At 41.8% G+C, this 230,686-nt stretch carries 230 protein-coding genes, 1 tRNA gene and 1 other RNA gene (1 of these 232 only partly in view); 152 read left to right on the top strand and 80 right to left on the bottom strand.

Features of this window, described 5'->3' with window-relative positions; genetic code table 11:
* The 21 genes from flhF to ACXJY6_RS05420 form a co-directional block, all read left to right on the top strand.
* A protein-coding gene (gene flhF, locus ACXJY6_RS05520) for a flagellar biosynthesis GTPase FlhF (RefSeq protein ID WP_458767705.1) crosses the window boundary here: on the top strand, nt 1-378 show its 3' portion. It extends 1,056 nt beyond the left edge of the window; only the last 378 of its 1,434 coding nucleotides appear in the window; its start codon lies off the left edge, out of view; it ends in the stop codon at nt 376-378.
* Nucleotides 379-391: 13 nt separating this feature from the next.
* Complete coding sequence (locus ACXJY6_RS05515) at nt 392-1,267, top strand: MinD/ParA family protein (protein ID WP_456050890.1); 876 nt, start codon at nt 392-394, stop codon at nt 1,265-1,267.
* Nucleotides 1,268-1,271: 4 nt separating this feature from the next.
* On the top strand, nt 1,272-2,006 hold the full coding sequence (locus ACXJY6_RS05510; protein ID WP_456050891.1) for an RNA polymerase sigma factor FliA: 735 nt from the start codon (nt 1,272-1,274) through the stop codon (nt 2,004-2,006).
* Nucleotides 2,007-2,054: 48 nt separating this feature from the next.
* Nucleotides 2,055-2,423: a chemotaxis response regulator CheY gene (cheY, locus tag ACXJY6_RS05505; protein ID WP_456051063.1), complete on the top strand. Its 369-nt coding sequence runs from the start codon at nt 2,055-2,057 to the stop codon at nt 2,421-2,423.
* A gap of 82 nt (nt 2,424-2,505) precedes the next feature.
* Nucleotides 2,506-3,225 carry a protein phosphatase CheZ gene (locus tag ACXJY6_RS05500; RefSeq protein ID WP_456050892.1) on the top strand — a complete coding sequence of 240 codons (720 nt, stop codon included), beginning with the start codon at nt 2,506-2,508 and terminating at the stop codon, nt 3,223-3,225.
* A gap of 9 nt (nt 3,226-3,234) precedes the next feature.
* The gene (locus ACXJY6_RS05495) at nt 3,235-5,412 is read left to right on the top strand and encodes a chemotaxis protein CheA (RefSeq protein ID WP_456050893.1); all 2,178 of its coding nucleotides are present in this window, start codon (nt 3,235-3,237) and stop codon (nt 5,410-5,412) included.
* A 24-nt stretch (nt 5,413-5,436) separates the two neighbouring features.
* A complete protein-coding gene (locus ACXJY6_RS05490; protein ID WP_456050894.1) occupies nt 5,437-6,606 on the top strand; it encodes a protein-glutamate methylesterase/protein-glutamine glutaminase in 1,170 nt (389 codons plus the stop codon).
* 8 nt (nt 6,607-6,614) lie between these two features.
* Nucleotides 6,615-7,394 carry a ParA family protein gene (locus tag ACXJY6_RS05485; protein ID WP_456050895.1) on the top strand — a complete coding sequence of 260 codons (780 nt, stop codon included), beginning with the start codon at nt 6,615-6,617 and terminating at the stop codon, nt 7,392-7,394.
* Complete coding sequence (locus tag ACXJY6_RS05480; protein ID WP_456050896.1) at nt 7,384-8,367, top strand: chemotaxis protein CheW; 984 nt, start codon at nt 7,384-7,386, stop codon at nt 8,365-8,367. The genes ACXJY6_RS05485 and ACXJY6_RS05480 overlap by 11 nt, the downstream gene beginning before the upstream one ends.
* Nucleotides 8,368-8,405: 38 nt before the next feature.
* Nucleotides 8,406-8,903: a chemotaxis protein CheW gene (locus ACXJY6_RS05475; protein WP_456050897.1), complete on the top strand. Its 498-nt coding sequence runs from the start codon at nt 8,406-8,408 to the stop codon at nt 8,901-8,903.
* A complete protein-coding gene (locus ACXJY6_RS05470; protein ID WP_456050898.1) occupies nt 8,903-9,415 on the top strand; it encodes a DUF2802 domain-containing protein in 513 nt (170 codons plus the stop codon). The genes ACXJY6_RS05475 and ACXJY6_RS05470 overlap by 1 nt, the downstream gene beginning before the upstream one ends.
* A gap of 163 nt (nt 9,416-9,578) precedes the next feature.
* A complete protein-coding gene (gene ccmA / locus ACXJY6_RS05465; protein WP_458767653.1) occupies nt 9,579-10,208 on the top strand; it encodes a cytochrome c biogenesis heme-transporting ATPase CcmA in 630 nt (209 codons plus the stop codon).
* Complete coding sequence (ccmB, locus tag ACXJY6_RS05460; protein ID WP_456050900.1) at nt 10,202-10,870, top strand: heme exporter protein CcmB; 669 nt, start codon at nt 10,202-10,204, stop codon at nt 10,868-10,870. The genes ccmA and ccmB overlap by 7 nt, the downstream gene beginning before the upstream one ends.
* Nucleotides 10,871-10,884: 14 nt before the next feature.
* Nucleotides 10,885-11,634, top strand: coding sequence for a heme ABC transporter permease (locus tag ACXJY6_RS05455; RefSeq protein WP_458767652.1), 750 nt, complete (start codon nt 10,885-10,887; stop codon nt 11,632-11,634).
* Nucleotides 11,635-11,844: a heme exporter protein CcmD gene (gene ccmD, locus ACXJY6_RS05450; protein WP_456050902.1), complete on the top strand. Its 210-nt coding sequence runs from the start codon at nt 11,635-11,637 to the stop codon at nt 11,842-11,844.
* Entirely contained in the window at nt 11,841-12,296 is a 456-nt protein-coding gene (gene ccmE / locus ACXJY6_RS05445; protein ID WP_456050903.1) for a cytochrome c maturation protein CcmE, read from the top strand. The genes ccmD and ccmE overlap by 4 nt, the downstream gene beginning before the upstream one ends.
* A 32-nt stretch (nt 12,297-12,328) precedes the next feature.
* Complete coding sequence (locus ACXJY6_RS05440) at nt 12,329-14,293, top strand: heme lyase CcmF/NrfE family subunit (RefSeq protein ID WP_458767651.1); 1,965 nt, start codon at nt 12,329-12,331, stop codon at nt 14,291-14,293.
* On the top strand, nt 14,286-14,834 hold the full coding sequence (locus ACXJY6_RS05435) for a DsbE family thiol:disulfide interchange protein (RefSeq protein WP_456050905.1): 549 nt from the start codon (nt 14,286-14,288) through the stop codon (nt 14,832-14,834). Before ACXJY6_RS05440 ends, ACXJY6_RS05435 begins: the two co-directional genes overlap by 8 nt.
* Nucleotides 14,831-15,328, top strand: coding sequence for a cytochrome c-type biogenesis protein (locus ACXJY6_RS05430; RefSeq protein WP_456050906.1), 498 nt, complete (start codon nt 14,831-14,833; stop codon nt 15,326-15,328). The genes ACXJY6_RS05435 and ACXJY6_RS05430 overlap by 4 nt, the downstream gene beginning before the upstream one ends.
* Nucleotides 15,325-16,560, top strand: coding sequence for a c-type cytochrome biogenesis protein CcmI (ccmI, locus tag ACXJY6_RS05425; RefSeq protein ID WP_458767650.1), 1,236 nt, complete (start codon nt 15,325-15,327; stop codon nt 16,558-16,560). The genes ACXJY6_RS05430 and ccmI overlap by 4 nt, the downstream gene beginning before the upstream one ends.
* Before the next feature lie 45 nt (nt 16,561-16,605).
* Entirely contained in the window at nt 16,606-17,358 is a 753-nt protein-coding gene (locus tag ACXJY6_RS05420; protein WP_458767649.1) for an MlaA family lipoprotein, read from the top strand.
* An 11-nt stretch (nt 17,359-17,369) separates the two neighbouring features.
* Here the strand turns inward: ACXJY6_RS05420 and ACXJY6_RS05415 are convergent, their stop codons facing one another.
* The 3 genes from ACXJY6_RS05415 to sodB all read right to left on the bottom strand — a co-directional run bounded on the left by ACXJY6_RS05415 (nt 17,370) and on the right by sodB (nt 19,424).
* Nucleotides 17,370-18,032, bottom strand: a complete 663-nt coding sequence (locus ACXJY6_RS05415) for an SDR family oxidoreductase (RefSeq protein ID WP_456050909.1) — start codon at nt 18,030-18,032, stop codon at nt 17,370-17,372.
* A 189-nt stretch (nt 18,033-18,221) separates the two neighbouring features.
* Nucleotides 18,222-18,722 carry a VC2046/SO_2500 family protein gene (locus ACXJY6_RS05410; protein WP_456050910.1) on the bottom strand — a complete coding sequence of 167 codons (501 nt, stop codon included), beginning with the start codon at nt 18,720-18,722 and terminating at the stop codon, nt 18,222-18,224.
* 120 nt (nt 18,723-18,842) lie between these two features.
* Nucleotides 18,843-19,424 carry a superoxide dismutase [Fe] gene (gene sodB / locus ACXJY6_RS05405; protein WP_456050911.1) on the bottom strand — a complete coding sequence of 194 codons (582 nt, stop codon included), beginning with the start codon at nt 19,422-19,424 and terminating at the stop codon, nt 18,843-18,845.
* Between the two features lie 332 nt (nt 19,425-19,756).
* Here sodB and ACXJY6_RS05400 point away from each other — a divergent pair, with 332 nt between their 5' ends.
* The 7 genes from ACXJY6_RS05400 to ACXJY6_RS05370 all read left to right on the top strand — a co-directional run bounded on the left by ACXJY6_RS05400 (nt 19,757) and on the right by ACXJY6_RS05370 (nt 25,522).
* Nucleotides 19,757-20,089 carry a Grx4 family monothiol glutaredoxin gene (locus ACXJY6_RS05400; RefSeq protein WP_456050912.1) on the top strand — a complete coding sequence of 111 codons (333 nt, stop codon included), beginning with the start codon at nt 19,757-19,759 and terminating at the stop codon, nt 20,087-20,089.
* Nucleotides 20,090-20,157: 68 nt separating this feature from the next.
* Complete coding sequence (locus ACXJY6_RS05395; protein ID WP_458767704.1) at nt 20,158-22,107, top strand: DNA topoisomerase III; 1,950 nt, start codon at nt 20,158-20,160, stop codon at nt 22,105-22,107.
* Nucleotides 22,108-22,408: 301 nt separating this feature from the next.
* Complete coding sequence (locus ACXJY6_RS05390) at nt 22,409-23,578, top strand: tyrosine-type recombinase/integrase (RefSeq protein WP_458767648.1); 1,170 nt, start codon at nt 22,409-22,411, stop codon at nt 23,576-23,578.
* A gap of 4 nt (nt 23,579-23,582) precedes the next feature.
* Nucleotides 23,583-24,077 carry a hypothetical protein gene (locus ACXJY6_RS05385; protein WP_458767647.1) on the top strand — a complete coding sequence of 165 codons (495 nt, stop codon included), beginning with the start codon at nt 23,583-23,585 and terminating at the stop codon, nt 24,075-24,077.
* An 80-nt stretch (nt 24,078-24,157) separates the two neighbouring features.
* Nucleotides 24,158-24,370 carry a helix-turn-helix transcriptional regulator gene (locus tag ACXJY6_RS05380; RefSeq protein ID WP_458767646.1) on the top strand — a complete coding sequence of 71 codons (213 nt, stop codon included), beginning with the start codon at nt 24,158-24,160 and terminating at the stop codon, nt 24,368-24,370.
* A gap of 2 nt (nt 24,371-24,372) precedes the next feature.
* The gene (locus tag ACXJY6_RS05375) at nt 24,373-24,846 is read left to right on the top strand and encodes a hypothetical protein (RefSeq protein ID WP_458767645.1); all 474 of its coding nucleotides are present in this window, start codon (nt 24,373-24,375) and stop codon (nt 24,844-24,846) included.
* A 142-nt stretch (nt 24,847-24,988) separates the two neighbouring features.
* Nucleotides 24,989-25,522, top strand: a complete 534-nt coding sequence (locus ACXJY6_RS05370; RefSeq protein ID WP_458767644.1) for a hypothetical protein — start codon at nt 24,989-24,991, stop codon at nt 25,520-25,522.
* Between the two features lie 882 nt (nt 25,523-26,404).
* Here ACXJY6_RS05370 and ACXJY6_RS05365 read toward each other — a convergent pair.
* The 3 genes from ACXJY6_RS05365 to ACXJY6_RS05355 form a co-directional block, all read right to left on the bottom strand.
* Nucleotides 26,405-26,481: transfer RNA gene (locus tag ACXJY6_RS05365), tRNA-Pro, on the bottom strand.
* Between the two features lie 53 nt (nt 26,482-26,534).
* Nucleotides 26,535-28,328, bottom strand: coding sequence for a DUF3413 domain-containing protein (locus tag ACXJY6_RS05360; protein ID WP_458767643.1), 1,794 nt, complete (start codon nt 28,326-28,328; stop codon nt 26,535-26,537).
* A 22-nt stretch (nt 28,329-28,350) separates the two neighbouring features.
* The gene (locus ACXJY6_RS05355; protein ID WP_456050914.1) at nt 28,351-28,575 is read right to left on the bottom strand and encodes a DUF1414 domain-containing protein; all 225 of its coding nucleotides are present in this window, start codon (nt 28,573-28,575) and stop codon (nt 28,351-28,353) included.
* An 84-nt stretch (nt 28,576-28,659) separates the two neighbouring features.
* Between ACXJY6_RS05355 and yejK the strand changes: the two genes are divergently transcribed.
* The 4 genes from yejK (at nt 28,660) to ypfJ (ending at nt 33,137) form a co-directional block, all read left to right on the top strand.
* On the top strand, nt 28,660-29,661 hold the full coding sequence (gene yejK / locus ACXJY6_RS05350) for a nucleoid-associated protein YejK (RefSeq protein ID WP_456050915.1): 1,002 nt from the start codon (nt 28,660-28,662) through the stop codon (nt 29,659-29,661).
* Nucleotides 29,662-29,707: 46 nt separating this feature from the next.
* On the top strand, nt 29,708-30,877 hold the full coding sequence (locus tag ACXJY6_RS05345) for an Hpt domain-containing protein (protein ID WP_458767642.1): 1,170 nt from the start codon (nt 29,708-29,710) through the stop codon (nt 30,875-30,877).
* 162 nt (nt 30,878-31,039) lie between these two features.
* On the top strand, nt 31,040-32,152 hold the full coding sequence (gene asd, locus ACXJY6_RS05340; protein ID WP_456051065.1) for an aspartate-semialdehyde dehydrogenase: 1,113 nt from the start codon (nt 31,040-31,042) through the stop codon (nt 32,150-32,152).
* 100 nt (nt 32,153-32,252) lie between these two features.
* Nucleotides 32,253-33,137 carry a KPN_02809 family neutral zinc metallopeptidase gene (gene ypfJ, locus ACXJY6_RS05335; protein ID WP_458767641.1) on the top strand — a complete coding sequence of 295 codons (885 nt, stop codon included), beginning with the start codon at nt 32,253-32,255 and terminating at the stop codon, nt 33,135-33,137.
* Between the two features lie 42 nt (nt 33,138-33,179).
* Here ypfJ and ACXJY6_RS05330 read toward each other — a convergent pair whose 3' ends face one another.
* Nucleotides 33,180-34,040: an ion transporter gene (locus tag ACXJY6_RS05330; RefSeq protein WP_456050918.1), complete on the bottom strand. Its 861-nt coding sequence runs from the start codon at nt 34,038-34,040 to the stop codon at nt 33,180-33,182.
* Between the two features lie 667 nt (nt 34,041-34,707).
* On the opposite strand from ACXJY6_RS05330, the gene adhE reads away from it, so the two are divergent.
* Nucleotides 34,708-37,401 carry a bifunctional acetaldehyde-CoA/alcohol dehydrogenase gene (gene adhE / locus ACXJY6_RS05325; protein WP_456050919.1) on the top strand — a complete coding sequence of 898 codons (2,694 nt, stop codon included), beginning with the start codon at nt 34,708-34,710 and terminating at the stop codon, nt 37,399-37,401.
* A gap of 346 nt (nt 37,402-37,747) precedes the next feature.
* On the opposite strand, the gene ACXJY6_RS05320 is transcribed toward adhE, so the two are convergent.
* Together ACXJY6_RS05320 and rne are read right to left on the bottom strand one after the other, a co-directional pair.
* The gene (locus ACXJY6_RS05320; RefSeq protein ID WP_456050920.1) at nt 37,748-39,307 is read right to left on the bottom strand and encodes a SulP family inorganic anion transporter; all 1,560 of its coding nucleotides are present in this window, start codon (nt 39,305-39,307) and stop codon (nt 37,748-37,750) included.
* A gap of 229 nt (nt 39,308-39,536) precedes the next feature.
* Complete coding sequence (gene rne / locus ACXJY6_RS05315) at nt 39,537-42,482, bottom strand: ribonuclease E (RefSeq protein WP_458767640.1); 2,946 nt, start codon at nt 42,480-42,482, stop codon at nt 39,537-39,539.
* 574 nt (nt 42,483-43,056) lie between these two features.
* On the opposite strand from rne, the gene rluC reads away from it, so the two are divergent.
* Entirely contained in the window at nt 43,057-44,010 is a 954-nt protein-coding gene (rluC, locus tag ACXJY6_RS05310; RefSeq protein ID WP_458767639.1) for a 23S rRNA pseudouridine(955/2504/2580) synthase RluC, read from the top strand.
* A 48-nt stretch (nt 44,011-44,058) separates the two neighbouring features.
* Here the strand turns inward: rluC and ACXJY6_RS05305 are convergent, their stop codons facing one another.
* Entirely contained in the window at nt 44,059-44,640 is a 582-nt protein-coding gene (locus ACXJY6_RS05305) for a Maf family protein (RefSeq protein ID WP_458767638.1), read from the bottom strand.
* 144 nt (nt 44,641-44,784) lie between these two features.
* On the opposite strand from ACXJY6_RS05305, the gene yceD reads away from it, so the two are divergent.
* The 13 genes from yceD to ACXJY6_RS05240 all read left to right on the top strand — a co-directional run bounded on the left by yceD (nt 44,785) and on the right by ACXJY6_RS05240 (nt 55,372).
* Nucleotides 44,785-45,306, top strand: a complete 522-nt coding sequence (gene yceD / locus ACXJY6_RS05300; RefSeq protein WP_456050924.1) for a 23S rRNA accumulation protein YceD — start codon at nt 44,785-44,787, stop codon at nt 45,304-45,306.
* 39 nt (nt 45,307-45,345) lie between these two features.
* The gene (rpmF, locus tag ACXJY6_RS05295; RefSeq protein ID WP_456050925.1) at nt 45,346-45,516 is read left to right on the top strand and encodes a 50S ribosomal protein L32; all 171 of its coding nucleotides are present in this window, start codon (nt 45,346-45,348) and stop codon (nt 45,514-45,516) included.
* A gap of 9 nt (nt 45,517-45,525) precedes the next feature.
* Nucleotides 45,526-46,575, top strand: coding sequence for a phosphate acyltransferase PlsX (plsX, locus tag ACXJY6_RS05290; protein ID WP_458767637.1), 1,050 nt, complete (start codon nt 45,526-45,528; stop codon nt 46,573-46,575).
* 5 nt (nt 46,576-46,580) lie between these two features.
* Nucleotides 46,581-47,534: a beta-ketoacyl-ACP synthase III gene (locus tag ACXJY6_RS05285; RefSeq protein ID WP_456050927.1), complete on the top strand. Its 954-nt coding sequence runs from the start codon at nt 46,581-46,583 to the stop codon at nt 47,532-47,534.
* Nucleotides 47,535-47,608: 74 nt separating this feature from the next.
* Entirely contained in the window at nt 47,609-48,535 is a 927-nt protein-coding gene (fabD, locus tag ACXJY6_RS05280; RefSeq protein WP_458767636.1) for an ACP S-malonyltransferase, read from the top strand.
* A gap of 40 nt (nt 48,536-48,575) precedes the next feature.
* On the top strand, nt 48,576-49,310 hold the full coding sequence (fabG, locus tag ACXJY6_RS05275) for a 3-oxoacyl-ACP reductase FabG (RefSeq protein ID WP_456051066.1): 735 nt from the start codon (nt 48,576-48,578) through the stop codon (nt 49,308-49,310).
* Between the two features lie 228 nt (nt 49,311-49,538).
* Nucleotides 49,539-49,772: an acyl carrier protein gene (gene acpP / locus ACXJY6_RS05270; RefSeq protein WP_456050929.1), complete on the top strand. Its 234-nt coding sequence runs from the start codon at nt 49,539-49,541 to the stop codon at nt 49,770-49,772.
* 93 nt (nt 49,773-49,865) lie between these two features.
* On the top strand, nt 49,866-51,110 hold the full coding sequence (gene fabF / locus ACXJY6_RS05265) for a beta-ketoacyl-ACP synthase II (RefSeq protein WP_456050930.1): 1,245 nt from the start codon (nt 49,866-49,868) through the stop codon (nt 51,108-51,110).
* Between the two features lie 79 nt (nt 51,111-51,189).
* Complete coding sequence (pabC, locus tag ACXJY6_RS05260) at nt 51,190-52,002, top strand: aminodeoxychorismate lyase (RefSeq protein WP_458767635.1); 813 nt, start codon at nt 51,190-51,192, stop codon at nt 52,000-52,002.
* Nucleotides 51,995-53,011: an endolytic transglycosylase MltG gene (mltG, locus tag ACXJY6_RS05255; RefSeq protein ID WP_458767634.1), complete on the top strand. Its 1,017-nt coding sequence runs from the start codon at nt 51,995-51,997 to the stop codon at nt 53,009-53,011. Before pabC ends, mltG begins: the two co-directional genes overlap by 8 nt.
* Nucleotides 53,008-53,637: a dTMP kinase gene (tmk, locus tag ACXJY6_RS05250; protein ID WP_458767633.1), complete on the top strand. Its 630-nt coding sequence runs from the start codon at nt 53,008-53,010 to the stop codon at nt 53,635-53,637. Before mltG ends, tmk begins: the two co-directional genes overlap by 4 nt.
* Before the next feature lie 8 nt (nt 53,638-53,645).
* Nucleotides 53,646-54,593: a DNA polymerase III subunit delta' gene (holB, locus tag ACXJY6_RS05245; protein WP_458767632.1), complete on the top strand. Its 948-nt coding sequence runs from the start codon at nt 53,646-53,648 to the stop codon at nt 54,591-54,593.
* Between the two features lie 2 nt (nt 54,594-54,595).
* Entirely contained in the window at nt 54,596-55,372 is a 777-nt protein-coding gene (locus ACXJY6_RS05240; protein WP_458767631.1) for a TatD family hydrolase, read from the top strand.
* A gap of 50 nt (nt 55,373-55,422) precedes the next feature.
* Here ACXJY6_RS05240 and ACXJY6_RS05235 read toward each other — a convergent pair whose 3' ends face one another.
* From ACXJY6_RS05235 to ACXJY6_RS05225, 3 genes are read right to left on the bottom strand one after another with little or no spacing between them, the layout of a single operon-like run.
* Nucleotides 55,423-56,667, bottom strand: a complete 1,245-nt coding sequence (locus tag ACXJY6_RS05235) for an ABC transporter substrate-binding protein (protein ID WP_456050936.1) — start codon at nt 56,665-56,667, stop codon at nt 55,423-55,425.
* Nucleotides 56,668-56,698: 31 nt separating this feature from the next.
* Nucleotides 56,699-58,180, bottom strand: a complete 1,482-nt coding sequence (locus tag ACXJY6_RS05230; protein ID WP_458767630.1) for an ATP-binding protein — start codon at nt 58,178-58,180, stop codon at nt 56,699-56,701.
* A complete protein-coding gene (locus ACXJY6_RS05225) occupies nt 58,170-58,892 on the bottom strand; it encodes a response regulator (protein ID WP_456050938.1) in 723 nt (240 codons plus the stop codon). Before ACXJY6_RS05225 ends, ACXJY6_RS05230 begins: the two co-directional genes overlap by 11 nt.
* A 355-nt stretch (nt 58,893-59,247) precedes the next feature.
* Here ACXJY6_RS05225 and ptsG point away from each other — a divergent pair, with 355 nt between their 5' ends.
* The 6 genes from ptsG (at nt 59,248) to ACXJY6_RS05195 (ending at nt 63,628) form a co-directional block, all read left to right on the top strand.
* The gene (gene ptsG, locus ACXJY6_RS05220) at nt 59,248-60,642 is read left to right on the top strand and encodes a PTS glucose transporter subunit IIBC (RefSeq protein WP_458767703.1); all 1,395 of its coding nucleotides are present in this window, start codon (nt 59,248-59,250) and stop codon (nt 60,640-60,642) included.
* Between the two features lie 212 nt (nt 60,643-60,854).
* Nucleotides 60,855-61,316: an RHS repeat-associated core domain-containing protein gene (locus ACXJY6_RS05215; RefSeq protein WP_458767629.1), complete on the top strand. Its 462-nt coding sequence runs from the start codon at nt 60,855-60,857 to the stop codon at nt 61,314-61,316.
* A 381-nt stretch (nt 61,317-61,697) separates the two neighbouring features.
* On the top strand, nt 61,698-62,087 hold the full coding sequence (locus tag ACXJY6_RS05210) for a hypothetical protein (RefSeq protein ID WP_458767628.1): 390 nt from the start codon (nt 61,698-61,700) through the stop codon (nt 62,085-62,087).
* A 304-nt stretch (nt 62,088-62,391) separates the two neighbouring features.
* A complete protein-coding gene (locus ACXJY6_RS05205) occupies nt 62,392-62,859 on the top strand; it encodes a hypothetical protein (protein ID WP_458767627.1) in 468 nt (155 codons plus the stop codon).
* Nucleotides 62,860-63,090: 231 nt separating this feature from the next.
* Nucleotides 63,091-63,495 carry a DUF4279 domain-containing protein gene (locus tag ACXJY6_RS05200; protein ID WP_458767626.1) on the top strand — a complete coding sequence of 135 codons (405 nt, stop codon included), beginning with the start codon at nt 63,091-63,093 and terminating at the stop codon, nt 63,493-63,495.
* Nucleotides 63,479-63,628: a PIN domain-containing protein gene (locus ACXJY6_RS05195; RefSeq protein WP_456050944.1), complete on the top strand. Its 150-nt coding sequence runs from the start codon at nt 63,479-63,481 to the stop codon at nt 63,626-63,628. Before ACXJY6_RS05200 ends, ACXJY6_RS05195 begins: the two co-directional genes overlap by 17 nt.
* Before the next feature lie 750 nt (nt 63,629-64,378).
* Here the strand turns inward: ACXJY6_RS05195 and ACXJY6_RS05190 are convergent.
* Together ACXJY6_RS05190 and ACXJY6_RS05185 are read right to left on the bottom strand one after the other, a co-directional pair.
* Entirely contained in the window at nt 64,379-64,474 is a 96-nt protein-coding gene (locus ACXJY6_RS05190; protein ID WP_456050945.1) for a MetS family NSS transporter small subunit, read from the bottom strand.
* A gap of 2 nt (nt 64,475-64,476) precedes the next feature.
* Nucleotides 64,477-65,934 carry a sodium-dependent transporter gene (locus ACXJY6_RS05185; RefSeq protein WP_456050946.1) on the bottom strand — a complete coding sequence of 486 codons (1,458 nt, stop codon included), beginning with the start codon at nt 65,932-65,934 and terminating at the stop codon, nt 64,477-64,479.
* A gap of 688 nt (nt 65,935-66,622) precedes the next feature.
* On the opposite strand from ACXJY6_RS05185, the gene ACXJY6_RS05180 reads away from it, so the two are divergent.
* Nucleotides 66,623-67,825 carry a MalY/PatB family protein gene (locus ACXJY6_RS05180; RefSeq protein WP_458767625.1) on the top strand — a complete coding sequence of 401 codons (1,203 nt, stop codon included), beginning with the start codon at nt 66,623-66,625 and terminating at the stop codon, nt 67,823-67,825.
* Between the two features lie 93 nt (nt 67,826-67,918).
* Here ACXJY6_RS05180 and pyk read toward each other — a convergent pair whose 3' ends face one another.
* Entirely contained in the window at nt 67,919-69,364 is a 1,446-nt protein-coding gene (gene pyk / locus ACXJY6_RS05175; protein ID WP_456050948.1) for a pyruvate kinase, read from the bottom strand.
* A 263-nt stretch (nt 69,365-69,627) separates the two neighbouring features.
* On the opposite strand from pyk, the gene mlc reads away from it, so the two are divergent.
* Both mlc and ACXJY6_RS05165 read left to right on the top strand, forming a co-directional pair.
* Nucleotides 69,628-70,845, top strand: a complete 1,218-nt coding sequence (mlc, locus tag ACXJY6_RS05170; protein WP_458767624.1) for a sugar metabolism global transcriptional regulator Mlc — start codon at nt 69,628-69,630, stop codon at nt 70,843-70,845.
* A 123-nt stretch (nt 70,846-70,968) separates the two neighbouring features.
* On the top strand, nt 70,969-71,928 hold the full coding sequence (locus ACXJY6_RS05165; RefSeq protein WP_456050950.1) for a chemotaxis protein CheV: 960 nt from the start codon (nt 70,969-70,971) through the stop codon (nt 71,926-71,928).
* Between the two features lie 91 nt (nt 71,929-72,019).
* Here the strand turns inward: ACXJY6_RS05165 and ACXJY6_RS05160 are convergent, their stop codons facing one another.
* The 3 genes from ACXJY6_RS05160 to imuA are packed head-to-tail and all read right to left on the bottom strand — an operon-like array spanning nt 72,020 to nt 77,289.
* Nucleotides 72,020-75,136 (bottom strand): error-prone DNA polymerase, encoded by a 3,117-nt coding sequence (locus ACXJY6_RS05160; protein WP_458767623.1) that lies wholly within the window; start codon nt 75,134-75,136, stop codon nt 72,020-72,022.
* Between the two features lie 12 nt (nt 75,137-75,148).
* Entirely contained in the window at nt 75,149-76,585 is a 1,437-nt protein-coding gene (locus ACXJY6_RS05155; RefSeq protein WP_458767622.1) for a Y-family DNA polymerase, read from the bottom strand.
* Nucleotides 76,586-76,587: 2 nt separating this feature from the next.
* Complete coding sequence (gene imuA, locus ACXJY6_RS05150) at nt 76,588-77,289, bottom strand: translesion DNA synthesis-associated protein ImuA (protein WP_458767702.1); 702 nt, start codon at nt 77,287-77,289, stop codon at nt 76,588-76,590.
* 296 nt (nt 77,290-77,585) lie between these two features.
* On the opposite strand from imuA, the gene ACXJY6_RS05145 reads away from it, so the two are divergent.
* Nucleotides 77,586-78,023: a hypothetical protein gene (locus tag ACXJY6_RS05145; protein ID WP_456050953.1), complete on the top strand. Its 438-nt coding sequence runs from the start codon at nt 77,586-77,588 to the stop codon at nt 78,021-78,023.
* 508 nt (nt 78,024-78,531) lie between these two features.
* On the top strand, nt 78,532-79,482 hold the full coding sequence (locus ACXJY6_RS05140) for an acyltransferase family protein (protein ID WP_458767621.1): 951 nt from the start codon (nt 78,532-78,534) through the stop codon (nt 79,480-79,482).
* A 93-nt stretch (nt 79,483-79,575) separates the two neighbouring features.
* Here ACXJY6_RS05140 and ACXJY6_RS05135 read toward each other — a convergent pair whose 3' ends face one another.
* On the bottom strand, nt 79,576-80,094 hold the full coding sequence (locus tag ACXJY6_RS05135; protein ID WP_456050954.1) for a TetR/AcrR family transcriptional regulator: 519 nt from the start codon (nt 80,092-80,094) through the stop codon (nt 79,576-79,578).
* 183 nt (nt 80,095-80,277) lie between these two features.
* Nucleotides 80,278-81,102, bottom strand: coding sequence for a CmcJ/NvfI family oxidoreductase (locus ACXJY6_RS05130; RefSeq protein ID WP_458767620.1), 825 nt, complete (start codon nt 81,100-81,102; stop codon nt 80,278-80,280).
* 319 nt (nt 81,103-81,421) lie between these two features.
* Between ACXJY6_RS05130 and ACXJY6_RS05125 the strand changes: the two genes are divergently transcribed.
* The 3 genes from ACXJY6_RS05125 (at nt 81,422) to ACXJY6_RS05115 (ending at nt 83,108) form a co-directional block, all read left to right on the top strand.
* Nucleotides 81,422-81,790, top strand: coding sequence for a VOC family protein (locus tag ACXJY6_RS05125; protein WP_456050956.1), 369 nt, complete (start codon nt 81,422-81,424; stop codon nt 81,788-81,790).
* A 130-nt stretch (nt 81,791-81,920) separates the two neighbouring features.
* Complete coding sequence (locus ACXJY6_RS05120) at nt 81,921-82,613, top strand: cupin domain-containing protein (RefSeq protein WP_456050957.1); 693 nt, start codon at nt 81,921-81,923, stop codon at nt 82,611-82,613.
* A 75-nt stretch (nt 82,614-82,688) separates the two neighbouring features.
* Nucleotides 82,689-83,108: a GNAT family acetyltransferase gene (locus tag ACXJY6_RS05115; protein ID WP_456050958.1), complete on the top strand. Its 420-nt coding sequence runs from the start codon at nt 82,689-82,691 to the stop codon at nt 83,106-83,108.
* A 43-nt stretch (nt 83,109-83,151) separates the two neighbouring features.
* Here ACXJY6_RS05115 and queE read toward each other — a convergent pair whose 3' ends face one another.
* Genes queE through queC form a run of 3 tightly spaced genes read right to left on the bottom strand, consistent with a single transcriptional unit; the run spans nt 83,152 to nt 84,913 of the window.
* Nucleotides 83,152-83,850, bottom strand: a complete 699-nt coding sequence (queE, locus tag ACXJY6_RS05110; protein ID WP_458767619.1) for a 7-carboxy-7-deazaguanine synthase QueE — start codon at nt 83,848-83,850, stop codon at nt 83,152-83,154.
* Entirely contained in the window at nt 83,847-84,203 is a 357-nt protein-coding gene (gene queD / locus ACXJY6_RS05105; protein WP_458767618.1) for a 6-carboxytetrahydropterin synthase QueD, read from the bottom strand. Before queD ends, queE begins: the two co-directional genes overlap by 4 nt.
* Before the next feature lie 2 nt (nt 84,204-84,205).
* Nucleotides 84,206-84,913, bottom strand: a complete 708-nt coding sequence (queC, locus tag ACXJY6_RS05100) for a 7-cyano-7-deazaguanine synthase QueC (RefSeq protein ID WP_458767617.1) — start codon at nt 84,911-84,913, stop codon at nt 84,206-84,208.
* Between the two features lie 342 nt (nt 84,914-85,255).
* Here queC and ACXJY6_RS05095 point away from each other — a divergent pair, with 342 nt between their 5' ends.
* Together ACXJY6_RS05095 and ACXJY6_RS05090 are read left to right on the top strand one after the other, a co-directional pair.
* Nucleotides 85,256-86,212 carry an acyltransferase family protein gene (locus ACXJY6_RS05095; protein ID WP_458767616.1) on the top strand — a complete coding sequence of 319 codons (957 nt, stop codon included), beginning with the start codon at nt 85,256-85,258 and terminating at the stop codon, nt 86,210-86,212.
* Nucleotides 86,213-86,291: 79 nt separating this feature from the next.
* Complete coding sequence (locus tag ACXJY6_RS05090; protein ID WP_458767615.1) at nt 86,292-86,660, top strand: VanZ family protein; 369 nt, start codon at nt 86,292-86,294, stop codon at nt 86,658-86,660.
* Nucleotides 86,661-86,774: 114 nt separating this feature from the next.
* On the opposite strand, the gene ykgO is transcribed toward ACXJY6_RS05090, so the two are convergent.
* Nucleotides 86,775-86,915: a type B 50S ribosomal protein L36 gene (ykgO, locus tag ACXJY6_RS05085; RefSeq protein ID WP_458767614.1), complete on the bottom strand. Its 141-nt coding sequence runs from the start codon at nt 86,913-86,915 to the stop codon at nt 86,775-86,777.
* Nucleotides 86,912-87,166, bottom strand: coding sequence for a type B 50S ribosomal protein L31 (locus tag ACXJY6_RS05080; RefSeq protein WP_458767613.1), 255 nt, complete (start codon nt 87,164-87,166; stop codon nt 86,912-86,914). The genes ykgO and ACXJY6_RS05080 overlap by 4 nt, the downstream gene beginning before the upstream one ends.
* A gap of 330 nt (nt 87,167-87,496) precedes the next feature.
* Here ACXJY6_RS05080 and ACXJY6_RS05075 point away from each other — a divergent pair, with 330 nt between their 5' ends.
* The gene (locus tag ACXJY6_RS05075; RefSeq protein ID WP_458767612.1) at nt 87,497-88,645 is read left to right on the top strand and encodes an alpha-hydroxy acid oxidase; all 1,149 of its coding nucleotides are present in this window, start codon (nt 87,497-87,499) and stop codon (nt 88,643-88,645) included.
* Nucleotides 88,646-88,737: 92 nt separating this feature from the next.
* Here the strand turns inward: ACXJY6_RS05075 and ACXJY6_RS05070 are convergent, their stop codons facing one another.
* Nucleotides 88,738-89,325 (bottom strand): FMN-dependent NADH-azoreductase, encoded by a 588-nt coding sequence (locus tag ACXJY6_RS05070; protein WP_458767611.1) that lies wholly within the window; start codon nt 89,323-89,325, stop codon nt 88,738-88,740.
* Between the two features lie 50 nt (nt 89,326-89,375).
* Nucleotides 89,376-90,320 carry a glutathione S-transferase family protein gene (locus ACXJY6_RS05065; protein WP_458767610.1) on the bottom strand — a complete coding sequence of 315 codons (945 nt, stop codon included), beginning with the start codon at nt 90,318-90,320 and terminating at the stop codon, nt 89,376-89,378.
* 133 nt (nt 90,321-90,453) lie between these two features.
* On the opposite strand from ACXJY6_RS05065, the gene ACXJY6_RS05060 reads away from it, so the two are divergent.
* The 3 genes from ACXJY6_RS05060 (at nt 90,454) to ACXJY6_RS05050 (ending at nt 92,896) form a co-directional block, all read left to right on the top strand.
* A complete protein-coding gene (locus ACXJY6_RS05060) occupies nt 90,454-91,320 on the top strand; it encodes a LysR family transcriptional regulator (RefSeq protein ID WP_456050970.1) in 867 nt (288 codons plus the stop codon).
* A 122-nt stretch (nt 91,321-91,442) separates the two neighbouring features.
* Nucleotides 91,443-92,210 (top strand): DUF1499 domain-containing protein, encoded by a 768-nt coding sequence (locus ACXJY6_RS05055; RefSeq protein WP_458767609.1) that lies wholly within the window; start codon nt 91,443-91,445, stop codon nt 92,208-92,210.
* A gap of 146 nt (nt 92,211-92,356) precedes the next feature.
* Nucleotides 92,357-92,896: a DUF924 family protein gene (locus ACXJY6_RS05050; protein ID WP_458767608.1), complete on the top strand. Its 540-nt coding sequence runs from the start codon at nt 92,357-92,359 to the stop codon at nt 92,894-92,896.
* 54 nt (nt 92,897-92,950) lie between these two features.
* Here the strand turns inward: ACXJY6_RS05050 and ACXJY6_RS05045 are convergent, their stop codons facing one another.
* The 3 genes from ACXJY6_RS05045 to ACXJY6_RS05035 all read right to left on the bottom strand — a co-directional run bounded on the left by ACXJY6_RS05045 (nt 92,951) and on the right by ACXJY6_RS05035 (nt 94,416).
* On the bottom strand, nt 92,951-93,244 hold the full coding sequence (locus ACXJY6_RS05045; RefSeq protein WP_456050978.1) for a S24/S26 family peptidase: 294 nt from the start codon (nt 93,242-93,244) through the stop codon (nt 92,951-92,953).
* Between the two features lie 6 nt (nt 93,245-93,250).
* The gene (gene sodN / locus ACXJY6_RS05040) at nt 93,251-93,760 is read right to left on the bottom strand and encodes a superoxide dismutase, Ni (protein WP_456050979.1); all 510 of its coding nucleotides are present in this window, start codon (nt 93,758-93,760) and stop codon (nt 93,251-93,253) included.
* Nucleotides 93,761-93,981: 221 nt separating this feature from the next.
* The gene (locus tag ACXJY6_RS05035) at nt 93,982-94,416 is read right to left on the bottom strand and encodes a DUF2753 family protein (protein ID WP_456050980.1); all 435 of its coding nucleotides are present in this window, start codon (nt 94,414-94,416) and stop codon (nt 93,982-93,984) included.
* Nucleotides 94,417-94,713: 297 nt separating this feature from the next.
* Here ACXJY6_RS05035 and ACXJY6_RS05030 point away from each other — a divergent pair, with 297 nt between their 5' ends.
* Nucleotides 94,714-95,424: an SDR family NAD(P)-dependent oxidoreductase gene (locus ACXJY6_RS05030; protein WP_456050981.1), complete on the top strand. Its 711-nt coding sequence runs from the start codon at nt 94,714-94,716 to the stop codon at nt 95,422-95,424.
* A 74-nt stretch (nt 95,425-95,498) separates the two neighbouring features.
* Nucleotides 95,499-95,867 (top strand): VOC family protein, encoded by a 369-nt coding sequence (locus ACXJY6_RS05025; protein WP_458767607.1) that lies wholly within the window; start codon nt 95,499-95,501, stop codon nt 95,865-95,867.
* An 8-nt stretch (nt 95,868-95,875) separates the two neighbouring features.
* Here ACXJY6_RS05025 and ACXJY6_RS05020 read toward each other — a convergent pair whose 3' ends face one another.
* Complete coding sequence (locus ACXJY6_RS05020; protein ID WP_458767606.1) at nt 95,876-96,058, bottom strand: hypothetical protein; 183 nt, start codon at nt 96,056-96,058, stop codon at nt 95,876-95,878.
* A gap of 345 nt (nt 96,059-96,403) precedes the next feature.
* On the opposite strand from ACXJY6_RS05020, the gene ACXJY6_RS05015 reads away from it, so the two are divergent.
* The gene (locus ACXJY6_RS05015; RefSeq protein WP_456050984.1) at nt 96,404-97,591 is read left to right on the top strand and encodes an amino acid aminotransferase; all 1,188 of its coding nucleotides are present in this window, start codon (nt 96,404-96,406) and stop codon (nt 97,589-97,591) included.
* A 107-nt stretch (nt 97,592-97,698) separates the two neighbouring features.
* On the opposite strand, the gene ACXJY6_RS05010 is transcribed toward ACXJY6_RS05015, so the two are convergent.
* Complete coding sequence (locus tag ACXJY6_RS05010; RefSeq protein WP_458767605.1) at nt 97,699-98,178, bottom strand: RraA family protein; 480 nt, start codon at nt 98,176-98,178, stop codon at nt 97,699-97,701.
* 152 nt (nt 98,179-98,330) lie between these two features.
* Between ACXJY6_RS05010 and glmS the strand changes: the two genes are divergently transcribed.
* The 8 genes from glmS (at nt 98,331) to ACXJY6_RS04970 (ending at nt 105,704) form a co-directional block, all read left to right on the top strand.
* Nucleotides 98,331-98,741 carry a methylaspartate mutase subunit S gene (glmS, locus tag ACXJY6_RS05005; RefSeq protein ID WP_456050986.1) on the top strand — a complete coding sequence of 137 codons (411 nt, stop codon included), beginning with the start codon at nt 98,331-98,333 and terminating at the stop codon, nt 98,739-98,741.
* Nucleotides 98,741-100,111, top strand: coding sequence for a hypothetical protein (locus tag ACXJY6_RS05000; RefSeq protein ID WP_458767604.1), 1,371 nt, complete (start codon nt 98,741-98,743; stop codon nt 100,109-100,111). The genes glmS and ACXJY6_RS05000 overlap by 1 nt, the downstream gene beginning before the upstream one ends.
* A complete protein-coding gene (locus ACXJY6_RS04995) occupies nt 100,108-101,319 on the top strand; it encodes a glutamate mutase L (RefSeq protein ID WP_458767603.1) in 1,212 nt (403 codons plus the stop codon). Before ACXJY6_RS05000 ends, ACXJY6_RS04995 begins: the two co-directional genes overlap by 4 nt.
* Nucleotides 101,310-102,881: an AMP-binding protein gene (locus ACXJY6_RS04990; RefSeq protein WP_456050989.1), complete on the top strand. Its 1,572-nt coding sequence runs from the start codon at nt 101,310-101,312 to the stop codon at nt 102,879-102,881. The genes ACXJY6_RS04995 and ACXJY6_RS04990 overlap by 10 nt, the downstream gene beginning before the upstream one ends.
* A gap of 123 nt (nt 102,882-103,004) precedes the next feature.
* The gene (locus ACXJY6_RS04985) at nt 103,005-103,514 is read left to right on the top strand and encodes a DUF2301 domain-containing membrane protein (protein WP_458767602.1); all 510 of its coding nucleotides are present in this window, start codon (nt 103,005-103,007) and stop codon (nt 103,512-103,514) included.
* Between the two features lie 31 nt (nt 103,515-103,545).
* Nucleotides 103,546-103,941, top strand: coding sequence for an ACT domain-containing protein (locus tag ACXJY6_RS04980; RefSeq protein WP_458767601.1), 396 nt, complete (start codon nt 103,546-103,548; stop codon nt 103,939-103,941).
* 50 nt (nt 103,942-103,991) lie between these two features.
* Nucleotides 103,992-104,306, top strand: a complete 315-nt coding sequence (locus ACXJY6_RS04975; protein ID WP_456050992.1) for a DUF6693 family protein — start codon at nt 103,992-103,994, stop codon at nt 104,304-104,306.
* Nucleotides 104,307-104,360: 54 nt separating this feature from the next.
* Nucleotides 104,361-105,704 carry an MATE family efflux transporter gene (locus tag ACXJY6_RS04970; RefSeq protein ID WP_456050993.1) on the top strand — a complete coding sequence of 448 codons (1,344 nt, stop codon included), beginning with the start codon at nt 104,361-104,363 and terminating at the stop codon, nt 105,702-105,704.
* A 66-nt stretch (nt 105,705-105,770) separates the two neighbouring features.
* Here ACXJY6_RS04970 and ACXJY6_RS04965 read toward each other — a convergent pair whose 3' ends face one another.
* Nucleotides 105,771-106,247, bottom strand: coding sequence for an LEA/WHy family protein (locus tag ACXJY6_RS04965; RefSeq protein ID WP_458767600.1), 477 nt, complete (start codon nt 106,245-106,247; stop codon nt 105,771-105,773).
* Between the two features lie 157 nt (nt 106,248-106,404).
* On the opposite strand from ACXJY6_RS04965, the gene ACXJY6_RS04960 reads away from it, so the two are divergent.
* The 4 genes from ACXJY6_RS04960 (at nt 106,405) to ACXJY6_RS04945 (ending at nt 109,595) form a co-directional block, all read left to right on the top strand.
* Nucleotides 106,405-107,019, top strand: a complete 615-nt coding sequence (locus ACXJY6_RS04960) for a DsbA family protein (RefSeq protein ID WP_458767599.1) — start codon at nt 106,405-106,407, stop codon at nt 107,017-107,019.
* 197 nt (nt 107,020-107,216) lie between these two features.
* Nucleotides 107,217-107,705, top strand: coding sequence for a P-loop nucleotide/nucleoside kinase family protein (locus ACXJY6_RS04955; RefSeq protein WP_456050996.1), 489 nt, complete (start codon nt 107,217-107,219; stop codon nt 107,703-107,705).
* A gap of 50 nt (nt 107,706-107,755) precedes the next feature.
* On the top strand, nt 107,756-108,985 hold the full coding sequence (locus ACXJY6_RS04950) for a DUF711 family protein (RefSeq protein WP_458767598.1): 1,230 nt from the start codon (nt 107,756-107,758) through the stop codon (nt 108,983-108,985).
* A gap of 52 nt (nt 108,986-109,037) precedes the next feature.
* A complete protein-coding gene (locus ACXJY6_RS04945) occupies nt 109,038-109,595 on the top strand; it encodes a GNAT family N-acetyltransferase (protein WP_458767597.1) in 558 nt (185 codons plus the stop codon).
* An 82-nt stretch (nt 109,596-109,677) separates the two neighbouring features.
* Here the strand turns inward: ACXJY6_RS04945 and ppk2 are convergent, their stop codons facing one another.
* Complete coding sequence (gene ppk2, locus ACXJY6_RS04940; RefSeq protein WP_458767596.1) at nt 109,678-110,490, bottom strand: polyphosphate kinase 2; 813 nt, start codon at nt 110,488-110,490, stop codon at nt 109,678-109,680.
* Between the two features lie 403 nt (nt 110,491-110,893).
* Here ppk2 and ACXJY6_RS04935 point away from each other — a divergent pair, with 403 nt between their 5' ends.
* From ACXJY6_RS04935 to ACXJY6_RS04925, 3 genes are all read left to right on the top strand, one after another.
* The gene (locus ACXJY6_RS04935; protein ID WP_458767701.1) at nt 110,894-111,241 is read left to right on the top strand and encodes a DUF3465 domain-containing protein; all 348 of its coding nucleotides are present in this window, start codon (nt 110,894-110,896) and stop codon (nt 111,239-111,241) included.
* Between the two features lie 121 nt (nt 111,242-111,362).
* On the top strand, nt 111,363-111,950 hold the full coding sequence (locus ACXJY6_RS04930) for an LURP-one-related family protein (RefSeq protein WP_458767595.1): 588 nt from the start codon (nt 111,363-111,365) through the stop codon (nt 111,948-111,950).
* A gap of 237 nt (nt 111,951-112,187) precedes the next feature.
* On the top strand, nt 112,188-112,643 hold the full coding sequence (locus ACXJY6_RS04925) for a DUF302 domain-containing protein (RefSeq protein WP_458767594.1): 456 nt from the start codon (nt 112,188-112,190) through the stop codon (nt 112,641-112,643).
* A gap of 103 nt (nt 112,644-112,746) precedes the next feature.
* Here ACXJY6_RS04925 and ACXJY6_RS04920 read toward each other — a convergent pair whose 3' ends face one another.
* The 7 genes from ACXJY6_RS04920 to ACXJY6_RS04890 all read right to left on the bottom strand — a co-directional run bounded on the left by ACXJY6_RS04920 (nt 112,747) and on the right by ACXJY6_RS04890 (nt 121,782).
* Nucleotides 112,747-113,511, bottom strand: a complete 765-nt coding sequence (locus ACXJY6_RS04920) for a hydratase (protein WP_458767593.1) — start codon at nt 113,509-113,511, stop codon at nt 112,747-112,749.
* 106 nt (nt 113,512-113,617) lie between these two features.
* Nucleotides 113,618-116,038, bottom strand: a complete 2,421-nt coding sequence (locus tag ACXJY6_RS04915; protein ID WP_458767592.1) for an EAL domain-containing protein — start codon at nt 116,036-116,038, stop codon at nt 113,618-113,620.
* A gap of 172 nt (nt 116,039-116,210) precedes the next feature.
* Nucleotides 116,211-117,296, bottom strand: coding sequence for a class I mannose-6-phosphate isomerase (locus ACXJY6_RS04910; protein WP_458767591.1), 1,086 nt, complete (start codon nt 117,294-117,296; stop codon nt 116,211-116,213).
* 8 nt (nt 117,297-117,304) lie between these two features.
* The gene (locus tag ACXJY6_RS04905) at nt 117,305-118,786 is read right to left on the bottom strand and encodes a mannitol dehydrogenase family protein (protein ID WP_458767590.1); all 1,482 of its coding nucleotides are present in this window, start codon (nt 118,784-118,786) and stop codon (nt 117,305-117,307) included.
* An 85-nt stretch (nt 118,787-118,871) separates the two neighbouring features.
* A complete protein-coding gene (locus tag ACXJY6_RS04900; RefSeq protein ID WP_456051006.1) occupies nt 118,872-120,185 on the bottom strand; it encodes a TRAP transporter large permease in 1,314 nt (437 codons plus the stop codon).
* Nucleotides 120,182-120,676 carry a TRAP transporter small permease gene (locus tag ACXJY6_RS04895; RefSeq protein WP_456051007.1) on the bottom strand — a complete coding sequence of 165 codons (495 nt, stop codon included), beginning with the start codon at nt 120,674-120,676 and terminating at the stop codon, nt 120,182-120,184. Before ACXJY6_RS04895 ends, ACXJY6_RS04900 begins: the two co-directional genes overlap by 4 nt.
* Nucleotides 120,677-120,777: 101 nt before the next feature.
* The gene (locus ACXJY6_RS04890) at nt 120,778-121,782 is read right to left on the bottom strand and encodes a TRAP transporter substrate-binding protein (RefSeq protein ID WP_456051008.1); all 1,005 of its coding nucleotides are present in this window, start codon (nt 121,780-121,782) and stop codon (nt 120,778-120,780) included.
* 393 nt (nt 121,783-122,175) lie between these two features.
* Here ACXJY6_RS04890 and ACXJY6_RS04885 point away from each other — a divergent pair, with 393 nt between their 5' ends.
* Nucleotides 122,176-122,952, top strand: a complete 777-nt coding sequence (locus tag ACXJY6_RS04885) for an FCD domain-containing protein (RefSeq protein WP_456051009.1) — start codon at nt 122,176-122,178, stop codon at nt 122,950-122,952.
* 84 nt (nt 122,953-123,036) lie between these two features.
* Nucleotides 123,037-124,218, top strand: a complete 1,182-nt coding sequence (gene uxuA / locus ACXJY6_RS04880) for a mannonate dehydratase (RefSeq protein ID WP_458767589.1) — start codon at nt 123,037-123,039, stop codon at nt 124,216-124,218.
* A gap of 69 nt (nt 124,219-124,287) precedes the next feature.
* Here uxuA and ACXJY6_RS04875 read toward each other — a convergent pair whose 3' ends face one another.
* The 8 genes from ACXJY6_RS04875 to ACXJY6_RS04840 form a co-directional block, all read right to left on the bottom strand.
* Complete coding sequence (locus ACXJY6_RS04875) at nt 124,288-125,265, bottom strand: 2-hydroxyacid dehydrogenase (RefSeq protein WP_458767588.1); 978 nt, start codon at nt 125,263-125,265, stop codon at nt 124,288-124,290.
* A gap of 66 nt (nt 125,266-125,331) precedes the next feature.
* Complete coding sequence (locus ACXJY6_RS04870) at nt 125,332-125,739, bottom strand: GFA family protein (RefSeq protein ID WP_458767587.1); 408 nt, start codon at nt 125,737-125,739, stop codon at nt 125,332-125,334.
* Between the two features lie 28 nt (nt 125,740-125,767).
* Nucleotides 125,768-126,193: a hypothetical protein gene (locus tag ACXJY6_RS04865; RefSeq protein ID WP_458767586.1), complete on the bottom strand. Its 426-nt coding sequence runs from the start codon at nt 126,191-126,193 to the stop codon at nt 125,768-125,770.
* A gap of 122 nt (nt 126,194-126,315) precedes the next feature.
* Nucleotides 126,316-126,954, bottom strand: coding sequence for a LysE family translocator (locus tag ACXJY6_RS04860; RefSeq protein ID WP_458767585.1), 639 nt, complete (start codon nt 126,952-126,954; stop codon nt 126,316-126,318).
* Nucleotides 126,955-127,009: 55 nt separating this feature from the next.
* Complete coding sequence (locus tag ACXJY6_RS04855; RefSeq protein WP_458767584.1) at nt 127,010-127,837, bottom strand: helix-turn-helix domain-containing protein; 828 nt, start codon at nt 127,835-127,837, stop codon at nt 127,010-127,012.
* Between the two features lie 129 nt (nt 127,838-127,966).
* Entirely contained in the window at nt 127,967-129,106 is a 1,140-nt protein-coding gene (locus tag ACXJY6_RS04850; protein WP_458767583.1) for an anaerobic sulfatase maturase, read from the bottom strand.
* A gap of 68 nt (nt 129,107-129,174) precedes the next feature.
* Nucleotides 129,175-130,920 carry an arylsulfatase gene (locus tag ACXJY6_RS04845; RefSeq protein ID WP_458767582.1) on the bottom strand — a complete coding sequence of 582 codons (1,746 nt, stop codon included), beginning with the start codon at nt 130,918-130,920 and terminating at the stop codon, nt 129,175-129,177.
* 214 nt (nt 130,921-131,134) lie between these two features.
* Nucleotides 131,135-132,361 (bottom strand): helix-turn-helix transcriptional regulator, encoded by a 1,227-nt coding sequence (locus ACXJY6_RS04840; RefSeq protein WP_458767581.1) that lies wholly within the window; start codon nt 132,359-132,361, stop codon nt 131,135-131,137.
* A 326-nt stretch (nt 132,362-132,687) separates the two neighbouring features.
* Here ACXJY6_RS04840 and ACXJY6_RS04835 point away from each other — a divergent pair, with 326 nt between their 5' ends.
* Nucleotides 132,688-132,975, top strand: a complete 288-nt coding sequence (locus ACXJY6_RS04835) for a SemiSWEET transporter (protein ID WP_456051019.1) — start codon at nt 132,688-132,690, stop codon at nt 132,973-132,975.
* A gap of 69 nt (nt 132,976-133,044) precedes the next feature.
* On the opposite strand, the gene ACXJY6_RS04830 is transcribed toward ACXJY6_RS04835, so the two are convergent.
* On the bottom strand, nt 133,045-133,785 hold the full coding sequence (locus ACXJY6_RS04830; protein ID WP_458767580.1) for a YciK family oxidoreductase: 741 nt from the start codon (nt 133,783-133,785) through the stop codon (nt 133,045-133,047).
* A gap of 78 nt (nt 133,786-133,863) precedes the next feature.
* Between ACXJY6_RS04830 and sohB the strand changes: the two genes are divergently transcribed.
* Both sohB and ACXJY6_RS04820 read left to right on the top strand, forming a co-directional pair.
* Entirely contained in the window at nt 133,864-134,925 is a 1,062-nt protein-coding gene (gene sohB, locus ACXJY6_RS04825; RefSeq protein ID WP_456051021.1) for a protease SohB, read from the top strand.
* 227 nt (nt 134,926-135,152) lie between these two features.
* Nucleotides 135,153-136,745, top strand: coding sequence for an ABC-F family ATPase (locus tag ACXJY6_RS04820; RefSeq protein WP_458767579.1), 1,593 nt, complete (start codon nt 135,153-135,155; stop codon nt 136,743-136,745).
* Between the two features lie 56 nt (nt 136,746-136,801).
* Here ACXJY6_RS04820 and ACXJY6_RS04815 read toward each other — a convergent pair whose 3' ends face one another.
* On the bottom strand, nt 136,802-138,262 hold the full coding sequence (locus tag ACXJY6_RS04815; RefSeq protein WP_458767578.1) for an HD-GYP domain-containing protein: 1,461 nt from the start codon (nt 138,260-138,262) through the stop codon (nt 136,802-136,804).
* 303 nt (nt 138,263-138,565) lie between these two features.
* Between ACXJY6_RS04815 and ACXJY6_RS04810 the strand changes: the two genes are divergently transcribed.
* Nucleotides 138,566-138,733 (top strand): entericidin EcnAB, encoded by a 168-nt coding sequence (locus ACXJY6_RS04810; protein WP_458767577.1) that lies wholly within the window; start codon nt 138,566-138,568, stop codon nt 138,731-138,733.
* Nucleotides 138,734-138,806: 73 nt separating this feature from the next.
* Here the strand turns inward: ACXJY6_RS04810 and rrtA are convergent, their stop codons facing one another.
* Entirely contained in the window at nt 138,807-139,352 is a 546-nt protein-coding gene (rrtA, locus tag ACXJY6_RS04805; protein WP_456051025.1) for a rhombosortase, read from the bottom strand.
* Between rrtA and ACXJY6_RS04800 the strand changes: the two genes are divergently transcribed.
* Nucleotides 139,353-139,973: a tRNA-uridine aminocarboxypropyltransferase gene (locus ACXJY6_RS04800; protein ID WP_458767576.1), complete on the top strand. Its 621-nt coding sequence runs from the start codon at nt 139,353-139,355 to the stop codon at nt 139,971-139,973.
* A gap of 20 nt (nt 139,974-139,993) precedes the next feature.
* Here ACXJY6_RS04800 and ACXJY6_RS04795 read toward each other — a convergent pair whose 3' ends face one another.
* From ACXJY6_RS04795 to ACXJY6_RS04785, 3 genes are all read right to left on the bottom strand, one after another.
* On the bottom strand, nt 139,994-141,325 hold the full coding sequence (locus tag ACXJY6_RS04795; RefSeq protein WP_458767575.1) for an anti-phage deoxyguanosine triphosphatase: 1,332 nt from the start codon (nt 141,323-141,325) through the stop codon (nt 139,994-139,996).
* A gap of 57 nt (nt 141,326-141,382) precedes the next feature.
* On the bottom strand, nt 141,383-141,967 hold the full coding sequence (yfbR, locus tag ACXJY6_RS04790; protein WP_458767574.1) for a 5'-deoxynucleotidase: 585 nt from the start codon (nt 141,965-141,967) through the stop codon (nt 141,383-141,385).
* Nucleotides 141,968-142,100: 133 nt separating this feature from the next.
* The gene (locus ACXJY6_RS04785; protein WP_456051029.1) at nt 142,101-143,315 is read right to left on the bottom strand and encodes a pyridoxal phosphate-dependent aminotransferase; all 1,215 of its coding nucleotides are present in this window, start codon (nt 143,313-143,315) and stop codon (nt 142,101-142,103) included.
* A gap of 204 nt (nt 143,316-143,519) precedes the next feature.
* On the opposite strand from ACXJY6_RS04785, the gene ACXJY6_RS04780 reads away from it, so the two are divergent.
* From ACXJY6_RS04780 to ACXJY6_RS04750, 7 genes are all read left to right on the top strand, one after another.
* Nucleotides 143,520-144,824 (top strand): isochorismate synthase, encoded by a 1,305-nt coding sequence (locus ACXJY6_RS04780; protein WP_458767573.1) that lies wholly within the window; start codon nt 143,520-143,522, stop codon nt 144,822-144,824.
* Nucleotides 144,821-146,545, top strand: coding sequence for a 2-succinyl-5-enolpyruvyl-6-hydroxy-3-cyclohexene-1-carboxylic-acid synthase (menD, locus tag ACXJY6_RS04775; RefSeq protein ID WP_458767572.1), 1,725 nt, complete (start codon nt 144,821-144,823; stop codon nt 146,543-146,545). The genes ACXJY6_RS04780 and menD overlap by 4 nt, the downstream gene beginning before the upstream one ends.
* Nucleotides 146,532-147,329, top strand: a complete 798-nt coding sequence (gene menH, locus ACXJY6_RS04770; RefSeq protein WP_458767571.1) for a 2-succinyl-6-hydroxy-2,4-cyclohexadiene-1-carboxylate synthase — start codon at nt 146,532-146,534, stop codon at nt 147,327-147,329. Before menD ends, menH begins: the two co-directional genes overlap by 14 nt.
* A gap of 24 nt (nt 147,330-147,353) precedes the next feature.
* The gene (gene menB / locus ACXJY6_RS04765; RefSeq protein WP_456051033.1) at nt 147,354-148,220 is read left to right on the top strand and encodes a 1,4-dihydroxy-2-naphthoyl-CoA synthase; all 867 of its coding nucleotides are present in this window, start codon (nt 147,354-147,356) and stop codon (nt 148,218-148,220) included.
* A gap of 201 nt (nt 148,221-148,421) precedes the next feature.
* Nucleotides 148,422-149,408, top strand: coding sequence for an o-succinylbenzoate synthase (menC, locus tag ACXJY6_RS04760; RefSeq protein WP_458767570.1), 987 nt, complete (start codon nt 148,422-148,424; stop codon nt 149,406-149,408).
* On the top strand, nt 149,409-150,854 hold the full coding sequence (gene menE, locus ACXJY6_RS04755) for an o-succinylbenzoate--CoA ligase (RefSeq protein ID WP_458767569.1): 1,446 nt from the start codon (nt 149,409-149,411) through the stop codon (nt 150,852-150,854). It begins immediately after the preceding gene.
* Between the two features lie 75 nt (nt 150,855-150,929).
* Nucleotides 150,930-151,106, top strand: a complete 177-nt coding sequence (locus ACXJY6_RS04750) for a hypothetical protein (protein ID WP_458767568.1) — start codon at nt 150,930-150,932, stop codon at nt 151,104-151,106.
* A gap of 24 nt (nt 151,107-151,130) precedes the next feature.
* Here ACXJY6_RS04750 and ACXJY6_RS04745 read toward each other — a convergent pair whose 3' ends face one another.
* From ACXJY6_RS04745 to ACXJY6_RS04735, 3 genes are all read right to left on the bottom strand, one after another.
* Nucleotides 151,131-152,054 (bottom strand): YeiH family protein, encoded by a 924-nt coding sequence (locus tag ACXJY6_RS04745; protein WP_458767567.1) that lies wholly within the window; start codon nt 152,052-152,054, stop codon nt 151,131-151,133.
* A gap of 110 nt (nt 152,055-152,164) precedes the next feature.
* The gene (locus tag ACXJY6_RS04740) at nt 152,165-154,015 is read right to left on the bottom strand and encodes an MFS transporter (RefSeq protein ID WP_458767566.1); all 1,851 of its coding nucleotides are present in this window, start codon (nt 154,013-154,015) and stop codon (nt 152,165-152,167) included.
* Between the two features lie 9 nt (nt 154,016-154,024).
* Nucleotides 154,025-154,615 carry a TetR/AcrR family transcriptional regulator gene (locus ACXJY6_RS04735; RefSeq protein ID WP_456051039.1) on the bottom strand — a complete coding sequence of 197 codons (591 nt, stop codon included), beginning with the start codon at nt 154,613-154,615 and terminating at the stop codon, nt 154,025-154,027.
* Nucleotides 154,616-154,807: 192 nt separating this feature from the next.
* On the opposite strand from ACXJY6_RS04735, the gene ACXJY6_RS04730 reads away from it, so the two are divergent.
* Complete coding sequence (locus ACXJY6_RS04730) at nt 154,808-155,677, top strand: Tim44 domain-containing protein (RefSeq protein WP_458767565.1); 870 nt, start codon at nt 154,808-154,810, stop codon at nt 155,675-155,677.
* 93 nt (nt 155,678-155,770) lie between these two features.
* Here ACXJY6_RS04730 and ACXJY6_RS04725 read toward each other — a convergent pair whose 3' ends face one another.
* The gene (locus ACXJY6_RS04725; protein WP_458767564.1) at nt 155,771-156,826 is read right to left on the bottom strand and encodes a PLP-dependent cysteine synthase family protein; all 1,056 of its coding nucleotides are present in this window, start codon (nt 156,824-156,826) and stop codon (nt 155,771-155,773) included.
* 118 nt (nt 156,827-156,944) lie between these two features.
* Here ACXJY6_RS04725 and ACXJY6_RS04720 point away from each other — a divergent pair, with 118 nt between their 5' ends.
* Nucleotides 156,945-157,403: an Lrp/AsnC family transcriptional regulator gene (locus ACXJY6_RS04720; RefSeq protein WP_456051042.1), complete on the top strand. Its 459-nt coding sequence runs from the start codon at nt 156,945-156,947 to the stop codon at nt 157,401-157,403.
* A 12-nt stretch (nt 157,404-157,415) separates the two neighbouring features.
* On the opposite strand, the gene tesB is transcribed toward ACXJY6_RS04720, so the two are convergent.
* Nucleotides 157,416-158,282: an acyl-CoA thioesterase II gene (gene tesB / locus ACXJY6_RS04715; RefSeq protein ID WP_456051043.1), complete on the bottom strand. Its 867-nt coding sequence runs from the start codon at nt 158,280-158,282 to the stop codon at nt 157,416-157,418.
* 104 nt (nt 158,283-158,386) lie between these two features.
* Complete coding sequence (locus ACXJY6_RS04710) at nt 158,387-158,689, bottom strand: MGMT family protein (RefSeq protein ID WP_458767563.1); 303 nt, start codon at nt 158,687-158,689, stop codon at nt 158,387-158,389.
* A 162-nt stretch (nt 158,690-158,851) separates the two neighbouring features.
* Between ACXJY6_RS04710 and ACXJY6_RS04705 the strand changes: the two genes are divergently transcribed.
* From ACXJY6_RS04705 to ACXJY6_RS04660, 10 genes are all read left to right on the top strand, one after another.
* Entirely contained in the window at nt 158,852-160,867 is a 2,016-nt protein-coding gene (locus tag ACXJY6_RS04705; RefSeq protein ID WP_458767562.1) for a GGDEF domain-containing protein, read from the top strand.
* A 178-nt stretch (nt 160,868-161,045) separates the two neighbouring features.
* Nucleotides 161,046-161,142, top strand: an RNA gene (ffs, locus tag ACXJY6_RS04700) — signal recognition particle sRNA small type.
* A gap of 248 nt (nt 161,143-161,390) precedes the next feature.
* The gene (locus tag ACXJY6_RS04695) at nt 161,391-162,533 is read left to right on the top strand and encodes an amino acid ABC transporter permease (protein ID WP_458767561.1); all 1,143 of its coding nucleotides are present in this window, start codon (nt 161,391-161,393) and stop codon (nt 162,531-162,533) included.
* A gap of 8 nt (nt 162,534-162,541) precedes the next feature.
* Nucleotides 162,542-163,585 (top strand): amino acid ABC transporter permease, encoded by a 1,044-nt coding sequence (locus tag ACXJY6_RS04690; RefSeq protein ID WP_458767560.1) that lies wholly within the window; start codon nt 162,542-162,544, stop codon nt 163,583-163,585.
* Nucleotides 163,586-163,619: 34 nt separating this feature from the next.
* The gene (locus tag ACXJY6_RS04685) at nt 163,620-164,660 is read left to right on the top strand and encodes a type 2 periplasmic-binding domain-containing protein (protein WP_458767559.1); all 1,041 of its coding nucleotides are present in this window, start codon (nt 163,620-163,622) and stop codon (nt 164,658-164,660) included.
* A 24-nt stretch (nt 164,661-164,684) separates the two neighbouring features.
* The gene (locus ACXJY6_RS04680) at nt 164,685-165,284 is read left to right on the top strand and encodes a protein-tyrosine phosphatase family protein (RefSeq protein ID WP_458767558.1); all 600 of its coding nucleotides are present in this window, start codon (nt 164,685-164,687) and stop codon (nt 165,282-165,284) included.
* Nucleotides 165,285-165,291: 7 nt separating this feature from the next.
* Nucleotides 165,292-166,020: an amino acid ABC transporter ATP-binding protein gene (locus tag ACXJY6_RS04675; RefSeq protein WP_456051050.1), complete on the top strand. Its 729-nt coding sequence runs from the start codon at nt 165,292-165,294 to the stop codon at nt 166,018-166,020.
* Between the two features lie 13 nt (nt 166,021-166,033).
* Nucleotides 166,034-166,495: an arsenate reductase/protein-tyrosine-phosphatase family protein gene (locus tag ACXJY6_RS04670; RefSeq protein ID WP_458767557.1), complete on the top strand. Its 462-nt coding sequence runs from the start codon at nt 166,034-166,036 to the stop codon at nt 166,493-166,495.
* Nucleotides 166,496-166,667: 172 nt separating this feature from the next.
* Nucleotides 166,668-167,300: a GntR family transcriptional regulator gene (locus ACXJY6_RS04665; RefSeq protein WP_458767556.1), complete on the top strand. Its 633-nt coding sequence runs from the start codon at nt 166,668-166,670 to the stop codon at nt 167,298-167,300.
* A gap of 274 nt (nt 167,301-167,574) precedes the next feature.
* Nucleotides 167,575-167,925 (top strand): hypothetical protein, encoded by a 351-nt coding sequence (locus ACXJY6_RS04660; protein WP_458767555.1) that lies wholly within the window; start codon nt 167,575-167,577, stop codon nt 167,923-167,925.
* Between the two features lie 69 nt (nt 167,926-167,994).
* Here the strand turns inward: ACXJY6_RS04660 and ACXJY6_RS04655 are convergent, their stop codons facing one another.
* Nucleotides 167,995-169,122, bottom strand: coding sequence for a hypothetical protein (locus ACXJY6_RS04655; protein WP_458767554.1), 1,128 nt, complete (start codon nt 169,120-169,122; stop codon nt 167,995-167,997).
* Nucleotides 169,123-169,554: 432 nt separating this feature from the next.
* Between ACXJY6_RS04655 and ACXJY6_RS04650 the strand changes: the two genes are divergently transcribed.
* From ACXJY6_RS04650 to ACXJY6_RS04640, 3 genes are all read left to right on the top strand, one after another.
* The gene (locus ACXJY6_RS04650) at nt 169,555-169,827 is read left to right on the top strand and encodes a hypothetical protein (protein ID WP_458767553.1); all 273 of its coding nucleotides are present in this window, start codon (nt 169,555-169,557) and stop codon (nt 169,825-169,827) included.
* Nucleotides 169,828-169,978: 151 nt separating this feature from the next.
* Complete coding sequence (locus ACXJY6_RS04645; protein WP_458767552.1) at nt 169,979-170,371, top strand: hypothetical protein; 393 nt, start codon at nt 169,979-169,981, stop codon at nt 170,369-170,371.
* 140 nt (nt 170,372-170,511) lie between these two features.
* Complete coding sequence (locus tag ACXJY6_RS04640) at nt 170,512-170,832, top strand: antibiotic biosynthesis monooxygenase family protein (RefSeq protein WP_458767551.1); 321 nt, start codon at nt 170,512-170,514, stop codon at nt 170,830-170,832.
* 163 nt (nt 170,833-170,995) lie between these two features.
* On the opposite strand, the gene ACXJY6_RS04635 is transcribed toward ACXJY6_RS04640, so the two are convergent.
* From ACXJY6_RS04635 to ACXJY6_RS04615, 5 genes are all read right to left on the bottom strand, one after another.
* Nucleotides 170,996-172,774 (bottom strand): M14 family zinc carboxypeptidase, encoded by a 1,779-nt coding sequence (locus ACXJY6_RS04635; protein ID WP_458767550.1) that lies wholly within the window; start codon nt 172,772-172,774, stop codon nt 170,996-170,998.
* Nucleotides 172,771-173,643, bottom strand: a complete 873-nt coding sequence (locus ACXJY6_RS04630) for an ABC transporter permease (protein ID WP_458767549.1) — start codon at nt 173,641-173,643, stop codon at nt 172,771-172,773. The genes ACXJY6_RS04635 and ACXJY6_RS04630 overlap by 4 nt, the downstream gene beginning before the upstream one ends.
* Before the next feature lie 5 nt (nt 173,644-173,648).
* Nucleotides 173,649-174,572, bottom strand: coding sequence for an ABC transporter permease (locus ACXJY6_RS04625; protein WP_458767548.1), 924 nt, complete (start codon nt 174,570-174,572; stop codon nt 173,649-173,651).
* A 68-nt stretch (nt 174,573-174,640) separates the two neighbouring features.
* On the bottom strand, nt 174,641-176,170 hold the full coding sequence (locus ACXJY6_RS04620; protein WP_458767547.1) for an ABC transporter substrate-binding protein: 1,530 nt from the start codon (nt 176,168-176,170) through the stop codon (nt 174,641-174,643).
* 39 nt (nt 176,171-176,209) lie between these two features.
* Nucleotides 176,210-178,039, bottom strand: a complete 1,830-nt coding sequence (locus ACXJY6_RS04615) for an ABC transporter ATP-binding protein (protein ID WP_458767546.1) — start codon at nt 178,037-178,039, stop codon at nt 176,210-176,212.
* Nucleotides 178,040-178,232: 193 nt separating this feature from the next.
* Here ACXJY6_RS04615 and ACXJY6_RS04610 point away from each other — a divergent pair, with 193 nt between their 5' ends.
* From ACXJY6_RS04610 to ACXJY6_RS04570, 9 genes are all read left to right on the top strand, one after another.
* Nucleotides 178,233-179,135, top strand: coding sequence for a LysR family transcriptional regulator (locus tag ACXJY6_RS04610; protein WP_458767545.1), 903 nt, complete (start codon nt 178,233-178,235; stop codon nt 179,133-179,135).
* Nucleotides 179,136-179,317: 182 nt separating this feature from the next.
* A complete protein-coding gene (locus ACXJY6_RS04605; protein ID WP_458767544.1) occupies nt 179,318-180,004 on the top strand; it encodes a DUF969 domain-containing protein in 687 nt (228 codons plus the stop codon).
* Complete coding sequence (locus tag ACXJY6_RS04600) at nt 180,004-180,909, top strand: DUF979 domain-containing protein (protein WP_456051784.1); 906 nt, start codon at nt 180,004-180,006, stop codon at nt 180,907-180,909. The genes ACXJY6_RS04605 and ACXJY6_RS04600 overlap by 1 nt, the downstream gene beginning before the upstream one ends.
* A gap of 8 nt (nt 180,910-180,917) precedes the next feature.
* Nucleotides 180,918-181,547, top strand: a complete 630-nt coding sequence (gene pcp / locus ACXJY6_RS04595) for a pyroglutamyl-peptidase I (protein WP_458767543.1) — start codon at nt 180,918-180,920, stop codon at nt 181,545-181,547.
* A gap of 377 nt (nt 181,548-181,924) precedes the next feature.
* Entirely contained in the window at nt 181,925-182,836 is a 912-nt protein-coding gene (locus tag ACXJY6_RS04590; RefSeq protein WP_456051786.1) for a GGDEF domain-containing protein, read from the top strand.
* A gap of 280 nt (nt 182,837-183,116) precedes the next feature.
* The gene (locus ACXJY6_RS04585; protein ID WP_456051980.1) at nt 183,117-183,554 is read left to right on the top strand and encodes an excinuclease; all 438 of its coding nucleotides are present in this window, start codon (nt 183,117-183,119) and stop codon (nt 183,552-183,554) included.
* Nucleotides 183,555-183,849: 295 nt separating this feature from the next.
* Entirely contained in the window at nt 183,850-184,308 is a 459-nt protein-coding gene (locus tag ACXJY6_RS04580; RefSeq protein ID WP_458767542.1) for a ComEA family DNA-binding protein, read from the top strand.
* Between the two features lie 447 nt (nt 184,309-184,755).
* A complete protein-coding gene (locus tag ACXJY6_RS04575; RefSeq protein ID WP_458767541.1) occupies nt 184,756-185,535 on the top strand; it encodes a transporter substrate-binding domain-containing protein in 780 nt (259 codons plus the stop codon).
* A gap of 33 nt (nt 185,536-185,568) precedes the next feature.
* Nucleotides 185,569-186,375 carry an amino acid ABC transporter permease gene (locus tag ACXJY6_RS04570; protein ID WP_456051789.1) on the top strand — a complete coding sequence of 269 codons (807 nt, stop codon included), beginning with the start codon at nt 185,569-185,571 and terminating at the stop codon, nt 186,373-186,375.
* A gap of 99 nt (nt 186,376-186,474) precedes the next feature.
* Here ACXJY6_RS04570 and ACXJY6_RS04565 read toward each other — a convergent pair whose 3' ends face one another.
* Nucleotides 186,475-188,973, bottom strand: coding sequence for a molybdopterin oxidoreductase family protein (locus ACXJY6_RS04565; RefSeq protein WP_458767540.1), 2,499 nt, complete (start codon nt 188,971-188,973; stop codon nt 186,475-186,477).
* Between the two features lie 394 nt (nt 188,974-189,367).
* Here ACXJY6_RS04565 and cobA point away from each other — a divergent pair, with 394 nt between their 5' ends.
* The 5 genes from cobA (at nt 189,368) to ACXJY6_RS04540 (ending at nt 196,691) form a co-directional block, all read left to right on the top strand.
* A complete protein-coding gene (cobA, locus tag ACXJY6_RS04560; protein ID WP_458767539.1) occupies nt 189,368-190,198 on the top strand; it encodes a uroporphyrinogen-III C-methyltransferase in 831 nt (276 codons plus the stop codon).
* Nucleotides 190,199-190,258: 60 nt separating this feature from the next.
* Entirely contained in the window at nt 190,259-192,796 is a 2,538-nt protein-coding gene (gene nirB, locus ACXJY6_RS04555) for a nitrite reductase large subunit NirB (RefSeq protein WP_458767538.1), read from the top strand.
* 57 nt (nt 192,797-192,853) lie between these two features.
* On the top strand, nt 192,854-193,198 hold the full coding sequence (nirD, locus tag ACXJY6_RS04550) for a nitrite reductase small subunit NirD (RefSeq protein WP_456051793.1): 345 nt from the start codon (nt 192,854-192,856) through the stop codon (nt 193,196-193,198).
* Nucleotides 193,199-193,306: 108 nt separating this feature from the next.
* Nucleotides 193,307-194,776, top strand: coding sequence for a NarK family nitrate/nitrite MFS transporter (locus tag ACXJY6_RS04545; RefSeq protein WP_458767537.1), 1,470 nt, complete (start codon nt 193,307-193,309; stop codon nt 194,774-194,776).
* A gap of 157 nt (nt 194,777-194,933) precedes the next feature.
* Entirely contained in the window at nt 194,934-196,691 is a 1,758-nt protein-coding gene (locus ACXJY6_RS04540; protein WP_458767536.1) for a bifunctional protein-serine/threonine kinase/phosphatase, read from the top strand.
* A 79-nt stretch (nt 196,692-196,770) separates the two neighbouring features.
* On the opposite strand, the gene ggt is transcribed toward ACXJY6_RS04540, so the two are convergent.
* Nucleotides 196,771-198,528: a gamma-glutamyltransferase gene (ggt, locus tag ACXJY6_RS04535; protein ID WP_458767535.1), complete on the bottom strand. Its 1,758-nt coding sequence runs from the start codon at nt 198,526-198,528 to the stop codon at nt 196,771-196,773.
* Nucleotides 198,529-198,800: 272 nt separating this feature from the next.
* Between ggt and ACXJY6_RS04530 the strand changes: the two genes are divergently transcribed.
* From ACXJY6_RS04530 to ACXJY6_RS04520, 3 genes are all read left to right on the top strand, one after another.
* Complete coding sequence (locus tag ACXJY6_RS04530; protein ID WP_458767534.1) at nt 198,801-198,971, top strand: hypothetical protein; 171 nt, start codon at nt 198,801-198,803, stop codon at nt 198,969-198,971.
* 119 nt (nt 198,972-199,090) lie between these two features.
* Entirely contained in the window at nt 199,091-199,609 is a 519-nt protein-coding gene (locus tag ACXJY6_RS04525) for a hypothetical protein (RefSeq protein ID WP_456051798.1), read from the top strand.
* Nucleotides 199,610-199,979: 370 nt separating this feature from the next.
* Nucleotides 199,980-200,234 (top strand): hypothetical protein, encoded by a 255-nt coding sequence (locus tag ACXJY6_RS04520; RefSeq protein ID WP_458767533.1) that lies wholly within the window; start codon nt 199,980-199,982, stop codon nt 200,232-200,234.
* Between the two features lie 223 nt (nt 200,235-200,457).
* On the opposite strand, the gene ACXJY6_RS04515 is transcribed toward ACXJY6_RS04520, so the two are convergent.
* A complete protein-coding gene (locus ACXJY6_RS04515) occupies nt 200,458-201,132 on the bottom strand; it encodes an HAD family hydrolase (protein WP_458767532.1) in 675 nt (224 codons plus the stop codon).
* 481 nt (nt 201,133-201,613) lie between these two features.
* Here ACXJY6_RS04515 and ACXJY6_RS04510 point away from each other — a divergent pair, with 481 nt between their 5' ends.
* On the top strand, nt 201,614-202,390 hold the full coding sequence (locus ACXJY6_RS04510; protein WP_458767531.1) for a DeoR/GlpR family DNA-binding transcription regulator: 777 nt from the start codon (nt 201,614-201,616) through the stop codon (nt 202,388-202,390).
* Between the two features lie 65 nt (nt 202,391-202,455).
* Here the strand turns inward: ACXJY6_RS04510 and ACXJY6_RS04505 are convergent, their stop codons facing one another.
* A complete protein-coding gene (locus ACXJY6_RS04505) occupies nt 202,456-203,076 on the bottom strand; it encodes a TetR/AcrR family transcriptional regulator (protein WP_456051802.1) in 621 nt (206 codons plus the stop codon).
* Nucleotides 203,077-203,183: 107 nt separating this feature from the next.
* On the opposite strand from ACXJY6_RS04505, the gene ACXJY6_RS04500 reads away from it, so the two are divergent.
* Entirely contained in the window at nt 203,184-204,251 is a 1,068-nt protein-coding gene (locus tag ACXJY6_RS04500; RefSeq protein WP_456051803.1) for an MBL fold metallo-hydrolase, read from the top strand.
* Between the two features lie 41 nt (nt 204,252-204,292).
* Here the strand turns inward: ACXJY6_RS04500 and yddG are convergent, their stop codons facing one another.
* Both yddG and ACXJY6_RS04490 read right to left on the bottom strand, forming a co-directional pair.
* Nucleotides 204,293-205,177 (bottom strand): aromatic amino acid DMT transporter YddG, encoded by an 885-nt coding sequence (gene yddG, locus ACXJY6_RS04495; protein WP_458767530.1) that lies wholly within the window; start codon nt 205,175-205,177, stop codon nt 204,293-204,295.
* Between the two features lie 99 nt (nt 205,178-205,276).
* Nucleotides 205,277-205,996, bottom strand: coding sequence for a helix-turn-helix transcriptional regulator (locus ACXJY6_RS04490; protein ID WP_458767529.1), 720 nt, complete (start codon nt 205,994-205,996; stop codon nt 205,277-205,279).
* Between the two features lie 144 nt (nt 205,997-206,140).
* On the opposite strand from ACXJY6_RS04490, the gene ACXJY6_RS04485 reads away from it, so the two are divergent.
* From ACXJY6_RS04485 to ACXJY6_RS04450, 8 genes are all read left to right on the top strand, one after another.
* Nucleotides 206,141-207,082, top strand: coding sequence for an alpha/beta fold hydrolase (locus ACXJY6_RS04485; RefSeq protein WP_458767528.1), 942 nt, complete (start codon nt 206,141-206,143; stop codon nt 207,080-207,082).
* Between the two features lie 191 nt (nt 207,083-207,273).
* Nucleotides 207,274-207,525: a type II toxin-antitoxin system Phd/YefM family antitoxin gene (locus ACXJY6_RS04480; RefSeq protein WP_458767527.1), complete on the top strand. Its 252-nt coding sequence runs from the start codon at nt 207,274-207,276 to the stop codon at nt 207,523-207,525.
* Complete coding sequence (locus ACXJY6_RS04475) at nt 207,515-207,802, top strand: type II toxin-antitoxin system RelE family toxin (RefSeq protein WP_458767526.1); 288 nt, start codon at nt 207,515-207,517, stop codon at nt 207,800-207,802. The genes ACXJY6_RS04480 and ACXJY6_RS04475 overlap by 11 nt, the downstream gene beginning before the upstream one ends.
* Before the next feature lie 45 nt (nt 207,803-207,847).
* Nucleotides 207,848-208,411 (top strand): GNAT family N-acetyltransferase, encoded by a 564-nt coding sequence (locus ACXJY6_RS04470; protein ID WP_458767525.1) that lies wholly within the window; start codon nt 207,848-207,850, stop codon nt 208,409-208,411.
* A 310-nt stretch (nt 208,412-208,721) separates the two neighbouring features.
* Nucleotides 208,722-209,246 carry a P-loop NTPase family protein gene (locus ACXJY6_RS04465; protein WP_456051809.1) on the top strand — a complete coding sequence of 175 codons (525 nt, stop codon included), beginning with the start codon at nt 208,722-208,724 and terminating at the stop codon, nt 209,244-209,246.
* A 72-nt stretch (nt 209,247-209,318) separates the two neighbouring features.
* The gene (locus tag ACXJY6_RS04460) at nt 209,319-209,669 is read left to right on the top strand and encodes a GFA family protein (RefSeq protein WP_456051810.1); all 351 of its coding nucleotides are present in this window, start codon (nt 209,319-209,321) and stop codon (nt 209,667-209,669) included.
* Nucleotides 209,670-209,753: 84 nt separating this feature from the next.
* Nucleotides 209,754-210,221, top strand: coding sequence for a GNAT family N-acetyltransferase (locus tag ACXJY6_RS04455; protein ID WP_458767524.1), 468 nt, complete (start codon nt 209,754-209,756; stop codon nt 210,219-210,221).
* A 50-nt stretch (nt 210,222-210,271) separates the two neighbouring features.
* Entirely contained in the window at nt 210,272-210,658 is a 387-nt protein-coding gene (locus tag ACXJY6_RS04450) for an NUDIX hydrolase (protein ID WP_458767523.1), read from the top strand.
* An 11-nt stretch (nt 210,659-210,669) separates the two neighbouring features.
* Here the strand turns inward: ACXJY6_RS04450 and ACXJY6_RS04445 are convergent, their stop codons facing one another.
* The gene (locus ACXJY6_RS04445) at nt 210,670-211,584 is read right to left on the bottom strand and encodes a Rossmann-fold NAD(P)-binding domain-containing protein (RefSeq protein ID WP_458767522.1); all 915 of its coding nucleotides are present in this window, start codon (nt 211,582-211,584) and stop codon (nt 210,670-210,672) included.
* Nucleotides 211,585-211,694: 110 nt separating this feature from the next.
* On the opposite strand from ACXJY6_RS04445, the gene ACXJY6_RS04440 reads away from it, so the two are divergent.
* Nucleotides 211,695-212,576, top strand: coding sequence for a LysR family transcriptional regulator (locus tag ACXJY6_RS04440; RefSeq protein ID WP_458767521.1), 882 nt, complete (start codon nt 211,695-211,697; stop codon nt 212,574-212,576).
* Nucleotides 212,577-212,615: 39 nt separating this feature from the next.
* On the opposite strand, the gene ACXJY6_RS04435 is transcribed toward ACXJY6_RS04440, so the two are convergent.
* The 3 genes from ACXJY6_RS04435 to pfkB all read right to left on the bottom strand — a co-directional run bounded on the left by ACXJY6_RS04435 (nt 212,616) and on the right by pfkB (nt 216,161).
* Complete coding sequence (locus ACXJY6_RS04435) at nt 212,616-213,200, bottom strand: chromosome partitioning protein ParA (protein ID WP_458767520.1); 585 nt, start codon at nt 213,198-213,200, stop codon at nt 212,616-212,618.
* A gap of 214 nt (nt 213,201-213,414) precedes the next feature.
* Nucleotides 213,415-215,154, bottom strand: a complete 1,740-nt coding sequence (gene fruA / locus ACXJY6_RS04430; protein WP_458767519.1) for a PTS fructose transporter subunit IIBC — start codon at nt 215,152-215,154, stop codon at nt 213,415-213,417.
* Between the two features lie 26 nt (nt 215,155-215,180).
* Nucleotides 215,181-216,161 (bottom strand): 1-phosphofructokinase, encoded by a 981-nt coding sequence (pfkB, locus tag ACXJY6_RS04425; RefSeq protein WP_458767518.1) that lies wholly within the window; start codon nt 216,159-216,161, stop codon nt 215,181-215,183.
* 141 nt (nt 216,162-216,302) lie between these two features.
* On the opposite strand from pfkB, the gene cra reads away from it, so the two are divergent.
* Nucleotides 216,303-217,331, top strand: a complete 1,029-nt coding sequence (gene cra, locus ACXJY6_RS04420; RefSeq protein ID WP_458767700.1) for a catabolite repressor/activator — start codon at nt 216,303-216,305, stop codon at nt 217,329-217,331.
* A gap of 22 nt (nt 217,332-217,353) precedes the next feature.
* On the opposite strand, the gene ACXJY6_RS04415 is transcribed toward cra, so the two are convergent.
* A complete protein-coding gene (locus ACXJY6_RS04415) occupies nt 217,354-218,316 on the bottom strand; it encodes a LysR family transcriptional regulator (RefSeq protein ID WP_456051818.1) in 963 nt (320 codons plus the stop codon).
* A 184-nt stretch (nt 218,317-218,500) separates the two neighbouring features.
* Here ACXJY6_RS04415 and ACXJY6_RS04410 point away from each other — a divergent pair, with 184 nt between their 5' ends.
* Nucleotides 218,501-219,916, top strand: coding sequence for an acetyl-CoA carboxylase biotin carboxylase subunit (locus ACXJY6_RS04410; RefSeq protein ID WP_458767517.1), 1,416 nt, complete (start codon nt 218,501-218,503; stop codon nt 219,914-219,916).
* A 73-nt stretch (nt 219,917-219,989) separates the two neighbouring features.
* Nucleotides 219,990-221,780 (top strand): sodium-extruding oxaloacetate decarboxylase subunit alpha, encoded by a 1,791-nt coding sequence (gene oadA / locus ACXJY6_RS04405; protein WP_458767516.1) that lies wholly within the window; start codon nt 219,990-219,992, stop codon nt 221,778-221,780.
* Nucleotides 221,781-221,876: 96 nt separating this feature from the next.
* Here oadA and ACXJY6_RS04400 read toward each other — a convergent pair whose 3' ends face one another.
* Nucleotides 221,877-222,479 carry a LysE family translocator gene (locus tag ACXJY6_RS04400; RefSeq protein ID WP_458767515.1) on the bottom strand — a complete coding sequence of 201 codons (603 nt, stop codon included), beginning with the start codon at nt 222,477-222,479 and terminating at the stop codon, nt 221,877-221,879.
* 101 nt (nt 222,480-222,580) lie between these two features.
* On the opposite strand from ACXJY6_RS04400, the gene ACXJY6_RS04395 reads away from it, so the two are divergent.
* From ACXJY6_RS04395 to ACXJY6_RS04365, 7 genes are all read left to right on the top strand, one after another.
* A complete protein-coding gene (locus tag ACXJY6_RS04395) occupies nt 222,581-223,987 on the top strand; it encodes an aminotransferase-like domain-containing protein (RefSeq protein WP_458767514.1) in 1,407 nt (468 codons plus the stop codon).
* 240 nt (nt 223,988-224,227) lie between these two features.
* The gene (fdhF, locus tag ACXJY6_RS04390; RefSeq protein ID WP_458767513.1) at nt 224,228-226,333 is read left to right on the top strand and encodes a formate dehydrogenase subunit alpha; all 2,106 of its coding nucleotides are present in this window, start codon (nt 224,228-224,230) and stop codon (nt 226,331-226,333) included.
* Nucleotides 226,334-226,358: 25 nt separating this feature from the next.
* On the top strand, nt 226,359-227,381 hold the full coding sequence (locus tag ACXJY6_RS04385; protein ID WP_458767512.1) for a 4Fe-4S dicluster domain-containing protein: 1,023 nt from the start codon (nt 226,359-226,361) through the stop codon (nt 227,379-227,381).
* Complete coding sequence (locus ACXJY6_RS04380; RefSeq protein ID WP_456051825.1) at nt 227,374-228,267, top strand: iron-sulfur cluster-binding protein; 894 nt, start codon at nt 227,374-227,376, stop codon at nt 228,265-228,267. Before ACXJY6_RS04385 ends, ACXJY6_RS04380 begins: the two co-directional genes overlap by 8 nt.
* Nucleotides 228,268-228,481: 214 nt before the next feature.
* Nucleotides 228,482-229,150 carry a DUF3047 domain-containing protein gene (locus ACXJY6_RS04375; protein WP_458767511.1) on the top strand — a complete coding sequence of 223 codons (669 nt, stop codon included), beginning with the start codon at nt 228,482-228,484 and terminating at the stop codon, nt 229,148-229,150.
* A gap of 32 nt (nt 229,151-229,182) precedes the next feature.
* Nucleotides 229,183-229,878, top strand: coding sequence for an aspartate/glutamate racemase family protein (locus tag ACXJY6_RS04370; protein WP_458767510.1), 696 nt, complete (start codon nt 229,183-229,185; stop codon nt 229,876-229,878).
* A gap of 587 nt (nt 229,879-230,465) precedes the next feature.
* Nucleotides 230,466-230,642, top strand: coding sequence for a DUF2986 domain-containing protein (locus tag ACXJY6_RS04365; protein WP_456051828.1), 177 nt, complete (start codon nt 230,466-230,468; stop codon nt 230,640-230,642).
* Nucleotides 230,643-230,686 lie beyond the last annotated feature (44 nt).

Raw genomic sequence — 230,686 nt, 5'->3', positions numbered from 1 at the left:
ATGGGACAACGAGATGTCAGACTGTCAGAGCAATTAGATACGTTAATGCAAAATAGTGGAGAGAATATTCATAGCTATTTGGTTTTACCTGCAACAGCTCAAAGGAAAGTATTACAAGAAACCATCGATCACTTTCGGCGGATTCCTTTGTCCGGTTGCATTATGACCAAGTTAGATGAATCACTGAGCCTTGGTGAATTTGTGAGTGTGATTGTACAGAATGCATTGCCAGTGGCGTATATCGCAAATGGCCAACGAGTACCTGAAGATATTGTACTCGCACAACCGAAATTCATGGTAGCAAAAGCAAATGAATTGCTTGAAGACTCTGATGAAAATGAGCCTCGCTACTGGAGTAGTGACTCAGAGGGATATTAGGCGGCGAATCGATATGACGAACAATATGATACAAGATCAAGCGAGCGGATTACGCCGTTTAAGTAAACCCTCTCTCACCAAGGTAATTACGGTTACCGGCGGAAAAGGTGGTGTTGGCAAATCTAACGTAACACTTGGCATGGCAATTAGTATGGCCCGTCAAGGCAAACGAGTGATGGTATTGGATGCTGATCTCGGGTTGGCTAATGTCGACATTATGCTTGGTATTCGACCAAAGAAAAATTTAGGCCATGTCCTTGCAGGTGAGTGCGAATTAAGTGATGCCATTGTAGAGGGGCCTTTTGGAATACGAATAATCCCAGCCACATCGGGAACTCAGTCGATGACAGAGCTTTCTCATGCGCAACACGTGGGACTGATTCGCGCGTTCGGCAATTTGGATGAAGAGATGGACGTCTTGTTAGTAGATACCGCGGCTGGTATCTCAGATATGGTAGTGAGTTTTTCTCGAGCTGCTCAAGATGTCGTAATAGTGGTTTGTGATGAACCCACTTCAATAACTGATGCTTATGCGCTTATTAAGCTACTTAGTCGAGAACATCAGGTTCAGCGCTTCAAAATCGTTGCGAATATGGTTAGAAGTTATCGGGAAGGTCGAGAATTGTTTGCTAAGCTAACATTAGTTACTGAACGTTTTTTGAATGTCACTATTGAACTGGTTGCATGTATACCGCTAGACGATAATGTTAGACAGGCCGTTAAAAAACAGAAAATCGTTGTCGAAGCGTTCCCTAAATCACCAGCGTCATTGGCGATAAACTCTCTCGCTAATAAAGCACTAATGTGGCCAATACCTAAAACGCCAAGTGGGCACTTAGAGTTCTTTGTTGAACGCCTACTTTATCGATCTGACACGGCGGAGGAATAAGTTAGTGAATAAGCCACTCACATATGATCACCGCGGTAATTTGCAGGGGCAGAATGCATTTTTGGAAAAGTATTCCGTTTTAGTTAAACGGATTGCTCATCATTTGATGGCTCGTTTGCCTGCCAGTGTTCAGGTTGAGGATTTAATACAAGCAGGGTTGATCGGCTTGCTTGAAGCGCAAAAAAATTATGATGGTAGCAAAGGTGCAAGCTTTGAAACCTATGCTGGTATCCGTATTCGAGGTGCAATGTTGGATGATATGCGCCGCGGAGATTGGGTTCCACGGTCAGTTCATCGCCACAGTCGTGAGATCGCTCAAGCCACGTCAGTGCTAGAAGGAGAGCTAAATCGTGATCCCACCGACACTGAAATTGCAAATTATTTAGAAATGTCTCTAGATCAGTACCATACTGTAGTTAAGGACATTAATTGTTCGAGAGTGGTGGGTATCGAAGATCTAGGTGTTTCCGATGATGCAATATCGCCCATCGAAATGGTGGAAGATGATACTCCGTTTAAAGGTGTTGCCGATGAAAGTTTTCGCAATGCACTTATAACGTCAATCAAATCACTGCCTGAGCGAGAAGCGTTAGTCCTTTCGCTCTACTATGATGAAGAGCTTAACTTAAAAGAAATTGGTGAAGTACTTGGCGTGAGTGAATCACGTGTTAGTCAAATACTGAGCCAAACTATGCAACGTTTAAGAACGAAATTGAGTTCTTGGACTCAAGATGATTAATTTTTGTCACTGATCTCTATCTCAGTGGAGGCTATTTTGAATAAAAACATGAAAATCCTGATTGTTGATGACTTTTCAACGATGCGCAGAATTGTAAAGAACCTACTTCGTGATCTTGGCTTCAATAATACCTCTGAAGCCGATGACGGGTTGACCGCACTACCAATGCTTAAGAATGGTGATTTTGATTTCGTGGTTACGGATTGGAATATGCCAGGAATGCAAGGTATCGATTTGCTCAAGAACATCCGAGCAGATGATAACTTAAAGCATTTACCAGTGTTGATGATCACGGCAGAAGCAAAGCGTGAGCAAATTATTGAAGCTGCTCAAGCTGGCGTGAACGGTTACATCGTTAAACCATTCACCGCGGGTACTCTTAAAGAGAAGCTCGATAAAGTTTTTGAACGATTATAACTCGACGCTTTATGTGATATGAGGAATGGATATATATATCGTTCATTATTTGATCCAATAGCATGTGAAAGGCTAAGACAGGATGATTTCATTAGAACAAGCGAGACAACTCGTACAGTACTTAGAGCAAGAAGAGCAAGATAGTGCAAATGCTCTTTTAAGCGAGATCTGTAATCGTCAGTTAGAAAACCCGATGTTTAATCAAATCGGAACACTAACGCGAGAATTACATGATTCGTTAAGAGAATTTCATCTAGATGAACGGATGAATGAAATTGCGAATGATGAAATTCCAGACGCCAAAGATCGTTTGCAATACGTGATTTCTAAGACGGAAGTTGCTGCGAATAAAACGATGGATTCCGTTGAACGTTGTATGCCGATCGCAGAGAAGCTGCATGGGAGCTTGCTTGAAGTGAGACCTCAGTGGAATCAGCTCATGCAAGGTCGAATAGATATCAGTGAGTTTAAAGTTTTGTGTCATGGAATAGATGATCTATTAAGTCAGATTGAAGGAAACAGCTCGGAGCTTCAAGGGCAGTTGACTGAAATACTAATGGCTCAAGATTTCCAAGATTTAACAGGACAGATTATAAAACGCGTGATTGAGTTAGTTGGCGAAGTAGAGAAGCAACTAATTGGCGTTCTTACAGTATTTGGTACTGATAAACTACAAGATAAACCAGATGAAGTAAGCAAGCCAGTGGGCCCAGAAGGTCCAATCATTAACGCTTATGAGCGGGAAGATGCTGTCTCTTCTCAAGATGAAGTTGATGACTTGTTATCAAGCTTAGGTTTTTAGAGGTACTGCATGAGCTACGAATTAGACGAAGAAATTCTACAGGACTTTTTAGTTGAGGCGGGTGAACTCCTAGAACTGTTATCTGAGCAGTTGGTGGATTTGGAGAATAACCCGAACGATAAAGACCTTCTTAATGCCATATTTAGAGGATTCCACACTGTGAAAGGTGGCGCAGGGTTTTTAGCGCTCACTGAATTAGTGGAAACGTGTCATGGTGCAGAAAACGTGTTCGATACTTTACGTAACGGACAACGTGATGTTGACGCCAGTTTAATGGATACGATGCTACGTTCTCTAGATACCGTCAATGAGCAGTTCCAGGCAGTACAGGAAAGTGAACCGCTAGTGGCAGCCGATCCTGAATTATTGAAAGAACTTCATCGTCTTTCAAAGCCACAATCAGAAGATGAAGCTGAACCGGAAGTAGAACCAGTTGTTGCCGAAGAACCCGAGCCTGAGCCAGAACCTGAAGTGGTACTCGCTCCTTCCAATGAAGCAGATGAGGGTTCTATTGATGAAATAACAGAAGACGAATTCGAAAAGTTATTGGATGAATTACATGGGGCAGGTCAATCGCCAAATGACGCCAATGATGAGGCACCAGCTGTCGCTGAAGCGCCTCCAGCTTCCGATGATATTACCGATGATGAGTTTGAAAAACTACTCGATGAATTACATGGCTCTGGTCATGGCCCCTCAGATGACTCGCCACCGGTTAGTAAGCCGACTGCACAAGAATCTGCTTCAAGTAGCGATGATAATATTACCGATGATGAATTCGAAAAGTTACTCGATGATCTTCATGGTTCGGGTAAAGGTCCAAATTTAGAACAAGCAGAGCCAGCGCAAGCACCAGCCGCTCCGTCGGCACCAGCAGCACCAGCAAAACCTGAAGCTAAAGTTGAGAAACCCAAAGCACCAGCGCCGAAACCTGCTGCGGCAAAAGCTCCTGCTGAAAAACCAGCCGCTTCGAAAAAAGAGACAGCGGCTCAGGCTAAGAAACCTCAAGCAGAGGCAACGGTACGAGTTGATACATCAACGTTAGATGTGATCATGAATATGGTTGGGGAATTGGTTCTCGTTAGAAACAGGCTGATTAGTTTAGGGTTGAATCGCAACGATGAAGAGATGTCGAAAGCGGTCTCTAACCTTGATGTAGTCACGGCAGACCTACAAGGTGCGGTGATGAAAACTCGGATGCAACCAATCAAGAAAGTGTTTGGTCGTTTCCCTCGAGTGGTTCGAGATCTGGCGCGTACACTGCATAAAGATATTGTTTTGGAAATGCGCGGTGAAGATACCGACCTCGATAAAAACTTAGTAGAAGCACTTGCAGATCCATTGATTCACTTGGTTCGAAACTCTGTTGACCATGGTATCGAAATGCCAGCTGACCGTGTTAAATCCGGTAAATCTAAGACTGGTAAAGTGATTTTATCTGCGTCTCAAGAAGGTGATCACATTGAACTATGCATCATCGATGATGGCGCAGGGATGGATCCAGATAAACTTAGATCGATAGCGGTGAAACGCGGCCTTATGGATGAAGATGCGGCGGCTCGATTAACCAATAGCGAGTGTTTTAATCTTATCTTTGCTCCTGGGTTTTCTAGTAAAGATCAGATTTCTGAAGTATCAGGCCGTGGCGTCGGAATGGACGTTGTTAAAACGGCAATCAATACACTGAATGGCTCGATTGACATCGACTCAGAAATGGGTAAAGGAACGAAGATTTCCATTAAGGTTCCACTAACGTTAGCAATATTACCAACGTTAATGGTTGGTGTTGCTGATCATCCATATGCTCTTCCCTTAGCGAGTGTGAATGAAATATTCCACCTAGATTTAAGCCGTACCAATATCGTAGATGGTCAGTTGACAATCATTGTACGTGAGAAATCGATACCGTTATTTTATTTGCAAAACTGGCTTGCACCTCAAAAAGGTATTGTCGAGCCAAGAAAAGGACATGGTCACGTAGTTATTGTTCAACTAGGGAGCCAACGAGTTGGTTTTGTTGTTGATACTCTTATTGGACAGGAAGAAGTGGTTATTAAGCCTTTAGATGAATTGCTACAAGGTACACCAGGAATGGCAGGAGCGACGATTACGAGTGATGGTCATATTGCGCTTATTCTTGATATAGCAGACCTTTTAAAACGATACGCATCTGTGTCTCGTATTTAATGACGTAATTGGAGTAAGGGAAATATGGCAATTAAAGTGTTAGTGGTTGATGACTCAAGCTTTTTCCGGCGTCGGGTAAGTGAAATCATTAATTCGGACGTGCGTATGGAGGTGATGGATGTCGCAACAAACGGCAAAGAAGCGATAGAAAAAGCCAAAACGCTTAAGCCTGATGTGATCACTATGGATATAGAGATGCCTGTACTTGATGGTATTTCTGCTGTTAAAGAAATTATGGCGACCCATCCAACACCCATTTTGATGTTTTCTTCATTAACTCATGATGGAGCCAAGGCAACACTAGATGCACTTGATGCCGGAGCTTTAGACTTTTTACCTAAAAAGTTTGAGGATATTGCCCGAAATAGAGACGAAGCGGTGACATTGCTTCAGCAACGAGTTATTGAAATTTCTCGTAAAAAGTCGTCTCTTCGTCGTATCGCACCTGTTGCGAAAAAGTCGACAACATCATCCATTAGCCCACAAAGTGGGAGTGGATTAGCACGTCAGACGGCATCAGCGAAACCGGTGACATCGACAAGAACATCGCCACTTGAGAGAACGACATCTCCTCAAGCATTTGGTTCTGCTGCGGGGCGATTTAAAGCCTCTGGAAAGCGTTACCAACTAACCGCGATTGGAACATCAACGGGTGGACCGGTTGCGTTACAGAAGATTTTGACCCAGTTACCTGCAAATTATCCACATCCAATTCTACTCGTACAGCACATGCCTGCGACATTTACTAATGCATTTGCCAGTCGTTTAAATACTCTGTGTAAAATCTCAGTTAAAGAAGCTCAAGATGGCGACATATTGCGTCCTGGAGTGGCGTATCTCGCACCTGGTGGTTTACAAATGATGGTAGAAGGGCGCCCTGGATCCGCTAAGTTGAAAGTTTTCGATGGCGGTGAACGAATGAACTATAAGCCAAGTGTTGACGTTACTTTTGGTTCAATCGCTAAAACATTTTCAGACAAAGCTCTCACGATGATTTTAACAGGAATGGGAGCAGATGGCCGTGAAGGATCTCGGATGCTACAGGCATCGGGGTCTACAATTTGGGCTCAAGACGAAGAAAGTTGCGTCGTCTATGGCATGCCTCAAGCTGTGGCTAAAGCGGGAATATCGTCGGAAGATTTACCTCTCGACCGCGTAGCGGAAAGAATGCTGGTTGAACTAGGGCTAAGGTAGGAATATTCATGATTGTTTGGAGTATCGCCAATCAAAAAGGTGGAGTCGGAAAAACCACTACAACCATCACTCTTGCTGGCCTATTAAGTCAGCAAGGGAAAAGAGTTTTGCTTGTCGATACTGACCCTCATGCATCATTAACGACCTACATGGGGTATGACAGTGATGGGTTATCGAGCAGTCTGTTTGACTTGTTTCAACTTGAATCGCTTACTTTACCAAATATCAAACCTTTAATTATGAAGAGTAACATTGAAGGTTTAGATTTGCTCCCAGGTCATATGTCTCTCGCGACGTTAGATCGAGTGATGGGCAATCGAAGCGGTATGGGATTAGTCTTAAAAAAGACATTAATTCAATTAAAACAAGAATACGACTATGTCTTGATTGATTGTCCTCCGATTCTTGGAGTCATGATGGTGAATGCTCTGGCGGCAAGTGACCGGATACTGATTCCAGTTCAAACCGAGTTCTTAGCAATGAAGGGCTTAGAGCGAATGGTAAGAACGTTAGATATTATGCAGAAGTCGCGTAAGAAGTCTTTTAAAGTGACGATCGTTCCTACTATGTACGACAAAAGAACGAAGGCATCGTTACAAACATTAACTCAGCTTAAAAAGGACTATGCGACACGAGTTTGGAGTTCCGCTATTCCCATTGACACAAAATTTCGTGATGCGAGCCTGAAACGGTTACCTGCATCTTATTTTGCTCAAGGAAGTCGGGGAGTTTTTGCATATCGACAGCTATTAATTTACCTCGAGAGGTTGGCGATCGATGAGTCCTAATCAAACATTGTCGAGCGAGCAAGCTCTTAAGGACTATTTTTCTGCATTACTTGATGAAGTTGCGGAAGAATTGGAACTAGATCAAGAAATAGTGGCACAAACTGAACAGAAAATTAACCAACCGCTGGAAGTTGTACCACAATTACAATTGGATGCAGAGCCACTTTTGCCTATGCGGTCAGTCGGTGAGGTTGAAGCACCAAGTCTTGTCGATGTTCAGCGTTTACTCGATCGCCTCGAAGGCAGTGATCCAGTAACAAACGTGAGTGGTGTTGATGACCTGATCACGCAAAATACGGTGAATTTACATATTGTAGATAAACCCGATATTGAAGAAATTCAAGAATGGGATATTGAAGACGAGCCGGTGGTTGAGGTCGAAGCGCTGGCGGAAGAGTCGGATGTAGAAATTGACTCCGAAGAAGAGCTGAGTGTATCAGTTGAAGTTTCAGAAGAAATAGAACACCAAGTTGAAGACCAAGTTATTTTGAATGAGGCCACTTGGACATCAACTGAGCGCGAACATGCGTTTCAAGTTCTATTTTTTGATGTTTATGGCGTGACATTTGCGGTGCCACTTGACGAATTAGGCGGTATTCATCGTTTAGAAGAGACCAGTCACTTAATTGGTCGACCTTCATGGTATTTAGGGCTGCAATCAAATAAAGATAATCAACTTGACGTCGTAGATACCGCTAAATGGGTGATGCCGGACAAGTTAATCGATGATTCTTATAAAGAGTCTTATGATTATATTGTCATGCTAGGTGAAAGTTTATGGGGACTTGCAAGTGGAGCATTGAAAGGGACAGAGCTGATTCAAACTGATGAAGTTCGATGGCGTTCAACCGCAGGAAAGCGGCCTTGGCTTGCAGGAATGGTTAAAGAAAAAATGTGTGCATTAATTCATGTCGAGGCGCTAATTCAGATGTTAGATGCTGGCCAAGATGTAAACGCACTTGAAAAATTGTAGAACATTGATGTCGGAAACGGCTTAATAGAGGAAAAGTTATGTTTGAAGCGAACGAAGTAGAACTAAGAAAAGATGGGTCTTCGAATGACGAAGTACTTCAGTGGGTGACATTTCAACTTGAGGAAGAAACCTACGGCATTAATGTAATGCAAGTACGAGAAGTTCTACGCTATACCGAAATCGCTCCCGTTCCTGGTGCGCCAGATTACGTACTAGGTATCATTAATCTGCGTGGTAATGTTGTAACGGTCATTGATACACGCTCTCGTTTTGGTCTGATTCAAGGCGAAACAACGGACAATACGCGTATTATTGTGATTGAATCTGAGCATCAGGTTATTGGTATCTTAGTCGATAGTGTAGCGGAAGTTGTATATCTTAAATCTTCAGAAATTGATACGACTCCAAGTGTTGGTACTGATGAAAGCGCTAAGTTTATCCAAGGTGTAAGTAATCGAGATGGTAAGCTATTGATCTTGGTTGATTTGAATAAGCTTCTATCAGATGAAGAATGGGACGAAATGGCTCATTTATAATGGTAAATCTTGCAGCGGTTGAGACGCCGATCATATTGGGTGTATGCCTTGTTGTTGTGTTGGTTCTTTTTGTGATTATCGGACAGGTGAAAAGAAGTTCGATGAAGCAAATTGAACACGAGAAGGTGCAGCGTGAAGAAGTAAGCAACCAATTAATTAAAACCAATAAACAATTGCTTGAACTACGTTCTGTCGTTATTGGTTTAGGACAAAAAGTGACTGACCAGCAGGAGCTTCTTGTCTTGTTAAACGAGCGTCTTGTTGAACTCGAACAAGAAGATACAGATTCGAGACTGTATTCTCGAGCAAGCAAACTCGTTAAGCTCGGAGCTGACATCGACGAGGTGATCAGTGAATGTGAATTACCTCAAGCTGAAGCTGAATTAATGTATTCGTTACAGCAAAAATTAGCGGGCAAAGAAAAGGTTCCGCCCCTTAGTAGTCTTCCTGAAAGATTAAAGAGCGGGATACCTGAGCCAAATGCAGCGATACGAAAAAATCCTCGCAGTTAGAATAAATAAGGGAACCAAATGGTTCCCTTATTTTTATTTAATTTTCATTATTTGTGTAAATAGTAGATGAAGTGCCAATTTTGAGGGGTTTATTGTACTTACTGATTTGACCTTGGCGCGCATGTGTTAAGATAGCGCCCAAGAAGGACCAGTGAATTAAATCATGCTAGACATTAAGAACCTCTCGGTTATCCGTGGAAACAAACCGCTAATATCCAACCTTTCATTTTCCGTTTCTCCTGGCGAACTTATTCAAGTTGAAGGGCAAAATGGCAGTGGCAAAACGACATTATTGCGAATTCTTGCCGGGTTGGGTGTCGCTGACGAAGGCGATGTGTATTGGAACCAGTCCACCATCAAGAGATGTCGCGATGAATACAACAGTGAATTATTGTTTATTGGACATCAAACGGGTGTTAAACGAGAGCTAACAGCTTTGGAAAATGCACAGTTTTATCAATCGCTACACCATAACACTCAATCTGATGAGAAGATCTATACGGTTTTGGCTAAGGTAGGTTTGGCCGGACGTGAAGATATCCCAGTGATGCATCTTTCTGCAGGTCAGCAACGTCGTGTTGCTCTAGCTCGTTTATGGTTAAGTGAAAAAAAATTATGGGTTTTGGATGAACCTTTAACGGCGATTGATAAAAAAGGCGTCGCAATTTTAGAATCATTATTTACTTCACATGTCGAGCGTGGAGGAATGTTGGTGTTTACGACTCACCAAGATTTGTTTCGAGAAAGCAATCGGTTGAAGTCTATCAACTTAGGTGAAGCCCCAATATGTTAACGACATTTGTGTTAATTGTTCGACGCGAGTTGCTATTGGCTTATCGACGTCAATCTGAAGTGTTGAATCCGCTATGGTTCTTTGTTCTGATTGTTACCTTGTTTCCCCTTGCTCTAGGGCCAGAGCCTGGGATATTAACTCGTATTGCTGCTGGGATTGTTTGGGTTGCGGCATTACTATCGACATTATTATCACTAGAACGAATGTTTCGAGATGACTTCAACGATGGTGCGTTAGAACAGCTTTTGCTTGCTCCAACTCCTTTATTTGTTATTGTCTTGGCAAAAGTCATCGCTCACTGGATATTAACAGCATTGCCTTTGCTCATTATCAGTCCATTACTCGCTATTTTGTTGGCAGTTGAATGGGATAGTTGGGTTGCGTTAATGCTAACTTTGTTGGTCGGAACACCGACTCTGAGTTTTATTGGTGCGATTGGAGTGGCATTAACGGTTGGATTGAGAAAAGGCAGTGTTATTCTTAGTTTATTAGTATTACCGCTGTATATTCCAGTGCTAATTTTTGCTACTTCAGCCATAGAGTCAGCTTCACTTGGCGTATCATACACTGGACAATTAGCGGTATTAGCCGCAATGCTGACGGGGTCAATGACAATGACACCTATATTGATTGGTTTATCGCTCAGAGTTAGCGTTGAGTAATAGAGAGAAGTAAAATGTGGAAGTGGCTTCACCCCTTAGCAAAACCAGAAACAACGTACCGATTTTGTGGACTATTAATTCCGTATTTAATGATCTCGTGTATCGTGTTGTTGCTTGTCGGCACCATATGGGGGCTTGCTTTCTCACCTGCGGATTATCAGCAGGGAGATAGTTTTAGAATTATGTATATCCATGTTCCATCGGCAATATGGTCGATGGGAGCGTATTTGACGATGGCCATTAGTGCTTTTATCGGCTTAGTGTGGCAGGTAAGAATGTCGAACCTGGCCGCGATCGCGATTGCGCCTATTGGTGCGGTATTCACTTTTATAGCGTTAGTGACTGGCGCTGTTTGGGGGAAACCAATGTGGGGAGCTTGGTGGGTCTGGGACGCGCGCTTGACGTCTGAGTTGATACTATTGTTTCTTTATATTGGTGTTATTGCCTTATATAACGCATTTGATGATAGTAAAGTTGCTGCAAAGGCATCCGGTATTCTTGCGATTGTTGGTGTGATTAACTTACCGATTATCCATTTTTCAGTGGAGTGGTGGAATACACTTCATCAAGGTGCTTCTATTACGAAGTTCGCGAAACCTTCAATTTCATCCTCAATGTTGTGGCCACTTTTGATTAATATTGCCGCGTTTGGGGTATTTCTTGCGCTGGTTAGTATGATTAGACTGCGTAACGAAATTCTTGCCAGTGAACATCACCGACCTTGGGTCAAGGCACTAGTTATCAACAATAATGGAGAGACATAGATGCTCTATTTTGATTCAATGAGTGACTTTATTGCTATGGGTGGTTATGCCGTATATGTTTGGAGCTCATTTGGGATTACGTTTATTTCAGGGTTATGGTTACTTATTAGTAGTATGAGAAAGAAAAATAAAATTTTGGCTCAAGTTAAACAAGAATTGGAGCGTCAGGCTAGGATTGAAGCGGCAAAAACAATGGAGAATACTCTATGAATCCTAGACGTAAAAAACGGTTAGCAATCGTGCTATCTATTGTATTGGGTTTGGGAGCGACAGTTGGTTTAACTCTGTATGCTCTCAATCAGAATATCGATCTTTTTTATACACCCAGTGAAATCTTAAACGGGAAACCAAATGGTGAGAAACCATCAACTGGACAACGATTGAGAGTCGGTGGGATGGTTGTTGAGGGATCGGTTAAACGCGACAGTGACTCGTTAAAGGTGAGTTTCGATCTTAACGATATCGGCGATTCAATCACCGTAACTTACGATGGCATTCTTCCAGATCTTTTTCGGGAAGGACAAGGTATCGTTGCTCAAGGTGTATTAGTCGATAGTAAAACGATTGAGGCATTCGAGGTTCTTGCCAAGCATGATGAAAACTACATGCCTCCAGAGATCGAAGAAGCGATGAAAGCAAATCATGAAGCAATAGCGCAGTAAACGCTCTAACAACACCTAGGACATTGATAGATATGATAGTAGAGCTTGGACACGTAGCCCTTTTTATTGCGTTGGCATTTTCTGTTTTACTTACGGTATTACCAGCGATTGGCGTTCGTACTGGAAACCTATCGTTGATGGATAGCGCTAGGTCGCTTTCCTTCGGCTTATTTTTATTTTTAAGTTGCTCATTCATCGTTTTATTATGGGCATTTTACTCAAATGATTTTTCGGTTCTTTATGTCGCGACAAACTCAAACAGCCAGCTACCTTGGTACTATCGCTTAACCGCAGTGTGGGGAGCTCATGAAGGCTCGTTATTGCTGTGGGTGCTTATTCAAGCAGGCTGGGCGGTAGCCGTTGCCATATGGAGCCGTGGCATGCCAAGGGACTCGGTTGCTCGAGTGCTTGCGGTAATGGGTGTGATCATTACAGGGTTCATTCTGTTTATTGTCATAACGTCTAACCCATTTACTCGGACGTTACCATTTTTTCCAATTGATGGACGAGATCTGAATCCACTACTTCAAGATCCTGGTTTAATCATACATCCTCCAATGTTGTACATGGGATATGTAGGGTTTTCTGTTGCCTTTTCATTCGCTATTGCTTCTTTAACTGCTGGCCGCCTTGATACTGCTTGGGCCAAGTGGTCACGGCCTTGGACTATGGCCGCTTGGGTATTTTTAACCCTAGGTATTGCGCTAGGCTCTTGGTGGGCCTATTACGAATTAGGTTGGGGTGGCTGGTGGTTTTGGGACCCGGTGGAAAATGCGTCACTCATGCCTTGGTTGGCGGGTACCGCATTAATTCACTCTCTAGCGGTTACCGAGAAGCGTGGCACCTTTAAAGCGTGGACAGTGTTAATGGCGTTATCGGCATTTTCGTTAAGTTTGCTAGGTACTTTTTTAGTTCGTTCAGGAATTTTGGTTTCGGTCCATGCTTTTGCATCCGATCCTGCTCGTGGGATTTTTATCCTAGGTTTCTTAGTCCTAATTATTGGTGGTTCGTTGCTTCTTTTTGCCATCAATGGTTCAAAGATTCGAGCCGCAGGTAATTATCAACTGATCTCCAGAGAAAATGCGTTACTGAGTAATAACTTCATCATTGTGGCCGCATTGGTTGTGGTTCTTATTGGTACATTACTGCCTCTTGTACATAAGCAGATAGGGTTGGGCTCGGTCTCTATTGGCGCGCCATTCTTTAATCTGATGTTTACATGGTTAATGATTCCACTTGCTGTGCTGCTTGGTATCGGGCCTCTAATTCGTTGGAAGAGAGATAATTTAAGTCATTTAAAACGTCCGATTCTATTTATGGGTATCAGCTCAATTTTACTTGCCGCTGGTGTGAGTTGGTTGGCGACTGCTCAATTCCATTTTATGGTTTGGCTTGGCTGGACAATGGCCTTGTGGATAACCCTAATGCATGGATATGAGATCGTGAAACGCGCGACTCATAAACACAGCTTAGTGACTGGGTTAAAAGTATTACCGCGCAGTCACTGGGCAATGGTACTGGCCCACTTAGGTATCGCCGTCACTATCATTGGCATTGCGATGGTACAAAACTTAAGTGTTGAAAAAGATGTTCGTTTGGCGCCAGGTATGAGCTATGAAGTTGCGGGGTATGAATTCGAGTTTGTTGAAGTACGAGAAGCTCAAGGACCCAACTATCAGACTTATTTGGCCGAGTTCAAAGTAACACAATCTCAAGATCTGGTGGCGATGCTTACGGCGGAAAAACGTTACTATTCTTCTGCAGAAAATATGATGACTGAAGCAGCGATAGATGTCGGTGTTACACGGGACTTGTATATTGCGATGGGTGAGCGTTTAGATGATGGGCAATCGTGGGCGGTGAGAATTTACTACAAACCGTTTGTACGTTGGATTTGGCTTGGTGCCATTTTGATGGCAATCGGTGGTGTTATTGCCATGACCGATAAGCGGTATCGTTTTAGAAAGTTAAATACAGAAGGCTCTCGCAATGAATAAAAAACTCTTTATTCCGCTGATTGCGTTCATGCTACTTGCTGTCGTGTTTGTTATTCAGTTGATAAAAAATACTCAGGGAGATGATCCTACAAAGCTGGAATCAGTTTTGATTGGTCAACCCGTCCCAACGTTTAGTTTGATGGATTTAGCCGACCCGACTAAACAGTATGAGCAATCAATATTTACAGGTCAGCCAATGCTGTTAAATGTTTGGGCAACTTGGTGTCCAACATGTTATGCCGAACATCAATACTTGAATGAATTGGCGAAGCAAGGCGTAAAGATTATCGGTCTTAACTATAAAGACGACCGTGCTAAGGCATTTGAATGGTTAACACGCCTTGGAAACCCGTATTTGATTACTTTGTATGATGGTGACGGGATGTTGGGGCTTGATTTAGGTGTATATGGAGCTCCAGAAACCTTCATTATTGATGCAAAAGGGATAATTCAGTATCGCCATGTTGGGGACGTGAATGCTCAGAATTGGCGCGATACTCTTCAACCTATCTATCTTCAATTGAATGAGGAAGCCAAATGAAGCAATTATCAATTTTTCTCTCATTGTTGGTAGTGGTTCTGATCTTCGCTAAGGCACCTAGTGCGGCGATTGATGTTTATGAGTTTGAGACTACGGAGCAGGAAGCTTTATTCAAAGAATTGAGCAATACGCTGCGTTGTCCTAAATGCCAGAATAATACCATTGCTGATTCAAATTCGGCATTGGCTCAAGACCTTCGAACTAAAGTTTACCAAATGGTAAAAGAAGGTAAGAGCTCAGACGAAATTGTCGATTATATGGTCGCTCGATACGGGCAATTTATTAATTACAATCCTCAGCTAAGTCCTTCAACGGCGATACTGTGGTTTGCGCCGTTCATTGTCATTGTATTTGGGGTTGGATTTATTATGGCTAAATCGCGTCGTCAAACGGTACGTACAGCGACACCGCTCGATGCCGATCAGCAAGCTCGGATTGCCGAGTTACTGAAAGAGGATGAAACCCCAATTGAGACTAGGGAGCGAGATTCATGATTGTGTTTTGGATTGTCGCCGTACTGATGTTTTTGCTCGCAGCATGTTTAATCATCATTCCACTGACTCAAAAAGCGGATGCAAACGACCAAGAGCGTCGTGACACACTCAATAAAGCTTTCTTTAAACAGCGCTTATTTGAACTAGAAAGTGAAGATAGTGAAGGTTTGATTGCCGATAAAGCTGAATTGGTAACAGAACTTCAACAAAGTTTGCTACAAGATGTTCCCGATCAGGTGCCATCGTCGTCTGACGTTACATCAGATAAACGACAACGCTTAAACTCAGTACTGATACCTTTATCTTTGGTGCTTATGGTCTCGTTAAGTGGTGGGATGTATTACTGGTTAGGGAGTTATCAGAAGGTGACTCATTGGCAGCAGGTAAGTGCGCAATTACCCGAATTATCGAAACGCCTTGTCGACAGTGGGAATGTACCTCTAAGTGATCAAGAAATGGATGACCTGTCTTTAGCGTTACGGACTCATTTACATCATTCACCATCGGATGCAATGGGGTGGTTGTTATTAGGTAAAATAGCAATGGCTAACTTTGATGCAGGCAATGCTGTCGCTGCAATGGCTAAGGCGTATTCAGAAAGTCCAGATAATAGCAGTATTCGTTATGGCTATGCTCAGTCGTTGATGGCAACCGGTGACGAACATAATCGTCGTCAGTCCGTTCAATTATTGAACGAATTAATCCAATCAGGCTCAACCGATATTAGAGTCTATTCATTACTCGCTTTGAATGCCTACGATAATAAACAGTATTCCTTAGCGATTGATTATTGGCGAAAGATGCAGACCATTTTAGGAAGCAATGATGAACGGCATGCTTGGTTAGATAAAAAAATAAAAGAAGCTGATGGCCTATTACAGAAGCAGTCGCCAATTAGCAGCAAGTCGATTAAGGTTACAGTAAACGTTGCACCTAATATTCCTGTTACGCAAGACATGGCTGTCATCGTATCTATTCATGATGAATTTGGCTCACCGATGCCTGTTGCCGCAGTACGCCTAAATGCGCTTTCTTTTCCACTTACTGTTGAATTAAACGACAATAGTAGCCTGATTGAAGAGCGATTATTAAGCTCACTGGAGCAGTTCAGAGTTAAGGTCAGACTAGACCAAGACGGGAATGTAGCAACAAAAGAGGGTGACTATTTTGGTGAAAGCGAACTAGGAGGTTTTGAGCAAACAGTTGAAGTTGAAGTCAATAAGAAGTATTAATAGATGATTCTTATGGCAATCGAACTTTGTTCAATTACGTAAACTATGACTTTAAAAATTTATCGCACAGTACTATTAATTTTAGTTTCCATTGCTACGGTAGGGTGCAGTTCTCGCCCGGACAGTCAAGCAAACGGAGCCTACGATCCTTTGGAAAGCGCAAACCGAGTCGTATGGACATTGAATTACGATTACCTTGACCCTTATATATTTAGGCCAACGGCAATTGCTTATGTTACGTATACACCAACACCATTGCGCTACGGTTTATCAAATTTCTTTTCCAATCTTGGTGAACCGTCAACCATCGTTAATAACCTACTAATGGGGAATGGGAAGAAAGCTCTGAACCATTTTAACCGTTTTTGGCTCAATTCTACTTTTGGGCTACTTGGTGTTTTTGATATTGCATCGCATGCAGGATTGTCTAGTGAAGGGTCTAAGGGATTTGACGATGCTTTAGGGCATTATGGTGTCGGTGATGGAGCATACCTCATGGTTCCTGGGGCTGGGCCTTATACAGTTCGAAATGCCGCGAGTTTTATTGACAATACTTATTTACCTCTTAGTTATCTCAATATTTGGGGCGCAGCGGGTAAATTTTTGATTGAAGGCTTAGAAAGTCGGGCCGCTCTAGTTAGTCAAGAGTCACTTTTAGAGAGCTCTCCTGATCCTTATGCATTCACTCGAGATGTTTACTTGCAGCGCGAGGCGTACAACGCAGAAATTGTTATTGACGACTTTGATGCCGCAGAAGAAGATGAATTTGACAACTATCTAGACGAATTTGGCGACTAGCTCTGATGACATTAGGCCGACATTGCTCGGCCACTAAAATATTCGTTTTCAATAATATATTCGGTATTACGAACAAATTCATCGATCATCTGGCTCGGATGTTTTTGTCTTTGAATCAATTTACTTGTCGACAGAACGGCTCCCACACGAATGTTATGAGCATCTAGCTCTTTAGCCCATGTTTGAGTGAAACCTGAGACCATATACGAAGTGTAATCGCACTCTTTTTCTTCTTGTAAGTTGCAAACGACATTCACAATGACCCCTTCTTTCATTTCATTTCTCATTCTTTCAGAACATAAATGCACAAAAGAAAACAGAGTTGATGCCATGCTTGTAATATTGTGAGTAAAACGATCAATAGGGTTTTCATCAACAACGGAGGGGAGGCGATGTGTGGGCCAGTTATTAATAAGAACATCTGGAGCTTGTTCGAACTTTAGTTGAACAAAGTCAAAAATTTCAGCGATAGTACTGTGGTTATATCCATCGACAAAATAGTAGTGAATATCTTCTGACACAGCTTTACAGCGATGATAGGTTTCAACAAGTTGATGATATTGGTGATCAATTAAGACGACCTTTGCTCCGAATGAAGCAAAGTGTTCGGCAAGTGCACTTCCTAGTGCAGAACCGGCTGATGTTACAACTACAACAGAATTTTGTACGTGCATCGCCTAACCTTCCTCACATAATTTATATTGATATTTTTCATCGTGAATAAACTTAAGAATGATTCATTCTAGGAATATAGGTTGTGAATCCCATCATATTCTTTTAATAGCTTTGTAAATAAAGGCAGGTTTCTTGGAGTGATTCACAAACTGTTCAGCGGGATGTTAGTGAATTTACATTAAATATCGCTAAAGTTGGACTGATAACTCACTTTGTCGTTGGTTCGCGATTAAATCATGGTAGAGCTGAAAATCATATTGAGATGTTTTAGGCTGTGTCTGTTTCACTTTCTGTCTCTGGTGTTCAGACAAGTTATAGTAAACATCTTCTGGTAAATTTCCGGTGTGCTCTGGCATATAAGTAAGGGCATCGGGTGCAAGGTAAGCCTGTAAACGTGCTGCGCTGAGTCCTCCTTGATTAAATTGTTCCGCGATCTGCGCCCCTCGTTGATAACTTGCTTCGTCACTTGTCATCTTTTGGCCAGCGGGAACGGCAAAGCGCTCATCCAATGATAAGTCATCAGCCGAAGGAATAGAATCAATAGGAGTATGATATTGGGCATCATCACAAATCATCGCAAGGAGCAATGAAAAGTCAGCTCTGCGCTGGCTGTGGACTGCCTGTCCAACATCCTGACCAAATCGTAGTATATCGATTGAATGTGATGATTCTAACGCTTGAATTGACATATATCCTCCGCTTACAAGAATGGTAGCGGCAGGGTAGGGAAAATCTTAAGTTGTTTTGTATAATAAAAAAGCCTGCAGAATATGCAGGCTATCATTTCACTACTTAGGAGTTACTGAATATTAAGCTAGGTTTTCAGCCACGAAATCCCAGTTTACTAATGCCCAAAAGCCTGCCATGTAGTCAGGACGAACATTACGGTAATCGATGTAGTAAGCGTGTTCCCACAAGTCTACTGTTAGCAAAGGAGTCACACCTGCTTCAGTGATTGGCGTGCCAGCGTTTGAAGTATTTGTGATTGCTAGAGAACCGTCTGCATTTTTAACAAGCCAAGTCCATGATGAACCGAAGTTATTCACTGCCGAATCTGTGAATTTTGCTTTGAATTCTTCGAATGAACCGAATGCCGCATTGATTGCATCTGCAACAGCACCCGTTGGCTCACCGCCACCGTTTGGAGACAAACAGTTCCAGTAGAAAGTGTGGTTCCAAATTTGAGCTGCATTGTTAAATACACCGCCAGTTGACGTTTTGATGATTTCTTCTAACGTTTTATTTTCAAATTCAGTACCAGGAATTAAACCGTTAAGCTTAACCACGTATGTGTTGTGGTGTTTACCGTGGTGAAAATCCAATGTTTCCGCAGAAATGTGTGGTTCTAGTGCATCTTTTGCATAAGGAAGTGCTGGTAGTTCAATTGCCATTGCTCGATTCTCCGTTGTGTATAGAAAGAACAGTGTCTTTCATTTTGCTTCCAATATTAGATATTTTTCTTTTATTTTCGTCGATACAGCTGACTTGAGAGTAGTTTAGCAAGTTTTTACTTTATTTAAAGCACAAATTTGCAAATTTACCTTTGCGAATTCCTTTCATTGTAGGTGATACTACTTGAGAGCAGACCCGTAATATCTTAGTTTAACCGCTTTGAATGAAAATATATGGGCATTAACCACAATTTTTTTGGGCTTTTTATTCTATTTAGATGACTTAGAATGACTCAATAATTATTTAACCTCACCGTGTAATAGAGGAAATCATGGAAACAATCGATAAAATTAAACAGCAAATTGAAGAGAACTCGATTCTACTTTATATGAAAGGCTCTCCAAAACTTCCTAGTTGTGGGTTTTCATCTCAAGCTTCTCAAGCTCTGATGGCATGTAATGAAAAGTTCGCATATGTGGACATCCTTCAAAATCCAGACATTCGTGCTGAATTGCCGGCTTACGCGCAATGGCCAACATTTCCCCAGCTTTGGGTTGAAGGTGAGTTAGTCGGCGGATGTGACATTATTTTGGAAATGTTCCAAAAAGGTGAGTTACAACCACTTGTAAAAGAAGCGGCTGCTCGTAACGCAACCGAAGAATAAACGGTATAAATTTACAAGACTTATTGCTATGTTAAGGCCACAAATATTGTGGCCTTTTTAATTGTGTGATGCCAAGACTTTTTATTGCAGAAAAACCCAGCCTAGCAAGGGCAATTGCAGATGCCTTGCCTAAACCTCACCGTAAGCAGCAAGGTGCGATTCATTGCGCAAATGGTGATGTGATCACCTGGTGCATCGGTCACCTACTCGAACAAGTCCAGCCCGATGCTTATGACAGTCGTTATAAAAGTTGGCGACTGGATGATTTGCCGATTATTCCACAGAAATGGCAACTGAAGCCGAGAAAATCAGCCGCCGCACAATTGAAAGTGGTCAAAGCATTATTGAAAGAGCCGTTTGATCTTGTCCATGCTGGTGACCCAGACCGAGAAGGGCAGTTGTTAGTTGATGAGGTGATTGATTATTGTAAGGTTAGTCAATCTAAGCGAGCGGCTATGCAGAGACTTCTGATTAGCGATCTCAATGTCAGTGCAGTCAAGCGTGCATTAAGTCAACTAAGAGCCAACTCAGAGTTTATTCCTCTCTCTGTCTCGGCATTGGCGCGTTCGCGAGCTGATTGGCTGTACGGTATCAATATGTCGCGCGCCTATACGCTATTGGGGCAACGAGCCGGCTATAAAGGCGTTCTATCGGTTGGTAGAGTTCAAACTCCCGTTCTAGGGTTAGTCGTACGCCGAGATGAGGAAATCGAGAACTTTGTCCCTCGTGACTATTTCACGTTACATGCCTTGATACCATACAAGTCTGAGGACACCTCTTTTGATATTCGAGCAAAGTGGAAACCGAGTGAGGCATGTCAACCGTGGCAGGATGAAGACGGGCGAGTTCTGAATCTGAAATTAGTTGAAAACGTGGCGAGTCGTATAGCTGGTCAACCTGCTGTTGTTAAAGAGTCGGAGCAAAAGCAATCAAAAGTCGCGCCACCATTACCGTATTCACTATCCGCATTGCAAATTGATGCTGCAAGGCGTTACACCATGAGTGCTCAGCAAGTACTGGATACCTGTCAGTCTCTATATGAGCGACATAAACTGATCACATATCCTCGTTCTGATTCGCGTCATTTACCTAAAGAACACTGGCAAGAAGCGCCTGTCATTGTGAAAGCAATTTCGAAGAACGTTAGCGAATTGGTGTCTGGTGTCAAAAGTGCAGATTTAACATTGAAATCGAAGGCATGGAATGACAGTAAAGTTGATGCTCACCATGCGATTATTCCCACACCAAAAGCACTCAGCAGTCAGTCGCTTAACAGTGATGAGTATAAAGTCTATCGTTTGATTGCGACGCAATATTTAATGCAATTTTATCCAGCAGCTGTCTATGCGGAATCTAAGTTGTGCTTTGATATTGCTGGAGGAGAATTTGTTGCATCAGGCCGTTCACTAGTGAGTGCTGGTTGGAAAGCGTTAGCAGGTAAGAAAGCCGAAGATGAAGAGGGTGTCGACACTGTTCCTCCTTTGGAAAAAGGTAAAAGTTTACTTTGTCGTGAAGGTAAGATTAAAGCGAGTAAAACTGAGCCACCACGTCCATTTAGTGAAGCAACCTTATTACGCGCAATGACAGGTATTGCTCGATTTGTTGAAGATAAAAGTTTGAAGAAGATTCTGCGAGAAACTGATGGTATTGGCACAGAAGCGACTCGAGCTGGAATTATCGATACTTTAGTGAAACGTGAGCTTCTTGTTCGTGAAGGAAAATCGATCCGAAGTAGTATTGCCGCCAGAGGTTTGATTAATGCTCTGCCAGATCAATCGACCTATCCTGATATGACCGCAATATGGGAACATCAGTTGCAGGGTATGGCTGAAAGAACACAACAATATCAGCCGTTTATAGATAACCTTGTGGTTAACGTTGGCACACTAGTTGAGCAAGTGAAAAACTCACCAATACCTGAATCATTAAGATACTTACCAACTACTACCAAGCGGTCTAGTTATAGGAATAAGGCCGGCGCTAAAAGAAAGCCAGCTAAGAAACGTGCAGTGAAGTGACATAGTTTGCTAGCGTGCATATGAAAAGGGCGCGTGCTTCGAAGTAGTAAAATTAATCATGGAAACGTAAAAAGAGCAGCTTTGAATTCAAAGCTGCTCTTTTTTATATGGTCGGACTGAGAGGATTTGAACCTCCGACCCCCGACACCCCATGACTATAACCAATTAAATCTGTATAATTCATAAGCGGTCATATATAATCAATCTATCATATAAAATGGCGTTTTCCTTGGTTTTATTGGGTTCTTGATGAATCAATGAAATTCAAGGGTAGTCAATTATTTTAGTCATTGGATTAGTCATGGCGTTAGGTAAGAGAGATTTAGAGCGAATTATTAAAACCCCCACAGGGCAACAAACTATGCATAGCCATGAGATGGGGTTATCTCTACGTGAATCTGCAAAAGCTGTTTTGACATGGCAAGGAAAGTACACGTTTGAGGGTAAACAATACCGAATTGATTATGGGCGCTATCCTGAAATGTCGCTTAGAAAAGCCGAAGATGCGCATGCGGAAACTAGGCAATTTGTATTAGAAGGCATCGACCCTAAATTAGAGAGAAATCAGGAAGCAGTAAATACGGTGAATGACCTATGCCGTGAATGGATGGCTAAATATGCAGCCCACCACCGAACTAGATTAGATATTCCCGACCGAGAAATTAAAGCCGACATTTCCCCTAGTATCGGTCACATCAAACTTAGCATTTTAAAAGTGCGACATATCAACCAGTGCCTTGACCCGATTACTGCTAGAGGCAGCCATCCACACGCTAGAAAGATACTTGGGTTACTTCGTCAAATATGCTCTTGGGGAGTACGCAGGGGCTATTTAGCAAATGACCCTACCGCTAACCTGAAAAAGTCTGAATACCACGCTCCAAAGCCTAGAGAGCGTTGTTTGTCATTAGATGAGATAGCAATTGTTTGGCGTAAGTTGCCCGAACTTGGCTTATCTAAGCAAGTGGTCTTAGCAACTAAAATTTTGCTTCTTACTGGACAGCGTAGAAATGAGATAACTCTATCCGAATGGCAGCATATCGACTTTATCAATGGGACTTGGTTAATGCCAAACACCAAAAATGGAAAAGACCACACCATACCGTTATCAAATCAGGTTATTGAGCTATTCAGGCAACTCAAAGAATACGCTAATGGCAGCAAATATGTCATGCCGTCCCCAAAAGGTGATAAGCCCATGAGTGAGAAAGTTATTACTAGGGCAATTGCGCGAAAACAGGCTGATTTCAATATTGAACATTGGACGCCACACGACTTGAGGCGAACAGTTATTACTGGAATGAATGCTATTGGTGTAATGCCACATATAGTTGAGCTTCTTGTAAATCACAGCTTGCCAGAAATGTTAAGGGTCTACTTACAAGGCAAGCAACAAAATGAATTGTTCGAAATGCAGAGAGATGCATTAGGGCAGTGGTCTAACCATGTCGAGGCAATATGTAATGAATAGGCACATGGTACGTGAGAGAATTCGGGTAGCAGTGAAAGTAGATGAAGAAATTGTTGAAAGATACACGGATGTCCTTTGTGAATTGCTAGAGATAGAGTGGATGGGTGACGATATTTCTTTGCATCTAGAGAGGTTGGAACAAGTTAGACTAGTTTCACAAAAGTTACAAAGGCTCATCAATATGCCAGATATGAAAAATTGGGCTGATCGACATGGTAGAGTTCCTGCCGAATATGATAATACGGAGGTCAATATTCTGCCTAGCGAGTTGGTTAATGATGCATGTTCTTATTTAGATTTTACAGCTGAATTGGAACTCACCACTCTTGACGAATCAGGGAAAAATCTTAAGAGGTTTTATGTTACTAGAATGAAGATGAAAGGGATTGATAAAAAGCATATCCATAAGTTGTGTTATCAGTTTCTAGATTTCGCCTCTCTTGATGCAGCAAGGAAATATACAGACAGAACATTAGATAAATATGGACAATTTTTGTAAAAACTTCGTCTGTTCTGTCCAGCTTTCATCTCAAATATCATTAAGATCATAATCACTAACAATCAATAACGGTGATTATTATGCAAGATAAAGAAATAATTTCAGGCAATAAAAATATCGCAAAGTTTTGCGGTATTTCTACAGCAACACTACAACGCTTAGAACGTAAAGGTGAATTTGCACCAAGAATTCAGCTCTCAGCTAGGCGCGTAGGGTGTTATAAACAAGATCTATACGATTGGCTGAATTCTCGAAAGAGCCAGAATCAACCCTCTATGAATATGGAGGGTTAATCATGTCTATAACATTCGAATCACTTCACATGAACCACCCCGAAGCATTCCATGAATTATCTCAAATGGATGTAACCCCAAGGCGGCTGTTAATCGACTTGCTTAATGGTCTCACTACTAGCCCACCGAAAAGAGACTATGCCGACATTGAGGTTGATAAAGAAGATGCGGTTATCTCAACACTCAAGATAAAGCATGGCGTAGAGATAACAACCAAGCGTGCGCATGGTAATTATTCATATCACATGATGACGACAGAGCAGATTGATGAGTTTTTTAATGACCGTGAATCAATGAGAAAGCGAGTTAATGACAAGATTTGGTCGATGCGAACTAGAAACCTCGATAAGCAACTGCGAAAGGGTATCAATTGGCGGGGAGTAGATTGGATTAAGCATCGTTGTGACATGCTCACTATCTATGGTGATACCGCTGCGAATGATGATGCGGAAAAGAAAAAGGACTCTAGCAACTAAATACCAAAGCCCTTTCATAAAACCATGGTTAGCGGTCGAAGTTTCCCGACCTAGCCGCTAGCCATACGAAAAAAGGATATACATTCATGCGATATTATTCAATATCTAATTTCGCAGCGTTAGCAGCTCGCAGAGGTTAGATATGACGCGAGATAGGAAACAAAAAAAATCTAAATTTATGGGTATTCCGCATTATGTTATGGATTCAGCTAGCTATGCGGAGCTATCAGGTAATGCAGTTAAATTGTTAACGCTAATGCTACGTCGTTACAACGGATACAATAATGGCAACCTAGTTGCTACGTGGGATTGTATGAAAGACTATTTTGGTAGTAATAATACTTTAAGGTCTGCATTAAAATCGCTACAGGATAACGATCTCATCGTTATAGCAGGAGTTGGAACCACGCAAAGAAAGGGTGGTAAGCCTCCAACTTTATTTGCTGTTACTTGGTATGGTGTCGATGAATATCAAGGTAAAGGACACATGAATTTAAAACCCTCAGCCAAGCCACTTAGAAGCGATTGGCGCCCGTTGTCACCTAACAGAACACACGGTGTAAAAATTGCACTAAACCCCCCTAGGTATGATGCAAAAACTGCACTAAACCCAGATAAATCGACAGATAGCAAGGTGCAAAAATTGCACTATACCCAACTAGCGGCAAATGGGTAGAAGTCAGTCATAGCAAGGGGTTTCGCCTTTTTTGTGGTTAAATTGATGAAAAAGAGGTTTGGTGCAAAAACTGCACTACTTTATATAAAGCCATATGTATAGAGATATGAGGTAGGTTAGTTATGTTTCAGGACGCTATAAAAAGTAAAAGCGAGCACCATAAATAACTCGAGAACTAAGAAAACCCTAACTTTGCTTACTATTTCGTATTGGTATAACTGTAAAATCTATTCATAGAAGCGTTGAAACTGATGTCAGCAAAGAGAACAAGACACTTTACCTATCAATACCGAACCATTAAACCCGATCAATTTAAGGCAGCAATCGAGGCTGGTGGATCATACTCTTTCCAATCCAAGGATTTAAGCCACCAACGTATTCAACTGGATAAAAGAAAGGTTGGATACGGTTATCGCCTGTATTTAATTTGTCCTTATTGCTCAAAACCGAGGACAGCCCTTTTCTACTTAAACAATTCTTTCGGTTGTCGTGTTTGCTTTAACCTTCATCATAAATCAAAAAGCCTTTCCGAAGCAGACCGCTTGCGCCATAGGATTATTAAGTTGAGAAGTGAACTGTGGCGGCAATGTCCCATTCATAAACATGATATTAGGAACATGTTCGAGACCTCTCTATATTGGTTGAAACCTAAAGGCATTCACTGGAAAACGTTTTATCGAAAGCGAGACAGATTAAGCAAGTTAGAAAGCCGGTATGTTCAGCAATTTATGATCCCCGAAATTGACAAGATGATAGGAAGTGTAAGGAGCCATAGAGCTAGGTTTGGTTCAAATTAGACACAAATACGAGTCTTTTAGTCATTAGATTAGTCATAGAGTAGAAACGCAAAAGGGTTAGCCGAAGCTAACCCTTTGCTGTATATGGTCGGACTGAGAGGATTTGAACCTCCGACCCCCGACACCCCATGACGGTGCGCTACCAAGCTGCGCTACAGTCCGATTTTCGTAATCTAACCCTTTTAAATCATGGAGTCAACTTCTAACAGGCTGATTTAATTATCTTTGCTATAGAATCGTTGTAGCTCGGTTAGCCCATGCATAAGCACTGGGAGTGTGGGGTTTTCATCCTTCAGGCGACGGTAATCTTGATCATAGACTTTAAAATTACCAAACTTGTCGACAACCGTTGTGTGATCTCCAGTGACTAATGCCATTTCTCGTGCATCTCCCGCTAAAATCCAACGACGGGATGTCTCATTAAATAAATTTCGGCCACTACTGTAGTCGCTAGGGTTAGATGAAACTCCAAACAACTCTTGCAATAACGATACTGAAAGATCGAGATGGCTAGAGCGATGCGTATAATTTGCAGCTACTTTTCCTGGCCAATGTATGATCATTGGTACTTGCAGTTGATACTGGCTGTAATTGGTATTTGATCCCCAAGAGTTAGTATTGGTTTCGTTGAACTCCATTCCATGATTGGAGGTAATAACGACGACCGTATTTTGTAACTCATTTAATTGAGCTAATAAATTGGCTAACTCTTGATCTGCCATCTTAATGGAATCGTCGTAGCTGGATTGTAGCTTCTCGACGGTTGTTTGAACGTCTGACGAATCGTTGATAGCGGCATAATTTTTTAAAGTGACTAATTCAAGATAACTAAACCAAGGTGTTGTCTGTTGTTTTTCCCAAGCCGCCCAAGCCTCGATTGAGGTTTGATCTTGGCTTTTTTGACCATTCTCAGGTAGTCGATTTAATGTCATCCCACGGAAGATAGTTTCGCTATAAATGGGGTCTGAGAAATTGTCACCACTAAATAAACCAAATTGGTAATCATTTTGTTCGAGCACATCAAAGAGAATTGGCAAACTACCTTGAACTTCGATACTACTCGCATAGCTGCTGGGCAGCCCATAAAATAAGCCAAATAGGCCAAACATGTCGTTGCTAGAGCTATAGTGATTAGAAAACCATTGATTTTTAGATGCATAGTTGTATGTCTCGGGCATCAATTCTTTGGTTATCTTATCTGCTCGGAGGTTATTCATACTTACGACCATAATGTTTAGCTTATTTGGACGACGACTAAACTCAATGGGCTCTAATGGATAATTTACAAGATTGACCAGTTCCGGATTCTCTTTAAGACGTTGTTCATATTCACCACGGTCAAATAAACCATGTTTTTCCATGAACCCTTTAGCTGTCATCGGGTAGGAGAGTGGGAAATTTGAGCGTTGACTTGTTACTGGTGAATAAAGCGAGGCATCGGACCACGAATAGATAATATGACTCGCGATAAAGCAGAGGAAGAATATTGCTGCTAGCGGACGGCCAATATGTTTGTGAGATAGTCTTCTTTGCTTTTTCCATACCCATTCTGATAAACCAACTTCCAATATGAAAATTGCCGGTATTAGGATAAACAAGCTGTGAAGATCATTTGAAAATGAAGAATCAGCATCACTAAAAAGGACTTCCCATACGACAGGAGTGATATGGAGATTGAGTGCTTGATAGGTTTGAGTGTCTATGAGGAGTAAGGTTAATCCAGCGGTCGCTAAGAAAATTGCGGCTATACGCAATAATTTTCTTGATGGAATTAAAAAGGTGAGTGGAAAGACAATTAAAAGGTAAATAGCAAAGACGAGAAACCCAAAATGGCCAACCCATGATACCGCTGAATAAATTTGTCCTAATACGCTTTCGGGCCACCCTGATTGAGCGATATAACGAGTACCAATTAACATCGCAGCAATGATGTTAAAGAAGGCGAACCAATGTCCCCATCCCACTAATCGTGAAACGCGCTCTCCGTAAGTGTTATCACTTTCAACCATGTCTTAACAAATTACCTGTGATTTAGTGGACAGAACTATCGATTGAAGAAATGAGTGCTTCAGCGAATTTTTCCGCAATAGCCTTACGTTGAGACGCGGCAACGTTTTGGTTAAGTACATTTGTTGCGATATTACCTGCAATCATAAGTACGAGTTCTGACGATGCATCGTGTTTATCAAACACAGAAGCAACTTCAGCGAGCATGGTTTCAATTTGTTGATCGCTATATTTCGATGTAATTGGCATTGTAAACTCTGAAGATGATAGAAAAACACCTAATGATACCCTAGTATAGCGTCTAACTGAAACCTCAACGACAACAAATTCACTATGAGCATGATCCTATCTAACGTTATTTTACACCAGTTATACAAAAACGAATCTGATGAACTAGTGGTGAAGCTTCGCGAGCATTCATTAAAGCACGATGCGTTTGCCGAAAATCTTGTTTCTGAACTGCATCGAGTGTTTAACGCCAAAGCGGCTAAAGGGTTTGGAGTGTTTAAGTCAGAAAGCAAATTTAAAGACTGGCTTGAAGAACTTCAAATTGGGGAACTATCGTTTCATGCTTTTTCCGAATCAAGCGTGAACAGTTTAAAACAGGAGCTGAGCAAATATCCATTTGCTGATGCAGGTATCTTGGTGATGGCACAATATCAATCACTTGCAACAGACTATTTGTTAATTGCTTTATTACCAACAAACCAAAGCTTAAAAGTCACAGAAGGGCTAGACATCAGTGCGACAGACTATCTTGATATCAATAAAATGGATATCGTCGCTCGTATCGATTTAACGACCTATGAAACAAATAGAGATTCAACACGTTACCTTTCGTTTATTAAAGGTCGAGTAGGGCGAAAAGTATCTGATTTTTTCTTAGATTTTCTACAAGCAGATGTGGGATTGGATTCAAAGCAGCAAAACCAGGTTTTAATGCAAGCGGTTGACGATTTTTGTAGCGATGCCAGCTTTGAAAAAGAAGAAGTTCAAGACTTTAAAAAACAAGTCCATTCATATTGTAATGAGCAACTTAAATCTGGCGATGAAGTTCAAATTAAAGAGTTGTCGTTAGAGTTACCGCCTTCAAAGGAAGGCTCTAATTTACATGAATACACCACTGTGAATGGTTATGAACTCGAGGAGAGCTTCCCGGCGGACCGCGCTATGGTTCGAAAGCTAACCAAATATGTTGGCGCTGGAGGGGGCATTAATGTTAGTTTTGACAGTAGCCTTTTAGGAGACCGTATTGTTTATGACCCAGAAACGGATACGTTAACGATTAAAGGGACACCACCAAACTTGAGAGAGCAACTTAACCGCAAAGGGTAGTGGCTCTTTTGAGTTATGCAATTTAATTATCTGTTGAGTAAAGGACATGAAATTGAAACGTAAAACACTACTTAGAACAATACTTGTGGTCTTTTTGTTTTGGTTTTTAGCGGTGGGAATTACTTATCAGTTAAACCGTTCAACTCACCAAAGCTATTCTTTAGCAAACCAACTGATAAATAAGCTTGAGTCAACTCGTACGCAACTTATCTTTCATACACGGTCACTTTCCTATTCATCCGCGCGTTTGGAAGAGGAGATCGAAGATATTCGGTCTCTGTTAAGTGCTCTTAAAATGACTCAAGATGAGAGTTTTATTAGCCTAGATTTTGAATATTTTATTTATTCAATTGGTGCGTATACGGACGATCTTGAACGGCTCTCAAAGATTAATATCGATTTACAAACTTTTGTAGAACAGCTTCATATTAAGCGTAAGAAATATAATCAAAATCCTGAATTGCAAGGATATTTTGACATGGTCGGTGCGACAGTTTTAGATTCTTTATACGCTAATCATGAAGAGAGCGATCTGAACTATCGAAAATTTGATCACCTTTATCAGCTGGGCACGTTACTGGATACCGAGGAAGCAACCGATCTTAATCAAAGTTTGGCATCGGCTAATGATGTCATAGCCAGTTACGTGAGAGCTGAAACACTCTTAGATCAACTTCTTGCTAACGACACATTTAAAGAGAACGAGAGAGTTGGAAATTATTTTCATACGATGTCGTTATTCTACAATTATGCCTATGCGACTTTGAGTTTCATTTTGCTAATCTGGCTTGTCATTATTGCTCGGAAACAATCTCGCTCTGAAGATTCGATTCAATTGAATGAGCCCGAAAAGCTCGTCGAAGATAGTACGGCTGATGCGATCGATATTAGTTATATGTCCAACCTACTTAACGACGATGCAGCGGTAGAACAATTGCTTAATGTCTTTATTCATGATCATCAAAATGATGCCATTAAATTCAAAGGCGCTATAGAGCGTTCAAATGAAGACGCTATTATTGTCGCTCACAGTTTAAAGGGAGTTGCGGCGAGTATTGGGGCTAAATTATTAAAAGAAAATGCAATGCAAATGGAAGCTATGCTAAAGCGAGGAATCAAGCCCACTGACACGCAAATCGAGGTACTGGAATTACGTTTACGTAACGCGATTATATTTGCGCGTAATTATGTGACAAAGTCGCCGCATAGCACTTAGCTTGCAACAAAGTTTAGTGTAGAATAATTCGACTTGGTATTGATAAGAGTCAGTGCTGAACAAGAGTCAAACTAGATATTATAATTTTAATCTTGAGATTTACCTTAAACAACTCATGGAAAGGTACTCATGAATTAAAATAACCATTGGAGAACGAGAGTGATGAGAGTTGGTTTAGTTGGGTGGCGCGGAATGGTTGGTTCTGTATTGATGCAGCGCATGGTCGAGGAGCGTGATTTTGACCATATTGAACCTGTGTTTTACAGCACATCACAGATAGGTATCCCAGCGCCAAACCTAGGGAAAGACGCTGGAATGCTACAAGACGCATTTGATATTGAAAGCTTGAAACAGCTCGATGCGGTCATCACGTGTCAAGGCGGTGGCTACACTGAAAAAGTCTACCCTCAATTGCGTCAGGCTGGTTGGAAAGGGTATTGGATTGATGCTGCTTCTACATTGCGTATGGCGAGCGACTCTATTATCACTCTTGATCCTGTTAACCTAACTCAAATCCAAGAAGGAATTCAGTCTGGTACCAATACATTTGTTGGTGGCAACTGTACAGTTAGTTTGATGCTCATGGGATTAGGTGGGTTATTCGAAAAAGGCCATGTTGAGTGGATGAGTGCTATGACGTACCAAGCTGCTTCAGGCGCTGGTGCTCAAAATATGCGAGAGCTTATTTCTCAAATGGGTGTGATTCACGATAGCGTTAAAGGTGAATTGGCAACCCCATCAAGCTCCATATTAGACCTCGACCGTAAAGTGGCTGAAACGATTCGTTCAAGTGAATTTCCTACATCACAATTTGGTTCACCTCTTGCGGGCTCATTGATTCCTTGGATCGATGTGAAACGTGAAAACGGCCAAAGTAAAGAAGAGTGGAAAGCGGAAGTCGAAGCCAATAAGATTCTAGGATCATCAGCTTCACCGATTGCTATCGATGGCACGTGTGTGCGTATTGGCGCGATGCGTTGTCACTCTCAAGCATTAACCATTAAGTTAAAGCAATCTATCCCAATGGATGAAATTGAAGAAATGATCGCTTCTCATAACCAATGGGTTAAGGTGATTCCAAACGATCGTGACATTACGGCTCAAGAGCTTAGTCCTGCGAAAGTGACAGGTACACTGTCTATCCCGGTTGGTCGTCTACGTAAGATGTCTATGGGTGATGATTTCTTAAATGCCTTTACCGTTGGTGATCAACTGTTATGGGGTGCCGCTGAGCCGTTACGTCGTACACTTCGTATTATTCTTGATTCTAAGTAAGTATTAGTGGTTCATCAGATTGACAAGAGCACTCTAGGGTGCTCTTTTTTATTGGACATAATAAAACTCAATACGATAAGAATCGCGATAAGGTAATAGTATGAGATGGAAAGGAAATAGAAGAAGTTCGAATATCGAGGATCGACGAAACAGTTCTGCTGTTGGTATCAGTGGAGCCCGTCGTGGAAGTATGGGAATGCTACTTCCGGTTATTCGAATACTCATTGGCACTAAAATTGGTCGTATTATTTTAGTGATTGGCGGCATTGCCTATGTTCTCGGGTTTAATCCAATGTCTCTATTGGGAGTTACAACTTCAACCAATACTCAAGCGAGTGTGAGTCATTCACAGCAAGATGATACCAATGCCCAGTTCGTTAGTGCAGTATTGGCTCAAACAGAAGATATCTGGACGAAGATATTTGCTCAACATGAAGCAGTTTACACCGAGCCAAAGTTAGTATTGTTCCGCAATGCGGTAAATAGTGGTTGTGGCTATGCGTCTTCGCAAACCGGTCCGTTTTATTGTCCGGCAGATCAAAAAGTCTATTTGGATTTGTCATTTTTTGATGAGTTAGCAAACCGCCATTATGCTCCTGGAGATTTTGCTCAGGCCTACGTAATTGCACATGAAATCGGTCATCATGTCCAAAACTTGGTCGGTACACTATCAGACGTACAAAATGCTAAGCAAAGCCTTTCAGAAACTCAAGATAATGCACTTCAAGTCAAAGTCGAATTACAGGCCGATTGCTATGCAGGGCTTTGGGCTTATTACAGCAAAAACGATTTTAACTCATTGGAAGAGGGTGATATTGACGAAGCACTAAATGCGGCCAGTGCTATTGGTGATGATACGCTGCAGAAAAAAATACAAGGCTATGTTGTTCCTGATGCCTTTACTCACGGAACCTCTGCACAGCGAATGGCTTGGTTTAAAAAAGGTTTTGAAAGTGGCCAACTAAAGGTTTGCGATACCTTTTAGTTGGCTGAGAACTAAAGCGAATTCTCCGATGCCAATTTGATATCAGTGATCTCTCATTACCGGGACCACTCGTTTATCGGGATCGGCTAATTCACTTCCACAATGTTTGCAGTGCATAGCATCCGTATCATGACCACTCAACGAGCAGTTAGGGCATTTGACTAACTGTTTATGAGCATTCATTTCTCCGCTTAACTCTGCAGTTATAATTCCCGTCGGTACAGCAATAATTGAATACCCCAAAAGCATCGTTAAGGAAGCTAATATTTGTCCTAATGCTGTTTGCGGGACCAAGTCGCCATACCCAACAGTGGTGATGGTAACAATAGCCCAATAAATACTTTTCGGAATACTGGTAAAACCATGCTCAGGCCCTTCGACCACATAAATAAGCGCACCAAAAATAGTGACTAAAACGAGCACGGCGGTAAAAAATACAAAAATTTTTCGTCGTGACGCCAATAGTGAGCGGAGAAGGATATTGGAGTCTTGTAAATAGCGAACCAGTTTTAATATGCGAAAAATTCTAAGAACTCGGAGTAAGCGAATCACGCTAATAAAATAGGCCGACGGAAAGATGAGAGAGAGATAAGTTGGCAAGATTGCAATGAAATCGATAATCCCATAAAAGCTTTTCGCATAGGATGCCGGCCTCGGAGAACAGTAGAGACGAGCAATATATTCTATTGTAAACAATCCAGTAAAAAGGTATTCAAAGTAGCGAAGTGTGTCATGCCAATCTTGGTTAATATCAGGTATCGATTCCAACACTAGGACAATGAGAGATGCGATAATTGTAGCGATTAAACATAGATCGAACATCTTACCAGCACGAGTATGAGTGCCAAAAATGATGATATAGAGTTGTTCACGTAAATTATGTTTCTTATTTGAATTGTCCAAAGCACGCCTCTACTTTTCTCGCTCTCTATGAGCGACATAACTTCCTTTCTCGCCTTCAGTTTATCATCAAAACAATTTAATTATTCTGTTTATAAATTATCAAATCCTAATTTTTATACTGTATAAATAGGAAATATGAGCACCACTGTCTGACTTATGCTGCATGGGCGCTAGTTGTATAACTGAAAGCTCTAATGTACACTTTTTTTTTGAGATAAATTAACTGGTCACTTTTTGATTCTTTTTTTTAGGCTGTTGATCTGCTGATTATAGGATGGACAGCCTGATTTTTCTTGTGTCTGGGTTTTATTTTTACTCTATTCTATATAAATAACAGTAGGTTGCTGCGTATATTGAGTGCTTTTACGTTATTTATTTTACAGGTCAAAATTAATTTTATTTATAATTTTGTATGATTATTTCCAAGTTATTGAAAATATTATAATTATTAATCCTGTTTTTAGATCAATTTTCGCTGTGATTAATTAGTTTTGCAGAAGTGATCTGAATCAATGTTTTCATAAATCGAACGACTATACTCATCCGTGAAAGCTATTTACTAAGTTAGATTTTTTAAATTTGGGCTTAACTCTACGTTTTCTCCCAAGACCGAAAACTGACTACTTAATAAAAAGTTTTTAATGTTTTTTAATTTAGGAGATTCAATATGCCTGTAACAAATTTGGCTGAACTTGATGCACTCGTAGCTCGCGTACAAGCGGCACAAAAAGAGTTTTCAACTTTTTCACAAGAACAAGTTGATAAAATCTTTCGTGCAGCTTCTTTAGCTGCTAACCAAGCCCGTATTCCTCTAGCACAACAAGCGGTAGCGGAATCTGGCATGGGTATCATTGAAGATAAAGTAATCAAAAACCACTTTGCTTCAGAATTTATCTACAACAAATACAAAGATGAAAAGACTTGTGGTGTTTTAGAAGAAGATGAAAGCATGGGCACAATGACCATTGCTGAGCCTGTTGGTATCATCTGTGGTATCGTTCCAACGACTAACCCAACTTCAACTGCGATCTTTAAGTCTCTTATTTCTCTTAAAACTCGTAACGGTATTATCTTTTCTCCACACCCACGTGCGAAAAACTCAACCAATGACGCTGCTAAACTCGTTTTAGATGCAGCAGTTGCGGCAGGTGCGCCTAAAGATATTATCGGCTGGATTGATCAGCCTTCAGTTGAGCTTTCAAATGCTCTTATGAAGCACGATGGTATTGCACTTATCCTTGCAACTGGTGGTCCAGGCATGGTTAAAGCCGCATACTCTTCTGGTAAGCCAGCTATCGGTGTTGGTGCGGGTAACGTTCCTGTTGTTATCGATGACACTGCTGACGTTAAACGTGCAGTTGCTTCTGTTCTTATGTCTAAAACATTCGATAACGGCGTAGTTTGTGCTTCTGAGCAGGCTGTCATCGTAATGGATGAAGTGTATGACGAAGTTAAAGAGCGTTTTGCGTCTCATAAAGCGTATGTATTAAGCAAAGCTGAAGCTAACAAAGTTCGTAAAACGATTCTTATCGACGGTGCACTAAATGCGAAAATCGTTGGTCAGCCAGCTTGCGCTATTGCTGAAATGGCGGGTGTTACTGTTCCTGAAGATACTAAGATTCTTGTTGGTGAAGGCCTTGGTAAAGTTTCTTATGATGACGAATTTGCCCATGAGAAACTATCACCATGTCTTGGTATGTTCCGTGCTGACAGTTTTGAAGACGCTGTGGCTCAAGCGGTAACAATGGTCGAAATCGGTGGTATTGGACATACATCTGGCCTTTATACTAACCAAGATGTTAATGCTGACCGTATCAAGTACTTCGGCGATAAACTAAAAACAGCTCGTATTCTTGTAAACATCCCAACCACTCACGGTGGTATCGGTGACCTTTATAACTTTAACGTTGCACCTTCTCTTACTCTTGGTTGTGGTTCATGGGGTGGTAACTCTATCTCAGAGAACGTAGGTCCTAAACACCTAATCAACAAGAAAACTGTAGCGAAGCGAGCTGAAAATATGTTGTGGCACAAACTACCTAAATCAATCTACTTCCGCCGTGGTAGCCTTCCAATCGCACTTAGCGACCTAGAAGGTAAGAAACGTGCATTCCTAGTTACTGACCGTTTCCTATTTAATAATGGTTACGCAGATGAAATCGTTGATTTGCTAAAAGCACAAGGTATCGAAGTTCAAACATTCTTCGACGTAGAAGCGGATCCAACGTTGTCAGTTGTTGAGAAAGGTGCTGCTCAAATGCAGAGCTTCCAACCTGACGTAATTCTTGCTCTAGGTGGTGGTTCACCAATGGATGCTGCTAAGATCATGTGGGTAATGTACGAGCACCCAGAAACAGCATTTGAAGAATTAGCAATGCGCTTTATGGATATCCGTAAACGTATCTTCAAATTCCCTAAAATGGGTGAGAAAGCAGAACTTGTATGTATCACTACAACATCTGGTACTGGTTCAGAAGTAACGCCTTTCGCTGTTGTTACTGACGATAAAACAGGTGCTAAGTACCCACTTGCGGACTACGAACTAACTCCACAGATGGCTATCGTTGACGCGAACTTAGTAATGAATATGCCTAAGTCTCTAACCGCGTTTGGTGGCTATGATGCCGTAACTCACGCTCTAGAAGCTTACGTTTCAGTTCTTGCGAACGAATACTCTGATGGTCAAGCTCTGCAAGCACTTAAGATGCTTAAAGAATACTTACCTTCAAGCTATGCGAATGGTGCAAATGACCCAATCGCACGTGAGAAAGTACACAATGCTGCAACGATCGCCGGTATTGCATTTGCGAACGCATTCCTAGGTGTGTGTCACTCAATGGCACATAAAATTGGTAACGCATTCCACTTACCACACGGTCTTGCTAACGCATTACTTATCTCTAACACTGTTCGTTATAACGCGAATGACAATCCAACTAAGCAAACTGCATTTTCTCAGTACGATCGCCCACAAGCGCGTCGTCGTTATGCTGAAGTAGCTGACCATTTAGGTTTGTCACAAGCTGGTGACAATACTGCACAGAAAATTGAACGTTTACTTGCATGGTTGGATGAGTTGAAGAAAGACCTAGATATTCCAATGTCTATCAAAGAAGCTGGCGTATCTGAAGCTGACTTTATGGCTCAAGTTGACGCAATCTCTGTTGATGCATTTGATGACCAATGTACTGGTGCTAACCCACGTTACCCATTAATCTCTGAACTTAGAGAAGTTCTGATTGATTCTTACCATGGCGCACCATACGTTGAAGGTGAAACTTACGAAGGTACAACTGTTATTAAGAAAAAAGCAGACCAAGTGGCAAAACCAGCTACTAAAAAAGATAAAGCGAACGCTTAATAATTAATAGCTTTATAAGTAATTCTTAGTTAAAAACCCCAGCCATTGGTTGGGGTTTTTTTATGTCTTTGCTACTTAGTTATCTAATAGGAAACATGAGCCAAAAGGTTGTGATGTCATGGTTGGCTTTAATGAATGGTTTGAGTTGAATTGAGTGGTGTTTGTAATGCGTCAGGTACCAATATATAAAAGAGGATAGTATTTGAATATTGGTTCTTTTTGAGCGTAACAAAAAAGCGTGACTCTAAGGTACTAGGGCGGAAGAATCATAGTAAGAAAAAGCCCAGAGCATAATGCTCTAGGCTTTTAGAATTGGCTCTAATGTAGCTCAAAGAAAATCACTTATTTAGGCAAGAACATCGGTTGCCACTTTATAAGATGGATCTTCTTTAACATTGATTTCCACAAGGCTGCCCGCTTTATTGAGTAGCTTGCGGCAATCTGGGCTTAAATGACGTAGATGAAGCGTTTTACCTAACACGGAATAACGCTCTGCTAGGGTTTCGATTGCCTCGATTGCAGAGTGATCGGCAACGCGTGATTGCCCAAAATCGACAATGACTTCTTTCGGGTCATCTTTGGCGTTAAACAATTCAAGAAAGTTTGCGGTTGAACCAAAGAAAATTGGACCATGGATGACATATTCTTTTGAACCATCTTCATTATTTTTGCTGGTCGCATAGATGTGTTTGGCATGATCCCATGCAAACATAAGAGCAGAAGTAATAACACCTACCGCAACGGCAATGGCGAGGTCGGTAAATACTGTTACAACGGTAACTAAAACGATGACAAAGAAGTCTTTCTTTGGAACGCGGCGAGCAAGCTTAAAGGTTGCCCATTCAAACGTACCAATTACAACCATAAACATAACACCGACAAGTGCCGCTAATGGAATCATTTCGATAAGAGATGAGGCAAATAGGATAAAGAACAGTAACATCAAGGCAGCAACGATTCCTGAGAGTCGTCCGCGTCCACCGGAGTTAATGTTGATCATCGATTGACCAATCATTGCACAACCACCCATTGCGCCAAAGAATGAACAAGTCACGTTAGCAAGTCCTTGACCGACACACTCTTTGTTAGCACGTCCTCGTGTATTGGTCATTTCATCAAGTACCGTTAAAGTAAGCAGTGATTCGATAAGACCAATTGCCGCTAAAATAACAGCGTAAGGTAGGATGATGATTAAGGTTTCTAAATTGAATGGCACCATTGGAATAGAAAAGCTTGGAAGATCGCCAGCAAGAGTTGCAGATGCATCCCCTGACATCGTACGTAAGAAATCAACCACAGTACGAGTTTCCAACCCAAATAAATGAACTATTAGTGTCACTGTCGCTATCGCAGCGAGTGAAGAAGGGATAGCAGAAGTAAACCTTGGAAGAAAATGAATGATCGCCATTGTGAGCAATACTAAGCCCAACATTAATACCATATCGCCAGTCGCAAGCCATTCAAACGATGTACCCGATGCGTCAGGGACTTTGAACTGACCAAGTTGCGCAAGGAAAATAACAATGGCTAATCCATTTACAAATCCAATCATTACAGGATGAGGTACCATGCGAATAAACTTACCTAGGCGAAAAATACCCGCTGAAATTTGGAGTAATCCAGCGAATAAAATAGCGGCAAATAGGTATTGAACGCCATGTTCGGCAACAAGAGCAACCATGACAACAGCCATGGCACCTGTCGCGCCAGATATCATGCCTGGGCGACCGCCGAAAACGGAGGTAATTAGCCCAACGATAAATGCGGCATATAACCCTACCATCGGGTCAACACCAGCAACGAATGCAAATGCAACTGCTTCAGGCACTAGCGCAAGTGCTACCGTGAGGCCCGAGAGGACATCGTTTTTAATTGATTGTTGTGAAGTTATAGAGTTATCTGCCATGATTATTTCAAATAGTTAAGTGAGTGTAATTGCCGACGCAAACTTAATTTGAGACACCTTTGTAAAATAAAGAATAGGTGAATGTGTAATTAGGTAAGTGGGCGTAAGATAGAAATGCTACAGAAAAGTGTGATGTAGTTCAATAATCACTCAGTTCTTATATTATTTTAGTACAAAATAAGAGCAACCCTAAGGTTGCTCTTATTAATATAACTTGAACCCCTTTAGCTTAGAACGCTTGAGGTTTAGTCATTCCTGCGCTTGCTTTGTTGGTGGCCGTCTGGCTACCAGCTCCAAGTGGTGTGTAGCGATCTTCCTTAATTGGAGCGGCCACAATGGTTATTTCTGCTAATTCAGTTGAAGACGCCGGAGCTTTTGTCATTGCTGCACTTGCTTTGCCTTTCACAGTATTTGTTAGCCCAGATAATAAAGTTTCATCCGCAGGCGTTACTTGTACTGGTTCAGCATGTTCTGACGTAACTTCAGAATCAACGTTAGTGACAACAGTTTCGATCGCTGGTTCGGTTTTAGTTTCGACAGCGACCGTTTCTTCAACAATTAGATCTACTGCTTCTTTCTGTGATGAGATAATCACTTTACCCATTGCCATTTCAGGGCATGCAACGCCACCAATATTAGAAGCGATATCTAATACTGGCGTCTCAGACAGAGCAACAGCTGTTGAGTCTTCAACTTTTGGTTTAGAAGTCTTAACCGTTAATCCATAACTTGGCATCACTTTACCCATTGCCATTTCTGGCGAGGCAACACCGCCTTTTCGAAGTCTAAATGGGTTTGGAGCACGCTCGCGTCCGCGACGACGACGTTGACCATTGGCACGAAGGTGGCGAGGAGAACGACGATTGCGACGCTGCTTATTTGCGTTACTGTCTGTATTTCCATTATCTGCAGTTTGTTCAATTGCATCACTATTTTCACTCATTTCTTGAGCTACAATTTGTGATACAGCTTCAGCTGCGATACTTCCTGGTGCGGTGATTGGAGCTAGGCTGTCATCTACCTCAGAAGTATCTTTGGTTCGAATTTGCTTGGTTAATTTACGGCGTTGACGACGCTCTTTTACCGTATTGGTCTTGTCACGATTCTGTTGCTTCGGCTTAGACGTCGTTTCTTGCTGAGCTTCTTGAGCGACTTTTTGTCCCTCCTGAGCAACTTTCTGATTCTTATCTACGCTTGTTTTGGTATTACGTTCTTGGCGTGGTTTCCGAGTACGTCTGCGAGTATTACCATTATCTTTACGTTGATTTTCTTCAGAGTCATTCTTTGGTGTCGACGAGTCATTCACAGAGCTAGCACTGCGATTGTCTTTTTGAGGTTTATTGCGACGACGGTCTCGTGACTTGTTATTCTTCTGATAGGAATTTTTGGATTCCTGAGGTTTGTTTTCTTCTTGTGTAGCAGGTTCTTTGTTGCCTGTTGAACCAGCAATGAGAGCACCTAGCGCTGCAAATGCGCCTGATATCATACTAAATATCGAAGGCTTATCTTCGGTACTTGAGTTCGATGGAGCCGCGGCTGGTTTTTCAGCAGGTGAAGGTGCTGCGTTTGATGATGCAAACCCTTTTAATACCGGCTCTTCAATACGACGCGGCTTAATATCAACCTCAACCATATCTTTGCTCTCAGCTTCACGTAAACTGTCGAGTTTCTTAGGTACTAGATACGACAACATTTCTTGCTCTTCGCCTTCTCGAATGCGAATAACTTCAAAATGAGGCGTTTCCATATCAGCGTTAGGTACAACAATGATATTGACTTCTTGAGCCCGTTCAATGTGATTTATAGAGCGGCGTTTTTCATTCAATAAGTAAGATGAAATTGGAACCGGAACAACCGCTAAGACTTGAGTCGTATTGTCTTTTAAGGCTTCTTCTTCAATGAGTCTAAGGACAGAAAGTGCCAGTGATTCATTATCTCGAACTACACCAGTACCTGTACAGCGTGGGCAGATGTGGTGACTCGCTTCGGCAAGCGATGGGCTCAGACGCTGGCGAGACATTTCTAATAATCCGAAACGTGAAATTCGGCCGATTTGAATTCGAGCTCGGTCAAGGCGAACCGCTTCACGTAAGCGACTTTCAACAGCACGTTGGTGACGAACTGGAGTCATGTCGATAAAGTCGATTACTACTAAGCCACCTAAGTCACGTAGACGAAGTTGACGAGCAATTTCATCGGCAGCTTCCAAGTTAGTGTTATAAGCGGTTTCTTCAATATCGCCGCCCTTTGTAGCACGAGCAGAGTTGATATCGATGGAGGTTAGGGCTTCTGTTGGATCAATAACGATCGAGCCACCAGAAGGTAAACGCACTTCACGTTGGAAAGCCGATTCTATTTGGCTTTCAATTTGGTAATGGCTGAATAGCGGAACTTCACCATCGTATTTTTTAACACGACTAACAAAGTCAGGTCGAACCAAACGAATATGCTCAAGAGCGCGTTCATAAATCGTTGTGCTATCAATTAGGATTTCACCAATGTCGCGACGTAGGTAATCACGAATTGCACGGACAATTACATTGCTTTCCTGGTGTATTAAAAATGGGGCAGAGTTGGAATCAGAAGCACCTTTAATTGCGCCCCAGTGATTTAATAAAACACTTAAATCCCATTCGAGTTCTTCAGCTGACTTACCAACACCGGCAGTACGAACAATTAAGCCCATTCCTTGTGGAAGTTTGAGAGAGCTAAGAGCTTCTTTTAGTTCAGTACGCTCATCACCTTCGATACGACGAGAGATTCCACCTGCGCGGGGATTATTTGGCATTAGAACCAAATAGCTGCCTGCAAGAGAGATAAACGTTGTTAAAGCCGCGCCTTTGCTGCCGCGTTCTTCTTTTTCTACTTGAACAATAACTTCTTGGCCTTCACGAAGTACTTCTTTAATACTTGGTCGACCTTGGTAGGTATATCCTGCAGGAAAATATTCTTTGGCAACTTCTTTTAGAGGAAGGAATCCGTGACGTTCAGCACCATAATCAATAAATGCGGCTTCTAAACTAGGTTCAACACGAGTAATACGGCCTTTATAAATATTGGCTTTTTTGGACTCATGTCCTGGGCTTTCGATGTCCAAATCGAAAAGGCGCTGGCCATCGACCAGCGCGACACGCATCTCTTCTTTTTGAGTTGCGTTTATTAGCATTCTTTTCATTTAAAATCTCGTTATATTTCTTTGTTTTGATTATTATTCTCGTTGCTTTTTATTCTCTTCATGGTGTCAGATCCCATGGCTATTATTTACAGCCTCTCGGCTGGAGGGATGCACTATTTGGACACACCAGTTACCACAAAGGATTTCTCTGTGACCCGTAATGTAACGGAGATTACTCGGCATGAAGAGATGTTGAGTAGAGCAACAAGAAAACTCGCTTTCTAATATGTCTTATGCCGTTTGCTGCATATAGAACGCGCCTGCCTACTCAATATTTTTGTAAAAAACGAAGTGGACGAACAAATAACATCACACCCTTTATTACAATTATGAACTATAGCAGTGGACAGGGGATTGGGCAATCAGCTTTATGGAATTAGCCTTGTTTTAACGGGTTATATAACGAATAATAAAGCTCTTGGCCAGAATTCTACGCCTAATGGGTGTTTTTCTAAGAAATGATGAGATGATTCCTTGAGCAAATCTGGGTATTATTGCGTTCACTTCAGCATCAGTGGTTAAGGATTTTCACTTTCCCTGAATATTCGACCACACTCTAATTTAGTAGCACATTATGACTCAAATAAAAACAGAAGTTCGGTTTGTCGATATCGATGATGATATGGCTGGTCAACGTATTGATAACTTCTTACTCAATCAGTTAAAGACGATCCCAAAAAGTGTCGTTTATCGGATAGTACGTAAAGGTGAAGTGAGAGTTAATAAAAAGCGAATCAAGCCCGAATATAAACTTCAAGCTGGGGATATGGTTCGCATTCCACCCGTAACAATTGAACAATCTAATGATGTATCTACTGCTGCTTTGAATCCAAAATTGCAAAAAGTAGCCCAATTGGAATCCTGTATTCTACATGAAGATGAACATATTCTGGTATTGAATAAACCGTCAGGTATCGCAGTTCATGGTGGCAGTGGTTTAAAATTTGGTGCGATTGAAGCGTTACGCGCATTACGCCCACAAGCCCGATTTTTAGAATTAGTTCATCGTATTGATAGAGATACCTCAGGAATTCTATTGATCGCGAAAAAACGCTCAGCGTTACGCCACCTTCAAGCACAATTTCGAGAGAAGACGGTCCAGAAATACTACTTTGCTTTGGTTATGGGTAACTGGTCACCTAGCAATAAAGTTGTAAATGCCCCTTTATTGAAGAATGACGTAAATAGTATTGTACGTGTAAACCCAAAGGGTAAGCTTTCTGAAACCCGCTACAAAGTAATAGAAGGGTTTTCTCAAGCAACTCTCGTTCAAGCCAGTCCAATTACTGGACGAACTCATCAAATTCGAGTTCATTGTCAGTATAATGGTCATCCTATTGCGTGGGACGACCGTTATGGTGATCAACGCTTTGACGCTTACACCTCACAATTCGGTTTACAACGACTATTTTTACATGCGGCGAATATTCGCTTTATTCACCCTGGTAGCAATGAAAAAATGGAAATCAACGCTCCTCTCGAGAATAAACTCGAAAAAGTGCTTTCTGGATTACGTCGAGAGAAATAGTTAGTTTTCGATATTGATTGGTATGTCACCATTATTAGGGTCGTTAAGTTAGAGAACTTGCCACCCTTGCTTATGTAACATATCAATTAATGTGATCAGCGGTAATCCAATTAAGCTATTTGGGTCTTTGCCCTCTAAACGTTCGAACAATGCTATGCCTAACCCTTCACTTTTAAAACTACCAGCACAATTTAGAGGCTGTTCTTTTTCAACATAGTTAACGATGGCTTGATGTGAGAGTGAACGAAAATGCACATCGAAACGTTCAACTTCAATGTCCGTTGTTCCAGTAAGCGAATTGAACAGTGCAAGGCCAGTATAAAAACTCACGATTTTGCCTTGCTGTGACTTTAGCTGCGCAATTGCGTTTTCTGTGGTGTGAGGCTTTCCAATAATTTGTCCATCAACGACACACACTTGGTCTGAACCAATAATTAGGCTGGGTGTTTCGACGACACAACTCTGTGCCTTTTTTGCCGCGAGTCGTGCAACGAGATCAGAAGCATCTTCACCTGAGTAAGGTGTTTCATCGCAAATGGGGTTGATGCATACAAACGGAATATCAAGTTTTTCTAAGATCGATTTTCGATACGGAGAAGTTGAAGCAAGAACGAGTTGGAATGATTTCATAATAGTAGAAAAAGGTCGTCTAATTAGTCGAAGTTAAATATAATCGTCACCAGTAAAACACAGCTTGGTGGAAAAGGAAAAAAAACTAACTTTTTTCCCTTTTTCTTTGACTAAATTTGATTTGGAAGATAATATTCGCGCCCTATGCAAAAGGTAAAAATACCGCGAACGGTAGATCCAGCGAAAGCTGCTCAAAAGCGCCTTGATTATGAAGGTATAATTCAAGCCAGTCTTTTGAAGCGTTTATTGGAATCTGTCGAAGACGTAAAACGCGACGCAGAAGTCTCTTTGAAATTTGGGATGGATGAGCAGCGACTTGTTGTTATCTCTGGTAAAGCTAACATCGATGTCGACTTGGAGTGTCAACGTTGTAATGAGGTTTTCGCACATAGTTGTGAAGTCAGCTTCATCTATACTCCTGATAAGGATAATAGTGAAGAGGAAACACCGGAAGAGTACGATTTGGTAGATCTGAACGAGTACGGTGAATTAGACCTTATACAATTAGTTGAAGACGAGTTCATCTTGGGATTACCCCAAATAGCAATGCATGATGAAGCGGATTGTAGCGTTAATTCAGACAATATGGTTTTCGGGGAACTTCCAGACGATGTCGAGGAAGACAAGCCAAATCCATTTGATGTTTTAAAAAGCTTAAAGCGTTAGTTACATCGTTAAGCATTAATACTTATAGGAGTAGGGTCAATGGCCGTACAAAAAAACCGTAAAACACGTTCTAAGCGTGGCATGCGTCGTTCACACGATGCGTTAACTACAGCAGCTCTTTCTGTAGACGCGACTTCAGGTGAAACTCACCTACGTCACAACATGACTGCGGAAGGTTACTACCGTGGTAAAAAGGTTATCGAAAAGTAAGGTTAACCTTTGCAACATTTAACCGTTGCACTTGATGTAATGGGCGGGGATTTTGGTCCTCGCGTAACAGTGCCTGCCGCCGTGCAGGCATTGTCGCATTTCCCAGAACTAAAAGTGATTTTAGTTGGTGATAAGACCGACGTTACCACACAACTTTCGGCGTTAGGCTACGCGGAAGGATCTTCAGCCCGTGCTTCTTTAGCCGAACGGTTACAAATTCAACCCAGCGAGCACGTCATTTCCAATTCAGCCAAGCCCTCATATGCACTCCGACATTCTTCAGGAACGTCTATGGCATTAGCTATTGATCTTGTGGCTAAAGGAGAAGCACAAGCATGTGTTAGTTCTGGTAATACTGGTGCGTTGATGGCATTGTCTCGTTTTCGTTTGAAATTGTTACCGGGAATTGACCGACCAGCATTAGTTTCAGCTTTACCAACGATGGCCGGAAACAAAACTTGGTTACTTGATCTCGGTGCGAATATTTCTAGTGATGCTGATTCTCTATTTCAGTTTGCTGTAATGGGAAGTGCGTTGGCGGAACAGCATTTAGACAGGCCACCACGAGTCGCTATACTTAATATTGGTGAAGAAGAAATTAAGGGTAATGATGTCGTCAAGCGTTGTGCTGAAATGTTGAAAACAACCGACTCGATTAACTTCATTGGTAACATAGAAGGTAATCAAATATTGAGCGATGAAGCCGATGTTGTTGTTTGCGATGGATTCGTTGGTAATGTCTGTTTGAAGACATGTGAAGGAACAGCTCAACTTTTTATCGATAAGCTAAAGCAGGCTATGTTTAGTTCATCGATAAAAGGTTGGTTTGCTAGGTGGTTGTTTTCAGACCTATTTAGTGAGCTGAAAACGTTGAACCCCGACCAGTATAACGGTGCAAGTTTGCTAGGATTGCGTGGCATTGTGGTAAAGAGTCATGGCAGTGCAGATACTACAGCCTTACTGAACGCAATTAGCGAGGCCGTACACGAGGTCAACAGACAGGTTCCCAGTCGTATTAGTGATCGCTTAGAAGCGGTATTACTCGAGAGGCGTTATTAGTCTTCATGTTTAGTAGAATTTTAGGTACAGGCAGTTATCTGCCCTCTCACGTGCGTACTAACGCCGATTTAGAGAAAATGGTCGATACCAATGATGAGTGGATTGTTACTCGTACTGGTATTAAAGAACGACGAATTGCTGGCGAAGATGAAACCGTTGCAACAATGGCTCATCGTGCTGCTGAAAAGGCAATTGAGATGGCGGGTATCGACAATAATGATATCGATATGATTATTGTTGCAACCACGAGCAGCGACAAGGCATTTCCTTCGTCCGCATGTCAGGTTCAAGGTCTTTTAGGCATTAAAGGGTGTCCCGCATTTGATGTGGCTGCTGCATGCTCCGGGTTTATGTTTGCTTTGTCGATTGCCGACCAACATATTAAATCGGGGATGTGTAAAAATGTGCTAGTTATTGGTTCTGATGTACTTTCACGGACATGTGATCCAACAGACCGTTCCACCATTATTATTTTTGGTGATGGAGCGGGCGCTGCTGTCGTTGGTGCAAGCAGTGAGCCTGGTATCCTTTCAACACATATTTATTCTGATGGTGAATTTGGGCCTTTGTTAAGTTTAGGTATTCCTGAAAATGGTACTGAGAGTGATGACAAATGGTTATACATGGCAGGTAATGAAGTTTTTAAAGTTGCAGTAACCCAGCTATCCCGTTTAGTTAAAGATACTTTAGCGGCGAATAAAATGGATAAATCCGAGTTGGATTGGTTGGTTCCTCATCAAGCAAATTATCGCATTATTACCGCTACAGCGAAAAAGCTATCGTTACCAATAGAGCAGGTTGTTATTACTCTCGACCAGCATGGTAATACATCCGCTGCATCAGTACCTACAGCGTTGGACGTTGCAGTGAGAGATGGTCGTATTCAACGAGGTCATACTTTGTTGCTAGAGGCTTTTGGCGGTGGCTTTACGTGGGGCTCCGCGCTCGTCAAATTTTAATTGATGAATATTATTTAGCTTTTGGAGTGCTGATGCATTTCAAATCTTGTTAGTTTGCAAAAGGAAACAATTACATGAGCAAGTTTGCTATTGTATTTCCCGGTCAAGGTTCTCAAACTGTTGGTATGCTTGCGGAACTCGGTGAACAATACGATGTTGTCAAAGAGACGTTCAACGAAGCATCTCAAGCCCTTGGGTACGATTTATGGGCATTGGTTCAAGATGGGCCGGCGGAAAATTTAAACGAAACATTCCGTACTCAACCTGCTCTTTTAGCTTCTTCTGTTGCTATTTGGCGTGTTTGGCAATCACTCGAATTAGCTCAGCCTGAAGTGCTGGCTGGTCATAGTTTGGGAGAATATTCTGCCTTGGTATGCGCAGGCGTTATTGATTTTCAAGCAGCGATTAAATTGGTTGAATTACGTGGACAGTTAATGCAAGAAGCTGTGCCAGCGGGCGTTGGTTCCATGTTTGCAATCATAGGTTTAGATGATGCGTCGGTTGCAAAAGCATGTGAAGATGCTGCCCAAGGTGATGTGGTGTCTCCAGTCAACTTCAATTCACCAGGTCAAGTTGTTATTGCGGGTGAAAAAGCGGCAGTTGAACGTGCGGGTGTTCTTTGTAAAGAAGCTGGGGCGAAGCGAGCTCTACCTCTTCCTGTCTCTGTACCGTCGCATTGCGCATTAATGAAGCCAGCGGCAGACAAACTTGCTGAAGCGTTAAAAGCGTTGGAATTTAGTGCACCACAATATCCGGTCGTTAATAATGTTGATGTTGCAATGGAAACGGATCCAGAAAAAATTAAATCTGCTTTAGTTAGACAGTTATATAGCCCAGTACGTTGGACAGAATCTGTTGTCAAAATCAACGAACTTGGTGTAGAAAAATTATTAGAAGTTGGTCCAGGGAAAGTATTAACAGGGCTGACTAAGCGAATCGTGAAGACACTTAGTGCTGCAGCGGTTAATGATATTAAATCGCTCGACGCAGCTAAACTTTAAGCCGCTAAGTAATTAAAGGAAATCAGACATGAGTCAATTCATGAGTCTAGAAGGTAAAATTGCACTGGTTACTGGTGCAAGTCGTGGTATCGGCCGTGCTATTGCTGAAACGCTTGTAGAACGTGGCGCGACGGTTATCGGTACAGCAACTAGTGAAAATGGTGCTGCAGCGATCAGTGAGTACTTAGGCCAAAACGGTAAAGGGTTTGCGCTTAATGTTACTGAGGCTGAATCGGTAGAAACGACATTAAAAGCGATTACCGCCGAGTTTGGCGCAATCGATATTCTTGTTAATAATGCTGGGATTACGCGTGATAATTTGATTATGCGGATGAAAGAAGAAGAGTGGTTGGACATTATGGACACCAACTTAACGTCAATTTTCCGTTTATCAAAAGCCGTTTTACGTGGCATGATGAAAAAACGTGCTGGTCGTGTTATTAATGTTGGCTCAGTTGTGGGTACAATGGGTAATGCAGGACAAGCAAACTACGCCGCTGCAAAAGCAGGCGTAATAGGTTTCACCAAGTCAATGGCGCGTGAAGTGGCTTCTCGTGGCGTGACAGTGAATACAGTGGCTCCAGGTTTTATCGAAACCGATATGACTAAAGCACTGACTGATGACCAACGTGCTGTTACGTTGGCTCAAGTACCAGCAGCTCGCTTGGGCGATCCTCGTGAAATTGCTTCTGCTGTCGCATTTTTGGCGTCTTCAGAAGCAGGTTACATCACAGGTGAAACTCTTCACGTGAATGGTGGTATGTATATGGTATAGTAGTAGTCCTGAATAAAAAGGCTAAGTTAGTTTAATTTAGCTTGATTTATTGACTATCTACTGAGTGCGCAGTATTTGTGCATGATATATGTCAAAAACGGTCTGAATTTCGGTTAAATTCGTTAAAATTTGTGGTTTGACCAGCGATGACCCTCTTGCAACTTTCCCTAGTTCTAATAAACTACGGAATCATCGCATATGAGCGAAATCTGTAAAGGAAAAGAAAAAATGAGCAACATAGAAGAACGCGTAAAGAAAATCATTGTTGAACAACTAGGTGTTGACGAAGCAGAAGTTAAAAATGAATCTTCTTTTGTTGAAGATCTAGGTGCTGATTCTCTAGACACTGTTGAGCTAGTTATGGCTCTTGAAGAAGAATTTGACACTGAAATTCCAGATGAAGAAGCTGAGAAGATCACGACTGTTCAAGCAGCGATCGACTACGTAAACAGCGCTCAGTAATCTATATCTCTCCAGGCGGCCTCTTGGCCGCCTGAGTTTTATCTCTTCATCTAATAACCTCTTCTTATATTTTCAGCTCCGGAGAATATTATTGTGTCCAAGCGTCGTGTAGTTGTCACAGGCATGGGTATGTTAACACCAGTTGGCAATACCGTAGAATCCTCTTGGAAAGCCCTTATAGCAGGTCAAAGTGGTATCGAGAATATCGAACACTTTGATGCGACAAATTTTTCAACTCGTTTTGCAGGTATGGTTAAAGACTTTAACTGCGAAGAGTACATGTCAAAAAAAGATGCTCGCAAAATGGATCTTTTTATCCAATATGGCGTAGCAGCAAGCATTCAAGCTCTAGATGACTCAGGTCTTGAAGTAAATGCTGACAATGCTCCTCGAGTGGGCGTTGCAGTAGGATCTGGCATTGGTGGTATCGAGTTAATCGAAAAAGGTCACCAAGCTTTAGTAGAAAAAGGTCCACGTAAAGTGAGCCCATTCTTTGTTCCGTCTACCATTGTCAATATGGTTTCAGGTCATGTATCAATCATACGAGGCCTGAGAGGTCCTAATATAGCGATTTCAACCGCTTGTACTACAGGGTTGCATAATATTGGTCACGCGGCGCGTATGATCGCTTACGGTGATGCTGATGCAATGGTTGCTGGTGGTTCAGAAAAAGCGTCAACACCACTTGGCATGGCTGGTTTCGGTGCGGCAAAAGCGTTGTCTACACGTAATGATGAACCGCAGAAAGCATCTCGCCCATGGGATAAAGACCGTGATGGTTTTGTTCTTGGCGATGGAGCTGGTGTGATTGTGCTTGAAGAGTACGAACACGCAAAAGCTCGCGGTGCAAAAATTTATGCAGAATTAGTTGGCTTTGGTATGTCGGGTGATGCCTATCATATGACGTCTCCAAGCGAAGATGGTTCTGGTGGTGCTTTGGCCATGGAAGCGGCAATGCGTGATGCCGGCATCTCTGGCGAGCAAGTGGGTTATGTTAATGCCCATGGAACTTCGACACCTGCTGGTGATGTTGCTGAAGTGAAAGGCATTAAGAGAGCACTGGGAGAAGCTGGCTCGAAGCAGGTACTTGTTTCTTCAACTAAATCGATGACAGGCCACCTTTTAGGTGCTGCTGGTTCGGTTGAAGCAATTATTACAATCAAGTCATTGCAAGATCAGGTCGTTCCCCCAACCATTAATTTGGATAATCCAGAAGACGGATTGGATATTGATCTTGTACCGCATACCTCACGCAAAGTGGAAGGTATGGAATATGCAATTTGTAATTCTTTTGGCTTCGGCGGCACTAATGGTTCATTGATTTTTAAAAAAATCTAATTCATTAGGTTTATTGACTTGAGTTTAAACGGCTTGATGCATAGCATTGAGCCGTTTTGTTATTTAAGGGAAGGCGAAAATGGTATGGATTGATGGTGAAATTCAGGAGCAGATTTCTGTTTTTGATCGCTCATTTCAATATGGAGATGGCTGTTTTACGACTATGGCGGTCCGTTCTGGCTGTATTGAGCATTGGCCATATCATCGCCAGCGTTTGGAGCAGAGCCTTGATGCGCTTGGTATCCCGTTCTCTCATTGGTCGAATGTTGAAAAATGGCTAGACGAAGTACTATCAAGCTGTGTGGGTGTTCGTAGTGGGATCAAAATTCATATTAGTCGCGGTACTGGAGGAAGAGGATACAGTGTGTTGGGCCTAGGTTCACCAACGGTAACCATTAATACGTTTCCCTATCCGCAGCACTATGATCAATGGCAACAAAAAGGCATCACATTGGGTTTGTGCGAGCAACGACTTGGATTAAATCCGCGATTGGCAGGTTTTAAGCACAATAATCGCCTTGAGCAAATTTTGCTAAAACAAGAATTGGAAGCTAATGGTTTTGTCGATGGTGTCGTACTGGATTTAAATGATCATGTCATTGAAACCACAATAGCAAATCTATTTTGGTTTAAACAAGATGTATTGTGTACGCCGGATTTACATCAAGCTGGTGTGGCTGGCGTAATGAGACGAGTGGTTATTGAACATGCGAAAGCGATGGGCACGACAGTTGAAGTTAGTTGTTATAAACTAAGTGATCTGATGTCGGCTGATTCAATTTTTATGACAAATAGTTTATTAGGTATGGCACCAATAAAAGCCATCGGTGATGTACCTATGGCGTCGAATGAACTTACCAGTGAATTACAAAAGCGAGTATTGAGTGTTTAAAAAGTTAATTATAGTTATTTTGATTGCGTTAATAGCCGTATTTGCTGGCTATCAATACACACTGAAACAGGTTTCGGAGTTTGTTGAGCAGCCATTAAAAATTGAAGAGCAAGAGTTTGTTACTATCGAAAGTGGGACTTCGCTTAACCGATTACTCAATGATTTTGTGAAGAAAGATTGGATCACCCCAACGTTCTTTATGCCTTACCTTCATCGCTTGCGTCCAGATTTAGTCTCTATCAAGGCTGGTACGTTTCAGATTGTTGAAAACAGCACGTTAGAGCAGGTGTTGAATCATTTTATTAAAGGAAAAGAGCATCAATTTGCCATTACTTTTGTTGAAGGTAGCCGATTTGATGAATGGCGCGAAATTTTAAACAATGCTCCTCATTTGGTTCAAACTATCGACTCGCTACCAGAAGAAAAAATTGCACAACAACTTGGAATAGAAAAGAGTAAACTCGAAGGGTTATTCCTTGCGGAAACTTATCACTATACCAAAGGAATGAGTGACTTAGATGTGTTAAAGCGAGCACATTCTAACCTTCGTCAGGTCTTGGATACAGCTTGGCAAGGTCGTGATGAAAAACTTCCGTTAACGAATGATTACGAAGCGTTGACTTTGGCCTCTATTATTGAAAAAGAGACGTCACTTCCTCAAGAGCGTCCCGACATTGCATCGGTCTTTATTAATCGTTTAAATCGTGGCATGCGTCTCCAAACTGACCCAACGGTTATTTACGGTATGGGTGATGAGTATGACGGAAATATTCGTAAGCGCGATTTAACCAAACCGACACCTTACAACACGTATGTTATATCAGGATTGCCACCGACTCCTATCGCCATGGTTGGCGCAGATTCGATTAATGCCGCTTTAAACCCTTCATCAACACGCTATTACTATTTTGTTGCTAGTGGGAAAGGGGGACATGTGTTTTCAAAATCACTTTCTCAGCATAACAAAGCGGTTCGGGCTTACCTAAAACAATTAAGAGCAAATAAATGAACGCAAAGTTTGTCGTCATCGAAGGGTTAGAAGGGGCAGGGAAGAGTACTGCGATCCAAACTATTGTAAGTACGCTTCACCAACTTGGTGTTGAGGAGCTAGTCCAGACTCGTGAACCTGGTGGTACCGGGCTTGCTGAAAAGCTCCGAGAGTTGGTTAAGCAAGATCACGACAACGAAGAACTGCAAGATACAACCGAATTATTGTTGATGTATGCAGCTCGAGTTCAGTTGGTTGAGAATGTTATCAAACCAGCATTAGAGAATCGGAAATGGGTAGTTGGCGATCGTCATGACCTTTCTTCACAGGCATACCAGGGTGGTGGTCGGGAGATAAGTTCAGATACATTGACGCAATTGAAACAAGTTACGTTAGGCGAGTTCAAACCCGATTTTACCTTGTATCTCGATATTGACCCTAAAGTAGGATTGGAACGAGCTCGAGGTCGTGGTGAACTCGATCGTATAGAAAAAATGGATTTGAGTTTTTTCCAACGGACTCGTGATCGCTACTTAGCTTTGGCAAATGCTGATGAATCCATCGTGATTGTTAATGCAGACCAAAATATTGAAGCCGTGCAGAGAGATATTGCTGCTTCTTTAACCAATTGGTATACGAGTCTATAGGGTAGCTTATGTCATTATATCCTTGGTTAGAGACAAGCTATGAATTATGGGCTCAATCTATAGAGAGTCGCAAGATTCCTTCTGCCACTTTGCTTGTTGCAAAACCTGGGATGGGGATGAAAGCGTTTGTAAAACAAATGGCTGCTAGTGCCTTATGTCGGAGCGAGCATCGGCCATGTGGTTATTGTCACGATTGCGACCTTTTTGCTGCAGACAACCATCCGGATTTTCATCAAGTTGGGCCTGAAAATGGGGCGAAATCCATTAATGTTGAGCAAATTCGTCGAGTGAATCGTCTGGCTCAAGAGTCCTCACAACTAGGTGGCTATCGAGTGATTGCTATCACATCTGCCCATTTAATGAATGAATCTGCAGCGAATGCGTTACTCAAAACACTTGAAGAGCCTGCGGATAATTGCTGCTTTATCTTACTGACGCACAGTTTATCGCAATTGCTCCCAACAATCGTCAGTCGCTGTCAGCAAATCGCAATTCCAGAACCGAATCAAGAGCAGGTCGCATTCTGGGCATCAACGCAAACTGAGTCGCCGATCCCGCCTTACATTGTTAAGTTAAACGGCTATGCACCGCTGTCTGTAGTTGACTTTATGGTGGAGAAACAAGATAAGGCCTTTGAAATATTGGTGACTCAATTTCTTCAATTTCTCACACAACCAGATAGTGAAGTTCTCGATTTAGGCAAGATGATTGCGAAGGAGAGTGATGTACATTTAACTTGGCTTTGGTACTTACTGACCGATGCGCAAAAGTATCATTTTTCCGTCGAGCAGATGGATGCAATACCGCATAGCGCTAACGTTAGTCAGCTATGCACGTACCCGATACTCTACCAACAAACTCAATCCCTCACTCTGCTGTTACAAAAAACTCAGAAGTTTACTGGACTCAATACCGAATTGCTGGTGATTAACTGGCTTCTAGAATTTAAAGGATAACTATGTTCGTCGATTCTCATTGTCATTTAGATAAATTGAATTATGAAGATCTTCATTTAGATGTGGCCGATGTTGTTAAAAAAGCTGCAGATGTGAATGTGAGTCAATTATTGTCTGTTGGTGTGACTTTAGCGGCATTTCCGAAAATGTTGGAAATGATCGAACCCTTTTCTCAAGTTCATGCGTCTTGTGGTGTGCACCCTTTAGATGTTGAAAGCGAATTTGACCTCGATACTTTTTATCAGTATGCACGTCACGAGAAAGTGGTTGCGATTGGTGAAACGGGATTAGATTATCACTATCAACCGGAGACAGCAGAAAAGCAGCAATTAAGGTTTGCCCAGCATGTTGAAGTGGCGAATGCGCTCGATAAACCCCTCATCATCCACACGCGTAATGCACGCGAAGATACGTTACATATATTACGCGAAGGTGGTGCTGAAAAGTGTGGTGGTGTGATTCACTGTTTTACTGAAGATTTAGCCTTTGCTCAAGCCGCGATGGAGCTCGGTTTTTATATCTCAATTTCTGGTATTGTAACGTTTCGTCAGGCAACAGAGCTGAAAGAGGTGGTGAAGCAACTGCCATTAGACCGATTACTTATTGAGACTGATTCACCTTACCTTGCGCCAGTCCCTCATCGTGGCAAAGAGAACCAGCCCGCCTATGTGATTGAAGTAGCAAGCTATATTGCACAACTGAAAGAGGTGTCTCTCTCTGAAGTTGCACAGACGACCACAAATAATTTCGAATCATTGTTTCTCAAAGGTAGTGCTTAACTCCTCCTTCTAGTGATAACAATTCAATGGATATATAAAGAGCGGAGAACTTATTTCGCCGCTTTAATCACTCTAGCAAGTCGCTGTGCAGCCGATTCAGCCGATTCGTCATCATCATTGAAGTAATCCGAAACCACTTCGTTAATGGCATCCTGAACATAACTCGTACTCGACATTCCTTGAGATAAACTTGGAAGCAAGCCTTGATGTTGTGAAGCATTAACAAACGCAGCGTGGGATAACTGGGCACATTGGTCGAAATCATCCACTGGTAGGTCGTTCCGAGTTGGAAGTGATCCCTTGGCTAGGTTAAATGCTTTCTGGAAGTCCTTAGATAACATACTGCTAGCCAGATCAAACTGCGCCGGCTTAGACTCTGCTGAGGCTGATTTAAAGAAAACGAAACTATCAATATTGTAGCTAAACATACCTGCTGTTCCAGGAGAAGGGACGCAACGGTAGTCTACGTTTGGTCGCTTTCCAGCCGCGGTAAATTCGCCTTTGGCCCAGTCTCCCATGATCTGCATTGCTGCAGTACCTTCAATGACCATTTCTGTTGCTTCATTCCATTGTCTACTTGCGGAGCCAGAATCAATGTACTGACGCATCTTTTTAAATTGGCGCAATACATCAACCATATTGTCACTCGATAAAGTGTCGTTGTTGAGTGCGACGAACGCCTGTTTGTATTCATCGGCTCCTAAAATGGCGAGGGCGACAGTCTCAAACAGAGTTGCGTCTTGCCAAGCTTGCCCACCATGTGCGAGAGGAATGTAGCCAGCGGCTTTGATCTTATCTGCTACGCTAAAGAACTCATCTAATGTCACAGGTACGTCGACGCCAACTTCTTGCAGTATTTTAGAATTAACCCATAGCCAATTAGAGCGGTGGATGTTGATTGGTGCAGCGACGTAATGGCCTTTATATTTCATGGTATCTGCGACAACTGGCGGTAAAATTTGATTCCAATTGCCTGCTGTTGCAACACTATCCAATTCGGCGAGAAACCCCAACTGAGCCCATTCTTGAATATCGTGGCCTTTTATTTGAGCGGCGCTCGGAGGATTGCCTGAAACCGCTCGAGCCTTAAGCACCAACATTGCACTCTTACCACCACCGCCGGCTATCGCGAAGTCTTTCCAATGATGTCCTTTAGTTTCTACACTTTCTTTAAGCAATTGTGCTGATTGCGCTTCACCGCTCGATGTCCACCAATGCAATACTTCCAACTCAGAAGCATGAGCTGAATGGCTAAATACAATAACGCTGAGTAGCGGGACTATCTTTTGGATCATAGTGTGACCTGTTATTTGGATCGGATTCATTTTAATTGGCCGAGGTTCTTGGCAAACTAACTCTAACTTGTAAGCCGACTTTATCTCGATTTCTGATTGTTAACTCACCACCATGAGCACGAACGATGCTTTTTGATATACCCATTCCAAGGCCATGCCCCTCTTTGTCAGTGGCAATACGAACATAGGGTTTAAAGACTTCCGCCATCATATCTTCTGGTATTCCAGGGCCTTCATCGCAAATTACGATTTCCAGTGTATCTGGGGAGTCTTTGAAGGAAATCGTAACCTGATTGCCATATTTTACTCCGTTGTTAATCAGGTTAGATAGGCATCGCTTTATCGCGAGTGGTTTGCAAGATACGGGAAACAGTACTGCAGGGTGAATATAAACACGCTGGCTATTTTCATTGTATTGTTCAGCGATACCTTGCAGTACTTTCATTATATTGACGAATTCAATATTTTCATGAATGTCGGTATCTCTAACCGCTTGGAGAGCACCTTTAACCATTATCTCTAATTCGTCTAAATCTTTACTGAATTTGACGCCACGTTGCTCATCTTCAATTAGTTCTGATCGGATACGTAGTCTAGTAATCGGCGTTTTAAGATCATGTGAGATAGCACTAAAAAGCTTCTCTCTATCAGTGATGTAACACTGAAGCCTTAGTTGCATTCGATTAAACGCTCTTGTGGCGGTAACCAACTCGGAAGCGCCTTCTTCTGGGAGAATATCTTGATCGATATCCATACTTAGCGAGTCTGCTGCGCTCGCCAGTTTCCTCAGTGGCCGAATTTGCATGCGCACCATAAGATAGGTAAATATCAGCAAAAGAGCAGTGATAAAACCGATAAAAAACAGCTGTTCGGTTGAAATGATCGTATCGTCTAACATCGAGTAAGGAGATGGCAGAAGTGCGGCAATGTAAAGCCATTGTTCTGGGGCGAGTTCAATTTGAACCACTAAAATCGGTGGTTTAAGTGGCTTAAGACTCAAAGTGTAATGTGCCCATGATTTAGGCAGATCAGAAAGTAACAGATCGTTACTTAGTACGTGAAGGTTATCTGGATCAGAAAAATGGATCCTTATATTGTCATATCCAGGAGATTTATCCGTTAATACTTCCCGAAAAACCTGTATTACACTTTCTCGCATCTCATTGGTTTCAATAGAATTAATTAAAATTTCTTCGGTATTGAAAGAGACAAAAAATCGAGTCCCACCCATGGTTCTTAATTGATCGAGAATGATATGGCGATATTCATGTGGTAGTGACTGAAAAAAGTTGGCAGTGGAGGCGAAGTTGTTGGCAATACTGGTCGCGGTCGACCTTAAACCTTCCATCTCTTTTTGCTTAGATTGGGTATACCAGATCGTTGTCGCGATTAATTGAGCAATAAAGACAGAGAGTAATGTAAGCCAGAGCATTCTAGATACGAGAGAGCGTGGAACAAGTGGATCTAACCGAGAGCGTATCGTTTTCTTTTGTTGATGAATATCAGTTTGCATAGGTGACATCCGTCGCAAGAATATAGCCATCTCCACGCATGGTTTTAATCAGTTTCGGATTTTTCCCATTGTCGCCGAGTCGATGGCGAAGTCGGCTTAATTGCACATCAATCCCCCGTTCTGTTGGGAGCGCATCTCGGCCTTTCATGCTTTGGGAAATCGTATCTCGGTCTAATATCTGATTTGGGTTATCTAGAAACAGCATTAAAAGCGTCAGATCTTTTCCTGATAATTCTGACTCGTCTCCTGTATCGAGATCGATCAAGGCGTGAATTTTCGCATTAAGTTTAAAATGGGAAAAGAAATAGACTTGTGGTTTTTGGGTTGGTGTTTCAACTACTTGAGTTCGTCTGAGTAACGCTTTGATTCGCGCTGTAAGCTGTCTGGGGCTAAAGGGTTTTGCGACGTAATCATCGGCACCAATTTCTAACCCTACAATTTGGTCAGTTTCATCGGACACAGCCGTGAGCATCATAATCGGCACATTGGATTCACGACGTATGTATTGGCAAAGTGTAAAGCCATCGTCACCGGGCATCATGATATCGAGTAATATTAAATCTGGCTCACCGTCTTCAATAAGCCTTTTTTTCATCTCTTCACCTTCAGATGCGAGCGATACGGTATAGCCTGCTTTGGTCAGATACTCATCCAGTAGTTCACGAATCTCTTGATCATCGTCCACGACAAGAATGCGTTTATTCACAATCATAGTTACCCCACCTTAATCGTACTTACCATTTAACTCATTTTGTAAATTTCCTGAGTTCTAACGCTAGTTTACCATGGTATTGCACGTCTATTGCGCTATGTTACGTTATGTTACGTTCGGCGTGATGGAGTACTCTAAAAGCCTTTTCTCACCACAGTATGATACCCGCAGCAGTAAACGAGAGCCAAATTGATAGCCCTCAATGCTAATAACCAAGTAAATTTTAAAGACACACTTTTAAATAATAACTAAGTAAAAAAGATATTCTCAATTGTGTTTATTTCAACATGAGCGAAGAGTTCTGTATTTAATTTGCTATTGATTAATATATCAATAGAGTTAAGAATTAACGGAGATAATTATGAACATTTTTAGTACGATGCAGAAAATGGGGCGCAGTTTAATGCTTCCTGTCGCATGTATGCCCGCAGCTGGTATCCTCCTGGGTATCGGTGGTAACTCTGAAGTAGCAAAATTCCTACCGGAAATTGTTGCGCAAATTATGACTGAGGCTGGTCTGGGTGTATTTGCTAACATGGCCTTATTGTTTGCCATTGGTGTTGCTTTAGGCTTCACAAAAAATGATGGCGTAGCGGCGCTAGCTGCAACGTTGGGTTACCTCACCATGAGTCGTGTATTGGGCGTTGTTGCCGAAGGCACGGACACTGGGGTGTTTGGTGGGGTTATCATGGGCTTGGTTGCTGCTGAGCTGTTTAACCGCTATCACACCATTAAGCTTCCTACCTATCTAGGGTTCTTTGGTGGTAAACGTTTTGTTCCTATCATTACATCGCTGGCTGCGTGTGTGGTTGCTGCGATTCTTGCTGTCGTTTGGCAACCAATTGGCGCTGGAATTGCCGCTTTCTCACATTGGGCGGCTTACCAGTCTCCAGAAGTGGCATTCGGTATTTACGGTATTGTTGAGCGTTCATTAATTCCGTTTGGTTTACACCATATTTGGAATGCACCATTCTTCTATGAAGTGGGTTCATTCACGACTGCAGCTGGTGAAGTTGTTACCGGTGAAATCCCTCGTTATCTTGCAGGTGACCCAACCGCGGGTAACTTAGCTGGTGGTTATATGTTCAAGATGTTTGGCCTTCCTGCAGCATGTCTTGCTATGTATGTCACTGCGAAGAGTGATAAGCAAAAAGTTGTCGCTTCTATCTTGGGTTCTGCGGCGTTGACTTCATTCTTAACAGGAATTACCGAACCAATCGAATTTGCGTTTTTGTTTGTGGCACCGTTACTTTATGTTGTGCATGCGCTACTAGCAGGTTCTGCATTTGTAGTAATGATTATGCTGGGTATTAAACACGGCACGACATTCAGCCACGGTTTGTTCGATTTCACGCTTCTGTTTGGTAACTCTACAAACGGTTGGATGCTACCTGTTATTGGCTTGATATACGCGGTTATCTATTTCTTCGTATTCACTGCTTTGATCAAAATGTTCGACTTGAAAACGCCAGGTCGTGAAGATGAATCTGAGTCTAAAGTAGAAGTAGATTCAAGCAGCGATGAACTGGCTCTAAACATTACAACGGCATTTGGCGGTAAAGCAAACATCAAAGATTTGGATGCATGTATTACCCGTCTACGCGTTACTGTTAACGACGGTGAAAAAGTTGATACAGATAAACTTAAAGCGTTGGGTGCTGCGGGTGTCTTTGCTAAAGGGGATAACTTCCAAGCGGTATTCGGTACGCACTCTGAAATTATCAAAGGACAGATGGAAAAACTGGCTTAATTCAGTCTTTCTAATCTTATAAAAAATATAACCTCCTAATGTATGCAAAATACATCAGGAGGTATTTTTATGTCAGACACAAGCAAGCTCATTTATCCCGCCGATCTTAAAACGTTACAAACACTATCGATATTCGTGAATAGTTCCCAATTCTCATAGAAGATACCTTGGTTATTATTTCTACTTTCCCCAGTTAGGCCGTTGGCTTAATCGTGATCCACAATCAGGAAGAGGGCGGAATTAACCTCTATGCTTATGTAAATAGCAATCCAATGGGGTATGTGGATCCGGATGGACGAATTTCAGTTGGTTTTCGCATAGGTGGATTCGGGGTAACGGGTGGTTATAATCCTTCAACAGGCTATCGTTGGATGCGTATTCGCGGGGGATTAGGCACTGGATTTGGTTTTGGAGCTGATTTTGCTGATAATGGAAATGGAGCATGTGGAACGACAGTAGGAGCAGAAGTTTATTGGTCAGCAACATTTGATGGTGTTGGGGTTAGTGGACATGGAGAAAGTGTGGGACTGGATATCAGTGAAGATCCTAGCAATGATTCACTTAGCCCAAATTTGTCTTTCAATGCTACAAGTGCTGGAGTGGATATTGGAGCTGGAGCTGGTTTATATTTACAATATGGTGCAAAAGGAAAGTGTGGATGCTCAAAGAATTAATGTCTAAAGAACTATATCTATTATTGTTATACTTTTCTGCCTTTATAGGGGCTTTTACAGTTTTATGTGCAATTTACTCTGGCTTAATGCTCAAGTCTTTTTATATAGAAAAAGGAAAGAAGGCCCCTCCGGCCCAATTTGTCTTATTACTATGGTCTAGGAAAGATTTTTTAACTCCCAAAGGGAAGGGTATGCAGAAACGTATGAGAGTTGTATTTACCTTTTCTCTATCTTTTCTAATAATATTGACTTCAATATTATATATATGGCAAGGAGGGTGGGGGGTATCCATGATAGAGAATGCTTTTTGGAATTAATACTTTACATAGAGGCTGAACAAGGGGCTGCTTATCTACATAATGACTGTTGAGATTATAAATTATGTACAAAGAATCTAAAAAAATGCCACCTTTTTTAAGACGTATAACAGGAGGTTCATTAGCTTGTATTTTATTTCTTTTAATAATTGTAATGCCTGATATGCCGGTTAATTTTATGGGTAAAGAAATTACCGCCGCCGAGTTATGGGAGTTAGGTTTTGGTTTACCTGTGGTAGCTTTTGGTTTATGGATGCCTATTCTTGGCGTGTCAATAATTAAGCGCTGGCGGTTTTCTCGCCATGTATTTACGCTTACGTTTATATCCATTTCGATTATTCCATATATTTACTGGAAACAGTGGCTATCTGTCTTGTTTGGAATCGTATTATCCTTTGTTTTAATTTGGTATCTTTTTACCAATGAGAAAGTGAAAGAATACTTCAAGGTTTAATTCGTCACACTTATTGATAGCTTTCTTATTTTCAATTACCTATCGAGGTATCTTCTGATTTAAAGTTCTTTCGTTTGAGTTAGGCTTAATGGAAAAAGAAAAATTCTCGTTATCACGAACCTCAAATAGTTAAGATTGAAATAGAAAATTGTCAGTTAAGAAAAATGTATTCAGGGTATAGAAGAAACTTTTTTCACGGTTAACAGAGACGCAGAACAAGAGATTAATCTTTATTTTCATTTCCTTGGCTTATACACATAAAAAATAATAAAGTCTGATTGTTTTTAACCTCTTGCTAAGTTTAGTGGGAGGTTTTTTATACAATTATCAACATCAGTTAGTCGAATACTCACGTTTAGAAAATGGTGAGCTTGTCGCTGAGAAGAAATTTGTCCGTTTAGGGTTATTAGAGCTGCAAGAGCTCGATGGCTCTGAGGCGGTGGTTGCCGAAAACAGTTGGCGTTTAGACATGCCCGGCGGAGTGGGTGGTTTATTGCTGCGCAGCTCAGGGAACGAAAAATACACCTACGCCACCAACCACCTTGGTCATGTGAATGCGGTCTATAATCAAAGTGGTCAAAAAGTAGAAAGCCATCAATTTTCACTTTACGGCACGGCCAGTGGTGATAAATTCTCACTGCAACCGTTTGGTTTTTCCACCAAGCGCAGTAACTTTGCCTCCGGGTTGGTTTACTTTGGTTATCGTTTCTACGTTCCCCCATTTAGGCCCTTGGCTCAACCGCGACCCACTTCAGGAAGAGAGTGGGATTAACCTCTATACCTATGTGAATGGCGACCCAATGAAAGGATCCGGATGGGCGATTTGGTACACTACTGCGAATAATCCCACCTGCTTTACCTTCACACTCTAATAGTGGTAGAAGTAGTAACAATAGCTTTAAAAATCAAGACCAAAGAATTGCCCTGCTGGAACAAAGCCAATAGATAATATAAACCATGGTCCACTTGAAATATATTTACCGTAAGGCAGATGAGGATAATAATGAATTCGTATCGATATAAAGTTTCACTTAGGGTTAGGCATCCGTATATAGAACCAGAACGGATTTGTGAAGAGCTAGGTCTAACTCCAAGTCGAATGTGGTGTGCAGGAAAGGAAAGACGAACTCCAACGGGAGCAAAACTTGATGGGTTCTATGATGAAACTTATTGCACTTTCAGATTACCACATGAAGATGATGAGCGACTTCCCGAGTTTTTACTTAAAGCGAACAAGCATTTGAAAAGTAATGCCGAATTTTTTGATGAGATTGTTTCAACGGGTGGGGACGTAGAATACTTTATTGGATGGTTTATAAATGGAAATTCTGGTGATGTATTTGATTCCACTCTTATACAACAACTTGCTGAGTTAAATATCACTCTTTCGTTTGATATTTATCCATAGGAAATCGAGCATAGGCAATAACGATGCTGCGATTGCAGGACACGCTATTGCAACAGGCTGTACTCTGGTAACAAACAACGTGAGAGAGTTTAGCCGTGTTAATGGCTTAACTTATGAAGATTGGGTTCAGTAGAGGGAAAATAATGCCACCCTTTATAGTATGGTCTGGAAAAGGATAGTTATATTGCACTGCAATTGCCGGTATCATTGAAGAGTGTTTTTCATACAATGATCAACATCAGTTAGTTGAATACTCACGTATAGAAAATGGTAGGCTTGCCGAAAACAGTTGGCGTTATTTAGGAAATAGATAATGGTTAGATTTAAGATTTAAGATTTAAGATTTAAGATTTAAGATTTAAGATTTACATGTCTATATGTATAGTATTAGGAACATTAACTGGAATTTGGACTACAATTTTAGACTTATATAGTTTCTATGTCATAAATGATGCCCCTTTAAGTGCTGTATTTATTTCATTTCTCAATATGGTTTCTATCTTGGATTTTATAATACTTGGTATTGTTGGGTGGCCTATATTTAATCTCTTGCAAAAGAAAAATATAATCAAAATAGAATGATAATTTTTGTGAGATTGAAGCTTAAAATAAATACTCGCCAAGAATGTTCGATCTGCTTAAGCTAGGCGATAATAATATCGAGAATAAATGTAACTGGGCCATCCATTTGTGTCGAGGAGTAAAAGTGATATTTACGATTTTCTCGTGCATAGATACTATTCTCTAATAATCATGAAATGATCATACTTTATTATATTTACCTCAATAATCAGCCTGAAATGAAATGCCCCTCAATAATTAGATCCAACTATTGAAGGGCAGTTTAAAGTCCGGCTTTTCTATTTCACAGTTTAAATATCAATTACTGCTTGTCCATTGCTCGCTTCATACAGATGGCAGCGCCACCCCAAGTGATGCCTAGACCGAGTACCATCATAAAAATTGCACTTGCTTCCATGATTATTTTTCCTTTTTACTCATAACATTGATTGCGATAGAGAACACTAAAATACCAGCCATTAATACCCAACCTAATGTTAAGTCGTAGCCACCATAGCCCTCGGTGAGTATGTGATTGAGTTTTGTGACCAAAATAATGGCCAAAATTGCAGGAGTGATAAAACGCAAACATAGATCAAACCACACACCGATCGAGAAATCGGAAATCTTGTTGACGTATTCGCGTACGTTAGAAATCTTAAACAACCACGTCATCATTACAATTTCAATGAAACAACCCGCCATAATGCCAACGTTGTTTGCGAAATGATCGACTAAGTCGAGTAGCAATAAGCCACCATTGGTTGCAAATGCCATCGATATAACAAAGCCAGTTCCCAATACAATGTTCGCAGCTTTAGTACGGCTCCATTCCATTTTGTCCATGACTGCAGAGGTCACGGCTTCTAGGATAGAAATTTGCGAGCTAAGACCAGCAACAACAAGCGCTAAGAATAATAGCGGGCCTAAGATATAAGGTGCTGGAAGTAGGTTGATCGCTGCGGGTAGGGTAACAAATGCTAAACCAACACCGGCTGAAACCACTTCAGTGATAGGTTTCGCTTGCTCCATTGCCATGTAACCTAGTACAGAGAAAATCATGATACCGGCAAGAATTGAGAATCCACAGTTAATCAATACCGTCATAAAGGCGTTATTGGTGATATCGGATTTTTCAGGAAGGTAGCTTGAATACGCTAACATGATGGAGAAGCCAATACTTAACGTAAAGAAGATTTGTCCATAAGCTGCAGCCCATACTTTTACGTCCCAGATTTTGCTGAAATCAGGTTTGAACATATAGTTCACACCGTCAAGAGCGCCCGGAAGCATAATCATTCGAGCAATTAAAAAGAGCACCATTAAGAAGAGAACAGGCATCAATATTTTTGAGGCAAGTTCAATACCGGCTTTAACGCCGCGAGCGATGGCTGCATAGGTAATAGCCCATGCAATGGTCATAGCAAGGGCGATTTTCCACTGAATGCCACCTAGATTAGTTGGTGAATTGTCACCAAGACCTAAATAGTCACCAAAGAAGAAGCCATTGGTGTCTTCTCCCCAACCTTGGTCAAATGACATCCCAAGATAAGAAATTGCCCAGCCAATAACAGCGACGTAATACACGGCGATTGTGGCTGCGACACCAACTTGGAACCAACCAAGCCATTCAAACTTAGCGTGAATTTTCGCTAATGTTTTAGGTGCAGACCCGCGATATTTTTGACCCATGCTGAATTCGAGGATCATAAATGGAATACCAGCGGTGATCATGGCAAAAAGATAAGGAATAAAAAACGCGCCACCGCCATTTTCATATGCCATATATGGGAAGCGCCATATGTTTCCCAATCCTACTGCGGAACCTACGGCAGCTAAAATAAAGCCGGCACGCGATCCCCATTGTTCTCGTTTCATCTTGTACTCCTATAAAATTCGTTCGTTACACCCTTATTTCGATTGAAACTCAACTAGGAAATTTCGATGATGAAACATCGATTTTTCTTCAGAAGAGATGATGAGTTATTTGATTTTTTCAACCGCAGGTGTGTGTTTGTATCTTTTTATATGCACTGGTTTGGAGGCCGTGCTGCGATACTTGGGCGTGAGATTATAGTTTTATCGATATAAAGGCAATAGAGAGTAAATCGACTTATGGTCAATTTAGTAGTGTTAAATGTTATACAGTTTGTACATTAAGGTTAAAGTGATTGTATTTTCTTGTTACGGCGGTTAAAAATACTAGCGATCTAGTACCCTGAGTGTGTAATTAATGAGATGAGCATGATTTAGTGAAATACTCTAGCTTAAAAAGTTTGGTTGGCATTTTTAACTTAAAAACGGTAGTAGAGAAGTTATGTATGAATTTGAGTCGTACTTGGCGATTGAGAGTGATAAGGGATAAATGTTGGTATCTTGCACAATTTAACGCCGTTATGCCCATAAAAGACAAGTCTGATAGCGTGATATAGAGAAGTTCTTACCATGGAAAAAAATTAAGAACTTAGGGGTAGGTCATATTTATTCTTTTGGAATTTTCCATATGCTATAGTCGCCTAAGTTCATAATTAGGTGATAAACCTTAAATAATCATTGAGTGAGCAGGATGAAATATAACTTTGATAAAGTGATTGATAGAAAGGGCACCAATGCTCTAAATAATGATGGATATCGTAAATATTTGTTTGGTGATTCCACAGAGCTTTCTGCCGAAATTGACATCGATAATTTAATCCCGATGTGGGTGGCAGATATGAATTTCTCTGTGGCTCCAGAGATTCTGGATGCGATTAAACAACGACTTGAACATGGCATTCTCGGGTATACCAAATTATTTGATGACGCTTATTTTCAAGCGTTTATTCAATGGGTAAAAGGTCGTTATAACTGGGAAATTAATCAACAGCATATTGTTACATCGCATGGTGTGGTACCTGCACTTTTTGATTTGGTGAGGTTATTTACCAAGCCGGATGAGAAAGTTCTCTTTACCACGCCGTCTTATGGTTTTTTCCAACACGCTGCACAACACCATAATCGTGAATATGTCACGTCTGATCTTATTAATACCGATGGGTATTATACATTTGATTTCGATGATCTTAGAGAGAAATGTGCTGACAGTAAGGTGACTCTTTGTATTCTCTGTAATCCTCACAACCCGACAGGTAGAGCTTGGTCAGAGGATGAATTAAAACAGTTTGCTGAGATCTGCTTTGAGTACAATGTATTAATTTTATCTGATGATATCCACTGTGATCTTACACGAAATTATACCTGTTATACGCCGCTTGCTAGGCTCTACCCAAACTCGGATCAGATCATCACTTGTATGGCACCAAGTAAGACGTTCAACCTCGCGGGACTAATGATGTCGAATATCATTATTCCAAATGAAGCGATGCGAACGGTATGGCTCGACGATCATATCGATATGTTGAATCCACTGAGTTTAAGTGGCGCTGAGGCTGCTTATACTTCTGGTGGTGCTTGGTTAGAGCAACTTACTCACTATCTAGACGCCAACTTCGATTACGTTAAAACTGAGTTAGATAAACAGTTGCCTCTTGCTCAGTTTTCTATTCCAGAGGCGACCTACTTAGCTTGGATCGACTTGTCGAACTATTTTGATAGTGATCAGAATCTGACTCAGTTCTTTATTGAGGAAGCGGGGATGATTGTTGAAGGCGGGGAGATGTTTGTCTCGGAGAATAATGGGTTTATTCGAGTGAATTTAGCGCATTCCAAACACACTGTAATGGAAGGTATTGCTCGAATATGCCAAGCGGTACAAAAGCAAGTCAGTTAAGCTGAAATCCTCGCAACTCAAAAGCAATCAAGCGTTATCAAGATAGGGGCTTTGTTTCCCCTATCTTGATAACGCTTATACTGCAATCTAAGTTTAGAAAACCGGTAATACCCTCATGCAGTTGGTGGACCCTACAACTCCAACCATATCTCCTTGAGTCAGAACGATGATGTCACCGAACTCAACGGTTCCTTTCTCTTTTAAGTGGTTTATCGCCTCAAGTGAGGTTTCAAAGCTCGTTGTTTGGACACTGGTAAATTTATAGGGTGTCACTCCCCGGTATAGAGCACAGCGGCGAAGTGTTTTCTCATTATCAGATAAAGCGTAAATTGGCAGTTCAGTATTCATCCTTGAGGTCATTAAAACAGTGCGACCTGATTCAGTCATGGTGACGAGCGCTTTAATACCTTCCATGTGGTTTGCCGCATAAATACTTGAAATGGCAACAGTCTCTTCTGCAGTGACAAATGAGCTTTTAAGTCGGTAGGTTTGGTCTTCAACGTGCATCACTTTTTCTGCACCAACACAAACTTCGGCCATCGAGTTTACTGTTTCAACAGGGTATTTACCCGCAGCTGTTTCGCCAGATAACATGACCGCGTCAGTGCCATCGATGACCGCGTTTGCGACATCCATAACTTCCGCCCGTGTCGGCATCGGTGCATCTATCATCGATTCCATCATTTGAGTGGCGGTAATAACAACACGATTTAGCTCTTTAGAGCGGCGAATCAGTTTTTTCTGTACTCCGACTAATTCTGGATCGCCAATTTCGACGCCTAGATCACCACGAGCAACCATGATGACATCGGATGCCATAATGATATCGTCGATATGTTCATCATTTGCGACTGTTTCGGCACGTTCAACTTTGGCGACCATTGAGGCATCTAAACCCGCTTCACGAGCAAGTTCTCGGGCGTATTCCATGTCTGCGCCATTACGAGGAAAAGAGACAGCAAGATATTCTACATTGAGTTCTGCGGCGAGTTTTATATCTTCCTTATCTTTTTCTGTTAAGGCTTGAGCTGATAATCCACCCCCTTTCTTGTTGATTCCTTTATTGTTCGAGAGCTTTCCACCAATCGTGACATGGGTATGAATTTGACTGCCTTCTACTTTGAATACTTTTAATTGAACTCGACCATCATCGAGTAGCAAAATGTCTCCACTCGATACATCCTCTGGTAGCTCTTTATAATCTAAGCCGACTCGAGTTTGATCCCCTTCTTGTGTCGGGCATTCAGAGTCTAAAATAAAATGGTCACCCACATTCAGTTTAATACTGTCGTCTTTGAATTTTGCGACGCGAATCTTAGGGCCTTGTAAATCACCGAGAATAGCGATGTGCACGCCGAGTTTTTCAGCGATTGTTCTGACTTTAACTGCACGCTCTCGATGATCATCCGCTGTGCCGTGGGAAAAGTTAAAGCGAACAACGTTGGCACCAGCTTTAATAACCTGCTCTAAATTATCACCTTTATCTGTTGATGGTCCTAGAGTCGTAACGATTTTAGTTTTTCTCTGCATCATGCTCATAAGATCTCATTTGTTTAAATTGTTTGTGTTAAGTTTTATAAGTATATGCAAGAATTCTTTTTTCGTTCGCAAATTCACGATACTGTTCGTGATTTGTACGGTGAATTGAGCATTAATGGATGTTAATTTGTTGCCTTGGTTTGAGTCACAGCACAAACTTGACTTATTATGCGTGATGCCTGTCACGCTCGGGTATCAAAGCTCTTCCCAATTACTTTACAAAGTAAAAAAATTACACCGCTGTCTTTTTGTCGGAGCACATCATGTTCATGGCCCAACCTGGCCACATTGATCATATTAAGCAGATCAATGCGGGGCGAGTATATAAACTTATCGATCAACTGGGGCCTATCTCTCGAATCGATTTATCGAAATTGAGTGAGTTAGCACCTGCGAGTATTACAAAAATTACTCGTGAGCTGATTGGTGCACAACTTATTCATGAAACCACTGTTCAAGAATCCTTGAGCCGTGGGCGTCCGGCTGTCGGTTTGCAAACCAAAAATTTGGGTTGGCAGTTTTTGTCGGTGCGATTAGGCCGAGGCTATTTAGCGTTGGCTTTACATGAGCTCGGCGGTGACGTTCTGATTGATTGTAAAATTGATATTCACGAACGTGACCAGCAGGATTTACTTGATCGTTTATTGCATGAAATTGAAGAATTCTTCCAAACGTATCACTCGGAAATTCAACGAGTAACTAGCATTGCAGTCACGATTCCTGGTTTAGTTAATTCGCAAAAAGGCGTGGTTGTGAACATGCCGTATTACAATGTGGTTAACCTTAATCTTGGAGCTGAAATATATAAGACCACTGGATTGCCTGTTTTTATGGCGAATGACACTCATGCTTGGGTATTGGCTGAGAAGTTATTTGGTCATGCTCAAGAAAGTGATAATGCTATTTTGGTGTCGATTCATAATGGCTTAAATGCTGGGATTATTGTTGATGAGCGAGTACTTCAAGGTAAATTAGGGAATATCGGTGACTTAGGGCATATTCAAATTAACCCTCAGGGTGAATTGTGCAGTTGCGGTAACCGAGGATGTTTAGACACGGTAGCAAGTTCTACTGCCTTGTTGGAACAAGCTTACGTAAGGATCTCTCATGGGGAGTCATCATCTCTGGCGGAAATTCAAGATATTCGAATTGAAGATATATGTTTTGCCGCTGTCGAAGGGGATGCTCTCGCGGTTGACTTGATCGAAAAACTTGGTAGTCATTTGGGGCAAGCCGTGTCAATTCTCGTGAATCTGTTTAACCCCGATAAAGTCTTAATTGGCGGTGTTATTAACCAAACTAAAGACGTGCTATACCCTAAAATGATGGAATCACTTTCAGCGCAGTGTTATCCCGCCTATAAAGATTCTCTAAAGGTGGTAGAGTCTCGGTTTTATCATGAATCGACGATGCCAGGTGCGGCATTGATAAAACAAGCTTTATATGATGGTTTATTGTTAATACGAATTCTCGACGAGTAATTGGTACGTACTGTCTTCTCACTCTTTGAATGACACTGACTCTTTTTTTCCTTTCTAACTAGATTTATTCCTATCTATGGTCCAGAGTTTATATTATCGATTAAAGTGCTAGGCGGGATTCGTATGTCAGGAGTATTGAATACGGTTGATCAGCGCACAAATCTTGTAGGCGAGAACCGTCTTGAGCTATTACTTTTTAGTTTAAATAGCATGCAAGTATTTGCGATCAACGTGTTTAAAGTTAAAGAAGTGATTAAATTGCCCACGTTAACCAAAATGCCAGGCGCCCATCACAATATTACTGGTGTTGCTTCCATTCGTGGTGAGCCAGTGCCGGTGATTGATTTACGTCGAGCGATCGGGTTTCCTGATAACTCTAATCATGATTTTACTGAACAGAATTTAATTATTACCGAATATAATCGTTCGACTCAAGGGTTCTTGGTTGGGCAGGTTCGTAATATTATCAATACCGCTTGGACAGAGATTCAGCCACCTCCTAAAACCGCAGGTAGAGCAAATTACCTCACGGCAATCACTCGAGTCGAAGATGACGAACGAAGCCATATCGTCGAAATTATTGATGTTGAAAAAGTGCTCGCTGAAATCATAGATTACGATATATCAATCTCAGAGGAAGTGCTTGACCACGAATTGGTGACCAATAATATGCAGGGTCGCAAAGTGCTTGTTGTGGACGATTCAAGTACCGCACGTAATCAAGTTAAAGGTACGTTGTCTCAGCTAGGTATTGAGATTATCGAATGCTGTGATGGTTTAGAAGCGTTGAATTTATTGCAGTCATGGGCGGATGAAGGAATTGATGTTACGAAAGAATTACTTCTGATGATAACCGATGCAGAAATGCCTGAGATGGATGGTTATAAACTCACTCATGAAGTACGTAGTGATGCTCGAATGAAGGATCTATATATTACGTTGAATACCTCTCTGAGTGGTAGTTTCAATAATGCCATGGCGGAAAAAGTAGGTTGTAATCGTTTTATTTCCAAGTTCCAACCTGATGTATTAGTCGATGTGGCTCAAGAGCGATTACGTCAAGTATTGGAAGCACAACATTAGGCGCACTTCCAATATCATCCCTGATGTTGTCCAAACAAATAAACGGTCAGATTCTATCTGGTCGTTTTTTATTTTTATGAGCAGATTAAGCTTAATGAAAATCCCGCGAACGGCTAGAAAGTGACGCGAGTTTATCGGTTAAATCGATAAGTTTACCGGCAATGACATGCATGACATCGCCTTCTTTTTCTAATATTCCTTTGACCTTAAGAATCTTTGAGTTCAAATACGCCCGTTTCTGTGCTCGAGCAGTTGCTTGCCATACGACTACATTAATGTTTCCGGTGTCGTCTTCAAGAGTAAAGAACGTAATACCTGCGGCACTGCCGGGAGATTGCCTTCCTGTGACGACTCCTGCAACGGTGACCAGCGATTTATCCGATTTATGGGCTAAGTCTGTCATTCGGCTAAAACGTCCCAGTAACTGAGCATGGTCTAACAGCAGAATAGGGTGGTGATCGAGTGATAATCCAAGGGCGGCGTAATCTTCTAATAATGTTGCCATATCACTCGGTGGGGAGAGTTGGGTTGGAGACGTATCGTCTAATGCGGCAAATAATGGCAGTTCTTGAATCGAGTCCATCATATTCCAACGAGTTTGATAACGATGCTGCCCATCTTGTCTGTTGCTGGACGTCATATTTCTTGATGAGGTCTTTAGGGTTGCAAGTGCATTGGCAGAGGCAAGCAATTCCATTTCACGCCGATTCAGTCCAAGTTGCTTGAGCTCAACAGTGGAATGAAAGCCGGAATTGGGACGATGTTCGACAATGGTGAGGGCAGTGTAATGTCCTAATCCTTTTATTTGTCGAAACCCTAAACGCATTGCGAGTTGCTCGCCTAACGGCACCACTTGATGATCATAGTCAGAGTGATTAATACTAACTGGAAGAACGGTAATCCCATGACGTTGGGCGTCTTGTACCAATTGAGAAGAGCTATAAAACCCCATCGGCAGACTGTTCAGTAGTGCAGTGTAAAAGCACTCCGGATAGTAATGTTTCAACCAAGCAGAACAATAGGCAAGCACCGCAAAAGAAGCGGAGTGACTTTCTGGAAAACCGTATTCGCCAAAACCACAAATTTGATCAAATAATTTCTCGGCAAACTCTAGGTGATAACCCCGTTTTTCCATTCCACTGATTAATTTATTGCGGAACTTCATTAATTCGCCACTCTTTTTCCACGAAGCCATTGCCCGACGTAACTGGTCAGCTTCACCGCCGCTGAACCCTGCTGCCACCATCGCTAATTTAATAACTTGTTCTTGGAAAATAGGTACTCCCATTGTGCGTTCGAGTACCGTTTTAACTTCTTCTGAAGGGTAGTCGATTGCTTCGATACCATTTCGTCTTTTGAGAAAGGGATGAACCATATCACCTTGAATTGGGCCGGGGCGGACGATGGCAATTTGAATCACAAGGTCGTAATAACAACGTGGCCGGAGCCTTGGTAGCATATTCATTTGTGCACGTGATTCGATCTGAAAGACGCCCACAGTATCAGCTTGGCTTATCATCTGATAAACCTCGGGATCATCGGGTAAGGCAGTGATCTGAGCGATTGAGAGAGATCGTTGGTGGAAGTGCTCAACTAAACCGAAGCACTTTCGAATGGCCGATAGCATACCCAGTGCGAGCACATCGACTTTCAATAGCCCTAAAGTTTCTAAGTCGTCCTTGTCCCATTGGATTACTGTTCGCTCATTCATGGCGGCATTTTCTACCGCGACCAACTCATATAATGGCCCTGCTGAAATCACAAAGCCTCCGACATGTTGCGATAAATGGCGTGGAAAGCCGATCAGTTCATTCACTAGATCGATAAACTGCTGGCCTTTTAATGAGTCCGGTTCTAACCCAAGTTCAACAATTTGCGCCTGCCAGCCGAGCGCCCGGTCACGTCGGTTAACATTGTGGATAAAATAGTCGAGTTGAGTCTCATGGATTCCGAGCGCTTTCCCTACATCGCGCACCGCACTTTTAAAGCGATACGAAATTACGGTAGCGGCCAGGGCTGCACGCTCCCGGCCGTATTTTTGGTAGAGGTATTGAATCACTTCTTCTCGACGTTCGTGTTCAAAGTCGACATCAATATCAGGGGGTTCATTGCGTTCTTTACTGATGAATCGCTCAAACAATACCGAAATTTGGCGAGGATCGACTGAGGTAATTTCCAAACAGTAACAAACAACGGAATTGGCGGCAGAACCTCGGCCTTGGTATAAAATGCCTTGCCGTTTAGCAAACATAACGATGTCGTGAATGGTCAAAAAATAAAACGGGTAATTGAGCTCTTCAATCAGAACTAACTCTTTTTCGATAATGTGTTCTATCGTTGGAGGAACCCCTTTGGGGAAGCGACGGTGCTTCCCTTGTTCAACCAACTGTCGTAGGTAAGCGATTGGGGAGCAATTTTTCGGCACCAGTTCGCTGGGGTATTCATAGCGCAAACTGTCGAGATTAAACTGACATTGGTTGGCAATGTCGATACTTTGCGCTAACCATTCGGGCTGAAATAACTTGGCTAATTTATCTTTGCTCCTCAACACGCGTTCAGTATTGGTCAACAGGTGTGCTTGAATTTGTTCAACAGAGCTGTGACGGTCGATTGCGGTTAATACATGCTGCAATGGTAAACGAGCCGCATTGTGCATTAAGACACCACCACATGCGCAAATAGGCAAGTCTAATACCTCAGCCAAACGTTCGCTTTGTTGTACACCTTTTGAATCATCTGCACTGAGGTGGCGTTGTATTCCAATCCATAATCGACCGCGATGGTGTTGGGTGAGCCATTCTCCCCATTGCTGACTCGCATCGTTGTCTATACTCGGCAGCCAAATCACTAAGCAGTGCTTTAATGACATCACATCCCATTCTGAGAGTTGATATTGTCCTTTTCCGGCGCGGCGACGAGCATTAGTAATAATTCGGCATAACTCCGCATAACCTTCTCGATTTGGTGCTAACGTAATAAATCGGCATGCGGGATTGAGCTCAAACAGGCTTCCAACAATCAGTTTCACCGAGAGTTGATGCTCTTTAATTGTCGCATGCGCACGCACGATCCCCGCAACTGAACACTCATCGGTAATGGCAATAGAATGGTAACGTAAAAAATCGGCTTGAATCACCAACTCTTGTGGGTGCGAAGCTCCTTGAAGAAAGGAGAAATTGCTTTGACAGAATAGTTCTGCGTAACTCATTCACTGCTCCGATTAACTGAACTGACCATGTAAGTACCAATGTTTTTGTACGTCGCGAAAGACCCAAAGCCAGCAACCGGTATTGCTATACGCTATGTAGTAATCTCGCGTGATCGGCTGCCCATCCCACCATCCGGTTACGATTCGTTCAGGCCCATGAATTAACTCCACTTTCTTTGTTAGTCTCTCAGGAGTTGAGTGTAATAAGCTTGGGCGTAATTGAGCTGAACGCTCGCTCGTGGTGATTGTTTGAGTTGCATCGAGAAAATAAGACGATTTTTCCGGGCGTGGATCATTACTCATGATGACTTTAGACACGGCTTGTTTGCCTAATTTCGCTTGCAGTAAAGAGATCAGTTCTAATGGTTGAAGTGCCCCTTGTGTGCCTGAAAAGAGATCATCGGCGTGAGCAGGTTGTTCACCGCTGCGAATAACGTTGAGCTGTAAGTGATGGACAGCTTGCGTGAGAGTGAGACTTTCAAGCGATAACTGCGCCAGCGTTAACCAACGGTCGGCTCGATATTCCCCAGTTGCCGAGGTAAAGGTCACTTGCTTTTGAGGTGGTGTTTGTTGATGATTGGCTCGTTGTATCAAGCAAAGCTCTAGTTCATAGACAACTTGATTTCGGAGTAATAGAAACTGCTCGAGTCGTTTGAGTAAGATTGCCAGTGGTTTGAGTAACCATTGGCAGTTATCAATGTCGTAAAGTAATTCCAAGTCGGTACTGAATTTTTCTGGTGGATAGTGAAAGTTGAGAGGGTGCTTAAATTGTCCCAACAATCGACCGACATAATTGACGAGATTTATATCAAAGCGCCGAGCCAAATCCGCCATCGGTAAAGCAAACAGCTCACTTAACTTAGTTACACCCACTCGGCGTAAAGCGTCAACCTGTTTATGATCGAGTTCAGTGGCGGTTATCGGAAAGTGGTTCAATTTTTCCATGAACTTCGATCGATTTTCACTTAATAAATTCATCCCAGACTTAGCCAATAACATCGCCGATAAAGGGGAAAACCCGCAGGAAAATTGGTAACGTAGTTTCCAGGGTTGCATGTGTTGCTCAATACATTGCCAGTAATGCTCTAACCCTTGATAAAGTGTGAGCATGTTTGATACCCGAAGTAAGATCCCTTGTGGTGGAAACAAGACAATATCGGACGTTACTAAATAGAGCCATTGTGCGATTTCGCTAAGCTGTGTTTGTTCGATTTCAGGTTGATATGGATGAACTTGTAAATGAGCACACATCGCGGAAGCACTGCCCATGCCCATCCCGATTTGGATACCTTGATCGAGGGCGGCTTGATTCGCTTGTACGATACTAAAATTCTTTCCATCGACAATCGCGAGTGGTTCATCATTACTCGTTTGCGTATCTTCTTGCTGTGTCGAAAAAAGCGTATCGAGCTGAAGGTAAGGAAAATCGAGATAAAGCCATAATTGCATGATTAACCTCGCTGCCAAGTCACTTTTTGTTTAGAAGGGAATGGAATGACGACTTGTGGTTGTTTTTGCAAGACGAGTTGCGGCCATTGTTGCGCCATATTGATGGTGAACGGGTTTGGTTCCCAGCGACCTTTTCGTTTTGTTATTTTTGCTTTAATTCCTTGAGGGTGGGGAGCAAGTTGCATCGATAAGGAAACCGGTAATGAAAAACCGCACTTTTGTTCGCTACGAAATAAAAATTGACGACATCGGCCTGCTTCTGCACTCACTTGAAAACGTCGAGCCTGATGAATTTCTACGTCATCACACCACAACATCACATGGCTGCAAGCACCACTTTTTAGGCATTGCTCTGCGGCCCAAAATGCGTGTTTTTTGTTATCAGGTTGAATCAATATTACGCGGTTACTGTCGAGTTGTTCCGAAACTAGGGCTTCAGCATGCAATGGCGCTGGTGGTTGAATAAAGACAATCAAACGACCATCATCGGCGTGTCGCAAATGAGGGAAAAGTAAACGCAGTTCGCCAATACCGCCCAGCGATTGCAAATCAATCACACCATGCTCAGGTAGCCCACCTTCAAGTTTTTGATCAAATTCAGAAAATCCAGTACTGGCCAGTGATTCGGGCATCATTAATGCTGTGGGTTTATTTCCTTGCCATAGCCATTGCTTCTGTTTTAACTGCTCAATAAATTCATTCATCATCAATTTACATATAAAATAACTGTATGCATATACAGTATAAATTGAAATCTAATTATGCAAGAAAAAGATCGATGAAGTAGAGTGGTTTGAGTCTAATTTATTGATATTTAAGTGTGTTTTATTTTAGTGATTGAATAGAGTAAGAATGAGTATTCGGCCAATGAATTGTTTACATCACACGTTTTTACATAAAATACAGGGGTTCTATTTCAGTCTTGTTGGTGAGGTGAGTTATAATGAGTGACGATTTTCAGCACTACGCTGTGTAAGTACAACATTATCGAGCATTATGTATGAGCAACGATGTAAAAAAAGAAGAAAAATCAAAGAAAGTATATTCACCAATGCAAATATCAATTGGCACCTATTTAGGTGGACCACTTGCGGCAATCTATTTTTTAAAAGTGAATTTTGATACGTTAGGCAAGAAACAGTTCTCGAATAGAACATTATTTTATGGTTCTCTTATTGTACTTTGCTTGATTCTTTTGGTTCCGTTTCTTTCACTCCACCTTTCAAGCAGCATTATTCCTTTACTGTATTTATTCCCTACGATGTTCATTGCGCATAAGTATCAGTTAACTCGTGATAAAATTGATGATTCGAAAGAGTTTGATATGCAACCGTATTGGTTGACCGTTGTTATGACGGTTGTATGGATGATTGCTTACCTTGTTGTGGCCGTGTTGGCTAAACAAGCATTTATTAAGATGGGCATCACCGGAGTTTAATAAACCCAAGATGCATTATCTACAAAAAGACCCGTTAGCTAATATGAGCTACGGGTCTTTTTTGTGCCAGAGCACTTTCAGAAAGAGTGTATAGGTGGCCTTGTAAGAGCAGCTCATCGAGTCGCTTAGAATAAGTCCATGAAGTCGGCATGACTCAACCATCGGATAACGAAAGACACTATTGATTATTCGCTTTATAACAAGAGTATAGATCTGAGGTTGTGGTATCTGAATGACCTAATCACATCATGTTTTCTCATTATTTTGATATCTAAGAACTCAATTATGAAGGGGCTTTACCTAGTAATATTAAATTGGTAAGGTGTTGCTATTCGCATTTGTGCATATTGATTTTTTTAGGTAATACCTCTTAGATTAGGCGGTGACTTAGAGTATTTCTGATGATGTCTTACTTTGTCATATAGTTAGTGGCTCTGTCCAAAAAACAGTTTAAGTTGATTATTTAACGAAGCTATCTTGGAGTCATTATATTTTTGGGGAAGTGAAAATGAATAGAAATATTGCTTTAGATATTCTTAAATTATCCATGGCTTTAATGGTTGTGGGTCTGCACTCTGATTTTTTAAGAGATATTTCTCCATTATGGAACTTCCTTACTGTCCATGGGATTTTTAGGGCTGCAGTGCCTATTTTCTTTTTAATTAATGGTTTCTATTTTTATCCTGTGCTATTAAAAAATAATCAATTATATTGGTTTAAACGATTTTTTACTCTATATATTTTTTGGACCATAATTTACTCTTATTTTTGGATGGAAAACCCTAAATTCCCTTTTTACTTAGTATTTTTAAAAAACATTATAATTGGTTATTATCATTTATGGTATGTTCCTGCATTATTAGGAGCTGCAATGATTTTGACAACAGTAAAAAATATTTCAGTGAAAAAATTAATCATTTCTATTATACTTACCTTTATATGTGGTGTATTAATGCAATATATTGGAATTTACCACTTATATGAAGGAAGTATTGCTGACGAAATTTTAAAGCATGACTTTACTTATAGGAATTTATTATTTTTATCCTATCCATTTTTTTGTTTAGGGTATTTAATCAATAAATTTTCTTTATATGATAATGTTTCATTTAGATCAATAATTGTATTTATATTAATTGGCTTGTTTGCTTTGTTAGGAGAGTCCTATGTTAATTTTTATCAAGATGGGAAGCGTGGTGGATTTGATACCTTTTTATCTCTAATGCTTTTTTGTCCCTTTGTTTTTCTTTTTTTTATAAAATTAAATATTCCACATAAAGGAAAAGAGTTAGCTCTATATTCATCATCTATATATTTTATTCATAAGTTAGTATTAATTCTATATCAAAAATATACTGATTTTGGTGGCACAATGTTAACATTAATTACGATAATAACTTCTGCCTTATTATCATATTTTATAGTTAATGGTAATCAGAGATTGAAATTTATGCTTTAGTTTTAGCTAAAGCATGATTCATATTTTATCTTAAATCGAGGGTGGGATTTTATTCGGTGGGTTTATTATCGATACAAAGTTCTGATGTAGTACCTATTGAGTCGCAAGTTTGAAATAACTGTGGTCATTAAGCGCTTTACTAATCATCATTGCGCCTTCAAGCAAACTGACGGTTGTGATGGCGGCATGCTCAGGGTCTGCTTCGCCATTTGCGGTGTGCGCGGCTGTTAACCAAGCCAGGTTTTTCCTAAAAAAGCGCTTAACTTCTATTTGTACTTTTTCTGGTAAGCTTTCATTTTGAGCACCCAAAAGACCACATAAACACATTTTATCGTCAGTCAATAATGCATGTTTGAAAATTGCTGTATAGATATCGATCGGGTTTTTACCTTGCGCTTTGATTTGGTCAACATCCCCTAATGCTGCCAAAAATGCGTCTGTATATTGATGGGCTAATTCGGCACCTAAGTCAGCTTTAGTCGGAAAGTGGTAGTGAACACTGGCACTTTTTATACCCACTTCATTTGCTAGCTCTCTAAAGCTAAAGTTGCTGTATCCACCAGCACGTACTTTATCTTCAGCGATTTTTAACAGTTTTTCCTTCTTGCTCATGATTACCCCTTACATCTGCGGACGTAATTATCTAATAGCAGATACCTCAATACAAGCGCTTTCATTTTTATGATGTAATCCAATCATTCAACATTCGTTTAGTGTAAAAAAGATCAGAATATGGGCATTAATAAGATGACCTAGCCAACAATATATTTGGCTAGGTACCGGTATATCGACCATCTACTCGTCATCAAAAAAAGCATAAGTTCTCGTTTCTATACTTTGTCGTGGATCACAGTGAGCGCCTTGTTCTAACAATGGAAAAGCAGTATGCATCGCAAAACCAGCTTTAGATTTATCTGTGTCAAAACCTTTAATGAGCACGGCTTCACTTGAGTCCATTTGTGAGTAGAAATACCATTTCTGATTTGGGTTTTGTTTGACTGCAAAAATCTCACCTCGATGTTTTTCACCTGTATGCATATCGTTAAACTCGATATGTGCGGTTACAAGATCGTTTTTATCTAGTGATTGATAGTCCATAAAGGCCAACGGATCTTTTTGCACAACACCTGCAATAGAGCGCCAAACATTGATTTGTACCATTCTTTTTCCAGCATATGAACGCATCAAATCTTCATCCAGTTCAGATTGAGCACGAATTAAGCCCGTTTTGTCAGTGTAATCATTATGAATATGGTAGGCGGGATGGCGGTTAGAGTTCTCAATACCACGGCGTACAGTATGATCAAAAGCCACTACATGGTTTGCTCCCAGTTGCTTTTTAACCAAAGCCTCTACCTCTGCATAATAGAATTCTTTTACAGCTAGAGGATCTAAGTAATCGACTTGGCTGGGTTGAAAGGTTGCGAGCTCAAAACCATGCTTATCCACATTGAACGTAGCATCAGGTAATGAACGTGCGTCAATAATATCGGCATCTTGGAATAGATAATCCTCACTGTATTCTTGCGTTTCATTAAACCCTGAATACTGAATAACAGGCGTACTGGTGGACTCTTTTCTAATGAAATGAAGTGTCGTTTTTTCTATATTGTATTTCATGGCTGCCTCTGCTTTATTTTTATATATAACTAATCTATCTACTGGTAGGTATTCTATGGTCGTATTTCGTTAACTGTCAATTAATTTTGTCGTTGCTAATACCTATAGATACTTTTCCTTTCATACTAAGAATATAAAAATTAATTAAAATCAACACCTTAAGAGTTAAATTAAAAATATTTGTGAAAAACAGTTTGACTACCTTCTGGTAGGTAGGTATTGTTTGTCTCGTTCGAAACATAATGTATTTGCAAGCAGATAGATGAATTGTCTTCAAATATGAATGAAAAATTAAACGTAGAATATGAGGATTAAAACAATGATTGGATACACGACAATTGGTTCAAAGAATCTGGATAAAGCGGTGTCTTTTTACGATGCACTACTTGATCTAGTCGGTGGAAAAAGAGTCATGGAAATGGACCGCATTAAATTTTATGGAACAGACGCTGGTGGTGCTATGCTGGCGGTGTGTACCCCTCATGACAACAATCCACAAACAGCCGGTAATGGTCAACAAATCGCTATTCCCGGTGGTTCTATAGAGGGTGCTCAAGCTCTTTATAATAAAGCGATTGAATTGGGGGCTACTGATGGAGGTGAGCCTGGGCAACGTTTTGATTTCTTTTACGGTGCTTACGTTTATGATCTAGATGGGAACAAGCTTTGCTTTTTTCATATGACCTAATGGTAAGTCATTCATGTTTGTGAGGTCGGCTATATGCCGGCCTTACTTTTTTGCACATTATTTATTACTCAGAGTTTGCTGGGTTGATAATCATTGATAATACATGGCAGTATAAACTAAGAGGTAAATTATGGAAATTGCGGCAAATTTTAAGCAACGAGTATTCGTTCACTCTGACTCTTTACCTTGGCTAAAATCACCTATGCAAGGTGTGGAAAGACGTCTACTAGAGCGGGTAGGGGACGAAGTTGCTCGTGCCACAAGTATTGTAAAATATGCTCCTCAAAGTCATTTTTCACCTCATGTGCATACTGGAGGTGAAGAATTTATTGTATTAGAAGGAGTATTCCAAGATGAGCATGGTGATTTTCCCGCAGGCTCATATGTGCGAAACCCTCCACAATCAAGTCATCAACCAGGTTCAAATGAGGGCTGTATAATATTTGTTAAACTGTGGCAGTTTCAGCCAAGCGATAGAACTCATGTCAATATTCAGATGAATGACGCTGTACCTTGTGCCGATGAAAACATGCCCGGTGTATCAATCGCGCCATTATTTGAAGATAAGTATGAAGAGGTCAGCTTGCTACATATTGCACCAAATGCTGTTTTTAAACAAAATGTGGCAAATGGGGCTGAGTTATTTGTTCTTCATGGCTGTTTTGTCGAAAACAATGAGCGACTAGAAAAACACAGTTGGCTGCGTCTACCGTTAGGCTCTACCATAAATGGGAAAGCAGGCACAGAAGGGGCAAAAGTCTGGATGAAAATGGGGCATTTGTCAGATGTACATAACCAAATCGACAGACTAAAAAATGCCTAGGTTAGCGTTACAAAACAAAAATTTTGCTTATTGCTCATAACTGCGCTGGGTTTAATATTCAATAGAAATAACAATATGAAAATTAGAGAATACGAAATTAAAGATCGAAATCCTGTGATTTCTCTTTGGGAAGAATGTGGTTTAGTTGCACCTCAAAATAATCCTGGAAATGATATAGACCGTAAATTGAAGGTAGATCCTGATTTATTTTTGGTTGGTGTGGTCGAGGGGCGTATTGTGGCGACTGTCATGGGGGGCTACGAAGGGCATAGAGGATGGATAAATTATTTAGCTGTTAGCCCTGATGCTCAAAGAAACGGATATGGTAAGGCAATAATGGAAGCGGTAGAGCAGAAAATTTCGAACAAAGGTTGCCCTAAAATAAACCTACAAGTCAGAAGTACAAACGACCACGTACTCGCGTTTTATGAAGCCCTAGGATACGGTAATGATAACGTTGTTGGTTTAGGAAAAAGGCTCGTACATGACTCATAGTGTACGAATAGACTCGCCCTCTTCCATTTTACAGCAATCAATATTAAACGCCGCGTTGTGTACCCCAAAGAATATTGTGAAGCTGTGGCAACACCGTTGCTTGATGCCAACCGACATTAACCACGCGATCAATCAGATCGCGAGTAGACTGCAAGCCTTGTTCTAAAGTCACTTCTTCAGCGTCAAGATTGCAGGGTTGTAGATAATATGGATAGTTTGGATAGCGCTTTTGTACCTCGCATGCCCACGCAAAATCAATATCATCCGCTATTACTAGCTTAATGCTAATCGCTCTGTGGCTATTGGCTAATGCTAAGCTTTTGTCAAACCTGTCCCAGCGGGTCTCCATACCAGATGACGGCGGTTTAGGGCTTAGGGTTAAATAATCTACTTGGCTAAACCATGGCTTTGAGATACTGCCTTGTGTTTCCATAGCAAAGGTGTAACCTGCTTTATGGCCGACACGAATCAGATCGGAAAAATCTTGAAGGGCAGGATTGCCGCCTGAGAGAGTTACGAGTATCGGTGTCGGGCTAAGCGCTTGTATTTTTGCCCAGACATCTTCAGTGCTCTGAGTTTTCCATTCACTTTTATACTTATTCTCAACCGCATAAAGTGTGTCGCACCAGTTGCAACGATAGTCGCAACCACCGCTACGAACAAATACCGTAGGTTTGCCAATAAGTGCGCCTTCCCCTTGTATTGTGGGGCCAAATACTTCGCTAATGATCAGTTGGCTCATGGTCGATATTCCGCCCATGTTTTTGGGGTTTCACTTACTTTTACTGCGGTGGTTTCAGGCCAGTGTGGCTTACACCAATCGTATAGGTGTTTAGCCAATAATTCTGCGGTTGCACAGTCATCACCTAACACATCATTCAAGTGTCTGTGATCTAAGGTGTCATCAATGTAGTCTTTTAGCAGCTTTAGTTCGCTGTAATCACGGACAAAACCGTATTGATCTAGTGACTCTGAACAGAGCTCAACGACCACGACATAGTTGTGCCCATGCAGTCGTGCGCACTGATGATCCGCAGGCATTTGTTTGAGCTGATGAGAGGCTGAAAATTGAAATTCTTTGTTGATACGGAACATGCTTAGGCCTCCCCGTGAACGTGGTTTTTCACCGCGTTTTTCCAATAGTCAGGATCGGCGTAGTCCGTTGGATCTACAATGCCTGCATCACTAAAAGCTTCTTGACGCTCGACACAAGTACCGCAACGGCCACAGTGTTTTTCACCACCTTTATAGCATGACCACGTGTCATTAAAAGGAACGCTGACGGCAGCGCCCGCAGTAACAATATCGGCTTTGCTGCCGTGTAAAAACGGTGCGTAGAGGTCAATATCAGCATAGCCATCTAAGGCCATTTTCTGCATTTTTGCGAATTGCTCAATAAATTCAGGACGACAGTCAGGGTAGATGAAGTGGTCACCACCGTGAACGGCTATCGCGACGGTATCAGCGCCTTGTGAGGCTGCTATACCATAAGCAATAGTGAGCATAATGGCGTTACGATTCGGGACAATGGTGAGTTTCATGCTGTCTTCGGCGTAGTGGCCATCAGGCACATCTACATCATCGGTGAGGGCAGATCCAGTTAACTGTGCGCCAACATTGCTGATGTCGATAATGTGATGAGGAACGTCAAAGTATTCTGCACAACGTGCAGCGTAGTCCAATTCTTTGTCATGGCGTTGGCCATAATGAAATGAGACAAGAGAGGTAAGCTCCGCTTCTGCGGCGACTTTATGAGCGAGCGTGACAGAGTCTAGCCCGCCGGAACAAACGATCATTGCTTTCATAGTGTTTTTTACCTGGTGCTACGACAGGGGGCTACGGGTAGCCAATGTATAAAATAGTGGGGATTTATATCATAGGTTCAGTGAAATAGTCTATTTTTGCTTGGAGTTAAACTCGCTTTATATTTTCAATATTGGCGACTATTTATTCAAGGGCTGTAGTTATTGAACAGCAAATATTGGTTGGTGATTTAATTGTCAGTAAGGATATTCACTAAAATGCATGGTCGGTATAAGCATGACAAATAATGAATACAAACATGACATATAGCGAGCAAAAACATGACAATTTAAAGGTATTCTGACCTCGCATCGGCTATGACACTGAATTTTTAGGAAGTTTAAATGAATAGAAATATCGCTTTGGATATTCTTAAGCTATTAATGGCTTTTATGATAGTAGGGCTACATGCCGGGTTTTTAGGAGAGTATACTGAACTGGGTGAGTACCTTACAGTTAATGGTATTTTTAGAATTGCTGTGCCCATTTTTTTTATTATTAATGGTTACTATTTTTATCCTGTACTGCTTAAAAAAAACCAATCAAGTTGGCTTAAGCGGGTTTGTATTTTATATGTATTTTGGATGGTTTTTTATTCCTATTTTTGGTTCTCAATTCCCGATATTTCTTTTTCTGGTTTAGCTTCTTTTATAATGGACTTTATCATTGGTTACAATCATTTATGGTATGTATCTGGGATGTTAGGCTCAGCAATTATATTACTGGTATTACATAAGATAAAAATAAACTTTTTGATTGTTTCGATTTTTATGACTTTTATTTGTGGAGTACTGATTCAATATATAGGGAACTACAATATTCTTGACAGTAGATTTTTAAATACAATATTTAATTATGATTGGGCGCATAGAAATATGCTATTACTCTCATACCCATTTTTTTGTATAGGTTACTTAATTAATCGGTATGCTTTACATGCTATTGTATCATTTAGATTTGCACTTGGTTTTAGCGTAATAGGAATATTGGCTTTGTTGGGAGAATCTTATATTAATTATTACCATGAAGACCGCGAAGGGGGAATTGATAACTTAGTTTCTCTTATATTGGTTTGTCCTTTTATTTTCATATTATTTATTAAGTCAAATATACAAGGGGTGAATAAAAGTATGGCCTTGTATGCATCGGCTATATATTTTATTCATTCCTTGATCTTAAGTGCTTTTATTAAATATACTGATTTTGAAGCAACACTCTTAACTCTAATTGTAATATTGATTTCAGTATTTTTATCGTATTTTATTATAAAAGCTAATTTAAAATTGAAGATTATGCTTTAGGCTATTAATAATAATGAACGTAGTGATATCACCAAGCTATGCTATGTTTAAGTATGACTATCATTAAGGATACTAGTAGATGACTTCATTGATTTCCATTATTAAAACATATTGGCTCTATATTACGCTTGTTATTCTTGCTGTAATTACGTTTCTCTCACTCTACCCATTAGACGTTTTACCTCCAGTTCCTGGAAATGATAAAACTCACCATTTTATCGCGTATGCGGCATTGATGTTTCCTGTTGCATTGCGTAAACCCAAACACTGGTTACTTATTGGTGTGTTTTTTGTGCTTTGGAGTGGTGGTATCGAGTTAGTACAACCGTATGTTAACCGATATGGTGACTGGTTTGATTTGATGGCAAATGTTGCCGGAATGAGTATTGGATCGTTGATAGCGCAGTTAGTTAATCAATCTATTCTTACTAAGCCCAAAGGTGACTAAATCTCAAGGCGAGTTTAGATATAATAAGTGGTTCAGAAAAACATTCGTTCTGGCTTATATTTTTATGAACCACTTTAATTATGTAAAGTTCTCCTAGCATGCAATATCCGCACACTAATGTTTCTTCCTTTTGCCTTGTACTGCTTTGAATCTGGGGTTCGATTTACAAATCACATAGACTCGGCCACGACGTTTGACGATTTGGCAATCAGGGCTGCGGTTTTTTGCACTCTTTAAAGAACTTAATACTTTCATGAACGACTCCCAATTTTACCAAAACGACTGTTGAATTTAGACACCTGTCCGTCTTGCTTGACGATTCGCTGCTCACCAGTATAAAACGGATGAGAGGCGCTGGACACATCAAGTGTCATGTATGGGTAGGTCTTACCTTGGTATTCGAAAGTACGCTCAGTTTTAAGGGTTGAACCTATGATGAAGTATTTATCAGCTGCTGTGTCGTGGAAAACAACGTCTTGGTAATCTGGGTGAATATTATGTTTCATGATAAATCCTGGTTGTGATGTTATAACATAACATTATCATTTTAAGCTGATTGCTTCAACTTAAATGAAATTAATTATCATTACCATTTTTTGGAGGTGAATGAATTGTAAGACTCTAGTGAGATGAAACGGTTGTGGATTTGTGAGAGTGGCAATAACGAAGGTGGTTCAGTGTATACAACAAATTTACGAAGTTATGTTTTTATCGTGATAGATCTCTTTTTTTTAACAAAAATTCAACAAATGAAGTGTGACGCGTTAAAGTTTGGGAGCACATAACAATAATAAATACGCATAAATATCAGCTTTCACCAATTACGGAATTACTTTATGAGACTTAATGACTGCCATAATTTTCACGATTTTCGCAAGCTCGCTAAAAGGCGCTTACCTAGCCCTATATTTAATTACATTGATGGCGGTTCTGATGATGAATCAACTTATCGCCGCAATACTCAGGCCTTTGAAACCTGTGATTTGATTCCAAATGTACTGACTGGTGTTAAAGATGTCGACTTATCTGTCACGGTCATGGGGCAGAAGTTGGACATGCCGGTTTATTGCTCTCCAACTGCATTGCAGCGCTTGTTTCACCATGAAGGAGAACGCGCGGTAGCAGGGGCGGCTGAGAAATATGGAACACTTTTTGGCGTGTCTTCTCTCGGTACCGTGAGTATGGAAGAGATCGCTCAAAAAATAGATACGCCACAGGCTTATCAGTTTTATTTCCATAAAGACCGCGCACTTAATCGAGTGATGATGGAGCGGGCAAAGAAAGCTGGCATTCAAGTCATGATGCTAACAGTCGATTCGATTACTGGAGGAAACCGTGAACGTGACTTACGCACGGGTTTTTCGATTCCTTTTAAACTCACCCTTAATGGCATGCTGCAATTTGCGATTAAGCCGATGTGGGGCATCAACTATGTGACGCATGAAAAATTTCGTTTACCTCAGTTAGATGAACATGTTGACATGAGCAATGGCGCGATGTCGATTGGTGACTATTTTACCAACATGCTCGATCCTTCGATGGATTGGGATGACGTGGCTGAAATGGTGAAATTTTGGGACGGAGAGTTTTGTTTAAAAGGTGTAATGAGCAGAGAAGATGCACGAAAAGCGGTAGAAATTGGTTGTACGGGTATCATCGTATCGAATCATGGGGGCAGACAGCTTGATGGCTCTCGAAGCTCATTTGATCAACTTGCTGAAATTGTCGATGAAGTCGGCGATGAGATTGATGTGATTTTTGATAGTGGCGTCCAGCGAGGAACACATGTTCTTAAAGCACTATCATTAGGTGCGAAAGCCGTCGGGATTGGGCGAATGTATCTTTATCCACTTGCAGCTGCAGGACAACCCGGTGTCGAAAGAGCGCTTGGTTTGATGAAAGCAGAGCTTGAGCGCGATATGAAGCTGATGGGGAAAACCAGTATTGATCAATTATCGAGAGAGAACTTACGTTTTCGCTCGTAATTTAGTCATTACTTATTAAAGAAGCACCCACAAGACTAGTGGTGTATCAAGCCATTAGTTTTGTGGGTGCTTTGCGTTTTTAATACTGAAAACTAGAGAGCGAGTTCTGTGGTCATCGTTTCGATTTGATCGGTGATTGCTTGATCTTTTTCGGGGCGATATTGATCAGCATGGATAAATTGCACATCACTAACACCAATGAAGTTTAAACAATGAACTAGCCAAGGAGTGAGAAAGTCGTAGTCGCTGCCAATTTCCGTACTACCGGACGTAACTACGATAAAAACGCGTTTATTTTCCAACAAACCAATGGGTCCATTTTCCCCATAAGTGAATGTTTCTTTAGAGCGTAATAGCAGATCGATAAACGCTTTAAAGGCAGCGGGCATCGAAAAGTTGTAGATCGGTACACCAATAATCCACACGTCAGATTCTTTGGCGAGCGAGACAATGTTATTTGAAACGGCTAAAGCTGCTTGTTGCTCAGTGGTACGTTGGTCATCGGGCGTGAAATAGCTTTTAATCATGGTGTCTGTCAGAAAAGGGAGACCACCTGAGACATCGAGCGCCTGAGTGGAGATCTTTGTTTTGTTCGACAAACTTTCGATGAACTGTTGAGTGAGTTTTCTACTGTGTGAAGTTTGCGCTCTACCACTTGAATCAATGTGCCACACTTTCATTTTCTTCTCCAATTGCTGCTGATTTAATGCCTGTTTTTATTTAACTACATTTAGTGACCAAAGGTTGGGACCAAGGGAATAATACGGTGTGGATTGATTCCTTCGTGCGAGTAGTAATAATGGCGCATGATGTGTTCAAAATTGGTGGTGTTTCTCACCGCGGTTAATTGATATAACTGTTTCATATAGCGCGATAAATTCGGATAATCGGCGATACGTCTTTGGCTGCACTTGAAGTGGATATAGTAGACAAGATCAAAACGTAGAAGTGTTGGAATCAATCTGATATCGGCTTCAGTGAGTTGATCTCCAACGAGGAAATCTCTGTTTTCCAAACGTTTTTCTAATGTATCCAGTGTAGCGAACAGAGGTTTGACCGCAGAATCATACGCCTCCTGAGTTTTTGCAAACCCACACTGATAAACTCCGTTATTTACGGTTTCGTAAATCGTGTCATTGAGTGAATCAATGTCAGCTTGGTGGTTTTGAGGATAATAATCGTCATGATTACCGGTAAGGTCATTAAAGGCCACATTCAAAATACGAATGATTTCAGAAGATTCATTATTGACGATGGTGTGGGTTTTTTTATCCCATAAGATAGGCACAGTAACACTGGTTGAAATATCGGGTTGCGCTTTTTGATAGACTTCATATAACTGAGCACTATCGAATAAATGGTCTTCGGTTGCACCGTCGATATTCGTATCGAATGATTTCGCAAAGCCCCAGCCTTTATCTAGCATATCGGGGTGCACGACACTGACGCTAATATGTGCTTGTAACTCTTTTAATTCTCGATAAATTAGCACTCGGTGCGCCCATGGGCACGCGTAGCTAACGTACAAATGATAGCGTCCAGAATCCGGTGTGTATGTATGATGATCATTTGAAATAATATCCCGGAACGAGCGTGGTATACGGTCATAAGCACCACTATTGTTACTTGAAATAATGCTGCCTTCGACCCATTGGCCATCTATTAACTTTCCCATATCTTCCCCTTAAATCTTATGTGTAAATGAGGTTATTCGTTGGCGGTTTTATCGCGTGACTTAGGTAAATCATAGAGTTTTACTAAATAAAAAAAAGCCTTATTTTTGGTATTATTTGTGCTAAATTTAGACCATGCATCATATTACAATTGAACAAATCCAATGCCTTAAAGCGTTGGTCGAGGCGGGCAGTTTTTCGATGGCTGCGGAAAAACAAGGCAAAGCTAAGTCTGCTTTGATCTATTCAATTAAACGCCTTGAAGAACAATTGGGTTTTAAAGTGATTGAACGTAGTGGGTATAAAAGCCAACTGACGGCAAAAGGTCGAGACTTCTTAACTAGCTCGAAAACCTTATTGGATGAATACGATCATTTACTGGTGAAGTGCTCACAATTAGAATCCCATATTGAGTCGTGCTTGCGGTTGAGCATTACGGGTATTTATGGCATGGAGGTTGTGCACCCTATCATTGCGAATGCGATGAAAGCCTTCCCTCAAACGCAGATTCAACTGGAGAGAGAAATTTTAAGTGGAGAGCGAATGCTCAATTCCGATAAAGTGGATTTGGCCATTTTTGAAACGATTCGCAATAAAAAAGATCTGGATTACAAACTCATTGATGAAGTGAAAATGGTTTTGACCGTGTCGGGGAATCATCCGTTTCTTGATATTCCAAGAGCAAAGCAATCCATTCGTGATTTATACCCTTATCCGCAAATCATACAGCGCAGTACCATTCCTGAAGATGACTATGGTGTTGGAGTTCACAGTCAATCGTTGCAATGGAAAGTATCTGATACCAATTCTAAGCGTGACATTATTCTGCATGGATTGGGTTGGGGGCGATTACCATTACCACTGATCCAAGAAGATTTAGAGACTGGAAAGTTGGTGGCATTGGATTGGTTAGAAGACGATGATACAACACCGATTTATATCGCGAAAAAGAAAAATCGAATGGAAGGTAAAGTAGCGGAATTTGTCTGGAACTCGTTCTAATCTTTACAGTAAATGAAAATTGAAAAAATTTCGCAAAAACTCAATAAGGTGCTGTTCATCCTTAATAAATTTATGCAATGATGTTGAGAATAATAACTATTAAATATTTATGGAGAAAATGAATGAAAACCCCTAAGTTATGGTCATGGCTAGCGTTAATTGTGAGCATCTTATTCCTTATTGCGGCTGTCTATCCGCTTATGTCAGTAAGAATGGGAAGTATGGGATTTAGAGACGCTACAGGCGTATTGCGCTCGATAATTCAGGTTGGCCTACTTGGAGTTCTTCCCTTCGCTGTATTAGTTCTACTTTTTGCGTTAAAACGTCGTTCAAGTGTTGTGCTTTCTGTGTTAGCGGTTGTGCTGATTGCGATACCACTTGGTACTGCAACTCTCGTTGTACCAAAAGGAATGCCTCTCTTTGCCGGTGAATCTGCAGGTGGACCGCCTCCTGGTGCGGGAAGAACACCGCCGCTAAATGATATTTCGACCGATACACTTAATCCTCCACAGTATGTTGCAGTGGTTTCGATGCGCCCTGAAAAAAGCAATACTTTAGTGTATCCAGAGAATGGACCTAAACTACAAGCACAGTTATTCCCTGATATTGCGCCAATTAAATCCACGCTTTCACCGGCTGATGCTTTTAACCGAGCTGTTGAAGTTGCAGAAAAACTAGGGTGGGAGGTTGTTCATCAAGACAGTGCTTCTGGGACTATCGAAGCAATTGATTCCACACTATTCTTTGGTTTCAAAGATGATGTTGTGATTCGAGTTAGCGGTGATGAGGCCAACTCTAGCATTGTGGATATTCGTTCTCATTCACGAGTAGGACGTGGAGACCAAGGTAAAAATGCCGAACGCGTGAGAACATTTATCTCAACATATTAATTCCTGTTAAGTCGAAATACCCAATGTCGCAGGCAGGCGATGTTGGGTATTTTTTATCGAAATGATGTTATTAAGAACCAAATTTGTTTTGGTTGTACATTGCAATCAATGCCATTAATCGATGTAATCGCAATAAGGAGAGTGTTATGAAATATGAAGACATTCTGTCTTTTTGGTTTGAAGAAACCGAGCCTGCTAAGTGGTGGGTGAAAGATGAAGAATTCGATAACCTGATCCAACATCGATTTCTCGACACATACGAATCAGCATGTCGAGGTGAATTGTTTGAGTGGAGAAAACAGGCATATGGTCGCTTAGCCGAAGTGATCATTTTGGACCAATTTTCTCGGAATATGTTTAGAGATACCCCTCGATCGTTTTCTTCCGACCCGATGGCATTAGTCTTATCGCAGGAGGCTATCGCTGTGAATGCGCATTTGGAGCTGAGTCCAATCGAACGAAGCTTTTTATATATGCCTTACATGCATAGTGAGTCATTGGCGATTCATAACGTTGCCGTTAAGCTTTTTGAAAACAATGGTATTCCATCGAATCTTGAGTTCGAAATTAAGCATAAAGAAATCATCGAACGATTTGGTCGCTATCCTCATCGCAATGAAATACTAGGTCGAATTTCATCTGAGGCTGAAATTGCATTCCTAAATGAACCCGGTTCGTCATTTTAAATCTGATCATGTGACAGATAAGTGAGGTGAAATGAAAAGCGATGAGAGTGGTGATTAACAAGACTTACTTTTAATGTTGTAAACGGAAATACCCACAATCATTTCAAGTTTGATGGCTCCAATTTCGAGGCTACTCACACTATGCCCATTCAAACCTTCAAGCCAATAGTTGCCCTGTGGATCGATATTGATGACTTTTTTGACAATCAATCCATAACGAGGATGGTCAACTTTAACGACTTTGCCAATAGTTATGAGAGAACGGTAAATAAAGTGGTGAAAAATAAGGTAGCTGCCGTCTGGAATACGTGGAGACATACTCAGCCCGGCAACTCTATTAACGCTCAACAAAGGTTAAGCTTCCTTTAAGTCAGGATAAACCACCACTTGTTGAGGTGGGTAAGGGCACGTTGCGCTAAAGGTCTTCACGCCTTTAGTTTCCCAAAAGATTTCTGCAAAGCGGTTCACTTTATCCAGAAGCTCAAGACTCACATCTTTATTAATGGTTTGTTTGGCTTTTGAACTTAGCAACATAATCGAGTGAGTCAACTCATGCAGTTCAGGGAAGGCTTCTAGTTGCGGTGCTTTAATATAGTCACCCCAAATAGTGATGATTTCTTGCTTTACCTTAATTCCATGTTCTTCTTTTTGAGCAATAAGACGTTGGTATTCCGCCAATGTTGGTACATCTAACGTTTTATGAGTTGCTTCGATTTCACCAATGAGGTCGACCATACGGATTATCGTCAGGGCTGCGATTTGTGCGGCGCTAGGATCATAAATTTTGCACGGAATATCACAATGTGCAGAAACCGTAGTGAGTGGTTTCTTATGGTCTAAATACTGAATAATACTATGCAACATTTTTATGCCCCTTTGTTGGTGATTTACGATTTCTGTTTTTGAACGCAAGAAACGCTATGTAACTTGCAAAAACAGTTGGTGCAATCCATAGAGCATGGATTAAAAAGGATGTATTTGAGCTGTGATCGTGACCAGCATGAGCAAAAGCGCTAGATGATGCAGCGTACAGTACAGCGAATGTGCAGGTGTTTTTTATGTTTCTAAGCATTGGTTACCCCTAATTAATGTAGTGTTCGAACACCGACGTTCTCGTATGTGATTACCTGTTTTATAACGTCATTTATAAATTTCGATTCTTCAGGATGATTGTTTGCGAATTCTAGCAAGGGCGGTAAGGTGATTTTTAAAGCAGAACTTGCAGCAAATTTCACTTCTTGTGAGGCACTTGGATCATTTGAAAGTGTTAACATTCGGCGAAACGGAATCATTAGAGCATCTCGGGTAAGTTCAGTTAACTCTTGGCGTTCGTAAGTTGCCGCTATGTTGTGATAGCCACATACCCATCCTTGAATTAACTGCTGAATATTTACCATTTCACTACGAGAAGACTTCTCTAGAAGAGCAATTGCTCTCTGATAGTGACTTAATGCTCTTGTCCATTTTTGATGATCAAATAGACGGTTACCTTCTACCATCAAGGCCTGCCATGTCTCCATAATGATTCCTGCTAATCATTAATGTAAATAATAATGAGAATGATTATCGTTATTGCTTCAGGGGTTGTAAAGTACTTTCTTAAGCATAAGCTTCGTATGACGCACCAAATAACCGATTAGGGATAACATATTTAAAATGTGAAGGAGAAAAATCAGGAGAATGATCTCGTAAAAGCCACAAGAGAAATGTTACCTTTATCAATAGGTTTGCCCTGTTTTGAGTTCACGTTAAATCGTGTATTTCATAGTGTGTGAATGCTAGGACTCAACTGGGTTGGTATGTCTTGGAGATAAGTAATGAAATTAGCAATAATTACGGGCGGCTCTCGAGGGTTAGGAAAGGCACTTGTTGGACAATATGCAGAGAGCTTTGGGTGGGAGGTTATTGAATTATCTCGTTCTGGTACAACTGAGCATAATGTTTATTGCAATCTGGCGAATGTTGAATCCGTTGATGCATTAAGTCACACTTTATTTTTGGAACTGGCGGCTCGATCGTGGGATGAAATTGTGTACATCAACAATGCCGGTGACTTAAACCCTATAACCTCGATTGGGAATCTAAAATCGAGTGATATCAGAAGTAATATTACCGTTAATCAAATTTCCTCCCTGACTCTCATTTCTGTGTTTATGGCTGTTTTTCGGAATTATTCAGGACGTAAAACCATCATCAATCTGTCATCTGGTGCCGCGCGTAAAGGTTATGCTGGGTGGTCTCTATATTGTGCATCAAAAGCAGCGTGCGATAACTTTATCAATGCCGCAGCCGTTGAGGAAGAGTCTAAAGAATTTCCTTTTATTGCGGTGAACTACGATCCGAATGTGATGGATACGAATATGCAGGCAACGATTCGTGATTCTGATGTATCTCACTTTCCTGATAAAGAGCGATTTATTGATTTCAAGGAGAGTGGAAAGCTTCGCACGCCAGAGTCCGTTGCATCTGACCTGATTAAAAAAATAGCTGCTGGTATGGTGAACCACACTCGTTATTCTGTGGAGTAAAATTTTAAAGACTTGATGGTTTTCTTGTTCATTATGAGAGTAAAAAACTCTGATTACTCGGAAAGGAGAGTAAAATGAATCAGCATGAAAAATTGAATTATGTTGAATTTCCTGCTCGTAATATTGAAGCGACGAAACGGTTCTTTTCGTCCGTATTTAGTTGGGAGTTTGTGGACTACGGTACAGAATACACAGCATTTTCAAATCAAGGATTAGATGGCGGTTTTTTTAAGGCGGAAGTTTGTAATCAAACGGATGTTGGTGGTGCGCTGCTTGTTTTTTATAGCTCAAATATCGAGATGACATTGAGTAAGGTTATCGAACATGGAGGGAAGATAACTCGCCCTATTTTTGAGTTTCCGGGAGGTTGTCGTTTCCATTTTAATGAGCCAAGTGGCAATGAATTTGCTGTATGGTCGGAATCTCAAGAACGGGCAGACTAATACCGATATTAAACGTAATGGCTAATAGAACGAACGCTTTTTAAACGAGGATCGGCTTTTGAGCGACGTTCATAAAGAACACGAGACGATTTTTTAGTTCTTCGTTCTGTGCGAAAACGACGTTCAGCATGATACACACCTTCAACGAGAACAGTATCAGTGATATAAGGCAATGCGATCTTTCTATTCATTCCAGCTATCTCAGGTAATAATCTTAGACTTAAGAATAGAAAGTATAATTGAGAGCTATGGAATGCTCTATGTTGAAAAACGTTAATTAACCCTAGTCTAAAAAGTGAGACGGTGCTCTCTGAGCTGAGTAAAAATTGAAATAGCAAGGAAGACGAATGCTCGCCGTTTGTTGTTTTTGTTAGATTGAAAATAGTGGAAATAATGTTGATATCACGGCATTAATTCGTTAATTCATGTATATTCTATCGTTATAAAAGTAGGCATTGAGTAGTATTGCTATGTTCTATGTCTAGTTTGGTACTGTTCATTCTGTTTCGTTACTACGTAAAAGGTTATCAATCGTTATGTTTTCACAATTAAAGCCCCGTCCCGCTGACCCAATTTTAGGACTTTCCGTTAAATTTGCCACCGACACTAATCCGAAAAAAATCGATTTAGGTGCCGGAATCTATAAAGATGAAGCGGGTAATACACCTGTTTTAACTTGTGTTAAAGAGGCGGAACAGTTCCGCGTTGATAACGAAAGTACCAAAAAATATATCAACTCGATGGGCTCTGGATTGTTTAATGAGAAAATCACCGAGTTAATGTTAGGTGAACATCGCGTTATTAATGAAAATCGTATTCGTACTCTTTCTACTCCAGGTGGAACTGGCGCACTTCGCACTGCGGGTGAGTTCATCAATAGCTGTCAACCGGGCGCGACGATTTGGGTAAGTAACCCGACTTGGGCAAATCATACAGGTGTATTTACCGCAGCTGGCCTTAAGGTAAAAACCTACCCATATTATGATTATGAAAATAAATGTCTTGATTTTGAAGGCATGATTGAAGCGTTGAAGCAGATTCCTAAAGAAGATGCGGTATTATTTCACGCATGCTGCCACAACCCAAGTGGCATGGATTTAAACAATGAACAGTGGTTACAAGTTGCTGCTCTTACAAAAGATATTGGCTTTACTCCAGTATTGGATATGGCTTATCAAGGTTTCGGTACAGGGTTAGAAGAAGATGCTTATGGCTTACGCCTGATGGCGGATGTTGTTGATCGCATGATTATCTGTGGTTCATGTTCTAAAAACTTTGGTTTGTATCGTGAGCGTATTGGTGCTTGTTCTGTAATTAGTGCATCTGCAATTGAGAGCGAAATTGTTGGTTCAATTTTACCTGCAATTGTAAGAGTGAATTATTCTATGCCTCCTGCACATGGTGCAGCAATTGTTGAAACGGTATTGAATTCAAGCGAATTGACACAGCAATGGCATTTCGAATTAGCTGAAATGCGCAATCGTATTAACGGAATGCGTGAGCTGTTAGTCGATAAACTGGTTGAGAACGGTGTGACTCAAGACTTCAGCTTTATCACTCGTCAGAATGGGATGTTCTCTTTCCTTGGTATCGATAAAGATCAAGTTCAGAGACTGCAAACAGAATCGAGCATTTATATTGTAGGTTCGAGTCGTATCTCGATTGCAGGTATTTCTCCAAGCAATGTTGATTATCTTGCACAATCTATTGCGAAAGTACTTTAACAGTATTTTGCTTTAACTCCATATAGTGAAAGCCCCACCATCATTGATGGTGGGGCTTTTTTATGGGTTACTTACACTTAAGTTTGAACTTGGCGCTAGAGGGTGAATTACACGATTTTACTGGCGGTAACGATAATGCCGTCAGTATCAGCATATAAGTACTCTCCTTGATTAAAATCGACGCCACCAAATGAAAGCGTGATACTTCTTTCGCAATCAGTTACGGGAATGGACTTTCGAGAACAAGTGCCGAGAGCATAAAGGGCGACAGGGATATCTTTGATTTGAAAGGTGTCACGAACGTAACCATTAATCACGATCCCCGCGTAGTTATTGTTGTGCGCGAACTTCATGAGATTCTCACCCACTACGGCGTAGTACTCTTTGTCGACATCAACTACTACGACCTTTCCGGTGCCATCTTCATCCCGCAATAAAGAAATAAGACCAGAATTATTTTTATCCAATTTGATGGTGACAATTTCGCCTTGGCATTTGTCGATTCCGCCATAATTTTTATAGTTGCCTTCAACAACAAAAGTACTTTCACTGTTCTCATCACAGATGTCCGCGGTAAAAAATGTCATCACTGTTTCCTTTTCTAAGTTAGGTTCGCCGAGAATGATTTATTTATGATATATGCCCTAAGCAAGCGAGTATCGACTGTTGCTCGGTCAAGAATATTGGTAATATTAACACATATAAATTAACCATATAAACGTAAAGGGCACGTAGAGCGATGAAGGTAGTAACAGGCGTCGTGGGTAACGACATTCACGTAGTAGCCAATCGATTGATTGATCTTTCGTTACGAGCTCGAGGTTATGAAGTGTTTAACCTTGGTGTAAATACGTATTTGGAAGAGTTTTTTGATGCCGCAGTAGAAACGGGCGCCGAAGTATTGTTGATTTCTTCCCTCAATGGTGAAGCGGAAGGTTGGGGTCGCGAAGTCAAAGCGATCAAATCGAAATACAAAAATATAGACGATCTGATCATGATGATCGGAGGCAACCTTGTGGTGGGTACGGGCAATGCTGAAGATATTGTCCCGCGCTATAAAAATTATGGATTTGATATCGTGTGTCATCAAATCGACTTAAACACAGGGATTGATATGTTAGAAGATTTGATTGAAGAGAGAAATAAATAATGAGTCTTTTGCAGGAAGAACGAGAAATCATTCTTAGTAACGAATTTGTAGATTCTTTTGATTTTGCAGAAGTGAAGGAATTCATTACTGGTGCCAGTAAAGATCTGTTTATCTCGCACCATTTTAAAACCAAAGCGAAAAACAAAATGCTGGTTCAGCCGCGTGGTGGCTTTCCGACGTATAAAAAGCAATTTGAATTGAGCGAATTCTTTGTGAATTCAAATGTGGATGTGTTGCCACTGACTGTCGATTCAAATACTCGTTTGAATGATTACGCAACCGCAAGCAAGATGCTGCGCCTTAGTGAAGAAAACGACGTTGATATGCTTAACGGGTATCCATTGATCAATCATGGCTATCGTACCACCCGAAAAATGGTGACACATTTCAACAGGCCAGTGAGTTTACGTCACGGTACACCAGATGCACGTTTGTTGATTGAAACAGCGTTAGCGTCAGGTATCTTTGATATTGAAGGCGGTCCGATCACCTATCTATTGCCTTATTCTAAAAATTTCCCACTGGATAAAGCGTTCCTTTATTGGAAATATGTTGAGCGTATTTGTGCGAACTATTCAGAGCTTAATGAGCCGATTAACCGTGAATCATTTGGTCCACTAACGGCTACCTTGGTTCCACCGTCGATTACCATTGTTATTCAGTTGCTGGAAATGATGTTGTCACTACAAGAAGGTGTTAAGTCGTTCTCGGTATCGTTTGCTCAGCAAGGGTCTATGATGCAAGACATCGTGACTGCCGAAGTGCTGAAAAAACTTGCTCGATACTACGCAGAACAGATTAACTGTGGTGATGCAGCGATTCACTTAGTTTATCACCAGTGGATGGGGGCATTCCCAACCAATAAAAATTTCGCAGAGCAGTTAATTAATACCTCTACGGTTATTGCTGCAATGGTTGGCGCAGATAAAATTATTACTAAGACGCGTGAAGAAGCGTCAGGCATTCCAACTAAGGAAGCGAACGCTAAAACGGTAGCAAACACTCAATACACATTAGGGATGCTTCACGGTTTACCTTCTTATGTAGATCCAGAAGAAGAAGAGATTCTAACGCTAGAAGTTAAAGCCATTATGGAAGCGGTATTTAATGATCCTGCGGATACATTATGGCGAAAGGTGTTTAACTCCATTAAGAACGGAACGGTTGATGTGCCATTCTCACCACATATTATTAATCACAATAATATGATTACTATCCGTGATGCGCAGAAGAACATTCGTATTATTGATCGTGGCAATGTGCCGATCCCAGACCGTTGTTATGCGTATGAAAAAGCCCAATGTGATTTAACCAAAGATACCACCAGTATCGTCAATGACATCGTTCACGATATAGGAATTATGCAATGAGTAATAAACCCGAGAACCGCGAAAAACTGTTTATCGATGTAGGAAGCACGTATTTCAAGGTGAGTTCACCGGAAAAGATCGAACAGCATTTTCGAAACTTTAATAAGTCGATTTTAGATGACTTAATGTATAAGTGTGGCGCAACAATCGATCGTTTTGCCAAAGAGGATGTGCATATTTGTTCGTCTGCTAACGGTGGGTTAAGTACCTTAATCATTGGTGTCACAAATTCGTTTTCTTTAAAATATGCCACTAATATCGCATTTAACTCTGGTATCAATATCATCGATACCGTGTTGCTGCAGAATATTGAAGAGTATTCCATTCCGAGTGACTTGATTGATGTTGTGATCATTGTTGGTGGCATTGACTCACACAGTAATATTTTTGATGAAAGCTTGTACAACTACGTTGAGCAGTTGAACTATTCGAATATTGTGTACGTTGGTACTGAGAAGGACGTGCCGTCTATTCAAGCAAACATTAAAAATATCGAAATACTTCCTAATGTTATCGATGAGCGTCTACATATTGTAGAAGAGTACTTGAAGACTTACCTGACCAACCTTTATCAGCAAGATATTGAAGGTAAAGAGGACATCAAGGATTTATACGAGAAAACCGCTAACCAAATTTTCTCGACCCCTTATATCGTTAATCAGGCATTGCCATTAATCGACAGTAAGTTTAGCGTCGCAAACCCATTTATTCTGCTTGATATTGGTGGAGCAACGACGGATGTGCATTACTCCAAAGACTTGGTTGATGAAAATATCGTAACGGAAAATGAGTTCGATCGTTTGGTATTTAAGAAGCTGGGTGTGTATAAATCTCGCCAATCTCTGATCTTTGCGGCAAAAAATAACGAGTTTGTTTACGAGTTATTGATGCATCTGAAAGTGACGGAAAACGTTTTTAACGAGAATGACGAACGAACCAACAAGATTCTGATGCAGTTAGCGATCTTTTTGGTGCTATGCAAGATGTCTTATTATCGTAAAGCCTACATTAATCTCAAACTGCAATCGATAAATTCGATAGTGTTTACAGGCGGGATTACGAAAGTGCTGTCGGTTGCTGAAGTGGAAGACATTATTGTGTTTTTCTATAAGAAGATTTTGAATTCCGATCATAAGCCAACTGCAATTCTTGATAGTAATTACGATATTTGGACTCTTGGAGCGAAGGAGAAAAACATATGTCGATAAATACGGTACGAGCACTGCTTGAAGATGCGGCAAAGAGTCATGGTGACAAAAACGCCTTAGTTCTTAATGAAAAAAGCATGACATATAGTGAGTTACTCACTCGAGTTAATCAAGTCGCTTTCTATTTGAGTGAATTGAATCTCCCTAGTGGGGCAAGAATCGGTATTTACTCAGATAAGTGCTTGGAACAAGTTGTGGCAACGCTCGCTATCTTATCGACCGATTGCATTCTAGTCCCGCTCACTAAAATGCTCGTACCTGAGCAAGTTGAGTACATCATTAAAGATTGCGATATTCAGTGTGTGATTACCGATAAGCTTAAGTTAGAAAATCTGGTTGAGATTAATTTCGAAGGTCATGTCATTGCTTATGAACCCGTCGAGCAAGACATACCTTGTTTCGAAGAGATTTATAAGTATTACAACAAGCCTTATCAGTGTCAGGTAAACAGTTACGATAATGCAGTCATCACCTATTCATTTGGTTTAACAGGCAAACCGAAAGGTATCGTGATTTCTCACCGCAACTTGACTGATTCAGCAGCTGTTGTGTCGCAATATTTGGGTCTACAGGAAGATGACGTTATTTCAGGATTGCTGATCTTCAACCTCGACTATGGCTTGAATCAGATATTTTGTGCATTGTTCAAGAAAGCGACGCTAGCCTTGCATCGCTTTATTTTACCTACGGACTTCTTCAATCATCTTATCGATGACAAAGTGACGGTTTTGGCGTTGATGCCAGTGCACATTTCAGAGATATTTGATGAAGATTTAAATCGCACTCCGAGTGCTGATTTGTTCGATAACTTGCGCATAATTACGTCTTCCGGCGGCAATGTTTCAGCGAAGATGATTAATTACTGCAAACGTACATTCACGCAAGCGAACTTCTTTTCGATGCATGGTTTGACCGAAGCATTTCGTTCTACCTATCTCGATCCTTCTCAAATTCAAATTCGCCCTGACTCTATCGGTAAAGCGATTCCTGATGTTGAGTTATATGTGGTGAATGAAGAGGGTAAAGAGTGCCAACCAAGAGAAGTAGGGGAACTGATTCATCGTGGTGGCTATATTTATCGTGGTTATTGGAATGCGCCAGAACAAAGTGCAGAGCGTTTCAAATCGGTTCAAATATTAAAAGATGTTATTAATATTGAAGGCCAACTGACCGACGAATTGGTTGTGGCAACCGGTGACTATGTCTACAAAGATGAAGAAGGTTACCTGTACTTTGTCTGCCGTCATGATGACATGATCAAGACCCGAGGTTTCCGTGTCTCTCCTGTAGAGGTTGAATCTGTTGTGGCGAAAAACTTACCTCAGATTACCCAATGTGCGGTATTTGGTGTCAGCAATGAGCAGATAGAAGAAGAGATCGTGTTAGTTTATTCTGCGGCGAGTGAAATCAGTGATAAAGAAATTTTATTTGAGCTTAAAAAACACCTCGCATCGTATATGATTCCTGCCCGTGTTATCTATAAGCGCTCGCTGCCATTAATGCAGAGTGACAAGCTTAGCGTTAATAAAGATGCTTTAAAGAAAGAACTATCAGCAGGTTAGTATTACGCCATTGATGAGCGCTCTTTAAAGAGACCAAATATTTCACTAGAAAAGTGAGTATTTGGTCTTTTTTGTTGATTGCCTACCTTTGGCATTTTCATTCGATCATATTAGGAGTGTGACATGGCAGATCCCCACATTAAATCGCCAATGGACTGGCTTGACTATACAACGATCGTTATATATCGATTGGGTTTCACTTTAGTAGGACCTATGGTTATTGCGTTAGGTTGGCAGCTTCCTATTCCCGCTGAGCCATTGCTGTTTCTATGTGGTGCAATGTGTGCTTCTTCGTTACACATTTATATGAAAAATTTTCGCCTATTGTTGCAGTTCGCGACTTGGGTCGGGCTTGTTTGTTTTATTCTTGGCGCACCAATGTTTGGACTTGGTGGGATTTTTATTACCTTAGGTGGCTTGTGCTACAAAGAGTATTTTTGTTTTCAAATCCCAGGGCTACGTTTACAACCGATTCTAGTCGCCTTACTTTGGTTTGGGATTGCGTGTGATTGGGAATTGGTTGCCAAGGTTAGTGCATCGCTGTCGGGATTGTTATTTTTGATTGTCACCATCGCAAAATGGCGCATGCCGTTACACTTTGATATGGGTGATAAGACTCGTTACGAGATATAACGACTTATCGAATACTTTAAGAGGTTTGAAGATGTCAGGTATTACCGATTTAGATCAACTGCTGCAAACAATGAGTCCGAAGCTATTGGATCAGGAATTTGTGTTTTGTACGGTAGATAAAAAATTAAGCGAATGTGTAGGGTTGAACCCTATCGCGACTTTTATTGAATCAGAAGGATTAACGTTAGTTCTTGAAAAGTCAGAAGCTGAAAAGGCGAAATTATCTTTTGAAGGCGCATTTCGCCAACTTACATTAACGGTTCATTCGAGTTTAGAAGCGGTAGGGCTTACCGCCGCTGTTGCAACCAAGCTTGCGTCGAACGGGATAAGCGCAAATGTGATAGCGGCGTATTATCACGACCACATCTTTGTGCCGGTGGCTGATGCGACATTGGCTCTGGCGGCATTGAAAGAATTTAACGAATAAATCAGAAGTTGTAATATTAATATAATTCAATTGTTTAACTAGGAGTTAGTATGAAAATCAGAGCGGATGTTGGTACGCTAGATATTTTAGGACATTTAATTATTTGGTTTATATTAACGGTGATAACCGCCGGAATCGCGCTGTTCTTTTATCCGTATTCATTCTCGAAGTTTATTTTAAACCGTTCAGAGTTTGTTGATGATCAGGGCAGAGCAACAAAGATGACCTGTAACATTAATATGTTTGGTAATATTGGTCATATTATTTTGTGGATGATCATTTCCATTCTCACCCTAGGTTTAGGGTATGCCTTTTATTTTTATAAGGTATGGAATTATGCGTTAAATAATACTGAATCGAATTAAATCAAGTTACGACCTTTAGCTTGTCTTCCTATCTTTACCCTTAGAGAAACCTAAATGACTCACGCGCAACCCGGCACAAAGAAAGTGTTTACATTGGCTTGGCCAATTGCCATGAATGCAATTTTACTTCAATTGATATTGGTGATTGATACGGTCATGGTAACACCGTTGGGTGAAGAAGCCTTATCGGCGATGGGGCTTGCCGCGAGTATTGGCGGTATCATATTAGGGCTTCTGTTTGCGTTTTCGAATGGTAGTCAACTGATATTAGCTCAAGCATTTGGCGCACGTAAATCATTGGCTGTTAGTCGTGGATTCCGTTCTGGCCGAATGGTAAACGGTATTATCTCTGCTATGGGTATAGCGTTTATTTTTACACTAGCTGAGCCATTGATTCACTCGATTGCCGATACGGATGCGATGGCTGATATGGCGTATGACTACCTGAGGGTATTCTCGGTGGTCACTATTGGAGTGGCGCTATGTCAAAACATCACGGTGTATTTCAACGCAATCGGAAATAGTCGAATTCCATTTTACGCGAACATTGTTGAGTTACCGGTCAATGTGATTACGAGTCTTGTTCTGATATATGGCTTCTTAGGGTTCCCAGAAATGGGATTGACCGGTGCCGCACTAGGCACCGTGGTGGCAGTATCGTGTCGGACGCTGTTTCTTACTCTGTTCTATCTTAGAAATCAGCCTCAGGATGGCGGTAGTAATGAGGTCAATTCTGAACAATTAACCTTTGCTGACATCAAATACCATTTGAAATATACAACTCCGATCGCGGGAACGTTCATAAGTGGCGTTTTGGCCAGTAGTCTTTGTATGCTGATCTATGCAAAGCTTGGTGTGAACCAATTTGCCGCGTTAACACTTATTGCACCTTGGATAAAGGTGGCGGGGCACTTATCAACAGCGTGGGCACAAGCAACCAGTATTATTGTTGGCCAATTGCTGGGTAATAAATCTTGGGATATTCTCGACCGATTTATTAGTAAAGCGTGGACGGTATCGTTCTATATTAGCATCGTGATGTCCATTGCCTATTTGAGTATGTTTTATCTCTTTGAATTAATGTACCCAGAACTGCAGTCAGAGACATTGGAGACATTGTGGTTGTTTATGCCTATTCTTGTCGCTTTGCCTTATATCCGAGCATCAAATACGTTTTGTGGTAATGTGTTACGTGCAGGTGGCGATGCCAAGCATGTATTCAAAATACATGCGCTTACGCAATGGTTTATCATTGTCCCATTGTCAGCATTATTTGTTCTGTATTGGGATTTGAGTGCAGTTTGGGTATTTGGATTGATGTTACTGGAAGAGTTAATTAAAGGTGTACCGTTTCATATACGTATGCACGGAGGAAAGTGGAAGCGCAGTTTGGTGTGATGGGTTGGGTTGGATTTAAATAATCCGCCGAAAGTTGTATCGGCGGATGGCGATGATATCGACTCTCTATTGTTTTTTACCCATAAGATCTTGAATCAACTCTTCATTTAAAATGCCTTCATTATTGACATTAAAACTGACAAACCCTTTGGGATCGATAGTCGTTGTAAGTAGATATTTAATATCATCATTCATATGCTGGCTTAGGTAAGCAAACAGCTTATAGGTTTCAACCAAGTTCACGTTTGCCTCGATGGTAACGGGCGTTTCGCTATACGCTATTAGTTGTGGTATCTGATTAGATACACCCGTAAAAATTTTCTGATTGGCAATGTTAAGCTGCATGTTCACCCCGTTAATCTCAAAATCTTGGGCATTGGGGTTTAATACCGATAATTCTATCGCAAAACGAGGAGAGAGCCCGGTCATACTTACTGGCTCTATGTTGATTAGATCGACCTCCAAATCTTGTAGTTTCAATACGTTGGTACATCCGCTGAGTAAGACAATTGTGGCAATTACCAGTGATTTCCATACAAACATTTGTTCACCTTAGACAGTAAATATTACGATTGAATTCAAGGTTTATAATAAACATATTCATCGATTAACGCACTCTTTGGTTGTCTGGATAAAGAAAAGCTAATTTTTTCAGCAAATTTTTGTTACTGTTTGAATGTAATAACTAAAGGATGAGAATATGTTACCGTCGAAGAAAATTTATTATATCTATGATCCAATGTGCTCATGGTGTTGGGGCTATAAACCTGTATGGAATGAGATTGAACGCAAGCTCGGAAATGACGTGCAAGTGATTTACGTTCTCGGTGGGTTGGCTCCAGATACCGATGAGCCAATGCCTGAAGAAATGCAGCGGCAAATTGCGTCTTATTGGAAGAAGATCGAGAATTTTCTAGGGACAGAGTTTAACTACGAATTTTGGGAAAAGAACACACCTCGTCGTTCGACGTATCCTTCTTGTCGCGCAACGTTAGCTGCTCGTATGCAGGGTGCTGAAAAGCAAATGCTAGAAGCCATTCAACATGCTTACTATCTACATGCGCAGAATCCAAGTGATAACGATATTCTCATTGGCTTGGCTGAAAATATCGGCTTGGATACAACAAAATTCAAAGAAGACTTCACTTCGCCACAAGTGCATCAAGCATTATTGGAAGAGATTAATTTTTCTCGTATGTTGGGTGGTAATGGATTCCCATCTGTTTGCATGGAGTCTTCAGAGAAGATTTATAATATACCTGTCGATTATCAAAATCCGCAAGCAACCGTCGATGCGATCCGAAGCATTGCATAACTTTCTTCCAATGTAACTCCTAGCTATGTCAATCCGATAATTGAACTAGTTCAAAGCGATTTGATTGACATAGTTACTGCCGCCTAATTATAGTGAACCCATCACGTTAAGCACCTTAGTGAATAAGTAGAATTCGTGAAATATTACATGTGAATTTCCGTATTCAATTCATCTAACGACACAGTCTGGGTTTTATTATGTCGAGTCAGTCTTTTGGAAAAGTCGTACTTTTAATTGGGAAAGTGGCTTGTGGCAAAACCACATTTGCTCGAAAAATGGAGCGCGAAGAGGGCGCAGTTTTTCTTTCTATTGATGAAATGCACCTTGATCTATTCGGTCCTCAACCCACCCGTGACCAGATCGACAGTACGTATTCAGGTTGCCGAGATTACCAACAACGTTTAGCGACAACCTTGGTCAAAAACGGGGTAGATGTGTATTTAGATTGGGGCTTTTGGGAGTGTTCAACTCGCCAAGACATTTCTGATTTTTATAAAGAGTTAGGTATTGAGGTACGCCAATATTATTTTGATATCCCTTTAGATATTCGTCTCGAGAGAAATCAAAAGAGAAATCAGGGCAGTGACCAACACTCGTTTAAAATTGAAGAGAAAGATGTGGCCTTTTTCGATGAATTTTTTGAAGAGCCCGATGCAAGCGAGTGCGATCGAATTTTCAAACTTTAACTCAGAGCTTCCCTATTTAAATCTTCAATTTATCAGGACGTTAAGCGGCAATGTATACAGATAAAAAACTGTGCAAAGTACGGACTATTACTACCTTTATTTCATTGAACAAACGCAAAGAACAATGGGATGCTCAAATAAATGAAGCTTCTTTATTTTGTTTAAACTTGGCTGAACAATTTCACCATGCTGGATATGAGGTTCAGTCTATCAGGATTGTGACCAATCCATTCGGAGAGTACCTCGATACCACATCGCTTGAAACGGCACAAAGTGATTTGACGTATCTAAGCGACATACTTAATGCCTCTAATGACTCCAAACTTAGAATTCGTTTTGCAATTGGAGAGGCGAGAACAGAGCATGAACTTGAATTATTGCCAGAATTAGTTCGCGAATTCGGGGATTTATGTAATGTTTGCGTCAATGTTGGTCTAGATGAATTTGGTGTGCTAGACAACCGCCTGATTCAACACTCTGTTAGTGCAATGCAACGAATCAGTGAAATAACTCCAAGAGGAGAAGGTAATTTTAATTTCACGGTTAACTTTAATTGTCAGCCTCTGATTCCTTATTTTCCCGCGAGTTATCATCACTCAGGGCTCGGTAATAAATTTGTTATTGGGCTAGAAACACCAGATCTGTTGGTCAACGTGCTTAAAACGTACAATCTTGCTCATCAAGTACAAGATCATAACAGTCAGTTCAAAGGCTATTTTGATGTGATGAGTGAAGCTTTGCAATTTCACATCGGCGAAGTTCATCAATTGATTCAAAGCGCCTCGTTTGAAAAACCGTATTCATTTGCGGGTTTTGACAGCTCAGCAGCACCATCGAAGTACTGCTCAAGTATGGCCGATATCTACACTCAGTTAGGTGTCGAATATTTTGGCGCGTCTGGGACAGTAGAAGCTTCTTCATTGTTAACCAAGGTATTTAAGTCGATTCAAGGGGTTGATTTGGTGGGATTCTCTGGGCTGATGCTGGCCTTGACGGAAGACACAGGGCTTGCGAAAGGGAGTAATAATGCCGATTTCGATATTCGCTCATTGCTGGCTTATAGCGCAGTGTGCGGCATCGGACTCGATACAGTGCCGATACCAGGAAATACGCCGCATAACAAAATTGCCGCATTAATGAGAGATACCGGGACGATGGCTTATCGCTTAAACAAGCCGCTTACGGTTCGTTTATTTCCAGTTCCAGGATTGGAAGCGGGGGATATCACCGAATTTGAAAGTGATGATCTGTGCAATTGTACGGTGCTTGCCGTGCCCTGATCGTAAAGCTTAGAAAAATCAGACAAACGAATTAACGTAGATTGGAATTGAGATGAACATTGAACTAAAAATTGCAACAAAGGCGCATATCGACGATGTGTTGGAGCTTCACTATCGCTATCAAGTGGATTCGATCAGTGAAGAAGATAAATCGGATGGGTTTATTACCACGGCATTTACGAAAGAGCACCTAACCAATTTGATAGAGAATGAAAGAGGTCTATTTATCGCTGTTGCAGACAATAAAGTCGTCGCGTATGCCATGGCAGCATCGTGGAGTTTTTGGTCTCAATGGCCGATGTTTCAATACATGATCGCGAACTTAGACGATTCTACTCATTCGGAACACGTCATCACTGAAGACAACTCGTATCAATACGGACCAGTGTGTGTTGATAAAAGTGTAAGAGGCTCTGGCGTGTTTGAGAAAGTTTTCCATTTCTCTTTGGCAGAGATGTCGAAGCGTTATCCGATCATGGTAACCTTCATCAATAAGATCAACCCAAGGTCATACGAGGCTCACACCAAGAAAACCCCGCTGAATGTGATTAAGCACTTTGAGTTTAATAATAATCACTATTACAAATTGGCATGTGAAACGAGTCAGTAAAAAATTCGGCAATTCGCATTGGTTATCAATACGAATTGCCGTTAATTGCCAAAGAAAAGCTCTATCTTAAACCACTTCCAAGTTAAAAAATCTTTGGAATCACCTTGAATGGATAATCTGCAGGCGTGTAGGTTTGGTTCACTTCTCGCTTAGGTAGTTTGACTTTATCAGTATCAATTTTCTTATAGTCAATATGATCGAGTAGGTGACTAATAATATTCAACCGCGCACGCTTTTTGTCATTTGAGTCGACAACGTACCAAGGCGCCCAAGGTACATCAGAGCGAGCAAACATTTCGTCTCGAGCCTTGGTGTAATCATCCCAGCGGTCAAAAGATTTCATGTCCATTGGTGACAACTTCCAAATCTTTCTCGGATCATCTATGCGGTCATTTAAGCGGCGGGCTTGCTCTTCGGGGTCAACCTCAAGCCAATATTTTATTAATATAATGCCAGCATCGACCATCATTTTTTCGATGGTGGGAACAACGTCTAAGAAGCGGTCAGTTTCTTCTTCGGTACAAAAATTCATTACACGTTCAACGCCAGCTCGGTTATACCAACTGCGGTCGAAAATCACGATTTCACCGGCCGATGGGAAATGTTGAATATAGCGTTGCATATATAACTGGGATTTTTCTTTGTCAGTGGGAGCAGGTAGGGCAACGACACGAAAGACACGTGGACTGACACGCTCTGTAATTGCTTTTATTGATCCCCCTTTCCCAGCACCATCTCGGCCTTCAAAGACGACACAAATTTTTAGCCCTTTCTCAACAACCCACTGTTGCAACTTAACCAGCTCACCATGAAGTATTCGAAGCTCCGGCTCATATTCTTTATTCTTCATTCTTCTTGAGACAGTGTCCGTTGCGCTATTTTTGTTTTTTCCCATTGAATTCTCCAAGTGAGCGAATAGAAATTGGCCGAATGAATAAACTGATAACCTATATTAGCGGCAATCTGCTATAGGGGGAATGACCGATAAGGGTTTCTATTGGTTGAATTGGTTCGTCACTTTATATTTGTGTCATATATGAAACGCGATAAATGAGACCGCGTGAAATTATGGTAATGGAAGTGCCAACTATGTCATTCTAACAGCTCAAAATTTTGATGTGGCTGGGCGTTAGAACGCTGATTCGCACTAACCTTTGCCTTGAGTGGCGCAAGAGGAAAAAATGAAAAGAAAACTATTAATCGTCATCATCTGTATCTTAAGTGCCATTACCTATTATCAAGAGAATTTTGGCTCTGGTAAAAGTCAAAATAAGTCGGCGAATAGTGCTCAGGTTAAAATAGATGCATCGAGTTCAGATCAGCTTATTGAGAGCGCGTTCAAGAATCAGCAAAGTGATGTTCAAGTTAGTGGTGTCGGTACTGTTGTTAAACTATTAGCCGACGATTTAAAAGGCAGCCGTCACCAAAAGTTCATTTTAAAGCTGGCATCTGGAAGGCAGCTTTTGTTTGCTCATAATATCGATCTAGCACCAAGAATTGATGCACTTAAACAGGGCGATCAGCTGGAGTTCGCAGGTGAATATGAGTGGAATGATAAAGGTGGCGTTGTTCACTGGACCCATCATGACCCAAGGGGTAAACATGAAGGTGGTTGGCTCCGACATAATGGGAAAACCTACGAGTAATTTAGATAGATCAATGCAATAGATTGATTGTGTAACCTCTAACACACTTAGGTTGGTGAGCTTGGTATTGTGATCACCTAAATGACTGAATTTTTTCGCCGAAGGCGATATTAGGTTTTCGATGAATAATGTGACGAATAGAAATTTGTTTCTAGTAAAAGAGCATGTTGGCATATTTAAAGCGGCAAATAACTTTGATATTTATGATCCTGAAACGGGTGAAATAATTATGGAATGTCGTGAACCGACATTAGGGTTCATAACGAAGCTGGCGCGGTTTACCGACTATAAGCGAATGACGCCATTTGATGTACAAATCAGAACACCCGACAATGAAAGAGTGGTACGTGTACAGCGTGGGATGTCGATTTTTCTTTCAAAAGTTGAAGTTAGAGATCACGACAATAACTTGATTGGTGGATTTGCTCAAAAGTTCTTCTCGATTGGCGGTAAATTTGATGTCTATGATAAGAATGAACAGGTTATCTGTACGCTGGCCGGAAGTTGGACTGGTTGGAACTTCTCTTTCGAGCATGAAGGGAAAAAATACGCTCATGTTTCAAAAAAATGGTCAGGGGTGGGAAAAGAGATGTTTACCAGCGCTGATAACTATATGCTCGAAATTTCAGAGGATGTTCCAGAAAATGATGATATTAGAAAGCTAATCTTGGCTGCGGTTATGTGCATCGACATGGTATTAAAAGAATAGATAAATGCGCTTCTATGACAGTTAGAATGTAAATTAGTGATCGTTAATGAATCAATAATGCGACCTTGAGTCAATGGATAAGTCAGTTTATTTGATAAGAAGTCGCATTAAGGTACTATTCCTTTGCGTTGATTTCTACAAAAGGTGTGCTCGCCTTTCATTTATCGTAATGATAGATAAAGGAAAATCAGCGAAAATTACAACAATAAGGGTGTAAAGCCGATCAAAGGAGAAAAAATGAAAAAGTTAATCCTCTCTGCGTTGCTTCTGTTACCGATTGCGATGCCTGCATCGGCTTCAGTCGAAGGCATGGTGAATGTTGAAAGTACATTTGATGTTGTCGAGACGACTGATCGATTGGAAGGAATCTTAAAAGAGAAAGGTATGACGGTATTTAACCGCATTAAGCACTCTCAAAGTGCAAGTGATGTCGACATTGAATTACGTGATACTGAGTTATTGATATTCGGTAACCCTAAAGCTGGCAGTCCTTTGATGAAGTGTCAGCAGAGTGTTGCTATCGATCTTCCACAGAAAGCGCTTATTTGGAAAGATGAAAGTGAGAAGGTTTGGATATCGTATAATGATCCACGTTTCCTAGAACAAAAGCACGGCATCAAAGGCTGTGAAAAAGTGTTGGCTAACATTGAAAAAGCATTAGGTAACTTTGCTAAGGCTGCATCTACAAATTAATGTATCTCACTTTATTAGAATAAGCTTTATTAGAAAAAATAGTATTTGGGTTCTAAGTTTAGAGAGTGAAAAGGGAAACATGTGCTTCCCTTTTATTAACTGGTTATTTCTTAGCGCTAAATTGAACCTGATATTGGCCAAGTCCTGCATAATCAATGGTCGTTAGTTGGTCAAACTCAACTTCGGCAATACCACAATATGAGCCAGTAATCAGGGCTTCTCCAGCCTTGAAGTCAACACCGCGACGAGTCATGAAATTGATCAACCAATAAATTGGCAGCTGAGGAAGCGGGTTAGGGTGTTTCCCAGCAAATGTTTGAACCTGTTCACCTTGGGTAATAGTGATGTCGATGTTTGCCGCAGCAAATGCTTTCTCACGGTTAATCTCAGGACCAATGAATACCCCTTGGTTTACTAGACCATCAGCAAGTCGTTCATAAAACTCAGCATCACTATCGTCGGCAAAGCGAGATTGAATTAACTCCAGCGCCATGTGGCAAGAGCCGATAGCTTCGTTGATTTCTTCGTCAGTATAGCCATTAGGATTAGCGGGTAATGCTTTTGACAGTATAAAAGCAATTTCAGGTTCAACTCGAACGACGCCATTGTCTGCGAATAAATTACACGTGTCGCCTTTTTCAATGAGTGAGGAGAAGATCGGTGCGACAATAAACTTATCTTCTGCAAGTGGTAATAAGCATTTCCAACCGCCAATAGAATCGTCAATTGTCTCTGCCATTGCAGCTTGAATAGCGAGTGCTTCATCAGTGTTGCTTGGGCGTAGTTCTTCAGTTAATCGTGGTGCTTTTGTTCCAGCTACTCGTCGACTAAGGAGTTCAGCAGCTGCTGCTTGATAATTGATTGTCATATTATATTACCTTAAGTGTATATAGCTCAATAATACAATATTTCAAAGAATCTTAATAGATGATGAATAGAGAGTTGTGGGTTGTGTATTCCAATCGTAGATTTCTCTAGATGTGAGGCGTTGATTTAATACAAGTTTGTGGTTTATGAATGCCATAACCTTGACCATAGTCGATCCCTATATCGCGAAGAATTGAGAGTATTTCATCATTCTCGACAAATTCGGCGATTGTTTCCATCCCCATCTCATGAGCAATTTCATTGATAGAGTTAACGATAGTTTGATCGATCGGCTCATCGATAATGGACTTAATAAGACTGCCGTCAATTTTTAGATAATCGACCGGAAGTGTTTTTAAATATCCATATGATGATGAACCGCTACCGAAATCATCTAGGGCAAATTTACACCCTGTTTTTTTAAGCTCTTCGATAAACGTAATTGCTCGGTTAATATGAGAAACAACCGCAGTTTCCGTGACTTCAAAGCACACTTTCCCCATATCTACGTCAGAATTAGCAACCATTTCAAGCACATCACTAAGGAAGCTTGCGTTACTTAAACTAACGCCAGAAAGGTTAATGGAAACAATTGGGTTCTCGTCAGCGAAAAGTTCAGTATATTGGCTGAGAATCGTTTGAACGACCCACTTATCGATTAATGTAATAAGGCCGTGTTTCTCAGCAACAGGGATAAAGAGCCCCGGAGGCACCGGATTTCCATCTTTATCATTGTAGCGAAGAAGTATTTCGTAGTGTGGTGCATTATTCGTAGGTGAAAGTGGGAGAATACGCTGTTTGGCTAGGAAAAATTGTTCATTTTCAAGTGCTCCAGTGATATCAGCGATATATCCCATTTGCACCTGCTCGGTCTGCATGCCTCTATCGCGCGAATTGGAAAAGTAAGTGCAATTCTTACCCATGTCCTTTGCTTTGTAGCAGGCGATGTCTGCAAGGCTCATAAGGACTTCTTGGCAGTCTCCTTCGTCGCATCGAATAACACCAATACTAATTCCAACACCATAGCTGGCATCATTCCAGACCAGACGGTAATCTTTCACCGTCGAGATTATGTCTGTACAGATGAGTTCGATTTCTTGCAGTGTGCGATCAGGAAGAATCAAACCAAATTCATCACCGCCAAGTCTTGCGAAAACGTCAATTTCGGATAAATGTTGTGACATCAATTTGGAGAGCTCCGAAAGCAAGCTATCTCCTACCATGTGTCCGGCAGTATCATTAATTGTTTTAAAATTATCTAAGTCTAAAAATGCGATATAAATGTTTCTATTTGGGAAAGATAAGAAACGTTTTTTTTCATACCGCTTTAGGCGAGCGTTGAAGGTACGTCGGTTGACTAAACCCGTTAGATAATCGTGGCTGGCTTCATATTCGAGCTTTTCTGTTAACGAGACTTTTTCCGTTAATGCGGCTTCTGAGCGCTTACCGTTTCTAATCATCACCAGTAACAGAACTATAATTATGAAAAATGACGCCATGATAACGAGATAAACTAGGATTTCCCTTAGGTTGAATTCATATTTAGGTTTCTCTTTTCCTATGATACTCGAACCTTGAGGTAATTCCCTTAGGGAGAGGTTGCGCCGCTTAAGTTGATCGAAATGCCATACCCATGAATTACGACTTTTAAGAATTGATTGAATGTGGTCAATTTTTGTTCCATTGAGGTAATCGATTAATAACTGGGTTGCTTGCCCGCCGTGATCGATAGGATCGAGAGTAAATACAGCGAAAGCACCGTGGCGTAATGCACTGGGTAGTAGTGCGAAATAAGGCTTTTTATGTGGTTTCATACCTAATTCGATATAGGCTAATTCCCATGGAAGCAATTCGTCTGTAATAGGATCTCGTAGTTGCCCTGCAACAAGAATTGGCGTTGTGTCTGAGAATTCTCTCAATGCAACGGTGAGTTCTTTTGCCGTCATATCAGTGAGGAAATGCAGAGTTTGAGGAGCATTGGGAGACTGCTTGGCATCAAGCAGTTCTTTTCGATATGCAATTCCAGTCGAAGTACTGTCACTTAAAACAATCAATTCGTCTTGATTTAGGGTAGATTTGATATCAATGATAGCTTGTGCAAGGTTTCTATTTTCAAGAACACCTTTAACATGATTTAATGCAAAAATTCTAGGGTCAGGATAACCCACGCCCATAAAAAATATTGGAATTGACAGAAATTGACTGGATGAATGATCCAGGTATAAGCTCATTGCTGGATCATCGGCAATGACCATTGCAGTGAGTTTTCTATTTTCGTATTTCTTCGTCAGATAGAGATAAAAATCTTCGTTTTCAGCAACGTGTGGAAATCGTTTCGCATCCATGTATTCGTGGTAAACATTGACTGTGGTATGTGCGTTTAACATTTCGTTAAAACCACGTTTTATCCCTTGGTCCCATCCATTTTGTTCATCGTAAGAATGCAGGAAAAGCACATTTGGAATGCTTGAGTTTGCGAATGAAAAAGTAGACCAGAATAAAGCGAATATGATTAGACGAGCTACCATCTGTCTCTCTCAATAATTAATCCATTGTTTCTACTATAGTTCATAAATGAGACTCATGTTGATAGTTCTCCTAATTAATACGATATTGTTGATATTACATAGAATACTAATAAAAGTGCCATACTGAACATTCAGTATGGCACTTGAATATTATATGGTTAAAAATGCAGAGTTATGCGGTTTTTGGCGGGTAGCTTTCCAAAATTTCCACGCCTGACTCAGAGGTAATTGTTACTGATTCGATACCAGCAGGGCAGAAGAAACGGTCAAATTTGGTGAGTTGAGTCGTTTCTTCACCAATTTTGATTGTGCATTCACCTTCAACCACGATGCCGATGTAAAAATCGTTTTCAGATTTTTCAACGCTACCTTGTATTGTCGATTTTTTCACACGGAACTTATCGGTTACGGTTTCATCTATCAAGGTTTCTTGGAATGATTGATCCGAATAACGATGGTTCACCGAAGGTTGTTGAAAGAACTTCTCAACACTCTCTTCTACAGATAATTTTTCAAAATCAAACACATCCATACAAAAATCTAGGCCACGCCTCATAAACCGAGCTTCTTCCGGCATCGTATAACCCGCTTTTGTAAATTCAAAGCGAACGGCCCAATCAGATGGCTCCATTATTTCAACCATCAAAATACCTTCACCAATGGCATGAGGTGAACCACCGGGAATAAACAGACAATCCCCTGGCTTTACGGCTATTTTCTCGAAGCACTCTTCCATTGCGTCGATATTTTGCGTTTCAATCATCTCTTTAAACGCTTCTCGAGATGGCGGATGTTGAAATCCAACATAGACATAGGGGTTAGTGACTTCTTCGCGAATATCAAGAATATAATACCCCTCAGCTTTACCGTGATTACTGTCTAGGTATTCACGCGCAAATTCCGCGGTAGGGTGAGCTTGGAAGTGTAAACGTACCGACGAATCGAGAAACTTAACCAACAACATAGGGTTAAGGTCAAACGCTTTATTATGCTTTTCACCTAGAAAGTAGCTTGGGTCAGATTTGAGGAGTTCGTCAAAACGAATGGATTCATCGCCAACCACAGCATGTGAAATACCTTCAACGATGTGTTCTCGATCTGGGTTGACCGCTTGAGTGGTCGAGCCAATCCAATCTTCAGGAAAGTGAGTATCACCAGGTACTGACTTTTGCTCTAATTGGTCGAGGATTTTACCCCCAGTATAGGTCCGCCAAACGCGATTTGAGGTAAATCGAACAAGTTTATTTGTATAATTCATTAGCCTAGTTACTCAGATTGAAGTTGTAATGTTTTGGTAATTAGTGCTTTCGCGCCATTTGTTTTAAGCTCGTTAACGGCTGAAATAAGCTCGGTAACGAACGTTTTATTCTCGATTAAATCTTGGCCAAAAATATTGCTGAGGCGAAGTAGTGATAATACGATTTCTTCAGCGGTTTCAGCCCCTTTATAAGCGTCTCTTAATTGTTCAAGCATTGGGTCATTGACAATGATTTGCTCACCTTTTTCATCGGTTTCGCCAACGTAAACCATCCAACCAGCAATGCCAAGAATAAGCCAAGTTACAGAGGTTCCATTTTCGATATGGAAACGCAGAGATTCACACATACGCTGTGGTAATTTCTGACTGCCATCAGTCGCAATTTGCCATGTTTCATGTTTCACGCTTGCATTTGAGAATCGTGAAATCAGTAAGTTCGCGTATTCCGCCAAATCGGTACCTTCTGGCATCGATAATGTGCTGGCTTGTTCAACACTCATTAATTGAAACGCCGCCTGACGAAAGGCTTCATCAGCCATGGTTTCATAGATATAGCGATATCCAGCAAGATAACCAAGATAGGCTAAAAATGAGTGGCTGCCATTGAGCATACGAAGCTTCATGTTTTCAAAAGGAATGACATCGGCAACAAACATAGCACCAACAGCATCCCATTCTGGGCGGCCGTTTACAAAGTTATCCTCGATAACCCATTGTCTGAACGGTTCACATACAATACCACAAGGATCTTCAACGCCTAGGCTCTCGGTAAGTTCTACAAGACTTACCTCAGTAATGGCGGGAACAATGCGGTCGACCATGGTACAAGGGAATGTGACATTTTTTTCTATCCAGTTACCGAGATTAGTATCAAGTTTGTTTGCGTAATCAAGAATTACTTGCTTGGCGACATGGCTATTTTCCTGGATGTTATCGCAAGACATGACCGTAAATGGGGTAATGTTTGATTCCTTGCGAATTCTCAATGCTTCAACAATATATCCGATGGCAGATGAGGGGGTTTGTGGGTTAGCTAAATCAGAAATGATAAGAGAATTATTAAAATCCAAATGCCCAGTACTGAGATCAGCGCAGTACCCTTTTTCGGTTATGGTCATTGATACGATAGCGACTTGCGGTTCAGCTAATTTATCTAACACCGCCTGTTTCCCATCATGAATCGGGTGGACGGATTCAATCACAGCTCGACTAATTTTAGATACGTTAGAGTCGGTGTTCTTTTCAAGTACGGAATATAAATGGTCCTGTTCACGTAACTGTTTAATCAGTTGGCCACCAAATAAGTTTATCTCACAAATACCCCAATCAGACCCCGTTTTCTCAATCATCTCACTGGTGTAAAGACCTTGGTGTGCGCGATGAAATGCACCAAAGCCGATGTGGACAATGCGGGTTTTAAGATTTGAACGATCATAACTTGGATTTATGACATGTGAGTTCAAAGGGGTATTCGATATGTTTTTAGCCACGTTAGTATCCTATTGGATGTAAATTAAGAAATGAGTGATACAACCAAAAGAGCGCTAATTAAAGCGCTCTTTTAGGGTGAAGCTGTTATTTAGGGAAAGCGCCTGGCATCAGCTTTTGTGGAAGCCATAATGCAATCTCTGGGAACATAATAATCAACAGTAAAATAAGCAGCATCGGTAAGAGAATGGTGATGACTTCTCGCATTACTTGAACGACGTTCATTCCACCTATCGAGGCTGATATGAGCAAGCACAAACCATATGGCGGGGTCACCAGTCCAAATGCTAAAGAGATAATTCCGATAATTGCAAAGACTACTGGAGATATATCTGCTTGAGCCGCCACCGGCAATAATACGGTACCTAAGATAATGATGGTTGGAATCGCATCAATAAACAGGCCAAAGAATAAGAATAAGAAGGCAATAACAAGCGACGTTCCGATTGTTCCAAATTCCATATCCGTCATAAAGGTGATTATTAAGCGAGGTACGTTGTAGTACGCCAATAACCAACCAAATACTGAAGCGGTACCGATTGCAAACAGTGAAATTGATGCAAAACGTCCGGTGTCATAAAGGATGGTTCCGACTTGGCGTGGCGTTACTGTTTTATAAATCACCATACCGAGGAACAACGAGTAACCTGCTGCAATAATGGCACTTTCTGTTGGAGTAACGATTCCTGCAACGATACCGTATATAACGAAGACAGGCGTTAACATCGCAGCGGCTGCTCCTTTAAATGCGGTACAAGCCGATTTCCAAGTTGGTTTCATGGCAATCGGGTAGTTATACACTTTCGCGTATCCATATACGGTTGCCATGAGAGCAAAGCCGATCATAAACCCAGGTACTGCTCCAGCGAGAAATAGAGCACCAACAGATACTTGCATCACACCACCCCAAACAATCATTAAGATACTTGGAGGGATAATTACGCCCATAACGGCAGAACAAGCGGTAATCGCAATAGCAAAACGACGGTCATAGCCTTCATTAATCATTGCTGGAATTAGGATTTTACCGCAACCAGCTGCGTCGGCTGTTGATGATCCCGATATACCAGCAAATAGCATTGATACGGCAACGTTAACATGGCCTAAACCACCGGGCATCCAACCTGTTAATACTCGAGCCAAATCGATAAGTTTATCGGTAATTTTACCGGCATTCATCAGGTTTGCCGCGAGTAAGAAAAATGGAACGGCGAGCAAAATGAAAGAATTATAAGATTGGAACATTCGGTCGATGATAATAAAAGGAGTCAACCTGATATCTAGTGCAACGACAGGTAGGGTGGCAATACCTAATGCAAAGGCAACAGGTACACGTAATATAACCAGAAGTAGGAAGCTGCCAACTAATAAAGCGCAGGCTATTCCAGTAGAAAGAATCATGATGTCGCCCTTTTATTCGTTTTGTATTCTTGAAATGCTTCGGCAAGGTTTAACAATGAGAATACCCCCCAAAGCAGTCCAGCGAGCGGAATGGTAATGTGGGTTATCAGTAGATTTGCATTCATCATTACTGAATGTTGGATAGAACCAAATTTCGCGTAATCAATGCCATACCAAGAGAATAGGAAACCAAATCCACCCACAGCAACGTATACAATGGATTTTTGAATCAGCAAGATAAGTGGGTTTTTACTGTCAGGCAGAACTTGAACATCAAAGTGGGTATTTTCCCAAACAGCTAAAACGGAACCTATCATTACGACCCAAACGAAAATGAATGTCGCGAGTTCTTCAGTCCACAGATACACTGGAATAATTCCTGTATATCGGGCGAGAACCTGCATTGCGACGGGAATAATAAGTGCGCCGGTTAAGACACCTAAGATGACTTTTAGCACAGTGCAAAGCGACGTTAGCTGGCGCTTGATCATATTGAACCTCGAACAACTATTTCGTAAACAATAAAATATCCTTGAGGCCAATCTAGGCCTCAAAGATATTTATGATTAACTAAAATAAAGATTAATAAGCATTACTTGGTACGGATAGCTTCAAGTAATTCAGTTGCATTGATACTTGCTGCGAATTTGTCTTGAACAGGTTTAACCATATCGAGCAGCTTTTCACGACCTTCAAACTCAGATACTTGGATTTGTCCAGCATCCGCCATTTGCTTAAGTTTAATGCCGTCTTCACGAGATTCTAGTTCACGACCGTAATCACCGGCTTCTTTACCTGCTTTCATGATTGCAGCTTGAAGTTCTTCAGGAAGCTTACGGAAACTTTTACCACTAAATACGATTGGGCGTACGGTAATTGTGTGAGCAGTAAGTGTTACGTTAGGCGCAACTTCGTAGAACTTAAGGTTTTGGATACTTGCCGCTTCATTTTCTAGACCAGCAACTACACCGGTTTGAATCGCATTATAGACTTCGTTGTATGCGATAGCAGAAGGGGCTGCACCGATAGCATCAAAGATTTGAGCCTGAATTGGAGCGCCCATCACACGCATTTTGTGGCCAGCTAACTCATCCATATTGCTGATTTTCGTATTTGAAATCAGGTTACGAGTACCACCGCCAGCATAACCAACAATAACGATATCGGCTTTATCAGCAAGCTCTTGCTCTAATGGTGCAAGAGTGTCGCTAGACAGTACCGTATTCCAGTGGTCTAAGTCACGGAATAAAAATGGCATGTCCATAAGTGGAATTGAAGGAGCGAAACGAGCCATATTTGAAGGTGCTAAGATGGTGTAATCAATTGCCACACCTTGGTTTAAGAAAGTCACGTAGTCTTTCTCAACACCTAATTCGCCGTTGAGACGTAAATCGAACTCAACATCACCTTTATAATACTGTTCAGTTAATTCAGCGAATTTCACCATTGTTTTAGTAAATGTATGTTTATCATCAAACATGCTCGCGCCACGAAGTGTCTCTGCACTTACTGAAGCTGCTGAAGTAGCCAAAGCTGCAAACGTTACGCTTGCTACCGTCGTTTTAAGGACCTTTTTAAATTTCTTACTAATTAACATAGGACATTTCCTTGTTTATATTTTTTGATTGTAGGGTAGTTAAAACTATGCAACTCATGTCTTCAAAATTGATTGAAATTTTAAAAGTAATATTTAAGACATGGAGCTTAGTATAAAGATGTTTTTGGTAAGGCCAAACGACGAACCTCACAATTAAGTGTCCTGACCAATCTTTTGGTTAATCGTGTGAGTCGGGTCAATAAATGTACACATTTTGATTGAAATTGAGGTAATTTTACGCAAGATAAGCCTTATAAAACTAAATTAATAAAAATTGGACTGACCAATTAAATCATATTAGTATGATTAATATGTCTTAAAATACGCATTATATGAGAGTAATCACAGTGTGTTTAAATGCTCATAACTTGCATTTACAAGGGCTTGAAATCAATGACTTTACCTAAGCGCTTATACCAAGAGGTCGGTGCTGCATTAAAAGAACGGATATCAGCAGGAGAGTTTGCTGTCGGTGACAAGTTGCCACCAGAACGGGAAATATCCGAGATGATGACCGTGAGCCGATCGGTAGTGCGTGAGGCGTTGATCATGCTTGAAATTCAAGGCATCGTTAATGTACGTAAAGGCTCTGGTGTTTACGTAATTCGAATTCCTACTGAAAGAACGCATTCACAATCTAGAAAAGAGGAAGATTGTGATGACGTGAACGATGATGTCGGCCCTTTTGAAATGCTTCAAGCTCGTCAGTTTCTTGAAAGTCGTATCGCAGAGTTTGCCGCTCGGCAGATTACGAAAAATGACATATCAAAACTGCGTCACTCTCTTGAATTAGAACGTATTAATCTCGAAAACGATCGTAAAGATTACGATGGTGATGAGATGTTTCATATCGCCATCGCTGACGCAACACAAAATAGTGTACTCAGTGATATGGTGCGAGACCTTTGGGTCCGTCGAAATAATAGCCCAATGTGGCAGCAATTGCATAAACACATTAGCAATGAAAATTACCGTAAGCGTTGGCTGCATGATCATGAATTGATTCTGGCGAGTCTTCAGCGGCGAGACCCTGCTGGAGCGCGTGATGCAATGTGGCAACATTTGGAAAATGTTAAACAGACACTACTTGGTTTATCGGATATTAGCCATCCACAGTTTGATGGTTACTTGTTTAATATTGACCCCATCACTCATTACCCTACCGATTAGAAATAGAACAATGCCCATTGGGAAAACATAGCTGCCAATGGGCCTATCAAGCTATAAACATAATATATTTAGAGAGGATATAACATGGAACAGACATGGCGTTGGTATGGACCAAATGACCCTGTATCACTCGATGACATTCGCCAAGCGGGTGTTACCGGTATCGTTTCCGCATTACATCACATTCCAAATGGTGAAGTATGGCCAGTAGATGAGATCGAGAAACGGAAGTCAGAAATTGAAGCTAAAGGTATGGTTTGGTCCGTGGTGGAAAGTGTTCCGGTGCATGAAGAAATTAAAACGCGCACAGGTGAATTTCAGACGTGGATTAACAATTACAAAACGACGTTAGAAAACCTCGCGAAGTGTGGTATCGATACGATTTGCTACAACTTTATGCCGGTGGTGGATTGGACTCGTACTGACCTTGAGTATGAAATGCCGGATGGTTCTAAAGCGTTGCGTTTCGACCAAATTGCTTTTGCTGCATTTGAATTGTTTATTTTGAAGCGTCCTAATGCGCAATCGGATTATACCGAAGCAGAGCAGGCAAGTGCGAAGCAGTATTATGAAGCAATGACTCCAGCTGACGTTAGCAAGTTAACCAAAAATATCATCGCGGGATTGCCGGGTGCTGAAGAAGGTTACACTCTGGATGAATTTCAGAAACAGTTAGATCGTTACAACGGTATTGATAGCCAGCGTCTGCGCGAGCACTTAGCTTCATTTCTTAAGGAAATTACACCTGTTTGTGATGCGAACGGCTTACGTTTAGCGATTCATCCTGACGATCCACCGCGTCCGATTTTGGGCTTACCTCGTGTCGTTTCTACTATCGATGATATTCAGTGGTTAACGGAAGAAGTGCCGAGTCAGTCTAATGGTATTACGATGTGTACTGGTTCTTATGGTGTTCGTGCTGATAATGACCTCGTCACTATGACTGAAACATTTGCCGACCGTGTTTATTTCACGCACTTGCGTTCAACTCAGCGTGAAGAAAACCCGATGAGTTTCCATGAAGCTTCTCATATGGCTGGGAATGTCGATATGTATGGTATGGTCAAAGCAATTTTGGCTGAAGAGCAGCGCCGTTCTGGGGCGGGGGATGAACGTTTAATTCCAATGCGTCCCGATCATGGTCATCAAATGCTGGATGATTTGAGAAAGAAAACCAACCCAGGTTATTCTGCGATTGGTCGTTTAAAAGGGTTAGCAGAAGTTCGAGGTATGGAAGCCGCACTTAAGCGAGCATTTTTTAGCTAGCTTTAAACCGCTATTTTCCAGTTAAATTTAATATGGCCTCGAGATGAGGCCATTTTTTTTATGTTTCGTTTAAGACTTAAGCAGAGCGTGGTTGGCGCAGTTTTTAGTTACATCGCCATTGAGAGCCGCAATTAGATTGTCGACAGCGCAAGTGGCCATATTATGGCGAGTCTCTGTTGTGGCTGAACCGATATGAGGGACGATCACGGCGTTGTCCAACTGGCACAGTGGTGAATCTCCTGGGAGAGGCTCCACCTCAAACACGTCTAAACCTGCTGCGCGAATCGTCTTGTGAGTTAATGCATCGATTAACGCAGCCTCATCAACGACCTTTCCTCGAGATCCATTGACGAAGATAGCGGAGCTTTTCATTAGTTCAAATTCTGGCTGACCAATGAGTCCTTCTGTTTCTTTGGTCAGCGGTACCATGACACAAATAAAGTCTGAGCTAGACAGCACCTCTTTCAAACTCATTTTAGTGGCACTTAAGTGCTGTTCCGCCTCTTTATGTTGTGAACGATTGTAATATTGGATATTCATGTCAAAGCCTAAATGTGCTCGACGAGCAATGGCATAACCAATTCGACCCATTCCAATAATACCGAGTGTTTTTCCATATACGTCTGTGCCGAAAAATGCTTCCCCAATGCTACCTTTCCACTCTCCGTTGCGAACAAAATTGGATAACTCGACGGTACGCCGAGCGGCACACATCATTAGCATGAAAATTGTGTCTGCTGTCGTGTTATTCATGACACCTGGCGTATGCATCAAGGGAATATTTCTCGACGCGAGGTATTCCAAATCATATTGGTCGGTACCCACCGATATGGTCGACGCTGCACGCAATTTTTTAGCGTGTTGAAGAATTTCGGGGCCCATATAATCGCCTGCGCCAATCAAACCTTCCGCGTCTTCCAAAGCAGCCATAAACTCTGCTTGGTTGTGGTCGTTAACATAATCAAATGCTGTGACGTAAAAAAGCGCCTCCAATCTCTGACGTTGGCACTCGGGCAAGGGTTTATAGAGAACGATTTTAGATTTCATATTAACGCCTTTCTAATACAATGTTACGCATGTACCGATGATTACTGTATACCCATGGTTAAATGGTTAATTGGGCATTTTTTCAAAGCAAGAGATATCGTTAAGGATGCCATCCCAATTGCCTTTGCTATCGGTAAAAATGTGCGCTTGTGGTGATACATCTATTTCAGAATCCAAACTGCCAGCTGGTACTGCAACGATATCTCTTTCAACGTTATGAAGTGGAACAAGTGAACTGCAGCTCGAGCAAAAGTTGCGCGCAAAATTGGTATCGGGGTGGCGATAATGGCTAATTTTGTCTTCGCCGCTTAGCCATTTAACCTTGGCTGCTGGAGCAAATAGGTTTGAGCAATGTGCAGAGCCAGATGTTTTTCGACAACGACTGCAATGGCATAAAAAGAATTTTTTGAATTCACCGATAACTTCAAATTGAACAGCACCACATAAACATGAACCATTGTGTACTTGTGTCATTTCCTATCTCCTAGTGTGATTATTAGCCTTAGTGTTGGCGACGAATTGAATAATGTTGCCCCGACGTTGAATTGAGATCGATTACGACGGCTTTGCCACCATAACCGTGTTGATTACATTTTGCTCTGACGGCAACATGGGTGACCTCTTCGGGAATGTGAATACCACATTGACGGCGAGTAAAAGGCTGTTCGTTATCATGAGGATGTGCGAGTAATCGATAACCTAATTGGTTACCGTCTAAGTCAATCACTTCCCAACTATCCGCATAATGATCCCAACCTTGGTCGCTATGGCGAACTGATGTATTAAAGCACCAACTTCCATCATCGGTTTGCAAAGCGTCGACATGAGTGACTTGAGCAAAATCGAGCGATGTTGAGTAGTTTTCTGAGTCAAATTGAGCGGCGTACGCTGATGACATAACCGCGAATGAAAGCAATGCGAATCTCATTATCATTCTCTTCGTAACCTATTGTTAACAATCTTATAGTGTAAATTGGTTACGATTCAATACCAATCCCGATATTGTGACTTAGATAGGATATCGATTGATATCTTCTAAAGCTTATCGCTTTAATGGGGTAGATAGTCGACGAAAAGTGCAAGCCCAAATAATATCAAAATAATCCCTGCGCCTTTTTCAATGATATGAATCGCTGAATATAACCAGTTTTGAACACGAGACTGACCAATAATACTGGCAATGACTAAATCCCAAACTAAGACGGCAAAAAACATCCATACTCCGCAAGAAGCCTGCTGAACTACAGAGACCTCATTGCCTAGAATAACCGCCATCAGGCTCATGTAGAATAACGCGTTTTTAGGGTTGAGGAGGGCAGAATATAATCCGAGTAAGAGCTGTTTTTTCGCCGATGGAATCGCTACATGGGAGGTGTGAAACATAGAGTCATCTTGTTGGCTTTTGACCAGACGTGAGCCTATCCACAACAAGTAGGCGGCACCGAGTAATTCTACGGTCGAAAATAGTAGTGGGTAGTCCTTAAGAGAACTCCAGCCCACGATTGTGATTGCAATATAAAATGCGTTACCCAAAGCGATACCAAGGCAGATAAATTGGCTACCTTTTAGTTTGTAGCGGATCGCATGGGCGATCAGTAAGAAGAAATCTTGCCCTGGGCTTAACAGCGCAACAAAATGGGCGAGAGCAAGCGCAGGAAAAGCCGCAGGTAGAAGGGTGCTGAGTTGCATAAATAAAAACCTATTGTCAAATGAAACCCTGACTATAGGTGGTTGAATTAATGAATTATTGTCGAAAATTGATGTGAGCTTGTTGATATTGTCTTGGCGTTGATGCGGTATAATTAATAAACGCACGGTGCAATTGACTTTGGTCAGAGAAGCCAACTTCAATTGCGGCATCGACAATCGTTGCGCCAGATTTTAACAGTTGTTTCGCTCGTTCAACGCGATAGTTATTCAAGAACGACTTTGGTGTAATGCCAAATTGGTGCTTGAAACTACGAATCATAGCTTCTTTCGTTCGCCCTATTTGCACAGCAAGTGTGTCTAAGGAAGGTGGGTGAATAATATCTTCAAGTAACTTAGATCGGACACTGTGTATTAGTGTATCTTCGTTGGCCGCTGGATTAATCGGAATACAGTAGCGGTGAATAAGTGCGACCAACCTAGGTTCAATCTCATGTACCGTTATGTCTAAATCGTGAGCCATTAATTGATTGATAAGCAAGGTCCAAGTAGCGGATGACGCTTTGAGAGGTGAAGATTCACAACTAAATTGATTGACGGGGTGATCATATAATTTGCTTAGTTGCTGGCAACACCAGTGCTGGTCAATATAAAGCATGTGATAGCTTCGCGGTAGCTCTTCGACTGGATTGCAGGAGTGAACACAATTTGGCTCGATGAGAATCATGTCATTTGGATGCAACAAGCTGTGTTGTTGGTTTATGGTTAAGTTCGTTATACCGGCTTGAATAATGCCGATTGAAAGCTCTGGATGACTATGAGGTTTATATCCTTGTCCGCTGTTCATCGTTGATCGAATCGTCAGGTAGGGAAGGCGTTGGCTGGCCCAAAACTGCTGACTGATATCTCGAACGTGATGATTCACTGAGCTGGCTCCATAAGGTTAATCTGGCAGCTATCTTATTGAATCTAAGTAGAAGGAGCAACCTAGATGATAAACTCCTCCAATTCAGATACGAAATCAACCTCAGTTCTAGTGGCGCACTACTCAGTGTTAATTCGTCAGTGCTTGTTTCACTTGCACTTCAATTTGCGGTAGAAAGGTTTTGTAAGTTGAAACATCTAAGCCACGACGAAGACTTTCTGCTATGGCGTAATTATAGGCCATCGAGTATGTGAAAAATCGATAATAACCTTCACAAAGTCGGTTTTTACCTGAAGTGTCGCGGTGTTTAGGACACCCAGATTGGCATAACCCTTTTACTTTACAACCGGCACATGCATCATCATGATTTGTGGAGTTTTTAACAAATCGTTGTTGAATATCGCTATTTAACAGATCTACGAAATTATCATTGGCGATATTGCCTAATTTATAAGACGGTTCAACATAGTGGTCACAAGCATATACCGAACCATTACGTTCAACGGCGAGTTGACGCCCACACTCATGTGAATGCACACAGAATGTTTCAACCCCTTGTGAGGTTCGAGTAAAAGTAGCATCAAAAAGTTGAATGGATACTCGGCCGAGACCATTTTTCAACCAAGCATCAAATACGGTTACTAGAAATTCCCCCCAATGTGCAGAATCTAGTCCCTGAGATCCTACTACCGGTAAGAATTGGATACTTGTCGCATTTAGTTCTTCATTGAAGTAACGGTATATGTTCGCACCATGGGTGACGTTGTTGTTGTGGATAACGCATAGGATATTGGTGGTTATGTTTCTGGATTTAAGCTTTTTATATCCACGAATGACGTTGTCGTGACTACCGGACTCCGAATAATAGATTCTTTGAGCATCATGGATAGAAAGAGGCCCGTCAATGGAGATGCCGACTAAGAAATTGTGTTGCTTTAAAAAGTCTGCCCAGCGTTCGGTAATTAATGTGCCATTGGTTTGAATCGCATTTGTAATCGTCATTCCAGGGCGTTGATATTTGCGTTGTAACTCGACCGCGAGTTCATAAAATTCGATGCCAGCCATCATCGGCTCGCCACCTTGCCATACAAACTGAACTTCTTTACAGCCTTGCGGTTGTTCATCGATATACTTTTTAGTGAGTAGCTCTAATGTTTCGTTGGTCATTCGGTCGCCATCTTCACTTTTTTCTTTATAAAAGCAGTATTGGCAATTCAAATTACACACATCGCCGACGGGCTTAATAATGGCGTGAAATGGGTATTTCATTTAGTACTCCTCAACTAAGCAGGCTAACAGAATCGTTAGCCTGCGGTTCTATCATTTAGTTACGATAGCTATTTTGCTTCTCGAAATGGAATATCAGCGAATTTTCCATCGCGGAGCATCCAAGTTTGACGATGGTAAAGAGTTGGATACGTCCAATCTTTTTCCACCATTCCAACATCAGCGGCATACTCATCAAACAATGCGACCAGTTCAGCCAGTTTCTCTGGTTGCTCACTTGCAATGTTGACTTGTTCCGATGGGTCATTCGCGATGTTAAATAGCTGCCAATCTTTCCCGACTTTTGGCACATGTGGGCCATTCATACCACGCAGTTTGTAATCACCTTTGACCAACATTTTGTAGCCATTCAGTTCTATCGAAATATGGTCTTCTGGAGAGCGGACTTGTTTCTCTTCACCGGCTAAGAACGGTACCAGTGATTTACCAGAAAACTCATGCAGTTCGATACCATTACGAGTTGTTGGTTTTTCAATGCCAGCCCAATCTAAAATGGTTGGAGTGACATCGGTCACCATGCTGTTGCCAGATGTGACGAACTGGTTTTTGTTTACGATTCCGGCACCAGAAACAATGAATGGAACTCTTACGCCACCTTGCCCAGTTGTTGTTTTATAGTAAGCGTACGGAGTCGTACCTGCTTCAGCCCAGCCTGCTTCATAAGATACGTATGAGTTTGGCAGACCCATATTTTCATATGAAAGATCGAATCCGTCATAAAATTTCGGTGCGTTGCCTGAATAGTTGGTATCCGGTTTTGGATTGGTGCCATTATCGTGAGCGTAGATAATGCGGGTTGTTTCGTATTCACCGATGTCTTTTAGGTGCTGAACTAAACGTCCAACATTATTATCCAACTCTACAAGCATCGCTGCGTAGATCGCCATTGACTTAGCAGATACTTTCTTTTCCTCGTCAGAAAGGGAGTCCCAAGGTTTAAAGTCTTTATTATCAACGACGTCCTTAGCATCTTTATCGACTAATCCGAGCTCTTTAACGCGTTCAAGTCTTTGTTTTCTGATAACGTCATAACCCACGTCATAGCGACCATCATTGAACTTATCAATCCACTCTTTATGTGCTTGCAGTGGGTTATGCGGCGCAGTGTATGCCAAATAAGTAAAGAACGGGGTGTCAGTTGCCTTATCACCAATGTATTCAATTGCTCGGTCGGTATAATAGTCGGTCGAGTAGAAGTCACTCGGTAGCTCATCAAGTCTTACACCATCTTCAGAATAGAAAAAGTGTGGTTCTTCAAAACCATTTAAAGGTAACTGATCGGCATAGTGTGAAATACCACCGCCAAGGAATGCGAATGATTTATCAAATCCTCTTCCTTTTGGTGATGTTTGTGGTGTATTCCCTAAATGCCATTTGCCTGACATGTAAGTATTGTAACCACCGGCTTTGAGCATCTCGGCAACTGTCATGACTTTATTATTTAGCGTCCCTTCATATCCTGCTCGACCGACTTGGTTGGCGGAACGAAGCGGAGGCATGTTACCCATCCCTGTCTTGTGGTTATCGACACCGGTTAGGATCATTGAACGTGTTGGTGCCGACATTGGGTTGGTATAGTAGTCGGTCATTTTTACCCCATTTTCTGCGAGTGCACAGATATTAGGAGTAGGGATTTCGCCGCCGTAACAAGAGAGGTCTGAATAGCCCATGTCATCGGTGAGGATAAGAATAATATTGGGTTTTTCGGCTTGTGTTACAGAGGCTGCGGTTGCTTGAAAACCTGCTGTAAGTGCTAAGCCTGCCGCTATTGCGATAGTACATTTTGATAACTTCATAAAAGCTCCATTCTGTATTGTTAGACCATTTTGTTAGGAGGAGCCAAACTCAATTTTAAAGAGAGACTCCAGTTAATTATCTGGTCTTATTAAGTCATGAAAGAGCTCGATGAAGCGTCTCAACCGCTCAGTTAATACCAATACATATTAGATTTGTGAGCCATAAGACATATAAAGATGTTGGTTCGTAACTTATGGAAAATAAACAATTTTATTAAGCAACACTCTCCTTTATCGACTCAGTGCATCGACACGATTTACGGTATTGAGACGGAGTCATATTACAGTTCGCTTTAAAAACACGGTTAAATGTGGGCTTCGAGTTGAAACCACCTTGGTAAGCAATATCAAGCAGTGTCAGTGAACGATGACTAGGGTCTTGCATTATTGCTTGAACGGTTTTTATTCGGTGTTCATTAATGTAGGTATAGAAATTCTTGCCCAATTCTTCACTGAATACTTGAGTAAGATAATGGCGTGGTATTGATAATTGTAATGCCAATTTATCGGCAGTTAAATTTGGGTCTAAATACGGTTTTTCTTTGTCTATGTAGCTCTCGATTAATAAAAGCAGTTCTCTTGCTTTATCATGGGTTAACCCAGAGCGTTCATATCGTACTTTATGGTGACATGTCTCTCTAGAAATATCATTTTGAGCGTCATTGAGCACAAAAGTATCGGGTTCTTGTTGAGTTTCTGATGTGGGTGACGAGGCTTCAGTAAATGAAGTCGATGCATGGTTAGGATTACTCTTTTTACTAAGGATTGGGTAGAAGACTTGCAGCTGGTTGAGTCCAAAAAAACTTAATACAAACATAAAGGTGAGTAACGCGAAGATTCGAGTGTGCAGTAGCTCGGGAAAAGAGAACAGCATAAATATAAAGGGTTGAATTGAAGTGACAATCAGTCCAATGCTTAGCCACCTTAACCATTTCAAAGATATTGACGATGAAAGAGAAGAGAATTGGTCCAACACGTTCTGTTTATGCTTCTTCAATCGATTTAAGGTCACGCTCGCGTAGCCCAAAGACGAGGCTAGAATTGCAGTGGAAAGTAGGTTACCGAATAGGCTGTTGTTGATATCAAGGTTAGGGTTAAAGGTTAACTCTGGTACAAAAAGTAGCTTGTATATGACTGCGAGAATAAAGGGCAATGAATGGACCACAAATTGATTTTTTGTCCAATTATAGCCATTGGTTATATAGTTGGTATACAGCAGGAGTAGTGGCCCAAACGTTAGCGCGTAAGGCAGTTTATCTTTTAAGAGTGGAATAGGGAGGTCAAAACCCTGAGGGCACACTAAATCAGAAACCATCGGCAATGCTAGAAACATCATCCAGAAAACTAGAATCATATCGCCAGTATTTCTTGGCTTTCTAGAAAGCAAAAATAGAATGATAAACAGAGAATGTACGATGCCTAAATAAAGCAGTACTTCCATGTTTCGAGTCCTCCATTTGAAATGTACGAAAGGATCAAGAGCTTCGATTTGTGTTAGTGCATTCTAATTTATGGCTAAATACAAGACGCAGTGGGTAGTCTCATTTCATTAAAATGACCATTTCATATGCGGGAAGGGAGATTCCATAAATGAAGTGGTGAATAGGTGGGCATTCTTGTTGATCGTATTTACGGATGAATTATCTATCCGACAAATGAATTTATAAGGCTTAATTCTATTGCTGATAGGCGCGCTCGCTTTTATAATATCGCCCCTCACTAAACAGCGTATATTGCGAAACAATTTTTAAGGTTAACATAAACTCAATGACCATTGATCCATCTCATCTAGGCTATGCTGCGGCATTCTGTACGACATGCTCTTTTATTCCTCAAGTTATTCATACACTAAAGACAAAAAACACGGATGCAATATCGTTGGGGATGTACTTATTTTTTGTATTTGGGGTTGCGTTGTGGTTAATCTATGGGCTATTTGATTGGAATCTACCGATAATTGTTGCCAATACCGCAACACTGAGTCTTGCTTCGGTGATTTTGGTTGTTAAGCTTAGAAGCGTGTTTGCGAAACGTAAAGAGACGTGCCTACCTTAGAGTTTGGTTTTAGGTTGATACTGATAGACGTGCTGCGATAGCACGTCTGTAACTCACCGATTTAATGGCTTACTTTGGTTGAGCGTCGATGCATTGACCGTGAATCGCTTGTCCTTCTGGCGCCATAAGATACAAATAGAGTGGAATAATATCTTCTGGTGTCTTCAGGTTATCTGGATTTTCTGCAGGAAAGGCTTGTGCACGCATCTTGGTCCGTGTGCCACCTGGATTGATAGCATTGACTCGAACAGATGTATCGCTCAACTCATCCGCAAGAACTTGCATCATTCCTTCTGTTGCAAACTTAGACATCGCGTAGACACCCCAATATGCTCGTCCAACATGGCCGACGCTTGATGTGGTGAAAATCACTCGTCCATCATCAGACTTATGCAGCAAAGGCAAAAGGGTTTGTGTCATTAGAAAGGGCGCTTTCACATTGACTTGCATCACCTCATCGTAAGCGTCTTCGCCTATATGTTCGAATGGGGTAATAACACCTAATAGACCTGCGCTGTGCAAAATACCATCTAACTGACCAAATTGACCATCAATTGTGTCCGCCATGTCTTGATAATTCTGTTTGGTGGCACCATTCATATCTAAAGGAATGATGGCTGGTTGTGCCGCACCCAGGTTTTCGATTTCATCGTAAGTTTGTTCTAGCTTAGCCACGGTTCGACCTAACAAGATAACCGTTGCGCCATGCTGAGCATAGCTGATTGCTGCTTGTTTACCGATGCCATCACCTGCACCCGTGACCAAAATGGTTTTGCCTTTAAGAGCTTGCGAAGAAACAGAATAATCCACGCTCTACCGCCTTATCGTTATGATTTATTTATTAAGATGGGTACAATACACCAAATCGCACATGAGAGGATTACATCAGTGGAATTTTTATTAGATTATGGCTTATTTTTAGCTAAGATTGCGACTGTGGTCGTGGCTATTGTAGCTGTACTGATCATTATTAAGTCGGTTAACGGAAAGCATCCATCATCAAAAGGTGAGTTGGAAGTGGTTAACTTGACAGAGAAACATAAGAATACCGTTGAGCATTTAGAGCATCATATTCACGATGAAGCCTTTCTTAAAGCTCGTCATAAAGCGGAAAAGAAAGACGAGAAAGCGAAACACAAATCTGAAACTAAAGAAATTAAGAAAGCCGCTAAAGCTGGCACACTGGAAGCGAAGCGCGACGCACATCTTTTTGTGTTGAACTTCAACGGCAGTATTGATGCAAAAGAAGTCAGCGCACTTCGTGAGGAGATCACTGCGATTCTCGCTATTGCTCAAGAAGGTGATGAAGTATTGCTTAAGCTCGAATCTGGCGGTGGTATGGTCCATGGTTACGGTTTGGCATCCTCACAACTTGACCGCTTAAAAGCGAAAGAGATTAAGTTAACGATTGCCGTTGATAAAGTCGCGGCGAGTGGTGGTTATATGATGGCATGTATAGCCGATCATGTAGTCTCAGCGCCTTTTGCGATCGTCGGTTCAATTGGCGTGATTGCTCAATTGCCTAACTTTAGTAAGCTTTTAAAGAAACATGATATTGAATATGAGCAACTTACCGCAGGCGAATTTAAGCGCACTTTAACAATGTTTGGTGAAAACACAGATAAAGCGCGTGAGAAATTCAAACAAGAGTTAGAAGAAACTCACGGCTTGTTTAAAGACTTTATTCGTGAACGTCGTCCTTCTTTAGATGTGGACTCGGTTGCAACGGGAGAGCATTGGTTTGGAACTCAAGCACACAAACTTGGATTGGTTGATGAGATAAAAACGTCTGATGATTTGATTGTAGATGCGTGTCAGGAGAAAACCGTGCTTGCGATCAGTTATGTACAGAAGAAAAAGCTTACTGATAAGCTATCCGGTGTTGCTGGAGAAGCTGCTGAAAACGTATTTATGAGATTGCTCAGCCGCGGGCAACGACCAATCGTTTAATGACGCCCCAGAGAATAATAAACCTCGCAATTGCGGGGTTTTTCTTTGTTAAGGCGAGCTAGATGGTTATGTAATAACGTAAGAGCAAATGGCTCATTGAGATAATAATCTAGGAAAATAAATCTGTTAGATAAAAACAGGCAAACTTCACTTGCAGAATAGGGCGTGAACAAGTAACGTGACGCCAGTTTTTCTACATACATCACATTTTTATAAAGGGTCTGGTTTTGATTTCAACCGCAAATATTACTCAACAGTTTGGTGCTAAGCCGCTGTTTGAAAACATTTCAGTTAAATTTGGCGAAGGCAATCGCTACGGTCTTATTGGTGCTAATGGTTGTGGTAAATCAACCTTTATGAAAATTCTAAGTGGTGAGCTCGAGCAAACCAGTGGCAATGTGAGTTACGACCCTAACGAGCGTGTTGCAAAGCTGAACCAGGATCAGTTTGCGTATGAAGAGTACACGGTTGTTGATACTGTTATTATGGGTTTCAAAGAACTCTGGGAAGTAAAACAAGAACGTGACCGCATCTATTCTTTAGCTGAAATGAGCGAAGAAGATGGAATGAAAGTGGCTGACCTTGAAACAGAATTTTCTGAAATGGACGGTTATATGGCCGAATCCAAAGCCGGTGAATTACTGTTGGCGGTGGGTATTCCTCTTGAGCAGCATTATGGTTTGATGAGTGAAGTTGCTCCCGGCTGGAAACTGCGTGTGCTGTTAGCACAGGTATTATTCGCAGACCCGCACATCATGTTGCTTGACGAACCAACCAACAACCTGGATATGGATACGATTCGCTGGCTTGAAGAGACGTTAAACCAGCGTAACTGCACCATGATTATCATCTCGCACGACCGTCACTTTCTAAACTCGGTTTGTACTCATATGGCTGATTTGGATTACGGCGAATTACGTCTTTATCCAGGAAACTACGATGAATACATGATGGCAGCTTCTCAAGTACGTGAACGTTTGTTGTCTGATAACGCAAAGAAAAAAGCACAAATTGCAGAGCTACAAACCTTCGTTGCTCGTTTCTCGGCTAATGCATCAAAAGCGAAGCAGGCAACATCACGAGCGAAACAAATTGATAAGATTCAGCTAGATGAAGTTAAAGCATCAAGTCGTCAAAATCCATTTATTCGTTTCGAGCAGTCAAAAGAGCTGTTCCGTAATGCTCTAGTTGTCGAAAACCTAACTCAAGGTTTTGACAATGATCTCTTTAGTGATTTTTCGGCAATTTTTGAAGTTGGCGAACGTGTCGCAATTATTGGTGAAAATGGCGTAGGTAAAACCACGCTCTTGAATACATTAGCAGGCGTATTAGCGCCTCGCAGCGGAACGTATCAATGGTCTGAAAACTCGAATATTGGTTATTACGCTCAAGATCATGCCCATGATTTTGAGAAAGATATGACGCTTTTTGATTGGATGAACCAATGGCGTCAAGAAGGCGATGATGAGCAAGTTATTCGTAGCTTCTTAGGCCGTATGCTGTTTAGTCAAGACGATATTAAGAAGTCAGTTAAAGTCCTGTCTGGTGGTGAGCAAGGTCGTATGCTTTTAGGTAAGCTTATGATGCACAAACCAAATATGCTGCTGATGGATGAACCAACCAACCACATGGATATGGAATCTATCGAGTCATTAAACACGGCCCTTGAGCAATATAAAGGCACGTTGTTTTTCGTTTCTCATGACCGTATCTTTGTTGATTCTCTGGCGACGCGAGTTATCGTAATTAGTGACAATAAAATTACTGACTTTAAAGGCAGTTATGCTGAATATCTTCGTTCGCAGGGGATTAGCGGGTAGTTATTAGATATTGATAATGAAAGCCACACGTATGTGTGGCTTTTTTGTTTCTGGTTCTATTCTTCTAGTTCACTACGATCTCTATACATATCAGCAATCTTAATAAAGCCTGATTCTACCGCTAGAAATGCATCGACAACATCTGGGTCGAAGTGAGACCCAGAACCTTCCAGAATGATAGACTTGGCTTTCTCATGACTGAACGCTGGCTTATACACACGTTTTGAAATTAAGGCATCATAAACATCCGCCAGCGCCATTAAACGTCCTGCTATTGGGATATCGTCGTGGCTTAGCTTATTAGGGTAACCCGAGCCATCCCATTTTTCGTGGTGTGTTAGCGAAATCTCTCGTGCCACGGTTAAGAATGAACTATTTCCTAGTTGGTCCTCAGCAATTGACAATGCATCAGCGCCAATTTGCGGGTGTCCTTTCATAATATCGAACTCTTCGTCTGTGAGCTTTCCAGGTTTAAGTAGGACAGAGTCAGGAATGCCAACTTTGCCGACATCATGAAGAGGGGCGGATTTGTACAATAAGTCAATGTAGTGAGGCGTTAGTTGTTGCTGGTGTTTCTCGTGTTTTGATATTTCGATAGCGAGAATTTTCACATACTCTTGAGTTCGAATGATGTGAGCACCAGTTTCGTTATCTCTCGATTCAGCGAGAGCTGCAAGCCCAACAATGGCGGCATCACGAGTGACTTGTATCTCCTCTTGACTGCGTTCAAGATAGTCGAGCATTGAATTAGTCATTAAGGCAACGGCCCCAAGTTCATCATTTGAATATACTGGAAGGCGGCTAGAGATTTCTCCGGAGGTTACTCGTATTAGAGCTTCCTCATGTCCAGCAAAGATACGTTTAAGTAGCGAACTCCAAATCGTCATGATGTAAATCGAATAAGCAATTAGAACAACAGACACATAAACGAACTCTTTAATAACACTAATCTTGCCACTACCATCGAGCAATTTTTGGGGATTATTTTCGAGCCAAAAAACGTCTTTAACTCCAATCATGGTCAGGGATATGGTCAAAAATGCAAGTAAAAGCACGACAAGAACAATAGCTTGAGTGACCATAGAGCGTCTTTCATCTGTCGATGGGATACTGGCGGATGCAGCAGTATCGTCAAGAGAATAAATTTTGGCCTGTAGATCAAGAATGAAGCCGGTTAAGAAGCCAAAAAGGGCCATTCCAAAGATCACTTTGGCATTGCTATCCAGAGGGAATTCATAGCTAATAGAGTAATAAGCAGCAAATGGAAGACTCGCTAAAAGTGCTAGGCTAACATCAAGATTGACCAGGTTTTTCATGCCTAAAAAGTTGAATTGTGTAGATACTATATGGCGAATGATAAATAAAACGCTGTATGTCAAACCCACATGGTAGAGTATTTCTAATCCAGTGAGTGTTTCAAGCATTGGGCAAACTCTACCCCCATAAGTCCCAAAAACGACCGCGGCGGTGAAATAGTAGAGGAATGTCTTATTAGGATCGTAGTTTATTTTATTCATGCGCTTCACTTTGAATTGAATACCTATGGGACAACACCGATTCTTGCGTGAGGAATAAGCGATCTCATTACCTTTAAAAAAAGCTCTAATCCATAAATTGTAGTTCAAACTGTCAGAATGTCTTATTTACGATATTTAAAAATGTAACTCTAGATAAATGAGTGACAAATTCGATGCGTAGTGAGATACAATTTTGACTCCTTTTTTTAAAAGCCATCTTTGTACTCGAAGTCTTTAATGATTAGTAAAGAGTGAGAAACTAAAGTCGATATTTCAATTCGATAGAATAAGTGGAGAAGAATAATGAAAATAACATTGGTCACATTAGCGATGGCTATGCTGTTAACTGGTTGTGCAGAAACACTTAAGGGCGTAAAAAAAGATTCATCCACAATATGGGAGCAAACAAAAACAACGACTGGTGAAGTGGTTGATGGAACAAGAGAGGCCATTCACAACGCAACGGAGTAGAATAAACTCAAAAGCCAATCAAGCACATCAAAATAGATAGGCATTGATTGACTTCAGTGTGACTCGAGATTCACTATAATTGTCGATGGTTGGGTGTTATGAAGGCGAGGAATATCCCTGCAACTAGGCCGATAAGATGTGCTTCAATTGCAATGGGTGCATCGATCATCTCTTCTGTAGAGGCTAATGGTCCAGCCCATTGTTCCCATCCAACTTTTACGATTATCCCTAAGACTAACAGCCAACTGCTTGCTTTTCCTTTCATTAATTCCTGCAGCGCACCGTAGACGAATAAACCATGTAATGTTCCTGAAAGCCCGACATATTGGTCGATATTAGAGAATGGTATTAACGCTCCACCCACGATGATTGATAAAGCAATGGTGATCACTAGTAGTTGAAATGGGTGCGATTGAAAAATGATTCCGATCAGCCATAATGCGGCAACATTCATTATGAGGTGTGGTAGGTTTGTATGGGTAAGGTTTCCTGTTAAAATTCGCCACCATTCGCCATCGAGAATAAGTTCTCTATCCCATATCATAGCGTGGGATACTACCGGGTGCTGAGCAAAGATACAGATTAGGGTAATTATGGCTAAAATTAGGATTCGATACATATGACTTCTCGTTATTGCTCTCAATGTGGAAAGGCTAAAAGAGCATGTATTTGCTCAACAATTCAAACGCTTAATTCTAATTTGGAACTTGTTATTCTTCAGCATCCAACAGAAGAACATCGTCCAATGGGCACAGCGAAAATACTGGCACTGTCTTTACCAAACTCACATCTCTTTATTGGTGAGGACTTCTCCAATCACGAGGGTCTAAATCGACTTCTCGGTGATGCAGAGTATGAGCATTTTGTATTATATCCGAGAGAATACGCTATCGCACTCTCAAATAAACCTACAAAGAACAGCAATAGCCGAAAACAACGTGCAATTCTCTTAGATGGTACATGGAAGAAAGCCTACAAAATATGGCAGTTGTCGAGCAATCTACATTGCTTGCCTTGTGTTAAGTTACCAAGCGAGTTGCATGGAAATTATCGAATTCGGAAAGCGCCTGATCCAAACGCTTTATCGACGGTTGAGGCAGGGTTTCATCTGCTTTCTTTGTGGCATCCAGAACGAGATTTTTCATCACTGATCACTACATTTGAGAAGATGATTGAGTTTCAAATTGCACAAATGCCAGCAGGGATTTTTGAACGCAATTATCTGAACAAAAAAAACTAAGCATATAAAGGCGTTAGTTTTTATCGGATGCTATTACTCGAAAACAGTTCTTGATGAAGACGTTGTGCGTAGGCATCGGTCATGGCTGCGATATAGTCACAGATCACACGCATACCTTGATCGGATTGCTGTTCAGCCAGTCGCCATTTTTGTTGCGTTGATTCAGGGAGTAATCGTTCAGGATCAGCATTTAATGCTTCAAATAATTCCATAATGATCTGCTGCCCCTTATATTCGAAGCGCTGAACTTGAGGATTTTGAATCACATAATGACTGACGAATTGTTTTAACACACCTAAAGCTTGTGCCATCGCTGGTTCGAGAATGGCATTATACGCTAGCAATGGAGAGTCAAAGTGGCAATCTACTGGTTGAATTCGCGCGTTCGTTAGTAAAGCGTTCACCATTCCACCAATGGCATCCTTTCGCTTAAAATGCTCTCCGGAAAATAGCATATCACTGATCGAGTCTAGATTCGTTTCAAACCAAGGATCACCGCATTGAGCTAAGTTAGCTTCGGCTGCTTCTCGCCACTGATTGCGATTAACCATGCCTAAAACGATAGCATCTTCTAAATCGTGGACGCCGTAAGCAATATCGTCCGCCAGCTCCATGATGGAACAATCGAGAGATTTAAACCGAGTTTTCTGATGTCGATTTGGGTTGTCGTTCATTGGGTCACGTAACGTTGCGATCTGTTTTTTATCATGATCACTTAACGGTTCAAATACGCTCGCAAGCTTAGTTTGATCGCAGTCATACACTCCTTTCGCGGGTGCCCAATCTTTGGCTTTGAGCTGGCGTTGATTAATCGGTGGGTGTGGCTGAGTTTTAGCGCTTAGTTGGCTAATCAATACTGGATATTTTAGCAATCCAAGTAGAGTGCGACGAGAAAGGTTCATACCATGGTGTTCGGTATATGGCTCTAGGCGAGTCACGATTCGAAATGTTTGTGCATTGCCTTCAAAGCCACCGTGGTCACGCATCATATAATTTAGGGCAACTTCACCACCGTGACCATAGGGTGGGTGACCAATATCATGAGCTAAACAGAGAGAATCAATTAAGCTATCTGAGCCCAGTAGTGAATTCAGTTCTGGGTGTTTCAGTTTTAATTGAGCGGCAATTCCAGTTCCTATCTGCGCGGCCTCAAGGGAGTGAGTCAGCCTCGTACGATGAAAGTCATTCAGGTTAGTACCATGAATTTGAGTTTTGGCTTGTAAGCGACGAAAAGCAGCTGAGTGGAGAATGCGAGCGCGATCGCGTTGGAATGGACTTCGATGGTCATTGAGGCGAAGTTTGTTTTCATCATTATGACGCAATTCCCAAAGTGGGTTTATCGTTAGGTCCATATTTACTCCTGATTCGTAACTTAATTTACCAACCTGTTCTTGCTGTAAGATCTTAGTTTAGCTGATTTCATCCAAAGTAAGTTCAAAACTGGGGGCGAAGGTGTTTAAAAAGTAAGTCATTTCAGGTGATTTACGTTGCTCTAACGTGACATCAAGACGCTTTTTCGCCAGTGCGTATTCATGGTTTCCTGCGCTGAGCTCTTCTAAACATTTGAGGTACGCACACAAACAGTCTGCCTGTTTTACGATGAGTTCATCTTCTTCGTACACGGCATCTGAAAGCAAATATGGTTTGAAATCATCGTGGAACTCTTCGGGAAGCATAGAGAGGAGTTTTTGCTCCGCCGCCGCTTCAATTTTTTTATACTCTTTAGCGATTTCTGGATTGTAGTATTTGACAGGTGTTGGCAGGTCACCTGTGAGCACTTCACTGCTGTCGTGATACATTGCTTTTATTGCAATACGCTCAGGGTTCGTTGAACCGCCAAATTTTCTGTTTTTAATCAGAGCGAGTGCATGAGCCACAAACGCCACTTGTAAACTGTGCTCGGAAACGTTTTCTTTAGAAACAGAACGCATGAGTGGCCAGCGCTGAATTAATTTCATTCTGGCTAGGTGTGCAAAAAAATGACTCTCTTTCATAAAGCTCGGCATTCCTAATAAGGTTATAAAAATGGTATATACAAAAAGGCTCACTTCTAGTGTACCGAAGTGAGCCTTTTCTGCCTACCGAATCCATTCGTGATACTGTCGATAGGTGTTATGGTTGATAATACTATTGTTTATAAGTACTTAAGAAACGTTCGAAACGACCAATCGCCATTTCGAGCAGCTCGACATGAGGTAAAAAGACAATCCGTAGATGATCCGGTTTTGGCCAATTAAACCCAGACCCCTGAACAAGAAGCACTTTTTCTTGGATTAAGAAGTCGAGCACTAATTGTTGGTCATCTTGAATATTGAATTTTTTCTGATCCAATTTCGGGAAAAGATACATCGCTCCTTTGGGCTTTACGCACGATACCCCAGGAATTTGGTTAATCAGTTCCCAAGCACGATCACGTTGCTCAAGAAGGCGTCCTCCAGGAAGAATCAGCTCATTGATGCTTTGATAGCCTCCGAGCGCGGTTTGAATCGCGTGCTGCATCGGCATATTTGGGCACAATCGCATCGATGCCAACATATCTAAACCAGAAATATATCCCTCAGCGAAATGTTTTGGCCCAGTGATAAACATCCAACCTGTTCGAAATCCACAGACACGATAGGCTTTCGAAAGACCATTAAATGTCACCATTAATACATCGTCTGCAAGAGTTGCAATTGATGTATGTACAGCTCCGTCATAAAGAACTTTATCGTAGATTTCGTCAGCAAAAATAATGAGTTTGTGCTGACGTGCGATTTCAATTACTTCGAGTAAGAAGTCACGACTGTACACGGCGCCCGTTGGGTTATTCGGGTTGATTAATACAATGCCGCGTGTTCTTGGGGTAATCTTTTTCTTTATATCATCAAGGTCAGGATACCAATCTGATTCTTCATCACACATATAATGAATGGCTTTACCACCAGATATCGAAACAGAGGCTGTCCATAGTGGGTAATCTGGGGCAGGTACGAGCATCTCATCGCCATCATTGAGTAATGCTTGCATCGACATGCCAATTAACTCAGATGCACCATTACCGATATAGACATCCTCGACATCGAGAGAGCGCAGTCCCTTTTTCTGATAATATTGAACCACGGCCTTACGAGCAGAGTAGATCCCTTTGGAGTCGCCATAACCTTGCGATGTTGGAAGATTTCGAATGACATCGACTAGGATTTCATCTGGGGCGTCAAAACCGAATGGGGCGGTGTTACCAATATTGAGTTTGAGGATTTTCTGCCCCTCTTCTTCCATGCGTTTAGCATGTTTCAGTACTGGGCCCCTAATGTCGTAGCAGACATTATCGAGTTTGGATGACATCCCGATATTTTGCATTGCAAGATTCCTGAAAATGAATGAAATTTCTTATTAAGTTACACTAAATTAAGGTTTAAAAGAATAATAATCTAAATTGTTTCGTCAATTTATTTATATTAATTTAGATGGGAAACAAAATCCTATCGGATGAACCTTGATTTAAAACTCTTCTGTCAATAGAGTAGCGGCATTATCCGTTTTATCGAGTTATTTGAGGTTGCCTTGTCGTATTTCTATCAAGCTATCGATCAATTAATTAGTATGATTAATTCTGCTGAAAAGGAGAGCCGCGTTACGCTTTCTTTAGCATCCGAATTTGAAACCGATTTAATCGATTGGCTCGATGCCCAACCTTTATTTCCAAAATTTTTCTGGCATTCACGTGATGGGCAAGAGCAAGTTGTCGCATTAGGGCAGCTGTACACGTTTTTAGACCCTACGCCCGCCTATAAAATTCTCGCGCCCGGTCAACGAGTATGGGGTGGTCGCTCTTTTGATGGGCGTAGTGAGAAAAACCCTCGTTGCATGTCGTCACTGTTCTTTTTACCTCAGTTCGAGTTAACTTGTCGTGATGGTTCATGGATGCTAGCGGCTAACTTTACCGAAGATAAAAGCCGTACAGTAGAAGGGCTACGTAAATTAAAGGCGGCAGCAGAGCCGCTGGGTGCGATCTCTACCGAAATTACAAAATTTGAACATCTTCCTAATCACGATGAATGGTCACAGTTAGTTGATAAAGCACTTGGTCAAATAGAAGAAAACCAGTTTAAGAAAGTGGTGCTGGCTCGCGAAACTCGGGTCGAACTTGATCAACACATTAGTGCTTCACAATTGATGAAATCCAGTTATGCAATCAATAACAATAGCTTTCATTTTATGCTGGTTTTAGATCGTAAACACTGTTTTATGGGGTCGACACCAGAACGCCTGTATCATCGTCAATATCAAACATTACGCTCAGAAGCGCTTGCCGGCACGACAGGGCGCAGTGATGATGCAGAGAAAGATGAGAAAATGTCAGCTTGGTTGGGCAGTGATACTAAGAATCTAGTTGAAAACCAATATGTGGTTGATGATTTAGTCGAACGGATTAAACCCCTCTCGAGTCAGGTGATGGTAGATGACCAAGTACAGTTGATTAAATTACGTAAGGTTCAGCATTTAAGACGCTCAATCACCGCAGAGCTAGAAAGAGGAGTGAATGGCGTTAAACTGCTTGATGCCTTGCAACCAACGGCAGCCGTTGCGGGGTTCCCTCGTGAACCTGCACTTGAGTTTATTACGGAAAATGAGCCCTTTCCCCGTGGCTGGTATGCCGGTTCTATTGGATACATCAGTCATGAAGAAGCGCAATTTTGTGTTGCAATTCGAAGTGCCTTAGTCACTGAAAATCAAGTTAAATTATACGCTGGAGCCGGAATTGTCCCAGGTTCAGTAGCCGAGTGTGAATGGCAGGAGTTAGACCGAAAAATGTCGACATTACTCAGTTTAATTAACGATAGCTGTTCATTTGAGACAGTATCGTGAGTGATAACCAAGCTCAGTTAAATCGAGTTTGGAGTCAGGTTTTACTCGAAGAGCTAAGTCGGATTGGTGTTAGCCAAGTCTGCGTTGCCCCAGGTTCACGTTCTACACCGCTAACTCTAGAAGCAGATGCCAACCCTAAGTTAACGGTGCATTCTCATTTTGACGAGCGTGGTTTGGGGTTTTTAGCTCTTGGGCTTGCCAAAGCTAGCCATAAACCTGTCGCCGTCATCGTTACCTCAGGGACTGCGGTCGCCAATTTGTTACCTGCTGTTGCTGAAGCAAACCTAACCAAAGAAAGGCTGATTTTACTGACGGCTGATCGACCACCAGAACTTGTTGGATGTGGTGCCAATCAAGCCATTGTTCAGCCCGGAATCTTCTCTAGCCATGTTACCGCAGCCCTTAATCTTCCATCTCCTAATACCTCGTTTTCTCTTCCCTATTTACTGACTTCAATCGATGAATTATTACATAAGCAAGCACTAGAAGGTGGGGCGATACATATAAACTGTCCTTTTCCTGAGCCGTTATACTGTAAGAGTGATATCGAATATTCTGACTATTACAACTCAGAGTTACTTGCTTGGTCTAAGAGCGATAAGGCCTTCACTAAGCCCGATAAATTGGTGGTTGAAAATCGGTGTAATGAGATCGATTTTCAATGGTTGAATCAACGCAAAGGTGTTTTTGTCTTAGGGCAGCTCGAGCTAGCAGAGGCACAAAAAGCCTTCAAGTTAGCTCAAAATTTAGGTTGGCCAGTGTTGTGTGATCCTCAATCTGGAGTGACGAGTGATTGGGCACATTATGATCTTTGGTTACAGCATCCACCGTTCGCCAAGCAGCTCTCGGCATGTGATTGTATTGTGCAATTTGGTTCGCGAATTGTGTCCAAACGACTGCATGCGTGGTTGAAACAGCAAGTCTTAGAGCAAGCCGCGCACTATTTCTATGTTTCTCCGCTCAGTCAGCGCGATAATCCTCAGCATTTGCCTCAAACCCATATCATTGCCAATGCCAATCAACTATGTGAACAATGGTACCAAGGTGATCCTCCTTCAAGTGCTCTTCATCATGGTTGGGTAAAGGCTCTCGATGAACCTTTATATTTAGCGAAACAGAATCTAGAGAAGCTCGATCTTGATGAATCTGTTTCTGAAATTATGTTAGCGAAAGCCATTCACCTCCTTCCAACTGAGGCGGACTTATTTATTGGCAATAGCATGATTGTTCGCCTTATCGATATGTTTGCTCAGTTAAATAACCGAGAGACCTTTAGCAATCGAGGCGCATCGGGCATTGATGGTTTGGTAGCCAGTGCGGTTGGTGTTCAGAAAGCCCGATCTTGCCCATTAATTTTGCTGATCGGCGATACATCCCTTCTTTACGATTTAAACTCTTTAGCCCTAGTCGCACAGCAGACTCAACCATTTATCATCATAGTCACCAACAATGATGGGGGGGCAATATTCGACATGTTACCGGTCCCTGAACAGAAAAAACTGGAACTCTATCAAATGCCACATGGCTTTGAATTTCAGCATGCGGCAGCACAGTTTGGGCTCTCTTATTTTGTACCGAATTCCACTCGCGACTTAATCGACAGTGTCACGCAACATATTGATCAAGGTCGAGGTGGTTTGGTTGTCGAAGTTAAGACAGCAAACCATTCGATATCAACACTGATTCAACAACAGGTGAATAAAATTTATGCTCTCAAATAAGTATTACCCGAGATCGGAAAGTGTTCACTCTAAGCCATCGCCGACATTTGTGTTTCTCCATGGATTTTTGGGGGATAGCAATGAATGGAATCAGGTTGTTGAGCAACTTGAGGAGAATGATTGTCTAACCATCGATGTCTGTCGTCATGGTCGAAGTGTTTATCGAGAGTGTGAGGGATTTGACGATACTTGTAAGATGATAAAAGAGACCATAATTCGTCGTTTAGAACCTAATGTTCCTGTTATTTTGGTTGGGTATTCGTTGGGTGCGCGAATCGCCATGTATGGGTTAGCAAAGCAACTCTGGAATGGGATTACCTTGGTAGGCTTAATCTCTGAAGGCGGCAACTTAGGAATTGAAGATATTCAATTGCGTCAACGTCGTATGGAGTCTGATCTTAACTGGGCACGGCGCTTCTCTTTGGAGCCGATTGAGCATGTATTAACCGATTGGTACCATCAGCCGATTTTTTCTGATTTAAATGATGAGCAAAGACAAGGACTCGTGACCTTGCGGAGTGATAATCTAGGTGTTTGTGTCGCAGAAATGTTGATTGCCACCTCTTTGGGGAAGCAGCCTTATCTTCTCGATGAGCTTAAGCAACAGTCGCTGCCGATACATTATATCTGTGGTGCGAGAGACTCTAAGTTTAGTCAGCTTGCTGAAAAAAGCGGGTTGCCATATACCCAAGTTGCGAAAGCAGGGCACAACGTACACAAAGAACAACCCAACGCATATGTGGCGTGTTTACGTAAATTCATAACCCACACTTGTGATGTGTAGAAATGAGAACTCATAGGTAAAACGATGACGATAACAGTTGGAATAACAGAACAAGAACTTTACGCGCCGGTTGAATGGCAAGAATGCAATCAAGGTTACGAAGATATTCATTACCATAAATCTACGGACGGAATCGCAAAGATTACGATTGCTCGCCCACAAGTCCGAAATGCATTCCGGCCACAGACCGTTAAGGAAATGCTCAATGCGTTGGCCGATGCGCGTTATGATTCTAATGTTGGTGTGATTATATTAACTGGGTTAGGTGAAGATGCCTTCTGCTCTGGTGGAGACCAAAAAATCCGTGGTGATTATGGTGGCTATAAAGATGATACGGGTACTCACCACCTTAATGTTCTCGATTTTCAACGTGATATCCGAACCTGTCCTAAACCTGTAATTGCGTCTGTTGCTGGTTGGTCTGTTGGTGGTGGTCATGTTCTTCATATGATGTGCGATTTAACCATTGCAGCAGACAATGCAAAATTTGGCCAAACCGGTCCAAAAGTTGGGTCGTTTGATGGCGGTTGGGGAGCTTCTTACATGGCTCGTATTGTCGGCCAGAAAAAAGCTCGTGAGATATGGTTCTTGTGTCGATTCTATGATGCTCAGGAAGCGTTGGATATGGGATTGGTCAATACCGTTGTTCCATTAGAAGAGTTAGAGAAAGAGACCGTTCGCTGGTGTCGTGAAGTGCTTCAACATAGTCCAATGGCATTGCGTTGTCTTAAAGCGGCGCTGAATGCCGATTGCGATGGTCAAGCAGGATTACAAGAGCTTGCAGGGAACGCCACAATGATGTTCTATATGACTGATGAAGGGCAAGAGGGACGAAACGCGTTTAATGAAAAACGCCGACCAGATTTCAATAAGTTTCCACGAAACCCATAAGCTTCAGAGCGAGATCATTTGATTGACGGCCATAACACTTGTAGACATTATGGCCATTTGAAATACATCACGAGGGTACAATGGATGTGTCCTCGTTTAGACAAAAATAAAAAACGTAACTAAGCAACGTCATGTGCATGGTTTGTAGGTATAGAAAACATCGCTTAGATCGATGTTTTCTCATTTAGGGGTTACATTGCTATGCGAAGTGCAAAACTGTATCGCTACCGTCTACCAATGGATAGCGGGGTTATTCTTCGTCAAGAAAAGTTACTTGAACGTGTTGGTTTTATTATCGAACTGCATGATGATGAAAAAGTCGGGCGCGGTGAAGTCGCTCCGCTTATAACGTTTAATTTAGAATCGGTCGAAGAGGCCGGAATTCAGGCGCAAGAGCAACTGACACTTTGGTGCCAAGGTCATGAGCCAAATTACGAAGAGTTGTATCCATCTGTCGCGTTTGGTCTATCTGCGGCTCTCATGGAATTAAACGACGAGTTGCCTCAAGATGGTAACTTTTTTGCCGCGCCACTTGGTGTCGGCGATCCTGATGAATTGATTGCTAAATTAAAAGAGATGCCGGGGGAGCGTGTTGCAAAAATTAAAGTAGGTATGCATGAAGCGGTTCGTGATGGTCTTACTATTAACTTATTGCTTGAATCCATTCCCGATCTAAAACTGCGCTTAGACGCGAATCGCGCTTGGACTTCTGAAAAAGCAAAGATTTTTGCCAGCCGCATTGCTCATTCTTATCGCCAACGTATTGTTTATATTGAAGAACCTTGTCAATCGCCAAGTGATAGTATCGCGTTTGCGATTGATACTGGGATTGCCGTTGCGTGGGATGAAACATTGCAAGCATCGTTACGTGATCCCAACTTTAGGTTGGAAGATTTGACCGGTGTTAAAACCATCATAATTAAGCCAACCATGATTGGCTCTATCCAACGTTGCCAATATTTGATTGAGAAAGCGCATCGTTTGGGGATTAAACCCGTGATAAGTTCAAGCTTGGAATCTAGCTTAGGGTTATGTCAACTGGCTCGAGTTGCACATTTACTATTGCCAGATGAAGTCCCCGGCCTCGACACGATTAATTTATACCAAGTTCAACTCGAAACCCCTTGGCCTGGAAGTGAGCTTCCACTTGTTAGTTTGGAATCTCAGGAGTTAATTTGGAGCGCATAAATGAGCACAAGTACGACTCAAAGTAGTCAAGATTGCTTATTTAATTATTGGGCTGAATCTCGGCCCAATCAGATCGCATTGATCCATGGCACGTGTCAATATCACTGGAAGGATGTGCAAGACACAACGGCCGCTGTAGCACGCTATCTCGGACAACATGGTTTGGTCAAAGGTGATACCTTAGTGGTTCTTGGGAAGAATCATCCTCATCATTTATGGCTATTTCTCGCGGCAATGATGCTCGATATTCGCGTCAGCTTTATCGCTTCAAGCCCAGTATCGGTCATCCGTAATAAATTAAGGCAGCTAGTTCAATCTGACCAACAGCTTTGGTTATATGACCAAGGTACGCACTGTATTGATGAGTTTCCTTATGTTCAGAGTCTGAAGCCAGTATTAGAATTGCAAAGTAGCATTAGTCTCGCGCCGACACATTCATGCGTTAGTGACTATGACGCCACCCACCTCGCAACGCTAACGTTTACCTCTGGCTCGATGGGAAATCCAAAAGTCGTGGCACACTCTCATCAGCAGCACTACGCATCGGCAGATGGGCTATTACACCATTTTTCTTTTACCCCAACGGACTGTTGGTTGCTTAGTTTGCCACTGTATCATGTGTCAGGATTGGCCATAGTGTATCGTTGGCTTCAAGTTGGCGCTTGCCTGAAAGTAGGGAATGGAAATTTAGAGCAGGAGATTGTCGGCGTTACCCACGCCTCGCTTGTGCCTGTCCAACTCGCCCGTCTTTTAGATAATCCATCTCTCAGTCTGAATTTAACTCACGTTTTGCTCGGCGGAAGTCACATTCCTCCTGCTCTTTGCCAGCGAGCTGAGAAACGCAGTATTGAGACTTGGCTTGGCTATGGGATGACTGAGGCGGCCTCTACGGTAACCGCAAAACGAGCAGATTCTCAAGTTGGTGTTGGAGCTGTATTACCACGGCGTTCACTGATTGTTGAAGGAGCGCGAATCTTAGTAGCGGGTGACACTCTTGCCCTTGGTTACTACAACTGCGGCCATTTGACACCACTAGTCGACAACCGTGGTTGGTATGATTCAGGGGATCTAGGGGAATGGCGTGATGGAGAACTTGTTATATTAGGCCGCGCCGATAACATGTTTGTGTCGGGTGGAGAGAATATCCATTGTGAAGAAATCGAAGCAGCGTTAGTGGCTATTCCATTGATCCGTGTCGCGGTTGTACTCGCGGTTATGGACAAAGAATATGGTGCTCGCCCGGTAGCATTTATTGACTGCGGTCAGCAGCCTATCGATCGTTGCTATATTGAACAATCGTTAGCACTGGCTTTAGACAAATATAAATGGCCAATTGACTATTTTGCTCTGCCAGATTCAATATTTAATCAGGGCATTAAAGTTTCTCGTTATCATGTGAAAGAGTGGTTCAATACGCAACAAACCCAATATTTGGTTATGAGATAGTTCAAAACAGAATTGGTACTTAAATCGCTTTTCGTCATAATTATTAAACGAATTGAGCGGAATGGGTCGGAAACAATGAAAAATGGGTTATTAATGTCAGTGGTTGTCATTCAATTACTTATTGCCTTGACTACCACGGGTGCGACTCGCTCGCTAGCAGAATTAGCGGCTTTTCTTGTTATTGTTTCAGTGGTTCTCTCTCGTCGTGATAAGCGTCGTCAACAATCGAATGTAAACGACATGACAACTTAACGACTTCTATCCTCCGATTTCTATTTATCCCAGCATTATCCACGCCAGTGATGAGGTCGATATCATTCCCCATAACCCGACACCAAACAGTAAAGGGCGGCTTCCGGCAGCCTTCAATCGGTCAAACGATAACCCGCACCCAATCAACATCAAACATACCACTAGTGTTTGTTTTGCCACGCCAAATATTCCGTTATACAAATCTTGATATTCGGGCAGTACATCACTGACACCGATGGCAACACAGTAGAATAAAATAAAATAAGGAATAGTGATTTTTTTTGAATCGCTACGGAATAGAAATGCACTAATAAACGCGACCGGAATAATCCATAACGCGCGCGCCAGTTTTAAGGTGGTTGCGGTTTTTAGCGCTTCTTCGCCATAGGCCGACGCTGCGCCAACCACAGAAGATGTGTCGTGAATAGCAATCGCAGCCCAAGTTCCAAATTCATGTTGAGTTAAATGAAACCAGTGGCCGATGGCTGGGAATATAAATAGAGCTATGGAATTAAGCGCAAATACCGTTCCGAGAGCCAACCCTATTTGGTCGTCATCGGCTTCAATGGCCGGGGCAACAGCGGCAATTGCACTACCACCACAAATCGCCGTACCTGATGCGATTAAGTACCCTGTTTTATGCGCAAGGCCGATTCTTTCACTGATAAACCATCCGAGCATTAGTGTGATAAAAATGGTTGTTATGATTAAACCGATACCATGGCTGGTGACAACGAGCGCCTGTTGAAAGGGTATACCAAATCCTAATCCAATAATCGAATACGCGAGTAACTTTTTAGTAAATTTGGCAATGGGTAATTGTGCTGGAATTAAACCAAAGCTGGACAGAAAAAATCCGATAACTAAGGCTGTTGGAGACGTGATATACGGAGTTGCACAAAGAAGAAGCGCGCAAACAAACGGAATGTATTGGCGATAGGTGCTCATAAACAATAGATGGTCTCAACAGTGTGAATATGCGTATTGTAACTCATCGTGAGAGCTCAGTAAGTCATATTCTTTTTATCAAATATTAAAACTTAGTGAGCATAAATCGATTACTCAAGCAAATTGACAACGGCAGTGCGAAGAGTGCGGCGTGACGCTTGATCGGGTTCTATCGCAACTCCCGCTCTGAGCTCAATCTCCGCGCGAAATCGTTGTGGCAACCCTTTACAAGCTTTACCTTTGTATCGGCTAAAGTAGCTGCCCCAAAGCCCTTTTAGAGCTAAAGGCACCACAACGACGTTATTTTTCGCGATGAGTAAATCGATACCGCGCATAAATGGGCCGACCTCTCCATTAGGGGTGAGACGTCCTTCAGGAAAAATACAAACCAAATCACCATTATTCAATGCTTCTTCTACTTCTTCGAAAGCGGATTTTAGAGTTGTAGAATTTCTCGCACAAATTGGAATGACCCCCGCTTTTCTTAAAAACGAACGCAATAAAGGTAGGTTGGCATAGTCCGCTTCCATAACAAATCGAATCAAACGCGGCGAAGCGACATTTAATAGCAAAGCATCAATATAACTAACGTGGTTGCATATTAGCAACGTTCCGCCTTTCTCTGGGATATGTTGAAGGTTTGTAAAGCGGACACGATAAAAGATCCTTGCTAAGAGGGACAGAATAAAACGAACGGTGTAAATCGGTGCTCGATAGATTAGATAGCCGGCAACAACTAGGTTTAATACAGAGAGCAAGTAGAAAAGTTCGTTAATTTCCCACTGTAAAAGCGAGAGGACAACAATACCCAAAATCGCACTTGTCACCATAAATAATGCATTGTAGATATTAAGTGCGGCAATCACTTGAGCCCGTTCTGTTGGTTGAGCCCGTTTTTGCAAAAAGGCGTAGAGTGGGACAATAAACAGTCCTCCTGATACTCCGATCATCAGTAAATCAAAGAACATGGGCCATAGAGCCGTGTTGCTAATAAATTGTATAAATGAAGTTTCAATCGTCGATTGGGTTGGCGTGTGTTGAATCAAGAGAAAACCAAAAATAGAAATCATTAAGCTCGCCAAAGGTACAATCCCTAGCTCAACGCGTTTCATCGACAGTCGGTCACAGGCGAGTGATCCTAAGGCGATGCCAACTGAAAAAAGGGCGAGTAGGCTTGAAACCGCAGTTTCCCCACCGTTTAAGTAGAATTTGGTAAAGTTTGGAAATTGCGTTAAATAGGTCGCACCCATAAACCAAAACCAGCTAATTGAAAGAATGACGGTAAGAATCGTCGGGTCGCGGTGTGCGATAGCAAGTGTATTTTTGGTTTGAGATATTGGTCGCCAAACGAAAAGAAGAGAAGGGTTACTAGGCGCGGCGAGGGGTATTTGTCGGCTTGCCATATAGCCGACTAAAGAAAATATTATCACCGCGCTCGCGGCATAAAGGTGTGCATGATCCAGCGATGCGATAATTCCAGCGACAAGGGTTCCCAGTAAAATTGCTAAAAAGGTTCCCATTTCAACCAATGCATTTCCATGGACCAGTTCATTCGACTTAAGTTGTTGTGGGAGCAGTGCATATTTAACAGGGCCAAATAATGCCGATTGAGTGCCCATTAAAAAGAGTAAAAGCAGTAATAGCGAGTAGCTCTGAGTAATAAAGCCAACCGCTCCACAGCACATGATTGCAATTTCTAGCAGTTTCACTTTGCGAATAAAGCCACTTTTTTCATATTTGTCTGCCATTACTCCTGCGGTTGCAGAAAACAGGAAAAAAGGCAGGATAAAGAGACCTGCGGCAAGGTTGATATAGAGGTTACTGGAGATCGAAAGCTTATCAGCACTCGCAAAAGCGACAAATAATAAGAGGGTGTTCTTAAATATATTGTCGTTAAAAGCGCCGAAAAACTGCGTGGTAAAGTAAGGCAGAAAGCGGCGCTTCGTCAGCAAGGATGACATTTATGGTTGTTACCAATTCAGGAGGTATTGTGAGATGAGGTTATCGATCAGTTCATTACCATCAATTGGTTTGCTCGCAAAGAATTTATCATCAACACTAAGTAACGTAATGCCATGAACACCAGACCATAATACTCGGCTTGCTCGTAAGACTTCATCGTGGCTACGTTGCGGAGCAAGTGTTGCTAAAAGGTCTTCTAACATTCCGGTCATATTATCGATTCGTTCACTTTGCCATTCTGGCAGCGCCTCACCGTTCATATTATGTTCGAAAATCAGTTGCCAACGGTATGGATGAGCAAGAGCAAAGTTGTGATAACAGTGAGCAAGCTTTAATAATGCTTCACGAGGATCGGTGCAATTTTTGACTTGGCCTTGTGCTTCAGCGGATAGTTCGTCGAGCGTTTGAGCAACCGCATGAAGTAACAGTAGATTATAGCTACCAAACACATTGACTAAAGTGCTTGGTACATATCCGATCATTGATGCTAACTTACGCAAGCTTAGCTCGTGGTATGAGTTATAGCTCAAGAACAATTTTACTTGTTCAAGGGTAAGTTTAATTAACTCTTCTCTGGTGTGATCGTTTCGTCTGGCCATGATATTTTCAATCGTTAATGAACAACGTTCATTATTCTATAAAGGTACATTGATAACGTCAATTAAAAGCCAGCATTATCGCCTGCAATATTCTGAAACAAGTCTATTATCGTGTTCTTCTTGCAACAATGTAGGTAGTCGCTATGATAAAGTCGTAGTTAATTTTTCTACTAATGATGATTAAGGAATGACATGAAGCGTTTTGTTTCCCTCATGATGATACTGATGGTGTCGCTTGCCACAGTTCAAGTCGCGGAAGCCAAGAAGTTTGGCGGTGGTCTTAAATTAGGTAAATCGTTTAAAACGGCTCCTGCACCTAAAAATAGTGCAACCAATACCAGTTCAATCAATAAGCCAGGTGCGGCAGCGAATGGTTCAAAAAGTAAAGGACTAATGGGTGGTTTGCTCGGCGGTTTACTTGCTGGTGGTCTTTTAGCCGCGTTTTTTGGCGGTGCATTTGAAGGCATTCAATTTTTAGATATTCTGATTATGGGTGTGATTGCTTATATAGGATTTAAGTTTCTACGTAATATGCTTGCCGCAAAACAAGCGAGTATGAATGAGCAACAACCAGCATTCGGTGGAAACAATCCGGGTATGAATCGTCAGTCATTCGAACAAAATAATGCTCATAACTTTGAGCAACCAAGCGGTGGTTTTGGTGCAAAGGTCGACAGTGATGTGCCACATAACTATCCTCCAGGTTTTGATCAAGCTGCATTTATAAATGGTTCACGTGAGCATTATCGAATTATTCAAGGCGCATGGAATCACAATCAACTTGAAACTATTCGTGAGTATGTTTCAGAAAGTTTGTTTGATGACTTATCTGCTGAACGAGCCAAACTGGAAGGTGAGCAACATACCGATGTAATGTATGTAGATGCGGAAGTTGTGCGTGCTGACTACGATGCAAATCGTGCTCAGTTGAGCTTACAGTTCTCGGGTCGTTATCGTGATAACGTTGAAGCGATTGAAGAAGATATTGAAGATATTTGGCATCTAGAGCGTGACTTGAGCGTTGATAACGCACCATGGGTTATCGTGGGTATTCAAGGCTAACTCTTATTGCCCGTTACATCTTGATTGAAAAGCTCGAGTTTATTGCTCGAGCTTTTTTATTTGATTGTTTTGGTATTCAGATCGGCTGAATACTTACCATGCTTCCATGGTCGCGAGTTTGTCGAGGTACGGTGTAAGGTCGCCAATATGGCAATCCAACCATTCAGAGTTGTAATAGGTATCTAAGTAGCGCTCTCCACTGTCGCAAAGTAAGGTGACGATTGACCCTGTTTCTCCGCGCTGTTTCATCTCATACGCTAATTGAAGAGCCGCATAAAGGTTGGTTCCAGTCGATGGTCCGGCTTTTCGGCCAATTTTCTTTTCTAACCAATGAATCGTTGCAACACTTGCGGCATCATCGATTAATTGCATTTGATCTATTACACCGGGAATAAAGCTGGGTTCAACTCTTGGGCGCCCAATCCCTTCAATCTGGCTTGCTGTGTCGATTGTTACGGTATTATCGCCATGAGTGAAATAATCAAAAAACACTGAATGTTCACAGTCTGCCACACACAGCTTTGTATTGTGGCGACGATAACGGATGTAGCGTCCGAGTGTGGCTGAAGTGCCGCCAGTCCCCGCCGACATCACTAACCATGTAGGTATTGGAAAGCGTTCACATTGCATCTGATTAAAGATACTTTCGGCGATGTTACTATTTCCACGCCAGTCGGTTGCACGTTCAGCATAGGTGAATTGGTCCATATAGTGGCCGTTGAGATCATTCGCTAGCTGTTTTGCCGCTTGATAGATTTCTCCGGGCTGATCGATGAAGTGAGCAATGCCACCGTAGAACTCAATTTGTTCAATTTTTCTTTTTGCAGTCGATCGCGGCATAACGGCGTAAAAGGGCAATCCAAGCAGTTGAGCGAAATAGGCTTCCGAAAGCGCAGTACTGCCAGAGGATGATTCAACAATTGGAGTATTTGGGCCAATCCAGCCATTACAAATTCCATAAAGAAAGAGTGAACGGGCAAGGCGATGTTTTAACGACCCCGTGGGATGTGTACTTTCGTCTTTTAAATAGATATCGATATCAGCCAAGAAGGGCAGGTTGAGCTTAATTAAATGAGTGTCGGCTGAGCGCTGGTAATCGGCCTCTATTAGGCGAATTGCTTCGTCAGTCCATTGATGGTCATAGCACATGATGATGTTCCTAAATCTCGTTATGGCTAATAATTTATCTCTAATTACGGGGAAATGTTTTGCATTGTTTTTCATTATTTGGCAGTTTAATAGAAAAATTTTCTACAATGGTGAATGTATGGAGTTAGATCGAGTCGATAAAGCTTTACTGAAGTTACTTCAACAAGACAGTGCCATTTCTTTAAATGACTTAGCTGAATCGGTAAATTTAACCACTACGCCATGTTGGAAGCGGTTGAAGAAGCTTGAAGAAACTGGGGTGATCAAAAAGAGGGTGATGTTGCTCGATCCAGAAGCGATAGGACTGAGCTTTACCGCGTTTGTGATGATTCAGACAAGCGACCATTCCCATGAGTGGTATCGTCGTTTTGTAGACTCAGTGTCTGAATATGACGAAGTAATGGAATTCTATCGCATGGCGGGGGAGTACGATTACATGCTTAAAGTGATTGCTAAAGATATGCGGGATTTTGATGAGTTCTATAAAAAACTGGTGAATACGGTCGAGGGACTGAGCAAAGTCACCTCGACATTCGCAATGGAATCACTGAAATATACAACAGAACTTCCATTGTAACTGGTGAATCAGTTATCCGTTTTGGATGTGACGCATCACGCCTTCTTGCATCGCACTCGCAACAAGTTGACCTTGTTGGTTGAAAACCTCACCACGTACGAGTCCACGACCGTTAGTGGCTGACGGGCTTTCGATTGCAAACAACAACCATTCATCAATTTTGAATGGTCGATGGAACCAGATCGAATGATCGATGGTAGCGATTTGGAATTTCGGTGTCATGATTGTTACGCCATGTGGATGTAACGCTGTTGATAAAAATCCCCAATCTGAAGCATAACCTAAGAGATATTGGTGAATGAGTTGATCGTTTGGTAAATCCCCATTTGCTCTGATCCAAAGATATTGCTTAGGTTCGATTTTTTCGGGTTTAAGCGGGTTAACCACATATGTTGGTCTTACTTCTATCGCTTTTTCTCCACAAAGCGTATCGCGTAGTTTGGGAGGGAAAAAGTCCGCCATTTTTTGCCATAACTCTCGCTCAGACATCAGTGAATCAGGTGCGGGCGCTTGAGGCATACTCTTTTGATGTTCAAACCCTTCTTCTTCGCCTTGATATGATGCAGTTAGATAGAATATAGGGCGTCCATTTTGAATCGCCTTTACACGTCGGGTACTGAAACTACGGCCGTCTCGAAGGTTTTCTACATCATAGATAATCGGCTTTTCAGGGTCACCACGATGTAAAAAGTAGCTGTGAAAAGAATGAACTGTTCGCGACTCTTCAACGGTGTATCTCGCAGCAGAAAGGGCCTGGCCAATTACCTGACCACCATAAACTTGTGGCAAACCAATATGCTCGCTCTCGCCACGAAATAAGCCCTGTTCTAAACGTTCAAGTTGTAGTAGTTCCAGCAAATTATTTAATGGTTGGCTCATTGGTTCTCTCTAAAAATGGGTTATGAATAATATACGGTAACGTGTAATACGAGTATTATGCAATGCTTTTTGTATCGACAGCGATTGAATATGCAGTCACCAAATTAGGGGCGCCAGCGATAGATCCTCAGGCTGAGCTTTCCTGCACTATTCACATCAACACCTTCCGATAGCAGTAAAGAGCGTTGACGGACTAGATCTTCTCCCTTGAGAGAAATCATACCCTTGCTATTAACAACGCGATACCAAGGTAGTTTGCTGTCATTAGGCAGTTGGCCGAGCGCTTTTCCAACGTGCCGAGCATAGCCCGGATAGCCAGCCATGGTCGCGATTTCACCGTAAGTGGAAACCTGACCGACAGGAATTTGATAAATCACGGTATATATTTGGCTAAGGAATTCATTCATTAGTGATTTTTCCGACTATAATTGCAATATGATTTGTTTTGAACAGCACCATAGTTAATATTGAGTGTCTATAAATGAAGATGGTGTAACATGGAGATTGATGTATGGTAATACATCTCACTGTTACTGAGTACTATTGCAGGGGCGCAAACGCATATAAAAATGGTTAGATATATTACCTCAAGCTTAATTACTCTGTTGAGTTTGTGTTGGTTTATAGGAAGTGCATGGGCGCAAGTAGGTCCACAAAAAAGCAATAATGCCTCAACTCCAACCTATAGTGTGGCGGTAGAGGCCGATGATATTGTTAGTCGCGTGTTATTCGATGCCGCCGCGAATAAATTAAACTTTCACGTTAACTATCAAACTCATGCTAGTTTCAAAAGTATTTTAGATGCCGTCGAAGCAGGGACTGTAGATTTTGCCGCAAATGTGACCTATACCTCTGAGCGAGAAAACCGTTTTGATTTTTCTCATCCAACCAACATTGAATACACCTACTTGTTCTCAAAAGATGGTGCACGTTTCGATCAACTGAATCGAGTTGGTGTTCCCGCTGGGACAATTTATTCTGACTTAATTAATAAACACTATCCTCGCCTTCAGCAAGTTAGTTATGAAGGGGGCGGTAAAGCGTTAGAACTACTTAATTCAGGCGCAGTAGACGGTGTTCTTGATGCCATCAATCAGTTGAAACCAATGATTAGTGCTGGTTATCAAGCCACGTTGTTGAATGACTACTTGCCTATTCAGCCTGTCTCTATTGTGACGACGAAGCACGCTAATGCTGATATGTTGGAGAAACTTGAAACGTTTTTTCATTCAGCAGAAATGCAAAAGACACTCAGTAAATCGATACAGCTCTATCAGCTTGATATTCGTCGACAAGCTCTCAGAGCCAAAATGGAAGAGAGCAGTATCGATCGGAATAAAGTGTTCCAAATTAAATTGGAAAATGGCGGCCAATATGTTCAGTACCACGAAAATGGATCCGTGACCGGAATCAGCGCTGATATTGTGTTGGGCACCTGCGATATTCTGGCGATTCGCTGCGACATTGTAAGTGATGCCAATGAACCTTGGTCTAGCATGTATCAAGACATACTCGATAATAAGATCGATATGCTGGCCCCGATTATTATATCGGAAGAGCGCTCAGCCCTCATGTATTTTAGTGACCCTTACTATGAAATATCCGCGATTTTAGCAAAACGTAAAGGGTACAAGCACAATGTTTATAACAATGTGTCTGAACTCATTGTGGAGAAAATTGGTGTCGTTAGGGATGACTATTATCAGCACTTGTTAGAAAAAATGCTTCCGAACATAGAACTCTATACCTTCGAAACTCAGCATGAATTGATGGAAGGTTTGTTCAACAAAGAAGTGGATTACATCGCTTATTCAAATACATTTTTTTCAACCTTGCTAAGCGAATCTGAAGAGCTTCTAGATATTGAAGAAGACAAACAGGTCGGTTATTTCAACACTAACGAAGTTGCCGTCGCCTTCCCACGTACAGAAGATGGTTTGGCTTTAGCACAGCTGTTTTCAAGTGCAATGAGCATTCTCAATATTAACCAAATTGTGACTCGTTACAATATCCATCCAAATTGGCGAGAGCAACTTTTGCTAGAGAAGAAAGTTAAACGTCAGGAAATACTTCTTTTGCTCGGTGCACTATTGTTGCTTGCAATGCTTGTAACCTATTTTCATATTCAATCAAATACCGACGGACTAACGAAATTACGCAATCGACGCTCGCTGTATCGCCGATATTCTCGTGGAGTTTCACCTCGGGTGACTTTTGTTTATTTAGATGTGAACAATTTTAAACAGATAAATGATGCAAATGGCCATGATACCGGTGATAAGGTATTAATGCAGCTCACCGAAAAAATTAAAGCTCATTGGAAAGGAAGGAGTTATCGCATTGGTGGTGATGAATTTATTCTGACGGATGTGATCAGCGAAGATGACTTAAAACAAATACTGTCAAATTTGGAATGCTTTGCTTTTAACGATCCAACAAAGAGTAAGAATTTTGATATTTCCGTTTCAGTGGGTATTTCGTCGCCTCGTCGTGTATCAACGTCATTGGAAGAAGTGCTGCATCTTGCAGATGTCGAAATGTACCGAAAGAAGAGAGAGCGCAGGAATAACGCAATTAATACGTAACTTAGTGTGTATCTTTTTCGCTATGGGAGAGTGTTTACACTAATAACGGTCAAGCTTTAAGCGCTTGATTCTCACAAGCAACAAATTCTTATCCTGTTGCTTGCATTCGCCATAGGGATGATTGATAATCAGCGTCTCTTTCGACACGTAAGTGCTGAAATGAAAAAATCTATGGAGGCCCTGGTCCTCCCGCAACACTAGTTTGTGAACCTGGTCAGATCCGGAAGGAAGCAGCCACAGCAGATGACGTGTGTGCCGGGATGTGGCTGGGGCTTCCACCCATCTGACGCATACTAATTTCCCAAGCCATCAACACTGAATTAATACTATCGATTCCTTATGGAACAATAGGTATTAGACTTCTTGTTTATTCCTTTTATCCACTTTTCTACATAGTGTTTGATCATTACTCGTTAAGAATAATCTACTTATTGTGACAATATAGTTGTCTCGAAAAGCTTGATGTATAGCTGTATACAGGTTAAGTTATTTCAATGTTGCCTTACATTGGAATGTTTTAACCATGCAAAATAAGAAGTTGACCACTTCCATTCTCGCTTGGCAGGTCGTAATCATTATTAGCCTCTTAGTTGCGGGGTATTTTCTTGTACAGAATATCCAGTTAAACCTTAGTGCTGTCGGAATTAAACCCTCATTTTTGTTTTTGGACTCAAGTGCAGGCTTTAATATTAGTGAAAGCATCATTCCAGTGACATCTTCAGATTCATACTACCGCGTTTTATTTGCCGGCTTCTTAAATACTATTTTATTGTCGATTGTTTGTATTGTTGGCGCGACTCTCGTCGGAGTCTGTGTGGGTATTTTAAGAACCAGTTCGCATTGGTTAGGTTCGAAGGTTGCCGGTTTCTATATTGAGATAATGCGGAATTTACCTAAGCTCTTAATTCTACTGGCGCTCTATCTTGCTGTTATCAATACACTTCCAACAATACGTGAAAACTGGGTGTTTTTTTCAAATATCCACATTTCCAATCGCTCAATTAATTTTCCTATTCTCGAATGGGGCAATGGTTTTATTTTTCTCTTATGTCTTATTTCAGTTTGGTTCTTTGGCTTGTTGGTTGCTCGCCGAATTGCGAAGAAAACGTTAGATAAAACAGGAAGAATGTATCCTACGTTTTGGCCTTCGATCGTTGTTTTAATGACGGTGTTTGGTTTGGCAATCCTAGTGTTTGATGTTCACTTTTCCATCTCATATCCAGTCTTTAAAGGGTTTGATTTTACCGGTGGAGGGCGGATTTCGATTCAGTTTCTAGTGTTGTGGTTAGCACTCAGTCTGTATCACGGCGGGCAAGTTGCGGAGCTGGTTCGAGGTGCAATAGAGGCTGTACCGAAAGGGCAATTTGAAGCTGCGAAAGCATCCGGGTTGGGGTATACCAAGATGATGCGATTGGTCATTTTGCCGCAATCGTTGCGAATTATTATTCCGCCAATGGGTAATCAATATTTAAATATCTCAAAAAATACGTCTATAGCGCTTGCTGTGGGGTATTCAGATTTAGTGTCAGTGATGACGACGTCAATTAATCAAACGTTTCGCCCAATCGAGTTAATGACGATCACTATGCTTACCTACTTGTTTATTAACTTGGTTGTTTCGTCGTTATTAAATCGATACAACAGTCGCATTAACTTGAACTCATAGTGATGATCATGAATACAGCTTTCATAGAGACAGTGCACAAGCGTCTATTTAACGGAATAAGAGACACAATCATTACGCTTATTATTGGCGGCATTGCTGTTTTTCTTATTTCAATTATGTTTGATTGGTTATTTTTTAGCGCCGTTTCACCGTGGGCAAGCGGTGAAGTATGCAAGATAAATTCAGGAGCATGTTGGCCTTTTTTAAAAGAAAAGCTTCGGCTAATCCTTTTTGGTACGTACCCATTTGACCAACATGTTAGGCCTCTTTTAGCCAGCATTTTATTACTTACTTCAGTAGGAATCAGCATGGTTCCTAAGTTTCAAAAAGTGGGTTTAATCTATTTCTGGATAATGGTTGGCGCTCTGTATTTATACCTCATGCGTGGCGGCATTCTGGGCTTGGAATATGTTCAACCTCAACACTGGAATGGGTTACCGATTCTGCTTATGTTGGCGTTGTTCGGCCTAGTGTTTGCCTTTCCTTTGGGAATCGTATTAGCCCTATGTCGTTTTCAAAATACCATTCCAGTTTTAAAAGGGTTGGCGACACTTTATATCGAGATTATTAGGGGCGTACCAATGATCATGGTGCTGTTTCTCGGTGTATTTATTTTGCCACTTATGATGCCGGTGGGAATAACACTTGATCCATTGGTCACCACCATGATTGCTCTCGTTTTCTTTCACTCTGCCTACTTTGCTGAAGCGGTTCGCGGAGGACTCCAATCTGTCGCTAAAGGTCAACATGAAGCCGCAGACAGTCAGGGGCTAAATTACGTTCAAAAGATAAGATTTATTATATTGCCACAAGCATTAAAGAAATCACTGCCGGGGATAATGAATACGGTTCTTGGTGCTTATAAAGACACATCTCTCGTCGTCATAATTGGTATTCACGACATTATGGCAACCTCAAAAATGGCGTTTAGTGATCCGCTTTGGCAGAACTATGGGTTAGAAGCTTACATGTTAGTAGGCATCTGGTATCTCGTCACATGTTGGATCCTATCGTCTTATAGCCGATGGTTAGAAAAAAGATCGTCGCAATAGTCGTTGGTTTTTGTTTATTAAAAGGAAGTTAAAAATGGAAAAAACAATATCTTATATCACCACAGCCTGTGTTTCATTATTAGCAGCAAGTAATGTTAGTGCAGGTGTCACGATGGATGAAATCAAAAAAGAAGACAGCTTGATCTGTCTGGTGAATACAAACTCGCCTGGTTTCTCTGTACCAGATAGCAAGGGCGTGTATCAGGGCTTTAACACTGATTTTTGTCGCATGGCTTCGGCTGCAATATTAGGGGATGCCGAGAAAGCCGATATTCGCGGTATTGGCTTCTCGGATAGCATGAAGACCATTGTGGCAAAGAAAGCACATCTTGCCTCTCGTAGTATTACTCGCACAGGTACACGTGATGCAAACCCTGGCATGAGCTTTGTCGCTACGACTTTCTATGATGGTCAAGGTTTCTTGATCCCGAAAAAACTGGGTGTGACATCGGCTTCTGAATTAAGCGGTGCAACGGTTTGTGCTGAAGAAGGCTCAACAACGCTTTTAAATATCGCGGATTGGTTTGGTGATCGAAACATCGAATATCGTATCGAAAACATCGCCGATAAAACTGCTCGCTTGCAGGCGTTTTATACGGGTAAATGTGATGTTCTCGCAAGCGATAGAACTGCGCTGAACTCTGACCGACTATTGGCTGATAACCCTGACGATTACATGGTTCTTCCAGAGGTGATATCAAACGAACCTTTAACTCTTGTCACGCAACCTGACCAAGCATTAGAAAGCGCTGTTTATTGGGGCTTTCAAGTCATGCTAAATGCTGAAAAATTAGGGGTTACCTCTGAAAATATAGACCAAATCATGGCGGATATTGAGAATCAACCGAAAGCCGTTAAACGTTTATTCAGTAATAAATCTGCGGCGGGCGAAATGGGTGCTCAAATCGGTTTGTCAGAAAATTGGAGCTACAACATTATCAAACAAGTTGGCAACTATGCAGAAGTGTACAATCGTCACCTTGGTCCTAGCACAACATTTGGAATGGATCGTGTGGGGACGAACAACGCGTTAAGCTCTGAAGGCGGCTTAATGTACCCTAGTCCAATTCGATAAATCAGACAGTTAAGGGGTAATTATATGAAAGGTAAAGACATTATGCCTAGTGCCCCGATAACGTTTGTCGGGCTCACTATCGAGAAGCACCCAGAGCACGGGAAGATATTTATGACCAGTTTCCCTGGGCTTGAAATTGCTGTTGATGGTGAGTCCTATATTCATCCCATTGAGATGGATGATGTGTTGAACACGCTGGCTGAAAATTCCGTCAAGATGATCGTTATCCTGACGAGCAGCAGTGAGTTGCCGCCAAACGCAATGTGTGAATTGCTCCAAGTAACAGAAAAGCTAGAGATTGAAGTCGTGAACTTACCTGTTCAGGATTTTAGTATTCCTGATGAAGAAGGAGAGGCGCTTTGGATTGATTTAAGAACCAGAGTTCACACCATCCTCTCACAAGGAAGCTCGATCAGTCTGAGCTGCTTATCGGGGAAAGGTCGTTCGGGAACATTCGCGGCAAGAGTGTTGCACGAAACTGGAATGGACCCGACCGAAGCGATTAATTTCGTTCGGAGCAACGAAGCCGACGCCATCGAAACAGCCGAGCAAGAGAGTTGGGTAGGTAAAGAGTTATTCGCAAGAGTACTCTGTAAGGGTAAAGGTAAGGGTAAGGGTAAATGAAAACAACATGATTAAAATTAATGAATTGAATAAGTGGTACGATGATTATCACGCTTTGAAAAACATTAACCTTGAAGTGAAAGAAGGCGAGCGAGTCGTGATTTGTGGGCCTTCAGGTTCTGGAAAATCGACACTTATTCGCTGTATTAATGCGTTGGAAACTCATGAAAGCGGCTTAGTGGAATTCAATGGTACTGCGGTGAATTCTGAATCGAAAAATATTCATCAAATACGACAAGAAGTCGGTATGGTTTTCCAGCAGTTTAATCTTTACCCTCACTTATCGGTGCTAGAAAACTGCACGCTTGCGCAAATCTGGGTCAGAAAAATCCCTAAACAACAGGCAATTGAAAGGGCAATGTTTTATTTGGAACGAGTGAAAATTGCTGATCAGGCGTTAAAAATGCCTAATCAACTTTCTGGTGGACAGCAACAGCGTGTTGCCATTGCTCGCACTCTTTGTATGGAACCCAAAGTGATATTGTTTGATGAACCAACTTCTGCGCTTGATCCAGAAATGATTCAAGAAGTCTTGGATGTAATGATTAGTCTAGCCGAAGAGAAAATAACAATGATGTGTGTGACGCATGAAATGGGCTTTGCAAAACGTGCATCAGACAGAGTTATTTTTATGGATGCAGGGGAGATCATCGAAGAAAACACACCTAATGAGCTATTCGAAAACCCTAAGCATGAAAGAACACGTAAATTTTTGGGGCAAGTTTTCTCACATTAAAGGCATAACATATATGACGAAAATACTATTTATTTGCTCTGGAAATACTTGTCGCTCACCAATGGCAGAGGCAATCGCTATCCAACTTGCAGCAGAAAAAGAGCTAGAAATAAGCGTTTTTTCTGCTGGTACTTCGGCAGAAACCAGTAAGGATATTACTCCAGAGGCAGGTCAAGCGTTAACCAACTTGAATGTTGCCTATGATCACAAAAGTAAAAGGCTTACAACTGAGCACTTATTTAATGCTGATGTTGTTTTTGCTATGGAACGAAAACACATCAATATAGTTAATAGTATGCTAGACGCTACCGACCATGCACTCGACATGCACCCAAAAGTATTATTACTTAATGGCCCTTTTGATATCGCCGACCCAATAGGGAAAGGGTATGACATTTATCTCGGTCTTGCGGTTAAGTTAAAAGATCTTATTGGTTATAAATTAAATAAAATGGATGAATTTTTAATTAGTTAGTCTATGAGTTTTCTGCTTATAAAAGATAACTAAAATGTATTTTTATAACGACTACCTTATAATAAATACTTAAGGGCTTTGTTTGATTTAACTAGCATAAATAACAATATTTAAAGCCAATTATTAACTAGTGGAGCACCGATAGGACGCGTTCCTTCTCTGTGAGATATAAATGAATAAGCAAAATCTCGATTCAATTTGCGATGAGATACGACGGCGTATTTGCACTGGTGAAATAGCCGGTGGGAGTGTGATACACGAGAATACTTTAGGTAAGGAATTTGGTCTCAGCAGAACGCCGATTAGGCAGGTTTTGCATAAATTGGTGATTCAGCACTTTATAGAAACGAAGACGGGTGTCGGCTCCGTTGTTGTAGAAAACGATCGCTTTGATTTAGAAAAGGACATGAAAACTTGCCAAGGTTTGCTCTCTATTTCGAATAAAGAGACCGACATACCTTTAGGAGTGAATGATCAGGTCACCTTGGCTGGGCTTATTGTTTTACTCAATTCCTTACGCGAGAAACCTTCTCTATCATTATATTGGGATATCGCTTATCAATTTAACAATTTGATTTCTTCTCATATCGATCACGACCTCATTTCTGATAGCTACAATTTAATTAGTTTTCGTATATATAGGCATGTTATTTATCGAAATGAGAATCGTCTTGATGTTCTCATCGACAATCTTGAAAAAGAGCTCGTTTTAGCGAATGCGTGTAAAACCTCGAATGAACTTCTCACTGAAAAATTCGAATCGATTTCAAGGTTAAAAAAAATAATGATGTTTGAGCCTCGTTGAAAATATGATCAGACTGGGTTTATTCGTTGTTTAAATCGTTTTAATTGCATTTCTATCATTATTACATGCAGTGACTGGTACCGGGGAATCGGTTTCCTCACTGCCATTTTTTCTAAGGGTTATTCTTCTTCTCCAACATATCCCACAGGTACTTATCACACATAACGTAACTCACAAATATCTCAGAGCTTATTCTCAACTCTGAAACAGCTATTTATCCTGTAAATAGTTATGCTTGATCGCGTCTATCGTAAGCGTACTGGAGAGTTGCAAAATGAAAGTTTGGGCGATGTTTCTTCATTGTTTACTTCTTTGTTCAGTTCTGATTCCCGTAACTGCGGCCACACACCAAGAGCAAAAGGCGATCGATCTTGCTATTGTTCTCAATCAAAACCTTGCTCCAGAAGAGTTAGTTGTTCTTTTAATGGAACAAAAACCAGAACTATCTGAAGATATTCTGGCAAGCTTGATTGAAACTTATCCCAACAATGCCACGACGATTGCACAAGCCGCTATCTTAGCTGCGCCAGCCGAACAGATGGAAGCGCTTATCTCTGTTGCTATCAACACAAAAATCGATCCTTCCGTTATTGTTCCTGTTACTGCAGCGGGAGATTCAAAATAGTCAGCGTTATACCAACTCGTTGAGCAAGAAAATGAGTTTTTCGGTTATGGTGAATGGGGTTGGTAAAAATTAGTATCGCGTTGTTGATTTTGGAATAGAGCGGTTTAAATACCCTCTGCTACTGTTTTTAGAGAAAAAAGCCTCTAAACCCAATACGATGCCGGGGTTGAATTGGTAGTCAAATTCTCTCGGCCATTCTAGTTGAGGTGAGAGAGAGAAAAACAGCCAGTCTTTATAGATCGACTTATGCCATGTCGCTGTTAACCAATAATTGGAGATAGGGTCGTCATCCTTAGGGCTTGCGCTGATGCCCATCGAATATTCCATTAATCCTTCGGGGCCCATTTTGTCGTAATAAGTAAGTTGAGAAAGTAATTCCCATCCTCTATCTTCGTAAAGGTATTGGCCACTGATGCCATATTTAAAAAAGTTATCATTATTCTCGAAAGCATCATAATAAAACTCCAACTCACTTTTGTAGCCAGTACCGATGGAATGATAATGGAAAACCTGCTGCTTAACCCGGAATGTTTGTTCATCATTAATATCAACAACTCGCCATAGCTGCGCACGCGTAAAAGGATCCAAAGAAGCGCGAAGCTTAACGCCTAAATCTAAGTTTGTTCTCCAATGCTTGAACAACTTCTCTTCAAGTCGGATACCGCCTATTGAGCCCTTGGTTGGGTTCTCAACGCCTACGGATTCTAGTCCCCGTTGTTTAGCTTCTAACGTGTCATAATCATTGGGGTCGGTTTCAAATATGATTTTCCAGTTTTTTCTTACATTAGGAAGGTGGAGGCGAGCATTAATGCGCTCTTTAGGGTCGAAGTAACCAAGGTGAGAATATTCTGCTTTGAGCTTAATTTTTAGGTGACTTTTATTTAGTTCATCCGCATCAGATTCCGCGTCAGATTTTGTCAACTTGTGGTCGACATAAATACCAACGTTGTTGATGGTTTCAGCAAGATATTGCTCTGTCTTATCGAACCATACGCTTTTGGGTTGATCAACGATTTCGGGGGCGTCTTGCTGGTCGGTTTGGGTTAATTGTTCGGCTTGCTCACCACTGGCAACCATATTACCTAACTGACTAGTCGCATGTGCGTTAAATGAACAAAACGCAATGATGGCGAAACCTTTTAACATTGCCAAGTGCTTAATTTTTAACTGAGAAAAGTGGTTTCTGTATATCAACACTTAATAACATCCTGTTTAGTCCTTAAGCGAGTATAGAAGAATTTAATTGAGTTTTTAATAGAATATTCAACAAATTAATAAAAATTGGGATACATGTTGAGGCTTATGGAGGGGAGAGGTAGAGCTTGGCACTATTCAAGCCCTCTTGGCCTGTTTTTTGTGTCGTTTATATTGGCTCGTTTTTCTAGTAGTAAAATAAGAAATATGTTACATATTATTAGGTTAAGTATGAGCACCATTGGGATAACGTGCCAAAATTGAAAGATGTTTTATGTTGGCTCGTTTTTCTGGTAGTAAATTGGTGCGAGTTTGAAATTTATTCAATATAAAACAGGTGCTTGTTGGTCTATTCGGCTATAAAGTAAGCCTGTAAAAACGAGACAGCATATTATTAACAATGTTATATGCTATTCAAAGAGTTGGAGTTTTCAATTGGAATATAATCAAACGAGTCAGACTACAGACCGAATCGTAGGTGTTGGAAATAGATTGATATCAGCGATAGAGTTGCAAGCTAATAATCAAAAAGAGCACCAAAAAGCAGTAGAGGAAAGTTCTAAATCACAAAATAAGCATCAGAGATCTATAGTTGCTCTAACTGTTGTAATTGCACTATCTACAGTTATTTATACTGGCGTAACTGTTTGGTCTACTTTGCTATTACATAATGAAGTAACAACAGAGCAAACCATAAGTGAAAACTAAGGCTTAGTGTTTTTCGCATATAACAAGTTGCTCAAAAGGACAAAAAACAGTTGGCTTTTTGCTCCTTCGTCGCTGATTTTAGCCAACAATTTTTTGCCTCTTAGCAAGGCGTTAGCACTATTTAACATAATTTAATTTTTTGGAGAATGAAATGAAAACCTTTCCCTTTTTAGCTAAAGTCGCGGGCCTAATATGGCTATTAGCTGGAAGCATTATACTGATCACAATGTTCTATATGCTATCCAAACTAAATGGAGGAGTTGAAAGCTTAATAATAGTTGGAGTTAGCGCATTCTTCTTGTTGGGGTTTGCAATCCCAGGCTATAGGGTGCTAGCAAATAAAGCTGATGGTTTAGCAAAACAATCAATAGCAGTATGTATATTGAGTTTTGGGGTTGTATTTACACAACAATTGCCAAACGACCAATTTGTAGTGTTTGGGTTGTTATTTTTTTCTGGTGTCATTGGACTGGTTGGTAATAAAAAATACAAATCGTCAATCATGAAACATGAACACCAAGTGTCTGAAGAGCCCGAGGCTTAAGTGCTAACAAGAGTTTTTAAGTCGGAAAAATTACAGTTGACCATCGCTTCGCGAGTTTAGCCAACTCCAATTTTCCGCTTAAAACGGCATTATGTGCTAGTACTTGATGTTAGTTTTGTTGCTCAATTAAAGGAATAAAGATGTTCGCTGTTGTTTTAGAGTTTGATGTCATTGAGGGGATGGAAAATCAATTTAGGAAAGCTTGGGTTGAAACTACTGAAATAATCTATCAAAACTTTGGAAGTTTAGGTTCTAGGTTGCATCAATCAGACAATGGGAAGTTTATAGCATATGCTCAGTGGCCTGACTTGAGTATTTATGAAAGTGTTCATCATTGGCCCTGTGACTCAAAAAATACTAGAGAAAAAATGAGGTCGTGCCTTAAAATTGGTAAGCCAACGGTACTGCATAAATTAACGTTAGATTCTGATTTACTAAAAGAAAAAACATTTATTAATTAGCAGAAAATTGAAAATTGAAAATTGAAAAGTGTCTATTTTATCGGGTGAAGATCTGTCTAGTCTTCCCTCGCTTTAGTAGACACCCCTCTTCGTGATACAAAATTTAGCACTAGCTTTAAGCTAACCCACGAAATGGCTTCGTGGGTAGCAACTTCTAACATCCCTAAAACAGCGGATTTATCTTACGTGATTTTCCTTGAGAATTCATAACCGACTGAAATATATCGTAGGCTTCTAGAACAACGGCTTTTTGGACATTATGACCAAATTTGAAATCCTGCCCATAGATCGTCTCATCCGGAAATTCACTGATTAATTGCAGCGGAACCGGACTGCTTTCTTCCTTTGAGACAATACAAGGAATATTGTTCAAAACCTTAATGCCACGATTCTGGGCATGGAAAGAGAACAAGTCGATTTGTCGCTGGTTAAATTCGACCAGTTGCGGAATCTCTGCTAGACGCTTGGTGAGTTGCCAAAGTAGCTCTCGACCACAATCTTGGTAAATTTCGTCATTAGAGTAGCGCAAAACAAGAAAAAAGCCTTTTGGCAGTGTCCACTTATCAAAACCGGCAGGAATATAGCCAGATAACGGGCGGACCCATTCATGACAAGGATAGCCATGAAGATTAATGTGAAGTTTTACCTGATTGTTTGCAAAAGCCCTTAATCGGATACTGTTTTCATACGCTTGCTCTTTAATGTGAGTATCTAAATCATTTCCCATCGCTGTGTAGCGCGCAGCGTGATGCATGTGATTTGGGTTAGTTTGAAGCAATCGAAGGAAGGTCTCGTAGCCGTCGGGATTTTCTAATGGTGAAACAAGAAAGTGAGCGGTTGGCCGCGTTGCCAATTGTTTTGCCGCTCTCAGTGCGCCAACGATGCCAGTGGTTTCGTTGGCATGTTGACCACCACTTACCATAACCGGCAGTTCGCTTCCATAATGATAAACCGCATTGATTGGACGGCCTGCTACAGACTGCGCAATGATTCGTTTCCCTTCAACTTCATCGAGAGTTAATGAAATTTGAGAAGACGACAATGGCCGTTGAGCGTACTCCAGCTCTTGCCATGGCATTTCCTGATTGCTCTGAGTGTAAGGATCAAGAGACATCTTAATATCATAGTCGCCTTGTTGGCTTACAATGTTCGGGATAACCTGCCCAAACCGAAAAGAGCGGTCGTGTGGGGCTTTTCCTGCTCGGTATTTAAACCACTCTTGAATGGTAAAGTAGAGGTCTTCATGGAGCGCTTCACTAAGGCTCACATGTTCGTGAACATAGGGCAGTTCTTCGTCAAACATTGGCCCCTGAACGTTGATATTGAGCTCTTCAAACAGTGAAGAACGCCATGAATGATGAGTGATTGCTTGTGTAATCGTCTCAAAAACCTGTTCATAATCGGTGACAATACTTTTGTCTGTGACTCGATTTCCTTGTGGATCGTTTATTCTTACCCAACCACTTGGTGACAGATGTCTATCACAAGTAATACTTTTGTTTACTGAGCTTGGCGCTAACACGTGATGCGTGAACTTCTCGCCAGTTTTCAAAACGACATCAATTTCGTAGGTCAGAGAACGAGCTCGGTTTTCAATTAAATTCACTCTATTTAATCCTAGAATTCCACCAAGAGGGTAACTTTCTAGGGCAAAGCGATTAGGTTGACAGTGGTCATTAACGGGATACCGGATATCCAGCTTTTCTAGGTTTCCTTCGTTGATGTCGAGCTCTTCCAAAACGAAGTGCAGTAATGGCTTATAAGCACTTCGTATTTTGGCATTGATACCCGCCATTTGAAGTTGCTTTTCTGCGCTTTGCCGACTTTTCTTGTCGTTAAATACCCAGAGCTCAATCTCATGACTCTGATACTCTGGCTGACTGTATTGTTGGACGAGCTCAGGCAATGTCGCCTTAATTTTGGTCGATAAAATCAGGCTCATCGCGACGTTTTTCCTGTTGGGTCTAAAGAATCACGAAGCCAGTCACCTAACAGATTCAAGCCCAATACGGTTAATAAAATCGCAAGCCCTGGGAATAAACTTACCCACCATGCGGTTTGAATATAAGTACGGCCATCGGCAAGCATGCCACCCCAACTTGGTGTCAATGGATCAACACCTAACCCGAGGAAGGTTAAACTACTTTCTAGTAAAATATTGTTCGCGACATTTAGCGTCATTAAAACAATTACAGGACCTAAAAGGTTTGGCAGAATGTGGCGAAATATAATCATAAAATCACTGACCCCAATCGCTTGAGCCGATTGAATGAACTCTCGGTCACGCAACGAAAGTACTGAGCCACGAACTAGGCGGGCATACTGTACCCATTGAGACACAATCAGCAGTATGATCATATTGGTAAGGCTACCGCCAACAATTGCGATAAAGGTAATTGCAAGAAGAATAAATGGTAGGGCAAGCTGAACGTCGGCAAAGCGCATAACGAACATCTCCCAGAACCCTCTGTAGTAGCCAGAAATTAGCCCCATGACGACGCCCAAGATCACAGCACCAACGACAGAAAGAAAACCAACTTGCAGGGAAACTGCGCCGCCTGCGACGACTCGCGCAAGTACATCTCGTCCAAGGGGATCAGTACCGAAAAGGTGTTCAGTGTGACTAAATGGCTCTAAAAGGCGAGCGGTAAGATTGATTTTGTCAGCCAATCCATCAAAGAGAAAATCGGAGCAGAGGACGAGCACGCACATTGATGCAGTGAGTGCAAAACCCAATACAAACTCAAGACTTTTGAAGACAGAAAAATTGATGCTAGATGCCTTATCAGAGGCCGTTGTTACTTTTGACATGGTCACTACTCCGTTCTGATTCGAGGGTCGATAAGTCCGTAGGCAATATCAACAAGAAGGTTTACACCGACGATAAGCATGGAAAGAATCGTAATTACTGCTTGTAATACGGGGTAGTCACGAGAACTGACCGCTTCAAATGCTAATGTGCCTAGCCCTGGCCAGTTAAATACGCGCTCAATGATGACAATGCCTCCCAGTAAACCGCCAAATTGCAGGCCAAAGTAGGTAATAAGTGGGATGGCACAATTTCTTAGCGCGTGTTTATAGAGAACCGTATTTTCACTTAGGCCTTTCGCTCGGGCGACCATAACGTATTGCGATTGCAATGTTTCCAACATCGCCGTACGAACCAATCTGACATTGGTGGCTGTTAGGATGATGCCCATAGTGAAAGCCGGCATTAAAAAGCTCGTCCAATCAGACATACCGCTCGGCGGAAGCCATTGCAGCGTGATTGAGAACAGTAGCACCAGCATTAGCGCTAACCAGAAGTTTGGAAATGACAGACCAATCAGAGATAAAATTCGGATGGTTTGGTCAACCCAGGTATTACGTTTGATGGCAGCCTTGATCCCAAGGGGAATCGAAAGAAGGATAGAGACAATCATGACCGCGAAAGCAAGAAAAACAGTTGCAGGAACCGACGTCGCAATCAGCTGAGAAACCGGCGTACCTCCCATAAAACTTTTTCCAAAATCACCAACAAATAGTCCTTGGATAAATTCGATATATTGAACAGTAAAGGGTTTGTTGATGCCTAACGCTTCGCGAATATTGACCAAATCTGCTTCAGTCACACTGCCAGCACCTTGTGTCAGCATCAATGCTGGATCACCGGTTAAACGGATGGCAAATGCCACAAGCAGCGTCACTGAAAACAGGACAAAGATGGCTTGAATTAAGCGCTTAAATAAAAATTGAGCCATAGATTAATTCCTTTGGGAAAGAAGGCACGGCAATCCATACCGCGCCTGTAAATCGGTCGTTGTGGTGGTTATTCAACCGTCACTTCATTAAACAGCAGGCGGTTATCCGCAGCTGGTGTGAAGTTCTTAACTTTTTTGGACACACCATAAATGGCATTTAGGCTGTACAACGGCATTTCTAGAGCATGATCAACAGTGTATTTAGCGATCGATTTGAGCATGACTTCACGCTCAGTCTGATCACTGATGGTGCGTTGTTTCTCGAGTAATGCATCCAATTCTGGGTTGTTGTCATATGGGTTCCACTTCTCGCCGCTGTGATACATAAAGTACGCGGTATTATCGTAGTCCAGTGTCCATCCTCCCCAAGCTTGCTGGAACATCGCTCCCGTTTTACCTTGTGGAACAATTTCATTGATGAATATGTTCGTTTCGTAAGGTTTGATGCTCGCATCTAATCCAATTATTTGTAGATAACTTGCAATCGCTTGAGAGACTTCGTTAAATGTTGCATTGCCACCGCGAATATCGATTTGCACTTTCGAACCGCTTGGAACACCAGCGTCTTTCAGCAACTGTTTTGCTTTTTCTGGATCATATGGCAGTGGCTTAAGTTCAGGATCGTTACCAAACGAGATTCGGCTTTGGAAGCTATTAATTGGTTCCGCTTGGCCACCCAGTATCGCGTCAATAATCGTCTGTCTGTCGACACCGTAGATCATTGCTTTACGTACGCGTTCATCGGCAGTAATGCCATGTTGGGTATTAAACCGAAGGGCATAAACTGAAGGACTGGTTGTCGTACTAACCGCAAGCGAGTCGTCTTGCTCAATAGTTGGAAGCATTGAGATCGGAATGATTGGCGGTACGACCATATCAACTCGGCCTGATTGAAGTTCGGCTACCGCGGTAGAGGGCTCTGCAATAAAGCGATAGTTAAGTGCGTCTAACTTTGGAGCGCCACGCCAATGCTGTGCAAATGGTTTTAACGCAACACTGACTTTTGGCTCGTAGGATTCAAGACTAAACGCGCCTGTCCCAACGGGATGTGCATTAAAGTACTCTTCACCTTTCTCGGAGATATACTTAGGTGGGACAATCATCGCACCGTAACCTGATAATTTGGTTAATAAAACAGGATCAGGCTGATGAAGATGAAAGTCCACAGTATAGGTATCTATGGTTTCGATACTTTCAATGGCCGCATAGTTTGAACGTTGTGGACCTTTCTTACCTTCTTCACCCAGTAGACGTTCAAATGTGAATTTTACTGAGTCTGCATTAAACGCTTCACCATTGTGAAAGGTGACGCCTTCTCGAAGGGAAAATCGAATACGTTTGCCCTCATCGAGTACTTCCCATTTTGTGGCTAACCCAGGTTTGAGTTCAAGGTCTGTATCACGGTATGTCAGACCGTCAAAGATATTGGTAGCAACGGTAGACCAAGCGATAAGATACGTATCAATAGGATCCCAACTTCCAGGATCTTGAGACGAAGCCACGGTGAGAGTTCCCGCTGAAGCTGTCGATGCGATTGAAATTGACGTCGCCAATAGAAGCGGTTTAATGAGTTTTTTGTGAATACTAAATGTCGTCATAGATTGGATCTCCATTTCCGTTGTAGTTTGTATTGCTGTTTAGTAATCTTGCGCGACAAAGTGTCCCGCTTGATGTTGTTTGTAGGTATGAGCTTCTGGTTCATTGCCGACTTTACGTACCGGGCTAGGAATCTCACCTGTGATTTGAAAGTGATTACGAGCTCGATTGGGGTCTGCCACTGGGACGGCATTGAGTAACTTTTTGGTGTAAGGGTGTTGTGGCGTTTCCAATATTTGTTGTCGGCTGCCAATTTCTGCAATTTGACCCAGATAAAGAACCGCTACACGGTGACTCATCTTTTCCACGACGGCCATATCATGACTGATAAACAGTAAGGCAATTCCTTGCTCGGCTTGCAGCTCCATCAATAAGTTGATGATTTGAGCCTGAACGGTCACATCAAGAGCAGAGAGTGCTTCATCGGCAATGATCAGTTTTGGGTTACAGGCTAGGGCTCGTGCAATGCAAATCCGTTGCCTTTGACCACCAGAAAACTCATGAGGATAACGGCTAGCATGTTCCGCACTTAACCCAACACGCTCTAGCAGTTCTGATACTCGCTTTTTAACCTCAGATGATCGATGCATGATCTTATGAGTGTATATAGGTTCAGCTATTGAAAACCCAACGGTTTTTCTAGGATCGAGTGATGCAAATGGGTCCTGAAAGATGTATTGGATTTCTTGCTTCAATTGTTTTTTACGGGCTCTAGTGAGATGACGCATTAAACGCCCTTTGTAGTAAATGTCGCCTTCGGATAGCGCTTGAAGTTGCTGGATACTGCGTCCAATGGTTGATTTGCCAGAGCCGGACTCCCCAACCAACGCAAGAGTTTCTCCGGGGTAAATACTGAAATTCACTTTTTCAACAGCATGAATGCGGTGGGTCACTCCTTTTAAAAAGTGTCTGTTGATATCAAATCGAACGGCAATATCCTCAACGGTGAGCAGAGGGTCGACATCGTAGTTAGCCGTATTCTGAATTTGCTCTTCGCCGATAATTTTAGGTGTGTCACCATCCATAACCGCGACTTGGAAGCGTTTTGGGTATTGCTCTCCTGTCATTTCTCCCAGCCTAGGAACCGCAGCGAGTAGCGTTTGTGTGTAAGGGTGTTGAGGGTTGTTAAAAATGGATTGAACCGAACCTTCTTCGACTTTTTTGCCTTTCCACATCACCACGACATCATCAGCAATTTCGGCTACGACACCCATATCGTGAGTGATAAAAATAACCGCCATATCGAGTTCTTTTTGTAGATCCGAAATAATAGCTAAAATCTGAGCTTGAATAGTAACGTCCAGTGCGGTGGTCGGTTCATCTGCAATCAGCAATTTAGGACGGCATGCAAGAGCCATCGCAATCATGACTCGCTGCCTCATTCCTCCGGATAACTGGTGAGGGTAACGAGTGAGCATTTGATTCGCATTAGGCAGTCTAACCATTTCAAGTAATCGTTGGCTGTCTTTTAAAGCTTCTGCTTTGCTCTTGCCTTCGTGTAACTGGATAACTTCGCTGATTTGGTCGCCAATGGTGTATACCGGATTTAGAGACGTCATTGGCTCCTGAAAGATCATCGCAATATCGTTGCCTCTGATATGGCGCATGTCGTCTTGGGAGAGAGATAAAAGGTCGGATGTACCGTTGTCTGAGTTGAACAGTATGCGTCCGCTAGAGTAGGTAGCTCCAGAGATATCCGCTAATCTCATAATTGACTGAGAAGTAACAGATTTACCAGAGCCAGACTCACCTACAATGGCGAGTGTACGGCCTGACATCACAGAGAAATCGAGGTTGTCTACGACCGTTGATTGACCGAATTTAACCGACAAATTGTCGACGGTAAGAGTTGGAGAGGTGCTGCATTCCATTACAAACGTCCTTTTCAAAGTGTTAGCTGTTGCTGAGGTTATTACTGCTACAGAACAGGTCCTTTTTGTTCTTGATTGCTGCTTGAGCAAAACGGCATGAGTAAGTCTTTCGCCTATAACCATCATCCATAAATTAAGCATGATATCTACTTATAATATTGTATCACCGATAACCTAATGTTATTCTTTGGGAATGAAATTTAGACAAATAGAAGCGTTCCGTTACATCATGCTACGCGGGACAACAGCGGCTGCAGCCGTAGAAATGCATGTAACCCAGCCAGCTGTCAGCCGTTTGATCAAGGATTTAGAAAGCTCGTTAGGCTTTATGTTGTTTGAACGTAGAGGCAATCGGCTGAACCCAACTCTTGAGGCGAGTGAGTTTTTCAAGTCGGTTGAAGAGAGTTTTCTTGGGCTAGAAAAACTCGAATTTTCTGCGCAAAAAATCCGTAGCCGAGAACCGAAAGAGATAACCATAGCAAGTACATCGGCTGTGGCGAGTTCGATATTGCCTCTTGCAGTGAAAGAGCATAAAAAATATTACCCAGAAGAACGTTTCTCAATCTACACCAACTCTGTATCGGAAATTGTTGCCAAGCTACAGTCAAACTCTATTGATCTGGCTGTTGGCCTTGTGGTTCCAGATTTGCCAGGGATAGAGCAAGAAGTCATTGGGCACGCGCGTTATGTGTTTGCCGCACCTTATGTTCATCCCCTTGCCACGAAAGAGGTGATCTGTGTTGAGGACCTCGTTGGGGAGTCGGTTCTCACGGTTGTCGATTCCACATCAGATTACTGGAGTAAGTTGCATAAAATACTTGAGCCTATACAACCCACTTTGACTCAACATATCTCCATTGATACATCACACACCGCTTATTCTATGATTGCGACCGGGCTTGCTGTCGGTGTTTTGGAGCCTTTTGCAGCGAAAGTATGGGAAGGGTGTGGTGTTGTGACGCGTCCGTTTGAGCCTGCCATTACATACCCTTATGGATTGGCATATCCTACCCACACTCGACATCGTCATTCTTTGAATAAATTTATTGATTCGCTACGAACTGCAGCCGAAACCATGTGCGAATTTACCCGCTAGTCGTTTGAGATACTTTCCAACTCCTTTCTTACCCAGTCAATCCTAATTGGCTTAGTGTATAACATCCATTAATTCTCCATACCACTTTATGAGTAGACGTGATAGTGAATATCAGGATGATTATACACATTATTGCCGGATGGGATCGATCTATCTGGCTGGTCACTTTAAGGAGTAGAACAATGATCGACTTATGGCCCTTGATTGGTGTAGTCATTATTACAATTGGTTTTGCATTTAGATTAAATACGTTGCTTGTTATATTGGTTGCCGGCTTTGCGACCGGGTTTGTCGCCAAATTAGATGTCATCGAAATTTTATCTATATTAGGTTCGTCGTTTACTAAGAACCGCTACATGTCTTTGTTTATTCTCGTGTTGCCGATGATAGGTTTGTTGGAAAGCTACGGTCTTAGAGAGCGGGCCGAGATACTCATTTCATCGATGCGCAAGGCGACCGTCACTAAAGTTACTCTAAGCTACCTTTTACTGAGAAAAATCACTGTCGCGATTGGTTTGAACCTGGGAGGACACCCTTCAATGATTAGACCTTTAGTTGCTCCTATGGCCGAATCAGCGGCAACGCAAGACAATAAAAACCTTTCAGAAAGCAAACGCATGAGGATCAGAGCTCTTTCTGCTATCAGTGAAAACTTCGGCAACTTTTTTAGTCAGCTCATATTCATTGGCAGTGGTGGTTTACTTCTTATCAAAGGGGTATTAAGTGACAGTGGGTATCCGTTAGAGATCAACGAAATGTATTTTTGGGCGATACCAACAGCCATTGCGTCGATTATCGTATTCTCTGTATTTGCCCATTTAGAAGTGAAACGTATTCAGAAAACAGAAACGAAATCGGAGGATAAATAATGCTCGAGTATATTTATCAAGCCGTTGGCCTACTGATTATTGTCTTTTCAGTTCAAACTTTTCTAGATAAAACCAATCAAAAACGCATCGGTACAGGTCTTTTTTGGTTAATTTACGGCTCTTCATTGTGTTTTGGTAAGGTTCTTCCAGATTGGTTGGTTGGGCTCATGATTCTGGTTCTTACTCTGCTGGTTACTTTTAAGATGATGGGAAGCAGTAACAGAGGAAAAGTTGATGTAAAACTGCGTAAGCAAAGAGCAGAAACATTAAAAAATCGTCTATTCCTACCTGCATTAGTCATACCTGTCATTACCATTTCTTGGTCGAAAATGACAGGCACCAGCACTTTAATTGGTCTAGGTATTAGCTTCGGTATCGCCTTATTGGTCGCGTTATTCATTACAAGAGGTAAAGCAACTCAAAGCATAAATGAAGGGCGTCATTTAATCGATTCCATTGGCTGGGCAGTGATTCTCCCTCAATTTTTAGCGGCACTTGGTTATCTGTTTGGTGAAGCGGGTGTTGGAGATACGGTCTCGCAGATTGTGAAAGAGGTAGTACCGAACAACAGTACCTTTGCCTATGTAGTCTGTTATACCTTTGGGATGGCCCTGTTCACGGTCGTTATGGGAAATGCTTTCGCCGCATTTTCAGTGATTACGACTGGTATCGCAGTACCATTGCTGATTATGGAACAATCAGGAAATCCTGCAATTATTGGTGTTATTGGCATGCTTTCAGGTTATTGCGGCACCTTAATGACCCCAATGGCCGCGAACTTTAATATTGTTCCTGCTGCATTACTTGAGCTAAAGAATAAAAACCAGATTATCTATATGCAGTTGCTGCCAGCCTTATGCATGTTGACCATCAATACTTTCCTTATTTACTTTTTAGCGTTCTGAGAAGCATTATGAAAAAGATACTAATCACAGGTTTTGAACCGTTTGGTGACGAAAAAGTAAACCCAGCATTGGAAGCGGTGCGCCGTTTGGAATCACATGTATTGAATGGGGCTAAGATCATTAGCTGTTCGGTACCTGTGGTACATCAAAAATCAATCGATGTGGTGATTGAGGCGATTGAAAAGCACCAACCTGATTATGTAATGACAATCGGTCAAGCAGGGGGACGTACGGCGATTACGCCTGAGCGCGTTGCCGTCAATATTGATGACTTCAGAATCCCAGATAATGAAGGCAATCAGGTTGTCGATAAGCCAATCGTTGCTCAAGGGCCTGCTGCTTATTTCTCGACCCTGCCGATTAAAGCAATGGTTGATGCAATTCGGGAAAAAGGCATACCTGCGTATGTTTCTGAAAGTGCAGGAACTTATGTTTGTAATCATCTATTTTATGGCGTCCAGCATTTTCTTAATGACCAAGGAATACCACACGGTTTTGTGCATATTCCTTTGATTGCGGAACAGGCAATAAAAGAGAATAAACCGAGTCTATCGTTGGATCTTATCGTTGAAGGGTTAGCATGTGCTGCTCAGGTGATCGTGGATAGTGATGGTGATCGAGAGGGTAGGGCTTCGTAGCGATTTTATTGTACTGTCCTTCATTAAGGATATAAGCTGGCATTCTGAGTTGGCGCTCTAATAGGTTGCTGACTCGTGAATGTCTGAGTGTGTCTTTTAAAAGTGAGGCCGAGAATATCTCCTTTCCTGTTTTCTTTTCTTTAAGTTCAACGTGAATCTTAAATGGTTCGCGTGATATTTTGTTCCAAATTTCTACCTTTTATTCTTAGTAATCAATCTGTCAAGTAGCCTTGTACTCTAGATTATTATCACATTTGCATATTCTTAATGATGAAGTTACTCAAAAATAGAGCTAGTATCCTAATAGACGTTAATATTAGTGGTAAGAATGCAATCTCATAGTTAATAGCAGTGCTAAATGGAATAGGGCTCATTGAATGGAATCAAGTAATGCCACATATTTTTTTGAATCGGTTCTCAATTCATTACCAGAACAATTGGCAGTTATTGATGGAGAGGGGCGAATTGTATTTGTAAACCAAAGCTGGATTAATTTCTCATCTCTCAATGGAGGGGGAACGATTGAGTGGACGAATGTTAATTATTTAGAATGCTGCACATCATCTCAAGTCGATAGTGATTTCACTAAGGTAGCCAAAGGAATAAAAGCAATTATCACCACAAATGAAGGCACCTTCACTTATGAATATCCCTGCCATAGTCCGACCGAACAGAGGTGGTTCATTATGAGAATGTCGCCGCTCAACTGGGAAGGTTCACCTTATTTTGTTGTGACTCATCAAGATATCACACAGAGAAAACTCGCTGAGCAAAAAGCGGAAGCGCTTGCTTTGGAAGATGCATTAACTGGAATTGCAAATCGACGTAAGTTTACTGAATTTTCTGATGAGCAGTGGCGTTTTAATATGAGAGAGAAAACACCGCTAGCTGTTGCGATAATCGATATTGATTATTTTAAAAGCCTAAACGACACATATGGGCATGCCTTCGGTGATGAGTGCTTAGTTAAACTGGGCGCGATTCTTAAAGAAATGGTTCGACGTCCAAATGAATTATGTGCCCGTTTAGGTGGTGATGAGTTTATTATCATTTTTGGTAATACAACCTTGCTTCAAGCTAGGCAGCGCACTGAGCAGATATTAAGCTGTATTAATGCGATATCGTTAAATCATAACTCAGATTTTGACTATTCTTTCGCTTTGAAAGTGAGTATAGGCTGTGCGTCGCTCGTTCCCACTCAAGAGACTTCATTAGAAAACTTGATTAATAAAGCTGATATTAACTTATATCGGGCGAAGCAGAGCGGAAGAAATAAGTTTGTGAGTTGAGCTATCTAAAATTTATGTTCACTAACATTCGACACCATGTGGCTTATTTTCCTAACAATTGGTTGCATTAGTTGGATAAGGACATGATTTTGAAACGCTTAGTGATGCTTGTCTTAAATATCACTGATAATCTCAATATCGCATTTAATACGTATTCTTTGAATTGCTATGTGTTAAATAATCATGGTGTTTGATAACATTTACCAGATTAATCGTTAGTCGGTATTTAGAGCTAGCTGTTAGCGCCATAAATGAATAATAAATTAAGGAAATCAAAACAATGAGAAAATTTGTAATATTAGCGTTGTCTGCCCTCATGCTTCTTTCATCAAATGCTTTTGCAAGAAATGATGTGAAGGAGTATCCACTCAAGGCGGCTATGGAATCTGCAAATGCTGAGGCGAAATTGGGTTCAGATATTTCTTTTTATTTTGGTGACCAACGCCATGGTAAGATCAAACAGAATTTTGGTGAATTTAAAACCAATAAAAAAACCAATGCCTTTAATAAATCAGATAGCGAGGCTTGTAATTGGGCATTCCTTTCAGCAATGATTACTCTGAAAGATAGAGCATTAAAAGAAGGTGGGAATGCGGTTATAGAAATTAAATCGAACTATAAAAATAACCTTGTGTCCAGTTCTGAAACTTTCCAATGTGGAGCGGGAAATGTCATAGCTGGTGTTGCGTTGACAGGAAAAGTAGTGACGCTTAAGTAATGTATACCTTGCTAGAATTTAAAAAACTCTAGCCTAAGAGTCATTGAATTCTAAATAATGAGCCATAAATGCGAATCGCGTTTGTGGCTTTATTTTATGAATACTGCTTTACCCATAGTTTGGTGCTTGTTTGTAAGCGCTTAACTTCGATTCCCAGAGTAATCGATCGTATTACTATCCACGATTCAAAAGTGAGAAAGACAAAACAAACAAGGCATTAACTTTTTTAACAACGAAAATATGGAGCGATAAGTGTATACTCTTTTTTTTCAAAAAAATGCCAGAAGGAATTACTATGAAAGCGGTTAATCTTGGTCTCGTACTTATCTTGTCATTGTTTGTTGGACTGACAACTGTACCTACAGATGCTTATGCAGCATCAACGAAAGAAACGGCAGAGAAAAAACTCCAATCAACGGAAAAGAGCACCAAATCCTCGACAAAAAGTACTAAATCTACGACAAAAAGTACGAGCTCGAATAAATCGACAAACTCACCAAAAAAGAGTACGAAATCTACAATTAAATCTACTGCTTCGAAGTCACCAAAAAAAGCACCATCAAAACCTATTAATATAAATACTGCGAATGAAGCATTATTAATTCAACTTCCTGGTGTTGGACCTGCGACTGCTAAGGCCATTATTAAACATCGTAAGGCTAATGGTAAATTCAAGAAAGCGAATGACTTACTCAATGTAAAAGGCATTGGTGACAAAACATTTAAGAAAATGAAGTCATATGTAAAAATTTAGAGTATTCGCACTGGTATTACGTTGATTGATATTATGCATTCTTGTTTTTCGAGCAATGAGTGTTTATCCATTTCAGCGTGATTTTCTAAATTATTTCGTTACATTTTATATTATAATGCCTTAATATTAACGATATAAATCATGGGTAAGAGAGTAGAGTTATGGATTTTAAACAAACGTATATGTATTTCTTTGCATGGGCTGCTTTTCTGGGATTAGTTGCACCATTTACCGTTCTATTTCTCGCTATAACCAGTTAATAGCGCGTGTTTCTGATGGCAACAATATTGCTATCGAATAACGACATAATGCGTCCAAATGGGCGCATTTTTTATTTCTCTTGAGCCGTTTAGCCGTGTAAATGTCTTTACTTCAAGATATCTGATGGAATCGACGAAGAACTCTGATAAAATATTTGAACTTCTTCATGTTTAAAAAGGTTCCACAATGCGCGTACTATTGGTCGCTTTACTCTCTGCTCTTACATCACTGTCGTCTTTTGCGGCTGATTTACCCGACCTTAAAGGAAAGGAAATACATGCAGTTACGGAAAATGCATACACACCTCTGAATTTTACCGATCCAAAAACAGGCAAAGGTGTTGGCTGGGAGTACGATGCATTCAACGAGATCGCAAAGCGTTTAAATGCGAAAGTGGTCTGGAATTTGAGCAGTTGGGAAACCATGATTCAAGCGGTTCGTACTGGTCAATATGATGTCGGTATGGACGGTATTACGATCAATGAAGAGCGCAAAAGCCAAATCGACTTTTCTGATTCATACATGGTTTCACAACAATTTATGTTAGTACGAGCTGATGAAGCTGGTTTTACCGACGCAAAAACATTTGCAGAGAACGATAAAAACCTAGTGGGAGCTCAACCAGCAACAACAAACTTCTATGTTGCGGTATACGATATACTTGATGGTAATGAAGCTAACTCAAGAATTAAACTATTTGAAACCTTTGGTGCATCAGTTCAAGCGCTGATCTCTGGTGACGTTGATACGGTACTGATGGATGCGACTTCTGCACAAGGTTACATTGGAGCAAACCCAGGTAAATTGAAGGTTATCGGTGACGCACTGGGTACAGAAGAGTTTGGATTTATTTTCACACCGGGTTCCGATCTTGTTGAACCTGTAAATGCGGCTATTGCATCGATGAAAGAAGATGGCACGCTAGAGCGTCTAAATCAGAAATGGTTTTTTGACTACAACCAATAATTGCTGTTCGCTTTATAGGTTGAATTTACCAATATGAGACAGACTAAACCTTCAGGGTTTTCACGCCTGCCATGGTGGCTGCTCACGGCCACCTTATTATGTATTTTATTTGCTTGGCAGATGGTTGCGGATGAAGGGTATCGAACCATTCTCTCGGCACTATTTGATGGCGTTGGGGTTACGTTATTCGTTTCTTTGGTCGCGTTTGCGTTAGCAACACTGCTTGGGCTTGTGTTTGCTATCATGCGGGTATCTAACCATCGTGTTGTTCGTGAAGTTGCCACCTTCTATATTGAAGTTGTACGAGGTATTCCAATGCTCGTACTGCTGTTTTATATTGCCTTCGTTGGAGCCCCGCAGTTAGTTGGTTTTGCGAACTGGCTGTTTACTTATCCTATTGAATGGCAATGGCTGTCATCGTTTACGGTCCGTGACTTTGATTTTACGTGGCGGGCTATTTTTGCCTTAATGATTGGCTATAGTGCTTTTATTGCTGAAATTTTCCGAGCGGGAATCGAAGCCGTAAGTCGTGGGCAAGTTGAAGCGGCGCAAGCATTGGGGTTGTCACGTTGGCAGGCGTTTCGTCTTGTGGTGTGGCCTCAAGCATTTCGTACGATTCTACCTCCATTGGGTAATGACTTTGTGGCGATGATTAAAGACTCGGCACTAGTGAGTGCATTGGGTGTTCAAGATATTACCCAGCTGGGTAAAGTCTATTCGTCCTCAACTTTCTTATTTTTTGAAACCTATAACATGGTCGCTTTTTTGTACTTAGTGATGACCATAATGTTGTCGCTGATGGTCAAATGGCTTGAACATTGGTTGAAAGTAGAACGGTAATTGTTTTATTCGTATTAATGAGTTAGCTGGCTTAAACAGAACAGCCACACTGTATTGATAACAGTGTGGCTGTTTTTTTAGGTTACTTGGGTATAGAAATTAGGCTACTTCGTTTAATTCTGCATTCCCCAGAAATTCCGCTTCCATCGCTCCATCAAATGGTTTGTTATAACGATCTATGTAGTCACTAATAAATTGTTCGTCAAGAGACGCTTGAACGTAAATCGCTTGCTGAACCCTCTCCCCAATCACTGAAGCAAAGCGATGTTGCACTCCACTTTCTCCCGATTCGAATGTGGCAACACGATCAATGTTCACGCCCATTTTTTCACGCAACTGTTGGGCAAGTTCATATGCAGAAAGTGTTGATTCAATACGATATAAGTAGCCATCTTCGATTTTCTGGCGAGCCCAGTAATCTTGCTCATTAAAATCGACAGTCGTGCGAGAAATAAACACGGCGGTACTGTGATAATAGCATGGCTCAATTTTAACCGGAGTGTGTTTGAACTCTGGCTGACCAGAAAAATTATCGGTATGTGGGGCAATTAAATCACAAGGTTTTGAGTTTTTTGCTGTGGTATTGTTCCAATGTATTGGCATAAAGAGCTGATTTGGTAACACATCTTCGGTCAGTTCTGCTCTCGCCACACACAAACCCTGCTGATTCGATATCTCAACAATCTGGCGGTCTTTTATCCCAAACTTTTTCGCGCTATCTGGGTGAATCTGTACATATGGCTCAGATTTATGGTCACCAAGTCTTGCTGACAGTCCCGTCCTCGACATGGTATGCCACTGATCTCGAGCTCGGCCACTATTGAGCAATAGTGAGTGCTCGGCACTGGTGCTAGCAATTGGTGCTGAGTGCTTAACAGATATAAAGTTAGCTTTGCGATCGGCAGTAAAAAACTGTCCGTCACTAAATAAGCGTTGATTGACAATGTCAGTTTGTAGCTCGGTGACTGGCCACTGTTGTGGGGACAATTGGCTATAACCTTTGTCATCTAATTGCGTTAAGCCAATCAACGAGAAATCGCGTTCTCCTTGGGTATTTCCATGTGCTGAAAGCTGAGCGTATTCGCGGAAAACCTCGCCTTCGTGACGAAAGTTAAAGGCATCGGTGAACCCCATTTTTTGGCCAACTTGACTGATGATCCACCAATCTGGTTTTGCCATACCTGGGCTTGGCATCAGCTTACGTTGGCGCGAGATTCGTCGTTCTGAATTAGTAACAGTGCCGGATTTTTCGCTCCACCCTTGGGCGGGCAATACGAGATCGGCCAAGCGCGTGGTTTCGGTATCTGCAATACAGTCAGATACCACTACAAATGGGCAGGTTTCTAACGCTTGTCGTATTTTGTCGGTATTCGGTAAGCTGACCATCGGATTGGTTGCCATTACCCATACGGCTTTGATTTTGCCTTCGGCCATTGCATCAAACATATCAACGGCTTTTAAACCTGCTGAGGTAGCGAGATTCTCTGTACCCCAAAACTCACTGATCAGATCAAGATGGTGTGGGTTTTCGAATTCCATGTGCGAGGCAAGTGTGTTTGCGAGTGCGCCCACTTCACGACCGCCCATCGCATTCGGTTGACCTGTAATTGAGAATGGTCCCATGCCTTCTTTACCGATCTTCGCGGTGGCAAGGTGACAATTAATAATGCTGTTTACTTTATCGGATCCCGTGCTTGATTGATTCACTCCTTGTGAATACACAGTAATGACTTTATCTGTGTTGGCAAAACTGTGATAGAAACTTTCCAACTGCTCACTTGAAAGTCCGGTAATGGTTTCAATATCAGATTCTTGTTTTGCAGACTCCAGTGCCTGATCGAAATTGTTGGTATAAGAGTCAATATAGTCTTGATCAAGGTGATTGTTATCTGCGAGGTAATTGAGTAAGCCATTAAACAGGGCGACATCAGAGCCTGAATTTAAAGCTAGATGATCGTCGGCAATCGCACAGGTATCAGTAGCACGAGGATCAACGACAATCACTTTTAAGTTTGGATTGGCTTGCTTTGCACTACGAAGCCGTTGGAAGATAACAGGGTGACACCAAGCGAGATTTGAACCAACCAAAATTACGAGATCAGATTGTTCCATATCTTCGTAACACACTGGTACGGTATCCGACCCGAAGGCGCGTTTGTATCCCACAACCGCCGACGCCATACAAAGGCGAGAATTACTATCAATGTTAGCTGTACCCATAAACCCTTTTGTAAGTTTATTGGCGAGGTAATAGTCTTCAGTTAGCAGTTGGCCCGATACATAGAATGCGACAGAGTCGGGTCCGTGTTCTTCTATAGTTTTAGAGAATTTATCCGCGACCATTTGTGTCGCTTCATCCCAGCCTAGATCTCTACCACCTGAAACACTGTAATCAATAGGTGAGAGCAGGCGTCCATCATGGATCACGGTATCACCTAGAGCAATGCCTTTAGTGCATAATTTTCCGTAGTTTGCAGGGTGGCTTTTATCACCTCTGATCTCCAACTCACCGGACATTTTCGGGCGGGCTTCAACACCACATCCTACTCCACAATAGGCGCATGTTGTTTTGATCCATCCATCGTTTGATTGTGTCACGGCTCAACTCCAAATTTCTTAAACTATTACTAATAAGTGGTATGTAGCAACTTATGAACCAACTTGGTATAAATTTGAAAGTATAATATTTTTATTAGTTAAAACAGATAGTTAAATATTGATCTACCCCTAAAGTGGTAGGTGGTATTTTGCTATATTACCCATATTAGTTACTGCATTTGCACCATTAGTGAGTTGTTTGCACTATCAAGGCTCATTTTTAGGTAACTTTGCTTTCAATTTTCACTGGTTCTTACTTTTTATTTTTAAAGGTTTTGAGTTATCTATTTGTTAAATAAGTTAATTTTTATTTATTGTACATGATTTTGTGATCTGGGCACCACTCTTGCATTTCTCGAAATGGAAATTATGAGTTGAAATGTAGGACCCGATTATGAATACAAATCACAACCACGCAGTTTCAGTGACTCGCCCTGGGGTGGTTACGCTTGTTGGCGCTGGCCCCGGAGACCCCGATCTATTAACCGTTAAAGCACTGCGAGTTATTCAGCAGGCAAAATTGATAGTGTTTGATAACCTGGTTAGTGATGAAATCCAAGCTCTCTTTCCTGCAAATGCAAAAAAGCTGTATGTCGGAAAAGCAAAAGGACAGCACAGTTCAACTCAAGATGAAATTAACAATATCTTAATTAAGTATTCATTATCGGGTGTCGATGTTTGCCGAGTAAAAGGAGGTGACTCTTTTGTCTTTGGTCGCGGGGGAGAGGAGATGCTCTTGCTTGCTCAAAAAGGCATAGCTGTTGATGTTGTTCCGGGGATAACTGCCGCATCGGGTTGCACCAGTTATTCACAGATACCTCTCACTCATCGAGGCCTTGCCCAAGGCTGCACGTTTATTACAGCACATGCGGACAAGAAACTTGAGATTAATTGGCCCGCATTAGCAACATTGAATCAAACCTTAGTTATCTATATGGGGCTTAGTAAAACAGACATGATTTCTAAGCAGCTTATTAGAGGAGGGATGGATCCTGAAACTCCAGTCGCATTTCTTGAGAATGGATGCACGCCAAAACAACGAACGTTTACCGGACAGCTCAAGCAATTGACTGAACTTAAGCAGCAGCACGACATTCAATCACCTGCACTTATTGTGATTGGTAAGGTTGTGTCGGTTGCGAGCCAGATGCAATGGCTTGAACAATTAACTGAACGTTCGGATGTGTCGGTAAAAACGGAATATAACCTAAGAATGTCCGCCTAAGTTAGACGTGAAAAACGCACAGACATTGGTTTATAAATTTACTATTAGGAAGATGACAATATGAGCAAGCAAAGAATCGTAGTAGTGGGCAACGGCATGGTTGGTCACAAATTTATCGACACACTAATAAAAAGTGACAGTAATGATTACGAGATTATTACCTTTTCAGAAGAGTCTCGCTTAGCGTACGACCGAGTACAGTTGACGTCTTATCTGACAGGTAAGACGGCTGAAGACTTGGCAATGACTGATGAGCCTTATTATCAGGCAAACGGCATTAAATATGTTGTAGATGAAAAGGTTACTCAACTCAATACCGCAGAAAAACAAGTCATTACCGCCTCTGGTCGCGTAGAAGAGTACGACAAGTTAGTGTTGGCGACGGGTTCTTTCCCGTTTGTACCACCGATTCCTGGTAACGACCAAGAGCATTGTTTTGTTTATCGAACTCTTGAAGATCTCGACGCAATTGAAGCATCAAGTAAACAAAGTAAAAGTGGCGTTGTCGTCGGTGGTGGATTGCTTGGTCTAGAAGCCGCAAATGCGATTAAAAACCTCGGTTTAGAAACCCATGTGGTTGAATTCGCACCTCGCTTAATGGCGGTTCAGCTTGAAGAAGGGGGCGGTGCGCTTCTACGTCGCAAGATAGAAGACATGGGCGTGTCAGTTCATACCGAGAAAGCAACAACTGAAATAGTGGCTGGTAAAGATGCTCGTTACTGTATGAAGTTTGCTGATGGTACTGAACTTGAGACCGACATGATCGTCTTCTCTGCAGGTATTCGTCCTCAAGATGAATTAGCGCGAAGCTCTGATATCGAAATCGGTGAGCGTGGCGGTATCGTTATTAACAACAATTGCCAAACGAATCATGAAGATGTCTATGCAATTGGTGAATGTGCATTGTGGGATAACAAAATCTACGGCCTTGTTGCGCCGGGTTACCAGATGGCGAAAGTCGCAGCCAGTCACATGATGCAAGAAGAGAAGCAAGTGGAATTCCTTGGTGCAGACATGAGCACCAAACTTAAGCTTCTGGGTGTTGATGTTGCTAGTATCGGCGAAGTGCATGGCCGCACGGAAGGCGCACAGTCTTTCACTTACAATGATGAGATTGAACAAGTTTATAAACGTCTCATTATTTCTGAAGATGGAACGAAAATTGTTGGTGCGGTACTTGTCGGCGATGCTGAAGCGTACGGTACATTACTGCAAATGATGCAAAATGATATGCCGCTGCCCTCAAATCCAGCGGTGTTGATTCTCTCTAACCTCGCAGAAGATGATTCACCGGGCATGGGTATCGATGCCTTGCCAGATGGCGCAATGATCTGCTCATGTTTTGATGTAACCAAAGGTGATATCAAACAAGCCGTAGCCGCAGGTTGCACAACGATGGCAGCACTGAAAGAAACCACAAATGCATCAACTGGTTGTGGTGGCTGTTCAGCGTTGGCAAAACAGGTACTTGATAGTGAATTGCTAAACCTTGGTGTGGAAGTCAACAATGATATTTGTGAACACTTCGCTTATTCACGTCAGGAACTCAGCGATATCGTCCGTGTTAACCAAATTAAGACGTTTGATGAGTTATTAACTCAATACGGAAAAGGCTTAGGTTGTGAAATTTGTAAGCCTGCCGTTGGCTCAATTCTCGCGTCATTCTGGAACGACTACATCCTCGAAAACGAACACATCGAACTTCAAGATACCAACGATATCTATTTAGGCAATATGCAAAAAGACGGTACTTATTCAGTAGTGCCTCGCGTTGCGGGTGGTGAAATTACCCCTGACAAGCTCATCGTATTGGGTGAAGTCGCGAAAGAGTTTGACTTATATACCAAGGTGACAGGTGGTCAGCGCATCGACTTATTTGGCGCGCAGTTAAATGATTTGCCTTCTATTTGGAAGAAACTTGTCGATGCAGGCTTTGAAACGGGTCATGCCTACGGTAAGTCATTGAGAACCGTTAAATCATGTGTTGGTAGCACTTGGTGTCGTTACGGTGTTGGCAACAGTGTCGGCTTCTCTATCGACCTTGAGAACCGCTACAAAGGGGTTCGAGCGCCGCATAAAGTGAAGTTTGGTGTGTCTGGTTGTACTCGAGAGTGTGCTGAAGCTCAGTCGAAGGACTTCGGTATCATCGCAACCGAAAATGGTTGGAATTTATATGTATGTGGTAACGGCGGAATGCGTCCACGTCATGCCGACTTGTTTGCATCTGACCTTGATGAAGCAACCCTAATCAAATACGTCGACCGCATCTTTATGTTCTACATCCGCACCGCAGACCGTTTGCAACGTACGTCGGTTTGGATGGAGAACTTAGACGGTGGGTTGGACTATCTGAAACAAGTCATTATTGAAGATAAATTAAATCTGTGTGAAGAGCTCGAGAAAGAGATGGAAGCGAATATCGCTAACTATCAATGTGAGTGGAAAACCACGATTGAGTCACCAGAGAAACTGAAACGCTTTAGTCATTTTATCAATAGTGATAAGCGTGACGAGGGATTGAAATTTATCTCGGTCCGTGACCAGCGTTTCCCAGAGCCTGAACCTGAGAATGAAATTGAAATCGTTGAAGTATCTTAGTCGATAGCGACAGAACACACTTTACGTTAAAGAATTGAAATAGTTAGGAGAATCATTATGGAAAATTGGCAAACCATCTGTTCTATAGAAGATTTGGCTCCCAATGTAGGTGTTTGCGCATTGGTTGAAGGGAAGCAAGTTGCGGTATTTCGTTGTACTAGAACGCAATCGTTATACGCAATTTCTAATTACGATCCGATAGGAAAAGCGAATGTTCTTTCTCGCGGCATTATTGGTGGCATCGATGGCAAGCTTTGCGTTGCATCTCCGCTATACAAGCAGCACTACAGTTTGGAAACAGGTGAGTGCTTAGAACAGCCAGAATACCAATTAGACACTTATCCTATTCGTGAACACAACGGTTCAGTTCAAGTTCAGTTTTCACAAGCGATGGTCGCGTAAATAGAAGAGACATTATAAGTATTAACACGCCTTTATTCCGACTGAATATTGGCGTGAACATTATTATTACAATTATTAAAAATCAAGACGAGATGTAAAGGAAGTAAAATGGAAGACACTAAATTCTCCATAATGTCGTTTAAAGGAAAAATGAAAATCCTGCATATGAGCTGGATAGCGTTTTTCATCACATTTGTCGTGTGGTTTAACTTTGCGCCATTACTGCAAATGGTTAAAGAAACCCTCGGATTAACCACTCAAGAAATCAAAACATTGCTGATTTTGAATGTGGCATTAACCATACCCGCTCGAGTGGTCATCGGTATGCTTACCGATAAATACGGCCCAAGAATCGTCTACTCTGCCTTGTTAGCGGTGTGTTCGATTCCGTGTTTTATGTTTGCGTTTGCCGATACATTTATCCAAGCCGCTATTGCGCGTTTCCTATTAGGCTTTATCGGCGCAGGTTTTGTTATTGGTATTCGTTTGGTATCTGAATGGTTCCCACATAACGAGCTCGGTACAGCAGAAGGTATCTATGGCGGTTGGGGTAACTTCGGTTCAGCTGCGGCGGCTTTCACACTTCCAACACTCGCTCTTATGTTTGGTGGTGAAGACGGATGGCGTTATGCCGTTGCGATTACCGGCTTAATGAGCTTATTGTTCTCGGTTGTGTTCTACCGCAATGTTTCTGATACTCCGAAAGGGTCGACTTACTTCAAACCTAAGCATTTAAGTGCGATGGAAGTGACATCGAAAGGAGACTTTTTCTTACTGCTTATTATGAAAATTCCAATGTATGCAGTTCTTGCATTGCTCGCGTGGAAACTTTCACCTGCCGGTGTTGGGATGCTGTCCGACTTTGTTGTTAACTGCATTTATGGTGGCTTGTTAGCACTTTATCTACTCGAGCTTAGCCAAGTATGGAAAGTAAACAAAAATATCTTCACCACGCCAGTTGAAGAAATCCATCAGTATAAATTTAAGCAAGTTGCTGTTCTGAATGTTCTGTACTTTGCGACCTTCGGTTCAGAACTTGCGGTTGTCTCTATGTTGCCGCTGTTCTTCTCTGATACGTTTGAACTGACTCCAGTTGTTGCGGGTATGGTTGCTTCGGCCTATGCCTTTATGAACTTGATGTCACGTCCAGGTGGTGGTTGGATTTCAGACCGATTTGGCCGTAAACCAACACTTCTTATCTTAACCGCTGGTCTGGCGATTGGTTATGCCCTAATGGGTCAGGTAGACAGTCAGTGGCCAGTATGGTTAGCGGTTGTTGCAGCGATGGCGTGTTCGTTCTTTGTTCAGGCAGGCGAGGGTGCAGTTTTTGCGACAGTTCCACTGATTAAGCGTCGTATGACAGGGCAAATTGCAGGCATGACAGGCGCATACGGTAACGTCGGAGCGGTAACTTATTTAACGATACTCTCGTTCGTTGATTACCAGACTTTCTTCTATGTGATCGCGGGTACTGCTGTACTAGGATTTATTGTTTTACTCTCTATGGAAGAGCCAAGCGGTAAAATCGCAGAAGTGAATGAAGACGGAAGCGTCACCATGATTGATGTTTCACACTAAACTGAAACTGACCCGCAATTATTAAACAAAAAGATCGGGAGATATTGGAGTACGCACTTGTTTCAATATCGTTCAAAAGCTCAGCTGGGTAAACTAGGCTGAGCTTTTGTCCTTCTACAAAATATTGTTTTCTATTGAATAATAGTAAAGAGAGTTTATGCAGTCAGATGTTGGAAGTAAGATTAAGCAGCTAACACTTAACCATGCTGGAAGTTCATTGATTGGGACTCGTAGCCAAAATCAAGACGCGATTTTGGTTAAGGTTCCTGAGAAACGCAATGAGTTAGAGCATAAAGGAGCCGTAGCCTGTATTGCTGATGGGGTGAGTTGCAGTGTTAATAGCCAGAAAGCTAGCCACACCGCGGTTATCCAGTTTATTAATGATTATCTTGCGACTCCTGAAAGTTGGAGCATCAAACACTCTGCTGGGCAGATTCTAACGTCTCTAAATACTTGGTTGTATAACGAAGGAGCAAAGCACGGACTAACTCATAATGGGCTTGTCACGACATTCAGTTGTCTGGTTATCAAGTCAAACACGGCGCACTTATTTCACGTCGGTGATACGCGAATTTACCGGATGCGAGATAACAAACTGACCCTACTAACCAAAGATCACCAACGGGTGAATTTTGGCAAAGGAGCATACCTCACTCGAGCCCTAGGTATGGACAGCAAACTTGAGGTCGATTATCAGCAAGTCGCTCTACAAGAAGGCGATAGATTTGTTTTGACCACCGATGGGGTGCACGATTTTATCGAACATGGTGCCTTGGCGGACTTTACTCGTACTGGCCATAACATTGATCTTGAAGATTTAAGCCGCGAGATTGGCAATCAAGCGATTGTGAATGGCAGCCAAGATAATGCGAGCTGTTTGATCATCGATGTTATCAATCTGCCGGATAAGTCGGTTATGGAACATCAGCAATTGATGTTGTCTCGCACCATTCCGCCAGCCCTGAAAGTGGGGAATGTGATCGATGATTATCGAGTTGAAAAAATTGTCTATGAAGGGTCTCGAAGTCATGTTTACCTTGTGTCCGAGCTTGAATCTGGCAAGCAGATGATTTTAAAAGCGCCATCGATGCAATACAGTGATGATACGAATTATCTTATAAACTTTGCCAATGAATCTTGGGTTGGGTCTCAGTTAACCAGTGACCGGATAATGAAGATTTACCCGACGCCGAAAGCATCAAAGTTTGCTTACCAATTAAGTGAAATTATCGATGGGATAAATTTACGACAATGGATGTATGATAATCCCAACCCTGGCCTCCAAAGTGTCCGTAAAATCATGGACGATTTGATTCGTGCGGTTCGGGTGTTACAGCGTGCGGATATGGTGCATCGGGATCTTAAACCTGAAAATATTATGGTGACCGAATCTGGCGCAGTTAAAATTATCGACTTGGGCGCGGTGAAGGTTTTAGGCTTGGAAGAGATCGCTCCCGAAAATCCGGATACCATTCCACTGGGAGCCATTAACTACATTGCGCCAGAATATATCTTGGAAAATGAAGCAACCACAACATCCGATCTATTTTCAGTGGCGGTGATTGGCTACGAAATGCTGACCGGTCATTTGCCGTATAAAGAAACCAATAGCCAAAATTTACAATCCGCACGGCACACTAAGTGGGAGTATCGCGCTATCTCTCAACATAGAGAAGATATTCCGACATGGGTTGATCTCGCATTTAAAAAAGCGACTCACCATCAGCCTTCTAAACGTTACCCCGCGTTGAGTGAGTTTATTGCTGATCTCTATACGCCAAATAAAAAGCTGCAAAAAGAGTTTGAAGAGAGCCCGTTGATGCAGAGAAACCCTGTTGTGTTTTGGAAAGGACTTGCGTTGTTGGCCGTTGGTGTCGCGGTAATTGAATTTTTGCTTCTGCTTGAGCATGGCTAGGGTGTAAAAAAACCAGTATCACAATCTGAGTGATACTGGTTTATATCAGTGTTTAGGCCATTATTTTTGCCTAAGTAAATTAATCACCCAATACGATGCCTTCACGTCTTGGGTCGGCACCACCAGAAAGCTGATCAGTACTGACTAATATGCCTTGTAAGCCTGAATTCAAATCACGAATATTAACCTTGAATCCCATTTCTTCCAACGGTTCTTTAAATCGCTCAGCCGCCGTTCCTTTCTCTAGATCGTAGGTGCCAAAGCGGTTTAGCATGTTTGGTAAGCTAATAGCCGTTTGAATATCCATTCCCCATTCAAGGTGAGCAATCAGTGCTTTCGATACATAACCGATAATACGAGAACCGCCCGGAGAACCCACTACTAAGTATGGTGATCCGTCTTTAAGAACGATAGTTGGAGACATTGAAGAACGTGGACGTTTACCTGGTTCTAAACGGTTGGCAATTGGGTAGCCATCCTTGTAAGACTTAAACGAGAAGTCTGTCAGTTCGTTGTTCAACAAGAAACCGTTGCTCATAACGCGTGAGCCAAAGCCATTCTCGATGGTAGTCGTGACTGAAACCGAATTACCTTCAGCATCGACAATCGAAATATGACTGGTAGACGGTAACTCAATGGCGATGTCGTCTGCTTGTGCGATAGCCTGTTCCCAGCGTGGCTGACCCGGCTCTACGCTTTCTAGAGCTTTACCTGGTTCAATCAATGCAGCACGTTTTGCGAGGTATTCTTCATCGAGTAGGCCAGCAGGCATTGGTACGAAATCGGTATCTGCCATATAGCGGCCACGGTCAGCAAACGCTAAACGAGAGGCATCACCAATGATTTGCCATGCTTGTGCGGAATCAGGTCCCATAGAAGCGAGATCAAATTGGCTAGAAATACCTAGAATCTGTCCAACAGTAAGCGCACCAGAACTCGGAGGTCCCATCCCACAAACTTCATATTGTTTGTACGGCATACAAACTGGAGCACGTTCTTTTATTTGATAAGTTTGAAAGTCTTGAAGTGCCAATACACCAGGATTGTCGGTGATGTTCTGTACCTTGTTGACAATGCCAGCAGCGAACTCTTCTGAGTAGAAAGAATCTGCGCCTTTTTCAGCGAGCATCGCTAGAGTATCTGCGTATTCTTGGTTCTGAAGAACTTCTCCTTCAGCGAGTGGCGTACCATCTTCATGGAAGAAATACGCCGCAGTATCGGGATAACGACTGAGTTTTTCTTGGTCGCTTTCAATGGCTCCGGCTAAGCGAGGAGAGACATCGAATCCTTTTTCTGCCAACTCTTTAGCTGGTGTTAAAAGATCTTTCCACGCCAATTGGCCGAACTTGTCATGCAATTCACCCATCAGTTTAACGGTACCTGGAGTACCGACTGAACGCCCACCAACGACCGCATCATAGAATTTAAGCGGGTTACCTTCGGCATCTTGAAATAACTCTGGTGTTGCAGCAAGAGGAGCGGTTTCTCGGCCATCAAATGTTGTGGTTTTCTTGGTTTTTGCATCGTAGTACACAACAAATGCGCCACCGCCTAATCCTGATGATTGCGGTTCAACCAAACCTAGCATCATTTGAACAGCGACTAGGGCATCAATTGCGGAACCGCCCTGTTTTAATACATCGTAACCGGCTTGAGTTGCGATTGGGTTTGCTGCGGCAACCATATACTTTTGGCTTTGAACTAGAGTTTTTTCCTGAATTGCGCTTGCGGCTTCTGGAGCAATATTGTCCGTCGTTTGCGCACCAGCAGCAAAAGCGTGTGAAGTTGAAAGGGCGAGTGATAGCGCAAGAAACGTTTTGGTAAATTTACCTTTCATATGAGATCCTTTTATGTAATGAAGGCATGGTTGGTTCTGGTAGAGGTCATGTTCTACTTTTAGAAAAGCTATTCTAGAGAACCAGGTAAGGCTATATCTTTGTTATTAAACAAGTTAGCTATCAACGATACTATCAAATACATATCAAGTGCGATACTAGATTTTATATCTAACGTATTAAAGTTTTACAGTACATAGGTGTTGCTATAGTTGTCCAACCTAGAGAGATAACGGAAATAGGTTGTGCGACGATGCTTAGCTTGGTGACTCAAATGCTACATCGCGCGGTGATTGAGCTAATCGTCGGGGTTATAGCTTGGGCTGTAATCATTGGGTTTGCTTATTATACTTATCCTCATGTAGTAGAGTTTCTTGATGTAGATCGATGCTTAGATGGCGGTGGAAGATATAATCATGAAATAGAACTTTGTGAGTATAGCTAGTCCATCCCAAAAACTAATGGCTAACTGCAGATCAGGGTGATACTTACTGCGTGATTAATCCACTCACCTATATTAAAAACTCCCTTACACTGTTAGACAAGAGGGTTAGGAAATTTATAATGGAAATGTTTTTTTTCACTATTTTATTCGTAGTTATCGTTGTAGAAATGATTCTTAACAGTACTTGGAATCGTATCTATTTTACATATGGTATTCCAGTATTTAGTTATCAACCAAGCTCGAGATGTTCGGCTCAGTCAGTTATCGACACTGAAGAATTGGAAAAATCACTTCAATCTCCAAAATATGCGTCATTTAAAGTAAGACGTTTCTCAGATGAAATTCTAGGGTTTAGAGAAGCAGCATGGGGAGGCCTTGGCAAAACATCCTATTCACCAATGATGCGAGGTAAGCTTGAAATAAATAATAAGGGACAAGTAAAAGTAACGGGATTTGTTAATTGGTTTGTTATTATTATTTCGATTGCGTTTATTGGTTTGACTGTATTGGCGGATCACTCAAATCCAAATGTACTTGGCTTTCCTATAATTTTATTCGTTTTGATTGGCTGGATATATCTTTTACAGAAGAAGCGATTTAAAGAGTTGGCAGATTTAGTAGTTACAAAACTAGATTGAATGTGCGTAAACTAGTGTTAACTTAAACTCACCATCGCTTCTTCTAAATACATCACTTTGTAAGGCCTACTATCATCTTCGGAGTGATATCTTATCTATATCTGTGTTTCCGCTGTAAAACCTGAAGTCCTTGCCTATTTCATCAACCTTATCTCTAATCAAGATTCTTGTACGATTCGCTTACATTGTCATCTCATTTTCACGTTAATTGCTACTCGTTTAGTCGGCACGAAAATCGCGATCGTTCGGGATAAGGCCTTTAGTTTTCTTTATCAGGCGAATATAGAATTAGTCACTGAGATGGGGGCGGAGTTGTGTTTCTTCTCGCCTTTAGAGTATTCAGAATCAGAGACGGTAGTGGCTGAGTGTGATGCGCTGTATTTGCCGGGGGGATCCAGAGTTGTATTTGGATGAACTGTCGAATAATTCCGATCTTAAGAATCAGATTCGAGCTTATATCGAGGCAGGTAAACCAGCGTTAGCAGAATGTGGTGGCATGATGTATCTCGGTACGAGTTTAACCAATATCGACGGAGAGTGTCGTGATATGTGTAATGTGCTGAATCAACATGCGTCGATGCAGTCTAGGTTAGCGGAATTAGGGCTGGTTGAAGCCACATTGTGAGAAGGAGAGTTTTTACGCGGCCACAGTTTCCATTATTCAAAAACTGAATCGGAAGAAGTTGCGTTGGGTGAGTCTCGTTCTCAACGCGGTAAAGCCATGGACCCAGTACGACGCAAAAATAATTTGACTGCATCGTATGTACATTGGTATTTCCCGTCGAATCCAGAGCTTGTAGCCAAGGTATTTTTAGGCTACCTGTGAGTGGTGGAAATCTTGTGAAAGGCTAAGTATTCGTAGCCGTTGACCAAGCATAAATTGGCCAATTTTTACCTTTTGCTGCGACCCTGAGCTTTTCGCAAGGATTAATTAGATACGCGTGATCGGCGTATTGGCATAGCGGAAGATCGTTAATCGAATCGGTAAAAAAATGCACAGCATCATATTTATTGGATGTCTGTTCAAGCCACATTTTTAGGCGTGCTATTTTGCCTTCTCGATAGCTTGGGACGCCACTAATTTTTGAGGTGTACCGGTTCTCATCTGTAACCATATCAATGCCGATAGACTCGGTAATTCCTAATGATGTGGCGACTTTGTTTACAATAAAACTTGTCGTTGCAGAAATAATCAGCATATCGTTTGGCGTCTCTTTTAATGAAGCGATAAGGGCTTGTGCTTGAGTAAATATTTTTGGCGTTACACTTTTTGCAACGAACTCATTCACCATATTATCAACAGATTCAATCGAGAGGTTGGAGAGAGGTTGCATAATAAAGTCGAGATATTCTTCCATATCTAGCTCACCTCGAGCATATTGAGCCATCAAGGCTTTATCGGTTTCCAAAAAATCTGGAATATCGACATATCCGCCATCAACAAGGAATTGGTTCCAGAGCATTGAGCAATCGCCATCAACCAATGTTTCATCCATATCAAATATATATAAGTCTTTAGACATTGTTCTCTCTCATCCGTAAGTATCTGAAGCAAAGTCGTTTGGCTGTCTGTTTATCAAAGCCAGACTTATCTCGATTTGAATAACTAATATACATCAAATACACTAAATTACACAAATGCTTTATTTTACATAACTTAAGGTAGAACATATGTTCCTATTTAGAGCCGGAATTTAAGTTGTTCGACGCATGTTGTTAAATGGCTTAGTTGAAATTTGTGTTTAATTTATTGATTTGTAACTTAAATATTAATATTTAAGTCTATTTTATATCCAAAGAGACAAATCCACTTTTATATTGCCAATTTAGTTGTAACTTGCAATGAAGAACACTTTTTTACAACCTATATGATAGGTCTTATCGCGATAATTACACCGTTGGTATAGTATTAATCTCTCGAGAGACGTATTTTAAATATGACGCCTCAGAGGGTGCCCAATTGTTCAGAGAAGTACTATTCATTAGATAGAAAATGGACCAAACATGTTAGAAGAAACCCGATTACATCGAATTTGCGCACTACTATCTACGTTAAATCATGTGTCGACGGAATTGATAATCCAACACCTAGGAGTATCAAGAGAAACCGTTCGGCGTGATGTACTTAAGTTAGAAGCACAGGGGCGCCTCAGACGTGTTCATGGCGGTGTTATTTCATGTGATGATGAGCCTGAGCCACCTCTTTCGGTTCGTAATAGTGTTCAAGGAAAGGAAAAGCGAGCGATTGCTAGCGCGACGGTCACTCAACTGCGAGCGGGTCAAACTGTGTTTATCGATGCAGGCAGCACGACATCGCTGCTTGCTGGACCTTTGATGTCGATGTCAGGACTGACGATTATTACCAATAGCTTAGACCTAGCGGGCAAGCTATCAAGTAACGATGATAATCTACCAATGCAGCATGAAGTGATTTTGTTGGGTGGACAAATGGGTCATCTTGCTCAAGCCACAGCAGGGGAGGTGACAGTAACCGAACTTTGTCGATATCGAGCAGACATAGCGCTATTGTCACCGGTAGGAGTTTCATTGAATTGTGGCGCAAGCAGCTATTCTCATCATGAAGCTGCAATTGCTTCTACGATGGTTAGCCATGCAAAATCGACTTATATTTTAGCCGATAACAGCAAGTTTGGTGTCACCAGTAGAATTGTGTATGCAGCGCCTACGAAAATAACCAAGCTTATTACCGATGAAGGGGCTCACGTTCACCCTGAGTTTGCTCAAATTGAAAGTATGGTTGGTGAAGTTGTTATTGCATAATTCCAATACAGCCAGGCAGTCTTTTTGGTGTGCCTAACGCATTAGAGAGACATACCTTCTACGGGTTAAACTTCATAGAATCCAAGAAACATCGCAACAGCATCGTCTATTGTTTTCTGCGCCACTGAATCACTTAGTGGCGCTGCTCCTTCCAGTAATTGTGGCCAAAATGCGTTGGCTTTTAACAAACTGAAAAATTGTCGGCTGGCATTGTTCTCATCCATTTTCTTTAGTTTGCCATCGGCGACCGCCTCTTTAAGCCATAACTGTAAACCGTTTTGTAGACCGCTCATTTCCCCCAGAGCACTGGCGGCTAATTCAGGGGAGCGAATGCATTCAATCATCATAACTCGAGCGACCTTTTGGTAGCTTAACTGTGAGAGAAGATCTAATTCTGCTCGACCGATACTGAGTAATTGCTCTGAGAGAGTCGCTTTCGGGTTGTAAGGAGCACACTCCGTCTTCTGACTAGCTTCAAGTAGATGAGCGACGACCTTTTGGAATAAGATTTCTTTGCTTGGAAAGTGGTTATACACCGTTCGTTTTGATACGCCGGCCTCAGCGGCAACCACATCCATGCTTACCGCTTTAAACCCTTTGGCGGTGAATTCCTGTAAAGCGGCTTCGACTATTGCTTCGCGTTTTTGCTCACTGATCGTCTTTTTTTTATTTTTCTCGTTACTCATTTACGTATGGCTTATTTCAACGTTAAAACACAATATTACACTAACTAGTTTACTTTTGGTAATTAGGTTGTAAACTACACCGTATAGTTTACTTTTATGGTTTTCCAATGAAACGACGATGGTGGGTATTAATAATGGCACTGCTAAGCTGCACGTTTTTTAAAGCAACACAACCAGAAACAACAAATTACAAAGATAGCCCTCAGTATCTCGACAGTAAATTTGCGAACACCAGTGGCGCAAAAAGTATGGATGCCTCTCGTATACCCTCGATGATTTGGCGTTATATTGCGGAAAAACGAATAGAGCCGACACCGGTGCAGCCGATCCCTGTCCATGAAATAGAATTGCCCGGGAACCCTGATAGCACCCAATTGGATTTGTATCGCCTGGGGCACTCTAGCACTTTGTTTAATTTGCACGGTCAATACTGGCTCATCGACCCGGTATTTTCTGAGCGTACGTCTCCAGTTCAATGGATAGGACCGAAACGCTTTCATCAACCACCGATTGACTTAGAAAACTTGCCACTCATTGCTGGCGTTATTATTTCGCACGATCATTATGACCATTTAGACAAGGATACGATTCAACAAATTCATCGCCAAGTAGAGAATTTTGTTGTGCCATTGGGAGTGAAACGACACCTCACAAAGTGGGGCGTAAGTAGTGATAAGATCGTTGAACTCGACTGGTGGCAACATACAACAATGGGACATGTGGAAATTACCGCAACGCCCGCTCAACACTTTTCTGGCCGTGGTGTAAATGATGGAAATAAAACGTTATGGGCATCGTGGGTGATAAAAAGCGAAGATAGATCCGTATTTTTCAGTGGTGATTCTGGTTATTTCGATGGTTTTAAAGAGATCGGAGAACGTTACGGCCCGTTTGACATAACCTTAATTGAAAACGGTGCGTACGACAGGGACTGGCCAGACATTCATATGACGCCAGAGCAAACACTTCAAGCGCATTTAGATGTACGAGGTCAGGCATTGATGCCAGTACACAATGGTACGTTCGATCTAGCATTGCACCCTTGGTACGAACCATTTGAACGAATTTTTGCGTTAGCAGAGCAAAACAATGTCTCGTTGGTGACGCCGCAGATAGGTGAGAAACTCTCGATAAATGACATGTCTAAAACATCGGCATGGTGGCGAAAGAAGTAAATGAGTCACCCTATAGAAGCGGTGAAACGTTGGCTTAGCGTTTAATGCTGACGGGTTAAATACATGCAACTCAATGAGGCAAGGGTGACCATAATCACACCTTGCCAGAAAGTGACTCCTAAGCTGATTCCAAACACCAGTGACGAGAAAAACGCGGAAAAAATCGGCGTGAAATAAGACAAAGTGGCCAGTAGCACCATGTTGCCGCCAATAATTCCTATGTTCCACATTCCATAACCACCCGCCATGGCAAATGCAGCCAATCCTAAGTTGAGTACGGCACTACCGTTCCACGTCATTGGCGGTTGGTCAGTAAGAAGAAATTTAACCCAAAGAGTGGTTGCGGTTGCAATGAAAAACCATGTGATTGCATTTTGCCCATTGGCGAGTCGCTTGGTTACATTGCAGTAAATCGCCCAAATAAAAGCGCCACTGAAGGCGAGGGAATAACTCACGGGATTCGTCGCGATATTCTCGGTAATTCGCGAAATCGAAAGTCCTTCTTCACCGGTTACCGTCCATGCGACCCCAAAAAACGCCATCGCCATTGCCGGGTATAACCATATGCTCACACGCTGGCGGGTTACGACGACAGCTAACATTACGGTTAAAGCAGGCCAAAGGTAATTAATGACACTCATCTCAACCGCTTGGAATTTATTGTTTGCCATGCCCAAGGTTAGGGCTAAGCACATCTCATAACAAACAAATAAACCGCCCCCAATGATGAGATAGCGGGGAGAAAATCGACTCAATTTGGGTAAGCCGATCACCAAAGCGAGCAATACCGAACTTAAGGTATAAATCATCGCTGCTCCACCGACAGGGCCTAATGATTCTGCGACGTTGCGGATGAAAGGAACAATGGTGCTCCACAGTAAGATAGCGACGCATCCAGCTAAGGTGTATTTGTGTGCTGAAATCAAAGAATACCGCCACGTTAAGAAAAGGAAAGAATGTATTAAGTGTTTAATTTACTTGATGTCGATTGAAGAGATCAATCTCTTTATGCGTGTAAGATACTGCTACCGAGCAAGGTTTCGCAGTGGAGACACGTGATCTTCAAAAGGGACATGCCGCCTTAGAAATGATCGGTCTTCAACACAGCTAGGGCTATCGATTCGGTCCATTCTGAAGTGTCGAAAGTCGTCCCGTTCTGGGTCCCATGCGACCAAATACCAGAGTGGTGGCAAGATTAACATTGCTTGTGGCTCGACTTCCCGATGGGTGGTGGTTCCTTTTGCATCACAATAACCAAAGCGCACGTATTTTTGCTCCAGAAACGAAGTTTCGAAGGTCGTTAGCAAAGAGGCGTCCAATTGTCCCATGTTGGTGATGTCTATTTGAGGCGAGAGTTTTCCGACATACAAACATGCTAACAATCGTCGAAGATCGTGCAACTTTTCTGATGGGAGCGATTTTTCAATTTTGGCGAGTGCCACATCCGCAAGCCCGGTGAAGGGCATTCCTCCTATAGCATCCATTGATGCGACGCCAATTAACAACGCAAACACTTCGGCAACCGAGAACGTCACGGTTGCTTTTACTGATCGCGGGTCAAGTTGTAGCCCACCACCTCGTCCCGGTTCTGAATGGATCACAAACCCTTCATCACGCAGTGCGGTTAAATCACGTAAAACAGTGCGTTTAGACACATCAACTTCACGTGCTAACTCCGCAACGGTCGAAGTGCCGTTACGGCGTAGGCAACGAATAATAGCATCGTGTCGTAGTCGAATTGTCATTGGATAAGCTTACTCATTAATAGTGACAATATTTGTCACTATTAACGTATATAAATATGACTCCGACGTCAGTAACTATTTATCGTTATTGCGTCATCCGTATATCTACATCCTTGTATTAAAAGTACCTGTAGGAGACAAGAAATGTCTAATCTAATCGATTTTCCAAATCCAGCGCTAATTTCTGTGAATGGTATTACCCTCGAAGTGTTTGAAGCCGGTCTACAACATAAAGGTAACCCAATCGTGCTTTGTCATGGTTGGCCCGAACATGCCTACTCATGGCGTTTTCAAATCCCAGCGCTCGTTGATGCGGGCTACCATGTCATCGTTCCCAACCAGCGAGGGTATGGTAATTCCTCGCTGCCAGAGGACGTGACGGATTATGACGTCACTCATTTGACCGGCGATCTTATCGCGTTATTGGATCATTACGGGTATGACGATGCCACATTTGTTGGCCACGATTGGGGAGCGATGGTGGTATGGAGCTTGGCTATGCTGCACCCGAGCCGAGTGAATAAGGTCATCAACTTAAGTTTGCCTTATCAAGCACGAGGAGATGTTCCTTGGATTGAGTTGATGGCGCAAATACTTGGTAGCGATTACTATTTTGTTCATTTTAACCAACAGCCGGGTGTCGCCGATTTAATATTAAATCAGAATACTCACCAATTTCTTCGTAATCTATATCGTAAAAACGTGCCGATTTCTGAACCCGAGCCAGGCATGCAGATGATCAACCTTGCAAAAGCGACCACTCCTCTGGGTGAGCCGGTTATGACCGAAAGCGAGTTAGCAATTTTTGTATCGGCTTTCGAATCCACAGGGTTTACTGGCAGTATAAACTGGTATCGTAATCTCGATCGTAACTGGGGGTTATTGGCGGACGTTAATCCTATCGTTCATCAGCCAACATTGATGATTTATGGAGAGCGAGATTCGATTCCTCAAGCACAGAATCTTTCAGAGTTCGTACCTAATGTGGATGTAATCAGCCTAGATTGTGGTCATTGGATTCAACAAGAACAGCCGGAACAAACTAACCAAGCAATCGTTAATTGGCTGGCGCAAAAAGCACATTAAATTCGTGACAAGTAAATGATTGCAGGGTGACTGCCGTCGCTCGCTTGATCTGAAACAGTCCATCTAGTGTAGACACCGAGGCAATGCTCGCACTTTAAAGCTGAACATTGCTCTATCCAACAAAAAAACTAGTAGTACTTATAGAAAAGGTCTAAAATTAGCACTTAATTTAATGCTAATTTGGTGGCGTGATGAGACAAGTTCTAGCTGATTGTTCAGCAAGTATTTCAGAGTTAAAGAAAAATCCGACAGCTCTTTTAAACGAAGCTGATGGTGCTGCTATTGCTATTTTAAATCACAATAAACCAGCAGCTTATTTAGTGCCTGCTGAAACTTACGAACGCCTCATGGATATGTTAGATGATTACGAGCTTGCTAAGCTCGTTGAAAGTCGCAGACTTGATTTATCAGACGCTGTTGAAGTTAACGTCGATGACTTATAGATTAAAGTTTATACCGGCGGCGCAAAAAGAGTGGAGTAAGCTAGCTCCGCCAATCAAAAGTCAGTTTAAAAAGAAACTCATTGAACGTCTCGAAAACCCTCATGTTCCTGCTTCAAAGCTACGTGGTTATGATTCTGTCTATAAGATCAAATTGCGTAGCGCTGGTTATCGATTGGCTTATGAAATTATTGATGACGAAATCGTTGTCTATGTACTCGCAATAGGGAGAAGGGACAAGGAGGCAATTTATAAGAAATTAGCTTCCCGCTCCGAGTAGCAATTCAATAAATACGCTAAATACCGACTACCAAAAGGAACACACATGACATTGGAAACCGAGCGACTTATTCTGCGCCAGTGGAAAAGTGACGATTATAAGCCTTATACTGAGCTGTGTTCTGACGCCAATGTTATGCGGTACTTTCTAGCCCCGCTTTCACGTCACGAGAGTGATGAGCAAGCGATAATGATTCAAACCCTCATTGCAGAACAAGGATGGGGATTTTGGGCGGTTGAATTAAAGTCTACTAATCAATTTATCGGCTTTGTTGGTTTACATAGTCAAAGCGCTGATAGTGGTTTACCAAATGCACCGTTTATTGAAATAGGGTGGCGATTGTCTTCGGAATTCTGGGGCTTTGGTTATGCACCAGAAGCGGCAAAAAGGGCTTTGAAATTTGCTTTTGAAGAGCTTAATGCGCCTGAAGTTTATGCATTTACCACCTTGCAAAATAAACCATCGCAGCGAGTGATGACCAAGGTCGGAATGGTCGATAGTAACCAGAATTTTGATCACCCAAAAGTTACTAAGGGTCACCCGTTAGAGCGTCACTGCTTATACAAAATCACCAAACAGCAATGGTTAGAAAAGCCTATATTCCCGTAATAAGAAAGTCGATCGCAGCAATACTCTCGCTTTTGAATAGAGAATTCTAGTTGGGTGTCGGTTCATTTGAAGGTTTATTGGGGTAGTTCTTTTGTTTATTGTAAGTTCTATAAATGTTTTGTTGACATGAATCGAGTCCTCTATCAGTATGAATTCTATGAATATAAACTTACCGCACCACTCAGCTCGAATTATCATCATTCCATAGGAATGGTGGGATTTGTGATGCGTTAATATTTTATCAAACCCGCCCTAGAGGCGGGTTTTTTATCTCTGCTTCTTGGGAATCACCCTAATTGGAGGAGTTAACATGAAAAAAGTCGCGGTATTCGGGAAACCAGCAAATGGTAAATCAACGTTAAGTAAAAAATTGGCACTCGCCACAGGCATAACATTATATCCTTTAGATTCAATCTTATATCAGCCAAATGGTGACGAAGTAAGCCGAGAAGATTACGAGAAAACTCATGAACGCATTCTCGCTTCTGAGGAATGGATCATTGAAGGTTTTGGGCCACTAAATTCATTGAAGTCGTTTCATCAGCGTTTGGACGAAGCCGACACTTTAATTTATATAGATTTACCCTATTTAGTGACCTATTGGTTAGTGGCAAAACGGTGTTTCAAAGGAATATTTCGCAAACCAGAGGGATGGCCAGAAGGAAGTTCAGTACTTAGCGGAACATTGGAAAGTTATAAAGTATTAAAAATGTGCCCAAAATTCTGGAATGACGACTTTTTGCAGGCATTAGAAAAACGTTCAATAACCAAGAAGCTCTATGTGATTCGTTCGGTTTCTGAGTTAGATAGATTTGTTGAGAAAAATGTGAAATAAAGGAATGTCACAACAGAGGACAAATGCGCAGCGTGTGAGGTTAGATTATATACCATAAGAAAAGGAAGTCGTATGATGAAAACATTTCAAGGTTCATGTCATTGCCAAGCGGTACAGTTTGAAATAGAAACAGACTTATCAGAACTGACCACGTGTGATTGCACTATTTGTCTTAAAAAGAACGCGCTCATGATTAAAGTTCACGAAAGTGCAATGAGAATCACCGCGGGTTTAGAATCACTGACGACGTATCAGTTTCATTCCAACACGGCCGAGCATTACTTTTGTAAAGTCTGCGGTATTTACCCTTTCCATCGTAAGCGTGTCACACCAGATTATTTTGGGGTAAATGTATTTTGTTTGGAGTCTTTTGACACAACAAATATTCCAGTACGCGCCACGGTTGGGGCAGGGATGAAATAGTAGCCACCGTTAGCATTTAATTCAGAATACAATTCAAATTATTGTGCAGTATTATCGTGACCCGATTTTCTTCAGGAGGTAAACATGATGACGTTAAGTTTTAAATGGTCGAGACTGGATTCCTTAAGTGTTATGGAGTTCTTTGAAATAATTAAAGCACGAGAATCCGTTTTTGTGGTTGAACAGCAGTGTCCATATCAAGAAACTGATGAAATGGATCGTGATTCATGGCATCTCGCGGTGTCTTTAAATGATGAGCTTGTTGCGTATGTGAGAGTCGTTGATCCTGGTGTGAAATATGCCCAACCTTCAATAGGTCGAGTAATGACGTTGCAACCATTTCGGCATTTAAAAATAGGTCGTCCGTTAATGAACGAGGCGATTCGTTTTACCGAACACACCTTTCCGAAGTTGGGGATTAAAATTGGTGCTCAAGTTTATTTACAAGGTTTCTATGAATCCTTGGGGTTTGAGGCTGTAAGTGAACCATACGATGAAGACGGAATCCTGCATTTAGACATGTTGAAGCCAACCAAATCAGAAAGCATGTGATACTCGGTATATTATTTAGGTCAGTATCCGAAAACTGTTCAGGTGAACTTATGAAAAATATTGCTTTAGGCGTCGTTATAAGAGAAGGGAAAGTGTTAATTCAGCAACGCTTTAGACGAAATCAAGGAATGGTATTTGAGTTCCCCGGGGGCTCGATTGATTCTGGTGAGTCTAGCGTTGAAGCGGGAGTGAGGGAGCTTTGGGAAGAGACAGGCCTAAAGGATTTAAAATATCTAGGCAGTCATCAAGCCGTCAACGACTTTGGTGGCGAGATTCATTATGTCGTCTTACGCGCAAGCCGAGATAATGAACCTTATATGACTGATGAGGTAAGGCAACAAACTTTCTATTGGTTAGAGCCAGCAGAGGTCCCCCTAGGCGATTTCTATCGAGCAGATATCGACTTTATTCGAAATCACCTGATCCAGTTTATTTAGTAGGTGACTTATTAATGATTAACTAGCATTGGCAGTATGTCGCTGAGAGCCGTTTCTTTATATTGGTCTTCAAGTGCTCGTCTCATTTTGCTGCCATCCAATAGCACGGGTTGCTGCCAAAGGTATTGCATTTTCATGACTTCACTAATTAAGGGTACAAAAGGCGCGATGAGCTTAAATGCCCACCACGAAAATTTTGCGGCATGCAAGGTTTTACTATTGGCGATACAGGCTTTATCCCAGTCATTTTGAGAGAGCTTTAGCCCGTCGTCATGCCATACTTCATAGGACGATTGCGGTAAGGACATAAGCATGGCGGTGTTGTCACATAGGTCGGGTAAGAACGACCAAAAGTGCACATGCTGCTCATTATGTGGAAACTTAATTTTTACGCGATTGTGCTTCTGCTTTAAGATCATCGATATCCAAGTGAAATTAGTGTCGGGGCCGATAAAATCACCCGCGCGTACAATGGATACTTTTGCACCCTGTTGGCTCGCTTGATAAAGTCGGTTCTCCATTTTCACTCGAATTTCACCTTTTACCGATACGGGCTTCATCACAACGTCTTCGGTAATATAGTGCTCTTGAGGTGCTAAGTTATACACGTTCCCTGGAAAAAGGATTCGACTCGTGAGTTTCTCTGCGACTCGAACGGTGGGTTCCAATAGCGCCATGGCTTCGGTTTCCCAGCGATGATAAGCCGGGTGAATACCGTATACGATAAGTTCTGCTCCCAAGGCTGCTTCCTCGATCAGAGCTTCATTGTTTGCATCCCCGACCCAAATGTCATTGGTATCTAACCATGCTGGCGCTTTTACAGCTTCGCGTACCAATACTCGAATGTTCCAGCCTGCGTTTCGTAACGAACAAGCCATTTGTGATCCAAAGTTTCCGGTAATACCTAAAATTAGTGCTGTTTTCATCTTGTTTCCTCCTTTAGCTAACGATATTCTACAATTCGATAAGGAATAGTGAATATCAGTTTTGCACTATCGGATATTCATAAATGAATAGGAAAAATGAATAGCAAAAAATGAATAGTAATAATTGGCAATGGTGGCAATACTTCCTTGCGATTGCAGAAGCAGGCAGTTTAAGCCAAGCCTCGAATCATCTAGCGGTCTCTCAACCGACATTGAGTCGGCAACTGCAAGCGATGGAAAATCGGCTTGGGCAATCGCTTTTTGATCGAAGTACTCAAGGGTTAATCCTTACAACCTTTGGCGAGCGCCTGCTAGAAGATTGTAAACAAATGCAGATGAGCGCACACCGCCTTGAACGCATAGCGGCTGGGCTAGCAACTTCATTGACAGGGCGAGTTCGCTTGGCCGCTAATGAAATGCTTGCACAATATTATCTACCTAAATTGTTACCTCTGTTTATGGATACTTACCCTGAGGTTTCGATTGAACTTGATGTGAGTAATCACGCTAGCAACTTAGATAAACGTGATGCAGATGTCGCGATTCGTATGTTTGAGCCGACTCAATTGGACTTAGTCTGCCGGCGGATTTGCAATATTTCATTAGGCTTTTATGCGAGTGCTGACTACCTCGAGAGAAACGGCACCCCAAACACCGCCGACACGCTCTTTCAGCATCGAATTATTGGCTATGATCGAGATCCACAATTTGAAAAAGGCGCGCAAGTGATGGGTTGGAGTGTAAGTAATGAGCAGTTTTCAATCCGAACGGATTTTATGCCAATGCATCTCGAGCTTGCGCGCCATCATGGGGGGATTATTGCTAGCCACAAGCGTTTGTGCAGCGAAGCTGGTCTGCAAGCGATTACGTTCGACTTTGAGTTGCCGGAATTGCCAGTGTATTTGGTGTGTCACAGGGATGTGCAGCACAATAAGAAGATTCGAGTGTTGATGGATTTTCTTAGCCAACACTTACCGACGGTGTTAGCTTAAAAATATTGTGGTTGAGAAGATGAAGCTTAATTCTTACGCTCATTCACAATATTCCTCGCCTTCGAAGTGCTCTAATTCACCATCATTTACATGATCAATAAACGTTGAATATTGCAAAGCTCTTGATTTAGTGTCAGTTGTCAGAGCTTCGAGTGAACTAATTAAATTCGACAGATCATTTAGCTCAACGCCTCTTGCAAAATAACACGCTTCTATCTTTCTCGAATTGAGTTTTAAATTGTAGGCAAGCTCTAGTGTTTTATTATTTTCTTTAGAAAAGTCATTGGTCATAACAGACTGAAGATTACGAGCATTTTGTTTAATAACAGTTCTAATGGGATCTTTGACTTGTAATGCTTCAATATACGCTTCAATGTCATCGCGAATACCATCTTGATTTTCATCAGGGCCAGCGATGTCGTCACTACGATCTAACTGAGGTTCAAACGCTTCGTATAACAAGGTGAGTTGTTCATTGATCGTCGATTGAGATTGTAGATCGCTAACCATTTTACCGGGTAACGTTAAGGTGACAGAGCCAACTTCAATCACTATTTTGTTTTCGCTACATGCGCTCAACAAGAAAACAGCAAGTAGGTATGTGGTGAATGTAGAAAGGTTCATCAAACAAGACCATTAGAAAAATTATAATCATCAATTTATCATTAATAGCCAGATGGCACTGGTTAATTTCCCACCTTCGAGCACGCATTCTTATTCTCAATACACACAAAGCTGGATTGAAGGTTGCTATAACTTAGTCGTAAATTGAAGGATAAAAAAAGCGCTGCTAGTGCAGCGCTTGAGGGTATTAAGCATTATTTATTTAGAGGGATTTCTAAACGGTGGCTTCGGTAGATGACTCATTCTGTTTAAGAAAAGCATAGGTGAAACCCGTAACAGCCGTACCTGCAATGATAGCGACAAGATACATGATGACTGGCGAAATGGCTCCTGGGATCAACAATACAAATAAACCACCGTGGGGCGCCACAAGTTGTGCTCCGACTAGCATAGATAAAGCACCGGTTAGAGCGCCACCAATCATACAAGAAGGGATAACACGCATTGGGTCTTTGGCTGCAAAGGGAATCGCGCCTTCAGAAATAAAACACATACCAAGGACAAAAGAGGCTTTACCCGCTTCTCGTTCACCGGCTTCAAATTTACTTTTTGCGAGGAAGGTTGCCAATCCCATTCCAAGAGCTGGAACCATTCCTGCAGCCATGATTGCTGCCATTGGCGTATAGGTTTGCGAAGCAAGTAGACCAACACCGAACGTATAAGCGGCTTTGTTGACTGGGCCACCAAGATCGAAACACATCATTGCCCCAAGGACAATGCCAAGAAGTACCGCATTTGTACTGCCCATATTATTCAGGAAGTCGGTCATTGCAGCCATGATGCTGGCAACAGGCCCGCCAATTACGTATATCATGACTAGGCCAGTAAATAAGCTAGCAAAAAAAGGTATGATTAAAATTGGCTTAAGCGCTTCCATTGACTGGGGTAGTGACACTTTGTCGACGATGAATTTTGCCGAGTATCCCGCGATAAGACCCGCGACAATGCCTCCTAAAAAACCTGAGCCTGTTGAGCTTGCGAGCATTCCACCAATAAGTCCGGGTGCTAAACCTGGGCGATCGGCGATAGAGAAGGCAATAAAACCAGCAAGAACCGGGATCATCAGAGCAAATGCGCTACCTCCTCCTATCGACATTAGCGCGGCCGCTAAGGTTCCTTCTTCTTTAAATGCCTCAATACCAAATATGAAAGAAAGTGCGATAATCAGACCACCGGCGACAACAACCGGAAGCATGTGCGACACCCCGGTCATTAGATGCTTGTAGATTCCTTTTTTCTCTTCAGGTGCCTTGGTTTGGCTATTGTTATTGCCAGGTTGGGTATAGGTTGTCGCCGAAGCAAAGGCTTGATTGATTTCTTGCTCTGGTTTCTTCAGCGCAAGACTGGTACTGGTTTTGTAAAGTAGCTTGCCTTCGAACTGGCTAAGCGGAACATCAATATCCGCCGCAATGATAACGACATCAGCTTCCGCAATTTCTTGGGCAGTGAGTTGGTTCTTGGCACCTACTGAACCGCGAGTTTCGACTTTTATCGTGTGTCCAAGGCGCTTGCCGTGTTTCTCAAGAGCATGAGCGGCCATGAATGTGTGTGCGACGCCAGTCGGACAAGCGGTGATCGCTACAATTTTTTTACCGTTACCTGATGGTGGTGTGAATTCTATTGGCGCAACCGTCGTGCCTTGTTCAAGAGTCGTTGCGTTGTCGATAGCTTTGTTTAAAAAGGCTTTAGGATCGCTTGTGCATTCAGAAATACTGGCTTGATACACCTTCTTTCCAACAAAGCGCTGAGTATCAACAGGCGTGTTAGCAGCAATAATGATGACATCTGATTCTGCAATTTGAGCATCTGTGAAGGGGTGAGCATCCACGACGTTAGAGTGGCACTCAACTGTCGCGTCGTGTCCGAGTATCTTTGCAGCTTGATCAAGCATTCCGGCAGCGATTAGGCTATTTGCTACGCCACTGGGGCAGGCAGTAATTATTGAGATTTTCATAGACTTTACCTTCGTGTTCATTTGTTTCACTTCAAATTGGAGTTAGTGTTCTGACGTTTATTTGTTATTTTTTGTAATTGAATTTGCTTTTGTAGGGATAAAACTTCGTTAATGTCGGGTGCGCCAACACCCACTTGGCACACCGCAAGTGCTGAGAGTGCTGTTGCAAAAGAAAGTATGTCGACTTTAGGTAAGGCTTGCATATAGCCCCAACAAAATCCGGCAACCAAGGTATCACCAGCGCCGACGGTGCTGATGACATTCATCTGGGGTGGTTTGGCTTGATACCATTGGGTATTTTCGAGCCACAGAACGCCTTCTGCTCCCATAGAAACAACAATGTTAGCGATTCCTTTGTCGGACAGTACTTCAGCCGCTTCAATGCATTGATTTTGTGAGGAGAGGTGATGACCGATATAGTGCGAAAGCTCTTCATCATTTGGCTTAATTAACCAAGGTTTTGCTTCGAGACCTTTTGTGAGCGCCTCTCCACTGCTATCAAATAGCACTCTTTTCCCATTTTGCTGTAAGAGCGTAATCCATTGTGCACTTTGCTCGGCACTAATGCCTATTGGTAGACTGCCCGAAAACACAAAGTAGTCGTGGTTTTGCATTAGCTTTTTAAGTACGACTTCGAATTGTGAAATGGCGGATTGGTCGACGGTAAAACCAGGGAAATTGATATCACTGACATTACCGTTTTCTTCGACAAGCTTTACGTTGATCCGAGTCGAACTTTCTACCCGAATAAATTCATCGTTAGCCCCCAGGTCGGTAAATAATTCCTCGAAAAGATCTTGGTTTTTTGCACCTAAAAATCCCGTTACCGTTACTTCTGCCCCTAAGTCACTTAGCACTTTAGCGACGTTGACCCCCTTACCGGCGGCATGGAGTGAACCTTTATTCACTTGGCTTACTGAACCGATATTTAGTGCATCTAAATGGCCAGTTAAATCAAGCGCGGGGTTTAGAGTAATCGTCACGACTTTTTTTGTTTGCGTTGCCATAAACCGTTCCAGTTTTCTTAGCTGATATTAATTGCTGAATCGATTCAGCATTATTTTAAAAAAATTCAGCAAATTTGATCTTTGCTGAATCCTTTCAGCTTTCATACTGAACCGATTCAGCTTATAATTCAACTCATCAATATGGCTGGGATTTATTTATATGATCCATCGCACAAAAAAGATCTCGTTATGACACTAGAAGAAATAGCAAAACTTGCGGGCGTATCTAAGACCACGGCCAGTTACGTGATCAACGGTAAAGCTGACAAATATCGTATTGCTGAAAAGACTCAAGAAAGAGTGATGGAGGTTGTCGAACAGTATAATTACCGGCCCGATCACGCGGCATCGTCGTTACGAGCGGGTCACAGTCGCTCTTTTGGTTTAATTATTCCAGATTTGGAAAACTCGAGTTATGCCCGAATAGCAAAACTACTCGAACAGAACTCGAGGAAGGCGGGTTTTCAGATATTGATTGCGTGTTCTGACGATGATCCTGAAACAGAGAAATTGGTGGTAGAAGCATTGCTTTCACGCCGTATAGATGCCTTGTTTGTTGCGAGTGCGGTATCTGATGCGAGCGAATACTATTTATCGATTCAGAAACGAGGTACACCGATTATTGCTATCGACCGGTCATTGGACGATGAATACTTCAGCTGTGTGATTAGTGAGGATTATGGCGCGGCATTTCAATTAACCAATTCGGTGATTGATGCCAGTACCCATTCCATCGGACTTATTGGTGCTTTGCCGAGTTTGAATATTTCTAAAGATCGCCATCTTGGGTATGAAGCTGCCTTGAAAGAATCTGGCTTAGTTCCGCAGATTGCGTATGGTGAACATTTTAACAATGCAGAAGGTAAAAGGCTCTTTTTGGAATGGATTGAAGCCGGCACGGTCCCACATGCGATTGTCACAACATCGTATACTCTGTTAGAAGGTGTGTTAGACGTTCTTATCGAAAAACCCGAACTTATGCATACAGTGAAATTGGCTACATTTGGTGACAATCGTTTGTTAGATTTTCTGCCAATAAAAGTGAATTCACTGCCACAACAATTTGAATTAATTTGTGGCAGTGCGTTGGAACTTGCACTCAACGCAACCGAAAAGCGTTATAACCCAGGCGTTGAGTTGATTCCAAGGACAATTAAAATTCGGCGATAAGCATTTTTTATAGAAATATATCTTAATGACTAATCGATGAACCGGTGACTTCTTGGAATAGTGCTTCAATAGTTACGATGTTGTTTTGAACATAGTCGATAAAAGCACGCATCGTGGGAGTTGGGTGCTTACCTTGTGGGTAGACTAAACTCCACGATCGGCGTAATGGAAAACCGGGCAGGGGTAGTATCTTAATAGATTCGTTTTGCAGTTCAGCAACGACACTTAAACGCGGTAAAACACTCACACCTAAGCCAGCCATAACCGCATGTTTAAGCCCTTCATTCGAGTCTATTTGAATATATGGATTCAACTTTACTCGCACATCTTGGCAATGCTGTTCCAGTGCCAATCGGTTGCCTGATCCCGGCTCACGTAGCATTAACCTGCTGTCGAGAAAGTCTTCAATTGTGACCTCTTTCTTTGAGAGAAGAGGATGATTTGGCGCGACTAAAGGTAGAAGTTCGTTATCGAGAAAAGGTAATGATGAAAAGGGCTTTCCGGTCGGTACCATCCCCATGATAACGATATGGTCTACATTTTCACTTAAGCGTTCGATTGCCTGAGTTCGATTCACCGCTTTCACATTGACCGAGATATGAGGGTGAAGTTTCATAAATCCATTCAATAAATAGGGAACAACACATTGAGCAGTATTGACCGCCGCGATGTTTAATTCTCCAGAGATTTGTCCTTTCATTTCCCCAAGTTCTTGTTGCAGGGTTTGCAGCTGTTCAAATATCGATTCTACCGCTTCAAATAAGTATTCTCCCGCCGTGGTGTGGTAGAGCTTGCGACCGACATATTCGAAAAGGGGTTGCTCTAATGCTTGCTCAATTTGACGTATTTGGCTACTGACTGCGGGTTGAGTTAAACCTAACTCAAGCCCGGCACGACTGTAGCTTTTTAACTTGTATACGGATTGAAACACCTGAAGTTGGCGAAAAGAGAGCCGACTTGCCAGTTTATGTACGCTCATTGACATAAGAAAGGTTCGGTTATTTATCTATAACCAATAGCTTATAGATAAACGAAAAAATATCAATTATACGCTGATTATTTCTCAGGTTATGGTGTTTACAGGCGACCAGATATGAGGATTTCAGACAAGGATTTCGGTCTGTCATATCGTGAGTACTGGTTATCACTCTCTTCAAGGAGTCATAAAAATGCTGAAGAAAGTTCTAATTGCTAACCGAGGTGAAATCGCAGTGCGTATCGTCCGTGCATGCGCTGAAATGGGGATTCGCTCGGTAGCTATTTATACCGAGCCAGATCGTTATGCTCTGCATTTAAAACGTGCTGATGAATCTTACTCATTAGGTACCGACCCGTTAGCGGGATATCTAGATCCACTACGATTGGTAAACCTTGCTTTGGAAACCGGTTGTGACGCTATTCACCCTGGCTACGGCTTTTTGTCTGAGAATGCGGAATTTGCTCGTCTTTGTGAAGATGCCGGTATTGTGTTCATTGGCCCCAAATCTAGCGTGATTCATTCGATGGGCGATAAAACTCAGGCACGCGATAGCATGAGAGCGGCTGGAGTGCCGATTACTCCGGGCTCAAATGGGAACCTTAATGGTGTTGGAGAAGCGTTGTCGCTAGCGGAAAAGTTCGGTTATCCAGTGATGATCAAAGCAACTTCGGGTGGCGGTGGACGTGGGATACGTCGTTGTGATTCAGCGCAAGAGCTAGAACAGCAATATCCGAGAGTGATCTCAGAAGCAACCAAGGCATTTGGGTCTGCGGATGTGTTTCTTGAGAAATGCATTGTTAACCCTCGTCATATCGAAGTACAAATTCTGGCGGATTCTCACGGTAATGTCATTCATCTGTATGAGCGTGATTGTTCAATTCAACGACGTAATCAAAAGCTCATCGAAATCGCCCCAAGCCCTCAACTGACGCCTGAACAACGGGAATATATTGGTAGCTTAGCGGTGCGAGCGGCCGCGGCAGTCGGGTATGAAAACGCGGGAACGGTGGAATTTCTGCTAACTGGTAACGAAGTCTATTTCATGGAAATGAACACGCGAGTCCAGGTTGAGCACACCATTACTGAAGAAATTACTGGCGTTGATATTGTACGTGAACAGCTTCGGATCGCATCAGGTTTGGCGTTGAGTTATCGTCAACAAGACATTAGTTATCGAGGATTTGCTCTGCAATTTAGAATTAACGCAGAAGACCCAAAGAACGACTTTCTTCCTAGTTTTGGCCGTATTTCTCACTACTACGCTCCCGGTGGTCCAGGAGTGCGGGTGGATACAGCGATTTATACAGGCTATGAGATTCCTCCTTATTACGATTCTATGTGCATGAAGTTGGTTTGTTGGGCATTGACGTGGGACGAAGTGATAGCTCGTGGTAAGCGTTCATTGGATGACATGCGGTTGCGCGGTGTGAAAACCACAGCCACATATTATCAGCAGATATTGAGCCATCCAGAATTTCAACGTGGCGTGTTTGACACCAGTTTTGTGCCCGATCATCCAGAGTTGCTTCACTACTCTGAAAAAGGGATTCCGAAAGAAATTGCATTAGCATTAGCGGCTGCGATTGCAGCTCATGCTGGCTTATAACCATAGCAGTTATCAAAATAAAATTAATGAAAAGCACGCCATTCGTGCTGAATAGAATTTTGGAGTGAAACCAATGAGCAAAATCCAGATTACTGACGTTACTCTACGCGATGCCCATCAGTCGTTAATTGCGACGCGTATGCGTACCGAAGACATGCTGCCAATTTGCGATGCCCTCGACCAAGCTGGATTCTGGTCTTTAGAAGTATGGGGAGGCGCGACGTTTGATGCTTGTGTACGCTTTCTTAAAGAAGATCCGTGGGCGCGTTTACGTGCGCTACGTCAAGCCTTGCCAAATAGTCAATTGCAGATGTTACTGCGCGGGCAAAACTTATTAGGTTATCGCCATTATGCCGATGACGTTGTTGAAGCATTTGTTCACAAAGCGGCTGAGAATGGTATCGATGTGTTTCGTGTTTTCGATGCGTTAAATGATTTACGTAACCTTGAAACCGCGATGAAAGCTGTTAAAGCGGCTGGAAAACACGCCCAAGGCACGATTTGTTACACCACCAGTCCAGTACACACTGAAGCGTTATTTGTTCAGCAAGCCAAAGATCTGGTTAATATGGGCGCGGACTCTATCGCGATTAAAGACATGGCAGGTTTACTGACGCCATACGCGACATACGATCTAGTCAAAGCTCTTAAATCGGCGGTCGATATTCCTATGGTTATTCATAGTCACAATACCGCGGGGCTGGCATCGTTATGCCAAATGAAGGCGATTGAAGCAGGGGCAAGTGGAATTGATACCGCAATCTCTTCGTTTGCTGGTGGCACAAGTCATCCAGCATGTGAATCACAGGTAGCGGCATTAAGAGGAACAGAGTTTGATACTGGAATGAACTTGAGCCAGCTCGGGGAAATTGCCGATTACTTTCAAGACGTACGCAAAAAGTATCATCAATTTGAATCGGAATTTACTCGAGAAGATGTTTCAGTTCAAATCAATCAAGTGCCGGGTGGAATGATGTCGAATCTGGCAAACCAGCTCAAAGAGCAAAATGCACTGGATAAAATAGGTGAAGTGTTTGCTGAAATACCACGAGTTCGAGCGGATCTTGGATTTCCTCCTTTAGTGACACCAACCTCTCAGATTGTTGGAACTCAAGCGGTATACAACGTTTTGGCCGGTGAACGTTACAAGACCATCACCAATGAAGTGAAGCGCTACCTTCAAGGTGGCTATGGCGCAGCCCCTTCTGCGGTCGATTTGGAATTACAGAAGAAAGCCATCGGTAACGAAATTGTGATGGAAGGGCGTCCGGCGGATCAACTGACTCCCGAAATGAGCCGACTTAAAGAGGAGATCGGTGAACTTGCTGAGAGTGATGAAGATGTACTGACGTTTGCGATGTTCCCAGACCTTGGACGGGAATTCTTAGCACAACGTGCCGAAAATACATTGGTCCCTGAAGTGTTGATTCCCGTAGAGCAAGCGGAATCGAAAATGGCAATGGCGACAGAGTTTAAGATTGATGTTTCTGGTGAAAGTTACGATATCGCGGTTACGGGAGTTGGTGATTTTGGTGGTGGTAAACGTAAGATCTATATGTCAATGGACGGTGTTCCTCGTGAAGTGATTTACGAGTCGCTCAATGAATATGTAGACGATGGTCAACATAAGGGTCGTAAACGAGTCACAGAACCGGGAGACGTGACCGCTACGATGCCAGGTAATGTCGTTGAGGTGTTAGTAAAAGAAGGTGACAAGGTCGATGCCGGACAAGCTGTGCTGATTGCAGAAGCGATGAAAATGGAAACCGAAATTCATTCAAGTGTGGCAGGAACAGTTCAAGCGGTTCACGTTAGCAAAGGCGACCGTGTCACGCCAGGTGAAGCGCTCATCGAAATCGCATGAGGTGATTAAAACGTAATATGCACATTGGATACATCATACTTGGAGTATCCAATGTGCTTAAGTGAGCGATGTGCCTAGGTTAACAATATACTTAGGTTACAGAAAAATCATCGGTAAGGTCATCAGCAACAATAAACCCATTGCGAGATTAAACACTCGATTGTAAGTCGGGTGTTGCAGTTGCTTCGAAACCAACTTCCCAATTGTGATCCACATAAAGGTTCCCGGTAAGGTCGCGGTGTTAAAAAATAGAATACAGAGTAGGGCTGAAGGCCAAAACAAATCACCCGTTAAGGTAAATACGCTGCTTGCTGTCATCAAGTTAGCCCATGACTTAGGGTTTATCACCTGAAACAACGCCGCTTCAACAATTCCCATTGGCTTTGCATCTTTGTTGATATTGTGTACCTTTGCAAACGCAATCTTGAGTGACATGTAAACAATATAACCAGCGGCAATGTAAGTACAGATAGTGTGAGTCGTTGGCCAACGTTCAAATAATTGCCCCAGTCCAAGCAAAATTGTGAAATGGAGAATGGTCATCCCACAACGTATACCAAGAACGTGAGGAAGCGTTTTAACGACTCCAAATTGGGCTGCGGAATGGGCGAGTAGAATATTGTTTGGGCCCGGAGTGACTGTTGAGATAAAGCAGAAGAGCGCTAGAGAGGGGATAATATTGATTAGTTCGTTATTCATGTCGTGTGCCCTGTTAGATGTTAATTGTATCGATACAATTAATATTGTATCCTTTATATAAGCTCTCATTTGATACAAATATGATCAAGGATTTTATTGTTATGGGTACAATTTCAGAAGTCGATCCCGACAAATTTACATTAGCATGTGAAAGTTATCCGAAATACCAAGCACTAGCGTGGGTTATTGAACAGGCGATCCATGAAGGGGAGCTAGTCGATAAGCAAAAACTGCCTCCCCAACGACAGCTGGCAGACGCATTGAATATCACCCATGGTACTGTCACTAGAGCGTATGCTTATCTCGAAAGAAAAGGGATTGTAACGGCAAAGTTAGGGGCTGGGACCTATGTAACTTTGTCGCTGGATTCACACTCTTCTAATTCAGAGAATAGCGTATCTAATGAATACGATTTTGCTTCAAGCATGCAGCCTATGTTGGGTCAGCAATTGTTGGTCAAAAAAACGCTGTCTGCATTGGCCAATGATATCGGCGCAATAGAAAGTGTGATGAATTATTCGTATCAGGGAGTTGAGAGACACAAAACGACATTTCTCTCGTGGCTTGCTACGCGCGATATTCAAGCGGATAAAAGCGATATTTGTTTTACTTACGGCGCACAACAGGGAATCTATACCTGTCTGCAATTGTTGACTCGAGCAGAAGATTATATTTTACATGAAGAACTCAGTTATCCGGGGTTCTTTCGTGCCATGGATGCAAGTCATACAACCCCTTTAGGAGTTCCAATTACTGACGAAGGGTTGGATCTAGACGTTTTAGAACAATATTGTAAGCAGTTTAAGCCAAAGTTGCTTTATATCACCCCAAATATGCAGAACCCAACCAATACGCGGTATAGCATCAACCAGCTCGATCGTATTGTTGAACTCAGTAGAGAATATCAATTTTACATTATTGAAGATGATGTTAACTATTGTTTACCTGAGGATTGGCGTATACCTCTACAGCAGCGTGCCCAAGATCGTGTATTTTATGTATCTAGTTTGTCGAAATATGTCGCCGGCGGGTTGAGGATTGCTTATACCCTAGTTCCAGAGAAGTGGCAGCAAAAGTTCAATGAGCACATTCATAGTCAATCTTGGATGGTACCAACGATCAGTTTTGAGCTAGGTAGCCGCTTTATATTAAGTGATGAATTTAAACAAAACCAAGCGTACTTAGCCGATGAAATTCGATACCGGCGCACCAGGTTTTCTGAGATGGCAGCTCGATATGGCGTCGTTACACGACAAGGTGGACTAAATGTTTGGTTAACCTTACCCGGCTCCATACAGGCTGACCATTTTAATCGAGTCTTAATCTCGAACCGAATTAAAGTTCGTCCCTATGATCTTTTTTGTTCGTTTAATCCTCAACGGCCAAGTCAACAGGGTTTCCGAGTTTCCCTTGGTGGTTTTACGACGCGAAACCAGTTTGACCACGGCGTTGATGTGTTTGAGTGCGCTTTGCAACAGGTATATAACCAACAAGACGTGGTCATTTAATCGTAAGTGACGTCGTCACTCTAGATGACGTCAAGTGCTCCTCCCTTCCATATATGCAAAGCCAATTATCATACAAGTACCTCAAATCCCCACGGTTCATCACACATTCACTTACTAATTGTAGGGTATCTTGTGATTCACAATCCGGCCTTCTGAGTCATTGGATTATTTGCACCAGTCAATCTTAGTGTTCGACTTCATTCATCTCGGTGCATGTTTGCTTAAATAAAGGATCACGTTATGACGAAAACAACGTCTACGATTTGCCCATACTGCGGTACGGGTTGCGGTATTGGATTGAGAAGTCAAGGCGATAAAGTTATCGGGGTTGAACCTCTCGTTGGTCACCCCATTAGTAAAGGTCGACTTTGCTCTAAAGGGTGGAGCTCCGCTTTCGCAACAGGTCATGAAAACCGCATCACAAGCCCAATGATTCGCGAAGGCGATGGCTTTCGCGAAGCCAGCTGGGAAGAAGCATTATCGCTTATTCATGAACAATTTAGCTACTATCGCGACCATCATGGCCCACAGTCCGTTGGAATGATCAGTTGTGCTCGTGCAACCAATGAAGATAACTACGCGATTCAGAAATTTGGTCGTGCAGTATTGAAAACCAACAATATTGATCACTGTGCTCGAATTTGTCACAGCCCCTCTGTTGCGGGATTACGCCAGACGGTAGGTTCAGGAGCAATGACCAACAGCATTGCAGATGTAACCAAGGCTGATGTAATTGTCGTGTTTGGGTGTGACCCAACTGAGAGTCACTCGATTATTGGCAGTGACATTATTAAAGCAAAAGAAGCCGGCGCGTTGTTGATGGTGGTTGACCCTCGTCGTACTCGTCTTGCTGAAATGGCCGATGTGCATTTACAACTTCGATTAGGCACCAACGTTGCGTTGTTAAATGGGCTGGTTAATATCATTCTCGACAAAGGCTGGGAAGATGAAGCTTTCTTAAGTGAGCGTTGTGAGAACCTAAACTTACTGCGCAAATCCGTGGCGGAATACACCCCAGAGAAAGTGTTTGAAATAACGGGTGTGCCGGTTGATCAGCAAATTCAATTTGCGCGTTTATACAGTCATGCAAGAGCTGCATTCCTCGCCTACGGTATGGGTGTGACACAATATGTCAGTGGCACAAATAACGTGATCGCAATTTCAAACCTTGCCTTGGTATGTGGTCAGGTTGGCAAACCGGGAGCTGGGATCAATCCTCTTCGCGGTCAAAATAACGTGCAGGGCGCATGTGATATGGGCTGTTTACCTGGTGTCTTCCCCGGCTATCAATCGACCGATGATGAAGCAGTTCGAGATAAATTTAGCCGAGCTTGGGGAACGACTGTCGCCGAGAAGCCGGGCATGACGTCTTTAGGTATGAATGAGGCAGCGTTACAGGACCAATTTCATGCCATGATGATTTTTGGTGAAGATCCCGTTGTTACCGACCCAGACCAAAACCAAGTCACTAAGTCATTGAAGAAAATTGATTGCTTGGTCGTGGTAGAACTGATGATGACCGAGACGGCTCAGCTTGCTGATGTTGTTCTTCCCGCTGCGAGCTTTGCCGAGAAAGATGGTACCTTCGCCAACTGTGAACGTCGTGTACAACGGGTTCGTAAAGCCGTTAATCCACCAGGCGAGTGCATGAGTGACTGGCAGATGATGAGTAAGCTTGCCAAGTTGTTTGGCGCAGAAGGGTTTGACTGGAATAGCTCAGAAGAAGTGTTTGATGAAATCGTATCATTGACATCGATCTATTCACAAATGAGTTACCCACGTCTGGAAGATGCTCAAGGGTTACAATGGCCTTGTGATATTCAACATCCTGATGGTTCCGCGGTACTCCATGAACGTGGTTTTCCGATTGGCAAAGCTCGGCTATTGCCAGTCCACCATATGCCAACAGCGGAACAGCCAGACAAAGACTACCCATACTATCTCACTACGATTCGTTTCCACTTCCATTATGGCTGTGGTTCGATGACGCGAAAATCGCCTCTGTTAGAACGTGAATCACCTAAGGGGTTGTTGTATATGAATCCAAGAGATGCGACCAACCAAGGGTTATTTAACTATGCTCCAGTTGGTGTTCGTTCTCGTCGTGGATACCTTGAAACTCGGATTATTGTGACCGATCAAGTTCCCCCTGGTTTGATCAGCATTCCTTATCACTTTTTTGATATTCCATCGAATCAGTTAACCAATGATGCGCAAGACCCTGTCACGCGTATGCCGGAACTTAAGGCTTGCGCAGTGCGTGTTGAACCATTGGCTAGAGATGCTGAGCCAAGACCGATTAATGTGCTAAAAGCCGCCGGTGAAGCAGTTGCAACTGCCGAATGATTGGGAATAAAGGAACCGAATAATTATGTATGCATACGAACTGGATCGAATTGAACATTTACGAGATTGGTTAGCCCTGAGAAATACCGTATATCAACCGGTGGATAATGGAACAGGCAACAGTGTTTGGGAAGCAATTGCCCATGGCGAAGTTGCTCATTTTCACCCTGAATTACGACCGTTAATGTCACCCAAAAGCATGTTTTTCTCTGAGTTGGAGTTTCTGTTTGTTTTTGATAGCAACACATTTGAGGAAATGAAACCGCAGCACGGCCCTCAAGTGCTTTTTGGGGTTAAAGCCTGTGATTTGACCGCGATTGCTTATCAAGACAAGCACTTTGAACATGACCCATATTACCAAGCCCGTCGTCAAAAGACGTTATTGGTAGGGCTTGACTGTTCAAGTCCGTGTGAAAATGGGTTTTGTCGAAGTGTTGATGCTGGCCCACAAGTTAAAAATGAGATAGCGGATCTGATTTTAACGCCAATGCCAACCATTGGCGGTGATATGCAAGGTTGGTGGTTGATTTGTAGCAGTGATAATGGCCAAGCAGCGGTAAGTGGAATGAATCTGCGCCCGGCTGATAACAGTTGGCATTCGTGGCGAGAAATGAATCTTCGTCATACCGAAGCCGAATTCAAAAGTGATACCCATATTATAAACGGGATACAACGGATTAATGCTCGAGCAGTACCGGATGAACACTGGGATCGTTTTGCTCATCAATGTATTAGCTGCTCGGGTTGTAGCCAGATCTGTCCGACCTGCAGTTGTTATACCACCAGAGATAACAAGCAAGGGGACACTTATGTTAGACAGCGGGTGTGGGACTCATGCTTGATGGTGGGTTTCCAAAAAGAAGCCAGTGGAGCTAACCCTGCGGCTGAAGCAGGGCGCAGGATGTATCGCTTTTGGTATCACAAATTTTCAGAAGATATTGTTAAGAGAATGGGGCGGTATGGCTGTGTCGGTTGCGGTCGTTGCGAAACAACTTGCCCAGGCTCAGTTGGTGTTCATTCCATAATGGAGAAAATTTCAAATGCTTAATTTAACCCCGGAATCGATTCGTTTAGTGGAACGTTATGAAGATGGCACTGATATTGTCCATTTTACCTTTGAACCAACAGATGTGAGCAAGGGGTTACCCGACTTTGCGCATCCTTGTAAGGTTCAGCCTGGTCAGTTTTTTATGTTATCCATTCCAGGATATGGAGAAGCGGCGTTTACTTATGCGGGAATGCCGGATAAAGCGGGGCGTTTTGTTGCCTTAATTCGTCGTATTGGTTCTCTAACAGAAGCGCTGTTTAATCATAAAGACGGTGATCTATTGGGAGCTCGAGGCCCATTTGGGAAAGGATGGCCCGATCTGTCTGGTACCAAAGTGTTAGTGATCGCCGGTGGTGTTGGTTTAGCGCCGGTTGCGGCCCAAATCGATGCATTAATCGGGGCAGGCTCACCTCCCGTTGTCTACTTTAGTGCGCGTAATGAAGAAATGTTGGTAATGAAAGAAGAGCGCGAACGTTGGTTAAAGCAATGTACGCTTTGCCAAGCGGTTGATGACATCGACAATGCGAAAGGTGAGTATATGCATGGTCGCAAACTTGTCGATAACCTCAACCAGATCGAGTCCGAACATGGTCCATTCGATCACGTCATTACTTGTGGTCCAGAAGGCATGATGGAAGCGGTATGTCGGATTATGACTGAACATGGTCACCCAGCGGATCACCTTTGGTTATCTCTTGAACGGCGGATGCACTGTGGTGTTGGGCTTTGCGGCCACTGTTATGTTGCTGATGACTTAGTATGCATGGATGGCCCGACTTACCGTTGGGATCAGCTAGGTGAATTGGTGGTGAAGGAACGTGCGATTAAAGCACCATCTGAACCCGTTGATATGGCTGCAAGTACGTCGAGTTGTTGTCGAAGTTAATCATATAGCGTGAGCGGTTTTTGTAACGAGCAAAACAGATCTGCGATCAATGCTTAACCGCATAAATGAATTGGAAGCTGCTTAAATTAGATTTGAGCAGCTTTTTTTGGTTTGCGAGTTAGATTTGATCATCCTGCCTCGAACTAGACGTGGAACTTTGGTTTAAATTTCCTATCATAGGATTACGTTATATATTTATAGGCTCGTTTTTATTTTGAATCGCTACGCTTCACGTTTAGGTCTAGTAACTTGGTTGTTTGTAACGCAAGTGAACGCGAATAACTTAACCCATTTTGGTGATACCAAAGTTGATGAATGGCAGACTAAATCATTTGTGAGTGAAACTCAGTATAGCCTCGTTGAAAAAGACCACGAGACAGTGTTAAAGGCCCAAAGCAAAGCGAGTGCATCAGGAATTATTTTCGAAGAAAAGATCGATTTACTGGAAACACCATATATTAATTGGCGTTGGCTCGTTGAAAAGAAACTTGGTCAAATTAATGAAACAAGTAAAGAAGGCGATGATTTTGCTGCGCGGGTCTATGTGGTGATCGACGGTGGTGTCTTTTTCTGGAATACGATTGCCCTTTCTTATGTATGGTCGAGTAACCAAAGTCAGGGAACTGCGTGGGATAACCCCTTTGCGGGTAAAGCGGTCAAAATGATGGCAACACAAGGGAAGCAAGCGCAACAAAACAAGTGGATCTCTGAAAAACATAACGTTTATGAAGATTTAATTAGTCAGTTTGGCGACTTGGGTAGTGAGCGTGCTAATTTAAAAAAATATCGCTATATCGACGCCACGGTTATTATGACTGATACCGATAACAGTGGAGGAGAGGCGATAGCATATTATGGCGATATTGAGTTTACGGCTGATTAATCCACGAAATATTGATGACAGATGGTGAAGGAATGAAAACAATAGGCATGCTCGGAGGAATGAGTTGGGAATCGACACTCAGCTATTACAAAGCCATTAATGAGGGTGTACGTGAACAGCGTGGTGGACTACATTCGGCAAAAATATGCTTATATAGCGTCAATTTTTCTGACATCGAGATTCTACAGCACCGAGGGAAATGGCAAGAAACTGCCGATATTTTGACCAGTGCAGGCAAGTCAGTTGAAGCTGGTGGCGCTGATTTCTTAATGATATGTACAAATACAATGCATAAAGTGGCCGACCAAATCGAATCTGAATTGTCGATTCCTATTCTTCATATTGCGGATGCAACGGCGGAACAATTAAAGGCCGATGGCATATCTAAGGTCGGTTTACTTGGCACTCGTTTTACCATGGAGCAAGACTTTTATAAGTCTAGACTTACGGATAAATACGGAATTGAAGTGATAGTTCCTTCTCTTCCAAATAGAGAGAAAGTCCATCAAGTTATCTATGACGAGCTGTGTCTTGGCGTGATTGATCAAGCATCGAAAAACTCGTATTTAGATATCGTCGATCTGTTAAAACACGATGGTGCCGAAGCAGTCATTTTAGGTTGTACTGAGATTGCGTTGTTGATTCAACAAGGCGACACACCAGTTAAGCTCTACGATACAACGGAAATTCATGCGATGAAAGCAGTTGAGTGGGCATTAGAAAGTTAATCAGATGATTGTAATTTGAAGGGGTGTGAGAGGTCATTTTAAGCTGGCAATAGTATGAATATTGTAACAATTGCCAGCCAATTAAAATAACGAGTTTATTTACTCGCGTTTTCTGCGTTTTTCGTTTCTTTCCAGTATTGAATACGGATTCGATGGAGCTGTGCTCTTCTCATCTTTTTCATCGTATTCTCCTTCTATAAAATTGCTCTTCATGAGCGTGTTGTTCAAAATGTGCTAGCTTTCTAACTCTTTCATATTGAATAGAAAGCTCTATCGATTACCGATAGGCACCTACTTAAATAACGACATTTCGCCGAAATTTGCAACCTTTTATTTTTTAATTCTCTAAAAAAGTTGCCCGCCACATCAAAGTAATCAATGAATATGACAGAGTTATGACTAACAAGTTCCATGCCAAATTGTCATATATGTTTAATATGCAAATCTCGCGTCTTTTTGTCTTGATACTCGATCGACACTGACGCGAACATAGGATATCCAAATCAAACATGCTATAAAGCGGTGTCTTTTGTCTCTGCCTTGAAAGAGACCAGTATCCCAATTGTTAAAAATCACGGCGGCATAGTATGAATCGTAAAAAGAAAATTAATGAAACGTTGAAAAAACGCTTAAAGAAACAAAATGCTAAATTACACAAAAGTAATAAGCCGAAGTACATTTCGAAAGCTGAGCGTGAAAAAATGGCGCAGCAAGAAAGTGAATCGATTGAGTCTCTTGAATCTGACGCTTCTCAAAGTGAGTAATTTTGTGATAAATGGTGTGAGTAGCGGAGACGTGAAAGCGCTCT

It is taken from the genome of Vibrio phycocola, from assembly GCF_054404255.1.
This window is presented reverse-complemented; position numbering and strand designations above follow the sequence as displayed.

Bases quoted from the DNA above. Each gene is read 5' to 3' on its own strand.
- ACXJY6_RS04930 (WP_458767595.1), top strand. From the start codon at position 111,363: ATGAATAATGTGACGAATAGAAATTTGTTTCTAGTAAAAGAGCATGTT.
- ACXJY6_RS04690 (WP_458767560.1), top strand. From the start codon at position 162,542: ATGAATACAGCTTTCATAGAGACAGTGCACAAGCGTCTATTTAACGGA.
- ACXJY6_RS05420 (WP_458767649.1), top strand. From the start codon at position 16,606: ATGACTTTAAAAATTTATCGCACAGTACTATTAATTTTAGTTTCCATT.
- ACXJY6_RS05410 (WP_456050910.1), bottom strand. From the start codon at position 18,722: ATGTCAATTCAAGCGTTAGAATCATCACATTCAATCGATATACTACGA.
- ACXJY6_RS05400 (WP_456050912.1), top strand. From the start codon at position 19,757: ATGGAAACAATCGATAAAATTAAACAGCAAATTGAAGAGAACTCGATT.
- ACXJY6_RS04730 (WP_458767565.1), top strand. From the start codon at position 154,808: ATGAAGCGTTTTGTTTCCCTCATGATGATACTGATGGTGTCGCTTGCC.
- ACXJY6_RS05190 (WP_456050945.1), bottom strand. From the start codon at position 64,474: ATGGAAGCAAGTGCAATTTTTATGATGGTACTCGGTCTAGGCATCACT.
- rrtA (WP_456051025.1), bottom strand. From the start codon at position 139,352: ATGTATCGAATCCTAATTTTAGCCATAATTACCCTAATCTGTATCTTT.
- ACXJY6_RS05480 (WP_456050896.1), top strand. From the start codon at position 7,384: ATGAGTCCTAATCAAACATTGTCGAGCGAGCAAGCTCTTAAGGACTAT.
- ACXJY6_RS05015 (WP_456050984.1), top strand. From the start codon at position 96,404: ATGTTTTCACAATTAAAGCCCCGTCCCGCTGACCCAATTTTAGGACTT.
- ACXJY6_RS04925 (WP_458767594.1), top strand. From the start codon at position 112,188: ATGAAAAAGTTAATCCTCTCTGCGTTGCTTCTGTTACCGATTGCGATG.
- ACXJY6_RS04545 (WP_458767537.1), top strand. From the start codon at position 193,307: ATGGAAGACACTAAATTCTCCATAATGTCGTTTAAAGGAAAAATGAAA.
- ACXJY6_RS04685 (WP_458767559.1), top strand. From the start codon at position 163,620: ATGGAAAAAACAATATCTTATATCACCACAGCCTGTGTTTCATTATTA.
- nirB (WP_458767538.1), top strand. From the start codon at position 190,259: ATGAGCAAGCAAAGAATCGTAGTAGTGGGCAACGGCATGGTTGGTCAC.
- pyk (WP_456050948.1), bottom strand. From the start codon at position 69,364: ATGAGCATGATGCAGAGAAAAACTAAAATCGTTACGACTCTAGGACCA.
- queC (WP_458767617.1), bottom strand. From the start codon at position 84,913: ATGAAAGCAATGATCGTTTGTTCCGGCGGGCTAGACTCTGTCACGCTC.
- ACXJY6_RS04400 (WP_458767515.1), bottom strand. From the start codon at position 222,479: ATGAATAACGAACTAATCAATATTATCCCCTCTCTAGCGCTCTTCTGC.
- sodN (WP_456050979.1), bottom strand. From the start codon at position 93,760: ATGTTGCATAGTATTATTCAGTATTTAGACCATAAGAAACCACTCACT.
- menE (WP_458767569.1), top strand. From the start codon at position 149,409: ATGAGCACAAGTACGACTCAAAGTAGTCAAGATTGCTTATTTAATTAT.
- ACXJY6_RS04580 (WP_458767542.1), top strand. From the start codon at position 183,850: ATGAAAGCGGTTAATCTTGGTCTCGTACTTATCTTGTCATTGTTTGTT.
- ACXJY6_RS05210 (WP_458767628.1), top strand. From the start codon at position 61,698: ATGTACAAAGAATCTAAAAAAATGCCACCTTTTTTAAGACGTATAACA.
- ACXJY6_RS04505 (WP_456051802.1), bottom strand. From the start codon at position 203,076: ATGAGTAACGAGAAAAATAAAAAAAAGACGATCAGTGAGCAAAAACGC.
- ACXJY6_RS04605 (WP_458767544.1), top strand. From the start codon at position 179,318: ATGATCGACTTATGGCCCTTGATTGGTGTAGTCATTATTACAATTGGT.
- ACXJY6_RS05235 (WP_456050936.1), bottom strand. From the start codon at position 56,667: ATGATCCAAAAGATAGTCCCGCTACTCAGCGTTATTGTATTTAGCCAT.
- ACXJY6_RS04585 (WP_456051980.1), top strand. From the start codon at position 183,117: ATGAGAAAATTTGTAATATTAGCGTTGTCTGCCCTCATGCTTCTTTCA.
- ACXJY6_RS05165 (WP_456050950.1), top strand. From the start codon at position 70,969: ATGTCAGGAGTATTGAATACGGTTGATCAGCGCACAAATCTTGTAGGC.
- ACXJY6_RS04410 (WP_458767517.1), top strand. From the start codon at position 218,501: ATGCTGAAGAAAGTTCTAATTGCTAACCGAGGTGAAATCGCAGTGCGT.
- ACXJY6_RS04450 (WP_458767523.1), top strand. From the start codon at position 210,272: ATGAAAAATATTGCTTTAGGCGTCGTTATAAGAGAAGGGAAAGTGTTA.
- ACXJY6_RS04980 (WP_458767601.1), top strand. From the start codon at position 103,546: ATGTCAGGTATTACCGATTTAGATCAACTGCTGCAAACAATGAGTCCG.
- rne (WP_458767640.1), bottom strand. From the start codon at position 42,482: ATGAAAAGAATGCTAATAAACGCAACTCAAAAAGAAGAGATGCGTGTC.
- ACXJY6_RS05375 (WP_458767645.1), top strand. From the start codon at position 24,373: ATGTCTATAACATTCGAATCACTTCACATGAACCACCCCGAAGCATTC.
- yfbR (WP_458767574.1), bottom strand. From the start codon at position 141,967: ATGAAAGAGAGTCATTTTTTTGCACACCTAGCCAGAATGAAATTAATT.
- ACXJY6_RS04435 (WP_458767520.1), bottom strand. From the start codon at position 213,200: ATGAACCTTTCTACATTCACCACATACCTACTTGCTGTTTTCTTGTTG.
- ACXJY6_RS04865 (WP_458767586.1), bottom strand. From the start codon at position 126,193: ATGAGATTCGCATTGCTTTCATTCGCGGTTATGTCATCAGCGTACGCC.
- ACXJY6_RS04395 (WP_458767514.1), top strand. From the start codon at position 222,581: ATGGGTACAATTTCAGAAGTCGATCCCGACAAATTTACATTAGCATGT.
- ACXJY6_RS04510 (WP_458767531.1), top strand. From the start codon at position 201,614: ATGTTAGAAGAAACCCGATTACATCGAATTTGCGCACTACTATCTACG.
- ACXJY6_RS04470 (WP_458767525.1), top strand. From the start codon at position 207,848: ATGACATTGGAAACCGAGCGACTTATTCTGCGCCAGTGGAAAAGTGAC.
- ACXJY6_RS04380 (WP_456051825.1), top strand. From the start codon at position 227,374: ATGCTTAATTTAACCCCGGAATCGATTCGTTTAGTGGAACGTTATGAA.
- ACXJY6_RS04835 (WP_456051019.1), top strand. From the start codon at position 132,688: ATGACCATTGATCCATCTCATCTAGGCTATGCTGCGGCATTCTGTACG.
- ACXJY6_RS05415 (WP_456050909.1), bottom strand. From the start codon at position 18,032: ATGCACGTACAAAATTCTGTTGTAGTTGTAACATCAGCCGGTTCTGCA.
- ACXJY6_RS05345 (WP_458767642.1), top strand. From the start codon at position 29,708: ATGAAATTGAAACGTAAAACACTACTTAGAACAATACTTGTGGTCTTT.
- ACXJY6_RS04520 (WP_458767533.1), top strand. From the start codon at position 199,980: ATGCGCTGTATTTGCCGGGGGGATCCAGAGTTGTATTTGGATGAACTG.
- ACXJY6_RS05010 (WP_458767605.1), bottom strand. From the start codon at position 98,178: ATGACATTTTTTACCGCGGACATCTGTGATGAGAACAGTGAAAGTACT.
- ACXJY6_RS05090 (WP_458767615.1), top strand. From the start codon at position 86,292: ATGACTTCATTGATTTCCATTATTAAAACATATTGGCTCTATATTACG.
- ACXJY6_RS05320 (WP_456050920.1), bottom strand. From the start codon at position 39,307: ATGGCAGATAACTCTATAACTTCACAACAATCAATTAAAAACGATGTC.
- ACXJY6_RS04970 (WP_456050993.1), top strand. From the start codon at position 104,361: ATGACTCACGCGCAACCCGGCACAAAGAAAGTGTTTACATTGGCTTGG.
- ACXJY6_RS04795 (WP_458767575.1), bottom strand. From the start codon at position 141,325: ATGGACCTAACGATAAACCCACTTTGGGAATTGCGTCATAATGATGAA.
- ACXJY6_RS04785 (WP_456051029.1), bottom strand. From the start codon at position 143,315: ATGCAAAATATCGGGATGTCATCCAAACTCGATAATGTCTGCTACGAC.
- ACXJY6_RS05500 (WP_456050892.1), top strand. From the start codon at position 2,506: ATGATTTCATTAGAACAAGCGAGACAACTCGTACAGTACTTAGAGCAA.
- ACXJY6_RS04875 (WP_458767588.1), bottom strand. From the start codon at position 125,265: ATGAAATCTAAAATCGTTCTCTATAAACCCTTGCCCGAGTGCCAACGT.
- menC (WP_458767570.1), top strand. From the start codon at position 148,422: ATGCGAAGTGCAAAACTGTATCGCTACCGTCTACCAATGGATAGCGGG.
- ACXJY6_RS05000 (WP_458767604.1), top strand. From the start codon at position 98,741: ATGAGTCTTTTGCAGGAAGAACGAGAAATCATTCTTAGTAACGAATTT.
- cheY (WP_456051063.1), top strand. From the start codon at position 2,055: ATGAAAATCCTGATTGTTGATGACTTTTCAACGATGCGCAGAATTGTA.
- tmk (WP_458767633.1), top strand. From the start codon at position 53,008: ATGAACGCAAAGTTTGTCGTCATCGAAGGGTTAGAAGGGGCAGGGAAG.
- ppk2 (WP_458767596.1), bottom strand. From the start codon at position 110,490: ATGGGAAAAAACAAAAATAGCGCAACGGACACTGTCTCAAGAAGAATG.
- oadA (WP_458767516.1), top strand. From the start codon at position 219,990: ATGAGCAAAATCCAGATTACTGACGTTACTCTACGCGATGCCCATCAG.
- ccmA (WP_458767653.1), top strand. From the start codon at position 9,579: ATGCTAGACATTAAGAACCTCTCGGTTATCCGTGGAAACAAACCGCTA.
- ACXJY6_RS05135 (WP_456050954.1), bottom strand. From the start codon at position 80,094: ATGAGCAAGAAGGAAAAACTGTTAAAAATCGCTGAAGATAAAGTACGT.
- ACXJY6_RS04575 (WP_458767541.1), top strand. From the start codon at position 184,756: ATGCGCGTACTATTGGTCGCTTTACTCTCTGCTCTTACATCACTGTCG.
- ACXJY6_RS04860 (WP_458767585.1), bottom strand. From the start codon at position 126,954: ATGCAACTCAGCACCCTTCTACCTGCGGCTTTTCCTGCGCTTGCTCTC.
- ACXJY6_RS04445 (WP_458767522.1), bottom strand. From the start codon at position 211,584: ATGAAAACAGCACTAATTTTAGGTATTACCGGAAACTTTGGATCACAA.
- ACXJY6_RS04635 (WP_458767550.1), bottom strand. From the start codon at position 172,774: ATGAGCCTGATTTTATCGACCAAAATTAAGGCGACATTGCCTGAGCTC.
- ACXJY6_RS04440 (WP_458767521.1), top strand. From the start codon at position 211,695: ATGAATAGTAATAATTGGCAATGGTGGCAATACTTCCTTGCGATTGCA.
- ACXJY6_RS04540 (WP_458767536.1), top strand. From the start codon at position 194,934: ATGCAGTCAGATGTTGGAAGTAAGATTAAGCAGCTAACACTTAACCAT.
- ACXJY6_RS04500 (WP_456051803.1), top strand. From the start codon at position 203,184: ATGAAACGACGATGGTGGGTATTAATAATGGCACTGCTAAGCTGCACG.
- ACXJY6_RS05380 (WP_458767646.1), top strand. From the start codon at position 24,158: ATGCAAGATAAAGAAATAATTTCAGGCAATAAAAATATCGCAAAGTTT.
- ACXJY6_RS04995 (WP_458767603.1), top strand. From the start codon at position 100,108: ATGAGTAATAAACCCGAGAACCGCGAAAAACTGTTTATCGATGTAGGA.
- fruA (WP_458767519.1), bottom strand. From the start codon at position 215,154: ATGAAAATCTCAATAATTACTGCCTGCCCCAGTGGCGTAGCAAATAGC.
- ACXJY6_RS04370 (WP_458767510.1), top strand. From the start codon at position 229,183: ATGAAAACAATAGGCATGCTCGGAGGAATGAGTTGGGAATCGACACTC.
- adhE (WP_456050919.1), top strand. From the start codon at position 34,708: ATGCCTGTAACAAATTTGGCTGAACTTGATGCACTCGTAGCTCGCGTA.
- imuA (WP_458767702.1), bottom strand. From the start codon at position 77,289: ATGAATGAATTTATTGAGCAGTTAAAACAGAAGCAATGGCTATGGCAA.
- ACXJY6_RS05495 (WP_456050893.1), top strand. From the start codon at position 3,235: ATGAGCTACGAATTAGACGAAGAAATTCTACAGGACTTTTTAGTTGAG.
- ACXJY6_RS05360 (WP_458767643.1), bottom strand. From the start codon at position 28,328: ATGGTTGAAAGTGATAACACTTACGGAGAGCGCGTTTCACGATTAGTG.
- ACXJY6_RS05390 (WP_458767648.1), top strand. From the start codon at position 22,409: ATGGCGTTAGGTAAGAGAGATTTAGAGCGAATTATTAAAACCCCCACA.
- ACXJY6_RS04695 (WP_458767561.1), top strand. From the start codon at position 161,391: ATGCAAAATAAGAAGTTGACCACTTCCATTCTCGCTTGGCAGGTCGTA.
- ACXJY6_RS04740 (WP_458767566.1), bottom strand. From the start codon at position 154,015: ATGTCATCCTTGCTGACGAAGCGCCGCTTTCTGCCTTACTTTACCACG.
- asd (WP_456051065.1), top strand. From the start codon at position 31,040: ATGAGAGTTGGTTTAGTTGGGTGGCGCGGAATGGTTGGTTCTGTATTG.
- ACXJY6_RS05470 (WP_456050898.1), top strand. From the start codon at position 8,903: ATGGTAAATCTTGCAGCGGTTGAGACGCCGATCATATTGGGTGTATGC.
- cra (WP_458767700.1), top strand. From the start codon at position 216,303: ATGGCTGGGATTTATTTATATGATCCATCGCACAAAAAAGATCTCGTT.
- ACXJY6_RS04465 (WP_456051809.1), top strand. From the start codon at position 208,722: ATGAAAAAAGTCGCGGTATTCGGGAAACCAGCAAATGGTAAATCAACG.
- ccmB (WP_456050900.1), top strand. From the start codon at position 10,202: ATGTTAACGACATTTGTGTTAATTGTTCGACGCGAGTTGCTATTGGCT.
- ACXJY6_RS04415 (WP_456051818.1), bottom strand. From the start codon at position 218,316: ATGTCAATGAGCGTACATAAACTGGCAAGTCGGCTCTCTTTTCGCCAA.
- ACXJY6_RS04600 (WP_456051784.1), top strand. From the start codon at position 180,004: ATGCTCGAGTATATTTATCAAGCCGTTGGCCTACTGATTATTGTCTTT.
- ACXJY6_RS05385 (WP_458767647.1), top strand. From the start codon at position 23,583: ATGGTACGTGAGAGAATTCGGGTAGCAGTGAAAGTAGATGAAGAAATT.
- ACXJY6_RS04965 (WP_458767600.1), bottom strand. From the start codon at position 106,247: ATGTTTGTATGGAAATCACTGGTAATTGCCACAATTGTCTTACTCAGC.
- ACXJY6_RS05030 (WP_456050981.1), top strand. From the start codon at position 94,714: ATGAAATTAGCAATAATTACGGGCGGCTCTCGAGGGTTAGGAAAGGCA.
- ACXJY6_RS05455 (WP_458767652.1), top strand. From the start codon at position 10,885: ATGTGGAAGTGGCTTCACCCCTTAGCAAAACCAGAAACAACGTACCGA.
- ACXJY6_RS04945 (WP_458767597.1), top strand. From the start codon at position 109,038: ATGAACATTGAACTAAAAATTGCAACAAAGGCGCATATCGACGATGTG.
- ACXJY6_RS04385 (WP_458767512.1), top strand. From the start codon at position 226,359: ATGTATGCATACGAACTGGATCGAATTGAACATTTACGAGATTGGTTA.
- ACXJY6_RS04490 (WP_458767529.1), bottom strand. From the start codon at position 205,996: ATGACAATTCGACTACGACACGATGCTATTATTCGTTGCCTACGCCGT.
- sodB (WP_456050911.1), bottom strand. From the start codon at position 19,424: ATGGCAATTGAACTACCAGCACTTCCTTATGCAAAAGATGCACTAGAA.
- ACXJY6_RS05095 (WP_458767616.1), top strand. From the start codon at position 85,256: ATGAATAGAAATATCGCTTTGGATATTCTTAAGCTATTAATGGCTTTT.
- ACXJY6_RS04985 (WP_458767602.1), top strand. From the start codon at position 103,005: ATGGCAGATCCCCACATTAAATCGCCAATGGACTGGCTTGACTATACA.
- ACXJY6_RS04365 (WP_456051828.1), top strand. From the start codon at position 230,466: ATGAATCGTAAAAAGAAAATTAATGAAACGTTGAAAAAACGCTTAAAG.
- fdhF (WP_458767513.1), top strand. From the start codon at position 224,228: ATGACGAAAACAACGTCTACGATTTGCCCATACTGCGGTACGGGTTGC.
- ACXJY6_RS04615 (WP_458767546.1), bottom strand. From the start codon at position 178,039: ATGGAATGCAGCACCTCTCCAACTCTTACCGTCGACAATTTGTCGGTT.
- ACXJY6_RS04660 (WP_458767555.1), top strand. From the start codon at position 167,575: ATGAAAGTTTGGGCGATGTTTCTTCATTGTTTACTTCTTTGTTCAGTT.
- ACXJY6_RS04745 (WP_458767567.1), bottom strand. From the start codon at position 152,054: ATGAGCACCTATCGCCAATACATTCCGTTTGTTTGCGCGCTTCTTCTT.
- ACXJY6_RS05065 (WP_458767610.1), bottom strand. From the start codon at position 90,320: ATGGGAAAGTTAATAGATGGCCAATGGGTCGAAGGCAGCATTATTTCA.
- ACXJY6_RS05230 (WP_458767630.1), bottom strand. From the start codon at position 58,180: ATGCAAACTGATATTCATCAACAAAAGAAAACGATACGCTCTCGGTTA.
- ACXJY6_RS04670 (WP_458767557.1), top strand. From the start codon at position 166,034: ATGACGAAAATACTATTTATTTGCTCTGGAAATACTTGTCGCTCACCA.
- ACXJY6_RS04975 (WP_456050992.1), top strand. From the start codon at position 103,992: ATGAAAATCAGAGCGGATGTTGGTACGCTAGATATTTTAGGACATTTA.
- ACXJY6_RS04735 (WP_456051039.1), bottom strand. From the start codon at position 154,615: ATGGCCAGACGAAACGATCACACCAGAGAAGAGTTAATTAAACTTACC.
- ACXJY6_RS05475 (WP_456050897.1), top strand. From the start codon at position 8,406: ATGTTTGAAGCGAACGAAGTAGAACTAAGAAAAGATGGGTCTTCGAAT.
- menH (WP_458767571.1), top strand. From the start codon at position 146,532: ATGCTCTCAAATAAGTATTACCCGAGATCGGAAAGTGTTCACTCTAAG.
- ACXJY6_RS05435 (WP_456050905.1), top strand. From the start codon at position 14,286: ATGAATAAAAAACTCTTTATTCCGCTGATTGCGTTCATGCTACTTGCT.
- ACXJY6_RS05035 (WP_456050980.1), bottom strand. From the start codon at position 94,416: ATGGAGACATGGCAGGCCTTGATGGTAGAAGGTAACCGTCTATTTGAT.
- rpmF (WP_456050925.1), top strand. From the start codon at position 45,346: ATGGCCGTACAAAAAAACCGTAAAACACGTTCTAAGCGTGGCATGCGT.
- ACXJY6_RS04515 (WP_458767532.1), bottom strand. From the start codon at position 201,132: ATGTCTAAAGACTTATATATATTTGATATGGATGAAACATTGGTTGAT.
- ACXJY6_RS05200 (WP_458767626.1), top strand. From the start codon at position 63,091: ATGAATTCGTATCGATATAAAGTTTCACTTAGGGTTAGGCATCCGTAT.
- ACXJY6_RS05130 (WP_458767620.1), bottom strand. From the start codon at position 81,102: ATGAAATACAATATAGAAAAAACGACACTTCATTTCATTAGAAAAGAG.
- ACXJY6_RS05185 (WP_456050946.1), bottom strand. From the start codon at position 65,934: ATGAAACGAGAACAATGGGGATCGCGTGCCGGCTTTATTTTAGCTGCC.
- ACXJY6_RS05055 (WP_458767609.1), top strand. From the start codon at position 91,443: ATGAAAACCCCTAAGTTATGGTCATGGCTAGCGTTAATTGTGAGCATC.
- ACXJY6_RS04960 (WP_458767599.1), top strand. From the start codon at position 106,405: ATGTTACCGTCGAAGAAAATTTATTATATCTATGATCCAATGTGCTCA.
- ACXJY6_RS05060 (WP_456050970.1), top strand. From the start codon at position 90,454: ATGCATCATATTACAATTGAACAAATCCAATGCCTTAAAGCGTTGGTC.
- ACXJY6_RS05025 (WP_458767607.1), top strand. From the start codon at position 95,499: ATGAATCAGCATGAAAAATTGAATTATGTTGAATTTCCTGCTCGTAAT.
- ACXJY6_RS04625 (WP_458767548.1), bottom strand. From the start codon at position 174,572: ATGGCTCAATTTTTATTTAAGCGCTTAATTCAAGCCATCTTTGTCCTG.
- ACXJY6_RS04910 (WP_458767591.1), bottom strand. From the start codon at position 117,296: ATGAATTATACAAATAAACTTGTTCGATTTACCTCAAATCGCGTTTGG.
- ACXJY6_RS04840 (WP_458767581.1), bottom strand. From the start codon at position 132,361: ATGGAAGTACTGCTTTATTTAGGCATCGTACATTCTCTGTTTATCATT.
- ACXJY6_RS05115 (WP_456050958.1), top strand. From the start codon at position 82,689: ATGAAAATTAGAGAATACGAAATTAAAGATCGAAATCCTGTGATTTCT.
- ACXJY6_RS04710 (WP_458767563.1), bottom strand. From the start codon at position 158,689: ATGAATGAATTCCTTAGCCAAATATATACCGTGATTTATCAAATTCCT.
- ACXJY6_RS05395 (WP_458767704.1), top strand. From the start codon at position 20,158: ATGCCAAGACTTTTTATTGCAGAAAAACCCAGCCTAGCAAGGGCAATT.
- pfkB (WP_458767518.1), bottom strand. From the start codon at position 216,161: ATGGCAACGCAAACAAAAAAAGTCGTGACGATTACTCTAAACCCCGCG.
- ACXJY6_RS05490 (WP_456050894.1), top strand. From the start codon at position 5,437: ATGGCAATTAAAGTGTTAGTGGTTGATGACTCAAGCTTTTTCCGGCGT.
- ACXJY6_RS04725 (WP_458767564.1), bottom strand. From the start codon at position 156,826: ATGTGCTATGACCATCAATGGACTGACGAAGCAATTCGCCTAATAGAG.
- fabG (WP_456051066.1), top strand. From the start codon at position 48,576: ATGAGTCTAGAAGGTAAAATTGCACTGGTTACTGGTGCAAGTCGTGGT.
- tesB (WP_456051043.1), bottom strand. From the start codon at position 158,282: ATGAGCCAACCATTAAATAATTTGCTGGAACTACTACAACTTGAACGT.
- yejK (WP_456050915.1), top strand. From the start codon at position 28,660: ATGAGCATGATCCTATCTAACGTTATTTTACACCAGTTATACAAAAAC.
- ACXJY6_RS04455 (WP_458767524.1), top strand. From the start codon at position 209,754: ATGATGACGTTAAGTTTTAAATGGTCGAGACTGGATTCCTTAAGTGTT.
- ACXJY6_RS04570 (WP_456051789.1), top strand. From the start codon at position 185,569: ATGAGACAGACTAAACCTTCAGGGTTTTCACGCCTGCCATGGTGGCTG.
- ACXJY6_RS05370 (WP_458767644.1), top strand. From the start codon at position 24,989: ATGACGCGAGATAGGAAACAAAAAAAATCTAAATTTATGGGTATTCCG.
- ACXJY6_RS04640 (WP_458767551.1), top strand. From the start codon at position 170,512: ATGTTCGCTGTTGTTTTAGAGTTTGATGTCATTGAGGGGATGGAAAAT.
- ACXJY6_RS05125 (WP_456050956.1), top strand. From the start codon at position 81,422: ATGATTGGATACACGACAATTGGTTCAAAGAATCTGGATAAAGCGGTG.
- rluC (WP_458767639.1), top strand. From the start codon at position 43,057: ATGACTCAAATAAAAACAGAAGTTCGGTTTGTCGATATCGATGATGAT.
- nirD (WP_456051793.1), top strand. From the start codon at position 192,854: ATGGAAAATTGGCAAACCATCTGTTCTATAGAAGATTTGGCTCCCAAT.
- ACXJY6_RS04900 (WP_456051006.1), bottom strand. From the start codon at position 120,185: ATGATTCTTTCTACTGGAATAGCCTGCGCTTTATTAGTTGGCAGCTTC.
- pcp (WP_458767543.1), top strand. From the start codon at position 180,918: ATGAAAAAGATACTAATCACAGGTTTTGAACCGTTTGGTGACGAAAAA.
- ACXJY6_RS05355 (WP_456050914.1), bottom strand. From the start codon at position 28,575: ATGCCAATTACATCGAAATATAGCGATCAACAAATTGAAACCATGCTC.
- ACXJY6_RS05160 (WP_458767623.1), bottom strand. From the start codon at position 75,136: ATGAGTTACGCAGAACTATTCTGTCAAAGCAATTTCTCCTTTCTTCAA.
- pabC (WP_458767635.1), top strand. From the start codon at position 51,190: ATGGTATGGATTGATGGTGAAATTCAGGAGCAGATTTCTGTTTTTGAT.
- queE (WP_458767619.1), bottom strand. From the start codon at position 83,850: ATGAGCCAACTGATCATTAGCGAAGTATTTGGCCCCACAATACAAGGG.
- ACXJY6_RS04815 (WP_458767578.1), bottom strand. From the start codon at position 138,262: ATGAATAAAATAAACTACGATCCTAATAAGACATTCCTCTACTATTTC.
- ACXJY6_RS05240 (WP_458767631.1), top strand. From the start codon at position 54,596: ATGTTCGTCGATTCTCATTGTCATTTAGATAAATTGAATTATGAAGAT.
- ccmD (WP_456050902.1), top strand. From the start codon at position 11,635: ATGCTCTATTTTGATTCAATGAGTGACTTTATTGCTATGGGTGGTTAT.
- ACXJY6_RS04895 (WP_456051007.1), bottom strand. From the start codon at position 120,676: ATGATCAAGCGCCAGCTAACGTCGCTTTGCACTGTGCTAAAAGTCATC.
- ggt (WP_458767535.1), bottom strand. From the start codon at position 198,528: ATGAAAGGTAAATTTACCAAAACGTTTCTTGCGCTATCACTCGCCCTT.
- ACXJY6_RS04955 (WP_456050996.1), top strand. From the start codon at position 107,217: ATGTCGAGTCAGTCTTTTGGAAAAGTCGTACTTTTAATTGGGAAAGTG.
- ACXJY6_RS04645 (WP_458767552.1), top strand. From the start codon at position 169,979: ATGAAAACCTTTCCCTTTTTAGCTAAAGTCGCGGGCCTAATATGGCTA.
- ACXJY6_RS05285 (WP_456050927.1), top strand. From the start codon at position 46,581: ATGTTTAGTAGAATTTTAGGTACAGGCAGTTATCTGCCCTCTCACGTG.
- ACXJY6_RS04480 (WP_458767527.1), top strand. From the start codon at position 207,274: ATGAGACAAGTTCTAGCTGATTGTTCAGCAAGTATTTCAGAGTTAAAG.
- ACXJY6_RS05430 (WP_456050906.1), top strand. From the start codon at position 14,831: ATGAAGCAATTATCAATTTTTCTCTCATTGTTGGTAGTGGTTCTGATC.
- ACXJY6_RS05485 (WP_456050895.1), top strand. From the start codon at position 6,615: ATGATTGTTTGGAGTATCGCCAATCAAAAAGGTGGAGTCGGAAAAACC.
- ACXJY6_RS05180 (WP_458767625.1), top strand. From the start codon at position 66,623: ATGAAATATAACTTTGATAAAGTGATTGATAGAAAGGGCACCAATGCT.
- ACXJY6_RS05020 (WP_458767606.1), bottom strand. From the start codon at position 96,058: ATGAATAGAAAGATCGCATTGCCTTATATCACTGATACTGTTCTCGTT.
- acpP (WP_456050929.1), top strand. From the start codon at position 49,539: ATGAGCAACATAGAAGAACGCGTAAAGAAAATCATTGTTGAACAACTA.
- ACXJY6_RS04705 (WP_458767562.1), top strand. From the start codon at position 158,852: ATGGTTAGATATATTACCTCAAGCTTAATTACTCTGTTGAGTTTGTGT.
- ACXJY6_RS05120 (WP_456050957.1), top strand. From the start codon at position 81,921: ATGGAAATTGCGGCAAATTTTAAGCAACGAGTATTCGTTCACTCTGAC.
- ACXJY6_RS04885 (WP_456051009.1), top strand. From the start codon at position 122,176: ATGACTTTACCTAAGCGCTTATACCAAGAGGTCGGTGCTGCATTAAAA.
- ACXJY6_RS04590 (WP_456051786.1), top strand. From the start codon at position 181,925: ATGGAATCAAGTAATGCCACATATTTTTTTGAATCGGTTCTCAATTCA.
- ACXJY6_RS04610 (WP_458767545.1), top strand. From the start codon at position 178,233: ATGAAATTTAGACAAATAGAAGCGTTCCGTTACATCATGCTACGCGGG.
- queD (WP_458767618.1), bottom strand. From the start codon at position 84,203: ATGTTCCGTATCAACAAAGAATTTCAATTTTCAGCCTCTCATCAGCTC.
- ACXJY6_RS04915 (WP_458767592.1), bottom strand. From the start codon at position 116,038: ATGGTAGCTCGTCTAATCATATTCGCTTTATTCTGGTCTACTTTTTCA.
- cobA (WP_458767539.1), top strand. From the start codon at position 189,368: ATGAATACAAATCACAACCACGCAGTTTCAGTGACTCGCCCTGGGGTG.
- ACXJY6_RS04990 (WP_456050989.1), top strand. From the start codon at position 101,310: ATGTCGATAAATACGGTACGAGCACTGCTTGAAGATGCGGCAAAGAGT.
- holB (WP_458767632.1), top strand. From the start codon at position 53,646: ATGTCATTATATCCTTGGTTAGAGACAAGCTATGAATTATGGGCTCAA.
- ACXJY6_RS04485 (WP_458767528.1), top strand. From the start codon at position 206,141: ATGTCTAATCTAATCGATTTTCCAAATCCAGCGCTAATTTCTGTGAAT.
- ccmE (WP_456050903.1), top strand. From the start codon at position 11,841: ATGAATCCTAGACGTAAAAAACGGTTAGCAATCGTGCTATCTATTGTA.
- fabD (WP_458767636.1), top strand. From the start codon at position 47,609: ATGAGCAAGTTTGCTATTGTATTTCCCGGTCAAGGTTCTCAAACTGTT.
- ACXJY6_RS05305 (WP_458767638.1), bottom strand. From the start codon at position 44,640: ATGAAATCATTCCAACTCGTTCTTGCTTCAACTTCTCCGTATCGAAAA.
- ACXJY6_RS04530 (WP_458767534.1), top strand. From the start codon at position 198,801: ATGCTACATCGCGCGGTGATTGAGCTAATCGTCGGGGTTATAGCTTGG.
- mlc (WP_458767624.1), top strand. From the start codon at position 69,628: ATGTTCATGGCCCAACCTGGCCACATTGATCATATTAAGCAGATCAAT.
- ACXJY6_RS04460 (WP_456051810.1), top strand. From the start codon at position 209,319: ATGATGAAAACATTTCAAGGTTCATGTCATTGCCAAGCGGTACAGTTT.
- ypfJ (WP_458767641.1), top strand. From the start codon at position 32,253: ATGAGATGGAAAGGAAATAGAAGAAGTTCGAATATCGAGGATCGACGA.
- ACXJY6_RS04665 (WP_458767556.1), top strand. From the start codon at position 166,668: ATGAATAAGCAAAATCTCGATTCAATTTGCGATGAGATACGACGGCGT.
- ACXJY6_RS04525 (WP_456051798.1), top strand. From the start codon at position 199,091: ATGGAAATGTTTTTTTTCACTATTTTATTCGTAGTTATCGTTGTAGAA.
- ACXJY6_RS04810 (WP_458767577.1), top strand. From the start codon at position 138,566: ATGAAAATAACATTGGTCACATTAGCGATGGCTATGCTGTTAACTGGT.
- ACXJY6_RS04950 (WP_458767598.1), top strand. From the start codon at position 107,756: ATGTATACAGATAAAAAACTGTGCAAAGTACGGACTATTACTACCTTT.
- ACXJY6_RS05050 (WP_458767608.1), top strand. From the start codon at position 92,357: ATGAAATATGAAGACATTCTGTCTTTTTGGTTTGAAGAAACCGAGCCT.
- ACXJY6_RS05080 (WP_458767613.1), bottom strand. From the start codon at position 87,166: ATGAAACATAATATTCACCCAGATTACCAAGACGTTGTTTTCCACGAC.
- ACXJY6_RS05440 (WP_458767651.1), top strand. From the start codon at position 12,329: ATGATAGTAGAGCTTGGACACGTAGCCCTTTTTATTGCGTTGGCATTT.
- menB (WP_456051033.1), top strand. From the start codon at position 147,354: ATGACGATAACAGTTGGAATAACAGAACAAGAACTTTACGCGCCGGTT.
- ACXJY6_RS04750 (WP_458767568.1), top strand. From the start codon at position 150,930: ATGAAAAATGGGTTATTAATGTCAGTGGTTGTCATTCAATTACTTATT.
- ACXJY6_RS04475 (WP_458767526.1), top strand. From the start codon at position 207,515: ATGACTTATAGATTAAAGTTTATACCGGCGGCGCAAAAAGAGTGGAGT.
- ACXJY6_RS04920 (WP_458767593.1), bottom strand. From the start codon at position 113,511: ATGACAATCAATTATCAAGCAGCAGCTGCTGAACTCCTTAGTCGACGA.
- ACXJY6_RS05075 (WP_458767612.1), top strand. From the start codon at position 87,497: ATGAGACTTAATGACTGCCATAATTTTCACGATTTTCGCAAGCTCGCT.
- ccmI (WP_458767650.1), top strand. From the start codon at position 15,325: ATGATTGTGTTTTGGATTGTCGCCGTACTGATGTTTTTGCTCGCAGCA.
- ACXJY6_RS04630 (WP_458767549.1), bottom strand. From the start codon at position 173,643: ATGTCAAAAGTAACAACGGCCTCTGATAAGGCATCTAGCATCAATTTT.
- ACXJY6_RS05070 (WP_458767611.1), bottom strand. From the start codon at position 89,325: ATGAAAGTGTGGCACATTGATTCAAGTGGTAGAGCGCAAACTTCACAC.
- ACXJY6_RS05225 (WP_456050938.1), bottom strand. From the start codon at position 58,892: ATGATTGTGAATAAACGCATTCTTGTCGTGGACGATGATCAAGAGATT.
- ACXJY6_RS04620 (WP_458767547.1), bottom strand. From the start codon at position 176,170: ATGACGACATTTAGTATTCACAAAAAACTCATTAAACCGCTTCTATTG.
- yceD (WP_456050924.1), top strand. From the start codon at position 44,785: ATGCAAAAGGTAAAAATACCGCGAACGGTAGATCCAGCGAAAGCTGCT.
- ACXJY6_RS05515 (WP_456050890.1), top strand. From the start codon at position 392: ATGACGAACAATATGATACAAGATCAAGCGAGCGGATTACGCCGTTTA.
- glmS (WP_456050986.1), top strand. From the start codon at position 98,331: ATGAAGGTAGTAACAGGCGTCGTGGGTAACGACATTCACGTAGTAGCC.
- ykgO (WP_458767614.1), bottom strand. From the start codon at position 86,915: ATGAAAGTATTAAGTTCTTTAAAGAGTGCAAAAAACCGCAGCCCTGAT.
- ACXJY6_RS05140 (WP_458767621.1), top strand. From the start codon at position 78,532: ATGAATAGAAATATTGCTTTAGATATTCTTAAATTATCCATGGCTTTA.
- ACXJY6_RS04890 (WP_456051008.1), bottom strand. From the start codon at position 121,782: ATGTTAATTAGTAAGAAATTTAAAAAGGTCCTTAAAACGACGGTAGCA.
- ACXJY6_RS05145 (WP_456050953.1), top strand. From the start codon at position 77,586: ATGAGCAACGATGTAAAAAAAGAAGAAAAATCAAAGAAAGTATATTCA.
- ACXJY6_RS04675 (WP_456051050.1), top strand. From the start codon at position 165,292: ATGATTAAAATTAATGAATTGAATAAGTGGTACGATGATTATCACGCT.
- ACXJY6_RS04680 (WP_458767558.1), top strand. From the start codon at position 164,685: ATGAAAGGTAAAGACATTATGCCTAGTGCCCCGATAACGTTTGTCGGG.
- ACXJY6_RS04850 (WP_458767583.1), bottom strand. From the start codon at position 129,106: ATGAAATACCCATTTCACGCCATTATTAAGCCCGTCGGCGATGTGTGT.
- ACXJY6_RS04800 (WP_458767576.1), top strand. From the start codon at position 139,353: ATGACTTCTCGTTATTGCTCTCAATGTGGAAAGGCTAAAAGAGCATGT.
- ACXJY6_RS04845 (WP_458767582.1), bottom strand. From the start codon at position 130,920: ATGAAGTTATCAAAATGTACTATCGCAATAGCGGCAGGCTTAGCACTT.
- ACXJY6_RS05155 (WP_458767622.1), bottom strand. From the start codon at position 76,585: ATGCAATTATGGCTTTATCTCGATTTTCCTTACCTTCAGCTCGATACG.
- ACXJY6_RS04720 (WP_456051042.1), top strand. From the start codon at position 156,945: ATGGAGTTAGATCGAGTCGATAAAGCTTTACTGAAGTTACTTCAACAA.
- uxuA (WP_458767589.1), top strand. From the start codon at position 123,037: ATGGAACAGACATGGCGTTGGTATGGACCAAATGACCCTGTATCACTC.
- ACXJY6_RS04870 (WP_458767587.1), bottom strand. From the start codon at position 125,739: ATGACACAAGTACACAATGGTTCATGTTTATGTGGTGCTGTTCAATTT.